212 protein-coding genes, 1 tRNA gene and 5 pseudogenes (1 of these 218 cut by a window edge) are annotated in these 230686 nt (G+C 45.4%); 112 read left to right on the top strand and 106 right to left on the bottom strand.

Annotation, left to right across the window (positions count from 1 at the left end; all coding sequences use genetic code 11):
• The 3 genes from D8S93_RS12740 to lhgO form a co-directional block, all read left to right on the top strand.
• A protein-coding gene (locus D8S93_RS12740; protein WP_134645369.1) for a TAXI family TRAP transporter solute-binding subunit crosses the window boundary here: on the top strand, positions 1-504 show its 3' end. 507 nt of this gene lie to the left of the window's left edge; 504 of the gene's 1011 nt are visible here — the last part of the coding sequence; the start codon falls outside the window, past its left edge; it ends in the stop codon at positions 502-504.
• Between the two features lie 88 nt (positions 505-592).
• A complete protein-coding gene (locus D8S93_RS12735) occupies positions 593-2716 on the top strand; it encodes a TRAP transporter permease (RefSeq protein ID WP_009705104.1) in 2124 nt (707 codons plus the stop codon).
• Positions 2717-2724: 8 nt separating this feature from the next.
• Positions 2725-3966 (top strand): L-2-hydroxyglutarate oxidase, encoded by a 1242-nt coding sequence (gene lhgO, locus D8S93_RS12730; protein WP_152813503.1) that lies wholly within the window; start codon positions 2725-2727, stop codon positions 3964-3966.
• 31 nt (positions 3967-3997) lie between these two features.
• Here the strand turns inward: lhgO and D8S93_RS12725 are convergent, their stop codons facing one another.
• From D8S93_RS12725 to D8S93_RS12710, 4 genes and pseudogenes are all read right to left on the bottom strand, one after another.
• Positions 3998-4402: a cystatin gene (locus D8S93_RS12725; protein ID WP_152813501.1), complete on the bottom strand. Its 405-nt coding sequence runs from the start codon at positions 4400-4402 to the stop codon at positions 3998-4000.
• Between the two features lie 76 nt (positions 4403-4478).
• On the bottom strand, positions 4479-4577 hold the full coding sequence (locus D8S93_RS25415; protein WP_074189740.1) for a DUF2474 family protein: 99 nt from the start codon (positions 4575-4577) through the stop codon (positions 4479-4481).
• A pseudogene (gene cydB, locus D8S93_RS12715) lies at positions 4577-5574 on the bottom strand (cytochrome d ubiquinol oxidase subunit II). The gene D8S93_RS25415 and the pseudogene cydB overlap by 1 nt, the downstream one beginning before the upstream one ends.
• A gap of 11 nt (positions 5575-5585) precedes the next feature.
• The gene (locus D8S93_RS12710) at positions 5586-6974 is read right to left on the bottom strand and encodes a cytochrome ubiquinol oxidase subunit I (protein ID WP_104972232.1); all 1389 of its coding nucleotides are present in this window, start codon (positions 6972-6974) and stop codon (positions 5586-5588) included.
• A gap of 162 nt (positions 6975-7136) precedes the next feature.
• Here D8S93_RS12710 and D8S93_RS12705 point away from each other — a divergent pair, with 162 nt between their 5' ends.
• Together D8S93_RS12705 and D8S93_RS12700 are read left to right on the top strand one after the other, a co-directional pair.
• Positions 7137-8381 (top strand): NADH:ubiquinone reductase (Na(+)-transporting) subunit B, encoded by a 1245-nt coding sequence (locus D8S93_RS12705; protein WP_047007977.1) that lies wholly within the window; start codon positions 7137-7139, stop codon positions 8379-8381.
• A 300-nt stretch (positions 8382-8681) separates the two neighbouring features.
• Positions 8682-10082 carry a tryptophanase gene (locus D8S93_RS12700; protein WP_048624681.1) on the top strand — a complete coding sequence of 467 codons (1401 nt, stop codon included), beginning with the start codon at positions 8682-8684 and terminating at the stop codon, positions 10080-10082.
• A 74-nt stretch (positions 10083-10156) separates the two neighbouring features.
• Here the strand turns inward: D8S93_RS12700 and D8S93_RS12695 are convergent, their stop codons facing one another.
• Both D8S93_RS12695 and D8S93_RS12690 read right to left on the bottom strand, forming a co-directional pair.
• A complete protein-coding gene (locus D8S93_RS12695; RefSeq protein WP_005374167.1) occupies positions 10157-10768 on the bottom strand; it encodes a DUF2913 family protein in 612 nt (203 codons plus the stop codon).
• A 32-nt stretch (positions 10769-10800) separates the two neighbouring features.
• Positions 10801-10884 (bottom strand) — tRNA-Leu (locus tag D8S93_RS12690).
• A 562-nt stretch (positions 10885-11446) separates the two neighbouring features.
• Here D8S93_RS12690 and D8S93_RS12680 point away from each other — a divergent pair.
• The gene (locus D8S93_RS12680; protein WP_005393641.1) at positions 11447-12655 is read left to right on the top strand and encodes a NupC/NupG family nucleoside CNT transporter; all 1209 of its coding nucleotides are present in this window, start codon (positions 11447-11449) and stop codon (positions 12653-12655) included.
• Between the two features lie 54 nt (positions 12656-12709).
• Here the strand turns inward: D8S93_RS12680 and D8S93_RS12675 are convergent, their stop codons facing one another.
• Positions 12710-13798: a DUF3541 domain-containing protein gene (locus D8S93_RS12675; protein WP_152813499.1), complete on the bottom strand. Its 1089-nt coding sequence runs from the start codon at positions 13796-13798 to the stop codon at positions 12710-12712.
• 69 nt (positions 13799-13867) lie between these two features.
• A complete protein-coding gene (locus D8S93_RS12670) occupies positions 13868-14473 on the bottom strand; it encodes an alpha-ketoglutarate-dependent dioxygenase AlkB family protein (protein WP_048624683.1) in 606 nt (201 codons plus the stop codon).
• A gap of 131 nt (positions 14474-14604) precedes the next feature.
• On the opposite strand from D8S93_RS12670, the gene D8S93_RS12665 reads away from it, so the two are divergent.
• Positions 14605-15960 carry a diguanylate cyclase gene (locus D8S93_RS12665; protein WP_152813497.1) on the top strand — a complete coding sequence of 452 codons (1356 nt, stop codon included), beginning with the start codon at positions 14605-14607 and terminating at the stop codon, positions 15958-15960.
• 388 nt (positions 15961-16348) lie between these two features.
• Here D8S93_RS12665 and D8S93_RS12660 read toward each other — a convergent pair whose 3' ends face one another.
• On the bottom strand, positions 16349-17905 hold the full coding sequence (locus tag D8S93_RS12660) for a DUF3612 domain-containing protein (protein WP_152813494.1): 1557 nt from the start codon (positions 17903-17905) through the stop codon (positions 16349-16351).
• A gap of 176 nt (positions 17906-18081) precedes the next feature.
• Between D8S93_RS12660 and D8S93_RS12655 the strand changes: the two genes are divergently transcribed.
• Complete coding sequence (locus D8S93_RS12655) at positions 18082-18660, top strand: malate synthase (RefSeq protein ID WP_005393653.1); 579 nt, start codon at positions 18082-18084, stop codon at positions 18658-18660.
• A gap of 104 nt (positions 18661-18764) precedes the next feature.
• Here D8S93_RS12655 and D8S93_RS12650 read toward each other — a convergent pair whose 3' ends face one another.
• Entirely contained in the window at positions 18765-19778 is a 1014-nt protein-coding gene (locus tag D8S93_RS12650) for a GGDEF domain-containing protein (RefSeq protein ID WP_005393654.1), read from the bottom strand.
• Between the two features lie 366 nt (positions 19779-20144).
• Between D8S93_RS12650 and D8S93_RS12645 the strand changes: the two genes are divergently transcribed.
• Genes D8S93_RS12645 through D8S93_RS12635 form a run of 3 tightly spaced genes read left to right on the top strand, consistent with a single transcriptional unit; the run spans position 20145 to position 23734 of the window.
• Positions 20145-21479, top strand: coding sequence for a DASH family cryptochrome (locus D8S93_RS12645; RefSeq protein ID WP_152813493.1), 1335 nt, complete (start codon positions 20145-20147; stop codon positions 21477-21479).
• A gap of 3 nt (positions 21480-21482) precedes the next feature.
• Positions 21483-23027: a cryptochrome/photolyase family protein gene (locus D8S93_RS12640; protein WP_152813492.1), complete on the top strand. Its 1545-nt coding sequence runs from the start codon at positions 21483-21485 to the stop codon at positions 23025-23027.
• Positions 23027-23734, top strand: coding sequence for an SDR family oxidoreductase (locus D8S93_RS12635; RefSeq protein WP_152813490.1), 708 nt, complete (start codon positions 23027-23029; stop codon positions 23732-23734). The genes D8S93_RS12640 and D8S93_RS12635 overlap by 1 nt, the downstream gene beginning before the upstream one ends.
• Positions 23735-23805: 71 nt before the next feature.
• Here the strand turns inward: D8S93_RS12635 and D8S93_RS12630 are convergent, their stop codons facing one another.
• Positions 23806-23952: a DUF2256 domain-containing protein gene (locus D8S93_RS12630; protein ID WP_074189751.1), complete on the bottom strand. Its 147-nt coding sequence runs from the start codon at positions 23950-23952 to the stop codon at positions 23806-23808.
• Between the two features lie 51 nt (positions 23953-24003).
• On the bottom strand, positions 24004-25146 hold the full coding sequence (msrB, locus tag D8S93_RS12625; RefSeq protein WP_152813488.1) for a peptide-methionine (R)-S-oxide reductase MsrB: 1143 nt from the start codon (positions 25144-25146) through the stop codon (positions 24004-24006).
• 203 nt (positions 25147-25349) lie between these two features.
• Between msrB and D8S93_RS12620 the strand changes: the two genes are divergently transcribed.
• The 5 genes from D8S93_RS12620 to D8S93_RS12600 all read left to right on the top strand — a co-directional run bounded on the left by D8S93_RS12620 (position 25350) and on the right by D8S93_RS12600 (position 32802).
• On the top strand, positions 25350-25748 hold the full coding sequence (locus D8S93_RS12620; RefSeq protein ID WP_005393675.1) for an OsmC family protein: 399 nt from the start codon (positions 25350-25352) through the stop codon (positions 25746-25748).
• A gap of 129 nt (positions 25749-25877) precedes the next feature.
• Positions 25878-26432, top strand: a complete 555-nt coding sequence (locus D8S93_RS12615) for a sugar O-acetyltransferase (RefSeq protein WP_005393677.1) — start codon at positions 25878-25880, stop codon at positions 26430-26432.
• A gap of 87 nt (positions 26433-26519) precedes the next feature.
• Entirely contained in the window at positions 26520-26753 is a 234-nt protein-coding gene (locus tag D8S93_RS12610; RefSeq protein WP_005393681.1) for a hypothetical protein, read from the top strand.
• 1029 nt (positions 26754-27782) lie between these two features.
• Positions 27783-28652, top strand: a complete 870-nt coding sequence (locus tag D8S93_RS12605; protein WP_152813486.1) for a hypothetical protein — start codon at positions 27783-27785, stop codon at positions 28650-28652.
• A gap of 31 nt (positions 28653-28683) precedes the next feature.
• The gene (locus D8S93_RS12600; protein WP_152813484.1) at positions 28684-32802 is read left to right on the top strand and encodes a M66 family metalloprotease; all 4119 of its coding nucleotides are present in this window, start codon (positions 28684-28686) and stop codon (positions 32800-32802) included.
• A 70-nt stretch (positions 32803-32872) separates the two neighbouring features.
• Here the strand turns inward: D8S93_RS12600 and D8S93_RS12595 are convergent, their stop codons facing one another.
• The 4 genes from D8S93_RS12595 to D8S93_RS12580 all read right to left on the bottom strand — a co-directional run bounded on the left by D8S93_RS12595 (position 32873) and on the right by D8S93_RS12580 (position 35307).
• A complete protein-coding gene (locus tag D8S93_RS12595) occupies positions 32873-33055 on the bottom strand; it encodes a hypothetical protein (RefSeq protein ID WP_005393690.1) in 183 nt (60 codons plus the stop codon).
• Between the two features lie 164 nt (positions 33056-33219).
• A complete protein-coding gene (locus D8S93_RS12590; RefSeq protein ID WP_152813482.1) occupies positions 33220-33906 on the bottom strand; it encodes a helix-turn-helix transcriptional regulator in 687 nt (228 codons plus the stop codon).
• Positions 33907-33953: 47 nt separating this feature from the next.
• Complete coding sequence (locus D8S93_RS12585) at positions 33954-34268, bottom strand: hypothetical protein (RefSeq protein WP_005497913.1); 315 nt, start codon at positions 34266-34268, stop codon at positions 33954-33956.
• Between the two features lie 115 nt (positions 34269-34383).
• Positions 34384-35307 (bottom strand): LysR family transcriptional regulator, encoded by a 924-nt coding sequence (locus tag D8S93_RS12580; RefSeq protein WP_005384329.1) that lies wholly within the window; start codon positions 35305-35307, stop codon positions 34384-34386.
• A gap of 138 nt (positions 35308-35445) precedes the next feature.
• Here D8S93_RS12580 and yjjG point away from each other — a divergent pair, with 138 nt between their 5' ends.
• A complete protein-coding gene (yjjG, locus tag D8S93_RS12575; RefSeq protein ID WP_029800868.1) occupies positions 35446-36120 on the top strand; it encodes a pyrimidine 5'-nucleotidase in 675 nt (224 codons plus the stop codon).
• Positions 36121-36171: 51 nt separating this feature from the next.
• Positions 36172-36711, top strand: a complete 540-nt coding sequence (locus D8S93_RS12570) for an NUDIX domain-containing protein (RefSeq protein WP_152813480.1) — start codon at positions 36172-36174, stop codon at positions 36709-36711.
• Positions 36712-36789: 78 nt separating this feature from the next.
• Here D8S93_RS12570 and D8S93_RS12565 read toward each other — a convergent pair whose 3' ends face one another.
• The 5 genes from D8S93_RS12565 to D8S93_RS12545 form a co-directional block, all read right to left on the bottom strand.
• A complete protein-coding gene (locus tag D8S93_RS12565; RefSeq protein WP_005393700.1) occupies positions 36790-37224 on the bottom strand; it encodes a hypothetical protein in 435 nt (144 codons plus the stop codon).
• Between the two features lie 20 nt (positions 37225-37244).
• Complete coding sequence (locus D8S93_RS12560; protein WP_152813478.1) at positions 37245-37796, bottom strand: YtfJ family protein; 552 nt, start codon at positions 37794-37796, stop codon at positions 37245-37247.
• Between the two features lie 78 nt (positions 37797-37874).
• Positions 37875-38594, bottom strand: coding sequence for a carbonic anhydrase (locus D8S93_RS12555; RefSeq protein ID WP_152813476.1), 720 nt, complete (start codon positions 38592-38594; stop codon positions 37875-37877).
• Between the two features lie 78 nt (positions 38595-38672).
• Entirely contained in the window at positions 38673-40022 is a 1350-nt protein-coding gene (locus D8S93_RS12550; RefSeq protein WP_193621607.1) for an OmpP1/FadL family transporter, read from the bottom strand.
• Between the two features lie 716 nt (positions 40023-40738).
• Positions 40739-41995 (bottom strand): type 2 secretion system lipase, encoded by a 1257-nt coding sequence (locus D8S93_RS12545; protein ID WP_152813472.1) that lies wholly within the window; start codon positions 41993-41995, stop codon positions 40739-40741.
• A gap of 466 nt (positions 41996-42461) precedes the next feature.
• On the opposite strand from D8S93_RS12545, the gene D8S93_RS12540 reads away from it, so the two are divergent.
• A complete protein-coding gene (locus tag D8S93_RS12540) occupies positions 42462-44495 on the top strand; it encodes a S8 family serine peptidase (RefSeq protein WP_006741281.1) in 2034 nt (677 codons plus the stop codon).
• Between the two features lie 9 nt (positions 44496-44504).
• Positions 44505-44852, top strand: coding sequence for a hypothetical protein (locus tag D8S93_RS12535; protein ID WP_005395359.1), 348 nt, complete (start codon positions 44505-44507; stop codon positions 44850-44852).
• A 122-nt stretch (positions 44853-44974) separates the two neighbouring features.
• Here D8S93_RS12535 and D8S93_RS12530 read toward each other — a convergent pair whose 3' ends face one another.
• The 3 genes from D8S93_RS12530 to D8S93_RS12520 form a co-directional block, all read right to left on the bottom strand.
• Positions 44975-46231, bottom strand: a complete 1257-nt coding sequence (locus tag D8S93_RS12530; RefSeq protein ID WP_152813469.1) for a PTS ascorbate transporter subunit IIC — start codon at positions 46229-46231, stop codon at positions 44975-44977.
• A 9-nt stretch (positions 46232-46240) separates the two neighbouring features.
• On the bottom strand, positions 46241-46528 hold the full coding sequence (locus D8S93_RS12525; RefSeq protein WP_046873863.1) for a PTS sugar transporter subunit IIB: 288 nt from the start codon (positions 46526-46528) through the stop codon (positions 46241-46243).
• Between the two features lie 67 nt (positions 46529-46595).
• Positions 46596-47039: a PTS sugar transporter subunit IIA gene (locus D8S93_RS12520; RefSeq protein ID WP_005463973.1), complete on the bottom strand. Its 444-nt coding sequence runs from the start codon at positions 47037-47039 to the stop codon at positions 46596-46598.
• 249 nt (positions 47040-47288) lie between these two features.
• Between D8S93_RS12520 and D8S93_RS12515 the strand changes: the two genes are divergently transcribed.
• Entirely contained in the window at positions 47289-48317 is a 1029-nt protein-coding gene (locus tag D8S93_RS12515; protein WP_005463961.1) for a LacI family DNA-binding transcriptional regulator, read from the top strand.
• A 76-nt stretch (positions 48318-48393) separates the two neighbouring features.
• Here D8S93_RS12515 and phnX read toward each other — a convergent pair whose 3' ends face one another.
• The 3 genes from phnX to phnW all read right to left on the bottom strand — a co-directional run bounded on the left by phnX (position 48394) and on the right by phnW (position 51808).
• Positions 48394-49209, bottom strand: coding sequence for a phosphonoacetaldehyde hydrolase (gene phnX / locus D8S93_RS12510; RefSeq protein ID WP_047007994.1), 816 nt, complete (start codon positions 49207-49209; stop codon positions 48394-48396).
• Positions 49210-49298: 89 nt separating this feature from the next.
• On the bottom strand, positions 49299-50678 hold the full coding sequence (locus D8S93_RS12505; RefSeq protein ID WP_065765950.1) for an aspartate aminotransferase family protein: 1380 nt from the start codon (positions 50676-50678) through the stop codon (positions 49299-49301).
• 26 nt (positions 50679-50704) lie between these two features.
• Positions 50705-51808, bottom strand: coding sequence for a 2-aminoethylphosphonate--pyruvate transaminase (gene phnW, locus D8S93_RS12500; protein ID WP_152813467.1), 1104 nt, complete (start codon positions 51806-51808; stop codon positions 50705-50707).
• Positions 51809-52075: 267 nt separating this feature from the next.
• Between phnW and D8S93_RS12495 the strand changes: the two genes are divergently transcribed.
• From D8S93_RS12495 to D8S93_RS12475, 5 genes are all read left to right on the top strand, one after another.
• Entirely contained in the window at positions 52076-53086 is a 1011-nt protein-coding gene (locus D8S93_RS12495; RefSeq protein WP_005384363.1) for a putative 2-aminoethylphosphonate ABC transporter substrate-binding protein, read from the top strand.
• A 325-nt stretch (positions 53087-53411) separates the two neighbouring features.
• On the top strand, positions 53412-54518 hold the full coding sequence (locus tag D8S93_RS12490; RefSeq protein ID WP_047007997.1) for a putative 2-aminoethylphosphonate ABC transporter ATP-binding protein: 1107 nt from the start codon (positions 53412-53414) through the stop codon (positions 54516-54518).
• Positions 54519-54526: 8 nt separating this feature from the next.
• Positions 54527-56251, top strand: a complete 1725-nt coding sequence (locus tag D8S93_RS12485) for a putative 2-aminoethylphosphonate ABC transporter permease subunit (protein WP_152813465.1) — start codon at positions 54527-54529, stop codon at positions 56249-56251.
• 9 nt (positions 56252-56260) lie between these two features.
• The gene (phnR, locus tag D8S93_RS12480) at positions 56261-56962 is read left to right on the top strand and encodes a phosphonate utilization transcriptional regulator PhnR (RefSeq protein WP_053808131.1); all 702 of its coding nucleotides are present in this window, start codon (positions 56261-56263) and stop codon (positions 56960-56962) included.
• 131 nt (positions 56963-57093) lie between these two features.
• The gene (locus D8S93_RS12475) at positions 57094-57999 is read left to right on the top strand and encodes an EamA family transporter (protein WP_152813463.1); all 906 of its coding nucleotides are present in this window, start codon (positions 57094-57096) and stop codon (positions 57997-57999) included.
• Between the two features lie 68 nt (positions 58000-58067).
• Here the strand turns inward: D8S93_RS12475 and D8S93_RS12470 are convergent, their stop codons facing one another.
• Positions 58068-58619 (bottom strand): porin family protein, encoded by a 552-nt coding sequence (locus tag D8S93_RS12470; protein WP_047008000.1) that lies wholly within the window; start codon positions 58617-58619, stop codon positions 58068-58070.
• Positions 58620-58670: 51 nt separating this feature from the next.
• The gene (locus tag D8S93_RS12465; protein WP_152813461.1) at positions 58671-59579 is read right to left on the bottom strand and encodes a VirK/YbjX family protein; all 909 of its coding nucleotides are present in this window, start codon (positions 59577-59579) and stop codon (positions 58671-58673) included.
• A gap of 424 nt (positions 59580-60003) precedes the next feature.
• Here D8S93_RS12465 and D8S93_RS12460 point away from each other — a divergent pair, with 424 nt between their 5' ends.
• The 6 genes from D8S93_RS12460 (at position 60004) to D8S93_RS12435 (ending at position 66597) form a co-directional block, all read left to right on the top strand.
• A complete protein-coding gene (locus D8S93_RS12460) occupies positions 60004-60363 on the top strand; it encodes a DUF3316 domain-containing protein (protein WP_005395335.1) in 360 nt (119 codons plus the stop codon).
• Positions 60364-60579: 216 nt separating this feature from the next.
• The gene (locus D8S93_RS12455; protein ID WP_152813459.1) at positions 60580-61980 is read left to right on the top strand and encodes an FAD-dependent oxidoreductase; all 1401 of its coding nucleotides are present in this window, start codon (positions 60580-60582) and stop codon (positions 61978-61980) included.
• A gap of 113 nt (positions 61981-62093) precedes the next feature.
• Positions 62094-63218: a M14-type cytosolic carboxypeptidase gene (locus D8S93_RS12450; RefSeq protein ID WP_005395332.1), complete on the top strand. Its 1125-nt coding sequence runs from the start codon at positions 62094-62096 to the stop codon at positions 63216-63218.
• A gap of 457 nt (positions 63219-63675) precedes the next feature.
• The gene (locus D8S93_RS12445) at positions 63676-64656 is read left to right on the top strand and encodes an OmpA family protein (protein WP_005395330.1); all 981 of its coding nucleotides are present in this window, start codon (positions 63676-63678) and stop codon (positions 64654-64656) included.
• A 136-nt stretch (positions 64657-64792) separates the two neighbouring features.
• Positions 64793-65662, top strand: a complete 870-nt coding sequence (locus D8S93_RS12440; protein WP_053808126.1) for a LysR substrate-binding domain-containing protein — start codon at positions 64793-64795, stop codon at positions 65660-65662.
• Positions 65663-65823: 161 nt separating this feature from the next.
• On the top strand, positions 65824-66597 hold the full coding sequence (locus tag D8S93_RS12435; protein ID WP_152813457.1) for a phosphotransferase enzyme family protein: 774 nt from the start codon (positions 65824-65826) through the stop codon (positions 66595-66597).
• Here D8S93_RS12435 and D8S93_RS12430 read toward each other — a convergent pair.
• Positions 66594-67470, bottom strand: a pseudogene (locus tag D8S93_RS12430) (LysR substrate-binding domain-containing protein). The gene D8S93_RS12435 and the pseudogene D8S93_RS12430 sit on opposite strands and share 4 nt — an antisense overlap.
• A gap of 256 nt (positions 67471-67726) precedes the next feature.
• Between D8S93_RS12430 and D8S93_RS12425 the strand changes: the two are divergent.
• Complete coding sequence (locus D8S93_RS12425) at positions 67727-67963, top strand: hypothetical protein (RefSeq protein WP_005395322.1); 237 nt, start codon at positions 67727-67729, stop codon at positions 67961-67963.
• 77 nt (positions 67964-68040) lie between these two features.
• On the opposite strand, the gene D8S93_RS12420 is transcribed toward D8S93_RS12425, so the two are convergent.
• A complete protein-coding gene (locus D8S93_RS12420) occupies positions 68041-69537 on the bottom strand; it encodes a peptide MFS transporter (protein WP_152813455.1) in 1497 nt (498 codons plus the stop codon).
• Positions 69538-69871: 334 nt separating this feature from the next.
• Positions 69872-71242, bottom strand: a complete 1371-nt coding sequence (locus tag D8S93_RS12415) for an L-serine ammonia-lyase (RefSeq protein ID WP_005395319.1) — start codon at positions 71240-71242, stop codon at positions 69872-69874.
• Positions 71243-71373: 131 nt separating this feature from the next.
• On the opposite strand from D8S93_RS12415, the gene D8S93_RS12410 reads away from it, so the two are divergent.
• Positions 71374-72216 carry a YdcF family protein gene (locus D8S93_RS12410; protein ID WP_152813557.1) on the top strand — a complete coding sequence of 281 codons (843 nt, stop codon included), beginning with the start codon at positions 71374-71376 and terminating at the stop codon, positions 72214-72216.
• Here the strand turns inward: D8S93_RS12410 and D8S93_RS12405 are convergent.
• Together D8S93_RS12405 and D8S93_RS12400 are read right to left on the bottom strand one after the other, a co-directional pair.
• A complete protein-coding gene (locus tag D8S93_RS12405; protein ID WP_152813454.1) occupies positions 72206-72862 on the bottom strand; it encodes a hypothetical protein in 657 nt (218 codons plus the stop codon). The genes D8S93_RS12410 and D8S93_RS12405 overlap by 11 nt on opposite strands.
• 249 nt (positions 72863-73111) lie before the next feature.
• Positions 73112-73378, bottom strand: a complete 267-nt coding sequence (locus tag D8S93_RS12400; protein WP_005395313.1) for a DUF333 domain-containing protein — start codon at positions 73376-73378, stop codon at positions 73112-73114.
• A 278-nt stretch (positions 73379-73656) separates the two neighbouring features.
• On the opposite strand from D8S93_RS12400, the gene D8S93_RS12395 reads away from it, so the two are divergent.
• Positions 73657-74175: an NUDIX hydrolase gene (locus D8S93_RS12395; protein ID WP_152813451.1), complete on the top strand. Its 519-nt coding sequence runs from the start codon at positions 73657-73659 to the stop codon at positions 74173-74175.
• A gap of 436 nt (positions 74176-74611) precedes the next feature.
• On the opposite strand, the gene D8S93_RS12390 is transcribed toward D8S93_RS12395, so the two are convergent.
• From D8S93_RS12390 to flgA, 4 genes are all read right to left on the bottom strand, one after another.
• Positions 74612-75358 carry a lytic transglycosylase domain-containing protein gene (locus D8S93_RS12390; RefSeq protein WP_152813449.1) on the bottom strand — a complete coding sequence of 249 codons (747 nt, stop codon included), beginning with the start codon at positions 75356-75358 and terminating at the stop codon, positions 74612-74614.
• Positions 75339-75776 (bottom strand): flagellar export chaperone FlgN, encoded by a 438-nt coding sequence (gene flgN / locus D8S93_RS12385; RefSeq protein ID WP_006741304.1) that lies wholly within the window; start codon positions 75774-75776, stop codon positions 75339-75341. The genes D8S93_RS12390 and flgN overlap by 20 nt, the downstream gene beginning before the upstream one ends.
• Positions 75777-75796: 20 nt before the next feature.
• On the bottom strand, positions 75797-76078 hold the full coding sequence (gene flgM / locus D8S93_RS12380; protein WP_006741305.1) for a flagellar biosynthesis anti-sigma factor FlgM: 282 nt from the start codon (positions 76076-76078) through the stop codon (positions 75797-75799).
• Positions 76079-76213: 135 nt separating this feature from the next.
• Positions 76214-77011, bottom strand: coding sequence for a flagellar basal body P-ring formation chaperone FlgA (gene flgA, locus D8S93_RS12375; protein WP_152813447.1), 798 nt, complete (start codon positions 77009-77011; stop codon positions 76214-76216).
• Positions 77012-77088: 77 nt separating this feature from the next.
• Between flgA and flgB the strand changes: the two genes are divergently transcribed.
• The 12 genes from flgB to D8S93_RS12315 are packed head-to-tail and all read left to right on the top strand — an operon-like array spanning position 77089 to position 87079.
• Positions 77089-77451, top strand: a complete 363-nt coding sequence (gene flgB / locus D8S93_RS12370) for a flagellar basal body rod protein FlgB (protein WP_005395306.1) — start codon at positions 77089-77091, stop codon at positions 77449-77451.
• A gap of 2 nt (positions 77452-77453) precedes the next feature.
• Positions 77454-77888 (top strand): flagellar basal body rod protein FlgC, encoded by a 435-nt coding sequence (gene flgC / locus D8S93_RS12365; RefSeq protein WP_005395305.1) that lies wholly within the window; start codon positions 77454-77456, stop codon positions 77886-77888.
• Positions 77888-78571 (top strand): flagellar hook assembly protein FlgD, encoded by a 684-nt coding sequence (gene flgD / locus D8S93_RS12360; protein WP_005395303.1) that lies wholly within the window; start codon positions 77888-77890, stop codon positions 78569-78571. Before flgC ends, flgD begins: the two co-directional genes overlap by 1 nt.
• A 27-nt stretch (positions 78572-78598) precedes the next feature.
• The gene (gene flgE, locus D8S93_RS12355) at positions 78599-79795 is read left to right on the top strand and encodes a flagellar hook protein FlgE (protein WP_046873843.1); all 1197 of its coding nucleotides are present in this window, start codon (positions 78599-78601) and stop codon (positions 79793-79795) included.
• A gap of 12 nt (positions 79796-79807) precedes the next feature.
• Positions 79808-80539, top strand: coding sequence for a flagellar basal-body rod protein FlgF (gene flgF / locus D8S93_RS12350; RefSeq protein ID WP_006741308.1), 732 nt, complete (start codon positions 79808-79810; stop codon positions 80537-80539).
• A gap of 27 nt (positions 80540-80566) precedes the next feature.
• Positions 80567-81352, top strand: a complete 786-nt coding sequence (flgG, locus tag D8S93_RS12345; protein WP_005395297.1) for a flagellar basal-body rod protein FlgG — start codon at positions 80567-80569, stop codon at positions 81350-81352.
• 32 nt (positions 81353-81384) lie between these two features.
• Complete coding sequence (gene flgH / locus D8S93_RS12340; protein ID WP_005395295.1) at positions 81385-82056, top strand: flagellar basal body L-ring protein FlgH; 672 nt, start codon at positions 81385-81387, stop codon at positions 82054-82056.
• On the top strand, positions 82056-83177 hold the full coding sequence (locus D8S93_RS12335; protein WP_031780462.1) for a flagellar basal body P-ring protein FlgI: 1122 nt from the start codon (positions 82056-82058) through the stop codon (positions 83175-83177). The genes flgH and D8S93_RS12335 overlap by 1 nt, the downstream gene beginning before the upstream one ends.
• 10 nt (positions 83178-83187) lie before the next feature.
• Positions 83188-83736 carry a rod-binding protein gene (locus tag D8S93_RS12330; protein WP_005395292.1) on the top strand — a complete coding sequence of 183 codons (549 nt, stop codon included), beginning with the start codon at positions 83188-83190 and terminating at the stop codon, positions 83734-83736.
• On the top strand, positions 83737-85110 hold the full coding sequence (gene flgK / locus D8S93_RS12325) for a flagellar hook-associated protein FlgK (RefSeq protein WP_005395291.1): 1374 nt from the start codon (positions 83737-83739) through the stop codon (positions 85108-85110).
• An 11-nt stretch (positions 85111-85121) separates the two neighbouring features.
• A complete protein-coding gene (gene flgL / locus D8S93_RS12320; RefSeq protein ID WP_005395290.1) occupies positions 85122-86021 on the top strand; it encodes a flagellar hook-associated protein FlgL in 900 nt (299 codons plus the stop codon).
• A 17-nt stretch (positions 86022-86038) separates the two neighbouring features.
• Positions 86039-87079: a hypothetical protein gene (locus D8S93_RS12315; protein WP_012842382.1), complete on the top strand. Its 1041-nt coding sequence runs from the start codon at positions 86039-86041 to the stop codon at positions 87077-87079.
• 88 nt (positions 87080-87167) lie between these two features.
• Here the strand turns inward: D8S93_RS12315 and D8S93_RS12310 are convergent, their stop codons facing one another.
• Positions 87168-89810: a DUF2339 domain-containing protein gene (locus tag D8S93_RS12310; RefSeq protein WP_152813445.1), complete on the bottom strand. Its 2643-nt coding sequence runs from the start codon at positions 89808-89810 to the stop codon at positions 87168-87170.
• Positions 89811-90234: 424 nt separating this feature from the next.
• Between D8S93_RS12310 and D8S93_RS12305 the strand changes: the two genes are divergently transcribed.
• The 4 genes from D8S93_RS12305 (at position 90235) to D8S93_RS12290 (ending at position 94427) form a co-directional block, all read left to right on the top strand.
• Entirely contained in the window at positions 90235-92034 is a 1800-nt protein-coding gene (locus tag D8S93_RS12305; protein ID WP_152813443.1) for a cation:proton antiporter, read from the top strand.
• 239 nt (positions 92035-92273) lie between these two features.
• Positions 92274-93293, top strand: a complete 1020-nt coding sequence (gene fni / locus D8S93_RS12300) for a type 2 isopentenyl-diphosphate Delta-isomerase (RefSeq protein WP_074189797.1) — start codon at positions 92274-92276, stop codon at positions 93291-93293.
• Positions 93294-93484: 191 nt separating this feature from the next.
• Entirely contained in the window at positions 93485-93748 is a 264-nt protein-coding gene (locus D8S93_RS12295) for a DUF3012 domain-containing protein (RefSeq protein ID WP_005395285.1), read from the top strand.
• Positions 93749-94028: 280 nt separating this feature from the next.
• Positions 94029-94427, top strand: a complete 399-nt coding sequence (locus D8S93_RS12290) for a GFA family protein (RefSeq protein ID WP_152813441.1) — start codon at positions 94029-94031, stop codon at positions 94425-94427.
• 96 nt (positions 94428-94523) lie between these two features.
• Here D8S93_RS12290 and D8S93_RS12285 read toward each other — a convergent pair whose 3' ends face one another.
• Complete coding sequence (locus tag D8S93_RS12285) at positions 94524-94874, bottom strand: rhodanese-like domain-containing protein (protein WP_046873837.1); 351 nt, start codon at positions 94872-94874, stop codon at positions 94524-94526.
• Positions 94875-95144: 270 nt separating this feature from the next.
• Between D8S93_RS12285 and D8S93_RS12280 the strand changes: the two genes are divergently transcribed.
• The 6 genes and pseudogenes from D8S93_RS12280 (at position 95145) to D8S93_RS12255 (ending at position 99404) form a co-directional block, all read left to right on the top strand.
• The gene (locus tag D8S93_RS12280; RefSeq protein ID WP_005373989.1) at positions 95145-95435 is read left to right on the top strand and encodes a co-chaperone GroES; all 291 of its coding nucleotides are present in this window, start codon (positions 95145-95147) and stop codon (positions 95433-95435) included.
• Between the two features lie 33 nt (positions 95436-95468).
• Positions 95469-97067 carry a chaperonin GroEL gene (gene groL, locus D8S93_RS12275; protein WP_152813439.1) on the top strand — a complete coding sequence of 533 codons (1599 nt, stop codon included), beginning with the start codon at positions 95469-95471 and terminating at the stop codon, positions 97065-97067.
• A 105-nt stretch (positions 97068-97172) separates the two neighbouring features.
• The gene (locus D8S93_RS12270; RefSeq protein WP_005464025.1) at positions 97173-97382 is read left to right on the top strand and encodes a hypothetical protein; all 210 of its coding nucleotides are present in this window, start codon (positions 97173-97175) and stop codon (positions 97380-97382) included.
• Between the two features lie 155 nt (positions 97383-97537).
• On the top strand, positions 97538-98509 hold the full coding sequence (locus tag D8S93_RS12265; protein ID WP_006741319.1) for a leukocidin family pore-forming toxin: 972 nt from the start codon (positions 97538-97540) through the stop codon (positions 98507-98509).
• A 134-nt stretch (positions 98510-98643) separates the two neighbouring features.
• Positions 98644-98973: pseudogene (locus D8S93_RS12260) on the top strand (LysR family transcriptional regulator); the annotation flags it as partial.
• A 59-nt stretch (positions 98974-99032) separates the two neighbouring features.
• Entirely contained in the window at positions 99033-99404 is a 372-nt protein-coding gene (locus tag D8S93_RS12255; RefSeq protein WP_152813436.1) for a VOC family protein, read from the top strand.
• Between the two features lie 101 nt (positions 99405-99505).
• Here D8S93_RS12255 and D8S93_RS12250 read toward each other — a convergent pair whose 3' ends face one another.
• Entirely contained in the window at positions 99506-99727 is a 222-nt protein-coding gene (locus tag D8S93_RS12250) for a hypothetical protein (protein WP_185090669.1), read from the bottom strand.
• A gap of 124 nt (positions 99728-99851) precedes the next feature.
• Here D8S93_RS12250 and D8S93_RS12245 point away from each other — a divergent pair, with 124 nt between their 5' ends.
• Positions 99852-100379 carry a TetR/AcrR family transcriptional regulator gene (locus D8S93_RS12245; protein ID WP_152813434.1) on the top strand — a complete coding sequence of 176 codons (528 nt, stop codon included), beginning with the start codon at positions 99852-99854 and terminating at the stop codon, positions 100377-100379.
• A gap of 44 nt (positions 100380-100423) precedes the next feature.
• On the opposite strand, the gene D8S93_RS12240 is transcribed toward D8S93_RS12245, so the two are convergent.
• On the bottom strand, positions 100424-101338 hold the full coding sequence (locus D8S93_RS12240) for a helix-turn-helix domain-containing protein (RefSeq protein WP_319802994.1): 915 nt from the start codon (positions 101336-101338) through the stop codon (positions 100424-100426).
• 45 nt (positions 101339-101383) lie between these two features.
• On the opposite strand from D8S93_RS12240, the gene D8S93_RS12235 reads away from it, so the two are divergent.
• The 4 genes from D8S93_RS12235 (at position 101384) to D8S93_RS12220 (ending at position 106331) form a co-directional block, all read left to right on the top strand.
• Positions 101384-102796: an ethanolamine ammonia-lyase subunit EutB gene (locus D8S93_RS12235; protein ID WP_152813430.1), complete on the top strand. Its 1413-nt coding sequence runs from the start codon at positions 101384-101386 to the stop codon at positions 102794-102796.
• Positions 102789-103673, top strand: coding sequence for an ethanolamine ammonia-lyase subunit EutC (gene eutC, locus D8S93_RS12230; RefSeq protein ID WP_152813428.1), 885 nt, complete (start codon positions 102789-102791; stop codon positions 103671-103673). Before D8S93_RS12235 ends, eutC begins: the two co-directional genes overlap by 8 nt.
• A gap of 11 nt (positions 103674-103684) precedes the next feature.
• Entirely contained in the window at positions 103685-105088 is a 1404-nt protein-coding gene (gene eat / locus D8S93_RS12225; RefSeq protein WP_005398344.1) for an ethanolamine permease, read from the top strand.
• 187 nt (positions 105089-105275) lie between these two features.
• Positions 105276-106331: an NAD(P)H-dependent flavin oxidoreductase gene (locus tag D8S93_RS12220; RefSeq protein WP_152813426.1), complete on the top strand. Its 1056-nt coding sequence runs from the start codon at positions 105276-105278 to the stop codon at positions 106329-106331.
• Between the two features lie 62 nt (positions 106332-106393).
• Here D8S93_RS12220 and D8S93_RS12215 read toward each other — a convergent pair whose 3' ends face one another.
• From D8S93_RS12215 to D8S93_RS12205, 3 genes are all read right to left on the bottom strand, one after another.
• Entirely contained in the window at positions 106394-107794 is a 1401-nt protein-coding gene (locus D8S93_RS12215) for a fructose-specific PTS transporter subunit EIIC (RefSeq protein WP_152813424.1), read from the bottom strand.
• Positions 107795-107805: 11 nt separating this feature from the next.
• On the bottom strand, positions 107806-108246 hold the full coding sequence (locus tag D8S93_RS12210; RefSeq protein WP_152813422.1) for a PTS sugar transporter subunit IIA: 441 nt from the start codon (positions 108244-108246) through the stop codon (positions 107806-107808).
• 299 nt (positions 108247-108545) lie between these two features.
• Positions 108546-109019: a peptide-methionine (S)-S-oxide reductase gene (locus D8S93_RS12205; protein WP_152813420.1), complete on the bottom strand. Its 474-nt coding sequence runs from the start codon at positions 109017-109019 to the stop codon at positions 108546-108548.
• A 193-nt stretch (positions 109020-109212) separates the two neighbouring features.
• On the opposite strand from D8S93_RS12205, the gene D8S93_RS12200 reads away from it, so the two are divergent.
• The gene (locus D8S93_RS12200; protein ID WP_005429448.1) at positions 109213-109602 is read left to right on the top strand and encodes a VOC family protein; all 390 of its coding nucleotides are present in this window, start codon (positions 109213-109215) and stop codon (positions 109600-109602) included.
• A 91-nt stretch (positions 109603-109693) separates the two neighbouring features.
• On the top strand, positions 109694-110434 hold the full coding sequence (locus D8S93_RS12195; protein ID WP_006741337.1) for a DNA-binding transcriptional regulator YciT: 741 nt from the start codon (positions 109694-109696) through the stop codon (positions 110432-110434).
• A gap of 3 nt (positions 110435-110437) precedes the next feature.
• Here the strand turns inward: D8S93_RS12195 and D8S93_RS12190 are convergent, their stop codons facing one another.
• From D8S93_RS12190 to D8S93_RS12180, 3 genes are read right to left on the bottom strand one after another with little or no spacing between them, the layout of a single operon-like run.
• Positions 110438-110794 (bottom strand): VOC family protein, encoded by a 357-nt coding sequence (locus tag D8S93_RS12190; RefSeq protein WP_048624733.1) that lies wholly within the window; start codon positions 110792-110794, stop codon positions 110438-110440.
• A gap of 29 nt (positions 110795-110823) precedes the next feature.
• Positions 110824-111477: an isochorismatase family protein gene (locus tag D8S93_RS12185; protein WP_005392655.1), complete on the bottom strand. Its 654-nt coding sequence runs from the start codon at positions 111475-111477 to the stop codon at positions 110824-110826.
• Between the two features lie 32 nt (positions 111478-111509).
• On the bottom strand, positions 111510-112235 hold the full coding sequence (locus D8S93_RS12180) for an NUDIX domain-containing protein (protein WP_005373953.1): 726 nt from the start codon (positions 112233-112235) through the stop codon (positions 111510-111512).
• Between the two features lie 299 nt (positions 112236-112534).
• On the opposite strand from D8S93_RS12180, the gene pncB reads away from it, so the two are divergent.
• The 4 genes from pncB to D8S93_RS12160 all read left to right on the top strand — a co-directional run bounded on the left by pncB (position 112535) and on the right by D8S93_RS12160 (position 116222).
• Complete coding sequence (pncB, locus tag D8S93_RS12175; RefSeq protein WP_152813416.1) at positions 112535-113845, top strand: nicotinate phosphoribosyltransferase; 1311 nt, start codon at positions 112535-112537, stop codon at positions 113843-113845.
• A 334-nt stretch (positions 113846-114179) separates the two neighbouring features.
• Entirely contained in the window at positions 114180-114539 is a 360-nt protein-coding gene (locus D8S93_RS12170; RefSeq protein WP_005373947.1) for a hypothetical protein, read from the top strand.
• Between the two features lie 214 nt (positions 114540-114753).
• Entirely contained in the window at positions 114754-115272 is a 519-nt protein-coding gene (locus D8S93_RS12165; protein ID WP_005392659.1) for a glycine zipper 2TM domain-containing protein, read from the top strand.
• 170 nt (positions 115273-115442) lie between these two features.
• Entirely contained in the window at positions 115443-116222 is a 780-nt protein-coding gene (locus D8S93_RS12160; protein WP_152813414.1) for a methyltransferase domain-containing protein, read from the top strand.
• Between the two features lie 65 nt (positions 116223-116287).
• Here D8S93_RS12160 and D8S93_RS12155 read toward each other — a convergent pair whose 3' ends face one another.
• A complete protein-coding gene (locus D8S93_RS12155; protein ID WP_046873824.1) occupies positions 116288-117184 on the bottom strand; it encodes a DMT family transporter in 897 nt (298 codons plus the stop codon).
• A 94-nt stretch (positions 117185-117278) separates the two neighbouring features.
• Between D8S93_RS12155 and D8S93_RS12150 the strand changes: the two genes are divergently transcribed.
• The 3 genes from D8S93_RS12150 to D8S93_RS12140 all read left to right on the top strand — a co-directional run bounded on the left by D8S93_RS12150 (position 117279) and on the right by D8S93_RS12140 (position 120785).
• Positions 117279-118163, top strand: coding sequence for a LysR family transcriptional regulator (locus D8S93_RS12150; RefSeq protein WP_005392662.1), 885 nt, complete (start codon positions 117279-117281; stop codon positions 118161-118163).
• 180 nt (positions 118164-118343) lie between these two features.
• Complete coding sequence (locus tag D8S93_RS12145; protein WP_152813412.1) at positions 118344-118958, top strand: outer membrane beta-barrel protein; 615 nt, start codon at positions 118344-118346, stop codon at positions 118956-118958.
• Between the two features lie 159 nt (positions 118959-119117).
• Positions 119118-120785, top strand: coding sequence for an ABC transporter substrate-binding protein (locus tag D8S93_RS12140; protein ID WP_319802993.1), 1668 nt, complete (start codon positions 119118-119120; stop codon positions 120783-120785).
• Positions 120786-120860: 75 nt separating this feature from the next.
• Here the strand turns inward: D8S93_RS12140 and ompV are convergent, their stop codons facing one another.
• The 4 genes from ompV to D8S93_RS12120 form a co-directional block, all read right to left on the bottom strand.
• Complete coding sequence (gene ompV, locus D8S93_RS12135; RefSeq protein ID WP_152813408.1) at positions 120861-121637, bottom strand: outer membrane protein OmpV; 777 nt, start codon at positions 121635-121637, stop codon at positions 120861-120863.
• Positions 121638-121856: 219 nt separating this feature from the next.
• Complete coding sequence (locus D8S93_RS12130) at positions 121857-122393, bottom strand: copper resistance protein NlpE (RefSeq protein ID WP_046873821.1); 537 nt, start codon at positions 122391-122393, stop codon at positions 121857-121859.
• Positions 122394-122650: 257 nt separating this feature from the next.
• The gene (locus D8S93_RS12125; protein WP_152813406.1) at positions 122651-123880 is read right to left on the bottom strand and encodes a quaternary amine ABC transporter ATP-binding protein; all 1230 of its coding nucleotides are present in this window, start codon (positions 123878-123880) and stop codon (positions 122651-122653) included.
• Complete coding sequence (locus D8S93_RS12120) at positions 123873-124772, bottom strand: ABC transporter permease (RefSeq protein ID WP_046873819.1); 900 nt, start codon at positions 124770-124772, stop codon at positions 123873-123875. The genes D8S93_RS12125 and D8S93_RS12120 overlap by 8 nt, the downstream gene beginning before the upstream one ends.
• 502 nt (positions 124773-125274) lie before the next feature.
• Between D8S93_RS12120 and D8S93_RS12110 the strand changes: the two genes are divergently transcribed.
• The 3 genes from D8S93_RS12110 to nqrM are packed head-to-tail and all read left to right on the top strand — an operon-like array spanning position 125275 to position 126288.
• The gene (locus tag D8S93_RS12110; RefSeq protein ID WP_048625148.1) at positions 125275-125565 is read left to right on the top strand and encodes a DUF134 domain-containing protein; all 291 of its coding nucleotides are present in this window, start codon (positions 125275-125277) and stop codon (positions 125563-125565) included.
• Positions 125562-126077: a NifB/NifX family molybdenum-iron cluster-binding protein gene (locus D8S93_RS12105; RefSeq protein WP_152813404.1), complete on the top strand. Its 516-nt coding sequence runs from the start codon at positions 125562-125564 to the stop codon at positions 126075-126077. The genes D8S93_RS12110 and D8S93_RS12105 overlap by 4 nt, the downstream gene beginning before the upstream one ends.
• 1 nt (position 126078) lies before the next feature.
• Positions 126079-126288: a (Na+)-NQR maturation NqrM gene (gene nqrM / locus D8S93_RS12100; RefSeq protein ID WP_005392671.1), complete on the top strand. Its 210-nt coding sequence runs from the start codon at positions 126079-126081 to the stop codon at positions 126286-126288.
• Here nqrM and D8S93_RS12095 read toward each other — a convergent pair.
• The gene (locus tag D8S93_RS12095; protein ID WP_152813402.1) at positions 126266-127060 is read right to left on the bottom strand and encodes a phosphotransferase; all 795 of its coding nucleotides are present in this window, start codon (positions 127058-127060) and stop codon (positions 126266-126268) included. The genes nqrM and D8S93_RS12095 overlap by 23 nt on opposite strands.
• Before the next feature lie 210 nt (positions 127061-127270).
• Here D8S93_RS12095 and D8S93_RS12090 point away from each other — a divergent pair, with 210 nt between their 5' ends.
• Positions 127271-127465, top strand: coding sequence for a hypothetical protein (locus tag D8S93_RS12090; RefSeq protein WP_005392673.1), 195 nt, complete (start codon positions 127271-127273; stop codon positions 127463-127465).
• A 75-nt stretch (positions 127466-127540) separates the two neighbouring features.
• Here D8S93_RS12090 and fusA read toward each other — a convergent pair whose 3' ends face one another.
• The 5 genes from fusA to D8S93_RS12055 form a co-directional block, all read right to left on the bottom strand.
• Positions 127541-129565 carry an elongation factor G gene (gene fusA / locus D8S93_RS12085; RefSeq protein ID WP_152813400.1) on the bottom strand — a complete coding sequence of 675 codons (2025 nt, stop codon included), beginning with the start codon at positions 129563-129565 and terminating at the stop codon, positions 127541-127543.
• A 293-nt stretch (positions 129566-129858) separates the two neighbouring features.
• Complete coding sequence (gene dgcA, locus D8S93_RS12075) at positions 129859-130851, bottom strand: N-acetyl-D-Glu racemase DgcA (protein WP_152813396.1); 993 nt, start codon at positions 130849-130851, stop codon at positions 129859-129861.
• 50 nt (positions 130852-130901) lie between these two features.
• Positions 130902-131906, bottom strand: a complete 1005-nt coding sequence (gene dgcN / locus D8S93_RS12070) for an N-acetyltransferase DgcN (RefSeq protein WP_152813551.1) — start codon at positions 131904-131906, stop codon at positions 130902-130904.
• A 101-nt stretch (positions 131907-132007) separates the two neighbouring features.
• Positions 132008-132889 carry a LysR family transcriptional regulator gene (locus D8S93_RS12065; RefSeq protein ID WP_085343285.1) on the bottom strand — a complete coding sequence of 294 codons (882 nt, stop codon included), beginning with the start codon at positions 132887-132889 and terminating at the stop codon, positions 132008-132010.
• 155 nt (positions 132890-133044) lie between these two features.
• Complete coding sequence (locus D8S93_RS12055) at positions 133045-134253, bottom strand: MFS transporter (protein ID WP_152813394.1); 1209 nt, start codon at positions 134251-134253, stop codon at positions 133045-133047.
• Positions 134254-134454: 201 nt separating this feature from the next.
• On the opposite strand from D8S93_RS12055, the gene soxR reads away from it, so the two are divergent.
• Complete coding sequence (gene soxR, locus D8S93_RS12050) at positions 134455-134886, top strand: redox-sensitive transcriptional activator SoxR (RefSeq protein ID WP_005392679.1); 432 nt, start codon at positions 134455-134457, stop codon at positions 134884-134886.
• A gap of 9 nt (positions 134887-134895) precedes the next feature.
• Here soxR and D8S93_RS12045 read toward each other — a convergent pair whose 3' ends face one another.
• Both D8S93_RS12045 and D8S93_RS12040 read right to left on the bottom strand, forming a co-directional pair.
• Positions 134896-135291, bottom strand: coding sequence for a DUF2391 family protein (locus D8S93_RS12045; RefSeq protein ID WP_005373896.1), 396 nt, complete (start codon positions 135289-135291; stop codon positions 134896-134898).
• 13 nt (positions 135292-135304) lie between these two features.
• Entirely contained in the window at positions 135305-136150 is an 846-nt protein-coding gene (locus D8S93_RS12040; RefSeq protein ID WP_005392681.1) for a tetratricopeptide repeat protein, read from the bottom strand.
• Between the two features lie 200 nt (positions 136151-136350).
• Between D8S93_RS12040 and D8S93_RS12035 the strand changes: the two genes are divergently transcribed.
• Positions 136351-136821 (top strand): ASCH domain-containing protein, encoded by a 471-nt coding sequence (locus D8S93_RS12035; protein ID WP_152813392.1) that lies wholly within the window; start codon positions 136351-136353, stop codon positions 136819-136821.
• Between the two features lie 50 nt (positions 136822-136871).
• Here D8S93_RS12035 and D8S93_RS12030 read toward each other — a convergent pair whose 3' ends face one another.
• A complete protein-coding gene (locus D8S93_RS12030) occupies positions 136872-137459 on the bottom strand; it encodes a class I SAM-dependent methyltransferase (protein ID WP_005392683.1) in 588 nt (195 codons plus the stop codon).
• Between the two features lie 88 nt (positions 137460-137547).
• Positions 137548-139065, bottom strand: a complete 1518-nt coding sequence (locus tag D8S93_RS12025) for a phospholipase D family protein (protein ID WP_046873810.1) — start codon at positions 139063-139065, stop codon at positions 137548-137550.
• 517 nt (positions 139066-139582) lie between these two features.
• Here D8S93_RS12025 and D8S93_RS12020 point away from each other — a divergent pair.
• The 6 genes from D8S93_RS12020 (at position 139583) to D8S93_RS11995 (ending at position 147323) form a co-directional block, all read left to right on the top strand.
• Positions 139583-140740, top strand: a complete 1158-nt coding sequence (locus D8S93_RS12020; protein WP_006741362.1) for an efflux RND transporter periplasmic adaptor subunit — start codon at positions 139583-139585, stop codon at positions 140738-140740.
• A 13-nt stretch (positions 140741-140753) separates the two neighbouring features.
• Complete coding sequence (locus D8S93_RS12015) at positions 140754-143906, top strand: efflux RND transporter permease subunit (protein WP_152813391.1); 3153 nt, start codon at positions 140754-140756, stop codon at positions 143904-143906.
• A gap of 341 nt (positions 143907-144247) precedes the next feature.
• Complete coding sequence (locus tag D8S93_RS12010) at positions 144248-144514, top strand: hypothetical protein (protein ID WP_046873807.1); 267 nt, start codon at positions 144248-144250, stop codon at positions 144512-144514.
• Between the two features lie 770 nt (positions 144515-145284).
• On the top strand, positions 145285-145827 hold the full coding sequence (locus D8S93_RS25035) for a hypothetical protein (RefSeq protein WP_227483979.1): 543 nt from the start codon (positions 145285-145287) through the stop codon (positions 145825-145827).
• A gap of 30 nt (positions 145828-145857) precedes the next feature.
• A complete protein-coding gene (locus tag D8S93_RS25030) occupies positions 145858-146505 on the top strand; it encodes a hypothetical protein (protein ID WP_227483978.1) in 648 nt (215 codons plus the stop codon).
• 47 nt (positions 146506-146552) lie between these two features.
• Positions 146553-147323 (top strand): hypothetical protein, encoded by a 771-nt coding sequence (locus D8S93_RS11995; RefSeq protein ID WP_227483977.1) that lies wholly within the window; start codon positions 146553-146555, stop codon positions 147321-147323.
• A gap of 29 nt (positions 147324-147352) precedes the next feature.
• Here the strand turns inward: D8S93_RS11995 and D8S93_RS11990 are convergent, their stop codons facing one another.
• The 6 genes from D8S93_RS11990 to D8S93_RS11965 are packed head-to-tail and all read right to left on the bottom strand — an operon-like array spanning position 147353 to position 152613.
• On the bottom strand, positions 147353-148012 hold the full coding sequence (locus tag D8S93_RS11990; protein ID WP_152813385.1) for an HAD family hydrolase: 660 nt from the start codon (positions 148010-148012) through the stop codon (positions 147353-147355).
• Between the two features lie 2 nt (positions 148013-148014).
• Positions 148015-149034 (bottom strand): ABC transporter ATP-binding protein, encoded by a 1020-nt coding sequence (locus D8S93_RS11985; RefSeq protein WP_152813383.1) that lies wholly within the window; start codon positions 149032-149034, stop codon positions 148015-148017.
• Complete coding sequence (locus D8S93_RS11980; protein ID WP_152813381.1) at positions 149031-149819, bottom strand: ABC transporter permease; 789 nt, start codon at positions 149817-149819, stop codon at positions 149031-149033. Before D8S93_RS11980 ends, D8S93_RS11985 begins: the two co-directional genes overlap by 4 nt.
• Positions 149820-149821: 2 nt before the next feature.
• Positions 149822-150712, bottom strand: a complete 891-nt coding sequence (locus D8S93_RS11975) for an ABC transporter permease (protein ID WP_085343277.1) — start codon at positions 150710-150712, stop codon at positions 149822-149824.
• On the bottom strand, positions 150709-151533 hold the full coding sequence (locus D8S93_RS11970; protein ID WP_152813379.1) for an alkaline phosphatase family protein: 825 nt from the start codon (positions 151531-151533) through the stop codon (positions 150709-150711). The genes D8S93_RS11975 and D8S93_RS11970 overlap by 4 nt, the downstream gene beginning before the upstream one ends.
• Positions 151534-151545: 12 nt before the next feature.
• Positions 151546-152613 carry an ABC transporter substrate-binding protein gene (locus D8S93_RS11965; protein WP_152813377.1) on the bottom strand — a complete coding sequence of 356 codons (1068 nt, stop codon included), beginning with the start codon at positions 152611-152613 and terminating at the stop codon, positions 151546-151548.
• A 210-nt stretch (positions 152614-152823) separates the two neighbouring features.
• On the opposite strand from D8S93_RS11965, the gene D8S93_RS11960 reads away from it, so the two are divergent.
• A complete protein-coding gene (locus D8S93_RS11960) occupies positions 152824-153552 on the top strand; it encodes a UTRA domain-containing protein (RefSeq protein WP_152813375.1) in 729 nt (242 codons plus the stop codon).
• A gap of 62 nt (positions 153553-153614) precedes the next feature.
• Here D8S93_RS11960 and D8S93_RS11955 read toward each other — a convergent pair whose 3' ends face one another.
• Positions 153615-155201, bottom strand: coding sequence for a BCCT family transporter (locus D8S93_RS11955; protein WP_005392697.1), 1587 nt, complete (start codon positions 155199-155201; stop codon positions 153615-153617).
• A 304-nt stretch (positions 155202-155505) separates the two neighbouring features.
• On the opposite strand from D8S93_RS11955, the gene D8S93_RS11950 reads away from it, so the two are divergent.
• The gene (locus tag D8S93_RS11950; protein WP_152813373.1) at positions 155506-157914 is read left to right on the top strand and encodes a beta-mannosidase; all 2409 of its coding nucleotides are present in this window, start codon (positions 155506-155508) and stop codon (positions 157912-157914) included.
• Positions 157915-158015: 101 nt separating this feature from the next.
• On the opposite strand, the gene D8S93_RS11945 is transcribed toward D8S93_RS11950, so the two are convergent.
• From D8S93_RS11945 to D8S93_RS11925, 5 genes are all read right to left on the bottom strand, one after another.
• The gene (locus D8S93_RS11945) at positions 158016-158270 is read right to left on the bottom strand and encodes a hypothetical protein (protein ID WP_152813370.1); all 255 of its coding nucleotides are present in this window, start codon (positions 158268-158270) and stop codon (positions 158016-158018) included.
• A 185-nt stretch (positions 158271-158455) separates the two neighbouring features.
• The gene (locus D8S93_RS11940; protein WP_319802991.1) at positions 158456-159958 is read right to left on the bottom strand and encodes an efflux transporter outer membrane subunit; all 1503 of its coding nucleotides are present in this window, start codon (positions 159956-159958) and stop codon (positions 158456-158458) included.
• A complete protein-coding gene (locus D8S93_RS11935) occupies positions 159955-163017 on the bottom strand; it encodes an efflux RND transporter permease subunit (protein ID WP_152813368.1) in 3063 nt (1020 codons plus the stop codon). Before D8S93_RS11935 ends, D8S93_RS11940 begins: the two co-directional genes overlap by 4 nt.
• Positions 163018-163027: 10 nt before the next feature.
• On the bottom strand, positions 163028-164110 hold the full coding sequence (locus tag D8S93_RS11930; RefSeq protein ID WP_193621606.1) for an efflux RND transporter periplasmic adaptor subunit: 1083 nt from the start codon (positions 164108-164110) through the stop codon (positions 163028-163030).
• 103 nt (positions 164111-164213) lie between these two features.
• Positions 164214-165095, bottom strand: a complete 882-nt coding sequence (locus D8S93_RS11925) for a LysR family transcriptional regulator (RefSeq protein ID WP_319802990.1) — start codon at positions 165093-165095, stop codon at positions 164214-164216.
• A gap of 112 nt (positions 165096-165207) precedes the next feature.
• On the opposite strand from D8S93_RS11925, the gene D8S93_RS11920 reads away from it, so the two are divergent.
• Complete coding sequence (locus D8S93_RS11920; protein ID WP_152813364.1) at positions 165208-165567, top strand: DUF6559 family protein; 360 nt, start codon at positions 165208-165210, stop codon at positions 165565-165567.
• 78 nt (positions 165568-165645) lie between these two features.
• Here the strand turns inward: D8S93_RS11920 and tyrS are convergent, their stop codons facing one another.
• From tyrS to ppsA, 4 genes are all read right to left on the bottom strand, one after another.
• Complete coding sequence (tyrS, locus tag D8S93_RS11915) at positions 165646-166905, bottom strand: tyrosine--tRNA ligase (RefSeq protein ID WP_152813362.1); 1260 nt, start codon at positions 166903-166905, stop codon at positions 165646-165648.
• An 82-nt stretch (positions 166906-166987) separates the two neighbouring features.
• Positions 166988-167794 (bottom strand): response regulator transcription factor, encoded by an 807-nt coding sequence (locus D8S93_RS11910; protein WP_152813360.1) that lies wholly within the window; start codon positions 167792-167794, stop codon positions 166988-166990.
• Positions 167795-167986: 192 nt separating this feature from the next.
• A complete protein-coding gene (locus D8S93_RS11905) occupies positions 167987-168766 on the bottom strand; it encodes a hypothetical protein (RefSeq protein WP_152813358.1) in 780 nt (259 codons plus the stop codon).
• Between the two features lie 171 nt (positions 168767-168937).
• On the bottom strand, positions 168938-171310 hold the full coding sequence (ppsA, locus tag D8S93_RS11900) for a phosphoenolpyruvate synthase (RefSeq protein WP_006741382.1): 2373 nt from the start codon (positions 171308-171310) through the stop codon (positions 168938-168940).
• 251 nt (positions 171311-171561) lie between these two features.
• Here ppsA and D8S93_RS11895 point away from each other — a divergent pair, with 251 nt between their 5' ends.
• Positions 171562-172398 carry a pyruvate, water dikinase regulatory protein gene (locus tag D8S93_RS11895; RefSeq protein WP_005392709.1) on the top strand — a complete coding sequence of 279 codons (837 nt, stop codon included), beginning with the start codon at positions 171562-171564 and terminating at the stop codon, positions 172396-172398.
• An 80-nt stretch (positions 172399-172478) separates the two neighbouring features.
• On the opposite strand, the gene ansB is transcribed toward D8S93_RS11895, so the two are convergent.
• Together ansB and D8S93_RS11885 are read right to left on the bottom strand one after the other, a co-directional pair.
• Positions 172479-173543: an L-asparaginase 2 gene (ansB, locus tag D8S93_RS11890; RefSeq protein WP_104970498.1), complete on the bottom strand. Its 1065-nt coding sequence runs from the start codon at positions 173541-173543 to the stop codon at positions 172479-172481.
• A gap of 370 nt (positions 173544-173913) precedes the next feature.
• Complete coding sequence (locus D8S93_RS11885; RefSeq protein WP_021452466.1) at positions 173914-175170, bottom strand: adenylosuccinate synthase; 1257 nt, start codon at positions 175168-175170, stop codon at positions 173914-173916.
• A gap of 105 nt (positions 175171-175275) precedes the next feature.
• Between D8S93_RS11885 and D8S93_RS11880 the strand changes: the two genes are divergently transcribed.
• The 3 genes from D8S93_RS11880 (at position 175276) to D8S93_RS11870 (ending at position 177235) form a co-directional block, all read left to right on the top strand.
• On the top strand, positions 175276-176145 hold the full coding sequence (locus D8S93_RS11880; RefSeq protein WP_006741384.1) for a LysR family transcriptional regulator: 870 nt from the start codon (positions 175276-175278) through the stop codon (positions 176143-176145).
• Positions 176146-176148: 3 nt separating this feature from the next.
• Entirely contained in the window at positions 176149-176541 is a 393-nt protein-coding gene (locus tag D8S93_RS11875) for a ribosome recycling factor family protein (RefSeq protein WP_048624767.1), read from the top strand.
• Between the two features lie 79 nt (positions 176542-176620).
• Positions 176621-177235 carry a LysE family translocator gene (locus tag D8S93_RS11870; protein WP_114323419.1) on the top strand — a complete coding sequence of 205 codons (615 nt, stop codon included), beginning with the start codon at positions 176621-176623 and terminating at the stop codon, positions 177233-177235.
• Positions 177236-177328: 93 nt separating this feature from the next.
• Here D8S93_RS11870 and D8S93_RS11865 read toward each other — a convergent pair whose 3' ends face one another.
• The 10 genes from D8S93_RS11865 to doeA form a co-directional block, all read right to left on the bottom strand.
• Positions 177329-177850, bottom strand: coding sequence for a DUF2058 domain-containing protein (locus D8S93_RS11865; RefSeq protein ID WP_006741387.1), 522 nt, complete (start codon positions 177848-177850; stop codon positions 177329-177331).
• Positions 177851-177897: 47 nt separating this feature from the next.
• Positions 177898-178674, bottom strand: a complete 777-nt coding sequence (locus D8S93_RS11860) for an Asp/Glu racemase (RefSeq protein WP_152813356.1) — start codon at positions 178672-178674, stop codon at positions 177898-177900.
• A gap of 56 nt (positions 178675-178730) precedes the next feature.
• Positions 178731-179690, bottom strand: coding sequence for a cyclodeaminase (locus tag D8S93_RS11855; RefSeq protein ID WP_006741389.1), 960 nt, complete (start codon positions 179688-179690; stop codon positions 178731-178733).
• Between the two features lie 14 nt (positions 179691-179704).
• Positions 179705-180679: a hydroxyectoine utilization dehydratase EutB gene (gene eutB / locus D8S93_RS11850; RefSeq protein ID WP_006741390.1), complete on the bottom strand. Its 975-nt coding sequence runs from the start codon at positions 180677-180679 to the stop codon at positions 179705-179707.
• An 86-nt stretch (positions 180680-180765) separates the two neighbouring features.
• Positions 180766-182172: an aspartate aminotransferase family protein gene (locus D8S93_RS11845; protein ID WP_053808062.1), complete on the bottom strand. Its 1407-nt coding sequence runs from the start codon at positions 182170-182172 to the stop codon at positions 180766-180768.
• Positions 182173-182213: 41 nt separating this feature from the next.
• On the bottom strand, positions 182214-183734 hold the full coding sequence (locus D8S93_RS11840; protein WP_152813354.1) for an NAD-dependent succinate-semialdehyde dehydrogenase: 1521 nt from the start codon (positions 183732-183734) through the stop codon (positions 182214-182216).
• Between the two features lie 155 nt (positions 183735-183889).
• Positions 183890-184369, bottom strand: coding sequence for an Lrp/AsnC family transcriptional regulator (locus tag D8S93_RS11835; RefSeq protein WP_006741393.1), 480 nt, complete (start codon positions 184367-184369; stop codon positions 183890-183892).
• Between the two features lie 103 nt (positions 184370-184472).
• Positions 184473-185486, bottom strand: a complete 1014-nt coding sequence (gene dctP, locus D8S93_RS11830; protein WP_005392727.1) for a TRAP transporter substrate-binding protein DctP — start codon at positions 185484-185486, stop codon at positions 184473-184475.
• A 332-nt stretch (positions 185487-185818) separates the two neighbouring features.
• On the bottom strand, positions 185819-186826 hold the full coding sequence (gene doeB / locus D8S93_RS11825; RefSeq protein WP_006741395.1) for a N(2)-acetyl-L-2,4-diaminobutanoate deacetylase DoeB: 1008 nt from the start codon (positions 186824-186826) through the stop codon (positions 185819-185821).
• 54 nt (positions 186827-186880) lie between these two features.
• The gene (gene doeA, locus D8S93_RS11820) at positions 186881-188068 is read right to left on the bottom strand and encodes an ectoine hydrolase DoeA (RefSeq protein WP_005392731.1); all 1188 of its coding nucleotides are present in this window, start codon (positions 188066-188068) and stop codon (positions 186881-186883) included.
• 273 nt (positions 188069-188341) lie between these two features.
• Between doeA and D8S93_RS11815 the strand changes: the two genes are divergently transcribed.
• The 3 genes from D8S93_RS11815 to D8S93_RS11805 all read left to right on the top strand — a co-directional run bounded on the left by D8S93_RS11815 (position 188342) and on the right by D8S93_RS11805 (position 191739).
• Positions 188342-189775 (top strand): PLP-dependent aminotransferase family protein, encoded by a 1434-nt coding sequence (locus D8S93_RS11815; RefSeq protein ID WP_152813352.1) that lies wholly within the window; start codon positions 188342-188344, stop codon positions 189773-189775.
• Between the two features lie 132 nt (positions 189776-189907).
• The gene (locus D8S93_RS11810) at positions 189908-190465 is read left to right on the top strand and encodes a TRAP transporter small permease (RefSeq protein ID WP_134645451.1); all 558 of its coding nucleotides are present in this window, start codon (positions 189908-189910) and stop codon (positions 190463-190465) included.
• Positions 190462-191739, top strand: a complete 1278-nt coding sequence (locus D8S93_RS11805) for a TRAP transporter large permease (protein ID WP_005392736.1) — start codon at positions 190462-190464, stop codon at positions 191737-191739. Before D8S93_RS11810 ends, D8S93_RS11805 begins: the two co-directional genes overlap by 4 nt.
• A gap of 64 nt (positions 191740-191803) precedes the next feature.
• On the opposite strand, the gene D8S93_RS11800 is transcribed toward D8S93_RS11805, so the two are convergent.
• The gene (locus D8S93_RS11800) at positions 191804-192805 is read right to left on the bottom strand and encodes a helix-turn-helix transcriptional regulator (RefSeq protein WP_054866953.1); all 1002 of its coding nucleotides are present in this window, start codon (positions 192803-192805) and stop codon (positions 191804-191806) included.
• A gap of 131 nt (positions 192806-192936) precedes the next feature.
• Between D8S93_RS11800 and D8S93_RS11795 the strand changes: the two genes are divergently transcribed.
• Genes D8S93_RS11795 through D8S93_RS11785 form a run of 3 tightly spaced genes read left to right on the top strand, consistent with a single transcriptional unit; the run spans position 192937 to position 195323 of the window.
• On the top strand, positions 192937-193698 hold the full coding sequence (locus tag D8S93_RS11795) for an SDR family NAD(P)-dependent oxidoreductase (RefSeq protein ID WP_047008061.1): 762 nt from the start codon (positions 192937-192939) through the stop codon (positions 193696-193698).
• A gap of 49 nt (positions 193699-193747) precedes the next feature.
• Positions 193748-194260 (top strand): 2,4'-dihydroxyacetophenone dioxygenase family protein, encoded by a 513-nt coding sequence (locus D8S93_RS11790; RefSeq protein WP_152813350.1) that lies wholly within the window; start codon positions 193748-193750, stop codon positions 194258-194260.
• Positions 194261-194264: 4 nt separating this feature from the next.
• Entirely contained in the window at positions 194265-195323 is a 1059-nt protein-coding gene (locus D8S93_RS11785) for a zinc-binding dehydrogenase (RefSeq protein ID WP_069496962.1), read from the top strand.
• Between the two features lie 84 nt (positions 195324-195407).
• Here D8S93_RS11785 and D8S93_RS11780 read toward each other — a convergent pair whose 3' ends face one another.
• Positions 195408-196532, bottom strand: coding sequence for an alkene reductase (locus tag D8S93_RS11780; protein WP_152813348.1), 1125 nt, complete (start codon positions 196530-196532; stop codon positions 195408-195410).
• Between the two features lie 10 nt (positions 196533-196542).
• Complete coding sequence (gene grxB, locus D8S93_RS11775; RefSeq protein WP_152813346.1) at positions 196543-197172, bottom strand: glutaredoxin 2; 630 nt, start codon at positions 197170-197172, stop codon at positions 196543-196545.
• Positions 197173-197387: 215 nt separating this feature from the next.
• Here grxB and D8S93_RS11770 point away from each other — a divergent pair, with 215 nt between their 5' ends.
• Complete coding sequence (locus tag D8S93_RS11770; RefSeq protein WP_152813344.1) at positions 197388-198323, top strand: LysR family transcriptional regulator; 936 nt, start codon at positions 197388-197390, stop codon at positions 198321-198323.
• Here D8S93_RS11770 and D8S93_RS11765 read toward each other — a convergent pair.
• Complete coding sequence (locus tag D8S93_RS11765) at positions 198276-199187, bottom strand: LysR family transcriptional regulator (RefSeq protein ID WP_020841841.1); 912 nt, start codon at positions 199185-199187, stop codon at positions 198276-198278. The two genes, D8S93_RS11770 and D8S93_RS11765, sit on opposite strands and share 48 nt — an antisense overlap.
• A gap of 220 nt (positions 199188-199407) precedes the next feature.
• On the opposite strand from D8S93_RS11765, the gene D8S93_RS11760 reads away from it, so the two are divergent.
• Positions 199408-202287: an MGH1-like glycoside hydrolase domain-containing protein gene (locus D8S93_RS11760; RefSeq protein WP_152813342.1), complete on the top strand. Its 2880-nt coding sequence runs from the start codon at positions 199408-199410 to the stop codon at positions 202285-202287.
• Between the two features lie 106 nt (positions 202288-202393).
• On the opposite strand, the gene D8S93_RS11755 is transcribed toward D8S93_RS11760, so the two are convergent.
• On the bottom strand, positions 202394-203962 hold the full coding sequence (locus D8S93_RS11755) for a DEAD/DEAH box helicase (RefSeq protein ID WP_152813340.1): 1569 nt from the start codon (positions 203960-203962) through the stop codon (positions 202394-202396).
• Between the two features lie 718 nt (positions 203963-204680).
• Here D8S93_RS11755 and D8S93_RS11750 point away from each other — a divergent pair.
• The 3 genes and pseudogenes from D8S93_RS11750 (at position 204681) to D8S93_RS11740 (ending at position 208367) form a co-directional block, all read left to right on the top strand.
• Positions 204681-206025: pseudogene (locus tag D8S93_RS11750) on the top strand (diguanylate cyclase domain-containing protein).
• The gene (locus D8S93_RS11745; protein WP_047008068.1) at positions 206012-207328 is read left to right on the top strand and encodes a glycosyltransferase family 2 protein; all 1317 of its coding nucleotides are present in this window, start codon (positions 206012-206014) and stop codon (positions 207326-207328) included. The pseudogene D8S93_RS11750 and the gene D8S93_RS11745 overlap by 14 nt, the downstream one beginning before the upstream one ends.
• A 1-nt stretch (position 207329) precedes the next feature.
• Positions 207330-208367: an HlyD family secretion protein gene (locus D8S93_RS11740; RefSeq protein WP_152813338.1), complete on the top strand. Its 1038-nt coding sequence runs from the start codon at positions 207330-207332 to the stop codon at positions 208365-208367.
• Positions 208368-208429: 62 nt separating this feature from the next.
• On the opposite strand, the gene D8S93_RS11735 is transcribed toward D8S93_RS11740, so the two are convergent.
• Entirely contained in the window at positions 208430-209140 is a 711-nt protein-coding gene (locus tag D8S93_RS11735; RefSeq protein ID WP_152813336.1) for a biotin/lipoate A/B protein ligase family protein, read from the bottom strand.
• Between the two features lie 195 nt (positions 209141-209335).
• Between D8S93_RS11735 and D8S93_RS11730 the strand changes: the two genes are divergently transcribed.
• On the top strand, positions 209336-209662 hold the full coding sequence (locus tag D8S93_RS11730) for a DUF4156 domain-containing protein (protein WP_152813335.1): 327 nt from the start codon (positions 209336-209338) through the stop codon (positions 209660-209662).
• A 106-nt stretch (positions 209663-209768) separates the two neighbouring features.
• Here D8S93_RS11730 and D8S93_RS11725 read toward each other — a convergent pair whose 3' ends face one another.
• Both D8S93_RS11725 and D8S93_RS11715 read right to left on the bottom strand, forming a co-directional pair.
• Positions 209769-210797 (bottom strand): hypothetical protein, encoded by a 1029-nt coding sequence (locus D8S93_RS11725; protein ID WP_152813333.1) that lies wholly within the window; start codon positions 210795-210797, stop codon positions 209769-209771.
• 411 nt (positions 210798-211208) lie between these two features.
• Positions 211209-212357, bottom strand: coding sequence for a PLP-dependent aminotransferase family protein (locus D8S93_RS11715; RefSeq protein WP_152813331.1), 1149 nt, complete (start codon positions 212355-212357; stop codon positions 211209-211211).
• A gap of 126 nt (positions 212358-212483) precedes the next feature.
• Between D8S93_RS11715 and D8S93_RS11710 the strand changes: the two genes are divergently transcribed.
• Positions 212484-213353 carry an AraC family transcriptional regulator gene (locus tag D8S93_RS11710; protein WP_258642729.1) on the top strand — a complete coding sequence of 290 codons (870 nt, stop codon included), beginning with the start codon at positions 212484-212486 and terminating at the stop codon, positions 213351-213353.
• A 114-nt stretch (positions 213354-213467) separates the two neighbouring features.
• On the opposite strand, the gene D8S93_RS11705 is transcribed toward D8S93_RS11710, so the two are convergent.
• Entirely contained in the window at positions 213468-214505 is a 1038-nt protein-coding gene (locus D8S93_RS11705) for a DUF4382 domain-containing protein (protein ID WP_152813329.1), read from the bottom strand.
• Positions 214506-214737: 232 nt separating this feature from the next.
• On the opposite strand from D8S93_RS11705, the gene D8S93_RS11700 reads away from it, so the two are divergent.
• Positions 214738-214977 carry a YdcH family protein gene (locus tag D8S93_RS11700; RefSeq protein WP_005392770.1) on the top strand — a complete coding sequence of 80 codons (240 nt, stop codon included), beginning with the start codon at positions 214738-214740 and terminating at the stop codon, positions 214975-214977.
• A gap of 73 nt (positions 214978-215050) precedes the next feature.
• Here the strand turns inward: D8S93_RS11700 and D8S93_RS11695 are convergent, their stop codons facing one another.
• Positions 215051-215722: a cupin domain-containing protein gene (locus D8S93_RS11695; protein WP_152813327.1), complete on the bottom strand. Its 672-nt coding sequence runs from the start codon at positions 215720-215722 to the stop codon at positions 215051-215053.
• A 207-nt stretch (positions 215723-215929) separates the two neighbouring features.
• Between D8S93_RS11695 and D8S93_RS11690 the strand changes: the two genes are divergently transcribed.
• From D8S93_RS11690 to D8S93_RS11670, 5 genes are all read left to right on the top strand, one after another.
• Positions 215930-217072, top strand: a complete 1143-nt coding sequence (locus D8S93_RS11690) for a hypothetical protein (protein WP_085343244.1) — start codon at positions 215930-215932, stop codon at positions 217070-217072.
• Positions 217062-217988, top strand: coding sequence for a metal ABC transporter solute-binding protein, Zn/Mn family (locus tag D8S93_RS11685; RefSeq protein WP_114323398.1), 927 nt, complete (start codon positions 217062-217064; stop codon positions 217986-217988). Before D8S93_RS11690 ends, D8S93_RS11685 begins: the two co-directional genes overlap by 11 nt.
• Positions 217989-217991: 3 nt before the next feature.
• On the top strand, positions 217992-218786 hold the full coding sequence (locus D8S93_RS11680; RefSeq protein WP_152813325.1) for a metal ABC transporter permease: 795 nt from the start codon (positions 217992-217994) through the stop codon (positions 218784-218786).
• 300 nt (positions 218787-219086) lie between these two features.
• Entirely contained in the window at positions 219087-219806 is a 720-nt protein-coding gene (locus tag D8S93_RS11675) for a beta-ketoacyl-ACP reductase (protein WP_152813323.1), read from the top strand.
• A 404-nt stretch (positions 219807-220210) separates the two neighbouring features.
• Positions 220211-221482, top strand: a complete 1272-nt coding sequence (locus tag D8S93_RS11670; RefSeq protein WP_152813321.1) for an MFS transporter — start codon at positions 220211-220213, stop codon at positions 221480-221482.
• Positions 221483-221840: 358 nt separating this feature from the next.
• On the opposite strand, the gene D8S93_RS11665 is transcribed toward D8S93_RS11670, so the two are convergent.
• The 5 genes from D8S93_RS11665 to D8S93_RS11645 all read right to left on the bottom strand — a co-directional run bounded on the left by D8S93_RS11665 (position 221841) and on the right by D8S93_RS11645 (position 226831).
• Positions 221841-222617: an enoyl-CoA hydratase-related protein gene (locus D8S93_RS11665; RefSeq protein WP_152813319.1), complete on the bottom strand. Its 777-nt coding sequence runs from the start codon at positions 222615-222617 to the stop codon at positions 221841-221843.
• A 30-nt stretch (positions 222618-222647) separates the two neighbouring features.
• Positions 222648-223280 carry a MarC family protein gene (locus D8S93_RS11660; protein ID WP_152813317.1) on the bottom strand — a complete coding sequence of 211 codons (633 nt, stop codon included), beginning with the start codon at positions 223278-223280 and terminating at the stop codon, positions 222648-222650.
• Positions 223281-223321: 41 nt separating this feature from the next.
• On the bottom strand, positions 223322-224905 hold the full coding sequence (locus tag D8S93_RS11655; RefSeq protein WP_193621605.1) for an AMP-binding protein: 1584 nt from the start codon (positions 224903-224905) through the stop codon (positions 223322-223324).
• A gap of 160 nt (positions 224906-225065) precedes the next feature.
• On the bottom strand, positions 225066-225527 hold the full coding sequence (locus tag D8S93_RS11650) for a MaoC family dehydratase (protein WP_152813313.1): 462 nt from the start codon (positions 225525-225527) through the stop codon (positions 225066-225068).
• An 86-nt stretch (positions 225528-225613) separates the two neighbouring features.
• Positions 225614-226831: a CaiB/BaiF CoA transferase family protein gene (locus D8S93_RS11645; protein ID WP_152813311.1), complete on the bottom strand. Its 1218-nt coding sequence runs from the start codon at positions 226829-226831 to the stop codon at positions 225614-225616.
• Between the two features lie 398 nt (positions 226832-227229).
• On the opposite strand from D8S93_RS11645, the gene D8S93_RS11640 reads away from it, so the two are divergent.
• From D8S93_RS11640 to yghU, 3 genes and pseudogenes are all read left to right on the top strand, one after another.
• Positions 227230-228204: a helix-turn-helix transcriptional regulator gene (locus D8S93_RS11640; RefSeq protein ID WP_152813309.1), complete on the top strand. Its 975-nt coding sequence runs from the start codon at positions 227230-227232 to the stop codon at positions 228202-228204.
• A gap of 68 nt (positions 228205-228272) precedes the next feature.
• Positions 228273-229194: pseudogene (locus tag D8S93_RS11635) on the top strand (IS5 family transposase).
• A gap of 290 nt (positions 229195-229484) precedes the next feature.
• The gene (yghU, locus tag D8S93_RS11630) at positions 229485-230342 is read left to right on the top strand and encodes a glutathione-dependent disulfide-bond oxidoreductase (protein WP_152813307.1); all 858 of its coding nucleotides are present in this window, start codon (positions 229485-229487) and stop codon (positions 230340-230342) included.
• Positions 230343-230686: the final 344 nt, after the last annotated feature.

The following is a 230686-nucleotide window of genomic DNA, read 5'->3' as shown; positions in this document are numbered from 1 at the left end:
AAGGTAGATCCTGATAAATTCAACCTTGCTTACATGGGTTACGGCGGCAGTGCGAGCGCACTTCAAAACGGCACCATTGACGGTATGAACACGCCTGCAGGTGTACCTGTTGGTGCGGTCACTCAAGCTTTTGCTGCGCTGGGTAAAGACATTTCGATTCTTTCGTTTACTGACGAGCAAATCAAAAAGGCGAACGGCAATTACAACCTATGGACGAAGTACGAGATCCCAGCGAACACGTACCCGGGTCTAGATAAGCCGATCACCACCATTGCACAGCCAAACTTCTTGGCAGTTCGTGAAGATATCTCGGAAGAAGACGTTTACCAGCTAACCAAAGCGATATACGAGAACCTGCCTTTCCTACAAGGCATCCACAAAGCAACCAAAGCAATGGCGATTGAGAAAGCGATCGCTGGCTTGCCAGTGCCTCTTCACCCAGGTGCGGCACGTTACTACAAAGAAATGGGCATCGAAATCCCATCAGATCTAATGGCGAAATAACGCCAACTTCGCCCCGAGTTTTGGCTCGGGGCATTTTATCCCTACCGATTTTTAAGATGGAAAAAGCCGCCAGAGCTTGGAGTATGAGATGAGCGACTCAATAGAAAAGGAATTGCAGAAGTTTGAGCTGCCCACGCGCACTGATTTTCCGTGGGTAACCACCACAATCACAGTGTTTGGCGTGGTGTTGTCTGCTTTGCACATTTGGTTTAATACCTTATCGACGTTACCAGAGTTATGGATTTCCGCGACCCACTTTGCTGGCTTTGCGGTGATTTGTGCGCTTTGGTATCCGGCTCATATCTCTCTCAAGCAGAGTAAGATTGCACTCGGCATTGATGTGTTAATTGCCATGGGCGCGGTCGCGTGTTTGCTCTACATTCCCTATGCCGAAGATGCGCTGTATGAGCGTGGCGTGAAGTTTGTGACCAGCGATTGGGTCTTCGCCATCATGGCAATTTTGATTGTGATTGAGCTGATCCGACGCACAATGGGCTGGTTTATTCCTGTACTGATTGTGGTGTGTCTGAGTTACGTTGTGCTTTGGGGTAAGTGGGCGACAGGCATTTTCCATTTCCCGGGTTTGAGCATGGAAACCTTGCTCTACCGCAGTTTTTATTCTTCTGAGGGCATGTTTGGCTCTATTTCGCGCATCAGTTGGACTTTTGTATTTATGTTCATTCTGTTTGGTGCGTTTCTTGTTCGCTCTGGTGTTGGTGATTACATCATCAATGTGGCACGAGCTGCGGCAGGCAAAATCATCGGCGGTCCCGGTTTTATTGCGGTGATTGGCTCCGGTTTGATGGGCTCAGTATCTGGCTCAAGTGTGGCAAATACGGTTTCCACCGGTGTTATCAGTATTCCTTTGATGCAAAAAGCAGGTTTCCCTTCACGCTTTGCGGCGGGGGTTGAAGCTGCAGCGTCGACAGGTGGTCAGTTGATGCCACCAGTAATGGGCGCGGGCGCTTTCATCATGGCGTCTTACACGCAAATTCCTTATGTTGATATTATTGCCGTTTCTTTCATTCCTGCTCTTATCTATTTCTTGTCTGTGGCGTTCTTTGTGCGTATTGAAGCCAAACGCAGCGGCGTTCAAAAAATCACGACTAGCGATGAATCTCTACTGAAAGTGTTGATCAGCGGTTGGCACAACCTTATCCCGCTGGCGGTATTGGTTACTTTGTTGGTTCAAGGCTTTACACCGACTTACGCTGCTGGCTTGTCGATCATTTCAGTAGTGGTGGCTTCTTGGTTCTCGAAAGATCATAAGATGGGACCAAAAGCGATCATCGAAGCACTTTCACAAGGTGCGAAAAACATGGCGACAACCGCCGTATTGCTGGTGGGTATTGGTTTGGTGATCAACGTGATCAGTACAACAGGCATCGGCAACACCTTCTCATTGATGATCGACGGTTGGGCGAATGGTGACTTGTTCATCATGATCGTTCTGATTGCGCTCGCTTCTCTTGTTTTGGGTATGGGTTTACCTGTGACAGCGGCGTATATTGTATTGGGTACACTGTCTGCCCCTGCGCTTTACAAGTTGATTGCAGAGAACCAATTGCTTGAATTGATGGTATCGGGTCAATTGCCTGAACAAGCAAAAGCCATCTTTATGTTGGCGGCGCCAGAAAAGCTGGAACTGCTTAATGCTCCAATGGCGTTGGAAACCGCGAAAGAAATGGTGGCGCTAGTACCTGCGGACTTTATGGAAACCCTGCTAGAACAAAGCTTGGGTATGGAAGCGGTAGGTTTGGCATTGCTGGCTGCTCACCTCATCATCTTCTGGTTATCGCAAGACAGCAACGTTACGCCTCCAGTTTGTTTGACCGCATTTGCTGCGGCAACCATCGCTAAAACACCGCCAATGCGCACCGGTTTGATGGCGTGGAAAATCGCCAAAGGTTTATATCTTGTTCCGTTGTTGATTGCTTACACAGGTTTGGTGAGTTGGGATGTGACATCGGTGATCACTGTAGGTTTCTTTGCCATCATCGGTACCTATGCATTGATTGGTGCGATTGAAGGCTACTTGGAAGGTCCTCTAAACATTCTGACGCGTCTCTTGTTGGTAGTGGTGGGTACATTGCTGGTTTGGCACGACATCCCAATGTTGGTTCGTGTGGCAAGCTGCGCGGTATTTGTCGCGGTGTTCATTTACAGTGGTCGCAAGTTCAAATTGCAACAATCTCAACTATCGGTTTTATAAGAGGTCGTATGAAATCAGTCTATGACTACATCATTGTTGGTGGCGGTATCGTTGGCGTATCGACAGCATGGCAACTGCAGCAACGTCACCCAGACAAATCCATTTTATTGGTTGAGAAAGAGTCCGGTTTTGCCAAGCACCAAACTGGACACAATAGCGGCGTAATTCATGCTGGTGTGTACTACGCGCCGGGTAGCTTAAAAGCCGACTTTTGTAAGCGTGGGGTAGAGCGAACCATTTCGTTCTGTGCTGAGCACGATATTCCGGTGGAGAACTGTGGCAAGTTGCTGGTTGCGACCAACGAGCAAGAAGTCGAACGCATGAATGCCCTCTATGAGCGCTGCCATGTAAACGGCATCGACGTAAAGCTACTCGATGAAGTTCAACTCAAACTGGCTGAGCCAAACATCACTGGCTTGGGCGCGATTTATGTTAAAACCACCAGTATTGTCGATTATCGTTTGGTCACTGAGCAGATGGCGGAAGAGTTCCAAAAACTCGGCGGGCAAATTAGCCTGAGAACTAAAGTGGTGGCTGCCGAAGAGAAGGACGAAGAAGTCCAATTGACCTGCATTTCAGACGGTCAAACCATGCAACTGAATACCAAGTTCTTGGTTACTTGCAGCGGCTTGATGGCGGATCGTATGACTAAGATGATGGGTATTCCAACTGACTTTCAGATCATCCCTTATCGTGGTGAATACTACCGCTTGGATAGCAAACACGACCAAGTGGTGAATCATCTTATTTATCCAATTCCCGACCCTGACTTGCCATTCTTGGGCGTCCATCTGACTCGCATGATTGATGGCAGTGTGACCGTAGGTCCAAATGCGGTGCAAGGCTGGAAGCGAGAAGGGTACGACAAGGTTAACTTTAGCCTGCAAGATACCATGCAAATGCTCAGTTTCTCCGGTTTCTGGAAAGTGACACAAAAGCATCTAAAAACCGGACTGGATGAGTTTAAGAACTCGTGGTGGAAGCCGGGCTACCTCAAGTTGGTCAACAAATATTGCCCCAGCATCAAGGTAGAAGATCTCAAACCATATCCTGCGGGTATTCGCGCACAAGCGGTGTTATCTGATGGCACTTTGGTTCATGATTTCTTGTTTGCCGAGAGCGCAAGAAGCTTGCACGTTTGCAACGCCCCCTCTCCTGCTGCGACATCTGCAATGCCCATTGGGGAGTACATTTGCGATAAGGTGAATGAGAAGATAGAGGCAAAACGGTATAAAACAAAGGCGACGTAACTGTCGCCTTTGCTATATTTGAAGCGAGGTTTTATGACTCGCCTTCTTTAGGGCAAAGCTCACCTTTCTTGGCGTGCCTTTCGATCATGTAATCGCCTCGGGCACTGTGCAGGACTATCGCGTTCCAGACTTGGCCATCTTGCAACTCGAACTCAAACGCATAATGGGTGCCGCCGACCATTTTCGTTCTCACCTCATGAATTGCTTTCAATTTATCATCGGCATTCATTTGATAAAGCACCATGTTGAGTGAGCGTCTGGCGTCAGGAGTTGCTTCAGCAAGTTGCCAGTGGCCCTGTTTGTCTGTTGTGGAGCAAATAGACCGCATTTTACTTTTCATGGCGGATGACACCTGCTTGTCTACGGCCAATGCATTTGGTGAAAACAGTGGACCTGTCAAAGGAATCAAAGTTGCCAGAATCTGCTTTAAGGTCATAAAAACACTCCGTTGTTTTACTCTTGCTTGAGTATAGACCTCAATGACTTCAGATGTGGTGCAGTAGACTCTTGGCCTACAATATCGCAGCTCGTATCAACGAACTGATGATAAACAAGGCGACCACACTTGCCAGCCAAATACCAATGAACCACAAAATGGGTTTTAGTTTCATTAGTGATATCCCTCTCCACGTTTCATCTTACCGCGGAAAACCCAATACGAATAAGCCGTGTAGGCTATGATCAGAGGAAGTAATACCACCGCACCGGCAAGTAAAAATGCCAAACTTTTATCTGGCGCGGCGACGTCTTGATAAGTGAGTGCGAAGGGAACCAAGTAAGGAAATGTACTGACACCGAAACCCATCGCGGAAACAAGAAACAGGCCGATGGCAAGAACGTAGGCTCGGACGGCTTTGTGGTCGAGTAAGGCTTTGAATAGCTGCCAAATGAGTGCCGCTGCAATAATTGGTAATATGAAAAACAGTAGTGAGTTTGGTAATGAGAACCAACGTTCAAAGACGATATTTTGGCTCAATGGCAGCCACAAACTGGCGATGAATATACAGGCTACCATCGCTAGTCCCCATCGTCGCGCGACCACGTAGTAACGCCCCATCAGCTCTTCTGGAAGCTTGATTAATAACCAGCATGAACCGAGCAGAATATAAGCACAAACAAGCGCCAGGCCACAAAATACGCTAAATGGTGAAAGCCAATCAAACCATCCACCTGCGTATGCTCGTTCACTAACCTCTATACCTTGGAGCAGGGTTCCGAGCATAAGCCTTGCATCAATGCCGCGGTGAGTGAACCAATGAAAAAAGCGCTATCCCATAAAAACTTTCCGCGTTGTGTTCGGAAGCGATACTCAAAAGAAACCCCGCGCAGAATTAACCCGAGCAGCATTAAAATCAGAGGAGCATAGAGTGCTGGCATAATGACCGCGTAGGCGAGGGGGAACACGGCAAAAAGCCCACCACCGCCAAGAACTAGCCAAGTTTCATTACCATCCCAAACAGGAGCGATGCTGTTCATCATCATGTCGCGCTCTTCATCGTCATTAGCGCTGAGGAATAGGATACCAATACCGAGATCAAAGCCATCTAACACGACATAAATCAGAACGGCGAGCCCGATCAAAGCGTACCAAATTAATGCGTAATCCATGAGCTAGCCTCCTAGGTTAGATGGTTAGAGTGTGCGATGGCATCGGTTTTCGTGCCATCAGGAAGTCGGCTGTCTAAGCCTTCTTCATAACGAGTTGGAGATTTGCGCATCAAACGCAGTAGGTAGAAGAAGCCTGCTCCAAAAACCACAAAGTAAACCACGATGAACGCCGTCAGGGAGACGCTCACCGCGGCGGCATCAATAGGCGATGCCGAATTGGCTGTGGTTAAAAGACCATACACAGTGTAAGGCTGGCGACCGACTTCAGTGGTTATCCAGCCTGCTAAAACCGCAATGAATCCCGCTGGGGCAAACAGTACGCAGATACGTTGAAGTGTTCTTGAATCAAAAAGTTTGCGACGTTTTCTTAGCCATAGGCTCCACAGGCCAATAACAAGCATGGCAAAACCAAGCGCGACCATTACTCTGAAAGACCAGAAAACGATAGAGACAGGAGGGTGTTCCTCCTCAGGAAAAGCATCTAACCCCTTTACTTTGCCGTTTAGGTCATGAGTTAAAATCAAGCTACCGAGTTTGGGGATTTCTAGTGCGTATTCCATACGTTTTTCTTTATCGTTAGGGATACCGAAGAGAATCAATGGCGCGCCTTGGTGAGACTCATAGTGCCCTTCCATCGCGGCAACTTTGGCAGGTTGATGTTCAAGGGTGTTTAAACCATGCATGTCTCCAGCAACGATTTGAATTGGTGTCACGATGGCAGCCATCCACATTGCCATCGAGAACATAATTCTGGCTAGAGGGTTATGGTTTGCTTTTAGTAAGTGATAAGCGGCAACGCCGGCTACAACAAAGGCAGTAGTAAGGTAAGCGGCGAGCAACATATGAACGAGCCGGTAAGGGAAGGAAGGGTTGAAGACAATCGCCCACCAGTCTTCTGGGATAAACTGTCCGGCTTCGTTGATACTGTAGCCCGCTGGTGTTTGCATCCAACTATTAACCGAAAGTATCCAAAACGCAGACAAAAACGTCCCGAATGCAACAATACAAGTCGCGGTGAAGTGAAGCTTCTTGCCTACCTTATCCATACCGAAAAGCATCACGCCTAAAAAGCCCGCTTCGAGGAAAAACGCAGTAAAAACTTCATAGCCCATTAGCGGGCCTAGGATTGGGCCTGTTTTGTCGGCAAACACGCTCCAGTTGGTCCCGAATTGATAGCTCAACACGATGCCACTTACCACACCCATACCAAAACTGATGGCAAAGATTTTGAGCCAGTATTTATAGATCTGCATGTACTGTTTGTTGCCCGTTTTTAAGTACAAGCCTTCTAACACGGCGAGGTAACTTGCCAAACCAATCGTAAACGCTGGAAAAATGATGTGGAAAGAGACAGTAAAGGCAAATTGGAATCTGGCTAAATCGATGGCGAGTGTATCCATGGGCATTCCCTTTTAAGTTTCGAATTAACAGTTCGCCGAATTAGAAGAGATGAGGGAAGAGCGACGAACAAAATGGAATACGAAGAAGGAAGGCTAAGAGATTAAAAAACGATCGCTTTTTACGGCAGTGCGTACCATCTTTTAGATAAAGGAGGAGTTGTTATGAGCCTTAAACACTACTTTGAGAAAGCGACACCTAAGTTTGGCCCAGGTGGGAAGTATCACAAGTTCTATCCATTGTTCGAAGCTGTCGAAACCATTTTTTACACGCCTGGTAAGGTTAACCAGGGCATGACTCACGTTCGAGATAGCATCGATTTAAAACGTATTATGATCATGGTGTGGCTGGCGGTCTTCCCTGCCATGTTCTGGGGTATGTACAACATAGGTCAGCAGTCCAGCGATGCTTTGTTGTATGGAATGGATCAAGCCTCAGCTCAGCAAGCGCTGGCCTCTTCGTGGCAACTGAGTTGGGTATGGGGCTCGTTAGATGCGGTTTCACAGGCGGGGTGGGCAAGTAAAATGTGGCTTGGCGCCACTTACTTTATTCCGGTTTATGCGACGGTGTTTATCGTTGGTGGTTTCTGGGAAGTTCTGTTTGCTATTGTTCGAAAGCATGAGGTGAACGAAGGCTTTTTTGTCAGCTCTATACTATTCGCGCTGATCCTTCCTCCGACAATTCCACTGTGGCAAGCGGCTTTAGGTATCACTTTCGGTATTGTTGTGGCGAAGGAGATTTTCGGTGGTACGGGGCGAAACTTCTTAAACCCGGCACTAGCAGGGCGAGCCTTCTTGTACTTCGCTTATCCCGCTAACATGTCTGGCGGGGCTGTTTGGGTTGCGGCAGATGGTTACTCTGGCGCTACACCGCTGAGCCAATGGTATGAAGGTGGACAAAGTGCCTTGATAAATAGTATGACGGGACAGCCAATTTCATGGGGAGATGCTCTTGTTGGTAATCTGCCAGGCTCGATGGGTGAAGTCTCCACGCTGTTGATTGCATTAACAGGCTTTATTCTTATCTTTATGAAGATAGCGTCGTGGCGAATCGTTGCAGGCGTGTTGGTTGGTTTAGTGGCGGCTTCATTATTATTGAATGCGATCGGTTCGGACTCTAACCCAATGTTCTCCATGCCGTTTTACTGGCACTTCGTGATTGGTGGGGTCGCGTTTGGTACCTTCTTTATGGCGACAGATCCTGTCTCGGCGGCTTTTACCAATGGCGGTAAATGGGCATACGGACTATTAATCGGTGTGATGACGATTTTTATCCGAGTGCTGAACCCAGCTTATCCAGAAGGCATCATGTTAGCGATTCTATTTGCTAACTTATTCGCGCCACTTTTCGATTATTTAGTCAAAGAAAGTAATATCAAACGCAGAATGAAAAGGGCGAGACCTTCTTAAAATGAGGGTGACTTCACTGAAAGTTGATTGAAAACTGCACTATATTGAAAAGGTCAGAAACATGGGGTTTCTGGCTTTTTATTTTTATCAGGAGGACGAAGACGATGAGAATAAAGGATATTCTCGATAGCCGTTTGGTGCTGTCGTTCTGGTACAACCTAGACTACTGCTTGTCTCTTCTTAGTAAAATCTCTTCTCGTTGATTTCCTCAATGCAACCGCATTGAAAAGCATTTTATCTATTTGTTTTTTTTAGTCTTACGTGATAGCGCGTAGGGCAATGCGTATAAGGAAATTAACAATGAAACGTATTCCAGAACCTTTCCGTATCAAAATGGTTGAGCCAATCAAAATGACCACTTTGGCAGACCGTGAAGTCGCGTTAAAAGAAGCGGGTTATAACCCATTTCTTCTTCGTAGTGATGATGTTTATATCGATTTGCTGACTGACTCTGGCACTGGTGCCATGAGTGATAATCAGTGGGCTGGCATCATGATGGGGGATGAATCCTATGCGGGTAGCCGAAATTACTACAACCTGTGTGATGCAGTAGAGCACTTCTTTGGTTACAAGCTCACCGTGCCTGCGCACCAAGGGCGTGGTGCCGAGCAAATTTTGTTCCCAGCTTTGATTGAGCGTATGCGTCAAGTGCGTGGTGGTGAAACGCCAGTATTTATATCGAACTACCATTTTGATACCACCGCGGGTCACATCGAGCTCAATGGCGGTAAAGCAATTAACGTGGTAACGGAAGAAGCATTCGACACCACTACGCCTTATGATTGGAAGGGCAACTTTGATATCGATAAGCTGGTGGCAACAATTGAAGCGCACGGTTCACATAACATTTGTGCGATTATCACCACGATTACTTGTAATAGCTCCGGTGGCCAGCCTGTGTCGATGGAAAACATGCGCAGCGTGTACGAGATTGCAACCAAGTACGATATTCCAGTGGTGATTGACTCGGCTCGTTACTGTGAGAACGCCTACTTTATTAAGCAGCGTGAAGAAGGGTACGAAGATAAATCGATTCTGGAAATCATTCGCGAGATGTACCAATACGGTGACATGCTCACCATGTCGGCTAAGAAAGACCCGATGGTAAACATTGGTGGTATGTGTTGTATTCGTGATCATAAAGAGTTGTTCCAAGCAGTGCAGACACGTTGTGTACCCATGGAAGGATTTGTGACATACGGTGGTATGGCTGGGCGTGATATGGAAGCGCTCGCTCGCGGTTTGTATGAAGCGGCAGATGAAGATTTTCTTCACTACCGAATTAGCCAAGTTCAATACTTAGGTGAGCGCTTACGTGAAGGCGGTATTCCAATTCAATACCCAACGGGTGGTCACGCAGTGTTTGTGGATGCCGCTAAGATTTTGCCACATATTCCAACGGATCAGTTCCCTGCGCAGGTATTGTGTAATGCCTTGTACTTGGAGGCGGGTATTCGAGCAGTAGAGATAGGATCACTACTGCTTGGTCGTGACCCTGATACGGGTAAACAAAAAGCGTCAGAGTTAGAATTAATGCGTTTGACCATTCCACGCCGCGTCTATACCAACGACCATATGGATTACATTGCGGATGCGATTATCGAGCTGAAAAATCGTGCACATGAGTTAAAAGGGCTCACTTTTGAGTATGAACCACCAGTGCTGCGCCACTTTACTGCTCGGTTTAAAGAAATCGATTAATTAAGGTTTGAATATAGAAAAGCAAAAGGCCGCGAGTTTCGCGGCCTTTTTCGATTTGTTTCTTAGCGTTACAGTTACGCCAACTCTAATGTAATGCGAACGAACTGATCGTCCTGGTACTGCACTTCATAATTGAAGGTACCACTGGCGTAAATGCTGCCAAGGAAAAGTGAGCGTTGACTCATTGGTCCACGGAACAGCATCGAAATAGGAGCGATTAGGGCGTTATTATCATCGAAATGCTGATTTAAGTTCTCAGAAAGCACACATAGCAAACAGCCGTGTTGGTCGTGAGATAAGTCGACGTCTTCCGGTCGAGATAATAATACGGTAGTCCCCAACTTCTTCTCAATCTCGTTAATCAACAGCAAGTAGCTATCTAGATCAGGTTGAGGGTTACTTGGTTTATCTGCACCCACGCAACGTTCGAGTAACGCTTCCAGATTTCCGTTCTCGCCTTTTGCCTGCTGAGTCAAAGACTTTAACGGCTTTTTAATCAGCTTATAGCGATTACTCTTCAGTTTTGGCTTCAGCCATTTCTGCAGTAAGTCGTTACGCTCTTTAAGGGAGAGGCCATGTGAGGACGCGTGAATTTTAAAGTGCAGGTGCAATAAAGCGTGAACCGCAAGCTCACTCAGAAGTTGGTTAGCATCTGTAGACTGTCTTGCCTGCTTAGAACTTTGCATTACACTCGAACAAAATTAGGGAAGAAGGATAATGGTGCCGAGAGAGGGACTCGAACCCTCACACCAAAGGCACTAGCACCTCATGCTAGCGTGTCTACCAATTTCACCATCTCGGCATCATGATGCTCTGAATACTCAGAGGCCTCGAAAAGAAGCACCGCGAATTGTATAACCAAAATCCATCTGTTGGCGAGAGCAAAATGACGAATTTTGGATCTTTCGAGTTTGATTGCGTATTTATTGGTCACTTTTGCGTTTTTTACCATCAAAGTCTGTCCTTATACCCTTACTTTTATTAACAGTATGACGACAAAAGAACGTTTTTGCCTAAATTTTGAACGCTTGAACGTTTGCGTAAATAAATGTGATGAATATCTCTTTTTGTTGGCTATACTTGCGTCCCGTTTAAGCGGGAATTAGGGTTTAGTTGTTCAGGACCCTTACCCATACAAGCCGTCACATGGAGCAGGCCAAGCAATACGCTCGCCAGCAGTGAATGACCCCACGGACCGGACCAGCTACGTTCAATTGCTTGTATAAGGTAAAAATAAGATGTCGAACTATTCGTTCTGTCTACATTCTGGATCTGAAGGCGAGTTATCACTCGCTGCGTTGTCCCTTTCTTCTGCCAATTCCTTTGGCTCTTTTTTCTTTTTCAACGTTCAGTAGGTCCAGCTCATGAGTGTTCTATTTAGTCTATTTGGTATTGTTGCACTGCTAGGTTGTGCTTTCCTACTTTCTGAGGGCCGTTCTTCCATTAATTGGAAAACCGTATCTCGCGCCTTGATGCTACAAATGGGATTTGCCGCCTTAGTGCTTTATTTCCCGTTAGGTCAGGCGGCGCTGGCGAGTTTAAGTAATGGTGTCGCGGGGCTACTCAGCTTTGCTGATGAGGGGATTAAATTCCTCTTTGGTGACCTCGCTTCTTCTGGCTTTATCTTCGCTATTCGTGTCCTTCCTATCATCATCTTCTTCAGTGCTCTTATCTCCGCCCTTTACTACTTGGGCATTATGCAAAAAGTGATTCAATTTATTGGCGGTGCTATCCAGAAGTTCTTGGGCACCAGCAAAGCAGAGTCTCTGGTTGCAACAGGTAACATTTTCTTATCTCAAGGCGAGTCCCCACTTCTTATTCGTCCATTTCTTTCGAACATGACTCGCTCTGAACTATTTGCTGTGATGGCTGGTGGTATGGCTTCAGTGGCGGGCAGTGTGCTTGGTGGTTATGCCGGTTTGGGTGTCGACCTAAAATACTTGATTGCGGCAAGCTTTATGGCAGCTCCAGGTAGTTTGATGATGGCAAAAATCATTGTTCCTGAACGCCAAACGCCAAGCGATTACAACGATATTGAGCTAGATAAATCAGAAGAAAGCAACGTTATTGATGCGCTAGCAAGCGGTGCTATGGGCGGTATGAAAGTGGCCGTTGCTGTTGGTACCATGCTTATCGCTTTTGTTAGTGTTATCGCGATGGTGAACACGGGACTAGAAAACTTAGGTGACATACTTGGTTTCTCTGGTGTGACGCTACAAGCGATTTTTGGTTACTTGTTTGCACCTCTAGCGTGGTTGATTGGTGTGCCAAGCCACGAAATCCTTGCTGCGGGTTCATACATTGGTCAGAAAGTTGTGATGAACGAATTCGTCGCGTTTATCGATTTTGTACAGCACAAAGCGACGCTGTCTGAGCATACTCAAGTCATCATCACTTTTGCGTTGTGTGGCTTTGCAAACATTGGCTCAATTGCGATTCAGCTGGGTTCTATCGGCGTGATGGCACCTGAGCGCCGCAAAGATGTAGCAAGTTTAGGCCTAAAAGCGGTTGCTGCTGGCACACTCGCTAACCTGATGAGTGCGTGTTTAGCGGGCATTTTCATCTCGCTCTAATTTAGATTGAAGATGCACACTAAAAACCCGCCTAAATGGCGGGTTTTATTATTTCTAAGGCTTAGGTATTAAGCCGTAGGGTATTGATTTAAAAGCGTCAGGGTGCTCTTGATAAGTTGGCGCTTTATGTACCCCTTTCCAATCGAGCAGCATGATGGCTAGCACGTTACGGTGTTCGCCGTACTTGAGCTCAAAACTCCCATCGACCGATGGAATCATCCCTTTTTCAGCGTTAATTGCTTGACGAATGGCTTGGCGGGTTTTCTCGACGACCGGATCGTGATCCAAGCCTGCTAACAAAAACGAAATGCCGACTTCTGCAATCACGTCTTCTTTGGCGCGCAGTAGGATAGTGTCGATGTTGTTGCGAAAGTAATCATAAATCCATTGGTGTTTCTTTTCGCTTACTCGCTCCTGATAATACTGTGAATCGGCAAAGATGATGTGCGTCATACCATAGAGCTTGTTCCAATACTGCTGAGCTGACAGCATCTTATCTTTATCGTCGGGGTAGGTATTGCGAAAGGTTTGAGTAAATTCCTCGACCACATCTTGCTCACCAAGCTGGCGAAGCCAGTAGACTTGGTTTGCGAGCTGAGCTGCCCACGCCTCTATCATTTCTTTGTCCGTAACGTAACGCGAGAAATCGTAGCGCCTCAGGATCTTTCTCAGCGTTTTGTCTTGCTTATGTTTCAGACCATATTCGTTTGCTCTTGCCATTGCGCCAAGCAAATCCACGCCAAGATAAAGATATTCAGGATGGTGTTTTGTGACGGTATAGCGTCGTTGCCCTCGCTCACTTTCTTTCTCTTGATACGCGGTCAATCTTTGTGATGAATAAAGAATAATATCTTCAGGTTCAAAGACTTCATTAGCAAATCGGTTTAATCGGCTAGCTACTTGTGCCATGTCGGTCCAAACGGCAGCGTGATATTTCTCATCTAACGTCTGGCGGTACATGCGTAAGCCAAAGTGCCCCTCTTTAAACGCAGGTAAAGTGAACAGTTCCTGCTCGTAGGTATTACGAATCAACTGTGCTGATTGAGCATTATCTAGGAGCGGTATCTCTTCCTGTGATGCCTGAACAGCAAAGGTAAGTGAGCAAGAGAGTAAGACCGCTAAGCTAAGAGGTTTGATGCGCATAAATCCATTCCCTATGAAGTCCTGAATCTAAACCTACCATCAATATTAATTAAGAATGTAAAAGCTGAGTCAATAGTTAAAAATCTGTCGAAAAGTCAGATTGATACGTTCACCTTTGGTTTTCGCGGTTTTTGGTACACAGTGTTTCCAGTGATGTTGGAGCTCGCCAGCCATAACCAGTAAGGAGCCGTGAGAAAGCTCATATTCAATCTCAGTTTTACAATGTAAATTTCTGAGCAAAAATCGACGTGTTTCACCTAAATTCAAAGAGGCGATAACCGGATTTCTACCTAGCTCTGGTTCATTGTCTTGGTGCCAGCCCATCGAATCTTGGCCGTGTCGGTATAGGTTGGCAAGTACAGAGTTGAAGGCTACATCCGCAATCGACTCGCAGCGCACTTTGAGCTGAGTTAACTCAGGAGTCCAAGGGTGAGGCTGCATGGTTAAGCCTGAGTAAGTATATGCTGCATCACCGTGCCACGCTTGTAAGCGAGGTTGAAGTACTGACTTGCCGAACATGGTAATGCGTTCTTGATGCCATGGCAGTGTTTCCAGAAGTTGGTCAAAGTAGTGATCCGCTTCTAGATGGCTAAGAAAATAAGGATCGTAATAGAGTTTACCCCTTTCTACTTCTTGCCACTGAGTACCGCCAAATAAATCGCCTTGTTGATGCATCATCTCATACCTAAAACATAAAAAATTTTAATCACTGTTACCTTTCTGATTGGGATTGGTTATTCTTGTGGTAACAAGAATTTTAACAATAAATAAAAATCTCGTAACGATATACGAGTTGTGGGGAGAAAATGCGTTATTTACCCAGAAAGCGATGCTATTTTGCATTGTTCTTCCTCTGTTTTTTCGCTTTATGCGTTGGGGTTATTGAGCTGTTGCATCGAAATCAGCAAGAGCTTCACCAAGAGCGAGTTCAAGTTGAGGCCAAAGAACAACTTTCCACCCTCCGTTCCAATTTGGAAGCGGTACTTATGGCGGATATCTATAAAGCCAGTACCTTGGCGACACTCATTACTTTACTGCCTAAAAACCAAGAAGACGAATTGAATATTGCGGCTCACCGCATTCTGAACAAAAGCAAACATATTACGATCATTGGCATCGCGAAGAATGATGTTATCAGTCATATATTTCCCCGCCAAGGTAATGAGCGTTTAATTGGCCTCGATTACCGAACGGTGCCACAGCAGTGGGTGCAGGTGCAAAAAGCCAAGGATATACAAGAAATATTCATAGCAGGACCTGTCAACTTGATTCAAGGCGGCAAAGGCTTGATCGTGCGGGTTCCGGTTTTTCTTGATCCACCGTTGAACCAGGATTATTGGGGGGTGATCAGTGCGGTGATTAATTTTGATGCTCTGATGCGAGAAACTGGCGTGATCGATTTCTCTTATCGCTATCCTTTGATGATTCGTGGTTACGACAGTGGCGGTGCTTTTGGTGACGTTTTCTTTGGCGCGCTGAGTGAAACCAAAACGCCATACGCGAAAGAAATGGTTCATTTTCCTTATGGTGGGTGGAGTATGGTGGTTTTCTCCGGAGACAAACTCGACCATCAAATTCCTTGGCATCAGCTTTATTTAGCAAGGCTCATCGGTTATCCCATTGTTTTTGCACTGAGCTTCGCGCTTATTGCGATTTATCGCTTGTACACCATTGCGGATGATAGAGCACTGCATGATGAACTGACACACTTACCAAACCGTCGCTATTTTATGAAGTTTTACAAGCAGCAGTTTGAAATAGCGAAACGTTACAAAAAGCGTTACAGCTTCGCCTTAATCAATATAGATCTGGATAGGTTTAAACATATTAACGATACCTATGGTCATGACGCAGGCGACAAGGTCTTAGTCGCTACGGCTGAAAGAGTGAGAAGCTCTCTGCGTAAATCAGATATAGTGGCCCGAATGGGAGGTGATGAGTTTTTAGTTGTCGTTCATAACCCTGGGACGGAAGAAAATGTTCAGTCTCTGCTACAAAAGCTCAGGTTAGCTTTATGTTCGACGCCCGTGATTTACGATGAAGCGCTCATTTACCTGAGAACCAGCATTGGGTACGCGATATTTGATCCGGACATATCATCTCCAGAGCAAATGATGAAAATAGCCGATGAGAGAATGTATCAACAAAAACATGGCGGATGAACCTGAGCCCAGTTTCAATCAGGGCTTTGGAGCAGTGGTAAGGTTAAGAATCCGAAATCTCACCATCATTTGGGTATAAGAATATATGACTTTACATGTCAATAGACTCTTTGCTGAGAGAGTCATTATTAGCAATGCATAAAGTGGCGTATTTGTATGTTGTTGCATTTTGCAAATGCAGTTTGCGAAACTTATGGTTAATAAAGCAACGATATGCATCTGGATCTATTAAAAAACGGCCTTTTTAAAGTTGGCACGCATCGTGCTTTATTTAGAGTGACCCTTATTAAGCCGAGGGTCACCTAGCCAACTGACGTTGTTAGTGAATACACATTGTTCACAAGTATATACCGCCAATCACGATTATTGTGATTGGCGTTTTTTCTTTCTAGAGACCAATAATATTCACGTCGTCAACTGTCTCATCGGCTTCTCCGCACTTACTGTAACAACTAGGCTGCCTTGGGCAAACGGCCCCTCTTGAGCAGATTAGCCTAGCTTGGGTTTGAATACCTCGTTCTATCCAATTGATGTTTAATATCTTAGCGATGGTTGTTAAGTCTTTTTTGATGTGGGGAGGAATGACACTACTTCCGCCGGAAGCGACACAAAGTGACTTCAGCTCTTCCGCAATAGAAACCGCATCACCACCTTGTGCAGAAATCGCAGGGTTTAAATCTATCCCCGCGCACAACACTCGGTTGTTCCCCGCAGGGTCAAATACGTTGACTGATTCACAACAGTAAATACGTGGCTCGTCGCCCACATTCAAAATCGAAATTTGCGCTGAACTGGTATCCAAAGGTTGGGCTAGACGTCTAAATACGGCCCAGTGTTGGCAAGGATCGTTCACTTTGCGCATATTGCCCCAAGGAAGCGGGATGCCATTTCCACGATATACCGCTTTCAACTTGCCCGGACCATAGGCATCAAAGTAGTGCCAATGAGGGTACGGAGAAACCACGGTCATACGACGCATCGCAACGGAAGGAGAAACGCCGGCCTTTTTGTGAACATCAATTTCGTAACCGGAACGGTCAAGCAACTGACGAAATGGTACTTTGGGGCAAAGCAAGGCACCAGCAAAAAAGCTGGACTCAAAATCGCGCCAAGCTTGTAGGATATCTTGCGAGTTGAGCTCAGAGTTGGAAACTGGGCTGTCCATTTGCTCCCAGTTGTTTTGATGCCCAATAGACAAAACGTTATTCATTGCATCACTGCTATGGAGCACGCGATGACCGATGTATACCGCCAAGTCATATTTCAATCGGGTTGGGTAGTCACGCATTCGTTTATTGAGATAAATGGTACCAGGTGGCTCCATAAAAGACGTAATCAACTGTTTGGCGCTGACGCCCAGTTCATCAATCACATCCTGTGGTGCTCGGTCTACCCAGCGAATATCCAACCCCATGCTTTTCGCAATATCTATCAGATCTTCTACCGATAGATTCAGGCGTTTCAAGCCGACCTCTTCGGCTGCGCGTTCTAAATCAGGAAAATGGTTTTGATGGTTCTCTTGGTGCGCACGGATCAACAAGTGGGCGAATTGACGTCCAGTAATACCCGTTTGAGACAACATCTCTGGAATCGCGATTTGGAGAATATCATTGGAGAACAAAAAGCTTGGCTCCAATGCCATACCGTTGATACCGCCACGATTCCCTTTGTTGGGGGTAATGGCCTCTAATTCCGGTTCATCATCTAAAAACCACGTAGGATCTTTTTGAAAAACTTCCGCGATTACTTCGAGCATATCAATACTCGGAACGCGTTTTCCGCGCTCTATCATCGAAAGGTAAGATACCGACGGTGCGTACTCAGGATTGATCCTTACACAGCGTGCAGATAAATCCTCCATCGTTAAATGGTTGTTTTTCCTTAGGTTGCGAATTTTCGTACCTAGAAAATGGGACTGACGGATAAGGCTTTTTGACACAGACATTTTGTAAAATTCACATTGTAAAATTTTTGTTGTGAAATTGTAGTCAATATTTCGCTAGTCTACATAATAAGCAGGCAAGGAAATTAACCATCAACTTCACAGAATTGCCTGAAACTTAAACGAAGGAATTAAGTTTTTACTCTAGGACGAGTTTTTTTAAGTGCGAGGATATGACGATGAATATGCTGAACTTCGATAAAAAAGAGATGCAACAACAACAACGCCCATTTATCGCTGAAGCTGTATTTGCCGTCGAAGCGGTAAGTGCTGAGCAGCAGAGCGAGAAGCAAGTAAAAGCGAAGCAACTACTAGACCGCATGTTCCCATTAGAGAACGGGTCGCACCAAGATGTATCAAGTTACGTAATTGATTACCGCCATGTATTGGCTTACTTCAAAGACGGCACACACAGCGGCCTGAAAAGCCCAAAACACTTTGTGGCGTATACGGGTGAGAAAGAAGATCCAAAATCGATCTTGTTTAAAGACGATTCAGGTAACCACGTAGAAGTGCTATTTGGCTGTCATAAAGGCACCGGTTGTGTGGAGTTGATGGATATTGATGACATTCAACTGGAAACACGCACTACGTTTAATCCTGAACTAACGGGTAATGCGCCGACGGCGATGCGCCACTGGATCAGCTTAATCAAAGGCGACAAAAAAGGTAAGCCGATGGCATGCAGTGAAGATAAAGAATACACTGCGAAAAACGGTGACGACTATATTCTAAGCTACTGCTACAGTGTCGATTAAGATGTGAAGCGCCAGATAAATAGACCCCGCACTCAATAGTGCGGGTTTTTTATTCTATTTCGAAAAAGTCGGTCCTATTAACCAAGCTTACATAACAAATTGATTTAAATGGGCATCACGCGGTTACGACCGAGTTGTTTTGCCTCATAAAGTTGCTTATCGGCTTTATTGACCAGAGCTTCAGGTGTATCACCCACCTCATATTCTGCTACCCCAAAAGAAGCGGTAATGCTGTGAACTTGTGTACCAGAACGCTTATCTCTGATGCGCAGTTTTTCTATCATGCGGCGTAGTGTGTCTGCATATTGGCGAGCAATTCGCAGAGATTTATTGGGCACAATTAAAGCGAACTCTTCACCACCAAAACGATACGCGCATATTCCATCTCGACAGCTTTGTTGTAGTCGACGGGCAATGGCTTTTAGTACCGTATCGCCGAAAAGGTGGCCATAATTGTCGTTAAATGACTTGAAATGGTCGATATCAAGCATGATCAAGGTCATTGCTTGATTTGATGCGATAAGCGAAGACAGATCTTTATCAAAAGCTCGACGGTTGTAAAGGTTGGATAGACCATCAAACAATGCGTCTTGCTGTACTTCAGCCAGCTGATTTTTGAGGCGAGAAATTTCTTCACTCGCATTAGTTAATTGGCTATTCAAAAACTTTGTCGAGTGACGAATTTCGTGTGACTCTGCGACAAGTTGACGAATCACCACCATCACTTCTTCAATACTTAAGCTGTTGTCTTCAACTTTTTCTAGCTTATTAAAACTTTTGTCTACCATTTCAGAAAAGGAAGAAGTATCTGAAAGTGTATCGCTCATCGAGCTGGACACTTCATGCAGCAGAACTTCTACATTGGTTCTAAGATCTTCAAGGCTAGTTTCTGCTTTACTGGCAACATAGTTGTTATAAAGCTGTTTATTGGTTGCAGGCGGGCAGATACCGTAGTTTTCTAACACCGTATCTAACTCAAAGTTGAGTTCAGGAATGGTCTTGTCAACGTAGGTATACCAAAGCGCATAGTTGGCTGGCGTGGCAGCAACATGATTTTTGATCATTAGTGGGACCGCTTTTTTCAAATTAGCGGTCGATTTTTTAAACTCGTCGGTCATTTCTGCGATGGTACTAGCAAAATGGAATTGTACTTAGATTAACGGATATTAACCAATATCGCTTTAATTTTTATCATTTTTGCATGGTTTATATAAAAAATGAGTGATTAAGACCGTTATCAATATCGCCAAATTTTAATTTTATAAAATCTTAGTATGAAACATGTGCAAACGATGTTTTGGTGTTAAGGGCTCTAAGATGACCAGCCAATTGGTTTAGTGAGATTGTCAGTAACCTAATGATCGTAAAGCCCTATTGCCCGTACAACAACGAGTGGAATAAAAGACTTAGCGCTTAGGCTATTTGCAACAAGAACGCGGGACTCCGAGTTTACAAAAAACGAGTTTACAAAAAGAGGGTGCGACTTGGATAAGAAAATAGGACTGTATTGGTTCACTAATGACCTGCGTTTGCATGACAACCCGCTGTTGATAGACGCTTGTGCAGAAATGGATGAGTTAATTTGTTTGTATTGTCGCCCCTCGGTGACACCTTACTTGCAGCATTTTGCGCAGGAGACCTCTTTAGGGCGTGCGAAATTGCAGTTTCTCGAGGCATCGCTTAATGAACTTAATCAATCTTTAGCTAAATTGGGGCAACGATTATGGACGGTTGAACTGACGCCCTATCAAGCGATCAAATATGCCATCAGTCATTTCGGTATCACTCATATTTATGCTGATGCGTTTGCTGGTTCGGATGAGCAACAGGCTCTAGAGCGTGCAATTGAAGGCACTCCCCATGTGAACATCAAACAGCAAGAGATCCGCACTTTGTTGTGCGAAGAACAGTTGCCATTTGAATTAAGGCAACTGCCTGCGACCTTCACGAAATTTAGAAAGCAGGTCGAAGGTTTAGACCTCTCTCAACCTTACGAGAGCGTTCATGCTTTACCGCCAGAACCTTCAGGTATGAATTTTCCTACCGCCACGACATATTACTTTGACACCAAACCAGCATTTGATGGCGGAGAACTGAGCGGTCTTGAACATTGTCGACGCTATTTTGCTTCAAGTTTAGCGAGCGAATATAAACAGACGCGCAATGGGCTTGATGGGGTGGAGTATTCAACTAAATTTTCACCTTGGTTAGCTCATGGTTGCGTCTCTCCTACAATCATTTATGCCATGCTCAAACAATATGAGCGGAAGAACGGAGCAAATGATTCAACCTATTGGATCTATTTCGAGTTGTTGTGGCGGGAATACTTTTATTGGTACGCGAGAAAGTATCAACAGAAGTTGTTTCGATTTGGCGGTATCGCCAACCAGCCACCACTGACCAGTTTTTATGCGCAACGCTTTAAGCAGTGGAAGAAAGGCGAGACACCTTTTCCAATAGTTAACGCATGTATGCATCAGCTTAATAAAACGGGTTATATGTCTAATCGAGGGCGCCAACTGGTCGCGAGCTGTCTGGTTCATGAACTCGGACTCGACTGGCGCTACGGTGCTGCTTATTTTGAAACTCAGTTGATTGATTACGATGTCGGCTCTAATTGGGGCAACTGGCAGTATTTGGCTGGTGTTGGCGCTGACCCACGTGGCTCACGTCAGTTTAATCTAGAAAAGCAGACACAAACTTATGATCCAGATTTCTCATTTATCGACAAATGGCAGGGGAGATGCGTAGGCGTACATCTTGATAGTGTCGATATGGTGGATTGGCCGATTGCGCCAAAAAAAGAGAGCGGGAGATAACCAATGCATTACGAGACGGTTCGGCTCATTCTTGGTGACCAACTTAATAGCGAGCATTCGTGGTTTCAACGTGTAGACGACTCGGTGCTTTACCTTGTCGCTGAGTTAAAACAAGAAAATACTTACGTTACGCATCACATTCAAAAGGTGTGTGCTTTTTTCTCTGCGATGGTGAATTTTGCTAACGAGCTGCAGGAAGAAGGGCATCAAGTTTTACACCTCACGTTGGATGACACACTATCTTTCGAGGATCTTGCGCAAGTCTTACAACACTACGTGAGTGAAGTTGGTGCAAGTAAGTTTGAATATCAACGCCCCGACGAATACCGTTTACTAGAGCAGTTAGCCAAACTAAAGCTTGATGGGGTCGTGATGCGCAGCGTCGATTCGGAACACTTTTTGTTACCGTTTGAGGAAATAGAATCGCAGTTTCCCCAAGGTAAACACATCATGATGGAGCACTTTTATCGCCGTATGCGTAAGCGTTTCAACATTTTGATGCAAGACGGTAAGCCTATTGGTGGAAAGTGGAACTACGACGCCAATAACCGAAATAAACTTAAAGCAAAAGACATTGAACAGCTGCCAAAGCCATTAATGTTTAGTCATGACGTCAGTGATATTGCCGAGCGCTTAGGTCGGCACAACATTCAAACCATAGGTAAATTAAATGGTGATTTACTCTGGCCAGTAAGTCGCTCTCAAAGCTTGTCTTTACTCGCGCATTTTTGTCAGGTCTGTTTGCCACTGTTTGGTCGTTTTCAAGACGCCATGACAGGTCAGCACGAGGCTAAATGGAGCTTGTACCACAGCCGGATTTCGTTCTCGCTGAACAGCAAGCTGCTGAATCCAAGAGAGGTGATTGACGCTTCACTTAAGGCATTTCATGCCAATGCCGACATCGATATTTCTCAGGTAGAAGGTTTTATTCGTCAGATCTTGGGGTGGCGAGAGTACATCCGAGGCGTTTATTGGGCGAACATGCCTCATTACCCGAAAAAGAATGAACTGGAAGCGAGTAGAAAGCTGCCAGACTTCTTCTGGAACGGCGAAACCAAAATGGCCTGTATGCGAAACGCGATTGGCCAGTCTCTTGATTACGCTTATGCGCACCACATTCAGCGCTTGATGGTAACCGGTAACTTTTGTTTATTAACCGAGATCGACCCAGACCAAGTGGATGAATGGTATCTCGGTATCTACGTTGATGCGATTGAATGGGTAGAAATGCCCAATACGCGCGGTATGGCACTGTTTGCAGATGGTGGGATTGTTGGTACCAAACCGTATGCGGCGAGTGGCTCTTACATCAACAAAATGAGTGACTACTGTAAGGGTTGCCACTACGACAATAAGGCGAGGAGCGGGGAAGGATCGTGTCCGTTTAACAGCTTGTATTGGCGCTTTATGAACAAGCACGACAAGCGCCTCGCAACCAACCCACGAATCGGGATGATTTTCCGTTCTTGGGACAACATGGAAGAACAGCAACGCCAGGCGATACTCGATACCGCAGAGTATTACATAGAAAACGTGGAGAACTTGTGATGGAAATACTGATCGTTGGTGGTAACGGTGGAATTGGTTTGGCGATGGTTCAACAAGCGCTAGTTCGCTTTCCTCAAGCTCGCGTGCATGCCACTTATCGTAAGCATCAACCAGACTGGCAACACCCAAATGTAGTTTGGCATCAAGTGGATGTATCGCAGGACGAGCAGATGAAAGCGTTCAGTGAGCAAATTGAACATGTTGATTGGTTGGTGAACTGCGTTGGTATGTTGCACACCCAAGATAAAGGTCCTGAGAAAAATCTTAGCTCGCTCGACGCAGACTTTTTTCAGCAAACCATCATGGTTAATACTTTGCCGAGTTTACTGTTGGCGAAATACTTCACGCCCAAGTTAAAACGCAGTACCAACCCCAAGTTTGCGACCATTTCGGCCAAAGTTGGCAGTATTAGTGATAATCACTTAGGCGGTTGGTACAGCTATCGTGCATCGAAAGCCGCGTTAAATATGTTCCTCAAAACCATGTCGATTGAATGGCGGAGAATGGTCAAACACGGGACTGTACTCGCTCTTCACCCAGGCACAACAGATACGGCTTTGTCGGCACCTTTTCAAGCGAATGTACCTGAAGGAAAGCTGTTTAGCCCAGAGCGTGTCGCGCGAGACTTATGGGGATTGATTGACAAAGCAACCCCGCAGGATAGCGGGGCATTTTGGGCTTATGATGGTGCCTTGTTACCTTGGTGAAGCGCAGCTTGGCCTGAGCCACGTTACCTTGGAAAATAAGGCTAGCAGTGCGGCATAAAGTTTTTGTGATTCTAACTTTTGACTGATTTGTTTCTTCGGCAGCGCTCAGAACAGTAAACGACTTCGTCCCAATTTCTTGCCCATTTCTTTCTCCATGAAAATGGGCGATGGCAAACAGAGCAGATTTTGGTTGGTAATTGTGTTTTAAAACCTTTCATCTGGTACTCCGCATTCGCCATCGTATGCCCTTGAAGTTGAATGAGTACGAATTATTTATCAAAGAGATACAGATACTCTTCATACCCCTGCTCTTTCATTTCACTTATAGGGACAAACTTCATTGCCGCAGAGTTCATGCAGTAGCGTAATCCTGTTGGCTTCGGACCGTCTTTAAACACATGACCAAGGTGAGAATCACCAAACTTACTGCGAACTTCCGTTCTTGGATAAATCAGCTTGTAATCGGTTTTTTCAACGATGTAACCTGGGTTGATTGGCTTAGTGAAACTTGGCCAACCCGTCCCCGATTTGTATTTATCGGTAGAAGAAAACAACGGCTCACCAGTTACGATATCAACGTAAATCCCCGCTTCTTTGTTGTCCCAATATTCGTTGTCGAACGGACGTTCGGTGCCTTCTTCTTGTGTTACGTAGTATTGCAACTCCGTTAAGTTTGATTTGATCTCGGACTTAGCAGGCTTACTGTACTCTTTCACTTTTGATAGCAACTTTTTTTCTTCGATCAACTGACGAAGCGTTTTTGGGGTCTCTTTACGATCATCACCAAATACTTCATCCAAGTATTTATCTCGACCAGACGCATAGCGGTAATACTTATACTTTAAGCTGCTCTTTTTGTAGTAGTCTTGGTGATACTCTTCTGCGGGATAAAACTTCTCAAACTCGATCAGTTCTGTTTTCAACGGTTTTGGATAGATCATCGCCTTGTCGATTTCCATTATAAACTGTTCTGCGATCTGCTTTTGTTCAGCGTTATGATAGAAAATAGCAGGGCGATACTGTGGGCCACGGTCGACAAAAGAGCCTTTATCGTCAGTAGGATCGATATGACGAAAAAAGTAGTCCAACACTTGCTCGTAACTAACCACTTTAGGATCGTACTTAACTTCAATCACTTCTATGTGACCTGATTTACCTGATGAAACTTGGCGATAAGTTGGGTTTTTAACATGACCACCAGAATAGCCTGATACAACATCGACTACGCCAGTCAACTGCTCCAAATCAGATTCTGTACACCAGAAACAGCCGCCAGCCAGTGTGGCGATTTCTGCATTATCTGAAGTCTTCATCTTATCCATCGTATCGGCGGTGCCTGCTTTACTCAAAAGTAGAAACAAGACAGGAAGTGCGAAAGAGAATCCGACCAATAACTTAGATATATTCTTCATAGCTACCTCAACGTTGTTTTCCGTAGAAAGTGTGACTGAAATAAAAAGTGTTACGTATAGAGAAAGGCAACCGAGCGAAAAAATTACAGCAATGTTGAAAATTCCGTTGCCCTTTTATGCGAGAAAGCTAAAGTATCGACACGAAATACACCGCTTGATAGGGCAACGATGTCTTCAACGAGCGATGCTAAATGAGGTAAATCATGCAAGCAGAAGTTAAATGGGTAGAAGATTTTAAATTCCTTGGGCAATCTCAGTCGGGTCACTCCGTAGTGATGGATGGCAATGGCGGTGCAACGGCACCAAGCCCAATGGAAATGGTACTAATGGCCGCTGGTGGCTGTAGCTCTGTCGATGTTGTCGACGGTTTGAAAACGGCAGGACAAAAGGTCTTGTCAGTTAATGCCAAGCTAACCACAGAGCGTCGTGAAACCGCACCACGTATCTTTACGCAAGTGAATATCCACTTTGAAGTTTCAGGTGACGAGCTTGACCCAGAAGTCGTAGCAAAAGTGGCGGCTGACTCGCTAGAAAAATACTGCTCGGTTTGCTTAATGCTAGGTGAAGGTGTTGAGATGACCCACAGCTGGGAAATCGTGTAAGTCGACAGACTCCACAAAATATAAAAACAGGAAAGAGAAAAGTGCAGGCTTTTCTCTTTTTTTATTCCGCAATTCACGTACCGTGTGATTAATCTGAAAGTAGTAATTGCAGGTTGTAGGAGTCTCCCAGTGACAGAACTCGAAAAAATGATGTCTGGTCAAATCTTTGATGGCATGGACAAAGAAATTGACGCAATTAGAAGTCATGCTCTTCAAGCACTTAGAGCGCTCAATAACAATACCGACGAAAGTCAGCGCGACGAATTACAAAAACAGCTGTTTGGCAAAGCGGGTCTTTGCATTGTTCAAGCACCTTTCCATTGCGAGTTCGGTAAAACCATCGAAATCGGCGAAGAAACCTTTATCAACATGAATGTGGTCATGCTTGATGGCGCTAAAATTACCATCGGGAACCACGTGCTAATCGGTCCAAGCGTGCAATTGTATACGGCTTCTCATTCTGTTGATTACCGAAGTCGCCGACGTTGGGAGACTTTTTGTAAACCTATCACGATTGAAGATGATGTGTGGATTGGTGGTAACTCCGTCATTAACCAAGGTGTAACGATTGGTGCTCGCTCGGTGATTGCGGCGAACTCGGTCGTCAACCATGATGTGCCGCCAGATTGTCTATACGGAGGCACACCTGCTAAGTTGATTCGTCGTCTCAACGAAGAAGAGTAAGAATCGATAGTGATGGTATGATGACTCGCTTTACAGGCATAAGAGAATCATGCCATCAGAAAGGGATAATTCGCCAAGGAGTCTAAGATGTCGAACAAGACAGAAGTCCTCATGTGCCCGACATGTGGGGTAGAAACGCATCATGTAGTGGTGTTAGTCAGAAAGAAAAGTGGCTTTGAAGGCGATAAAAATCGCAACAAGAAAGAGTTCATCGCTGGATTTCTCAAAAGTGTAGTGTTCGGCGCCTTCCTTGCTTCTATGGATGAATTTGAACGTCACTTGATCTGCGAAAACTGTGGTCATAAAACCATTCAACAGTAACTGATAGTCTTTCTTTCTCTGCATAAGTTCATAAGTGCGGTTTGAAGCACTGGTTATTCAAATCGCATTATCCTCTTTTAGTGCTTTTGCTCTTCTTATGTTCCTTTCTCAAAAATGAGTCACATCAGTACACGTTTTAACCGCTTGGATACAGGTAAGTCACTGCTATGTATAATAAATTTGGTGGGAAATACGTGTTTCAGCTCGATGTTTAACCTCTGTTCTATCGACACGTTTTGGGTCCGTAAACACTTAAATTTCGTTTGCTTTATGTTATACACAGTGTGGTTTTGTGAAATTGGTCACATTAATGTTTAATTTATAGAAAAACATTTAATGAATAGTAATTCACAAATATGCTGACCGTATGTGCTATTTAGTTTTGACTTATCCTTTGAATATTCACTTGGTGAATGCTTTGTTGGTTTTAGATTGACTGAAAGTTTGATTTTCTATTCAAACTTGTGAAGGGTTGAATAGATATATTAGAAAACATGAATTTGATCTTGTTTCTATCTTTTGTTTTAAATGCGAAATTCATTATTAACAACGGATGGTTTTGATGATTTCTCTTATGTGTATCCCACCAATTTTAGAAATTGAAAATTAAACTTTCTCAATACAATAACGACTAAAATTAAACGGAATGATGTTCTTATATTTTTTTTATTTTAACTTTTACATTTTCACTCATTCATTTTAACTGTTTTTGTTGATTTTAAGTTGTTGATAATAATTGTCTTTTAGCTTTTATTTTAATGGCGTTGCTTTGCTGCTTCTTTAATGTTGTGGTGAGTGGTTTTATTTATAAAAAGTCATTTTAAAGTACGTTTTTAAGCAAAGTAGAACGCGACAATACTCAGATAAATAGTATTAAAAAATTAAATAAGGATTTAACCATAAGAGTAATTTTATGGTTGATAGGTTTATTGGGGTTGATTATCTGAATTTTTATGGAATTTCATCCCAATAATCTGTTTGTCTTTAAGTTTATTCTAATAAACTTAATTCTCATGGAAGTTTCAAAACATGCAGCACACAACAAAGTGGATGATGACGCCGCTTGCAATGTTGTTGGGTACGCTGTTTTCAGCGCCATCATTCGCGGTGGAAACGAGTGTAATTGATAGCACTAGCACGCCTGAATCTACACAAAATGAAGGAGATGCGTCCTGTATTGTTTGTAAGTTTAGTGGGGCCGTTTACCTATCTTACGATACAAACATTTACGATAAAGACGACTACCGTTCTGTCCGCAATTTCTCGTGGGGAGGCGATCTCGTTTATTCCTTTTCGAGCGACACAAAAGCCTATTTTTCTACGGGTGGCTATCGTGCCCTAGAAGATGAAGTCGGCACCTACGCGACAGATTCGGTGTTGGGCTTGCAATACACGAACCTATATCGCTTTGGAGATACAGGGAAAATCGGCGTTGCGGGTCAGCTCACCATTCCAACTTCAGAAACATCTCGTAAAGATGAACTGCACACCGCGGTTCGTTTAGATGTGCCGATCTCTTTTTCAGCTTGGAGCGTCGATTATTCGGTTTCGCCAAGACTGAGAAAAAATTTCCACGAATACAAAACCATGGGGGGACGCTCGCTGACTGAGTGGACTTACTCATTGTTTGCTGTTGCGGAAAAGTCGTGGGAATCGTTCGCAGTGGGGATCACGGCGTTAGGTGGTAACAGCATCAGTTATCAAGGTACGCGCAGAAGCAGTTGGCAGTATGAAGGGGCGTTGTACGGCACATACGAGTTTGATGAAAGCTGGTCATTGCAACTCGCGGCGTCATCAACGGGTTTCTATCAAGATGCAGAGCGAGGCACCTTGGGCAACATCGATTTGTTGGACCAAGAGAAAGCGTCTTACATCGCGACAGTGACTTACTCCTTCTAGGAAAATAACAACAATTAAGGATATCCAAATAATGTTTAAAAAATTGACTCTGGTGTCAGCAATAACGGCCGCACTTGCAGGCTGTGGCGCAGATGATCAGGCGTATGACTATGTCGAAAGAGATGCAAAAGAAGTCGCAGTAAAAGACCTTAAAGACGGTCGTTGGTTTTACGTTCCGACGACTGGTGCCGCTCCACGCTTTGCTCTGAACCAATTCCCATTCTTGCAAGGTTCACCTCGTTACGTTGAGCTTTGTTTTACCAAAGAAGGTCTGGAAGTTCGCAGTTACGATAAAAACTACCCAGACGCGCATCTAAGCAAAGATGCTAATAACTACTGCGGTGAAGAGAAATTTGTCGCAGACGACGACGGCGTTAACTTCGCGCAAGTGCTGACGATTCCGGGTGACTTTGCGGCGTATCGCTGTCAAGAAGACGCGCATGGTGATTGCACCAACAAAGAAGAAACCAATGAAGACGCAAGCCTAAACTACAAGAAGAAAACCCACTTCACTCCTCGCCCTGAAGATCTCGAAATTGCAGAATTCAATATGGAAGATCTGTATGGCATTACCGAGGGCATTGATGAAATTGGCGCACCACGATTGATCTCGTGGGACTTTGACCCTAAAAACGGTCTTCTCAATTTCGAACTAGAGCGCACGTTCCGTATCGATTTAGATAATATTTCCGACTACATTAACTTTGCAACGAAAGCGAGCTTGGATGAAGCGCTTGTAGATGGCGCATTTAAATCTCGTTTCTACTACTCGTTAGTGCACGAAAGTGAAGTGGCAACCGAAGGTTACCAACCGATCTTGTACCCAGTGGGTGATGAGAACGACATTGGTTTCTTCACCACGTCGACGAAAAAGCTTAACCCAGTCACGAATAAATACGACCGTGATGTGGTTTACCTCAATCGTTTCAACCCAGATCAAGGCTCTATCAAATATTACTTGAGCGACAATTTCTTTGAAGAGAAGAACAAGTTGTTCTTGGATGCAACGCTGCAATCGATCGACAAGATGAACCAAGCGCTGAATGTATTTGGGGCGGATGCAGGCAAGCCTGAAATCGAGATTGTGAACAAAACCAAAGCGGCTGGTATTCACCCAGGAGATCTGCGTTACAACGTGATTAACCTGATTGACGAGCCTCTAGCGAACGGTCTGCTTGGCTACGGCCCGTCGGTTTCTAATCCGATGACGGGGGAAATCATCAAAGGCCACGTGAACCAATACGCAGGCGTTGCAAGAACGGGTGTACCTTTCTATTGGGATAACTTGGCGCGATTCTACAATCGTAATCAGCTGGACTTAGATGGATTGGATCCACTGCCGACTAATAGTGAAACGGTGAAAACAGAGGTCGAGGATAGAGTTGAAGCCCTCTCGACAATGGCAGCAATGGCGAGCCTGAAATCGGATGAAAACACTTATGCGCCTTTCGTATCAAAAGAAGACATCGTTTCTGGCAAGGCGGCGACAAAGAGCCCAACTCAGCTAATGAAAAACTTCAATGATGATATGGAGTTTGAAAAGGTGGTTGCCGCTGAAGAGAACCGTTTGTCTTTTTGGGCAGAGAACAACGTCTATCCAATTGAAGCGTCGTGGGTTTCTTCAACTAACAAGGCCATGTTGGACAACTTGAAGTTGGACGACGAGCGTTACTTTGAGATCAAACTCGATGACGCAGGTAACGAAGTATCGCGTCAGCTTAAGCGTTGGAAATACCTGCCAAAAGAGTTGCAAGTGAAAGCCGCAGATGCGATTACGGTTGCGACTTACAGCAATACGCTCGTTCACGAGCTTGGCCACAACATGGGTCTGCGCCATAACTTTAAAGGCTCAAATGACAAAGCGAACTACTACACGTTAGAGCAAGCGCATCAACTTGGTTTGAACAACATTCCTGCTTACAGTTCGACGATGGACTACGCACCAAGCATGTTGGATGAAACGCCAACTTGGGGTCTGTACGATATTGCGGCGTTTAAGTTTGGTTACGGTCGTAAAGTCGAGACGATTCAAGATTCTTCAGGTTCAGCTCCTGCGCCTGTTGCGAAACCGGCAGACAGTGCGAGCGATGAAGACAAAGCGGCATACGCTCGTTACCTCGCTGATCAGCAAGCCTACCAACAAAGCTTTGCATACAAGTTTGGCAACAATCCAGACAACACATCGCTGATGGTGTGTTCTGAAGTGAAGGCACTAACGGGGAACGAGAAAGGCAAATCACTCTACAACTGTGACTTCAGCCGATTCGATACCGCCGCGTTGTCTGATGATCCAGAACTGAATGCGAAAACTCGTTATGGCGCACTTTACTACCTAGATAAAGTGAATGAAATTGAGCGTAAGTCTTACGATTTCTGTACCGATGGGAACGTTTCTCTAAACAGCGACTGTAACCGTTTTGACGAAGGTACAAACCTAGAAGAAATTGTTTCTTACGAGTGGCAGAACTATCTCGATAGCTATGATCGACGCAACTTGGAGCTATATGGGACGACGGGATTGTTCTCGTCCGATTATCCTGGGTACTTAGTGCGCCGTTATATGGAAATGAGCGCTATCCGTGACAAGATGGAAGATCTTGAGCGCATCGATAACCTGTACACCAATCTTGGTTACACTTCGTCAACGGATAAGCCGGGTGACTTCTTATTGCGCCTTGCTTCAAACCCTCAATACTGTAGCGAAGGCAAAGCCGATAACTCATGGTTCTGTGATTACGCGAATGGGGCGAAAAAATCCGCGGCGTTCTTCCTTGATATCTTGCGCACACCAGAGCATCAATGTGTGATAGAAAATGCGGCAGGCAACCAAAAAGTGATTTCTTTTGGACAACTGTTAGACAACAACTCACACCAAATCCCGGCTGATTACGATCTTTCAACAGCCAGCTGTTTTGATGATTTGGCAGCACGCTTTATCGAAGATTCAGATGAGGGCTATATAGCTGTTGCGGAAACTGCGAATGGACGCTTCCTAAACTCAATTGGTAGCTTTGACCCGGATTACCCTTGGTCAAATGCGGTGTCTGTGTTGGGCAACTGGCCAGACAAAGCGTTGGCGAGCCACTTCTTAGCACGTCGATTCTCGAACCGTTTTACCGATGAGGTGAGCTTTGCATCGCTGCTTGATATCCCTGGGGTGCAAGCTGAATACGAAGACATCATGGGCAACATCGTGGCAAATGACGCGTTAAATACGCCAGTTAAATTGGTGGGTAAAGACGGTAAGGAATACACCAATCTAAAAGGTGTTACCGTGAACCTACACATCACTGAGCAAATGGAGTCCCTACCACCAATGCCTCGTGGTATTGCAAGATTCCTTGATATTGGCGCAGAAGGTCGCGGACGTGTTGGCGATGTCATCTTGAGAATGGGTGTGAACCAAATGAAGTCTTACGATTATACAGTGAAGACTCGTGGTCAATCTCAGTTTGATACGTTTACGAAGCAGCAAGACCGTTACGGTATCATCGCGGGTGACAAGGTTGAGTTTGTTATCGACGGCGAGAAGTTTGTGGCAACAAAAGCAAACAAGCTGGCTTACGACTACGCAAATCAACTGGTGACGTCCAAAGGTTACGATCTAAAAACGTACCTAGATAGCTATGAGCCTGCAACACTAAACAAGGTTGCAGAGAGCATCGATAGTGCTTGGGGGCCATTCCGAACAGCGATTGTCCCAGCGTTCCACGATCCTGTATTGCTGCTGGATGCGCCAATGGTCAACGCAATGAAGCGAACCATTGATGCGGATATCGCGGCAGGTGTGCTGTCGTTTAGCCAGTCTTTCATCAACTTTACGACAGCGAATGTGACTTCGGGTGATTTGGTCATCGATGCAACTTCGGGCACATTGAGCTACAAAGGTGGTAAAGCGCACGATGAGCTGAAAGCGTTCGAAGCTTACACTGATGCGATGCTTTTGATTTACAACGATCACGCCGAAGACATGATGTTCGCGGTCGACAATGTGTACGCAGGGTACATGGCGTCTTCAGATGCTGACAAAGAACTTTGGCTGAAAGATCTCAATATGATTCAAGCGTATTTGCGTGGTGATATCGGCGCTGTGGCTGGTGATTACTACAAGATGCTTGATCGCCTACCAACTGCAGTGAGTTTCCAGTAAATAACTCTTAATTCACTCATACAAAGGCCTGCAGTAATGCAGGCCTTTTTCGTCATAGGATTGATGGAATTTAGGAGTGAAAGATGATCTGTCCGTCCTCAGTCATCACAAGTGTCGCTTTGCTTTGTTCGATAAGTTGGGCAGCATAAGAAGGGGTAACGGCCTGCATATCACCTTTAGATCGAAGAGTTAAAGACTCCCACGCTTGATCTCGATATTTTCCTGCTTGGGTGTATTGAATCAGTACTTTCATAGCTTCACGCTCCGGTGTGGTTGACGTGCTACTTAAGTTAACGATCTTAGGTTGGTTGCGCATCTGTTAAAAACGAAACATTAGTTTAACCAAATGTGCGTTTCCAAATATTGCGCATTGAGCAGAGCAATTTAGAATCCTTGTGATGGAAGGATGAAGAACACTCAATCTTTCGATTCATACTGCGCAATATAATGTTTGAGAGATTTGGTTTCCGCAGTCTGAAACTCTTCATCGTGCATACGCAGTGCTTGGATACGGTCGAGGCGGAACTGGCGGTAGTCATCGCGCAATTCGCACCAGGCGACCAGCGTCCAGACTTTGCCCCAAAAGAACTGGCCTAACGGTTGGATTTTTCTTTCGGTCACTTGTCCGCTTTCATCTTGGTAATCCAAACTGACTTTAAACTGATGATCAATCGCGTGGCGCAGAAGCTGCCCTCGTTTGGCAGTCTCGGATTGGGTGTGATAATCGGGCACAATCAGCGGACAATCTTCCACTTGTTGTTTGAGCTTATCGGGCAATACCGAAAGTATTTTGGTGGACGCAGAGTGAGACGCTTCGGCAAGTTCGGCATCCGACCAAGCTCGAACCATCCGCATACCCAGTTCAAGCGCCATCATCTCTTTTTCTGAGAACATCAAAGGCGGCAGATGAGAGCCAGCTTGCAACAAGTAGCCAACACCTGCTTCACCTTGAATAGGAACACCAGAACTGAGCAACGACTGAACATCGCGATAAATCGTACGTTCGCTAACTTCCATTCTTTCTGCGAGCTCTTTCGCTGTCACGGCGTAACGCTTTGCGCGCAGAAGCGTCAGTAGCTCAAACAGTCGTTCTGATTTGCTCATGATGTTCCTTATCTAGACCTACTGGTTGTTAGTGGTAGTGTGGCTGATTACTTCTCTAGCTCACTGCACATTTTTAAGTTGTGATGTTTAAGCTCGAAGCTTTCGCAGTCAATCATTGATAACAGAGGCTGAAATTCAACGGCTTGCTTAATCTGTTTTCCCGCCTGTTTTGCATCGTCCATTGAACGCCAGTAAATGATGTCTGTCCACACATCGTCCGTCGCTTCGTGACTGAGTGAGCGATACAAAAAGCCCGGCAGATTCTTCACAAACGTTTGTGACTGTTTGGCAGCAGCGATCACGTCTTGCTCTGTTGTGCCTGCGGTTAGACGAAATTGCACAGTTTCGATAACGGTTTCCATATTGTGATTCCTTATTGGTTTTGGCGGATTGCCTGTTGAGTTCCAAATAAGGTTACGCGGATGGAATGTCAGAACATGTCAGTAGTGAAATCTCACTCACTTATCATCAATATGGTTATTTTTCTGGGCTGTTGTAACGATCCCAGTAAGGTAAATCTGTGCCGAGTTTTTCGCTGATAAAATCGATAAAGGCTCTTACTTTCAACGGCATGTGCTTGCGCTCAGGGAACACCGCATAAATGGCGTGTTCTGGTAGAGAGTACTCTTCCATCACCGGTTTTAGATTTCCTGCGGCAAAGTCTCTTCCTGCAATAAATGTTGGCAGTTGCGCAATGCCCGAACCTCTTAACAGCAACTGGCGAATGGCTTCGCTGTTATTGACGATAAAGTTTCCTTTTGGAAGCACCTTGTATTCGCTGCCATTGTTGATGAACATCCATTCGACGCCGCCACGGAAATAGGAATAGCGCAGGCAGTTGTGACTGACTAAATCACTTGGTTTTTGTGGTGTTCCAAACTCCGCTAAGTAATCTGGCGAGGCACAAAGCACACTTTTACAAGGGGCGAGACGTTTTGCGATTAGATTGGAAGAGGTGAGTTCACCAATACGGATCCCCAAATCAAAACCGTCTTTAACCAAATCGACCATTTTGTCTTCGAGGTTTAAATCCACTTCAATTTTCGGGTAACGAGCGAGAAACTCGCTGATCAAAGGCGCGATATGCAGCACACCGAAAGACATCGGCACGGTAATTTTGAGCCGACCTTGTGGAGAGCCTTGCAGCTCCGATACCGCGTCCACGCCTTGCTGGGCTAGGTTGAGCGCTTGAGAGGCGTACTCAAAATAGCGTTCTCCCGCTTCGGTCAGGCTCAGCTTACGCGTGGTTCGGTTAAGGAGACGAATGCCCAAATCGTCTTCTAGTTGGTTGATGCGTTTGCTGATCGCCGATTTCGTCAGATTCAGCTGTTTGGCCGCAAGGGAAAAGCTGCCGCATTCGACAACAGCAACAAAAACGGGCAGGGAGGCAATCGCGTTCACATCAATCTCCTATCATCGTGAAGCATTTATTGTTGAGCATAAGGATACAATTAATTTCCAATTATAGAGATTATCTTCAAGAAGAAAACAATCTAGACTATGCACCAGTATTACGACCTTGATTTTGGGAAGAAGAAAATGAAGTACGATTGGATCCTGTTTGACGCTGACGAAACCTTATTCCACTTTGATGCTTTCAAAGGTTTGCAGCTTATGTTTTCTCGCAAAGGCGTAGATTTTACTGAACAAGATTTTGCTCATTACCAAACCGTAAACAAACCGCTTTGGGTGGATTACCAAGACGGCAAAGTAACGGCAGATGAGCTAAAACATAACCGCTTTACCGAGTGGGCTGAGAAGTTGAATACCACAACAGCAGATCTCAATAGCGCATTTTTAGAAGCAATGGCCGATATTTGCAGTTTGTTGCCAGGTGCAAAAGAGCTGATGGAAGCGCTGCAAGGCAAAGCTAAAATGGGCATCATCACCAACGGTTTTACAGAGTTGCAAGCAATTCGCCTTGAGCGCACAGGGATGACTGAGTACTTCGATAAAGTGGTGATCTCTGAACAAGTGGGCGTAGCAAAACCGGACTTAGGTATTTTTGAATACGCGATGCAGCAAATGGGCAACCCATGCAAAACGCGCGTACTGATGGTGGGTGACAACCTGCATTCCGATATTCTGGGTGGTAATAATTTTGGTATTGAAACTTGCTGGTTAAATACCACAGGCGCAAGCGTTGATGAGCGTATCGCACCAAATTACACCGTTGAGTCTTTGAGTGAACTAAAGAATATTTTGGTGGCGTAACCGAATCGGGTATTATTCCGCAGTAACCCTCAGAAAAATCAAGGAATAACCATGTCAGACATCAAACAGTTAGACAGCAAAGTCGTTTACCAGAATAAGTGGATGACGGTGCGTGAGGACAAAATTTTACGTCCGAGCGGCGCAGAGGGCATCTATGGTGTGGTCGACAAACCTGATTGTGCTGCGATTCTGGCTATCGATAATGGGATGATTCACTTGGTTCAGCAGTACCGTTACACCGTAGGTCAACGTTGCTGGGAGATCCCACAAGGGGCGTGGGAATCAAACCCAGATGCGGATCATCTTGAGCTTGCCAAAGGTGAGCTACGTGAAGAAACGGGCATGCAGGCGAGCGCCATGGCGTATGTCGGCGCGCAGTTTATCGCATACGGCTTTTTGAATCAGACATGTCACGTCTACTTCGCCAGTGATTTAACGGACGTGGGCAATCAACTCGACAGTGAAGAAGAGGATTTGATCACTCGCGCTTTTTCTGTTGAGGAGTTCGAACAGATGATGATCGACGGCACGATCAAAGATTGTGTCACCATCGCCGCTTATGGTTTGGCGAAGCTGAAGGAATTCATTTAGTGAGCAATGACAATTTTTAATAAAAACAGCGGTCTAGTGCCGCTGTTTTTAGTTTGGGTGAGCTCGTTGAGCCATTGCTTACTCGTCGATTTTCTTGCCTAAAATTTCTACTTTCGCTTTCTTGGTCACCCCCGCGACTTGCAGTGCTGTGCTGCCAACCGATTCATAGTTCAACTCGATCTTGTCTAATTTCGCGTTATCTTTCGTTGGTAGGCTTAAGCTTCTTGATGACATGCCTTTAGTCAGAACACCTAAACTGTCGAACGTCTTTTCCTGACCATCTTTCATGATCACTTTAACGCTTTTCAGATCGACCGTACCTTGCGTACATTTGATTTTGATGTGGCTGAAACGAGCGTTAGCAAATGGTGACAGTGGATTGACTGTGTCGGTTTCCGATTTAAAACTGACGGTTTTATCTGCAATCTTGTCCCAATCGTTGTCTCCAGCAACCGATTGGAAAGAGGCTACAGCCGCTAAAAGACAGAGTGCGATGGTGTTGAACAGTTTCATAGCTTTTCCTTACCTTAGGTTTAGATATTCTGTTTAATCAGTTCGATGACGTGTGTGACTTCGTCTTGAGTTAAAGCCCCTTCTTTCACGAATAAAATTTCGCCTTGTTTATTTTGTACGATAATCGCAGAACTTTCTTGCTGTAGATCCCAAGTTGTTGCTAATACGCCATTTTTGTCTAACACCATGGAAGACCAAGAGAATGTCTTTTTGCTGTCCTCTGCCGACGATTTTACAAATGTACCGGTCCCCCAAATGGCGTCTTCTTGGTTGATCACGGTTGTGGTCTGATACTGATCTTCAGGAAAGTGAGCGGCAGTGATTGCTGACATCAGCGGCGCGTTCATCTCTTTAGCTTTACTACGACCTGCAATGGCTTGTATCACACGGATTTTGCCTAACATCTGCTGAGTTGCCCAAGGTTGATAAGCCACATCGTTTCCTTGCAGCGTCATTTCGCCATAGGTATCAATGCTGACGGAAGGGGTGGTTTGACCGACAGAAAGGTTATGAGAGAAGGCGAGTGTCGGGGTGAGTGCGAGTAAGAGTGACAGAACAGATGGAGTTTTCATTGGGATTCCTGTAACGGAGTGAGGTTAGAGCGAATCAAAATAAGGGGCAAATACGATGCCCCTTATCGGATTTGGCGATTAGTTAGAAAGTACAACGCGCGCATTTAGCGGTTGCAGCGGACGATTGTTTTGTCCCATGACTTCCATCAGTTTCTCGGCTTGATCTTTGGATAAGGTTTGAGTGTCTTTAAGCACAAACCAGCGCACACCTTCTGAACATGGCGGTGTGGTTAAAGAGCCGTTAAATCGATAGTAGTTTGCAGTTTTTGGCAGTAAGTCGTTAATCTCAAACGTATCTTTAAAGAACGTGGTTTGATTCTCTTGTGGGATTGCGTTGATCAGTTTAGACAGCGCTGCGTTTTGATCGCCAGCATCAAACATCACCGAAATTACCGCCAACTCGCCATCTGCGTTGGCGTGCACAAAGTGCGCTTCAAGTGGATATTGGTGGCCTTTGATTTGGTTTTCTGAAGGTGTGTGGAAATGGAACTGTTGCAGCTCGAACGTCTCGCCATCGATGGTGAAGCTGTTACGTCCGTTCACTTGCGCTTGCAGCGTATGACCGTTGTTGGTTAAACCAATGACTTGACCTGTGTACGAAAGGTTCAGTGCTTCCAGTTTTGCATCGGCTGGGTTGTCGATGTTGATTGGGCTTTGGTTTTTCGTGGTTGCGCAGTCTTTGGCGATTTCTCCCCAGTGCTCTGGCCCGTGTTTGTCATTGCCATAGCCCCATTCTGAAGCCTGAGCCGCGTCTAGAGTGAGAAGTGAGAGTGAAAAAGCAAGTAGTGTTTTGTTCATAATAATGTCTCTTTTCGGTCGCTTTGATAAGCGTTGTTACAAGGCAATGACCTAGAGGTTTGATCACTGCCTGACAAATTAGAAACGGTGGCTGAGTTGGGCACCAATTAGGAACGCATTTGAATGGGTCACGCCCGTTACCATCGGTGCAGGAACACCTTCATACGCGTACTCTTCTACGTTGACATCTTCACCAATCAAGTACGTCATGCCGATGTCAACCGTGGTATCTGATGACCATTGGTAAGAGGCACCCGCAGATAACCAGTGACGGTTCGAATCTGGAATAGAAAGCGAAGTCAGCTCATCGACAGGTGTTTTGTCGAACATGTAACCCGTGCGAAGTGTCCAACGTTCATTGGCGTACCAAGTCGCACCGATGGAGTAGTGCGCGGAGTCTTGCCACTGAAAATCTTTTAGCAACTGATCATCAGCTTTCAAGCTGTCAAATGCTGACCAACCAATCCACTGCACAGAATAGTGCAGGGCAAATTTAGGTAAGACGCGGTGATAACCGGAAAACTCCGCAATATCCGGTAGCGGCATAGCAAGTGAGTCGTACGATTCGCCAGCAAAGTGGATGTCACCCTTGGCATCGATGTTAGGGCTGTGCTTGTAGCTTAAACCTAAGCGATGACGTTCGTTAAACTCGTACATCATGCCAATATTCGCGCCAAGCCCAATGCCGCCAGCTTCCACATCAAGTGCGTTGCCTTTTACGGATCCACAGCGTTGTTCTAGTTCGTTTCCAAGTATGTTCCCACCAACGCAAACACCCACGTCCATATCGCGGTACAGTTCACCAGAGCCGTAAATCACATCAATACCACCACCGAGACTAAAACGGTCGTTCACCTTGTATGCCAAGCTTGCGCCAAGGTTGACACTCGCTACGCTGGTGACACCGCCAAAAACAGGTGCGCCATAGTTTGGTTTAAACTCCATGTCGGTTCCGAAGTTGGAGTATGCCGATAAGCCTAGATACCAGTCGTCGTTGATAGGGTGAATAAAGTAAAAATTGGGTACAACGGCTGGTTGACCAACGCCATCGACGTCATCAATGTCGGTCACGGTCTCTGATGGGGTAACACTTACACTTGGTGGTTGAAGGTTGGGTATCAATCCACCTCCCATGCTAACATCGACATCCGCATTAATATTAGCTCGATGATATTGCGCATTTTTAACGGTAACGTCAGGTTTGACGTAAGTGACACCGAACGATAAGGCATTTTGTTTAAACAGCGTCATCGCTGCGGCGTTGCGGCTGACTACAGATGCATTATCACCAATGACGGCATCACCAGCAAAAGCACGACCAAGACCCGTCGCCGAATGTTCGTTAATTTGAAAACCACCGGCATACGCCGTCGATGAGGCTAAACCGATTAATAAATAAATCGGTGAAAGAGTTAATTGTCGCTGCATGTTTTTTCTCATGAATTAATTAGAGGTTGTATTGCAACGAAAAGCAGTAAAATAAACAAATCTGACCAGTATATTTAGGGGTAAAACTAACAGTATGTTGACAATAAATAGATCTAAATTAATAAATATTTATTAATGAATTTATTAATGGTTCATGTCGTGAATATTGTGATTATTTTAGGTGTAAATTAAACTCAGAGCCTCTATTTTTATTTTTGCGGTATTACTTCTCTATTTTTATTGTGCTGACTGTTCCCTAACAAACAGAGGCAAATCCAGCGATAAAGTGTCCGTGATGGAAACTCTGAGTCATTTGTATTTCCATTGCATCCCAACGTTGGTAGTTCGAATCAGCAAGAGAACTATCGTTTTAAACCCACATGACACACTCCTCTCGGTCTTACCTGTGTTATGTGGGTATTTTTTATTTAACTTGCCACTTAACTCCTCTTTAAATGCATAATCAAAATGACCATAATTAAATTTTAATGGATGGCATATTGAATAATTTTTTATTTTACTGGTTTATTGGTATTTAAAAGTTTTGTTTATAATACTTATAACTTGAAATTTTGTATTTAAATTATTGTTCATCTATATTTAAATATAAATTAGACTCATGTATATGAAAACAAAATGGCCACGAAATATCGTGGCCATTTTTAATCATCAACGTATTTATGATGATTAAGAGTTTAACCTATAAGAAAGTCTTATTAAAAGCGAAACTCTTCTAAGTTATTGCTGCTTTCCAACATTTTTTCAGCAACATAACGATGCGTGGCTGTGGTTGGGTGAGTCACATCCCAGAACACAAACTTATCTGCGCCAGATGCCGCACACTCAGAGCGTAATGAATGGGTGTACATGTAGTCAACAGAGGATGATCGGTTGATGTCCAGACAAGGATCACTTGCATTCACGAACCCGTGTTCTTCTGGTGCCGAGGTTAACGTCTCAAACAGCGCGTGCGTATCAAACAATGAAATGTTGTAACCTTGAGCTTTATAGTACATCGCTTGTGCTTTGATGAACTCGTTCATTTTCAATACTTTCGCGCGAATCGTTTCAATTTCTTCCTGCGTTGAGTATTTGAACTGTGGTGCTTTGGTTGCGTCTGGCAGTGTCATCAACATGAAGTTCTTCGCGCCCGCGTCTGTTAGACGAATCAGAGCTTCAGCGTAATCCGCTTTTACTTCCGGCACGCTACGGTTGTAGTTCATGAAATCATTTAAACCAAACTCCAACGTAAACAATGTGTTTGCTGGGTTGTAGTTTTTCGCCAGTTTTGTGTAGGTCAAGTAAGAAGAAACTTGTTCGCCGACACCTGTTAGCGCAATGTATTGGTTCTCACCTGCTGCGCCGCCAACTGCCCAGTTATAAAGCGGTAAGTTTTTGGCTTTAGCAACGTATTCCGTCCAAACAAAACCGTTCGAGAAGTGACCTAAGAACCAGCTGTTTGGGTTAGGGAAGCGCCATTGGGAAGCGTTAAAGATGTTGCCTGTATCAGATAAGCTGTCGCCCAAAGCCACTACTTTGTTGATTTGATCTGGTTGCATTGCAGCATCATTGCTCCAGATCGTGTGGTTATAAGAATAGCGATTGTCAGCAGCAAAAAACGTAATGTCTGCGTTCTCGTTCGCCAGATCTAGTGTTTCTTCACAGCGCTGGCGAATCACGTTTTGTGAAGTGTTGGTGTAGAACATGTTTTTAAATGAAACAGAGCTCCACCAATAACCGTCGATAGTGAAGTCACTACCATCTTGGTTTTTTGCCCATTTCCAGTCGGTAGCCGCATCATCCTTAGAGTGGCTCGTGCGATACCAGCAGCGAACGTAAGTATAGGTTTGATTTTCTTGCGTGCTGACCACTTCAGACGCAGAAACCATTTCTGGTGATAATGTTGGCTCCTCTGCAACGGCATAGGCAAGCGGAAGTAATGCAGTTAATAGTGTGATTGTTTTTTTCATCATTCACTCTTCTTGTAATGGTTATGGTTCCGAATACGTGAATACGCTCGGCTATAACAGTATTTAGATGAGAATTTTTCTCACTAAACCTTCTAATTCTGAGTAAATACTCAAGACAGTCAACAACTAAATATTCAATATTTCAGTTTTGGCACCACGGTCAAAAAATCCATTCAGCATAGCAATCGATTAAATGTGTATTATTTAGAATAATTACTCACTAACATTAATTTAACATGCACTTTTTGTTAATTAAGTGATTGCTTTATAAGGTTTTGTTTATGCTTTTTGATGTTAACTAAAAATGTTTATTGAATGATCTTTTGTACAAAGTTGTATATTCATGAAACAAATTGTTTGGCATTTTTGGCCTATAAACTATAGCTGAAGCTCTCATGCAAACATCATGGTGATGACTTTTCATGGGAATATAGTGAATAAAAATTAGCTCAAATAAGGAATAGGGCAAATGCACTACACAACAAGTAAAAAACAAGGCTTATTTTCGTTGTCTGCCGTAGCGATAGCACTGACCACTTCTATGTCAGCGTTTGCGGCTCCACCAATGGGATTTGATGAATCTAAGTTACCGACGAAGTACATCGTCAAATTCAAAGAAGATGCAGTCAGCCGATCTTCAATGGGTGGTAACTCTTTTTGGGGACCACGAATCGCGCAGGAGTCTGTTTTAGAACAGGTGAAGGCACGTAAGGTGGAAAAACTGGGTAATCGCGCCATTTACAGCGTTGAGTTGGATGGTGATGACTTAGAACCACTTCGTAATCGCAGTGATGTGGAATATGTCGAAGTCGATCCGCCTCGCTATTTGCTCAGCGAAACTACCCCGTGGGGTTATGAAGCGGTTAATGCTCAACAGTTAGACGACTTCAATGCTGGTAATCGCACTGTATGTATTATCGATTCAGGGTACGACATCTCGCACAACGACCTAAGCGGCAACCGTGTTGCAGGTACTAACGATAGTGGTACAGGATCATGGAGCGATCCGGGTAACAATAACGCCCACGGTACTCACGTTGCAGGTACTATCGCAGCGATTGCCAACACCGAAGGTGTGAAGGGTGTGATGCCAAACCAGAATGTGAATTTGCACATCGTGAAAGTATTTAACGAATCAGGTTGGGGTTACTCATCTGGACTTGTTAAAGCGATCCAAACGTGTGCAGATAATGGTGCCAACGTTGTGAACATGAGTCTTGGTGGTAGTCAATCAAGCCGAACTGAGCAAAATGCACTGCAAAACATTTACGATCAAGGCGTTCTGCTAATCGCCGCAGCTGGTAATGACGGTAACACCGCACACAGCTACCCAGCTTCTTACGATTCAGTTATGTCTGTTGCTGCTGTCGATAACCAAAATGATCATGCGGCGTTCTCGCAATCTACTGATCAAGTTGAGATCTCTGGCCCAGGTGTGGCGATCTTATCAACGGTTACGGTAGGCGAAGGTAAACTTTCTGATATTACCTTGAATGGCGTAAGCCAATTTGATCGCGGTATTGTCCCTCACAATCGTTTGATCAATAACGGTTCTTCGTATGTGCCAGATCCAATCGCTGGTTCAGTAACAGCAATGCTAGATAGCTGTGATGTATCTGGCGGTAACTTTAACTGTGGTGATATGTCGGGCAAAATTTGTTTGACTGAGCGTATTGGCAACCAGTCTTCAGGTAACTACCCAGAAGTGGATGCGGTTCAGGCTTGTTACAATGCGGGTGCGCGAGCGGCAATCGTATACAGCAACTCGGAACTACCTGGTTTACAAAACCCATTCTTGGTTGACACAAACAACGCTTATCGCATGGTTTCGGTGACGGTTGACCGTGCATTTGGTCAAGAGTTGCTGGGGTATGTAGGTCAAGAAATTACGGTTTCAACTACCTCTGGTGAAGATTACGAATACTACAATGGTACATCGATGGCAACACCTCATGTAACTGGCGTAGCAGGCTTGGTGTGGAGTTACCACCCAACGTGTACAGCAGCGCAAGTACGTAATGCCCTAGTTCAAACGGCAACAGACATTGATGTCGCTGGACGAGACAACCGCACAGGTCACGGCCTAGTGAATGCGGAAGCGGCGAAACTATTCTTGGATGCGGGCTGTAACGGTCCTGACGGTGGCGGTAGCTCTTCGGACTCTAGCTTCTCAAACACCAGCCCTGTTGCGATTCCTGACAACAAATCTTCTGGCGCAATCAGCGCAGTAGATGTCGATCGCTCTGGTGATTCAGGTACAGTAAGTATTGACGTTGATATTAGCCACACTTACATCGGTGACCTACGAGTGACGCTAACTTCACCGACTGGTGGAGAAGTCGTGCTTCACGATAATACTGGCGGCAGCGCTAACGATATCAAAGCCACTTTCCAAGCGGATTTCTCTGGTTTTGAATCACAAGGTTCTTGGGAACTAAAAGCGGTAGACAGTGCCAGAAGAGACACAGGCACAATCAACAGTTGGACTCTGACTTTTCAATAAGGAGTGGCTATGAAGAAGTTGACCTTACTTTCTTTGTCTGCGGTGAGTGCTACCGCACTATTGGCAATCGGACTAAGCTCGGCCAGCTTGGCGAACAATCAAGGGTTTCCGCTCGTGGATGAACGTTCTGAACAAGCTGAGCAACAACCTACGCGTTACTTTGTTAAGTATCACAAAGGGAAAGAGAGCGAAGTGAGAGCGCTTCTTCGTCAACATAACCTTAAAGTGGTTGATGCGTTGGTGAAGCAACAGGTACTGGTGGTGAGCGGCGAACAAGCGGACGTCGATAAGCTATCTGGTAACGAATCCGTTGAATACACTGAGCAAGAACCAACGAGAAAGTTGTTGTCTCAATAAGATAGCCTCAATATGAAAAACGCCCCTCACTTGAGGGGCGTTTTGTTTGAGTGCTTTTCCTGCTAGAGCCTTTGAAAGATGAATGCCGACGAGCCTAATTCTGCATTCATAAGAATAAAAGCTTAGCGCACAATCAGGCCAAGTAGGATACCTACAATGCCGAAGTCAGCATCACTGAATGTTGTGTTTGCAAAGCCAAGATCACCCAGTACTGGCATTAGGAAGACAGGTAGGAAAGTAATCAGTAGACCTTGTGCAAACGCACCTAGAATTGCGCCGCGACGACCACCTGTTGCATTACCAAATACACCCGCAGCCGCACCCACAAAGAAATGTGGAACTACACCAGGGATAATCACAGTAAGACCCATCACGTAAAGTAGGAACATACCCAAAAGACCCGCCGCAAAGCTCGATAGGAAGCCCACCAATACCGCGTTTGGCGCGTATGGGAACACAACTGGACAATCCAGTGCAGGTTTTGCGTTTGGAACCAGTTTGTCTGAGATGCCTTTAAACGCTGGAACGATTTCTGCGATAACCATACGTACACCTTGCAGGATAACGTACACACCACCTGCAAATGTGATGGATTGCATTAGCGCAAACATAGACCAATGTTTACCGCCACTGACTTCACGGACAAAATCACCGCCAGCGAATAAACACGTCACCACAAAGATGATGCCCATGGTGAACGAGATCGCCACTGGCGTATCGCGCAAGAACAACAAGCTTTTAGGGACATTCATCTCTTCAGTAGAGTGTTCTTTGTTACCGAACTTGCTGCCAATAAAGCCAGCTAGCACGTAAGAAAGGGTAGAGAAGTGACCAATCGCAACGTCGTCTGAGCCTGTTACTTGCTTCATGTATTTGTGCGCAATTGCAGGGAAGAATACCATTACAGAACCCACAACCACAGAGCCAAGCGCGATCAGTGGAACGCCTTTCATGCCGCTAGATGCCAGAATCGCCGCCACCATCATCGACATAAATAGTGTGTGGTGACCTGTTAGGAAGATGAATTTCCACGGCGTGAAACGAGCGATCAGAATGTTCACCAACATACCGAAGAACATGATCATCGCCATCTCTTTACCAAACGCTTCTTGCGCGATAGAGACGATAGCTTCGTTGTTTGGTACCACGCCTGTAATGCCAAATGCGTGTTGGAAAATGGTCGCAAAGTCGCCTAGCGAGCTCACAACTAGACCTGCACCCGCGCCAAGCACGATGAAACCAAGAATGGTTTTTACCGTGCCTTTAATGCACTCGGTGACCGGTTTTTTCTGGGCAATTAAGCCGATTAGAGCGATGAGACCGACCAGAACCGCTGGCTCTGATAGGACATCGTTCATTAAGAAACTGAAGAATTCCATAACGCCACCTTATAGAGCGCCAAGCTCTTGAAGTGCCACAGATAAACGCTCTTTCATTGCGACTTTGTCGACCATGTTATCAAGCGCTACGATACGTTGTTCAACGCCAAGCGCTTCCAACTGTTCTGCAATGTCTTTTGTGCCGATGAAAATGTCGCAACTTGTGCCTTTTGCTGAGCCAAGATCGATGTGATCCACAGCGGCATTGACGTTCAATTCTTTTACGATGCTTTTGATGCTCATTTCCATCATTAGGCTAGTACCAAGACCGTGACCGCAAACAACCATAATTTTCATAATTCAGACCTTTTCTTTTTTATAGGGGGTATACCCATTTGTGAATGGGGTATGTCAGGAGTAAAACTTAGTATTTGTCGATGATCGCAAGAACATCTTCTTTGCTTTGAGCGTTGCAGATGGCCTCTACATGCTCTTCATTCATAAACAATTCCGCCAGTTTCGAAATCGCATCAACGTGGCTATTACTGTCCGTTGCCGCTAGCGTGACCAGCATTTTTACTGGGTCATTTTCTTCAGAGTTAAAGTTGACGCCGTTTTGGATCACCGTGATCGCCAGTGACAAACGGTTAACGCCATCTTCAGGGCGAGCGTGTGGCATCGCCATGCCCGGACCTACCACGTAGTAAGGGCCAAGCTCTTCGTGCGAGCGGTAAATTGCTTCAACGTAACTTGGTTCTATCGCGCCATTTTCAATCAAAGCTTCACAAGATTTGCTGATCGCATCTTTCCAGTCGGTTGCGTCAGAATGGATGCGAATGACATCAGAGGTAATCAGTTCACGTAGCATTGGAATGTTTCCGATTTGTTGTTTTGTTGCTGCGTACTTTATCGATCAATTTGCCAGAAAAACCTGAGAGTGATCACAAATGGTAGCGCTATCTGATAGCGCTACCATTAATTGTGATAGCGCTATCATTTTTATCAGGCATCGAAGTTTCATGTGCTGGTGTTCGAGTTCTAATGCGCTAATATCAAAACCATTAAAGCGCTGTGATAAGATGTCGCAGCTGAAATTAGAGAACATTAAATAAAAACAATGAGCGAACCTCGCAAACGAAGAAGTACCGGCAATGTCACTTTGGCTGATGTCGCCAAACAAGCAGGCGTAGGCACTATGACGGTGTCGCGAGCATTACGAACGCCCGAGCTAGTATCTGACAAGCTGAGAGAAAAAATTCAACAAGTGGTTGATGAGCTCGGCTATATCCCGAACAAAGCCGCAGGGGCACTCGCATCTGCAGAAAGTTATTCCATCGCTCTAATCATTCCGTCACTGTTTGAAAAAGCATGCGCGCATTTCTTACCAAGCTTCCAACAGGCGTTAAACAAAGCGGGCTATCAACTATTGCTGGGTTACAGCGACTACTCGATTGAGCAAGAAGAAAAGTTGCTTTCGACTTTTTTAGAGAGCCGTCCTGCGGGCGTTGTACTGTTTGGAAGTGAGCATAGTCAGCGAACGCATCAACTGTTAGAGGCGTCAAATACGCCAGTGTTAGAGATTGCCGAATTGAGCTCAAAGGCCAGTTATCTCAACATTGGCGTGGATCACTTCGAAGTGGGTAAGGCCTGTACCAGACACCTGATTGAACAAGGTTTTAAGAACGTTGGTTTTATTGGGGCACGCGGGAATCACTCAACGTTGCAACGCCAGTTACACGGTTGGCAAAGTGCGATGATTGAAAACTATCTCACCCCAGATCATTTTCTGACGACTCATGAAGCGCCATCTTCACAATTGGGTGCGGAAGGATTGGCGAAGTTATTGCTGCGCGATTCAAGCTTGAATGCTTTGGTGTGTAGCCATGAGGAGATAGCAATTGGTGCGCTCTTTGAGTGCCATCGCCGCGTGCTCAAAGTCCCGACCGACATTGCCATTATTTGCCTTGAAGGCTCTTCTATGGGGGAGCACGCTTACCCAAGTTTGACATCGGCAGAATTTGATTACGAGCGCATGGGCACCAAGGCGGCAGAAAAACTGTTGCATGCCATCAAAGGTGAGCCAGAAGAAAGGCCAACCAGTATGGGCTTTAAGCTAAAGCGTCGAGCAAGTACCGCGATTAACTGAGACTTCCGCTTTCCATAAATACAAAAAGCCTCTCAATATGGAGAGGCTTTTTACATTCTGAATTCGCGAGCGAAAACTACGGACGTTCGCCCGCGGCTAGGCGTTGTTCGATATCTACGATCACCTCTGGCAGATCGGAGATGGTGTCGATTAAGTAGTGAGGTGCACTCTTGATAAACTTCGCGCGTGCTTTTTCACGAGCTTTCTCTAAGGTTGCTTCGTCTGCGGCTTGGTATTCTTCAAATGTCAGACCCGCTTCGTTACCAGAAAGCAGCAGACCCACCGTCCACATACCCGCGTTGTGACCTTCAAAGATGCCCGGTGCTGAATCGTCCACTTTGACGCATGCTTTAACGTCGGTTACACCAAGCTCAATCACGTTTTTCAGTGCCATAAACGGCGCAGGGCGACCACCTTGTGGCAGATCGTCTGTCGCGACAACGTAATCTGGTTGGTAGCCGTAATCCGCTGCAACTGGAATCAGTACATCCATTACTTCGCGAGGGTAACCCGAACAAGAACCGATCTTGATGCCTTTGTCTTTCAGACCGTTTACCACTTCAACTGCGTTGAGGATTGGTTCTGCGTGGTCAGCCACTTTTGCTTTTTGCAGAGGCATAAATGCCGCATAGATAGCGTCGATGTCTTCGCTGGTCATTGAGCGCCCAAACTTCTCGTTCCAACGCTTATCAACCGCAGGAATGCGACCCACAGCTTGAATGTGGTCCCACTTACCAAGCCCCATTGGTTCACGCGCCTCTTCAAGGTCGATATCGAAATCAAAGCCTTGCTTGAACGCTTCCACAAAGATGCTGGTTGGCGCGAAAGAGCCGAAATCGACGATAGTGCCAGCCCAGTCAAAGATCACTGCTTGAATTGGTGAGTTGCTCATGTTCAATCCTTTTTCTTGCTTGCCAGAGCGCTTGCCCACTCGTTGGAACCGCGCTCTGAATAAATTGGTTTTGTTGAGGTCTATTGACCCTAAAAGTAGTTAAAGTCTTCACACACTTTGGCGATCGCTTCTTCGAAGATCGCCAACGCTTCTGTCAGCTGTTCTCGAGTGATGATCAGCGGTGGGCTGAGTTGAATCACGTTACCTTGCGATACCTTGAAGCTCACGCCATTGTTGAGGCATTGGTACAGCACAGCTTCCGCTTCGTCATACGCACGCGCTTTGCTTTCGTGGTCAGTAACCAGTTCAATGCCCCACAACATGCCGATGCCACGTACATCACCAATCACTGGGTACTTGGCTTTCATCTCTAACAGCTTTTCACGCATGAACTGGCTGTCGGCTTTGGCTTTATCTAGCAAGCCGTCTTGCTCAATGGCTTCCATGGTTGCCAGTGCCGCAGCACAACCGATAGGGCTTTTCTCATGAGTGTAGTGACCCATGGAGATTTGCTCGGCGGTGTTGTATTTGTCTTTGGTTACCATGGCTGCGATAGGCACTAAGCCACCACCCAAACCTTTACCGATGCAGAGCATATCTGGCTCGATGTCGTAAGCTTGGTAGGTAAACCATTCACCGCTGCGACCCATACCATTCGGGATGTCGTCGATGATCAGCATGACATTGTGTTTGTCACAGATTTCACGGATGCGTTTCCAGTAGGCTTTGCTCGGCACTTGTACGTCCGTGTTGCGAACTGCTTCTGCGATAAACGCGCCCACGCCGCCTTCTTTCTCAATCACGTATTCAAGGTAGTCGGCATAATGCACATCGCTGCCGTCGGCAACTGGGAAAGCGCCACGGTAAGATACGGCTGGTGGAATGCGCTCAACACCTGCCATTAAGGGTCCCATGCCTTGGCGGAAACACGCTTCACCACCTACTGAGATGGCATCCAACGATGCGCCGTGGAAGGAATCCCACAGAGACACCACCTTGTAGTTTCCCGTGATATGGCGCGCTAGTTTAAGAGCCATGCCCACTGCAGATGTGCCACCTGGAGCAAACAGCACGCGGTTCAATTCGCCGCCACAGATTTGGGTGAGCTTTTCGGCACATTCAATCGCGGTCTCGTTGGTAAAACGACGTGGTGAAAACGGCAGTTTGGCAATTTGCTCTTGCACACGTTTAATCACATGCGGGTGACCGTAGCCTAGCTGGTGGACATTATTGCCATGGAAGTCCATGTACTTTTTGCCTGTAGCATCTTGGATGTAGATGCCTTCCGCTGCTTCCAAGGTATCTAAGCAAGGCGTCGACATGGCTTGATGAAGAAAGACCTCGGAATCGCGCTTCAATAATGCTTGCGTGCGTTCGTCGTCCATCGACGCATTCCAAGCTTGGCGCGCTGGCGTCGTGTTGACATCGCCTTCGCTACGGAAATGAGTCGGTTTGATATTCTGAGTCATAACGCTCTCTCAACCAGAAGGCTGCTTTACGCAACTTGCCAGTACATTGCTTTTTCAATCGCACCGATTAAGCGCTCGATATCTGCTGGGTAAACTTCACCAATGTTGCCGATACGGAAGCAATCTGCGTTCGATACCTTACCCGGATAAATCACGAAACCTTGCTCTTTCAAACGTGTGTAGAACGCTTTGAACTGGTAATCACTGTGCGTTGGAGAGTAGAAAGAAGTGATGATTGGCGAGTGAAGATCATCACTTAGTAGTGGCTCGAAACCTAGAGAACGCATACCTGCAACCAGTGTTTTCTGGTTAGTTTGGTAACGGTTATGACGAGCCTCAATGCCGCCTTCTTGTTCTAGCTCTAGCAATGCTTGGTAGAAAGCGCGCACCGTGTGCGTAGGAGACGTGAAACGCCATTTGCCGTGATTCACTTCCATGCAGTGCCATTGGTCGTAAAGATCAAGGCTCAAAGAACGTGCTTGACCTTTGCACTTTTCGAGCTCAGTTTGTTTTGCAATCACAAAGCCAAAGCCCGGTACGCCTTGAATACATTTGTTTGCAGAGCTGATCATAAAATCGATGCCTAGCTCAGCGATATCGATAGGAATGCCACCAAAGCTTGACATGGCATCCAGAATCACCACTTTGCCGTGCGCTTTTGCTGCAGAAGCAAATTCTTCAATTGGGTTAAGCATGCCAGTGGTTGTCTCACAGTGAACAATCGCCACGTGTGTGATAGCAGGATCCGATGCCAATGCAGTTTCCACCTCGTTCAAGTGTGGCTGTGATGTTTCGCCTGGGGATACTACATGGCATGGAATATTTAGGTAATCAGCGATCTGAGCGATACGCGCACCGTAAGCACCGTTGTCGACTACCAACAACTTTCCATCTTTACCAATGGCGCTGCCAATCGTTGCTTCTACTGATGCGGTGCCGCTACCTTGCATTAGTACGCTGGTGTAACCGTCTTGCTCCGTCGCCAGTTTTACAAGCTTAGTGCGGATCACTTCTACAATGTCTTTGTTGTATTCATCATCCCAAGTGCACCAGTCTTTTAGCATGGCTTCACGTACTGTTTCAGAAGTAGATAGAGGACCTGGAGTCAGTAGTAGGTATTCGTTTTTCATCTCGATTTCCATCAGAATAATTTAATTGGTCTACACCAGAAATTGGATTCACTCTAGCAAGGATGAAAAAGGGTCGTAAATAGCCATTCAGTGAATTTCATAAAACTTTCATATCCAAAATTTCACCGATCAGTTGGTCGCCTATTTATCGATAATTTTCTCAAAACTGCCATTTTATGGTCATGATTTCGTCACAAAGGCTCAGTAGGGTGTATATCGTCAACTGGTACAGACCAAATGAAAACTTAGCCAAATTAACTGGAGAAAATGATGAAAAACCGTTTGATGAAAGGATCGCTGGCTGCACTTGTCTCTCTGCTAGCTACGAATGCAATGGCAGCACAGGAAGTCACGGTTTACACCGCTTTCGAAACTGACATTCTTGCTAAATACAAGTCTGCGTTTGAGAAAGATAACCCAGATATCAAGATTAAGTGGGTTCGCGATTCCACCGGAATCATGACGGCGAAATTGCTGGCAGAAAAGAACAACCCTCAAGCGGAAGTGGTTTGGGGTCTGGCTGGCTCGTCAATGGCACTGCTTAAAGATGAAGGTCTTCTTAAGCCTTACACACCAAAAGGTTTGGAAGAGCTGCACGCGAACCTAAACGACCCTCAATCAAACCAAGCTTGGTTTGGTAACGATGCGTTCTTTAACGCAGTTTGTTTCAACGAAGCGGTAGCGAAACAACTTAACCTACCGAAACCAACGTCTTGGGAAGACCTAACAAAGCCGGTTTACAAAGGTCACATTGCAATGCCGAACCCAGCTTCTTCAGGTACTGGCTACATGCAGGTTTCTGCTTGGCTACAAAACATGGGTGAAGATCAGGCATGGAACTACATGCGTGACTTAGACAAAAACATTGCACACTACACGCACTCTGGCTCTAAGCCATGTGTTCAAGCGGGTATGGGTGAAGTGGCTATCGGTATTTCAATGGCAAGCCGCGGCGCGAAGCTGAAAACACAAGGCGCGCCATTAGCGGTGATCACACCAAAAGGCATCGGCTGGGAATCAGAAGCTGTTGGTCTAGTAAAAGAGTCTGATGCAGCGAAGCGTGTTGTCGACTGGTCAATTTCTAAAGCAGCAAACGAGCTTTACGTAGAAATGTACCCAGTGGTTGCACATAAAGAAGTGAAAGCGACCGTATCTAACTTCCCGAACGTTCAAGAGAACATGGCGAAGATGGACTTCGCGCAAATGGGCAGTAAGCGTGCAGAGATCCTAGCTGCATGGTCTGAGAAGTTTGACGCGAAATCAGAGCCAAAGTCTTAATTGAATTTGCTTTGAGTTGAATACTGAAATCCACCTCGGTTGAGGTGGATTTTTTGTTTTCTCTGTTATTTCAGAGTTTGTTGAAAGTAGATTCCTAGTCTCACCTAGGTTCGCTAGAATGACGGACTTAAGAAAGTTGGGAGCTTCTATTCGTATTCACAGCATCACTCTCGAGAGTAATAAAGGAGTGAGTCGGGAATCTCTAATTACCACTTAAACAAACCTCATCGCCCTTCATCTATTTGTCATCTTCTGGCTATAAATTTGTCATTGGAACGTAACACTCCAAAACTAAAGTTGGTATATACCATTTGGAGCGTGTGTTATGTCAACTAACCAACATTACCTAAATATTGAAAATGTAGTGAAGCAATTCGGACAGTTCACTGCATTAAAGAAAATCTCGCTAGCGATTGAAAAGGGCGAGTTCGTTTGTTTTCTTGGTCCTTCTGGCTGCGGTAAAACCACTTTATTACGTGCCATTGCAGGTTTAGATTTGCCAACGTCTGGTGCGATTTTTCAAAACGGTCAAGAGACAACATTCTTGCCACCAGAGAAGCGCGATTTCGGCATCGTATTCCAATCTTACGCGCTGTTTCCGAACCTAACTGTGCAAGAGAACATTGCGGTGGGTTTGAAGAACCAAGGCATGTCGACCAAAGAAGCATTAGAGAAGGTGGATTACTGGCTAGAAACCATTGGTCTTCCAACCTCTGGCGAGAAATTCCCTAACCAGCTTTCTGGTGGTCAACAGCAGCGTGTTGCTTTGGCTCGTGCATTGGCGTTGTCTCCGGGTCTACTGTTATTGGATGAGCCATTATCGGCGCTGGATGCAAAAGTGCGTGTTCACTTACGTGACGAGATTTGTAAGCTGCAACGCAAGCTTGGCATCACCACCATCATGGTTACGCACGATCAGGATGAAGCGTTGTCGATGGCGGATCGTATCGTGGTAATGAACCATGGCGTGATTGAGCAAGTCGGCACTCCTCAAGAGATCTACCAACAACCAGCCACGCGCTTTGTTGCTGAGTTTGTCGGCAGCATGAACTTCATTGAAACCTCAGTCGCAACGGATTCCCAAGTACGCATTGCAGAAACCTTGATGCCAGCGCCAAGCTTGACCAATTGTAAGATCCAACGTGGTGATCGCTTCGACCTTGCGGTGCGTCCTGAAAGCATCAAGTTCGTTGAAAACTACACCAACTCTTTACCAGTGCGAGTTACGGCTACCGAGTTTTTGGGGGCGTTTTTCCGCATTGATTGCGTATTGCAAAACGACAGCTCAACGAAAACCATCGTCGTGGATGTGCCTGTGGAAACGGTTCAAAAACTCAATATCAAAGCGGGCGATGTACGTTACATCCAGTTTGCTGAAGAAGGGCTGCATGGTTACGCCGTGCCCTCGGTTGATAAAGCGCTAGCGGCGTAGGTGTAAACATGGATGCGAAGACAATGACGATGAATAGCCTGACCACACAAGACAAAGCAAAATCCCTGCTCGGACGTGTCAGCCGCGACAACCTTGTGTTGTTTGGTTTGCTTGCTGGCTTGTCGACCATGATGGTGCTGTTCATCTTAATGCCGCTTTGGGCAATGTTGACCAAGAGTGTGCAAAATGCCAATGGCGAATTTGTCGGATTGGCAAACTTTGCGACATACTTTTCCTCTTCAAGCTTGTGGGTGTCGGTGGGAAACACCTTCACTTTGGGCGTGATTGTGACCTCGGTAGTGGGCGTGCTTGCGTTTGGTTATGCCTACGCGCTGACTCGTTCATGCATGCCGTTTAAAGGTTTGTTTCAAATCCTAGGTACTGCGCCGATTCTTGCGCCTTCGTTGTTGCCGGCGATCAGTTTGATCTTCCTTTTCGGTAATCAAGGCATTGCCAAAGAGATGTTGTTAGGAAACTCGGTTTACGGTGTGATTGGTATCTCGATGGGTTTGATTTTCTGGACCTTTCCTCATGCATTGATGATTTTGACCACTTCGCTGCGTACTTCAGATGCCCGTTTGTATGAAGCTGCCCGCGCACTGAAAACTTCACCCATCAAAACCTTCTTTATGGTGACGCTACCTGCGGCGAAATACGGTTTGATCAGTACGCTTATCGTCGTCTTTACACTGGTTATCACGGACTTTGGTGTGCCGAAAGTGATTGGGGGCAGCTACAACGTTCTGGCGACTGATATCTTCAAGCAAGTGGTGGGACAACAAAACTTTGCCATGGGTGCGGTAACCAGCATCATGCTGTTATTCCCTGCGGTAATGGCATTTGGTGCAGACCGCTGGGTACAGAAAAAGCAAAAAAGCTTATTTGACACTCGCTCGGTGCCTTATCAGCCAGAACCTAACAAAGCGCGCGACAGCATTTGTTTGGTTTACTGCAGCATCATTTCTATCGCAGTGCTGGCGGTGCTTGGCATGGCGGTGTATGGCTCATTAGTTACGTTCTGGCCTTGGAACAAAGCGCTGACGCTAAACAATTACAACTTTGCTGAAATGAGCACTTACGGTTGGGGTCCATTCTTCAACTCACTAACGCTGGCAGGTTGGACGGCGGTTATTGGTACAGCCATCATCTTTGTCGGTGCTTACTGCATTGAGAAAGGGCGTGCGTTTGGTCCAATTCGTCAGGTGATGCAAATGCTTAGCGTGGTGCCAATGGCAGTTCCGGGTATGGTGCTTGGCTTGGGTTACATCTTTTACTTCAATGATGCGAACAATCCTTTGAACGTGCTTTATGGCACCATGGCATTCTTGGTGATTAACACGGTAGTGCATTACTACACCGTGGGCCATATGACAGCACTGACAGCGCTAAAGCAGTGGCCATCGGAGATTGAAGCCACGGCGGCATCGGTGAAGCTTCCTCAATACAAGTTGTTCTTTAAAGTGACATTACCTGTGTGTTTACCTGCGACTTTGGACATTGCGGCTTACTTGTTTGTTAATGCATTGACCACCACTTCTGCGGTAGTATTCCTTTACTCAACCGATACGATTCCAGCTTCGGTCTCAATTCTGAATATGGACGATGCCGGTCAAACTGGCGCTGCTGCGGCAATGGCGGTGATGATCATGATTGCTGCCGCAATTGCGAAGATTGTTCAGATGACGTTGGGTAAATTGTTAGAGAATCGCACACAAGCTTGGCGCAAAAGATAAGGACACTTCGTGCAATACGTAAAAATTAAAGATTCGATTGTTGAACAGATTGAAGCGGGCATGCTATCGCCGCGTCAAAAACTGCCAGCAGAGCGTAAGTTGGCGGAGTCGTTCGATACTACACGCGTCACTCTGCGTGAAGCTTTATCACTGCTGGAAGCAGAAGGTCGAATCTATCGCGAAGATCGCCGAGGTTGGTTTATCTCACCTGAGCCATTGCGTTACGACCCAACCCAAACGTTGAACTTCCCAAACATGGCAAAAGCGCAAAATCGCGTGCCAAAAACAGAAGTGATAGCCGCAAAAGGCACCTTGGCTAATAAATTGGCCGCTCGTTTGTTGGACCTTCAGCCGTTTTCAGACGTATTTCGTGTCGACCGCGTTCGTTACCTAGAAGAGCGTCCGGTGGTTTATGTCACGAACTACATTCGACCAGACATATTTCCCAACTTATTGTCTTATGATTTATCAAACTCGTTAACCGACATTTATCGTGAACACTACGGTGTGACGTATCAAAAAATTCGTTACCGAATTTCGACTAGTACTTTGTTGGGTGAGGTGGCACAGGCATTGCGCGCGACGTCTGGTACGCCTGCAATGGTGGTTGAACGTATCAACTACAACCAACATGGCGAGTTGATTGACTGTGACATCGAATACTGGCGTCATGATGCCATCAGCATCGAGTCTGTCGCGGAGCTGAATTAATCTCTGTTTGCTGGGCATCTGTCTAGTTGGTAGCGAGCAATTTATATCTCAAATTCAAAGGCTCCATATTGGGGCCTTTGTTGTACCCAAGCACCTTGAGGGTATCTAAATATCATAAACAGGAAAACGGAATGGATCTCTTGGCAATCGCACTCGTTGTATTGTCTGCGGTTATGCATGCTGGCTGGAATATTCTTGGTAAAAGCAATGCTGGTTCAGGGCTCGCGTTTACGATGGCGGCAAGTTTATCTGCTTGCCTTCTGCTCACGCCTTATCTTATTTGGTGTCTCTTTAACATTGGCTGGGCGACGTTGCCCAACGTGTTTTGGGGAATGCTGTTTATCAGTGGTTTATCTCAAATCGTCTATTTGGTTGGTTTGATCGTGGCCTACAAGCACGCCGATGTGGGAGTGATTTATCCGATTGCGAGAGCACTTCCTGTAATGATGGTGGGCGCACTCACCGTCGCCTTAGGTTATGAGTTGAACGCTCAGCAGTGGTTGGGTTTCCTGCTTATTACTTTAGGTTGTGTCCTAGTTCCAGTGACCAGTTTTCGTCAAATTACTTTTGGGGAGTACCTGAATGTTGGTGTGTTTTGGGCCTTGATTGCGGCGTTTGGCACGACGGGTTACTCCGTTGTGGACAAGCAAGCACTGAATCTGCTAACTCAACAAACATCGACCATTCTTAACGACCACTATAGCGCGATTTTTTATCTAGGCGTGCAGTTTTGGGTTATGGGAGTACCGGTTTTATTGTGGTGTATTGTTTCGGGGAGTCAGCAAGAACTACAAACCGCTTGGATGATTCGCAAAAGTGCGAGCATGGCTGGCATCATGATGGCATCAACCTACGGCTTGGTGCTGTTTGCGATGACCATGACCGACAACGTAAGTTTGGTCGTGGCACTAAGGCAAATCAGCATTGTGTTTGGATTGTTTATGGGGATTTGGTTTCTGTCTGAGAAATGGTATCTCACCCGAGGGCTTGGCGTTACTTCTATCGTGGCGGGGATCATTCTCGCGCTTGCGTATTGACCTATATTCACGAAAAAAGGCAGCGAATGAGCCTCTCGCTGCCTTTTGTATTAACTTGTAAGCCTTGTTTAAAAACGCAGTTGCGCACCAAACATCACACCGCCAGAATCAAAATCGCTATTCTTGGCGTAGTTGTACTCTAAGTTCAAACCAAAGTGTTTATAGGCCCAAGCGACACCAGCAGCGGCTTCTCCGCCAAGACTAGACTCGTCATATTCTTTATTCTGACCATTGTTTTTAAGCGTGTAACTTAACGTGTAGTAAGTGATACCGCCTTTCCCGTAAAGCTCAAAGCCAGCTCCCAGAGGGTAACTTGCGTAACCGCTGAGTCGAGGCCCGCCATAACTGACATCGGTGATTTCTGTTAAGGGACTGATAAGTACGGAGCCAATGCCGTTAAATGCGCCCTTATAGCCGGCTTCAATACCAAAGTTGTGATCGAACATGTAACGGTAATATACATCACCAAGGAACATGTCACCTTCATCATGGCTATTGTTCACATCGTAACTAACATTACCGTAGCCTAAATTTGCTCCAACAACATGTTGGGTTGGTTGTGCATGAGCCGTTAAGGAAAGTGCGGACAGTAAGCATGCAACGGCGTACTTGTAAGACATAAAAACTCCGAATCATAAAATGAAAAACAAAACGTCATGTGGTGCGTTGGGTTAACGTAGCCTTGTCATGAACTCCGCTTTGGTATTGTCTAACCATTCGTAACGACGTCGATACATCGAACGCTTAGAACGCGACATGCCTTCAATATCACGACGCGGGGCATTCACATCGAGTGAGTAGAAATGACGGTTGTATTCGGTGCCGCCCAACTCTTGCCAGAGTGCATCGTAATCCGTTTTGATTCGTCCTTTACTGTAGCGTCGTGCAGCATAAGTATGGGATTGTGTTTTTACCGCTAGAATCGTATTCACTTCCCAAATTTGCGCGAGTAAAGTGAGCAAACTCACCATCAAGCTTTTTGGTCTTTGCCCGTAAAGCTTACGAGTTAACTTTTTAATTTTCGCGTTGTTCTCTTCACTGCTGCGTGGCCCTTGCAAGCCGCCAATCATAATGCTGCGTCCAGATTCTATGTGGCCGAGAGTAAATGAGAGCGTATAGAAGTTGCCATCCTCCGCGCTGTGTAGCACTAGGCTCATGTCGCCTTCTTTTTGGTAACGCGCTTCGTACACCAATCGCACAGAGTACAATGTCTCGTCGATTTCAAATGATGTTAATGTTAAGCCTGTCGAATCGGTATAGATCTCTTCAATGGTCTGTTTAGAAAACAGCTCTGAAATGGTTTTGTAGTGATCAACCACTAGGTTTGAACGATCGAACGCTGAGTTATTTTTGATGATGTAGGGACGAAACGGTTTTTCTAAAAATCGGTGCGTACGTGCACAAAGCATCTTTAGCAATGACGATTCAATATTATCTGACAGGTGCTTAAACGCTCGTTTGTAGTAAAGTGCGCGCAAGATGAACTTAGCTCTATAGGTCCAAATTGGCTTATAGACATCAGCATAATCATCTGAGTAAATTGATTTGCTATGGTAAAAAATGGATTTGTTCGCGGTCATTTTCACTCCAGATTAACGTGTGCTCAACAGCCACAATTAAGAACCGACGGACGAGCAGCGAAGAACCCGAAAAAGGGGGAAATGCAAAGCACTACTAAAAGGGGAGGTTTTGCTGTGCCCGACGTTTATATAAGGTTTTGAACACTGTTCTTTTGTTGGGATTCTAAGAGAAAATTGACCTTAGGTATTGTATGGGTTGGTAAGGAAATGTCAGTTTGGAAGCCACTTTGAACGTTGTGACTACGAGGTAGAAAAATGCTCGTGTTGGCAGAGTATGATGCCGTGTTGCTAAGTTAAAGTGAAATGAGTTGAACAAGAATTGAACGTTATTTGAAATTATTTTGACGTGTTTCTGGTCTTTATACGTACCTTATAAATATCGAGCCAATTTAGGCCCGATATAAAGGTAAGTAAGGAGAGGTTTATGAAACGCTTAATGACTTTAGCAAGTATGATTGCTCTGACTGCTGCACCTTCTGTTGTTTTTGCTGGTGGCTATCAGTGGACAAACGATACCGAAACGATCCATGGTGATGTTATGGATAGCAAACAAGCGGCTTATGAAATGGGTCGTGACATGATTCAGAACTATCAAAGCAAATCACCAGGTCAGCTTCGTGACGAGTTTACAAGCCTTACAGAGTATGTTGATCGCCAGTCGTTTTCTATCACCGACTCAAAAGTCATGGTGAATGAGTTCTTGCAAAGTGATGGGCAAGTTGTATACCAGCCTATTCTCAATGTTCAATACGAGTACCGCATGCGTGAAACCGGTAAATACTAACCAGTAAGACGGTCTCGATTTTCCGATAATTTATATCCTTGCTGTTTGTTTTGGGGAGCGCTGCTCCCCATTTTTGTATTCATTGATAGCAGAAACTTCCACTCTCTCAGCGCAACATTTGCTATCGCTCAGCGTTAGATATTCTTGCTCGTTGATTGTGCTCATCGTTTGTAAAGTGTTTACAGAAACGATGCAACGCACTAACGAGGATACCCGATGACACATAGTTCATATTGGTTCAAACAGGCCATTGAAGCTGAGCAACCAGAAACGCCGCAACCGTTACAGCAGAACATTAATACTGACGTTGCTGTTGTCGGTGGCGGATACACCGGACTTTGGACAGCGATTATGATTAAGCAGCAATCTCCTGAAAAACAGGTGGTTGTTATCGAAAAGGGCTTGTGTGGCAGTGGGGCATCGGGCGCGAATGGCGGCTGTATGCTGACATGGTCTACCAAGTTCCCGACGTTAAAACGGTTATTCGGTGAAGAACATGCTGTTTGGTTGGTAAAAGAGTCGGAACAAGTGGTGTTGGAGATTGACGCATTTTGCAAGCAACATGGGATTGATGCACAGCTATCACTCAACGGTGTTTATTATACGGCGACAAACCGAGCGCAAGCTGGAGGAATGCAACCAGTTGTCGACGAGTTACAACGGCTAGATGTGAACAGTTGGCGTCGTTGCTCGGTGGAGGAACTGTGTGCTAATGCGGGTTCACCTCGCCATATTGAAGGCTACCACTCTCCGGTTGCTGCTAACGTACAACCCGCCTTACTCGCGCGAGGGTTACGCCGTGTTGCTATTGATCTGGGTGTAGAAGTTTATGAGAACACGCCAATGACGCGTCTAGATTATGGAAAACCTGCCACCGTCTGTACACCTAAAGGAAACATTCAAGCGCAGCAGGTGGTGTTGGCATTAAATGCATGGATGGTGGAGCAATTTAAGCAGTTCAAAAACAGTATTGTTGTGGTGTCTTCGGATATGGTTATTACCAAACCGCTTGGTGATACGTTGCCTCAATCTGGTTGGCAAGCGGGTTCGAGTGTGTTGGACTCACGCATCTTCGTACATTATTACCGAGATACGCCAGATGGCCGTTTGATGCTAGGTAAAGGCGGTAATCAGTTCTCTTTCAACAACCAAGTTGACGCGATGTTTAACAAGCCGACGCGTTATCAAACGCTACTAAAAAAATCATTCGACAACCTTTTTCCTCGCTTAAAAGGGGCTGAATTTGAGTACTCTTGGACTGGCGGTTCGGATCGTTCCGCAACTGGTTTTCCTTTTTTTGGCCAATTGGATGAGCAAAGTAATGTCTTTTACGGGTTTGGTTATTCAGGTAATGGCGTTGCCCAAACTCGAATGGGTGGAAAAATTTTATCGTCGTTGGTGTTAGGGCTAGATAACGAATGGACGCGAAGTGGTTTAGCGCAAGGACCGCTTGGGTATTTTCCACCAGAACCAATACGTTGGCTGGGAGCAATGATGGTACGAAATGCTGTTCGCCGAAAAGAGGAAGCGGAAGACAATGAGAAACATCCGTTTGTTTGGGATAAATGGCTAGCGAAACTCGCAGGACCAGCAGGCAAAGCGGATAAGCTCGACTAAACTGAAGACTTTAGCCACAAACGAGACAGTTTGCAGTGAAAGTCATTGGGGGGCAATGTACCCTTGTGTTAGCCTCTGTTTTTCAAGCTCAGATTTAAAAGGTGAGTAATATAATGAAAGTATTCAGCAACTTCGATAGCGGCAGCATTCACGTAGTGAAAGCGGACGACAAAAATGACATCCAACTTAAAATCCCTAATGACAATATGTCGGAATTCTACCAGTGGTTCCATTTCCGTCTAGAAACCGAAGCCGAGCAGTCGCACACGATCAAACTGCTTGATTTGGCTAAGTCGGCTTATCCAGAAGGGTGGCAAGGTTACGATGTCGTGGCGTCTTACGACCGTGAAGAATGGTTCCGTATACCAGCAGAGTTCGATGGCGACACGCTGACTTTCACTGTTATCCCTGAGCGTAGCTCAATTTACTTCGCGTACTTTGCGCCTTACACATACGATCGTCATTTAGATTTGTTACACATGGCACAAAGCGCGCACCACTGCCAACTAGAAACACTAGGCCACACATTAGACGGCAATGACATGAGCTTGCTAACGTTTGGTGAGCCAGAAGAAGGCAAAAAGAAAATCTGGATGATTGCACGCCAACATCCGGGTGAAACCATGGCTGAATGGTTCATGGAAGGCATGATCCAACGTTTACTGGATGAAAATGATACGGTTGCGCGTGCATTACTGGAAAAAGCAGTGCTTTACGTGGTACCAAACATGAACCCAGACGGTGGTATTCGCGGCCACTTACGTACGAACGCGGTAGGCGTGAACTTGAACCGTGAGTGGCAAACTCCGTCTATGGAGAAAAGTCCAGAAGTCTACCTTGTGCGTCAACGTATGCTGGAAACGGGTGTTGACATGTTTTTAGATATCCATGGTGATGAAGCGATACCGTATAACTTCGTCGCTGGCTCAGAAGGTATTCCTTCTTACGATGAAAATCTTGCCGCTTTAGAGGCATCATTTAAGCAAGCGCTACTGACTATTACCCCTGAATTCCAAGATGAGATTGGTTATGATAAAGATGAGCCGGGTAAAGCGAATTTGACGGTAGGCTCAAACTGGGTCGCGGAGCAGTTCAAATGCCTGTCGTACACGATCGAGATGCCATTTAAAGATAACAACAATCACCCAGATCCGCTTTATGGTTGGTCACCAGAACGCAGTGTATTATTTGGGCAAGATGTCTTAGCTGCAACGCTTACCGTGGCGGATAAAATCTAGTTCGATAAGTTCACGTCTGTTCATTATTTCGAAAACAGCTCATTTTAAATGAGCTGTTTTTTTATGCCTTCGATATCCATTCTCTCCTGTAAAAATTTGTTGCCATTCACAGGCTTAAATGTCGATTCTTAAATTTGAGAAAATGGGTTTTTATGGTGATTTGCGTCACAGAAAACTGGCTATTTTGTGATATTCTCCGCAACGAATTGACTATGGCTAAACCAACGCAACGAGACTTTATTTCTCGGTTGGGTATGCGGATGAAGCTCATGAATAGATGGTCTTGAGGTTATCTTTCTCCGTTTTACGTCATTGGCGTTTGAATATCATTTTTTGATTCTTTCCTACGCTATTTAGCTATTTCTGTTCGAAGAAAAGAGAAAGTTACGGCTTCATATTTTACGGCAGTATGCTGCCTCGATGTGTTGCTTTGTGTACAAGAAAAAGGAAAAGAATAATGAAAAAAATCGCTATAGCAGTGGCTACTGTACTTGCTGGTGGTGTGATCTCAAACGTTGCACTTGCTGACACTTACATGGGCGGTAAAGTAGGTTACAACTCTCTAAATGATGCGTGTTACCTAAACGAACCTTGTGACGACGACAGTTTTGCAGCATCTATGCACCTGGGCTACAGCTTCAACGAGTACGTTGCAGCAGAGTACGGTGTTGATTACCTTGGTGACTTCACTGCAAACTTCAAAAAGCCGGGCCTAAACACCGTTGACGGTGATCTTTGGGCGTTGACTCTTGCTCCTAAATTCAACCTACCGCTAACGGATTCTTGGAATCTATTCGCGAAAGTTGGTGCTGCATACATGATGGCGGGTGACGAAAAAGATTTCGTACCAACAGGCTCTCTAGGTGCTGAGTACAAAATCAACTACAACTGGAGCCTACGTGCTGAATACCAACGTTACCAAGATATGTCTGATGACGTGATTGAAGATATGGATTCAGATTTCTTCGGTATTGGTTTTAACTACAAGTTCGGCTCTGAGCCAGTAGTTCAAGAAGAAGTGGTTGAGGAAGTAGTAGAAACACGCCCTGCAACACGTATTGTTGAGCATGTTTACCCTGCTCAAACAACAGCGACAGTACAATTCGACCTAGAAAGTGCAGAAGTGAAAGATGCATCGACCCTTTCTGGTACCGTTGATCTGATGAACACTTACCCACAAGCTCAAGTTGAGATCACGGGTTACAGTGATACGACGGGTTCTGCTGCGTACAACCAGCAACTTACAGAAAAACGCGCGAAAGCCGTTGCTGACGAGTTCCAAGCAAAAGGTATTGCGGCTGAGCGTATGACAGTGAAAGGTATGGGTGAAGCTAACCCAGTAGCAAGCAACGAAACACGTCAAGGTCGTCAAATGAACCGTCGTGTTGAAGTAGTTGTCCCAGCGTTTGAATACCAAACCACTGAGAAAGCAGAATAATTCCTGCTTAAGAGACAGTTCCAAAAGCCAGCGTGTATCACGCTGGCTTTTTTGATCCCGCTTAACAAACTCAGCACTTTCATCAATTTGTCATCACCAGTTCATACCATGGCTGCCAAGTATTTGGGAGAGTGTTATGCAAAGTTTACCGCCGCTTAATTTGCTCCGAGCGTTTGAAGCCACGGCGCGATTACAGAGCTTCACTAAAGCCGCAGAGGAGCTAAATGTGACCCGTGCGGCCGTCAGTCAGCAGGTGAAATCGCTAGAACTGCAGTTAAATGCAACATTATTCGAGCGCAAGGGTACGCACCTTACGCTGACCAGCTCAGCAAAAGAATACTGGCCGGTGGTTAACCATGTGCTTCAAACCTTATCAACCTCGACCCATCATTTATTTACTCGCCCACAGAACAAGCAAATTACCTTACATGTCGCCCACAGTTTTTGCTCGCAATGGCTAATGCCCAGGCTGGCCGATTTTCAGCGTCAATTTCCAGATGTTTCCTTTAAGATCTCGACAACCGCGAATACGGTTCCAAACGCCAGTGCGATTGCAGATATAGAAATTATTAACGGAGATGGCGATTGGCAAGAGCAACAAGCTATTCAGCTTACCCGAGAAAACTGGATCGTTGTAGCAAGCCCCGGCTTTATTCAGTTAAATCCGATGGATGACCTCACGAAGTTGTCTCAAACACCTAAAATTTGTACCGGGGGTTATCATGAATCTTGGCAGGTATGGTTTGCGTACCAAGGTTATCAAGGCAAGGTGAGCAAAGTGATAGCCGAATTTGAACATTCATTGCTTGCTATTCAAGCTGCAACCAATCAACTTGGTGTCTTGCTGGTGAGAGACTTTCTTGTTGAGGATGAGTTGCGACAAGGGATATTAGTACAAATCGGAGATTGGTGTATGCCCAGCTCCGGCGCACACTATATGATGGTTAGAGCATCAGAAAAGTCACACGTAAACACCTTTGCCCAATGGTTAATACAAAGCCTTTGATGTTTTACGGTCTATTTTTACAGCGGTACTTATTCTTGCGATTTACCTAACAAAATGCGCGGTTTCTTATAGGGTCAGTCAACCTTCTCTAAAAGCTTTGAGTGTATGATGATCTAGCTTTACGTTATCTGATGCGCACTTAATCCACACAGGATACTGTTATGGAAACAATGCAAGGCGGTAGAGAAAATGCCATCTATCGAAAAGGGAATTTGATATCTCGTCCTGCCAGTTATTGGACGATGACTATCCATCAGCTACTTACCTACCTTCATTCACGAGGCTTTACGGCATGCCCTAAAGCGGTTGGTATTGAGAAAGGAAAAAAGTGGGTTAGCTATGTCGAAGGAGAGACTGACAACTATCCATTGATTGGCAACATTGCTTCTGTTTCCGCGCTCCAATCTGCGGCAAAAATGTTACGCGATATGCACGATGCATCTGAGGGTTTCCTTAAGCAATATCAAAATGAAACGCTGCACTGGATGCTGCCACCACGAACACCACAAGAGGTGATTTGTCATGGTGATTTCATGCCATATAACGTGGCACTCCATGGAGAGTTTGTCGTTGGTGTGTTTGATTTTGATACGGCGCATCCGGCACCAAGAGTTTGGGATGTCGCTTTTTCGGTCTATGGTTGGGCACCATTTAAAACCGATGAGCACGATAAAATGGGCTGTTTGGAGCAACAAATTCAGCGTGCAAAACTCTTCTGTGACGCTTATGGGTGTTCGAGATTGGAACGGGAAGAGCTGGTGGAGGTGATGACACATCGACTCTCCGCGTTAGTTGATTATATGAGAGGGGTCGCAGCTCAAGGTGATGATAGGTTTCAAGCGAACCTAGAAGATTGCCATCATACCGCTTACCTCAACGATATCGAGTACCTAAGAAAACATAGACAAGTCATCACCCTAGGACTTTTAGGTTAGGGCTGGGTGATATCTTTAATGACATTGAATAACCACTGGTTTATCGGGGCTTGCTGTTGTGATCGACGACAGCTCATCACGTAGCGAACATCAAGCTCTAACCCGCCAGGAAGCGCGATACTTCGGCAGCCCTTAGGCACATGTCCACTCATGGTTATACCAAAATGATCCGTTTGTAGGAGCACTTTTTGAATCATCGCAGGGTGTTCAATTTCTACCTTAGGTGTGGTTCTGAACCCCATATGGTTGAGCCTTTCCAACAACGGGTATCGGTAGTCGTTCCATCCCGGCGTTTTGAAAAGTAAAAAGGGGTAGTTTTCTAGCTCTTGGAAATGTTGAGCGGGATGCTCATCTCGAACAAAAAATACGGCTTTTCCTCGACCTAGTTCGTTTTGAATAATTGACTGCGGAAGATCCTCATCAAAATAATGAATCGCAATAGCGTTTTCACCCTCAGTTAATCGCTTTTTCGCGTCGCTCCCCCAACGTAAACAAGCGAACTTTGCTTTTGGGGCGTGTTTTAGTAATTCTAAGTAAAACTTGTCACCAAAGTAATCCCAAAACAATGTATTCGCATAAATAGTGATCGAGCCGTCAAAATGAGCGGGTGAAAAACTCTGTGGTTTGATGGAATCAATACTGGTGAGTATTTGTTCAAAATGTGGCATGTTCGCTTCGACAAAAGCGGTCGGTTCAAAGCCATTTTTAGTCTGAATGAACAAAGGATCATCGAGCTGCGCTTTCATTTTTGTCAGGTTTTTTGCTGATTGATCCTGAGGTCTTTCCGAGTGAATCTGCCACCAATCGGACGCTACGTAACTCATACATCCGTTTTAGTACCAATACGTTTTGAATGTCCAGATTAATGCTCATACATCGTCTCATTTATCTTCTGCCGAGAAATCATATCTCTGAATTTCTGAATAAAAGACAACGTTCGGTCAATTTAAGCATGCTGTCGTATCTTATGGTTTATTGAAGGTGACGGTGGACAGCAAATATGCTTGGTCATATCAATTTAGTGGTTTGGATTTCCATTTGGTAAATGATGACTTTCCTCGTATGAACATGTTTCTGTTGTTACAGTTTTTTCATCGAAAGAAAGTAAGAACAAAAACAGAGGTGACGTATGAAAAAATTAATCGCACTTGGTTTGATGGTTTGCTCAACAAACATAGCATTAGCTGGCGATGGGTCATACACGGGCACGATTGATATGACGATGGCTACGAAAAATCAGGTCGACGTCGAGCGCGCAGATTCTCAACTGACGCTGAAAGGTCGAAATGAAACTGCCTATGGCGGGGTAATCATCCAAACGGATGCTGCTACACAAAAAATTGAACTTCGTGGTCGACGTGATTAATCGAACATGTTGTTGTTAAGAAAATGCCGCGAATATCGCGGCATTTTTTATATTTTGAGATAGGTAAATCATCAAACTCAGCTTTGAACTTCAACCCCAGCTTCGATCTCGACTGGTTGCGCTTGAGTATCGCTTTCTTTCGCCGCATCAAGCATCTTGCGAATAATGAGTGACGCTGCCATTGCGATAGCGACCATCACGACAGCAAGGACAGTGAGTAATTGGAAATAATCACCATATACGTTTTGTACAATGTCTTGTGTGATGGTCTGTCCTTTCTCTAACGCGATAGAGGTTGAGAATGCAGCACCAATAATACCGCTTAATGCGATTGCCACAGAAAATAGGCTCACAGAGAAGTTTTCGATGTGCTTCGGCGCGACGGAAAGAATAAACGCTACGACCATCGAACCCACGATGACTTCTGCAATCGCTTGGAAGAAGTGAATAGCGAGAAAGATTTCTGGCATGATCACGACATCTTCACCCACGGTAGTCACGGCAAACGTCAAGATACCAAACGCTATCGCGGTCAGTACAAATGCCAAGGCGATTTTTGTCGCGGTAGAGAGGTAGATATCGCGCTTTTCCAGCAACCCAAAAAAGCCAGCTACGATAGGACCACCAACCATACACCAAAGCGGGTTCATTGCCATTGCTGCTTCTGGTTCGAGCGGAATAAAACCAAATAGAGAGCCTTTTAATGTGTTGATAGCAACCATGTTCATCGAGGTCATCATTTGTCCGTAGTAAACAAAGAAACAGGTTGTCAGCAAGGTCACAATTAAGATGGTCCCCATCTTCAAAGACTCAGCTTTGCTTGCTTTAAGCATCAGAGATATGAAGTATGCGATCGCCGCCCCTCCGATGGCGTATACGATATTTTGGCCAATATCCATGTTTGAAAACATGAAAAATACCAACGCGATCATTGCCAATGAAATCAATGCAAAAAGTACCCAGTTTTTTAAACTTACGGTTTTTTGATCAAGCTCAGAGGCTACGCCAACAAGATCTTTGCGGAATACCAATAGCATGATCAATGCCGCTACTGCCATAACAGCAGAGATGGTAAAACCGCCATTAAAGCCGATCACAAGGACAATCATTGGGAACAAATATTGACCTAAAAAGGCGCCAACATTATTCACTGAATAATTGATTGGGTATCCTTTTTCAAAATCTTCTTGTGATTTGAACGTTCGTTTATAGAGGCTAGGGTAAGAGGGTGACATCAGGCCGCGGCCATAACTGGCGAGCGCAATACCACACATTGAAAGTGGAACGTTAGAAGCAGAAGCCCCCAACACGAGTAATACGTAACCTGATGCAAAAGCGAAATATGCGATAGAAAGTGAGCGATAAGCGCCTAAAAACTTATCTGCAATAAAGCCGCCCGTAATCGCGAAAAGTGGCCCGATCGCCGAAAAAGCACCAACGATCATCATCGTATCGGCTTCGTTGTAATTTAGATCCTCTAGAAAAAATCGAGTTAGACTTACTAATACACCGTAAAATGATAAGCCAAACATCATTTGGCAGAACATCATGGATTTATTGAGTTTATTCCACATAATTTTGTACTCACATTAGCGGAGAAAGGTAGGTATTGTTATTTCTATTAAATAGTAATGAAACGAAAGATTGAGTATTGAAATAATTGTCGCATAACGTGGAAATGCTGCACTATATTTTCTAATGCTTAGGTGGCTAAATGCTAATGTGTTGTTCTAGATCAATTTGAATAAAGCAGTGCTTAATTCTGTTTTTGTTTAATTTTATTGTATTTGTTACTGATTAAGGCCGAAGGGGGGTTTATAGGATTACTGGTAAATAAAAAGAGGTCTTGCGAGAAAGGAAATTGCTGACGAAGTGCATCGCCAGCAATGATATAACGGGCTTATTTGACTATTCGCATGGCGGTGCCATATGAATGACGGCCAAGCCACCTAAGGAAGTTTCACGGTATTTTTTGTTCATATCTTTACCAGTTTGATACATGGTTTCGATAACTTTATCTAATGAAATAAGGCATTTGCTCGTGCGCTTTAATGCCATACGTGAGGCATTAATGGCTTTCATTGCGCCCATGGCATTTCTTTCAATGCAAGGCACTTGAACCAAGCCGCCGATCGGGTCACAAGTCATTCCTAATGAATGCTCCATCGCAATTTCCGCAGCAATACAAATCTGCTCGTTACTGCCGCCTCTGAGCGCCGTTAAACCAGCGGCTGCCATGGATGAAGAAACCCCGACCTCTCCCTGACAACCCACTTCGGCGCCGGAAATTGACGCGTTAGTTTTATATAAGATGCCGATAGCGCCAGCGACTGCGAGAAAATCTTTCAGCTGTTTAATATCAAGCTCTTTGATGAAGCGATGGTAGTACATCAATACCGCCGGAATCACCCCTGCAGCGCCATTAGTTGGAGAAGTAACGACTTGTCCTCCAGCTGCATTTTCTTCGCTAACCGCAAAGGCAAAGAGGTTAATCCAATCCATGATCTCCATTGGATCATTCTCAACTGCAGCGTTAGCTTCGAGCTTCTTCAAAAGATTTGGTGCACGACGAGTGACATTGAGACCACCTTCTAAAATCCCTTCCGTATCGAAACCACGTTGCATGCAGAGCGACATCACTTTCCATATTTGTTCTGCTCTTTGGCTAATTTCTTCATCTGAGCGGAATGCCAGTTCGTTTTGTAGAATCATACCTCCCAAACTAAAACCGTTAGTCTCGGCTTTTTCCAGCATCTCATCCGCTGATGTGAAAGGAAATGGTACCGCGACTTCATCTTGTTGCGTGCCGTTTTCTAGTTCGTCAGCGGTGGCGATGAACCCACCTCCGATAGAATAATAAATTTCAAACGCCACTTGGTCTCCCGCAGCGTCTAGTGCGGTAATCGTCATTCCGTTTTCATGCAGGGGAAGGTTGTCACTATGAAAGACGATGTCATGGTCGTAGCTAAACTCAATCTGGTGCGTACCAGCGAGCAGCAGCGTGTTGTTGTCTATAGTATTTTGTAGCGCACTTTTAGCGCTACTCATTTTGATGGTATCGGGTTTATTTCCCATCAAACCAAGGACAGTGGCCCGGTCTGTGTGGTGCCCTCTACCAGTGAGCGATAATGAGCCATAAAGGTCCACTTGCACCCGATGCACTTTCGCCATAGAGTCGCTAACTAGTTGAGTGAAATGGAATCCGGCAAGCATAGGACCATTAGTGTGGGAGCTAGAAGGCCCGACACCAATCTTAAATATATCGAAAATCGACAGCATAATTGACTTCCTTTAGCAGTGAACCTTTATAAAGGTCTCTAGAACAGTGTTGTTAACTAGATGTTAAAGCCTGTAGGCCGGGAGTGAAAGAAGATTTTTGTAACACTGCCAACAAAGCGCGAGATTTTGAAATGAAGTTAGACAATGTGGTCATCGTTTTAGGTAAACGCCTCGTCAATAGCAGATTGACCGTTGAGGGGGTAACAAGAGTCGAAGCGTTATCTAATGTGATTGCGTCATTGCCGACAGAGCGAACGGCGATTATTTTTTGTGGTGGATTAACGCTAGGTCAACGCATTTCTGAAGCAGATGCTATGTACAGTTATTTTAAATCTCTAAATGCGGCTGCTGTGCATCCGTTCCCTGAACATCAAGTACTTTTAGAAAATCGATCTTTGAATACGTTTCAGAACATGCGTTACGCTTCTCGCGTTTTGTGTGATAGTGGTTTGTTCCAGTTATGGTCAGCGCGTTCGGTTGAGGTCACCTTGTTGTCGAATGACTACCACCTTGAGCGAATCATAGAAATCCAAACCTTGATGGATGAGCAGGGATTATTACGAGTACTAAAATCTGAGTGCGCCTCCATGGGCGTTACTCTCAACTTACCATTGGATATCAACAAACATATCAGCGTACCATACCCACATAAAGGGCCTGTGGCGGCGGCATTTTTATTACTGGATGAACTCACGACTTACCGAGTTTATTTAGAAGGGGTCAAGCTGGGAGCATTTTTACGAGACTTATCGGTTGTCCGAAAGAAGCCGCTTATGATCGCGAGACATGCCATTCAGAAATTGCTCGCTTTACCACTCGATAAAGATAGTTTGCAACAGATTGAAGACATGAAAAAGGCCATCGAAATGACGGCCTTGGATGAATCTGTAGGAGCTGCGGAACAAGCGTTAAGGATCGTTCATCCGATATTAACCGCATTGAACCGCCGCTTGGATCCTGAGTCTATTCATTAAGTTCGCGTTTTGTGCGGACTGCGCTCAACGTGATCAAACAGTAGCAAAGGAGTTCCATGCCTTCTTCCGAAATATTTTTAACATCACGGATGTAGTTCTCGTCCATCACTTGTTGCCAAAAACTGCCCATGCCATATAAGCGAGAGAAGACCAACAATAGCATCACGGCACCAATTAACAGTTTCATGTGGGGCACCGTTAAGATGGTCGCCATTTCGTTCATGGTACCTTTACCACCTTGGTAAGCTTTGGCGCAAGCCAGTGCGGTTACAGCGAGCGCAGGGAAAACCCAAGAACCATGACGAATCATGTCTGTCCAATAGTCTGTTTCACGAATAATGAGCACCGCGAAAAAGCCGGCAATCAAAATGGCCGCATGCTTTAGCTGAGGCTGTTGTTTAGATAGGCTAAAAAATGACCACGATGCAATCGCGAGCATCACAAGCTGGAGTGTTTCTGTTATGGAAAGCTCACCAAGGCTTGAACCCAACACGACATAATCAAGGCGAAGACTGAGGTTAACGAGAATACTGATAGCGACAATCATCAATGCGCTTAAACTCGATTTATAAATGATGCGCTTTGACTCTTCAGTAACAACGTTGCTTGGGGCTGACTCGGCTTCTTTTACTATTTGTGTTTTCATCTTGCTCACCTGTTCCAGAAAATGTGGAAGAAATGTGAATTAGTGTGATCTGTGTTTGGGATTTTATTGTCCAAGTGGAAAGTTATGTCAGAGGAATGTCAAGAATAGAACACTGTTCGATATAGTATCGATGTGCGGTAAAGTCAGAGGTATGTAAAAATGAAGTGAGAAAGTTTTGATAAATCAAATAAAAAAGGAGCCTAAAGGCTCCTAAGTGATAGAGGGAATCTGACGTGTCGACAAAAAATTTTAGTAGTCGCCACTCTCACTTTCTTTATGATTGTCGCGATAGTATTCCCATTGCTCGACACGGTTATCGTCAGACAGCACGCAGTAAGTCACACGTTCGCCATTTTCCGAAACGGTATCCAACTCACCACCTTGCTGAACACAGTAAACGGCTGCAGGATTTGCGACGGAGGTATACTCAGTCGAGCGAGTGGCACCTTCGTAAGTTGAACAACCAGCCAGTACCAACGTTGCAGCCATAGCCATCATTAAATTTGTCTTTTTCATTCTTTATCTCCGCATGGGGTGGGCGAGTATTGTATTGATTATAGGCAACTTTCAGAGATTATTGTCTTATCGATGTTAAAAGTAAGAGGGACGTATAAGAATTTAGATATTCTCATCTTTTACTGGTTATCACGTCACACTTCTATTTGTTGCGGATTGTTACGAAGGTTAGAACCGTTGCGTTCAAACCAATGTCTTGAACGCATTTGGACCGACAACGATGATTTAAAGCGTGAAGTTCGGTAATATGCGCGCAAAACATGACAGTGGTATTTTCGATGAGACACTTAAAATCGACCGTTCATCCGGACATTGAGCACTTGGACGACAAAATTATTTTCCAGCGCAATGCGGCACGCGCCATCGTACTAGATGGTGAAGATGTGTTGTTGCTCTATACAGAGCGTTACCATGACTACACTTTGCCAGGTGGTGGTATTGATGATGGTGAAGATGTGATTGCTGGACTAGTTCGTGAACTAGAAGAGGAAACCGGCGCGCAGAATATCCATGGTATTAAGCCTTTCGGAATCTTTGAGGAATTTCGTCCTTGGTACAAAGACGACGCTGACGTAATGCACATGGTGTCGTATTGCTATACATGTAAAATCGATCGTGAGTTAGGCGAAACGGCTTATGAAGACTATGAAGTTAAAAATGGAATGCGTCCAGTATGGATGAACATTCACGAAGCGATAGCGCACAATGAAAAGACCGTGGCAGAAAGCCCGAAAAAAGGCATGAGCATCGAGCGCGAAACGTTTTTGCTTCAGTTGATTTCTAAAGAATTACTATAAATAACTTAGCTTGCCTCATAGTGACTTACCCACTCATTGTTCTGTTGATAGGTCAGCTTTTAAATCGATAAAAAAAGTCCGGACTCCCCCCCGGAACCCGGACTTATTCCAGACGCGCAAGCGAAGCGTCATCTTGATATTTTAAATTTGTTTCGAACTATGAAAACAATAGCTGTTTTACATTTAGTGTGTAAATAATTATTAGGTCCAACCATTGGTTTTCATGTTTTTTGCAAACGCAATGTGACGCATATCTACCCAATTGGCAAGCGCAATTTGGATACCTTTTAATAAACCACTACTCTTTCTTATCTTTGAGATACCTTACCTCAACTTTTTTGCACACGTTTGCATAGAGATCACGAGTTTTCAAATTGGCCGAACACGATCTTGTAATTTTACGTTTTTCTGACATTGGATTTTGTCGTGATTTTTATCACAAATTGACCAACGGAGGTAGTGGACTAAAGTCGATCAGCGGTTGCGAAACCATCGGAGCATCTGAAGCAAATAAGAGTAAAGGTTGAAATGATGAGGATTGTAACTGACCGATATCTATCAACTTTTCCAGCGCGAAGAATCGACTAACGTATTGGCGAGTCTCTTTAGGTAGTGTGAGCTTCTGGAAGTCGTTACTGCCTGCTCGCTGAATAGCGCGTGCGACACGCCCTTCACCTGCATTGTAGGCCGCTAATGTCAGCGCCATGTTTTGATCGAATTTGTTGTATAAAAACGTCAGATACTTGAGTGCTGCAGCTGTGCTTGCTTCTGTATCAAAACGATCGTCTTGTTTTGTATCTACAGTCAACCCGAATCGTTGAGCTGTTGCTGGTATCAGTTGCCAAAGTCCGGCGGCGTTGGCATGAGAAACGGCTTTGGGGTTGTAAGAGGATTCCAACATTGGCACTAAGGCTAGACTCTTTGGTAAAGAGTGGCTTTGCAGTTGTTTGAAAATGTGATGAATTACCAGGCTGGATGAATCGAGACGTTTGGCTATTTGTGGCTTGTATGGGGCTAAAACTTGATATTGCGTTTGAATATCAGCTGGGCTTGGTTTCGCCTGACAGGTGATTGAAAGGCAGGATAGTAAGGCGATAAAAATAAAAAGGCCTACAGTACTCAGCCGAGATGGCGACTGAATCTGTAGGCAAGACGAACATCGTTTAGAACGATTTATCTTCATAAGTGTGTTGCACAGGTTGTTTGAGTTGACTGACCAACTCATGGAACGCCGCAGAGCTGTGGCCATTGCTCTGATTGTATTGTTGGCACTGACTTACCAACGTTTCCAATAGCGCCCATTGTTTTCTAGCTTGCATACCTATTTGGGCAGGCAAAGCATTGAAAATTCGTTTTACGCTGGCGTCATTACACGCTAACCCCAGCTCTCGCATACACTGGCTTCTATCACTGGCTGAGCGACTAAGTTTATTGAGTATTGGCATTTGTTTCTGAACATTGTTGCTCAGTGCCTCACCATCAAACTTTAAGTACAACGTTTTTTGCTGTTGAAGCAAAGGGATAAGTTGTTGATAGAGCTTGATATCCTCAGGTATTGAGCGAATAAATTGTTGAATTCGCTGCGATACTGCGCTTGCCATGATCTCTTCCTAGTGTGTTATTACTCGTGACCTGTATGGAATTGCATGATCGCCTTTGATAGTGCTTTTGTATCTAGGCTAAGTTCGCCACGCGCTAATGCGTTACGTACTTGTTCTACTTTTTCCATATCAACATCAGGTAGTGATGCCATTTCAGCTTGAGCGCGATCTATCGCTACGGTATTCGCTTGAAATGCAGGCTCGTGTACTTTGCTCTGTTCGACGACGTCGACAGGCTGTTTGCTTGCTTGCTGTAATTTTGTTTGTGGGACATGACCGCCCGCGACTTTGTCGATTTTCATGCTGTGGTCCTCATCATCATGTTCTAAATTAAGTAGGCGGTTAGGATGTGATAAACATTAAATATTTTTTTTGTACTCGAAATTCAGCGTTACTGACGAGAGCCAAAATTAAAAAATGTTACTCTGAGTCCAAAATCAAAATTGAGTATGAACCTGGTTTAACCCGGTTACGACAGCTCTAATGACCTTGCTAGAACTTAGGTTTTCTACTTCAATTTGTTGCCCTTTCGCACCATCTTCTAAGGCGACTCCTTTCGTGCTGGCGCTAAATCCATTTTTGCTCGCAATCACTATGACCTCATTGCCTTTTTCGATTAAAGGTGGAGCCGATAAATTGGATGGGTTGACCACTTGCCCTGCACGTAAACGGCGAGAGGTTTCTAAGCCTATTGCTTGTCCTGGGCGAGTATAAAAATCGTCTTGTCGCGAGATGGTGCGCGTTTCCAGTTTAACGTGCTTGGCAGTCACAACTTCATTTCGACCGACCGTGGTTGTGGCAACCAAGACAGGCAGTGTCAGAGAAGATTTTATCGTGACGTTAATTCGCCAGGGTGAAGCGATGTCATCGCAACTTACTGAGCGCTTAAGGTTTCCAACTGGCAACGCTTGATTGTCGCGACCAGTGATGACCAGAGGCGACTCACACTCAGGTAGGTGATTCGCCGAGCCTGGTACCCACATGTCGAAATCCAGTTGGTATTCTCCCCACTGGTTAGAGTGAGCATTTTGGGCCACTTCTTGTTTGAAATGCTCTGCTACAACAGATTTTATCTCCTCAACGCTTAGGGTTCTGCCAGAGGTGTTGGCGAAAGTTTGTCCTGGTACTAGAGCAAGCAGAGTTAGCATTAATGTTGAGGAAGTAAGCACTTTCCCCTTGCTTTTAATGCTTTCCGTGAGCCGGAAGTTTGGCTTCCATCCTTGTTTGTAAATCATTGATATATATAACTATTTTTTATGGCACGCATCTTGTTTGTATGTTGGCGTATTCGAGCCAACTGTAAGGAAGATGCATGGCGATCACATTTGAAAATGCTTTAGGTGTACATCCAGAGGCACTTAATTTTCGCGTTCAGCGTACCAAAGTCCTTGCCAGTAACCTAGCAAATGTTGACACCCCTGGGTATTTGGCGAAAGACCTAAGTTTCACCACCGTAATGAACCAGGTGGCTGCAGGCGGTGTGAACAAACCAGTGCCTAAGTTTCAGGTTCAGGCCCAATACTCGGTGCCTTACCAAAACAGCAAAGATGGCAACACTGTAGAACTGGGTGTTGAACAAGCGAAATTCACGCAAAACAACATGGACTTTCAAACTAGCCTGACGTTTCTCAACATGAAATTTAATGGCTTAACGAAAGCGATTGAGGGACGTTAATTATGTCATTCACTGATATTTACTCGATCACTGGATCCGCGATGACAGCACAAACTGTGCGTCTTAACACGGTCGCCAGTAACTTAGCTAACGCGGACGCGGTGTCTGCAAATCCAGATGACGCTTATAAAGCGCTGAAGCCCGTATTCGCGACTGTGTACCAAAAAGCGCAGCTGACAACGGAAAACGGGGTTTATCCCAATGCTGAAGTTCGCATTGTTGACGTTGTGAAAAATGCGGGAGAAGCCGAGAAACGCTTTGAGCCAAACAACCCGTTGGCCAATGGTGAAGGTTATGTGTATTACCCAGATATCGATGTCGTGGCTGAAATGGCAGACATGATGTCAGCGACACGTAGCTTCGAAACCAATGTTGAAGTGTTATCAAATGTGAAAAGTATGCAGCAAGGTCTGCTTAGATTAGGGCAGGGCAGTTAATGAGTCTCGCACAATATACACCTTTATCGTCTGATGCTCCTGTGAGCACTAAAGCAAAAGAGAACAATGGCATTGCACCAAATCCTAAAGATATGAACAGTGCTTCTTCATTAGAGAACGAATTCATTTCTTTGATGGTGGCGCAGATCCAAAACCAAGATCCACTTAACCCACTTGATGGCACGGAATACGTTGGTCAGTTGGCTCAATTCTCTCAAGTTCAAAGTACCGAGAATATGTCCAAGACAATGCAACAGAGCATGATTCTCCTCGACAACATGCAAGTGCTATCGACAGCGGGGCTCGTCGGACAAACTGTTTACGTCAACTCCAAAGAATTTGAGCTTGGTGAAGGCGTACAGAACGGAAAAATCGAACTCGCTCATAGCTCAAACCAAGTGACGTTAGTTGTGAAAGATGAGTTTGGTCAATCCACTAAAGTGCCATTAGGTGCTCACGGCAAAGGTGACGTCGACTTTTCAATTAATCCTGAAGAACTTGGTCTTAAACCAGGCAAATACTCAGTGGCAGTAGAAGTGCAAGAAGGGCAAGCAAGTCCAAATGTGCTCATGGCTGGCACTGTTGAGCAAGTGCGTATTCCAAATACTGGCGGCGCAGCATTAGTCAATGTCCATGGCGTTGGCAACGTTCCTTTCTATCAAATCACTCAGTTTGGTGCTTAACCAAATAGGGAAATCAGAGGTCTTTTTATGAGTTTTAACATCGCACTAAGTGGTCTGGACGCGACCAACACAGAGCTAAACACAATCAGTCACAACATTGCCAACGCATCAACGTATGGTTTTAAAGGTGGCCGCACAGAATTCTCCGCAGTATACAACGGCATGCAACCTGGTGGTGTAGAAGTCGCGTCAATTTCACAGAACTTCGACAAAGACGGCAGTATCTCAGGAACTGGCCGTGCGATGGACTTGGCGATCAACGGTGGTGGCTTCTTTGTCACTAAAGACAACATGGGTCAAACGCTATACACGCGTTCAGGTGTATTCGCGACAGATAAAGATAACTTTGTTACCGCTAACAGTGGCGCAAAACTGCAAGGTTACAGTGTGGATAGCAACAACAACCTGATGACAGGCTCTGTGGGCAATATCCAAGTATCTACGTCATCACTGAATGCAAAAGCGACAGACGGTCTTGATTTTGTTGCAAACTTTGATGCAAGTGCGTCTGCCATTGATAAAACGGTAACGCCGTTTAATCCGGACGATCCAAACTCATTCAATTCGTCTTACACCACAAAAGTCTATGACTCGCTGGGTAACTCGCACACGGTAACTCAGTACTTCACTAAGACCGCTTCTAACTCTTGGGAAGTGAATGTTCAAGTGGATGGTGGTGCAACACCAGTGACAACGGTGCCAGTAACGTTTGACAAAGACGGTTCGCTTTCTTCACCGACGGCTCCGTTTAATGTTTCATTCCCTGCGGCAGGCGCAAACGCGATGAGTGTCGACATTAACTTGAAAGGCAGCACGCAGTTTGGTGCTAAATTCGGCGTAAGTACTAACAGCCCGAACGGTTACACATCCGGTGAGCTTGCAGGTGTACGCGTTGAAGGTAATGGCATGGTTTACGCGACCTACACTAACGGCCAATCACAGCTGCAAGGTCAAGTTGTACTTGCAGACTTCGCCAACACACAAGGTTTAGCAAAAGTGAGTGGTACGGCGTGGACTCAAAGCTTTAGCTCTGGTGCGCCAATCATGGGTGTCCCTGGTTCAGGTACGTTGGGTGATTTAACCCCAGGTGCGCTAGAAGGTTCTAACGTTGACCTAACCAGTGAGCTTGTGGCGCTTATGACCGCACAGCGTAACTACCAAGCAAACGCGAAAACCATCTCTACCAGCGACAAGCTAACTCAAGCTTTGTTTAACGCGGTGTAATGGGAGTTTTGCATGGATAGCTTGTTATTTACTGCAACGTCAGGTGCGAGTCGAGTTCTTAAGGCTCAGCACGTGCGTTCAAACAACTTATCAAACGCTGATACTGCTGGCTTTCGAGCGGATATGGAGCGCGTGCGCAGTGTAGAAATGCAAGGCCCAGGTTTTGATGGTCGCACTATGGTTGTGACCAACTCTGCCTCAACGCGTTTTGATTCTGGCGACATTATGAAAACGGGACGCCCGTTGGATGTCGCCATCATGGGTGAGGGTTATCTTGCTGTTGAAACCCCTGCGGGTAACGAAGCGTACACGCGAGCGGGCAATATCCAAGTCGACACTTTTGGTGCCATGACCATCAATGGTTTCCCTGTTCTTGGTGAAAATGGGCCTTTGGTTGTGCCTGATTATCAAAAGATTGAAATCAGCGAGCGTGGTCAAGTATCCGTGATTCCGCCAGGTGGTGGCGCAGAAATCGTCGCGGGAACGTTGAAGTTGGTTAAACCAGAAATGAACCAACTTCAAAAAGAGAGTGACAGCCTACTGCACAGTGTAGATGGCGTGCCATTCGCTGCCGATGAAACCGTGCAACTTTCTCCTGAGCACATCGAGGGCAGTAACGTATCTGCCATTGATGAGTTGATTAGCGTGATGTCGTTAACGCGTAACTTCGAGATGCAAGTTCGCATGATGAAAACGGCCGAGACGTTGGCACAAGCTGGTAATAAATTAATGGCGGCGAGATAAGTCTCGCCCCGCAAGGAGTAATAAAAAATGCATTCAGCATTATGGGTAAGTAAAACAGGCATGGCAGCGCAGGACACGAAGATGACTGCCATTTCTAACAACCTAGCGAACGTAAATACAGTTGGCTTTAAGCGTGACCGAGTTGTATTCGAAGACCTTTTCTACAGCATTCAGCGTCAACCTGGTGCTCAAGTAGACCAAGTTAACGAGTTGCCAAGTGGTATTCAGCTAGGTAGCGGTGTTCGCGTAGTTGGCACGCAAAAAGTGTTTACGCAAGGTAACACTCAAAATACAACACAAGAGTTGGACCTTGCCGTTATGGGACAGGGTTTCTTTCAAATCGAAAACTCGGATGGACAGATCATGTACACACGTAATGGTCAGTTCCATGTCAACTCTGAAGGCTTGATGGTTAACAGTCAAGGCTTGCCGTTAGAGCCACAAATTCAGATCCCAGATAATGCCTCTTCATTCTCTGTTGGTGTTGATGGCACGGTAACAACAACGACGGCGGACGATCCAACGCCACAGCAGCTTGGTCAAATCACTCTCGCAAAATTCATTAACCCAGCAGGCTTAGAGGCCGTGGGTGGTAACTTGTTCCGTGAAACGGAAGCCAGCGGCCCGGCAGATGAACTGATTGCTGGTGAAGATGGCGCAGGCCTCATCAAGCAAGGTGCATTGGAAGGTTCAAACGTACAAGTAGTGGAAGAGATGGTCGACATGATCACGACTCAACGTGCGTATGAGATGAATGCGAAAGTGGTCTCTGCTGCAGATGACATGCTGAAGTTTGTTTCGCAATCAATGTAAGTATGAAATTGGTGATGATGAAGGAAAAAGCAATGAAATGGCTTTCTAAGAGTTGGGCAGTAGCCGCCGTGTTGCTGGTGGGATGTGCCGGCCGTCAGGAATTTATTCCGCCTGAGCCAAATGCCGAGGAATATGCACCACCAACGCTCGATTACACGTTGCCGGAAACCCAATCTGGTAGCCTTTATCGTCACCAATACACGATGACCCTGTTTCAGGATCGTCGTGCTTACCGAGTTGGCGATGTGTTAACGGTTCAACTATCAGAAGAAACCTCATCGAGCAAAAAAGCGGGTACTAAGTTTGGCAAAAGCTCAGCGGTTAATTTCGCGGCGCCGACCATAGGAACGAAAACGTTCGATGAGTTAGGCGTTAGTGTCGATGGCAGCCGCAACTTTGATGGCAGTGCTTCAAGCTCACAGGGTAACAAGCTACAAGGTGCTATCACCGTAACGGTACACGAGGTGTTACCTAATGGTGTATTGCGTATCAGTGGCGAAAAATGGCTGCGCCTTAACCAGGGAGATGAGTTTATTCGTCTCACTGGCATTGTTCGTGTGGATGATATTAATCGCAGCAACCAAGTTTCTTCTCAACGAATTGCTGATGCACGAATTACCTACGCAGGTCGCGGAGCTCTGGCTGACAGCAACGCAGCCGGATGGCTAACTCAATTCTTCAACAGCCCATGGGTACCTTTCTAATGAAGACAATGCAATCTTTCTTTACGTCTTTCCTATTGGTGTTGACCTTGGGATTACCAACCACTTCACATGCTGAAGTGGAAATTCCGATCATGGACTTGGTCGATGTGCGCGGCATTCGAGAAAACCAATTGGTCGGTTATGGTTTGGTGGTTGGCTTAGCTGGCCAGGGTGACCGAAACCAAGTGAAATTTACTTCTCAATCTATTACCAACATGCTCCGTCAGTTTGGGGTTCAAATTGATGACAGTATGAACCCTAAGCTACGAAATGTGGCTTCTGTGAGCGTGACAGCAACCGTTGATCCAATGGCGGGCCCCGGACAAACTTTGGACGTGGTCGTGTCTTCAATTGGTGACGCGAAAAGCCTCCGTGGCGGTACGCTATTGTTGACGCCTTTACGCGGTATTGATGGTGAAGTGTATGCCATTGCACAAGGAAACGTCGTGGTGGGCGGTTTATCTGCAGAAGGGCGAAGTGGCTCCAAAGTCGAAGTTAATACGCCAACGGCAGGTCGCGTCCCGAATGGTGCGACGTTAGAGAGAGAAATCAAAACTGATTTCAACCAGCGTGATGAAGTCACCTTAAACCTGCGTAAACCAAGTTTCACAACGGCGAAAAATATCGCGCGTGAAATCAACAACACTTTTGGGCCTAACGTTGCTGTTGCGATCAATAAAGCGCGCATTGATATGCGTGCACCAAAAGATACCCAACAGCGCGTAGTGATGATGTCGATGCTTGAAGAAATGAGCGTTGTGGAAGGCCGCAAGCCAGCTCGAATTGTCTTTAACTCTCGCACGGGAACGGTCGTGATCGGTAAGAGTGTCAAAGTGAGTGAGGCAGCAGTGAGCCATGGCAACTTAACCGTGCGAATTTCTGAATCACAACAAGTCAGTCAGCCAAATGCGTTTGCAAATGGCGATACGAAAGTCGTTAACCAAACGGATCTTGATGTGAACGAAGATTTAGCTCAAATGGTGATTTGGCCTCCAGGCACGGAGCTCAACACTATTGTGACTGCGGTAAACAGCTTAGGTGCCACACCTACTGACTTAATGTCTATCCTGCAAGCACTGAGCGAAGCGGGTGCATTGAACGCTGAATTGGTCGTGATTTAAGGAGTTAAGGATGAAACTAGACAGTACCAATGAACAAACTCAACTGAATTCGATGCTGTATCACGACAACAGCGCACTTGCCAATATCAAGCAGAGTCGAGATCAGGAAGGCGCGCTTGAAGTAGTGGCGGGTCAATTTGAGGCGATGTTTTTACAAATGGTGCTGCGTCAAATGCGCAGCAGCAGCGATGTTCTAGCGGATAAAGACAGCCCGTTTGCGAGCCAACAGCAAGGTGTTTTCCGCGATATGTACGATGGGCAACTGGCAATGGAACTGGCAAAAAAGCAGAGCTCTGGCATTGCCAATATGCTCATCCAGCAACTTAGCCCCTCTATGCGCGAAGTCGCCTTTGATGCTGCGCGTAACATCTCATCTGCAAACGATGGTAAAGGTGCGAATTCTGAATCTATCTCACAGCTTGATGCTAACGAGATTGAGGGGAACTCAAGCTTATTTAATACCGCCTCTCAAGCCGTCGCCTCTGTAAAACAGGTGCTCGGTGAGGCCGGTATGACTACCGCGTTTTCTCAGCCGTTGATCAGGAAAATGGAGCTGTAAATGAACCTAGTTAATATTGCCCTTTCAGGTTTAGGCGCGAACCGCGTGGCCTTAGACGTAACGGCACAAAACGTGGCGAACGTGAATACTGTGGGCTACAGTCGTCAACAAGCGTTGATGGCATCAGTTGATGACGGAAAAGCCAACCGCTTAAGCCCTGGTTTAGGGGTAGAGGTCACCAGCATTCGCCGCGTTACAGACCAATTTCTGATTAAGCAAACGTGGTCAACTAACAGTATGGCGGCGTACGCTTCTGGTTACACCAGCAACATGAGCCAATTGGAAAATACGCTAGGGGCCGATGGCTTCAGTATTTCTGCTGGTTTGGACTCTCTAAACGCTGCGCTTAACGATGCTACGGTTAAGCCTGAGTCCATTCCTTACCGTCAACAAATCATCAACGAATCTGAAGCGTTGGCGCGCCGCTTTAATACGCTTACCGAGTCTTTGCACAACCAACATAAAGATATGAGCGACCAGCGTAATGCGGCACTCAACCACGCGAATAGCCTCATGGAAAACATCGCGAAGGTAAACAAGCAGCTGGTTGAAATGCAAGGAACAGGTGGCAACCCATCGCAACTTATGGATGAACGAGATAAATTGATCGGCGAGTTATCTCAAACCATCGAAATCAGAACAACAGAACAGCCTGACGGCAGTGTTCAGGTGACGTTGACCTCTGGTCAGCCACTTGTGATGGGCACGGACCATGGCAAACTCGCAGCCGTTCCAGACCCTAGCGACCCTTACGTAGCAGACTTACACGTAACATTCTCAAGCCAAAGTTTTGCGATTGGTGACTCTCTTGGTGGCAAATTAGGTGCGATTAACGATTATCAAACCGATGTATTAAAACCAAACCAATTGGCTTTGAATGACATGGCGAAAGCATTAGCGGATGAATACAACGCTGTGCTCGCTACTGGACAAGATTTAAATGGTAACCCAGGTAAACCATTGTTCAGCTACGACCCTGCCAACCCAGCGGCAAGTTTGGATATCACTGAGTTGACTCCAGGTGAGCTTGCGTTTTCAAGTGATGGTACGCCAGGTAATGCGGATGTATTGCAGTCGTTGATTAATTTAAGCAACAAGCCTGTTTCTGTGACTGGCTATGGCTCAGTGAGTTTGAATGACGCATTCAGTTCTATGGTGGGTCAAACCGCGATTAAAGCACGCCAAGCAGACGCCGATTACCAAGCTAAGTTAGCCATGAACAAGCAAGCACATGCGGCTCGTGACAATGTGAGTGCCGTTAACAGTGATGAAGAAGCGGCTAACTTAATGACGTTTGCTAATGCACACAATGCCAACATGAAAGTGATCAGCACAGCGAATCAGCTGTTCGATTCTGTATTGCAGTTATTCTAAAGGAAACCCAGATGCGAATCAGTGACAATCAATTTAGCCAAATGATGCTGCAAAGCCTGCAAGGTAACAATGCAGGTCTGGGGCACGTGCTACAACAAATGACGACAGGTGAGCGTCTAACTAAACTATCTGACGATCCAATGGCATCGATTAAGCTGCTTAATTTGGATCGTGAAAACAGCGCCATCGCCCAATATCAAAACAATATCGCAAACGTCAAAACCACGCTTTCGAGTCAAGAAACACATTTAGACTCAGTGAAAGAGAGCCTAATGAGCATGCGTGATATTGCATTATGGGGCGCGAATGGCTCACTGACTGATCAAGACCGTACCGGTATGATCACGGAGTTAAAGAGCTATCGTGATTCAATTGAGTCGTCTTTCAATGCTCAGGATGAAGAAGGGCACTACCTATTTTCAGGCACCAAAACTGACACCCCTGCTATAAACAGTGCAAGCGGTAGTTATGTCATCGAGGGCAACAGCGATAAACGTGTCGTGACGATTGCGAAAGGCGTAACGATGGATTCCAACATGACGGCAAAGGACATTTTGGACCTTGGTGGCGGCAAAAACGTACTGGACCAAATTAATAATCTAATTACAGAATTTGAGAACCCGAGTCCGAATTTCCAAGCTGAAGTGGACGCAAGTCTAAGTGCCATTGATGATACGTTGGCAAGCGTACTCGGCACGATGACGGAGATTGGTGGCCGACACAATAACCTAGATTTGGTTGGCGGTGCTCATGGTGAGAATAAACTGTTCGTCGATAAAGTATCAGGTGACCTCTCAGCTCTGGATTACGGTGAAGCATCGGTACGCTTGAGCAATTACATGGCGGCTTTGCAAGCAACGCAAGCGAGCTATGTAAAGATCAATGATCTATCGTTGTTTGACCGTCTATAAGGTTAGGAAGTTCTTTTATGGTAATGAGTACAGTAGAGGTTAGACCCCATAGCATACGCTTGGGTGGGCAAGAACAAGCCTCTATCATGCCGACCCGTTCTGCAGACTCAAGTACTGCAATTAAACCGCGCCCGGCGCAAGTTCAGGCTGACACTGCGTCAGCCTACTCTGTCTCTGGGATTCAACTGACCCAGGGTCAGCAGCAAGCGACGGCAGTGCAGATCGCATCGAAATCGTTGCAGGTGATTGGCAAAGAGCTGACTCAAATTAAACGTGGTTTGACGCAAGCGGTGAATCAAGGCGTACAAAATGTACCTGGCTTGCAGGATACATTGGTTCGTTCTAAAGCCACCATTCAGAACGTTGTGGAGCATGCTCGTTTCGACGGCCAGAAAGTGCTCAACAACGAACTGCATTTAAAGCTAGATAAAGCAGACATTCGTCGCTTTTCTATTCCTGGCTTGAATGTGCATCGCTTAAGTGACAAAGCTGAGCAAATTCGTTTGGATTTCCCTCAGGGTCAAGCGGTAATGATTCAGTTCGATGGACAAGCCGATGGTGCTCGAACTGTCAAAATGCTTGACCGAAGCTTGATTGCTTTAGGGATGCGAGCCTCATTAGCTGACGATGGCAGCATTTTATTTGAAGCCAGAGACAACGCTTATCAGCAAATGCAGCAGAAAGTGATGGTTACGGGCGAAGGGCACCGTTTTCCTGCGGGCCAGCCGAACGTTCTAAATCTAAAGTCAGAGCCAGATGGTATTGCAGAACTTGGGTTTGATTTGGCATCACGCGATGGCATGAAACAGACGATTGCCAAAGTGAACCAGCATCTAAGACAAGTGCAAACGAGCTTGCAGGAAGCGAAAGCATTTCATGGTGAATTGAATACTCAAATGCGCTCAATTCAAAATAAAACCGCGCAGCTTTCTGTGGATGATGTGAATGCAAAACTGGATGGTTTTGTGCAGAAGTCCGGTGAGTTCACCTCGACTTTTCAAGCGTTGAATGCACAAGCAAACGTGCGTCGTCATACGGTTGTTGCGTTGCTAAAATAACGAACACTCCAATGATTCCCGGCTTTGCATCGCTATCGCCCCCCAATAACGAGAACGGTGCATTGTCGGGAATCTCTCTTTAATTCGTTTATGGTTCGAGTGCTTTTGCCACCGAGCGATTCAATTTCTGGAATAACCACCCAAGCGCGATTAAAGATGCTCCTAAACCTAAGAAGCTGATTGCTCTCCAGAACCCATCCAGAGAACTAACATCCCATAAGAATACTTTGAGTGCGACAAAAGCTAAAACCACTAGACCCACGCGCTGCATCATCAACCCTCTGTGTGTCACACCGCGCCAAGTAAGCAATCCACCCACGAGCAAACCTGCTACTGAATAACTGAACAGTTCTGCCATGCTGGTCGGTTGGTACAACATCATGGATGTGGTTTGCCAGAATTGACGGATAGACATACCTAACCAAATAGCAGCAAGTGCAAAGCCTAGGCTAGCAACCGCAAATCGATGAACCTGTAACGTATTCCAGCCTCTAAATGTTGCGATAAGTAGGATACAAGCTGGCAGCAACCAGCCGACGCTTAGCATATTAATGACGGGAAGAGCTTGGGCTGAGACGTTGTCAGTCACCAATGGCGACTCTGCCGTATTAAGCAAAATTATCAGCAATGCGAAGGCACACCAAAGCAGGTAGCTGTAGACTTCATAGATGCGGCTTAAGCGTTGTGCAAATTGGCTACGGTAGCTGTACACCAAACCCATAATCAGCGCTTGGTTAGCAAAAACGATGGCGCTGGTGAAATCAAGGTGTCCTAAATAGCCGTACTGCCCAGTTAACCAGTAGTTGGTTTGGGTGAATAGCGCCATTAAGAATACATGCAAAAATGCGCCTTCAAACCAGTTGGTCAGTTCGAGGTCCACTTGCTTTAGCGTTGCTCGAGCATAGAGCAGGATGATGAGAGACGGTAGGTAACTCACAATAACCCAAGCCCAATGTCCTGCTTCTACGGGTTGCCATTCAGGGATGAAGGGTAAAAGTGTGAGGCGGATGACCAGTATCCCCATCGCCACTTTGATCGCCCAACTTGCGGGGCGAAATAACCCTGATTGCGTCTGTAGCGCCATTACCGCAACTTGTATCGAGATTGTTGTCGTCAACCAGGTATCGCTTAACCAAACAAAGGCGACGCCTACGATTAAAGCGTGCATGACGGCAGAACATTCCAATGCTAGCGAATGTAAGCGTTGACCAAGTACAACGTAATAAACGGTCACCAATGCGCAGAATGCAGTCCAGTGCCACAGGTAGCCTTGCATAAATTCGTCGACATAAAACAGCGTAATCAAACTCATTGCTGGAGCCAGTACTAACAGAAGTACGCCGCTAAGTTGCGATCGGTCACTGAGTGACTGGAAATAAGTTCGACAGCAGATCAGTGCAATACTGGTGGCCAATGCGAGTAAGATACTGGCACCATGTTCTGGCATATACAAAGCGTCAAACGCGAAAGTGAGGACAACAAGTGCGGTCGCAGAGACCAATATGGAAGGCAAAAATACGCGCAATGACCAACCTGTGCGAACCGCTGGGAGCCATACTGTCGCAACGAGTAACGCATAACAGTACACCATGTGCAGTGTGTCCAATTCTGGCATTCTGGTGACAGCCGAAAAGGTCAATAACGCAATCGCGAGAGAGGTAGCGGTCGGCGGATTTGTCCACTTATTCTGGCAGTGATGAGAACGAGGATTGAGTGTCCAACCCAGTCTTGGAACGGCGAAAATAAGATAAAGAGTAATGGAGAGATAAATAGCCAGCCAAGAAAAAAGCGTCTCAAGCGGCATGCTTTCAATGAGCAACAGCATCCAAACAACATGTGGAAGCGCGATGCTTGGAGAAATCCATGCACTACGTACTTTTTGCATTAGCAATGTTGCCGCGACCGAGATCGCGCTGATATACCCAGCTAATAAGAAGTAATTAGGCTCGCTTCCACCAATCCATAATGGTGCGGTGTATCCACCAATCAGACCAAGCACTGCCATCAACGGCCCTTGCTGTAAAGATAGAGCCAAGCTACAAAATGCGGCAGCGGCTAAGATGATAAGCGAGACACTAGGCGTCAGCATTTGATAAACAACAAACGCAAAGATAACCGTGCAGTAAATGCCAGTTAGCCCGGTTCCGGTAACGGCGGCAGGCACATAAGTAAAGCCTTGGGCTCGTGTTGCTCGTTGAGGATTTTGTTGTTCTTTGCGGTGGAACCATTCTCCAACAAGCACCATAAGTAACGAGAGTACAAACGCAAAGGACACACGCATAAGTGGCGAAAACTCAATGTGACTACCAATAACCTGTACGAGATACCCCCCACCAATTAGCATTGCCAGCGCGCCCACCCAAACCAACCAGTTTTCTTGAATGTTGCTAAACAGACTCTGCACTCTACTTGGCAATATAGACTCTTGTTCTTGACTAAAAACGTCCAGTTGAACTTCGTTTGCCTGGTATTGAGCTTGATGTGTTGTGTTTGGATAAGATGCTCGGTCGGTAATCGAGTCATGCTCCTTAGAGGATGAGGAGTTTGCCTCTTCAACGCTGGATTGTTGACGCGTTGGTTGGTTCGAGTCCTTATTTAGACAGACTCGCAGTGATGTTACCTCTTCACGAAGTTTGGTTAGCTCTTTTTCTAAAAGTGCTGCTCGGTTGGCGGCTTTCACTCCGATGAGGATGGCGAGCAATGCCATGAATAGTGCTAGTATTACGTACAATCCATTTCTCCTTGCGTACGTCGCGTGACACACGATTCTTAACTTTGAGCACGTACGCTAAAGCTTAGTCCAAGCGCTTTGCCTTAGCTTCATATAGTGCTAGGTTCCGCGCTTTCTTTAAGAATCATTCTACATAATGAAACTCAATGCGTAATGATGAATTCGACGAAGCGACATACTTGTGTGTCACTTTAAGATCTGATGAACAGAAATGAGTCGTTAAGTCATTGGGGTTCAACTATATTCATAATTCTGATGCGATACCCAAGTGACCTCAAAAATGTGCATTTCAGAGGCATGCTGTCGAAGAGTCGAAGGTAAGCCGTTTAGTCTGCATGCCAAGTCATGCTTATTGAACCGCACGCCCGAGGTTATTTGGGTATAGCGCATTCACGCGAAAAAAGACAAAACAGGTAAATGATTAATGCAAGTGGGTAATGAAGCGCTGGTGCTATCAGCGGTTGGGGTCGTTGGTTTAGGTTGTCAGTGGTTGGCATGGCGATTGCGCTTACCAGCGATTTTATTTTTGCTGCTAGCCGGGTTGATTGTCGGGCCATTTATGCAGTGGTTAAATCCAGATGAGATTTTAGGGAATTTGCTCTTTCCGTTGGTTTCATTGGCGGTTGCGGTGATTCTTTTCGAAGGCAGCTTGACCCTAAACTTCAAAGAAATTCGCGGTGTGAGTGGCTCAGTCTGGAGTATCGTTTCCATCGGGGCCATCATTTCATGGGCAGCAACCAGTATTGCGACGTACTATTTCCTCGGTTTTACTTGGGAGCTCGCCATGTTGTTCGGCAGCTTAACCGTGGTAACAGGTCCGACGGTGATCGTGCCACTTCTTCGGACGGTAAGGCCTAACAGTACGCTTGCTAATATTTTGCGTTGGGAGGGGATCTTGATTGATCCACTCGGTGCGCTTTTTGTTGTGATGGTTTATGAGTTCATCGTATCGCACAGCGCGATAAATAGCGTCGAAGTGTTCGGGACGCTCATTGCCGTGGGCGTCATTCTTGGTGCGGCCTCTGGCGCAGTAGTCGCAACGATTATGCGCCGTGCGTGGCTACCGGAATACTTGCAGCCATTTGCGGTTTTGATGATCGTGCTCGGCGTATTTTCCGTCTCCAACCATATTGAGTCTGAAGCCGGATTACTCACGGTTACTGTAATGGGTATGTGGCTTGCCAACGCAAAGGGCATCAATATTCAACAAATTCTGCACTTTAAAGAGCACTTGACCATATTGCTGATCACCGGCCTATTTATTTTCCTTGCTGCACGCATCAGCTTGGATGATTTTGCTGCGCTGGGTAGTGGCGCGTTATTGCTGTTTGTATTTATGCAGTTGGTGTCGCGTCCGTTGTCGATTTTCCTCTCAACCATCCGCAGTAACTTGAGACTTAAAGATAAACTGTTCCTGTCTTGGGTTGCACCGCGCGGTATTGTCGCTGCCTCTATTTCGTCTCTTTTCGCGATCAAATTGACCGAATACGGTATTGATGAAGCGATTTTACTGGTTCCTATGACCTTCATGGTGATCATCGGAACGGTTGTTTTACAAAGTGCAACGGCACGTCCTGTCGCATTGATGTTGGGCGTCGCGGAGCCAGCGCCACGCGGCTTCTTGTTGATTGGTGCTAACCGAGTAGCCAGAGAAATTGGTCAAGCGTTGGCACGCTATGACCGCCGTATATTGATGACCGATTCTAACTGGGAGTACATCAGTCAAGTTCGTATGTTGGGGCTGGATTACTACTACGGGAATCCGATTTCTAGTCACGCAGATGACAATTTGAACCTGATAGGGGTGGGACAAGTCGTTGCATTAACGCCTGACCAGCATTTCAACATTATGGCTTGCATGCAATTTGTCGACGAGTTTGGTGAAGATAAAGTTCACTGCTTGCAAAAAGTGAAAACCAACGGCAATGGTAGCGAGAAGCACTCCGTGGCTCAGGAGTACCACGGTAAATTGCTGATGGGCGGTAACGTAAGCTATACCCAGCTGGCCAGTTTGTTGAGCCGCGGTGCAGAGATAAAACACACGAAATTGAGCGACAACTTTACGTATCAAGACTATTTAGCGCACCACAAAGGGAACTCGGTAGTACCGTTGTTCCACGTTGAAGAAAAAGGGAAAATTCAATTCTGTGATGACCCTGAGCAGTTTGCTCCAACCACTACAAGCACCGTTGTGTCTCTGATTCTGTCAGAAAGCGCAAAGTAAATTAGAGAAGTATGCGGCCCATTTTTATCGTGGTGTCTCGCACGCTGATTACTTCAACTTGGTGAAACACTTGCCTGCTTGTTTAAAACAGAAGGCGAGTTTCTCTTTCTATAATGTCAGAGTAAGTCGTGATTCATTACTGGTTTCGGAAAAGTAATCTCGTGAATTCAGAAAATTCGCATTGACGTTACTGATAAGGATCGCAATACTGCGCGACTGTTTTACTTTAGGGTGACATTATGGCTCCGCAAACTAACCGAAAAGATTTACATCTAGACGCTGTTTTACATCATGACATGAGCATGAAGCATAAAACGGCGGGCTTTGAGTCTGTCGAGTTTGAACACTGCGCGCTGCCAGAATGTGACTTTCAGGCGATCGACCTTTCGACAGAGTTTCTTGGCCACCGACTGGCGCTGCCGTTTCTGATTAGCTCAATGACAGGTGGAGCAAAAGACGCAGAAGTGATCAATTGTCGTTTGGCTGAAGCTGCCAGTGAATTAGGCATTGCGATGGGCGTGGGTTCGCAGCGTATTAGCTTAGAAGAGCGCCAACACGCAGGTCTAGGCAAAACCATTCGTGATTTAGCCAAAGATGTGCCGCTTTATTCGAACCTTGGAGCCGCTCAATTGCGCGACAAAGGTAAACTTGATAATGCGCAGCGTGCGGTTGAATCCATTCAAGCGGATGCGTTGTTTGTACACGTAAACCCAATGCAGGAAGCGTTTCAGAAAAATGGCGACCATAATTGGATTGGGGTCTTACACGCTATCGAGCAGCTTAAATCTCGCGTGAATGTTCCGATCATTATCAAAGAAGTCGGTTTTGGTATAAGTGGTCACGTTGCGCAGCGATTGGTTGACGCCGGTGTGGATGCTATTGACGTAGCGGGCGCGGGTGGCACAAGTTGGAGCGCGGTTGAAGGCTATTGCCAAGATAACCCGAAAATGCAGCGTGCAGCCGAGCTTTTTCGCGATTGGGGTATCCCGACGGCAAAATGTTTGACTCAAATAAGAGCACAGCATCCTACATTACCTTTGATCGCCTCAGGTGGTGTGCATAACGGACTTGAAGCGGCGAAAGCCATACATTTGGGCGCCAATCTCGTTGGGCAAGCGGGCGCAGTCTTGAAAGCGGCTACCATAAGCACTCAAGCGGTGGTCGAGCACTTTGAGCAAATGGCGTTAGAGTTACGTTTAGCATGTTTTGGCACGGGTTCTTCTAAGATCAGTGCATTAACGCAAGCGCGCTGCTTATAGGTGTTTATGGTGTTATTTACGCAGCTTGGCTCAATAATTTTTCGGTGTCTTAACACGTAGACTGATAATTTCGTTATAGTTGATACAAAAGTCACTTCAACAAGTGACTGCTTAGTTCAACAGTTGAATGGGCATTTGTTGAAGCGATTGAGTTTTATTTTAATATTGTTTGCAACTGGAACCTTAAATTTATGAAAAAACTAGTCATGCTGATGTTGGCGGCTTCTGCTTTAACCGCTTGTAGTGATGAAGTGGGCACTGAAGGCTGGTGTAACGACATGCGCGATAAGCCAAAAACAGAATGGACAGCAGACAACGCAGTAGACTTTGCGAAGCACTGTGTTCTTCAAGATGGTGTGGGCAGCGAGCAATGGTGTGAGAACCTGAAAGATAAGCCAAAAGGTGACTGGAGTGCAAACGAAGCCACCAGCTTTACTAAGCACTGCATTTTCTAAGCACTACACTTTCTCAACACGGCGTCTCTCATTAAGAGCGATGACTGTGTTAGACAAAATATTAAGAAAACACCAAGCGTCTTGCTTGGTGTTTTTGTATCGACAATAGCTTGAGCTCTCACGTGCTGAGCACACCTATCTTTCCTCTGAGTAGAGTGTTTTACATTTTCGTTTCATTTTTGAAAACCTGTATTACCTGCCTTTAATTTTTCGCATTGCAGTGGCATGGTGTCGGTGTATTCGTCTAATTCAATTAGATTCATAACAAAAAGGGACTCAAATGGAAGTACTCAAAGGCTCATGTCTGTGTGGTAAGGTGAAATTGGAAGTGGCAGATGAATTCAAGTACATGGGAAATTGCCATTGCTCGGAATGTCGAAAATTTACTGGCTCTGACTATTCATCGGCGGGCGGTATTACTCTAGATAAGTTGCTCATTATCCAAGGAAAAGAGGATATTCAAACTTATCAGAAAAGCGAAAATACCATGTTATGTTTTTGTCGCCATTGTGGATCGAGCCTGTATTCGAAAAAGAACAATGGGATTGTCAATATTCGCCTAGGGGTCTTGGATGATGCACCATCCCACAAGCCAAATTTCCATATTTTTGTCGCGTCCAAAGCGCCGTGGCTTGAGATATCGGATAACCTGACTCAGTTTGAGGCCGGGCCCAAATAGAGTAGTAGCGGAAGAGAATTATTTAGTAACAGAGGGCGTTGCAATAAGTCTGCAACGCCCTCTGTGCTTTTATTTTTGAAATTAGAACAGAGATGATTATTTGGCGTCTTGCAGTTCTTCTAAGCCACCTGCATTGTGCAGATTCGTGAACCCTTGCGATTGCAAATATTGATACGCTTTACCAGAGCGATTACCACTGCGGCAGTACAATACGATCGCTTGATCTTTATCGACGTCTTGGAAATGTTTATCAAGCTCAGATAGAGGGAAATTGACCGCATTGTCTACATGCCCCTCAGAGAACTCTTGCGGCGTGCGTACATCGACAATCATTGCGCCTTTCTCAATCAGTTGCCACCCTTGCTCAGCACGCTCAGAAGCCGCAACGCTGAAAGAAAGCAAGCCAACGCACAATGTTGCAAGAAACAGAGATACGACCTTTTTCATTGTTTGATTATCCTTTTTAAGAGTATGTAACCACTCTAGATTTGATTGAACACATTTTCCATCATAAAGATGGTTTTAAGTGGTCGTGAATGTCAAAAATTTCGATAGAAGATTTTATTCAATTCAACAAAAAATTTTTATGAAATCCACCTCTTGAACTCCAATTTTTCGACCTTATTATTCTCATCGAAAGCGAGCAGTCGACTCGCAAATCCATCTTGATGTTTATTCTGTCTTTTATTTTTGGTTCCAAGTAGGAGGCACTTAAAAATGAAAATTCGTCCTTTAAATGACAAGCTAATTGTTGAAAGACAAGAGGTGGAAAATAAATCTGAAGGGGGAATCGTTTTAACTTCTCAGTCGGTGAAAAAATCAAACCGCGGGAAAGTCATTGCTGTTGGTTTAGGTAAACGCCTTGAAAATGGCGAACGCGCTGCGATGGAAGTCAAAGTGGGCGACCAAATCATTTTCAATGACGGTTACGGCGTGAAAACCGAGAAAATTGACGGCGCAGAATACTTGATTCTGTCCGAATCTGATGTGTTAGCAATCGTTGAGTAATTATTTTTGTAGTAGTTTTTTGAGGAGATAATTATGGCTGCAAAAGACGTATTATTTGCTAATGACGCACGTCAAAAAATGCTGAAAGGTGTGAACTTACTGGCGGACGCAGTAAAAGTGACACTAGGCCCTAAAGGCCGCAACGTTGTGCTTGATAAATCTTACGGCGCGCCAACGATCACTAAAGATGGCGTGTCTGTAGCGAAAGAAATCGAACTGAAAGACAAGTTCGAAAACATGGGCGCACAAATGGTGAAACAAGTGGCGTCCAAAGCGAATGATGAAGCGGGTGACGGTACAACGACGGCTACTGTACTGGCGCAATCTTTCATCAATGAAGGTCTTAAAGCGGTAGCCTCTGGCATGAACCCAATGGACCTAAAACGTGGTATCGACAAAGCCACTGAAGCGGCGGTTGAGAAACTACGTGAAATGTCTAAGCCATGCAGCGACAAAGAATCCATCACCCAAGTGGGTAGCATTTCTGCAAACAGCGATCGCGCGATCGGTGAAATCATTGCAGAAGCGATGGAAAAAGTGGGTCGCAATGGCGTGATTACGGTTGAAGAAGGCCAAGGTCTAGACAACGAATTGTCTGTGGTTGAAGGTATGCAATTCGACCGCGGTTACTTATCGCCATACTTCATCACTAACCAAGAAAATGGCAGCGTAGAGCTAGACAACCCTTACATCCTATTGGTGGACAAAAAAGTCAGCAGCATCCGCGAGCTATTGCCAGTGCTAGAAGAAGTGGCGAAATCTTCTCGCTCGCTATTGATCATTGCTGAAGACATCGAAGGTGAAGCGCTAGCGACATTGGTTGTGAACAACATGCGTGGCATCGTGCGTGCGACGGCGGTGAAAGCACCTGGTTTTGGTGACAACCGTAAAGCGATGATGGAAGACATTGCGGTACTAACCGCAGGTACGGTCATCTCTGAAGAAATCGGCCTAGAGCTTGAAAAAGCAACGCTAGAGCAACTAGGTAGTGCGAAGAAAGTGACCATCACCAAAGACACAACAACCATCGTGGGTGGCGCAGCAGAAGCAAGCGCGATTGCTGATCGTGTGGCTTCGATTGAAAAACAAATCGAAACAACCACCTCTCAATACGATAAAGACAAGCTTCAACAACGTGTTGCGAAGCTTTCTGGCGGCGTAGCGGTGATCAAGATCGGCGCTGCAACCGAAGTTGAGATGAAAGAGAAGAAAGACCGCGTGGACGATGCGCTACACGCTACTCGCGCAGCGGTTGAAGAAGGTATTGTCGCTGGTGGTGGTGTTGCCCTAACTAAGATCGCGAAAGAATTGGCGGATCTAAAAGGCGACAACGATGACCAAAACGTGGGTATCCGAGTTGCGCTACGTGCTATGGAAGAGCCTCTCCGTCAAATCGCAACTAACGCAGGTGACGAAGCTTCAGTCGTAGCGAATGCTGTCAAAGCGGGTGATGCCGATTACGGTTACAACGCTGCATCAGGTGAATACGGCAGCATGATCGAAATGGGTATCTTGGACCCTGCGAAAGTAACACGCTCAGCGCTTCAATTCGCAGCGTCTGTTGCTGGCTTGATGATCACCACTGAAGCGATGATCACCAACCACGTTGAAGACAAAGAACTTGATATCTAACGTTACCAATCGTTAGTGATTAAGTAAGTGTTAAAACAACAATAACATTGCAAAACCTAAGCGGGCTCGCTTGAGCCCGCGAATCAGTCATTTGAGGTAAGTGTTATGACCCGTTTGCCTGCGTTTTCTTTCTCAATATCTGAGCCGGGCGGTAATGAAGCTTCGTCAACGTGGCCGACTGCTATTCACTTCCCCCTCGTTCCAGCTGGGCCAGAGTTTTCGATCGAAAATGCTCTGCCTAAACGTCCGACAGTGACGATATTCACTATCGATCTGTCTCAGTTACTTAAAGGGGACGCTCGGGTCATTCATTAACTGCATCGAAACAGCCAGCGTAAGTTGGCTGTTTTTTTTTCATTTCTGGGTGTAGGTCAAACTATTGATAATGTGAATCGTTTTCGTCACGTTGATGCAGTGTATTCAATATGTTAGCTTGATTTGGGACTGTTCCCAAGTAAGGTAATAAAATAATGAATAAGAAAATACTGCTTCCCTTAATGTTAGGGATTTCCGCTACTGCCGCTGCTTCTGATAACAAGGTTGTAGAAAGTGTCTTGATTGATGACATCGCGCTAGAAGGTTACGTGAAAAAAAGCTATGAGGTCGTGATGCAAAGCGAGCCTGAGCTTTTCCCGTACGCGTTTCGTGGTAGCCGTGTGCAAATGAAGTTACTGGTTGAGTTATTCCATAATTCAAAGAACGACAAAAAAGCGGCTCGCGTGATCACTCTAGGGAATGGTTATGTACCAGGTAATCCGGGTGTAAAACACACTTACGATGCTGCGATTGTGGACCGTTTTACTCAAAACTACCCAGTCGCGTTCGACTACAGTATCTATCAAGCTGGTGGCACGCCGGTATTTAGTGAGGATTACTCACCGCAAAACGAAGCTAATGATGTTTCAGTATCGACAACCACGGTTGCACCGTCTATCGGCTTAACGGCGACTGCAACACCGGGCTCGGCACCAAGTTTTTCTGGCTCGTTGACGACCGATCTCGGTGTGGCTTATACGTCTCGTTACTCGAGTAAGGATTACGTCACCGCAGCCAAACCAAAGGCTTCCATGGAACGCGGTATGGGCGTTAAGTGGACCACCTCTCTTAGCCAGATTTACACCAACGACTACCAGTACTACGGTAAATGGGCGGGTGTTTACCACTACACAGGTTGTTCAAACGAAAACCTATTACCAGAAGAGAACTTGCCGCGTTTGATCTACGGTTTCAAACCGAAATTCCAGTATGTGTTCACTCCAGAATTTGAGCGCGGAGAAGAGCCAAAAACGGAGATGATCGCACGAGCTGGCATGAAAGAAGTTGAAGAAGGTTTCTCTCGCAATGCGTGTAACTGGTACGATCAAGGTACAACGAGCCACTACACTGAGGCACAAATTCGCTTCACGATTGATTGGGATACGCTAACCGTTATCACTCAATAAACGTTTCACTTATCAGACCGAAGGTTTGTGGATTGTCATGCGGCTCTAGTAGCCGCATTTTTTATGGTCGAAATCTGATCGCAGCGCATTAAGTCTTTAAGCCCAGCATCGCGCCGAAAATGACCAATCCCGACCCACATGCTTGGGCGGATTGGCAGCAATCAACACGTTGTAAAACCTTCAACGGCAACACTCAGCAATCATTTGCGCATTTTTATTTTTGCATACAAGCCTCGGTGGATGGCTTAGGCGCGGCGATGGGATCGTATCCTTTTGTTATGGACGATATTAAGCGCGATAATTTGGTCGCGCCATTTGGTTTTGTGCTATCAGGTTGCAATTATGTTTTATTGAGCCAAGATAAAAAGCGTACAGAACTCGAACATAAATTAATCACGTGGTTACAAACGCAAATGGTAGAGTGTGTACCACTACCATCGCAGCAAAATACGCAAGGCGAATAGAAGGCGTAGAGCGTGATTACGTTAGTCAGTTTGATGGAAAAGGGCTTAGGAAATTGGAAATGGAAAACCTCAATATTGTTGAAATCAAATCATTTGTTCCGGCGAAAGATTACGCGCTATCAAAACGCTTTTATGAGGCGATTGGCTTTGAAATGGCATCAGACTTCGGTGAAGTGGCGTACTTCTCTCAAGGCAGCTGCGCGTTTCTTTTACAGAATTTTTATGAGCCAGAACACGGCAACAGCTTCATGATGCACTTGCTCGTAGAAGACGCAGAAAGCTGGCATCAGCACTTATCCAAAGTGGGCCATGAGGAATTTGGCTCGCGCTTGACTGAGCTGGTCGAGCAACCTTGGGGCATGCGCGAATGTTGTTTGTTTGACCCTAGTGGCGTTTTATGGCGAATCGGTCAGAACATGAATACTGACTAACGCCAGTCCTCTTTTCAGAACATCTATATCGCGCAGGTATTGATATCTCGATACCTGCGCGTTTTGTTTTTTGCTTAACCTTGCCAACGTTTCTCGCGCACTCACGCCTTTTTCGAGGTGGTGTGCGATGGACTGAACCCAAAAAGCTCCTCAAGCAGCATGGCTTTGAGTTCCGCCCGGACTTCTGTCCCTCCGATTAACGCCAAAAGTGCGAGTCCACCTGGGATGAGAATCACCATCAATATTGGTCTTAAAATATAAGAAAAGCAGAATATGGTCGGCAAGAAAATCAATCCTTGGCCTAGTTTGTTTAATACGTACATGAGCGATTCCTTTTGTTTTTATATAAAATTGAGCGTGCTCATTTTTTATAATTGAGCGCGCTCAATTTGTCAATATCAGTCGCTCAAGGTATGATCCTTTCAGGCTCATTAAGCAGATACATCAATGACGAAGCGACAACAAACCAGAGATAAAATCCTAAAAGCCGCGTGGGCATCTTTTGCTCAAAATGGCTATGACATGACGACCACAAGGCAGATTGCGAGAGAAGCAGGAGTCGCCGACGGTACGGTGTTCAGCCACTTCCCGACTAAACTGTCGATTTTGCGCGAAGGGATGCTGGCGCAACTGCAACAGATCAGCCAAGAAACGCTAGTCAGTGTGGAAGGCAAAACCGATATCGACATCGGTTTGGCGCTGACTGAGAAATACTATCGCTACTATTTTGCGAACGTCGAGCTGAGCCGAGCCTTGTTGAAAGAGGTGATTTGGGATTTGGATTATTATCAGTCGTTTAACCAAGCTTTGTTTCAATCTGCGAGCGTAAGTTCTGTTCTTGAAGACAAAATGCCGTTGATTTTTGACTGCTACTTCATGACGCTAATCGCACATTTGAGCCGAGCAGAACCGGATGTTGAAGCGGCACTTGAAGAGCTTCATGCTAAGTTTCAGCAAATCATTGCGACTACATAAAATGGCCCCAACGCAGAATCTGAAAGAATATACTGCCTGTCATTTTATTTGCTGGACTCCCATTTTCTCGTTTCAGTTGGCGTCTCACCAAATAGCCGCTTGTAGCTTTGGCTGAACTGCCCGAGATGAAAAAAACCAAAGTCAAAAGCGATTTCTGCAATTGTTCGATTATCTTCAGGGCTTTGTAGCACTCTACGTACTTGATTCAGCCGCATTCGGTGTATGAATTGCTTTGGCGAAGTATTACAGCAATGTTCAAAGGTGTACTGCAGTGTGCGGCGACTGACGTGCACAGCGTCACACAGTTCACTGACGGTGATCGGAGTTCTGTAATCTAAGTCGTGTAGCTGTTGCTTTATGCGGCGCATCACATGCTGACGATGAGAGATTGATATCGGGTGGCTTGCGCTTGGTGAACTGATTGAGAACAGTTCGAGTACGATGTCTTTTAAAACCACCTGATGTGTGCTGTCAGACCATCGCGATTCAGTGGGACCGAGTAAAGTACCCAAGTAGAATTTAAGTTGTTGAATGTGCTTTTCTGTTAGTCCCGCTAAGTGCGGTGTGTTGCAGCCGATACCGTCTAACTCGAGCTGTTTTTCTATGATTTGAACCAGTTTTCTGTCGAGTACTATCCCATAGATAGAAAACTGTTCAGGTGTCATTAACTCAAAATCTGCACCACCTTGTCTAAGCAAAAGCTGGCTTGCATTAAACTGACTGTGATTTAGGTGTAGCGGCTTATTTTCCGCACTCAAGCCCAACCAAATTCCTCCCTCTTCAACCCTGCATTGCTGTCTTAGTGAGCGGTTACTGTCTTCACGAAATACATGGAAATTGGGAAATCGTCGTTCTCGAATTTGACCTAAAAATCGACCATCGCTGAGTTGGTCATATTCCTGTTGCCAGTTTTTGATAACGCTACGGAACACATTTGGCAATACTTTCTTAAAGCTTATTGATAGTTCAGCAAAAAGCGAACCAAATAGTGAAGAGGAAGAGCAATGACGGCAACTTATCGTCGGCAACAAGGAAGTAAAGTCTATACCTTTAAGTCATTAGCTGACTTGATGGCGAAAGCGACACCGGAGCGATCAGGCGATGCGTTAGCTGGGGTTTGTGCTCAGTCAGCGGCAGAACGTGTAGTCGCACAAATGGCGCTGTCTGAGTTACCACTTAAAACGTTTCTTAACGAGGCGGTTATTCCATACGAAAGCGACGATATCACTCGCCTAATTATCGATACGCATGACCTTGAAGCCTTTAAACCGATTGAGCACTTGACGGTCGGAGATTTTCGAAATTGGCTGCTGAGTGAAGAAGCCGATGGTGAAACGTTGGCTAAAATTCGTCAAGGTTTAACACCAGAAATGGTGGCCGCAGTCAGTAAGATTATGCGCAACCAGGATTTGATTCTCGTTGCTAAAAAATGCCAAGTTGTCACGGCTTTTCGGAATACGATTGGTTTGCCGAGTCGCCTGTCTACTCGCTTACAGCCGAATCACCCCACTGATTCTCTCAACGGTATCGCAGCGACCATTTTTGATGGTCTGATGTACGGAAATGGCGATGCGGTTATCGGTATCAATCCGGCAACAGATAATGTACCTCAAGCTATTAAGTTAATGAACTTAATGGATGAGGTGATTCAACACTATCAAATACCGACTCAGTCTTGTGTGTTAACTCATGTCACGAACACGATCGAAGCCATTGAAATGGGTGCACCAGTCGATCTCGTTTTTCAGTCGATAGGCGGCACGCAAGGGACGAATGATACCTTCGGAATCGACTTGTCGATTTTGAAAGAGGCCCATGAAGCCGCGTTGTCTTTGAATCGAGGTAGTGTAGGAAACAATCTGATGTATTTTGAAACCGGACAAGGTACAGCGCTGTCTGCTAATGCATTTCATGGGGTCGATCAGCAGACTTGTGAAGCCCGCGCTTATGCTGTCGCGAAACAGTTCGATCCTTTGTTGGTTAATACTGTCGTTGGGTTTATTGGCCCTGAGTATCTGTTTGATGGCAAACAGATCATTCGTGCTGGGCTTGAAGATCATTTCTGTGGGAAGTTGCTTGGTTTACCTATGGGTTGCGATATCTGTTACACCAATCATGCCTATGCCGATCAGAATGACATGGATAACTTGCTGACACTATTAGGTGTGGCAGAGTGCTCGTTCATCATGGGTATTCCAGGGTCTGATGACATCATGCTCAACTATCAAACTACCTCATTTCACGATGCCCTTTACGCAAGAAAAGTACTCGGTTTGAAGCCAGCACCAGAGTTTGAACAATGGTTAATGGAGATGCAGATTTTCGAGAGCGTGCAAGACGTTCGGTTAAGTGAGCAAATCTCTCGCTCGTTTTCGGGAGCAATTAATCAACTGAATAAGGGGTATTCTCATGGGTAAAGTGATCACCATTGCTCAGTCCACACAAGACGAGTCTGAAGTTGTCACACACAACCCTTGGAGCAAGTTACGCGACTTCACCTCTGCTCGGATCGCTCTGGGTCGCAGCGGGAACAGTGTACCAACCAACGAGTTACTCTCATTTCAGCTGGATCATGCCCAAGCTATGGATGCAGTGCATTGCAGTTTGAATATTGAGTCTCTCGTTGCTGGTTTATCTGACTCTTACTCGATTCTTGAAAACACCTTAGAACCTCCTGTGGTAGTGAGCAGTCAAGTGAGTGATCGGCTTATGTACCTGCAAAGGCCCGATTTAGGACGGCAGCTCGATGAATCTTCTTGGCAAACGCTAAACTCGATAGCAAATGAGCATAACACTGACATTGATCTTGCGATTGTTATTGCTGATGGACTTTCTTCCGTCGCAATTCAAAACCATGCCGTGCCTGTTGTTACTCGATTGATTTCTCTTTTAAGCGCTGATGATGAACATCAATGGAAATTCGCACCTATCACAATCGTAAAGCAAGGAAGAGTAGCGGTAGGGGATGATGTTGGTGAATGTTTTAACACTAAGGCCGTGCTGGTTTTAATTGGAGAGAGGCCAGGTTTAACTTCTCCGGATAGCATGGGTATGTATCTCACTTGGGGGGCTAAACGAGGCTCTAAAGATTCCCAAAGAAACTGCATTTCCAATGTGCGCCCTCAGGGGCTCAATTATGACGATGCCTGTGAACGCGCATTTTACTTGCTCAAGGAGGCTCGAAAATTACAACTGTCAGGAGTGAACCTGAAAGATCGCTCCGATATCAATGAGCCAAGTGGCGCAAGCATTGAAGATAAACACAGCGACAACTTTTTAATTTCATCAAAGTAGAAGGATTTACTATGTCTAAACATCAGGAGTACTTGGCCAAAAGGCAGCTAAAAAGAGGCACCGCAGGTTGGATTTTACTTGCTGGCTTAGGTGTCTCGTATGTTATATCAGGTGACTTTGCCGGTTGGAACTTTGGCATCGCTCAAGCAGGATGGGGAGGCTTTCTTATTGCTGCTATCGCGATGGCAGTAATGTATTTCACGCTAGTATTGTCTTTAGCTGAAATGTCTGCGGCTATTCCTGCTGCGGGTGGTGGTTACAGCTTCGCAAGACAGGCGATGGGGCCGACAGGTGGCTTTTTCACGGGCTTATCAGTTTTGATTGAATATGCGCTCGCACCTGCTGCGATAGTAATTTTTATTGGCTCAGCAGTGAATGAATTGGTTGGTATCGATGGCCCTGTTGTTTACGCACTTTTCTACGCCGTCTTTATCGCTATTCATATGGCAGGTGTTGGCGAAGCTCTCAAAGTAATGATGGTCATCAGCGGTTTGGCTGTGCTAGCTATTCTAATCACTGCTGCTGTGCTTATTGGTCACTTTGATGTTAATAACTTATTCGATATTGCTCCGGCGACGGCTCAGGCAACAGAAATCTTGCCGTTTGGGTGGTATGGCGTGTGGGCGGCGTTGCCATTTGCAATGTGGTTGTTTCTTGCGGTTGAAGGTGTACCTTTAGCGGCAGAGGAAGCAAAAAATCCAGCAAAAGATGTTCCAAAAGGCATCATTGGTGCGATGTTGTTTTTATTACTAACCGCAACTCTAGTAGTCGTTCTTTTGGCTGGTGCGGTTGGTTCAAAGGTCATAGGCGATAGCGCGGTGCCATTAGTTGACGCGCTGAAGCTTACAGGCAATTCAACGATAGCAATGGCCGTGAACTTACTTGGATTGGCTGGTCTTATCGCTTCTTTCTTCTCTATCATTTATGGTTACAGTCGCTTGGTGTTTGCGCTTTCCCGCGCGGGTTATTTGCCGCAAACTTTGTCATTAACCAGTGACAAAAAAGTGCCTTCTCGTGCGCTTTTGGTTCCGGGCGTTTTTGGGTTCTTGGTTTCTCTTACGGGGGAGGGGGACTTAATCTTGGCGATGGCTGTTGTCGGTGCGACTGTATCGTACGCATTAATGTCCTTGAGCCATATTTTATTGCGAATTAAACAGCCGGAGTTAGCTCGCCCATATAAAACGCCTGGCGGGATAATTACTTCGAGTATTTCTCTGGTGCTTTCTTTGATCGCAATGACAGGTGTTTATGCTTTTGATCCCTCAGCCTTTTTCATGACAATGGGATTGTTTCTTATCGGTGGTGTTTATTATGGGTTGTACAGCCGCAACAAATTGGTTGCAGCAACCGCCGAGGAAGAGTTTGCCATGCTTTCTGTTGCAGAATTAGAGCTTGAATCAGATGTAGCACGATAGCCATTTCAATTCTTGTTCGCCACTATATCAAGGGAGCCATAGGCTCCCTTTGTCATTTCTATCAAAAGTGCATAGCGCACAAATGCATCACTTTAACTTTATAAGTGGTTAATCATGTGAAAGTCTAGTCTGGATAACTATGGCGCAGAGCCATCACAGGTAAAGGTTAAGTTTTCAAGGAAAGATCATGATAAACAAGGTATTTAATACACTTTTGGGAACAGAGTTACCGATTATTCAAGCGCCAATGGCCGGCGTGCAAGACAGCCAAATGACCATAGCTGTCAGTAATGTTGGCGGGCTTGGCTCGTTACCTTGTGGAATGCTGAACAAAGACGCCATCGTAAAAGAACTTCAACTTATCAAACAGGCAACCAACCGACCGTTCAACCTCAACTTCTTTTGCCATGAAATGCCGGAATATGACGCCAACAAGCACGAAGAGTGGCAAAAAACGCTGCAACCGTATTTTGCTGAAGTTGGTGCAACCGTACAGGCTCAGCCAAACGCTCCGACAAGGATGCCTTTCAATCATGATATTGCTGACGCGATTGAACCATTTACACCGCCAGTGATCAGTTTCCACTTTGGTTTGCCTGCCGATGACTTGTTAGCGCGAATTAGAGGTTGGGGAGGGAAGATCCTTTCGACAGCGACCACAGTGGATGAAGCACTGTGGCTGGAAGCAAAAGGCGTTGACGGCATTATCGTTCAAGGCTTGGAGGCTGGTGGACACCGAGGCATGTTTTTATCAGATGATTTATCCACTCAATTAGGCTTGATGGCGTTGTTACCGCAAATCGTCAAGCGTGTGAATTTACCTGTTATTGCAGCAGGAGGAATCGCCGATAAAAGCGGTGTTGCAGCCGCGCTAAAGTTAGGAGCAAGTGCCGTGCAGGTTGGCAGCGCCTATTTGTTGTGTGATGAGGCAAAAACATCGTCTTTACATCGATATGCGATTGCCAGTGAGCGTGCGCAGCATACGGCGGTGACTAATATTTTTTCGGGCAGGCCAGCACGAGGCATTGTGAATCGCGCGATGTCGGAGCTAGGTTACATCTGTGAGTCTGCACCGAAATTCCCATATGCATCCATTGAAATGACTCAGTTAAGAGCGCTTATGGAGAAGCAAAACCGAGATGAATTTACGCCGTTGTGGTGCGGACAAAACTCGTTGGGTTGCAAAGAAGTTTCGGCGGCAGAAATGACACTGTCATTAGTGGAAGGGATTGATTTGAATTGACTTATTCTATAATAAATAGAGCCCTTTGGGGGAAAGGGCTCTTAGGGGGAGGAGCTTAAGGTTTAAGCTTTCACAAGAGTCGCTGCATTACGCATCGCTTCTTTCGTTGAACACTCAACAACGTTTGCTTTTGCAAAGCGGTGAGCGTCTTTTACTTGGATATCGTGAGCTAGAATAACCAGCTTCGCGTTTGCTACATCTAGGTCTGTGATGCGGTTCTGGATACCGTTTTGACCTTGAGTTTCTACTTTGATTTTCAGACCCGCTGCCGCACCTGCTTTCTCTAGTGCTTTCGCTGCCATGAATGTGTGTGCTACGCCAGATGGGCAACATGTTACTGCTACGATGTCGTACTCGCCTTCGCCTGCTGCTGGAGCCGCTTGAGCTTGTGCAGGTGCTGCTTCTACGATTTCGTCTTCTGCTTCTTCTTCAGCAACTGGTTTCCAGAAGCCAACGATAACTGCTGTTGTTAGTGAGCCTAGTGCGATACCCACAACGTACATTGGGATGTTGCTTGATACAGGAGCTGTGATTAGACCGCCCCATGGTGCGTGTAGCAGTACGTCTGTTAGGAAGCCGAACACACAGCCAACGATACCACCAGCAACGATTGAAGGAAGAACGCGTACAGGGTCGTTTGCTGCGAATGGGATAGCACCTTCAGAGATACCGATAGAACCCATGATTGCTGCTGCTTTACCTGCTTCTTGCTCTTGCTTAGTGAACTTCTTCTTGAATAGGAATGTTGCTAGTGCCATACCTAGAGGAGGCGTACAGATTGCGATACCAACACCACCCATTAGCCATGGTTGAGTATCAACTTGAGTTTGAGCGAATAGCGTTGCTACTTTGTTGATTGGACCGCCCATATCGAATGCAGTCATACCACCAAGAATCGTACCCAGAACCACTTTAGAAGCGCCAGCCATAGAAGCTAGGAATTCGTTCATAGAAGCCATGAAGATCTTGATTGGCTCACCGATACCCCATAGAACGATACCTGCAGAGATAAGCGTACCAACAAGCGGGTAGATAAAGTAAGCGCCCAACGCAGTCATGTTAGCAGAAAGAGGGATCTTCTTAAGTTGCAGAACTACACCACCAGCGATAAAACCAGCGACGATACAACCTAGGAATCCGCCGCCCATGTCAGCCATGATGCCAGAAGAGATCATCGCTGGCGCTAGTGCTGGTTTGTCTGCAATTGAGTAACCGATGAAGCCACCAAGAATAATTGGGAACAACACCAGACCTTTAATACCGATATTAGAAATATCAGCCAATAACCCGTCTGCAGGAACCGCACCTTTACCGGATGCCATTACCGCCAGAGCCAGTAGTACACCACCCGCAACGATAAATGGAAGCATGTGAGAAGTACCGAATAAAAGGTGACCTTTCATGGTACTTAGGAGTTTTTTGAAATCGCTATTATTGCTAGCTTGAGCTGTGATTGTACTCATAATTTCACGCCTTATGAATTAATTAAAATATTTAGTATTTGGTTTTCGTCTTTTGCGTTATGAATATCTTCAATAAACTCTTCGCTAAATTTTCCGAATAATTCTTGAAGAACATAAATATGGTGGTCGGTACCGTTATCAGGTGAAGCAATCATGAAGAATACGGTTGGTTTGACTCCCTCTTCGTCGCCATACTCGATGCCTTCGTGCTTTACGCCAACGGCGATTGCAGGCTCTGTAACCGCTTTGCTTTTTGCGTGTGGGTAAGCGATGCCGTCCATTGAAGTCACGCTTAATACTTCACGTGCTTCGATGTCGGTTAAAAAAGCCTCTTTGCTGCTGATTCGATTATTTTCGAATAGCATTTGTGCTAGCTCTTCAAAAACTTCTTTTTTATTATTTGCTTGAAGGTTGCTTTTAATTAAATTGACGTTTGTTAGTTCTGTAATCATTTTGTGACTCATTGGTGCTGAAGTAATGAGTCAAATTTAATTAATGAAGTGGTTTTCGGAAATAGTAAAAAAAAACCAATAACTATACTTTTGTATCACTCAATCTTAAGTGTGATAGCCGTCATTAATAATGCGGAATATTATAAAATTTATTATGTGATTTATATTCCAGTTATTTTGAAATAAATAACTAGACATGAAAATGAACTGGAGGAGGATCAATAGCCCTGGTTAGGATGCAAAAAGAGGCGTTGCGCCTCTTAGTTTGAGATAATAGAAACAGCGATAAAAGCTGGCCATTAATTTTTATATTTATGCAGCAAATCTAACGGGATATGGCAGTAGTCGTTTGGAAATCGCGTGAGTCGGTCTTGGTGCTCATCATCACTTGGCACGTAGTTTGTGAGTGGCAGTACTTCTACGGCGATTTTATCGGCATCCGGTCTTGCTGCGATAAACGCTTTAGCAATCGTTAGGTGTTGCTCGTTTTGGCTATAAACACCTGTACGGTACTTTTCACCTACGTCTTCACCTTGCTTGTTAACGCTGTACGGGTCGATGATCTCAAACAGATACCCCATTAAAGTTTCAACCGAAACTTGTTCGGGGTCGAATTGGGTTTTCACGCATTCTGCGTAACCATCGTATTCGGATTGAGTGCTATCCGTTGAGCCATTTGCTCGTCCTGCTTCGGTGCTGATTACGCCCGGAAGGTGGCGCATAAATTCTTGCACGCCCCAAAGGCAGCCGCCTGCGAAGTAAATCTCTTCCATCATTTTATCCTTTAAAACTTTGCGCCATTATGGACATCACTTTCGCTCAAACACAACTCCAACCATAGATTTAATGACTCATCGATGAGCAGTTCGGACATAAAACAGGAACAACTCGGTGGTGATTTGCTCTCTTTTTTGTGCTGCTTTTCCTCGTTAGATTGAGCGCAGTTAAGAGCTAAGGGGAATCCTAATGAAAATTGAACATATCGCGATTTGGACAGAACGTTTGGAAGAGTTAAAAGCCTTCTATGAGAAATATTTTAACGCGGTGTCTAACGATAAATACCACAATCCAACTAAGCAGTTTTCATCTTACTTTCTTTCGTTTGAAAGTGGAGCACGATTGGAGTTAATGTCGATGGAAGGTGTGACCGCTTGTGAAAAATCTCATGCGATGCAGGTAACAGGATTAGCACACTTTGCCTTCGCTTTAGGATCAGAGCAGGCAGTGGATCAATTAACCAAAACCTTAGTAGATGATGGCTACCAATGGATCGACGGTCCGAGACAAACGGGTGATGGTTACTACGAAAGCTGCGTATTAGATCCAGATGGCAACCGTCTTGAGCTTACGGTGTAACGCGACTTAGCTTATTTCTATCGTTCACAGGCTGCTTTCATATGAAAGTATTCGGGCGTATACTGCAAGCTCATTAATAAGGAGCGAGCCTGTGAACCCAAGACAAAATGAAATCCTGCAATTAGTGAATGATCGTAAACGCGTTCAAGTTACGGAGCTTTCTGACATTATAGGCGTGTCGGGCGTGACCATCAGGCAGGATTTGAATTTTCTGGAGCAACAGGGCTATCTAAAGCGCGTACACGGCGCAGCTACCGCATTGCAAAGTGATGATATTGATACCCGATTAGAAGTCCGTTTCGATATTAAACAATCACTTGCAAATAAAGCGGCGGACTTGGTCGCGCCAAGTGAGACAGTGCTGATTGAAGGTGGGAGTGCAAACGCATTACTGGCTCGCACTTTAGCTGAACGCGGCGATGTGACCATCATTACCCCATCGGCGTACATCGCCCATCTCATCCGTAACACTTCTGCCAACATCATCTTGCTTGGTGGTGTGTATCAGCATCAAGGCGAGAGCCTCGTTGGCCCGCTCACCAAACTCTGTATTGAGAACATTCACTTCAGCACGGCTTTCTTGGGTATCGACGGATTTCACCAAGACACTGGTTTTACTAGCCGGGACATGATGCGTGCCGACATCGCAGAGGCCATTCTGGCAAAGAATAGACGTAACATCGTACTGACGGACTCCAGTAAATTTGGACAGATTTATCCTTCTTCAATTGGCAATACCAACGAAATATCGGTGTTGTTAACCGACAAAGCCGCTCCGAAAAGCGACCTTGAGCAAATCAAAAAACTAGGTGTGGAAGTGGTGTTGGGGTAAGTACTAATGGCTCTCCGACCATACTGCGAATTCATTTCCACTTGGTTCGGTGAAGTGGAATCGACAGCCGCCGGGAAATTCGAAAATAGGGCGGATAATTTTTCCACCATGCTGCTCAACTTTTATCTGCGTGGCCTGAATATCTGAGCTATAAAACACTAAAAGTGCGCCACCATTTGCGGTTTGGTTTACAAACTCAGATTTGAAGAATCCGCCATCTAACCCTTGTCCTGAAAATGCAGAGTATTCAGGACCATAATCGATAAAGGTCCAGTCAAAGGTACGCTCAAAAAATTGTTTTGTAGCGTTAATATTGGTGGAACCAAATTCAACGTAATTCAATTTTTCATGTTGATGCATAGTGAAATCCTTCTCGGTTACTATCGTCTCTAGGCGAATTTTTCTACGATGATGTCATCCGCTTTTTCGACAAATAATGCGCCTTGATCCTTGAGCTCTGTAAGCACATTTTCAACATTATCAGGCAGTACTGCGCGAGTTGAAGCAAGGTTGACCACCACATTGTAGCCAAGATCCAGTGCTTGCATGACGGATTTCTTCACACAAAAATCTAGCGCGAGACCACCGATCACTAGGGTATCAATCCCGTTGAATTTTAGAAATTCATGTGCGCCTGTCGTTTTAGTATCGGCAATGTCATGGAAGAAAATACCGTAAGGATGCGCATCAGGATCCATGCCTTTATTAACTTGAAAATCATAGTCCAAAACAGGTGGTAAACCGTCTAAAAGTTCTGAACCTGTTGTGCCAAGCACACAATGGCGGTTCCATTTTATATCCACATTGGGTAGACCGACGGGTTCAAGCATGTTGGCTGGTGTTTCTGCATCCCATTTTGCTTTCGGTGGGTGCAAGTCACGGCTCACCAGTTTTAATCGGCCTTTGGCATGATTACTCAGAAGCTCCGGTACGATTTCCAACGCACCTGCAACGGGTAGTTCATTTGGACATAACTCACTAAAGCCTTTCTCTGGGTCAACGTCGATCACCGCCGTGGTTTGATAGTTTACTCGAACAGTCATGGCAGACTCCTTGTCTGTCTTATTGCCTGCGTTTATCCACGCAAACAGTTTTGAAAAAAGGTTACTTCGTCGCTAGTCAGCGTATACACCATTGCGGGTTTTCCACCTTTGCCTTTGTTGGTAGAAGCGACTTTATTGGTGGGTTTTAGTACGCCTGAATCTATCAAGCGGCGCTTAATCGTCATTCGGCTAATATCAATACCAAACTCTTGATAAGCAGAAATGATGTCGGCAACCAAAAACTCTTTGTCTAATGCAAACAAAAGAACCGATGTGTATTCAATGGATGCACGAAGCTTCTGCCACGCTTTTTCAATGGTTTTTTGATGGTCAAACGCGAGAGTTTCTTCTCCATTGAGTATAGCTTGTAGCGAAAACCATTTAAGTTGGCACTCTGGTACACCTGCATTGTTGATTTGCTCTACATTGTTACGATCGACTAAGGCGTAGTGCGTAATGTTTAAGCTCCAGTCTTCTGGATCACGCTTTGGATCACCGTCGATAAACGCTTCGCTAAAATGACGAGGGTAGGTATGGATTTTCTCGCGGCAAATTCGGCGACGCGCCGCCTCAAAGTTTTCATCTGCCGGGCGTCCTCCTTCACTGGTTAAGTCTTTATCAAAGACAAATCCGCCCGGTAGTGCCCAGACTCCATGGTATGGCCGATTTGGATTTGAACGTTTAATCAACAACACTTCCAGTCCTTTATCGGCACAGCCAGATAGCCTGAATGGAATAATGTCGACAGATACGATCATGGTTGGGTCCTAATATTGATTTGTAAGTAATCTAGCGCATAACAAGTGGTCAATCAATGGGTAAGTAACGAGTTGTGCGAAACGTTTTTGGTAGTGCTTCATAGTACGCCTTGAGTATAAATCTACGAATGAATCTGACTTATTCACAATCTGTGTGCGAATTCTAGACAGAAAAACCTTATAAAAATGAGTGGTTAGTAACAAAAGTTGACAAACTATAGATGGGTGTTTATTGTTTACGCAAATTAGTTAGTAACAAAAAGTTATATACCCAGGAAGGGCGTGTAGAAGGGCACCTAATGACCACCAAACTATTTTCTTCCCGCATCATTCAAAGCGCTTTGGATTTTGATGTCTACAAAGTCAATATGATGAGCGCAGTAACAGCGCTTTACCCTGATGCGATGGTGTCATACAAATTTATTGTGCGTAGCGAGGAAGATCTCTCTGAACTGCTACCAGAGGTAAAAGCAGAAGTTCTTAAACTACAAGACATTCAATTTACGCAAGAAGAAATCGAATACATCAAGCGTGTCGCGCCTTACCTAAATCCTGACTTTGTTGATGCACTGCGCCATTTCCGTTTCAACCCACAAAGCGATGTCTCTTTCCACAATAAAGCCATGGCCGATGGCTCAAGCCAGTTACGCATTACTATCAATGGTTTGTGGCGAGATACTATTTTGTACGAAACGATCATCATGAGCATCGTGTCTGAAGTTCGTAGCCGTCAGCGTTGGTCAGATATCCCTGTAGCGCAATTTACCACCGTTTTAGAAGAAAAAGTTCGGTACCTAAAATCCGAACTAAAACGTCGTAACATCACTAACTTTAAGTTTTCTGATATGTCGACGCGTCGACGTTTTTCCTTTCAAGCTCAGCGCACCATGCTGGAGTATTTGTGCCAGGAAGTGCCGGAATGTTTGACAGGAACAAGCAACTACCACTTAGCAAAAGAACTGAATTTGACGCCTATCGGTACCGTTGCTCATGAATGGTTTATGGGCCATCAAGCTCTGGTGAATGTGCGAGATTCGCAAAAAGTGGCTTTGCAACGTTGGCAAAAAATGTTTAACGGTGCACTAGGTATTGCACTGACCGACACGATTGGTATTGATGCCTTCCTTAAAGACTTTGATGAAGAGCTAAGTAACGCGTATTTCGGTGTACGTCACGATAGTGGTTGCCCTTATAACTGGGGTGAGAAAATGATTGCACACTATCAGTCGCTTAACATAGACCCATTAACAAAAACACTGGTGTTTACCGACGGACTTAACTTCGAACAAGCGTTAGATATTTGCGAGTACTTCCAAGGACGTATTCAGGTGAGTTTTGGTATCGGTACTTTTCTTGCGAACGATATGGGTGATTATGTCAATAAAGCGGGTGAAGCCTACCAGCCACTTTCTATCGTGATCAAAATGGTCACGTGCAATGGTTCACCAGTCGCAAAAATCAGTGACGAACCTGAGAAAGCCATGTGTGAAGATATCTTCTTTTTGATGAACCTCAAGCGCCGCTTCGAGCAACCTCTTGATTTAAATGAGTGTCGTAAACTGATTGATCGTCTAGAAACTGAAGGTCAAAACTATCTCATCGACGCGTAGGCGTTATCCCTCCTTCTTGATAAGCACCCTCTATCGTTACGACAAATTTATATAGACAAACGTAGAGGGTGATTTCGTTATAGTAATACGCAGAAGTAACCAGATACAGCGTAGGAAAGCACTCGAAAATAAGGTTGTTTTTTTGATGTGCTATGTGCCTATGATTGGTGTAAATCGATACGTTACAGCATCGTGGAAGGTGTATTTTCATCAGACACTAAACTCAGTCTAATCACGTAGTTTATTCCCACGTACCATGAGGTCACTCGGGTATAGACGTCTATCTGCTTTTATGACTTTGGGCTTCGCGTAATTGCTTGAATCAGGAGTCAAAATGAACCTAGTAGTACATTTGCAAAAGAAAGCGATTCGAAAATATGGCTATGAGATGGCCACTCGTCAAGCATGGAAATGTGGCATCAAGGCAAACCTTGTTAAGCGCGTGATCGGCCTTTTTAAAGGACAAATTGTTTGTGTGGTTGAAGGTTGTCGCGCAGAGTTTTCTTCTCCTCTTAATAACCCCCTTCATGAAGATGACAAGCAAGGGCGATATGTGTTTGTTGGCGGTGTATGCTGGGAACCAAACAACATTATTGCTCCTGGTTTTCCTGACTTTATGTTTATGCACGTGCGTAACCTGAGTCACCGTCATAAGTATTTAACCGACGACGAACTGTTTTTAAGCTTGGCTTAAAAATAAGCCTCATAGGTTAATCAAGCCTAATCATAATCAGTAATGATACGGTTTTAGCTCAGTTGACATTCTGTTGAGTGTTTCTTGACGTACCTTTTATAAAACAGTGTTTCTTTACTCGTTAATGACAGAGGGTTTGTTTTCGCCTGATGTGATTTCCTAATTGCGATTTACTATACCGCTCATCAAAGCAAACCATACTGGGATGTAAATCATGAATATGAAATCTATCGCAATTGCAACGGCAGTTGTTGCTGTACTAGCAGGCTGTAAAGACAAAACGCCACCAGCTCCAACCCAAGCAAACATTACTTTGGTTGAAGCGGTGACTGAAACGGTGAAAAATCCACACCAAGTATGTAAAGACGTGGTAGTAACGGAGCAAGTTGCTCCTACGGATGATAATAAAATAATTGGTACGGTCGGCGGCGCAGCAGCTGGCGCGGCATTGGGTAACCAAATCGGTGGCGGCTCAGGTAAAGTGATTGCAACTGCAGCTGGTACGATCGCTGGTGCATTAACGGGTCGTAAGATTCAGGAGAACGTGCAACAAGGCGATGTAGTGACAACGACGAAAAAGCAGTGCCACACAGAATACACAACATCTGAAAAAGTAGTGGGTTACGATGTCACTTATGAAGTTTCAGGTGCGCCAACGACGGTTCGCTTAGCGAGCAAGCCAGCGACAAAAACGTTCCCAATTCAAGATGGCAAAGTTGTTCTTCCGCAATAACTAGCTCCTCAACCGAAGTAATTAACAAGCCCTTTTATCTTTGAGATGAAAGGGCTTTTTCACATAAGCGGTGTTTTCATCTATTTTCCCGCGGGAATGTGCAGCCAGAATTACCAGCTAATTTCAGCGTTCGATACAATCACTTTTCGAAAAGTACGAACGGAAAAAACATGGAAGATTTTTACCTGACCGATCGCGGTTTAGCTGGTTATTTCGAAGCGCAATGGTTCGACAAGTTCATCGAAGATAAGCAGATTGAGACGATAAACAGTCGCTCAAAACAAGTCCCACTCTCTTTTTTGTCATCACCACATTGTTCCCAAGTCGCTGACTTTATTGCGCAGACGGCACTTGAGAGCGGCGTTCAGCCGTGTTCCCTACTTGAGGTTGGGGCGGCGCTGGGAAGAAACTATTATGAGTTAGTGCAACGCTTACCTAGCCTTAAAGAAGCGACGCTGGTTGAGCCTTCAAATAGGTTGATGGATGGCTTGAAGCAACTATTAATAGAAGAACAACGAGTCGAGCTAACTTATCTTCATGATGTGAACACCTTAAACGCTTTAGAGGTAGAGAATAGAGATATCGTACAGAAATGTGCTCATGTTGATTTGACGCTAATTAACCAGCCTTTTGAGCTCGATACTCTCCAATCTCGCTTTGATTTAGTCGTATGTTTAAATGTGATTGATCAATGTGAGTCGCCACTTAGCGTGATCAATGCTCTAAAAAAAACCACCAAGGTTGGTGGGCTGATCGTTGTCTCTTGCACTTATCAGTGGAGTGCGAAACACATCAAAAATAAAGAAGAAGCGGTTGATGATATCAAAGAATACTTTGCTGAAGGCTGGCGTCTAGTGTCGGAAGCCGATCATGAATATCGCATCCGGTTTAATGATCGCTTTGCAAGGCAGTTTTTATCTCATGTGGTCGCTTACATCAGAATGGATTAGAGCCACATAAAAAAACCGAGTACTTACGACTCGGTTTTTTTTAGTCTTTGAGATAGAGCGCGATTTTAAGTAACGTGCGCCTCTTTTTGTTCTCGCTCTTGCTGAGCTTGCAGCTTTTTCTTGCGACGTTCTCGTTTAGAAAGCCAAACCAGCGGCACAACAATCATTATTGTTCCTATCGCCATGAATATGTCTGGCACTTCTCCAAACCAGATTAATCCCACAAACACGGCACCAATTAAGCCACTGTATTCAGCGCTGGCAATTTTGTTGCTATCAATCGAGCGGTAAGCGATCACACATGTTGCCGCATAAATCATGATGAACAAACTTGAGCCAGCAGCGACAGGGAAAGCACTCCAGTCCCAAGGTTCTGCTTCGATCAGAACAAGTAAGAAAGCCACGGGAATACCTGCCAAGTTTGTCATCAATAACGTTTGCATGACAGATTGATTTTTTGGCAGTTTTCGAATGAGCAAGTTATTGATTGCCAGGGTAATAGCCACAACTAAAGCCGAAATCGCTGCCCAGTCGATTTGATCTGGACGAATGATGACCAACACACCAGCAAAGCCCATGATCGCAGCCGCGACCGATTGTTTAGACAGCTGTTCGCCAAAAAATATCGCGGCAAGCGGCAGCATGATTAATGGCGCGGCGTAGAAGATTGCGTTCGCAGTTGCGAGCGGTAAAGATGAAATCGCCAAAACCATAAATATAGCACCAAGCAACCACACGTGAGCGCGGACAGCATGCCATTTAAATCCTTCAAGAAAATGAGTCTTTTTTGTCAGCAAGCAGACAGGCAGTAGGAAAAGCACTGCGGAAATTTGTCGGAAAAAGACAAACTGAAAAATAGGCACTTCATTTCCGACACTTTTAATTAAAGAGTCCGAAAGCACCGCAATGAGATTCCCAACAATTAATAGCAGCATAGCTGCGCCGACCGATGTAACTTTCACTTATTTCCTCTCCTCTTTCTTTGCCAAAGAGTAGGTGATGTCATAGGATGAAGTGAAGTGATATTTATTAGTTTAAGTATGAGATTTTTAGATAATGAAATTGCCACCACTCAGAGCGGTTCACTGTTTTGAATCTGTCGCTCGAAACTCTAGCTTTTCGCTTGCGGCTGAAGAGCTCAATGTGACGCAAAGTGCCGTTAGTCATCAGATACGATTATTGGAAGATTATTTGGGCGAGTCATTATTTATTCGCCAAGGAAGAAAGCTCTCTTTATCGGATACTGGTGCTCGTTATTTAGAGGATATTAGCCCGGCAATTAGCTCTATTGCGATGGCCAGCCAAAAGGTGAGAGAAGGGGACAAAGGCAGCATACGTTTAGCGATTTATAGCTCGCTTGCCGTAAAGTGGCTTATTCCGCGTTTGTCTGATTTTAAGCGGTTACATCCGGAAATCGATCTGACACTCAATATGGTTGTTGGTGATCCTGAGCAGACAGATAGCGTTGGTGATTGCTTTATCACGGTAGAGAAGCCAAAGCGCAACTATATGTCGGTGAAGTTATACGCGGAAACGCTGTATCCGGTATGTAGCCATAAAATTTGGAAAGAGTTACAAGATCAACCCATTCCAGAAGCGCTTTGGCGATATCCTATTTTGTCGACAGACTCTATTTATCGTGAGAGAGGAAAGGACTGGGCTGAGTGGTGCAGAGCGGGTGGTTACACTTTGCCGAAGGATGTCGATGTTCAACATTTTAGTCATATGTTGTTGGCAATTGAGGCAGCACGTTATGACCAAGGCATCGCATTTGCGAATGATTTTATGCTCAATGAAAGAGATAAAGCGCATGATTTGGTGTATATCCCTTCTCATGGATTAGAGACGGGGGACAGCTTTTATTTTATTCATAAAAAGAGCCGAGCCAAGCAGGCGGAAATCATCAAACTCACCAATTGGTTGAAGCAACAGTGCTTGTGAAATGACTAAATTGTCATGATTAAGAAAGAAAGTGGCAAAGTTGTGTTTAAATATTTCATGTTTTATTGAGTTTTTATTCATTAACATCAACTTGGTTTTGAAACCGAGTGAAATGGATAGCATGACGTGCTTAAGGATGGGCAAAACACAACCTCAATAATTAACAGGCAGTGAAATACAATGTTTAAAAAAACATGGCTAATGACAGCCCTTCTAGCAACATGTTCTGTTGCAAACGCAGCTCCTTACGTTGGTGTATCTGTAGGTCAAGCATCATTTGGTGATGTAAACGGTTCACTCAGCGCTGGTGGAAATACCGCAACTACTAAGCTTAAACTTGAAGATGATTCAAGCCTGTCAGGTAAAGTATTTGGTGGTTACAAGTTCAACGAATACATTTCTCTAGAAGCAGCCATTGGTGGCTACGATGCTTTAGACGGCAAAGTTGTCACAGTTGGCGATATGAAGTTTTTAGCCATCCAACCAAAAGCGACGTTGCCAATCGGTGACCATTTTAATCTTTTTGCGAAAGCAGGCCTTTCCTATTTTAATGCTGAAGTAAAAGTGAGTAATGCGGTTTTAGGCGGCAGTACTGGCCATACCACGCTTTCTGATAGCACGGTTACTGGCATGTACGGTTTAGGTGCTGAATTTGCTGTTACCAAAAACTTTGCACTGCAGGTTGAGTGGGAGTACATGATGCCTGAGCTAGAAGTATCAAAAGGAGCGTATGGCAAAGGAACCGTTGATACTGAAATCAATGTATTCTCAGTAGGTATGAACTACCGCTTCTAAGAATAAGTATTTAGTGCTCTCTGGGCGTAGCAAACGTTTTTGACTTCTGTTGGTCGAGCTAAGCCCGAGCTTTAAATTTGCTTAGATATAGCATAGTAAGTTTAGTTGTTAAGCTTACTATGCTATTTTTTTGCTTTGGAAAAACGCTTAGGAAGCCTTGTGAACGATGTCAATCTTAGGTATCTGGATCTACTGTTAAAGCACTTTGAGCCTCATCAATATCACTTTGTTACGCTGTCGGAGCTTGAAGTGGTAATTTGTACGTCAAGGCGCAATGTTTCTATTGTGATGAAAAAGCTTGCCTCTTACGGTTGGGTAGATTGGAAACCTGCAATTGGCAGAAGTAACGCCAGTCGTCTGAATATTACTATTTCCCTTCAACAAGCGATGACCGAATTTTTGGTTGAGGAGCTTGGTCGGGGAAGAATGAACTCGATAACAAAACTTATCGATTGGTTCGGCCAAAGTGCTGTCAGGGCGCTGACGATTGCCTCTGAAAAAGTGAACCAGTTGAATGAGTCAAATAACGCTATTTTGATCTCCTCTTACCCTTGGGTGTCTAAGGTCGATCCTGCGAATACTTATCGTCATACTGAACTGCATGTGGCGAAAAGTGTTTATGATGTTTTGCTGACTCAAAATTCCAATGGTGGCATTGAGCCTTCGCTAGCACATGAGTGGAAAATGGAAGGCAATGTGATGACGTTATGGTTGAGGCCTGGAATATATCGTCACGATGGCGAACTTCTCAGCATACAAGATGTTGTTTGGAGCATCGAAAGACTTAAGGAAATAAAAGGACCAGTACACGAGCTCTGGCAATGTATTGACAGTGTGATTGCCGAAACATCGAGCTGCTTAAAAATTACATTGAAACATCCGAACATGTTTTTTCCATACATGCTAGCCACTCCTCACGCTTCTATTCTTTGTCGAGATGTTGTTTCTTTCGGTTCTGGTTATTCTTACCACATAGGCACCGGACCATTTAAAATCAGTGGTTGGAACCAAGAGAATATGATTCTTCAAGCACACAAAGAATATTTTTCAGCGCGCGCATTGTTAGACCAAATTACGCTGTCTCATGGTGATGTTAAGACCCTGAATATGTTGAGTTTTAACCAAACCTCTGATCACGTTGAAGTGGAAAAAATCAGCGCATTTTCATATTTGACCTATCGGGAGCGCGCGGACTCTAATCTCGCAAAAGAAGATTGGCATCAACTCGCCGATTACATCAATGCGCAAAAGATAATCTATGAGGCGCAAAGTGCCGTTGACAGCATTCAGTTAGTGACTCAAGGGCAAGATTTACTAATAGCAGAGGCTATTGTGACGCCTAAGCTACAAGGTAAAGTAGCGCTAGCTGAGCCAGTCTGGACGATACCAAGTTTAATTCGTCACTCTGAGTGGTTGCACCGAGTGATTAGGGCGACGGGATTAGAGCTAGAGATCGTCATTATTGATGACATTAGTTTTCCTGAAGTCGTATCACATCGAGCGGACTTGCTCCTAATTGAAGAAGTCATGGAAGCGCCGTTTGAGTATGGCGTATTTGAGTGGCTATCGATAGCAACAGGTTTGCGTTTTAGTTTTGATCAAAGCCAGATGTTGCTCCATCGAGAAAACCTTCGCGAAGCCATGACAAATGCTCAATCTTTACAATCTCTTTTAGGCGTAGAAAAAGCGTTACGAGAGCAGTATCTTTATTTGCCTTTATTTGTTGGCTATGAAGAGGTGACAAAAACACAGCAAGTGCGCGGTGTTCAGGTGAAAAATACGGGTTATAGCGATTTGCATCGTCTCTGGATCGCTCACTCTAACTAGCATATTTCGATACGGTGAGCATAGAGTATGAATACATAAAGCCATCGCAATGATGGCTTTATGTGGAATGTAGAGTTAGAAGTTGTACGACACACTCGCACCAACAACCCATTGATTTGCACTATCAACAATCGAGGAATCGCTGATACCGCTGCCTAGGCGAGTGTATTGTGTCATTTGGCTCACTTGCCAGTTATCGTTGATTGGCATGACTAGCTTGTAGCCTAAACCATAGCTTACTGTTGAATCACCTTTGTACGCTTTGCGGTTTGCATTTGCTTCGCGTTGTTTTACGCCAAAGTAGTAATCTACGTAGTCTTCACTTTGATAAGTTAGGTTAGCAAAAGGAACAAAATCAACACTACCGAAGTTCATAATGTGGAAGTAAGTTGCGCCCGCTAAGTAACCTTTGTAAGCACCACTGATATCATGTTGAAGGTATGTTGAAATCACATTGTGTTGATCTAACGTAAAGTCAGTGTTCAAACCTAAATCGACAGCAAAGCGACGTTTATCCGTGCCTTTCAGGCTTTTTGCAATATCACCGTCACGCATGACACCACTACCAACAAGGTAAGCACTCATGTTGATTAATTCATTGGTGTTACCGAAGAAACGGTAGTTAATGCCACTTAGATCGGCGTTAAAGTCGTCACCATGGTAACCGCCATTTAGAATTGGAGCTGTATTGTATTTTTGATCTTTGAAAAGATCGCTGCCATGAGCCACTCCGACTTCCGCGTTCCAGCTACCTTCATTGTTGTAGATGTTACCGTTACGAATATAAGTATCACCAGCAACCGCTGAACCAGCAGCAGTCAGAGTTAGTAGTGCAATTAATGTCTTTTTCATCATTTTTCCGAGTTGTTCTGATTTGTTTTGAACACTGTACAAAATGAAGTTGTAAGCCTCTATCAGCAAAGCGTATGGAAATGTAATGAACCATCAGGATAAGAAGCGGAATGTAAGATCGGAGAAGGAAGATAAGAAAGACAACCGCCGTCGATGGAAAGAAAAAATCCGAGCTGGGGTAGCTCGGATTTAGATTATTTATCAGGTATCGATATTGACTTATTGTTGTTTCGTTAAATTGTATAACGGTGCTAGGTCACCTGTTACTTTTTCGCCATTCATGTCTAGCTTCATAAGTACATTTTCACCAACAAAGTATTGGTTTGGCGCATCTTCGTTTGTCAACGTTACGATGCTGCCGTTTGCATCCCAAGTGAATTGGCCTTCAGACTTTGACTGACCGTCTTCTTTGTCTTGGTAGCTTTCTTCAAGTACATAAGTGCCATCTTGATTTAGTGTGATGGTCATGTCGATACCTGAACAATCCGCACATGGAAGCGTGCCTTTATATGTGCCGTTCCAGTCCAGGGCATTTTGTGCGTTATGCTCAGAGTCTACAAATGTTTCTTCAGTGATGACTTGTTCTTCTGCTACTGGCAGCGTGTCAATTGTCTCTGTAGTAACTTCTGCGCTAGTAGTGACTTCAGTTTCCGTCGCTTGAGGTACTTCAACTGCGCTTGTTTCGGCAGGTTTCTCATCTTGACAGCCTGCAAGAATGATTACCGCGCCTGTTAGTGCCAACATTGTTTTTTTCATTTTATCCCTCTTTAAATCAAGATTTTGTATGAGAGTAATAGTAGACATTTATCAGGTATTTGCGTCATCAAAAAGCAATAGAATGATCTACCTATGTCAATAAAACCGAATATGAGCATGAAATTGTCAGGAAAATCAGAACAATGTAAATGTTGATTGGGATATCAAGCTTGAGTCTACAAATAAATACCTAGAGGGGTGGGAGGCAGAGACAGTGAAAACAGCCCACATTGCTGTAAGCTGTTTTATTAAATCAGTTAAGAGGCCTTATCGATGTTTGAACGTGAGGTGCTTCGTTTTGTGCTGTCTTCATCAGCGAATAAACCAGCAACAGTACGACGCTCTAATTCACCTTTCAAATGACCATGCTCATCGACAACGGGCAGTGAGTATTCGCACGACATGGTTTCAGTCAATATTTGCTCAATGGCTGAATGGGGAGAGATGATAGGCACTTCTTCATAGATATCATCATCCCAGCTTGGGGTTTGAGCTAACTTCGTCGCGTCTAGTAACCCTTGTTGCGTTATCACGCCTTGATAGCCTGAATCGGTCACATGATAAGCATAATCACGTTTTACACGTTTCATCTCACTGAGCGCTTCTTCAATGGTTTTAGCGGCAATGTGATATGAAGGTGGCTGCATAACAGTCTCAACCGTCAATGCTCGCGCTCTATTGACGTCTTTTACAAAGGCTTCAACGTACTCATCGGCAGGATGCAGCAATATTTCTTCTGGTGAACCTTGTTGGACAAGCTCACCGTCTTTAAGGATCGCAATGCGATCGCCAAGGCGCAATGCTTCATCTAAGTCGTGAGTAATAAAAACAATCGTTTTGTGTAACTGCTGTTGCAGTTCTATTAACTGATCCTGCATTTCGCTCCGAATCAGTGGGTCCAGCGCTGAAAATGCCTCGTCCATTAACAGTATTTCGGCGTTGGTTGCCAATGCTCGCGCGAGGCCTACACGTTGCTGCTGACCACCTGATAGCTGAGCGGGATACTGGTTCTCATAACCCGTTAATCCAACGGTATCCAACCATTCGTTTGCTTTTGATAAGCGCGCTTCTTTACTTATTCCTTGAATTTCCAAACCGTAAGCGATGTTGTCGATAACAGTGCGATGGGGCAATAAGCCAAAACGTTGAAACACCATCGACATCTTATGACGACGAAACTGCTCTAACTCCTTGTTAGAAATCTGCATGACATCTACCCCTTCTACCAAAATCTGTCCCATGGTTGGATCGATTAGGCGATTGAAGTGGCGAATCATGGTGGATTTTCCTGAACCGGATAAACCCATGATGACGAAAATCTCGCCCTTTTTAATTTGGAGGTTGATGTCTTTTAGCCCGACCGTGTGCCCCGTTTCCGCCAACACGTGTTCTTTACTATGTCCCAACTTGACGCGCTCAATCACGCTGTTGGGTTTGGGGCCGAAGATTTTATACAGACCGCTGATTTCGATAAGTGGGCTAGTCATGCTTTAAATCTCCTAGATGGGCTTGAGTGCGTTTCGCATACGCTTGTGAAGCGCGGTCGAAAAGAATCGCTAGAGCGACAATGGCTAGACCATTTAAAAGACCAAGAGTGAAATATTGATTGGTAATCGACTTAAGAACGGGCTGGCCCAAACCTTTTACCCCAATCATCGATGCGATGACGACCATCGACAGTGCCATCATGATCGTTTGGTTGATTCCTGCCATGATGGTTGGCATTGCGAGCGGAAGTTGGACCCCAAAAAGCCGCTGTTTACTGCTGGCACCAAATGCGGTTGCGGCTTCCAACACTTCTTTATCCACCAAACGAATACCCAAATTAGTTAAACGAATAACAGGTGGAATCGCGTAGATCACTACTGCGATGAGGCCAGGAATTTTCCCAATCCCGAGTAACATCACAACTGGGATGAGGTACACAAATGCCGGCATGGTCTGCATGACGTCGAGTAATGGTGTCACAACTGACTGAATACGATTAGAGCGCGCCATGGCGATGCCGATAGGGATCCCGAGTGTGATTGCCAGCATGGTACACACCGTGATAATACTGAGCGTGCGCATTGTGTCTTCCCACATGCCGAAGTAGCCAATCAGGATAAGTGAGCCAAAACATGCGATGGCCAGTTTCCAAGAGCGACTAGCGGCATAAACGAGGGCGGTGCAGACGCCTAAAACAACGACCCAAGGTGTTGAAATAAGCAGTTTTTCAAACCAGACAAGAAATGAAAGGAGCGGATCAAAGAGAGACTCGATAAGTTCACCATATTCACGAGAGAAATCTCGGTAGGCGCCATCGAGTGTTTTGCGAATCGCTCTAAGATCAGAGCGATCCATTTCTGGGAATTCGCTGAGCCAATTCGAGTCAGACATATTTACTTCCTTTTCTGATATATCTAGGTGCCCTCAAGAGACGTGATTCAGCAAGAATGGCTGGGATCGTAGACCAAGTAATGATTGGTGGTTCGATAGGTCCTCCATCTATTGTTTTACCCTTTAGGCTCATTTCAATGCAGTCGACCTGCACTTTATAGTTACTTAGGGAGACACTCTTTTAATAAAATAATCATTAGTGTTCAAATGAATGATTTGATCGGATTATAGTTTTTCTTCTCCAATAAAATGAATACATTAGCGCGTATTTGTATGAAAAGTCTGCGCAAACTAACGTTTTTATTATCTAGATAATTAGAATTGATCTTTTTGCTCGTTTGTCACCAAAGTTTGTCAATTCTTAGATGTCTAATTAATCCTGATGTCTTACGTATTTATCGTGTCGATTTTTGCAAACTTAGTTTATTGGCATATGCTAAAAATGTTATTGGCATATGCCAGTTTAAGGCGTAATTTGACCCTGTGTTTTCGAGGGATAATGATGGCAAGACCAAAGATAGAAAGACGAATATGCGGACGTGCTGCACACCATTGTTTCAAACCTAATGGCGTGCCATTTCATCAGTTGGAGCAAGTCGCCATATTACCAGAAGAGCTAGAAGCACTGCGTTTGGCCGATTTAGAGGGGCTTAGCCAGCAGCAAGCTGCTGATCAGATGGGCGTCTCTAGACAAACTTTTGGTAACACAGTAAAAAGTGCAAGATTGAAAGTCGCAAAAAGTTTAGTTGAAGGTCATGCATTAGTTTTTCCGGATGAGGAGTCAAACTTATGATTTATGCTATTCCTAATGATGGTGAGCGGGTGGCAAACCACTTTGTTAAAGCACCATATATTGCTATTTATTCTGATACTGACGGCATGCTAAAAAACTTAGCGAACATTGCTTCGATGCCACAAGCAGGTTGCAATGCGAAGTCTCAGTTAATTCAGTCTCTGCAAGAGTACAATGTGGATGCTGTACTTGTACGAAATATCGGTGAACGCGCATTAGCCAAATTACTTCGTAGTGGCACGCAAGTATTCAGGCTTTCTACCCGTAGCTCATTGGAAGATGTACTTGCGGTTCCAAGAGAGCCTCTCATTGAGCCGTCTCAAGGTCGTCCCTCAAACAATCATAAGAAAAATGCTCACAAGCCAAAAGGCGGTTGCGGTTCCTGTGGTTGTGGTGGCAAAAAATCCAAACCCTCCTTGCAGGCAAGACCGAAAGCACCGGCAGGGCTACTTAAAGTGACATCTCGCCCTGCTATACTTAGGCTAAAGACGATGGCTAATAAGGCAGGTTAATATGGTTTGGTTATTTACCTTTCTTGGTTTTCTCGCAATCATTTTGTTGATGTCGCTTGGCGTCATTTTCCACAACAAGCGTATTCAAGGGAGTTGTGGCGGATTGAATAATGTCGGTGTTGATAAGGTGTGCAATTGTGAAACCTCTTGTGCAGAGCCTGAAAGACGTTTGTATCAAATATCCGAACCTAATTCGTCATCTGAGCGCTAAGATCTTTTGCCCATTTCGGTAAGGTTTGTTTAAACCAGTCAATGTATTTACTGGTCTGAGGGTTCTGTCTCGAGACCAGTATATTCACCACTTCTACCACCATCCACGTTTTAGCTATTGCAATCGTTCTTGCTAAATTACTCGCATCGCCTTGCTTTGCCGTCTTGGTATAGGTATGCGCCACACCAAGATAATCTTCGAATGTGCCCATGCCTTTGACTAGTGGCGCTAAATCTATCGCGATATGCCCTGTCGAAAAACGTTCCCAGTCGAACAGCACCAAATCGCCATTATCTCGTCGCCCCCAGTTCCCGGCATTGGTGTCTCCAGAGATCAAATTTTTGGCGTTGAAAAGCGGGCCGGATTGCTCTTGTAGCTGATAAAAGAACCGCTCTGTTTTTGCGTCTAGTTTGAGCGTGCTTAAAGCTTGGGAAGTGGCTGGTTGTGCCCACTGATGAGGATGATAAACACCATTTGATGTCGGAGATAGTCTATGTATTTTAGCTAGTTGTTCTATCACGCGCGGCTCTTCAAGCAGGAATTCTTGATTGACAGAGTGCGGGATATACTCGATTCGTAACGTATTTTGTTGGTGATCGTAATCAATGAGCTCAGGTACAAGAATGTCAAGTTCATTGAATGGTTTAGCCTGGTGTTGATAAAAAGCGACCTCAACCTGTTCTACCTGTTGCTTTTCAATGAATGAAATGCCGTGTTTTTCTACCAGATAAACTTTGGCACTGCCCATCTGGTTAAGCTCTTGCTTTGACATGAGACATCCTGTCTTTTGATGGTGGAATCTTCACTTACCTTAAACGCGAAAGGTGTGTGCTCCAAGAATACTTAAAGAGAACATTGAAACAAAATAATGCAATGGTTTGAGTATAAAATTGTCGCTGGTGTCTAAATTTTACACAGTGGCTTTTACGCATCGTTAACCACGTTCTACGCTTAATATTCGATTTAAACAAGGAGAACCAATATGGCTGTAATAAAGCAGGATATTCCAAATCGTGTAACGGTTTATCATGACAATGTCGATCAAGAACAAGAGCTGAAAAATGCGATGCTGCCAGAGAAACCGCGCTACTTTAACGGTGCTCCGACTTACAAAGCGAACAGCATCGAAGAGTTTGAAAATAAAATCAGTCAGATCGGTTTGTCTCTCGATAAATAAATTTTAATTTACCTAAAAGCGCCCTCGAAATGAGGGCGCTTTTTTATTTATGTGATTGATTTGAACCTTAGGGAATTAACCTTGTTGAGCACTGCCTTGGCAGACTTGTTTTTGCACTGCTGGTGGCGCGGGCTCGTAATGGCTTAAAGTCATACTAAAACTGCCTTCACCACCCGTGATAGCTCGCAATCGACGAGCGTAATCTTGCAACTCGTTTACTGGCGATTTGGCTTTCAACAACGTGAATTGGCTATCAATCGGTTCGGTGCCTTCTATTAATCCTCGATTACCTGACAAATCCCCAGACACGTCACCGACGTTTGTGGTTGGGACGTGTAACTCCATTTGGACAATGGGCTCTAACACAATAGGATCAGCGTTGTTGATCGCGTCTAAAAAGGCTTTCTTACCTGCGATGACAAACGCAATTTCTTTTGAATCGACAGAGTGATATTTACCGTCATAAACGGTGACTTCCACATCCTTGATTGGGTTGCCAGAAATCGCCCCTTCTTCGAGTGCTTGCAAAATACCTTTTTCAACAGCAGGAATGAGCGCGGTTGGAATGGCGCCACCCACCACTTTGTTAATGAACTTAAATCCGGCGCCACGTTCGAGTGGACGAACCTTCAATTGCACTTCACCAAACTGGCCTGCACCGCCACTTTGTTTTTTGTGTCGATAATGCCCTTCGGCAGGTTTGGTGATGGTTTCAAAGTATTCGACGCTTGGTTGGCAGGTTTCGACGTCCAGCTTGTACACGTTCGCCATCTTTTCTAATGCGACTTTGAGGTGAAATTCCCCTTGGCCGCTGATGATGGTTTCGTTGGTGCGAGCGCGATGTTCGATGCGCAGCGAAGGATCTTCGCTGGCGATTTTATTCAGTACATCGCCTAATTTTTGCTCATCTCCACGCTTAAGAGGCTTCAAGCACAAAGAATACATGGAGTCAGGAAGGTCTAACGTCTTGAGCTGAACACCATCTTCTTCGTGAGAGTCATGAACGATTGAATCGAATTCGAGATCATCCACTTTGGCTAAAACGCAGAAGTCGCCTGCAAGCGCACGAGGGATCTCGGTTCTATCTTTGCCCTGCAGTTGATATAAGTGCCCAACTTTAAATGCCTTGTTGCTTTCGCCAATATAAAGCTGGCTGCCCGCATTGATTTCACCCTGATACACACGTAAGTAGGCAAGTTTTCCCATATATGGGTCGACGCTGACTTTGTACACGTGTGCGACGGTGTGCTCTAAGGTTTCGCAATTTACTTTGATTTTTTTGCCGTTCTTTTCCAATAGAGGAGGGTTACCTTCGTTTGGCATAGGCATGATCTCCGCCAAGGTACGAAGCAGAAGCTCGACGCCCGCGCCGGTTTGTGCTGAGACAAAACAGACTGGAATCACATGTCCAGTTCTCAGTGCTTCTTCAAACGGATCATGCAGTTGCTCCGCGGTGAGTTCGGAGCCTTGTTCCAGATACAGTTCCATCAGTTCTTCATCGACTTCGATAACTTGGTCAATTAAGGTCTCATGAGCTTCATCTACCGTTGCAAGTAAGGTTTCTCGTCCCAATTCTGGTTCGAAATAGCAGTCAACTACAGATTCCCCGTCAGCCGAAGGTAAGTTGATCGGCAAGCAGTGGTCCCCAAAATGCTCAACGATGTTCTCCATCAATCTTTCTAACTGACTACCGTGGTTATCGAGCTTATTGATGATGATCATCTGACATTTTTGCTGCTCTTTAGCAAAGGTGAATAAGCGATCGGAAGTTTGGTTTAGTGGGGTTTGAGGGTCGATGACAAGGGCGGATGTTTCAACGGCAGGAAAGACGCTGATCGTACGGCCAAGTAACTCGTTTTGTCCCGGAGTGTCGATGATATTGAGCCGATGTTTATTCCAGCGCAGTGCGACTGGCGTCGCTTCAATACTGTGTTGATATTGGATGGATTGAGGGTCGAAGTCGGTAACGGTATCGCCTTTTTCTACGCTGCCTAAATGGTGCGTGGCATCGCAGGTGAAGAGCTGTTTTTCTATCAGCGTGGTTTTACCGGTCCCGGTTTGGCCGACAAAAGCGATATTGCGTATTTTGTTGATAGGCATAGAGCCTCCTTGCAAGATGGCGTGAAAAACCTACGAATTGCTAGGAAGTGGGTCGCTATAGAAACCCACGCACTGCATTGGAGTAGGGCGGGATTACCGCCTATTCGTCTTCCATGTCATTTTCCGGATGACTCGATGCATAAGACCACCTTCTTGGACTACTGTAATCTTAGCATGCCGTAATAACCGTATAATTTATGTGACTTATTTCATGATGGAGCTGATTGTTTTTTAATCGAGATCATAAACTCAGAGGTTCTGACTTTTCGATCAAAACCTCGGGATTATTTAGGCTATTTGGAAAGAACGATTTCGCCGTCGCGATAAACTAAGCTCGGCGTTACATCTCGTCCGAGCAACACCGGGCCATCAAGATCGACAACGCTCGCCTGAGCAGCAATAGGTAACGCAGCCCGCATTGCCAGCGACGTCCCCAACATACAACCGGACATGAGGCTAAAACCGAGTTTTTGGGCGTCGTCGGCCAGTAATAGTGCTTCTGTGAGCCCGCCCGTTTTATCTAGCTTAATGTTCACCATTTCATATTTGCCAACAAGCTGATGTAATTGCTCTTTGGTGTGACAACTTTCATCGGCGCAAAGTGGAATGGGGTGCGGAATGCTGGCGAGTACGTCGTCGCAGTCTTGTGGCAACGGTTGCTCGATCATGGTGATATTAAACGGTTGGAGTTGAGCAAATACCGTAGCGAGGTCGAGGTTTTGCCATGCTTCATTCGCATCTAAGACAATTTGCGTGTGCGGTGCGGCGTCACGCACTGCTGCAACGCGCTCAATCACGTGTTCACCATCCAGTTTTACCTTAAGCAGTTTTGCGCTTTGGCTAAGGTAAGCTTGCGCCTGTTTTGCCATCGCTTGCGGCGTATCGATAGAAACCGTCATCGCCGTCACAATCGCCTCAGGTAACGTAAAGAGGTCGTGAACCTGCTGCTTGTGGTTCAAAAGCGCAAGAAGATGCCAAAGGGCGCAATCCAACGCATTTCTTGCCGCTCCTGCGGGCAATAATGATTGAAGCTGGCTTTTGAGAGCCATGACATCAGCGTCACCTTTGGCATACAAACTTTGCAGTTCATGCGCGGCGTGAGAAATCGCCTTAATTACCGATTCAACCGATTCACCATAACGTGGGTATGGTGTGCATTCTCCTTGGGCGATCATGCCCAGATGTTCAATTGTCACGCGGACTACGTGGCACTCTGTCCGACTGCCGCGAGAGATGCGAAATGGTGTCGCCATAGCAATCGTGACGGGTTCTACATGAATTTTCATCTCACTAGTTTTCCCTAAACCGCAGTTATTTTCTAAACCGTAAATGTTTCCTAAATCGTAAGGAGCCTATCTGCAACCGCATCAACGCCAAAACGCACAGGGTCGGTGACGGGCACCTGATATTTGTCGCTCCAATCCTGGCATAACTGGGCAGCATCTTCTTCGCTGATCGCCGAAGTATTTAAGCAAATACCCACTAATTGAGCTTTTGGATTTGTTAGGTGGGCAGCGGCCAGATTCGCTTCTATCGTTTGTTCAATGGTTGGCAAGCTCGCATGTGGTAAGTTGCGGATGTGCGGGCGACCAATCTCATGGCACAGTACCAGAGCGTCCGCTTGTGCGCCGTGAAGTAAGCCCAAACTTACGCCAGCAAACGAAGGGTTAAATAACGAACCTTGCCCTTCGATGATGTCCCAATCGTGGTCGGTGAAGTCGGGGCTGATCGCTTCTACTGCGCCGGAGATAAAATCGGCAACTACGGCATCAATCGAAATGCCACTGCCTGCGATGAGAATTCCAGTTTGACCCGTTGCTTTGAACTCTGCGCGACAGTTTTTACGCTTTAATGTGTGTTCAATGGCGAGGGCAGAGTACATTTTGCCAACGGAGCAATCTGTTCCTACAGTAAGTACTCGCTTGCCTGCGCGAGCTTTGCCATTGCCGACCTTGAGCGGGGCATCATAATGGCGAACATCATACAGTTTGGTTAATCCGCGTTGTTCTAGATCGGCAAGAGGAGCAAATTCCGCCAAACGTTGGTGCATGCCCGATGCAATTTCAAATCCCATTTCTGCCGCTTCAAGTAAGGTTGCTTGCCAAGCTTCGGGAATGACTCCCCCCGGGTTTGCTGTGCCAAGTACCAGCGTTTTTGCTCCTTGCTGCTGCGCTTGTTGTAGTGTCATGTCGGTTAAACCAAGCGATACGGTTTCTGGCGTCAGGCGGATTTGGCCAAGGCAAATCTCAGGTCGCCATTGGTATATGCCACGCGCGGTTTTTGCTGCGAGTGGATCGGTTACATCGCCAAGAAAGAGTAGGTAAGGTTGAGCAATTTGCATGATGGTTCCCTTCGTCATCGTTATTGCTCATTAATGTAGCCAGACTGATTTAGGAAACCGAATGCTTATTTGTTAGGCAGGTATAACTTCAAGTTATACCTTTAAACCATCTGTTGTTTTAGGGCGGTGATAAATTGCTTTGTCGCAATGGATTGAGGTGTGTGCTCTGCGAATAAAATAGAGACAGAGAAGGACATGTTTGGCTCCAAAGCATGCACGGAGACGGCATCATCTTGGCGATATTGTTTTGCAGTCCATGGGTCTACAATGGCGAACCCTGCTTGGTGTTTCACCAGTTCAGCCGCCGCGGAGTAGCTGCGTACGGTGATGGCATGTTGATAATGCTCGTCACGCGCCGACAAGGTTTGATGCAGCAATAAGCCCAGAGGGTCTCGGCTATCTAAACCGATAATGGGTAAATCGTGACTGATAAGCTCTTCTAAAATAACGACTTTTTCTGCGGGTATCGCTGCGCTTTTAGGAGCGATCAGTGCTAAGTTTTCTTTCAATAACACGTGCCCCATGATCGCTGGTGGTGTTTCTTCACCAAAAGCGATAGCGACATCCAATTCATGTTTCAGCAACCCAGAGCACAGCTCATCGCGATTGGCCGTTAATAGCTCAAAGGAGATGCCGTGCTCTTTCGACAACAACGCGACAGTCGGCGCTAACAAGTGTGCGGCCAAAACAGGCGGGGCACCGACTCGTAAATGTTGAGTTCCCTGTTTGACTTTGTTGGTCAGAGAGCGAAATTGTCCGAGTTGTTGATAGACTTTTTCTGCCTCTGGTAATAAAGCTTTGGCTTCTTGAGTTGGAACGAGACGACCCTTTACACGCTCAAATAAAGCGAAGCTCAGTTGTTGTTCTGTATGGGCGAGAACTCGAGTGACATTAGGTTGGGAAACGTGCAGTAAGCGAGCAGCACCAGACACCGTTCCTGCTTGCATAATGGCGTAAAAGACTTCCAATTGTCTTAAGTTCACTGCGAATTCCTTCTGCTCATGTTGGTCGCCTCAGAATACCCAACCTTGCTGATGAGCGATAGAGAAAAAAGTACTGGTGTAGAAAATTAGGAAGACGATTTTGGTTATCTTCTTATCTCGCTTTTTCAATTTCTCAACTTCTCAATTTCTATGCTTCACTTTGCCGCTGCATGAAGGGGCAGGTCGTTAAACGGCTCGACGTCTCGGCTGAGTAATCCCATCAATACCACTGCTAACACCATGACAACAGCTGCTATTGCAAAACCGTATTGTGTTAGCTCGTAATGACTCAACATCGCGATTAATACATAACTGAGAGCTTGAATGGTGGTGGAAAACATGCTGATGCCGCCATCAACACGACCACGTTGATGAACCGCTACGGTGTGATGCATCCAGTTGACTCTTGCAATGCGATTTAGCGCGTTAAACACACCAAACAGAGCCGTAAACAATAAGATGGTCAACGGGCTTATCGCAAAACTCATTCCGATAAACGCCATAGATACCATGACCATCGAAGCAAACATAATGTGGCTATGGGAGGCGCGACTCAGCACTTTGGTGACAATGAAACCAGTTAGCAACGAGCCGAGACCAAAACTGATGTTGAACCCTGCAAACCAATCGCCAGAGATGCCTTGTTCAGAAAACCAAATCGGCACCAATTTGCTCAAATACGTCAATGCAGGATAAGAGAGACAAGAGAGCAGAATAAAGCCATAAAAGCGGGGGTCGAGACGGAATATTTGTTGGCTCTCTTTGAGTTGTGCGATGAAAGCGACAGATTTTGATGTCCTTAATTGTTGGGTATACGGCGTCAGAATATAAAACATCGCCGCCAAAGCGGATGCGCTGGCTGCAAACAAAGCAAACTCTTTCATTCCCCACATTTCAAGCAAAACAATACCCAACGCACCAGCTCCTAGGGTCGTGGATTGCATTACAATTTCTTGCTGACCCGAAATTTTTGCGTATTCGTGATGCTGATAATTTTCTTGGGTGAAGGCGTTGTTGGTCGTCCATGCAAAGTTACTCGAAACCCAATACACCAATTGCGCAAAAGCCAGCAGCCAGTGGGACTCAAACCCTAACCAATAAGCAATGAACACCACCAAAGCCATGCCCGATTGAATCCATTGATTGAGCACGAGGAGTGCTTTTCGTGAGTGTCGGTCAACTAAAGTGGAAAAGAAAGGCGTTGCCAGAAAAGAAATCGCGGTGCAGCTCAGAGAAACTAAAGCGACGAATGTGCCCATTTTGGGCTCGGAAAGCATGACCCATGGCAGTGCCATCATGAACAAGCCAGATGAGATACTGTCGAAGAAGCGGCCTGCTAAGTACGGCTGAGTTTTATTTTTCATTATGTTTGCCTCAAGTTCCCTTTGGATTTCAAAACGTTGACCTATAACGGTGCTGTGTTTGTCGACCAACTTGTTCATTCCGAACGCATTATTTCGAGACCATCTAGGTTTAGCGTTAATTAAGATGGTGCAACTTTAAAACCTCAAGTAAACTTGAGGTAAAGCATTTTTTTAACAAAATTGACACACAGGGAGTCAAGGATGGAAATCAGCGTAGGAGAAGTGGCAAAACGTTCCGGAGTGAAGGTCTCTGCCCTGCATTTTTATGAACAAAAAGGACTGATTTCGAGCTGGAGAAATCAAGGCAATCAGCGCCGCTACCACCGCAGCGTTTTGCGCCGTGTTGCGGTGATTAAAGCGGCGCAGCAAGTGGGGTTGTCGTTAGAAGAAATCAAACATGCGCTAGATGAGCTGCCGAAACATCAAGCGCCAAACAAACAGCAATGGGAAGTCATGGCGAGCCATTGGCATGAACAGTTGGAGCAAAAAATTCAAAAGCTCAAAGCCCTGCAAAACGATTTGGGCGGATGCATTGGCTGCGGGTGTTTGTCGTTAGAAACCTGCGCACTGCGAAACCCAGAAGATGTGTTAGGCAAAGACCACTCGGGTTCTAACTTAACGTTAGAAGAGTAGGTGTTATTTCTATTCTTTGTCGAAACTGTCCACCACAATCGCACCCATTGACGCCGGCATTGTGATGACGATGACCCGTTTTATCGCAACCAAAGGCTCATTCATTAGTGGCAGCTTATCAAGACAGAAAAGAACTAACGCCACCACAACGGCCGCAATGAGGTACGCGATAACCACACGAAAAATAAAAATGGATACGCGATTTTTGATGTGGCTTTGGAACACGCTTTGATAGGCGAAAAAACTGAGGAAAATGACAGAAAGGCTTAACAGCATGAGCAGGTTTGCCATTGGCAAGCTTTCACCTAGTCGCCACGCCTCTTCAGAAAAAGAGATGGGTACGGCGAGGGCAAAAGCGCCAACCAACACTTGGCTGGCGTCTTCTAAGTTAAAGTGACTACTCATGCTGTTCATTCCATTATTCGTTTGCTAGGTGTAAGAGCTTTTCAAAGCGCTCGTTACCATGCAGCAATTCGAGGTCTCGCTCTTCGGCAAGCAAATCACGAATAGATGGGCTGTATTCAATAGCGCGTTCCAAGTCTTCAATGGCTTGCTCTTCAATGCCAAGACGAGAGTATGCACAAGCACGTTGATACAGTGCAGGACCATTGGTGTAATCGACTTCAAGTACGCGGTTACAGATGCTCAGTGCCCAGTGGTATTCGTTGATTTCCATCGCGGCGTCTGCTTTGTAAGTCAACGCTTCTAAATCACCTGGGCGAATCAGCAAGATCTCATCATAGATTTCAATACGTTGCTCTGGTGTTTGTGAGCTTTGCGCACGCAACCATAAGTTATGGATCTCGTTGATTTTCTCAATTTCTTTATTGTTTTCACTGATAATTCGAGTTTTGCGTTTTAAATCTCGCTCCAGTGCTACAAATTTCTTCTCGTATTCTTGGGCGATCTTTTCTAATCGTTTATCCGCCATCTCTTTGGTGTTGTGTTTAAACTCACGCAGAGATTGCCAGCCTACAAAGGCGATCAGCGATGCGACACCTGCGATGATGTAGAAGAAGTAGGTTACGGTCACGTTGGCATAGTTCAACGATTTATCCGCAACCGTCAGCTCGCGGTCGGTGATCTCTGTGATCATTCGTTTTTCTAGGCTCTGATAGTCCTGACGCAGTGCTTTTAGCTCATCTAAAATATAGCGTTCCATTAATGGTCTATCTAACAGATCCGATTCTGAATACTTTTCGTCCGATGCCATCGTCGGCAAGGCAAGTATCAGCGAGAAAAAAATACCAATAAATAAGCGCATAAAACGTCCTTTCACGAGAAGAGTACAGATAGACCATGCAACAATAGCAAATAGCACAAACGTTTAGCAAAGTTATTACAAAAGAAATAATTGTCGTCTACGTAAAAGTCATATTCTTGTTGTTTTTCAGTTTGTTCCTGGTGGTTATTTGCCGTGATATCTTTTATCCTCCTTGCGAATTTATGATTAATGGAGTGAGCATGGACGCGCGAGCTAAGGATTACTTAGAGCAGTATCTAAAATTATTGTCACCAGAACAAAGAGCAGCCGTACCATCAGTTAGTGCTGACTATTATTGTGCCGATGAATACAACGCCAACGTATGCGCCGATTTGGTTCGAATTGGACAGAAAACCGCCTCTTGCAGTATGGATCTTTGGTATCGAGAGCATGGCGAAAGCATGCCACAAGTGGGCCATTTACAAGTCGTCACGAATTGGAACGGGGACCCCGTTTGTGTGATACGAATTACTGATGTCAGCACATGCAAATATGAGGATGTAACCGCAGAGTTTGCCTACGCAGAAGGCGAAGGTGATAGAACCTTAAACTGGTGGCGTGACGCGCATACTGCATTTTTTAACGCTGAATGCGATGAGTTGAACATAGATTGGCATGAGAAACGTACGCTAGTTTTGGAGCGTTTTGAGGTGGTGTATCCAGTCAATTAATCGCTGATAGCAGCACTGATTTGAAGTGCTGCTTTCTTGAGAGACAGCTTTTAGCGCTTGCGAGCGGTCACACTAAACATGTGCCAGTGTTTTGGGCTTCCGACTACCGTGGTTCCGTCTTCATCTCTTTCATTCAATGAAATGAGTTCGTAATCCTCGAATAAACTTTCCACTTCCTTTTTCGTTAATGCGGTAATGTTCGGATGCATTTCTGATGCAACCCAGGAGTCTTTTACTCCTAAGAAATCACCGCAAAAGATACCGCCAGGTTGTAAGGCACTGTCTATTTTGGTCCAAACTTGCTCAAAGCCTTCGTCCGGGCAAAAGAACAAACTGGCATTCGCGATAACCAGGCTGCATTGAGGATAGTCAAACTCAGTAAAACAGCACTGTGAAATTGAGAAACGCTTGTGGCCTTCAAAGCGTGTTAAACAAGTTTTTACTGCATCTTCATGGCTATCAAATGCGTGAACGTTAAACCCCTGTTCGAGGAGAAAATGACTGTCTCGACCTATTCCGCAGCCAATATCAAGAGCGACTTTGCTCTCGAGTTTCAGTAGGTTTACGGCATTTTCTACGTTTGGGCGGTGAGGTTGGTTTAAAATTTTCTGATAGTACTCGTTCCATTGTGCTGACATTGAACTTCCTTGTATTATTGTGTTTCCCCAAATCTAGTGTCCATTCTTGTATTGCTTTATCGGGGAGGTTTTGAAACATTGGCAATTGTTATAGCTGATCTTCAATTGGCAATATGCCGGAGAACCAAGCGCCCATTTTTCGCCATACTCCGGCCTCTGGTTCAGAATCATATTCTTTGCCTGTTTTTATGTCAGTCCAGACAATGTCTCCGTCGCGTAGAGTTAAGGCATAGGCGTTATTCGACAATTGATTCGGCAGTTGTTCTAGAAACATTTGCACATATTCTGGCTGTTCGATAACAACGGCCATTTCGGTATTCAAAGCGGCTGAACGTGGATCCCAGTTCATCGAGCCAACAAACAGCGTTTTGTCATCAATCGTCATTGCTTTTGCGTGTAAACTTGCTCTGCTGCTCCCCGTGAGGCTCCACTTGCTTTTGAGTTTCGCGCTCGCTTTTACTTCCCATAGCTTGACCCCAGCTTCGAGCAGGTCTGTTCGATATTTTGCGTACCAACCATGCACGGCAAACACGTCGTTAGAGGCGAGACTATTGGTCACTATCGTGATATCAACACCTCGCTTGGCCGCGTTACTCAATGCTTGAGTGCCGACTTCGGTTGGGACGAAATAGGGGGAGATAAGAACAAATGAATGTTCAACACTTTTAACCAGCTCCGTTAAATTATCAATAAGTTGGCTCTCTCGGGTCGCAACTTTATCGGGTAAGTCAAACCATACTTTTGCTTCTCCCCAGTAGAGCTTGAGATTGCCTTGTTTGAGAGCTTGGTACATATCCAGTTTAGTGAAGTCATAACGGCCGGTTGAGAACTTTTCCTCTAGCTGGAGTTTGTCGACCTGCTTTTGAATCGCCAGGTCGGTAATTTGCTGTGAGTCCGGTGTTATCCATTCCATTGGTATCGCATAGGCGCTATTCCAGTAGAGGTCGAACTGATCTGCAGTTTGTTGTACCGCCTCACCATAGAGCAGTAGATCAAAATCACCAAATTCGACCTGTGATTCAAAAGAAAAGTACTCATTGCCGATATTCCTACCCCCGACAATGGCAGAAACACTGTCTGCAATCAAAGACTTATTATGCATACGACGATTAAGACGTTCAAAATCGCTAGCAAGTGCGAACCAGCGGGAATCGCGATACTGATGCGGATTGAATAAGCGGATTTCGATATTAGGATGTGCATTGAGTGCAGCCATCACGTCGTCGTTTCGCTTTTGCATATCGTCAAGCAACAGCCTTACTCGGACTCCACGCTTTGCAGCTTCATACAAGCGCCACGTTATTAGCTGACTCGTTTCGTCACCACGGTAAATATAGTATTGAAGATCAAGGCTTTTTTGTGCGGACTCGATCAAAGAGGTGCGAGCAAGAAGGGCATCGTGTCCTTGATTTAAAGGAGAAAAGCCAGTGATTGACTTTGGGTCTTTCCCGTAAGCTTCAAAGTACTGTGCAAGCACAGAGTCACCTTGATACCCAAGTTGGAAGCTAGTGGATTTTTCACTGGGATCGTTCAATGACACGGATGAACATGCCGATAAAATTGTGAATAAAGAAGGGAAGAGCAGCTTAGCGAGTGTATGTAACAAAGTACATTTCCTTGTCTTACAGAGTGTTACTTATCAGAAATTATAGACCTAAGTTGCCGCAGCGTGCATCCAACAAGGTTGGATAACGGGCTATTAATCAATGAATTGTCATGTTCTCGGGATTAAGTTCACCTTTTTGAACGCAGATAATCATTTATTTTAATTATGATTGTGTCTGAATTGGTCATAATCACTAATATCTGGTGATTATGACCAATAGCACACTGGTTAAAATAGTTGAGTAATAATAACTATTTGAATTTTAATAAATAAATGCCTGGCACGTCCCTTGCTATTCAAAAGAAGAGTTAAGTCAGGGCAACTTGCGAAGTTGGTTAATTTTTTGTTAATTTTATTAACTTTGAATTGGCAATAACTCTGTAGTTAGCAACCGAAAAAGCAAGGTACGCGCTGCTTTGACGTCTATTCAAATGTAATTCCCTCACCATCATGCTTACAGGGAGTCAAAGATTTAATAAAGCATGGTGATGAAAACAACAATAAAAAAGGATTTTCGATGTTAGCAAAACCCGTATTACGTTGGCTTTTACCTTTCGTTGTCGTTGGTGGCTCTTATGCAGGATATGCCGCAATCGCCGCGACAGCTCCGGAAAAAGAGTCAACCAAAGATGCCATTACAGAGCCTACCGTTCAGGCTTCTTCTCTTTTTCCTACCGATCATAAAGTGGTGATAACCAGCCATGGTGAGTTAGTCCCTTTTGAAAAAACACACCTTTCTGCGCAAGTCAGTGGTGAAGTGATAAGTTGGCACCCTAATTTTGTAACGGGTGGGATCGTGAAACGAGGAGAAGTGCTGTTCACGATTGAAAGTGACAACTACGAAGCGTCGGTTTTGCAAGCCGAAGCCAATTTAGCTAGCGCACGTGCGAGCTTGATTGAGGAGCAAGCCAAAGCGGAAGTGGCAAAACGCCAGGCCAAGAGACTGAGCGATAAGCAAGTGACAGACCTGTATTTACGTAAGCCTCACGTTTTGAGCGCGCAAGCGCAAGTGAAGTCGGCTCAGGCGGCACTCAAACGAGCAAAAAGAGATTTAGAAAATTGCAAAGTCGTTGCACCTTACGATGCGCTGGTTGTTGAGCGTGATATTGGTGTTGGTCAATTTGTCACATCTGGCTCTCGAGTTGCCACGCTAAACAACATTGAAGTGGCGGAGGTGCACGTACCAATTGCCGGTTTTGATAGTGCATTTTTACCCGAATCCATTGGTGAGCTCACTGCGACAGTAACGCAGCAAGGTGTGTTTTCTACCACTAGAGAAGGTCGAGTGGTTCGTGATTTAGGCATGATTGATAGCGCTACCCGAATGATTAACATGGTCATTCAAATCGCGGACCCATATGGTATTGATAATCAGCAGCCTCCAATTAAATTTGGCTCCTACGTTGAAGTGAGCTTTACAGGTAAGGAGCTAAAGCATATCTATCGCCTGCCACAGGAATTAGTCAAAAATCGCACGGTATGGGTAGTGAATGGTGAGAATCAACTTCAACCTCGGACGGTAACGGTCTTGAGAGCAGAAGGTGAGTTTTTACTTGTGGGGGAAGGCTTAGAGCAAAGTGATAAGTTGGTACTTACCTTGCCGGAGTACCCTCAAAAAGGCATGGCGGTACAAATCGCAAAAAAGAGTGACGACTCCGAAACCGTCGTACAGTAAGTAGGAGTTTGTCATGGAAGATACTAAACAAAAGGGCTTAATTGCCTATTTTGCGAATAACCCTGTCGCTGCCAACCTTTTGATGGTGTTCATCATCATCATGGGTGTGGTGAGTTTTCTCTTTATTCAAAGGCAGATGTTTCCGAACATTGAGGTGAACTACATTGATGTTCGTGCGACTTATCCTGGCGCTTCTCCTCAAGAAATTGAAGAAAGCATTCTCGTTAAGGTTGAGGAATCGATTAAAGATGTCACCGGGATTAAAAAAACGGTCTCAACGGCCTCTAGAGGTAGCGCGTATGTCTCTATCGAGGTAGACGTTAATGCTGATATCAAGCGTGTCTTGGATGATGTAAATCAACGCATTGATACTTTATCCAACTTACCTGCCGGTATGGAACCGATCAATGTCTACCAAGTTGAGTGGCGTCAAGATGTGATAGAAATGGGGTTAGTTGGGGACCGACCGCTTGAAGAGCTCAAACCCATTGCTAAGCAAGTCGAGGATGAATTACTTCAACTCAAAAATGTCATGTTGGTGTATTTGAGTGCACCAGAGGAAGAGATAGCGATTGAAGTTGATCCACTCGTTCTTCGTAAATACGATTTGACGTTGAGCGATATCAGCAGCGCGATCAGTCGTTATTCTGCCAACTTTTCTGCGGGCGAAGTCAAAACAAACTCAGGGATGATCGCAGTAAGGATTGAAAATCAGTACTACCGTGGTGATGAATTTAGGAATATTCCTGTAAAGCTTGGCGCAAATGGTGCGAAGGTTTTACTGCAAGATATCGCCACGATCAAAGATGGCTTTACGGAAGAAGAGCGCTACTTTGAGTACTCAGGGCAAAATGCGATCTACATGTCTGTTGAAGCGACTCGCGATCAGAACATTATCCCTGTTGCCGAGTCTGTTCGTAATTATATCGAAGCAAAAAATAAGACATTACCGCAGGACGTTAAGCTCAAAGTCTTAGTGGATACGACCTATTATTTAAATGGTCGTCTCGACATGATGTTGAAAAACTTGCTGCAAGGCGCAGCTCTAGTGGCGATTATGCTGACCATTTTTTTGCGCTTTCGCTTGGCAATGTGGGTAATGATTGGGCTGCCAGTGTGTTTTCTTGGCGCGGTGATGATGATGCCTGCATTAGGGATCACGGTAAACATCGTATCTCTTTTTGCCTTCATTATGGTGCTCGGTATTGTGGTCGATGACGCCATCGTGATGGGAGAGAGCGCCTACAGCGAAATTGAAGAAAAAGGCGGTGGCGTAGAAAATGTGGTTCGCGGTGTCAAACGTGTTGCCACGCCAGCTACTTTTGGCGTTTTAACCACAATTGCCGTGTTTGCCCCTTTCTTGTTGTCTAGCGGTATTGACAGTGCTTTCTTCTATGGTATCGCGGGCGTTGTGATTCTTTGTTTGATCTTCAGTTTGATTGAATCGAAGTTAATCCTTCCTGCTCACCTCGCACATACTCACTTTAAGCCAGTTAAACCTGGTGGCTGGCGTGACCGATTTAACCAACGTTTTTTTGGCTTTGTAAACGGTACGTATCGTAACTTTGTCACGACATGTACGCATTGGCGCTGGACCGTGTTTGCTGTGTTTTGCGGTTTACTGCTGATCAGCGCGGCTTTGATCAACGCGAACTATGTTCGGGTGATCCCTAACCCTAAAGTGCCTACTGACTATCCTGCGATCACTATTGAAATGAACGATACCGTTTCAAGCGAGCAAACAATCAGTGCTCTTAAGACCATCGAACGAGTGATGCAAAAAATTGAATCTGAGACCATCGCAGAATATGGTCAAGGCATGATTCGTGATGTGCTTTCGTACAACAGAAGCCGCACCGAAGGCCGTGTTTTGGTGCCATTGGTTGATGAGGAATTACGCCCGTTCAATACATTTGAACTTGCTCGACGTTGGCGTGAAGCTATGCCAGTTATTCCTGGAATGAAGAGCATCAAAATCCGCGAGCAGAGCGCGGGTGGCGGTGACAGAGATGAGTTTGGTTACTTGCTGTTTGGTTCTAATATTAATGAATTGAACGAGGCTGGGCGTTACTTGATAGAGCGTTTACAGCAGGAAGAAGGGTTATACGATATTTCATCTTCTATTGATTCAGGAAGCAAAGAAGTACTCCTCTCTCTTGCGCCTGTAGCGTACGATCTCGGACTGGATCTCACCATGATCGCAGAGCAAGTGGGTGGCAGCTTCTACGGTGGTGAAGCACAGCGTCTTATTCGTGATGGTGAAGAAATCAAAGTTATGGTGCGTTACCCGCAACTGACACGTGAAGCATTCTCATCATTACGTTACGCTGTGATTACCACGCCAGCAGGTAAGAAGGTCATGCTGGGTGATGTGGTTAAGATCAACGAGCAGCCGGGCGTGAGTAGCATTCGGCGTGAAGGCGGGTATCAAACCGTTTATGTCTATGGTTCGATAGATGAAGAATTGGTTGAACCTCAAGAAGTAGTGAAGGTCATCGACGACAATATCTTACCGGACATGAAGCAAGCCTTCCCGAGTGTGAAAACGGAATTGGGTGGTGATATTGAAGAGCAAGCAGCGCAGCGTAATGAACAGATTCTGTTCTTTATTGCAGGCATGATCATCGTCTACATCTTGTTAGCCGTACCGTTAAAAAGTTATACCCAACCTTTGATTGTAATGTCAGTCATTCCCTTTAGTCTGACGGGGGCGATTTGGGGACACTTCTGGCTAGGTTTGGATATCAGTATGATGTCGACATTTGGTTTGATCGCCGCTGCTGGCGTGGTTATCAACGACTCTCTAGTTATGACAGATTACGTAAACCAAGTGAGAGAAAAGGGTATGAACATCAAACAAGCGGTGGTTGAAGCGGGCTGTGCACGCTTTCGAGCGATCACGCTCACCTCAATAACGACGTTTGCGGGTGTATTGCCGATTATGTTTGAAACGAGCTTGCAGGCGCGTTTTGTCATACCAATGGCTGTAGCTTTGGGCTTTGCGGTGTTGTACGCAACGGTTCTGACTTTAGTGCTGGTGCCTTGTTTGTATTTAATGCTTGAAGATATTAAAAATATTTTCAGATCGATTAAGGGGTTTATTCATCGCTTTATCAATCGTTTCAGAAAGTCGCCAGTGACGTCGAGCGTTGAAGTAAATATATAGAGTTAACAAGCTTGATGTTAACTATTAGGAGCAGCCTTCGGGCTGCTTTTTTAGTTCTGTATTTTGATTCAAAGCAGTTCTAGAGTGGGTTGTTACGTAATTTATTCGATGAAAGAACAGCGAGAAAATCTCCTGATAAATTATTCTTTTTATGAATGCTTTTTCGTGTTTAATTCTCTTGGTTAATTTAACACTTGGTTAGCGAAATTTACCAGATGGAGATAATGATGAATATATAGGATTGGTTAAGTTATTGACAAATAACAAAATAAAAGTTGGCATCGTATGTGCAATATATAAATTGTAACTAAAACGAACTGCTAATCCTCAAGGAGCTTATTATGAAAAGCGTATTTCTATCTACTCTAAGTCTTATTGTTGTAATGTCATCACCAATCGCTGCTGCTAACACTTTAGACAAAGAGGAGTGGAGCTCAGATTTACGTCAGGACTTTTCTGAAATGAAGCATGAAGCTGTAGCAGATATTCAGCAAATGAATATGGATGCCATCCACGCACGCGATGAGCGTATCGTGAAAAACATTAAAGATGAGCAAGAACAGTTAGTAAAGGTAACGTGCCACAAAGAGAAAGCAAGCAAGTCATAACCGCCGATAAAGAGACTAACAGACGAAAATGAATCCAATACGAGTTCAGTACTAGTTAGCAGTAAGCACTGACCTTGTTGCTCTACTTGCCAGCCTTTTAAGGCTGGCTTTTTTGTTTTTACTACCAGACCAATAAAGCTGGAAGAAAAAAGCCCGCAAAGAATTTCCTCTGCGGGCGTAATAAAGGGCACCAAATTGGGTGTCTATTCATTTTGGAGGTGGTCGAACGTCCATATAAAACTGACAATAGGCTTGGTGAGAGGCTTACCACCAGCGCGACCAACGGAGCTAAAGTTAACATTGTTGCAATGATTGTTAAAATGTCAATTCTTCAATCAATGTTTTCATTATCGTTAGTCTGGATTGTGAATATGTTGTTATATTGTTCCTGGAATGCTTGAGTTTCGAATTTGAACACATATGGGGATATATATGTCCCATTCTTTATTTATTTTAGTTATATAAATCTCGTCATATCACACTACTAAATACTCATAATTTTTAGCAACCCGACATAGGTTAGGCAGGATTGTTACTGGTGTGTAAGTATCTTTGATTTTCGTTAGTTTGAACTTTGCATTGTACTTCTTGGAACGATAAAGTCGCTCACATGGAGATGCAAATTACAAGATTGTCTTTTTATCTTTTGTGTAACTGTGGTAATAATAAGTTACATGCTTTTGCCGCTTTCCTCTAAAATAATAAATTTGCTCTTTAGATTAGAATATATATTGAGTAATGTTGGCCTTATTTTAAGTTTGGAGCCTAATATGACTTGGGAAATACTTAACCAAAAGCCAACAGAGAGTAATGCTAGAGATGTTGTTGTATTGAATAGATTTAGCAACTTTTTAGGTCAGTTCGATATTGATCCTAAAATATTAGATAAGAGAGATGTTAAGATTACAAGGCAGGCGATTTTAGTTATTCAAGCAATGACAGACTTTGATCGCAAGAATGTGATAAAAGACATTTATAAAATTATAGATAATCCTAAAAGGGCGAGTCTAACTAAGCATAGCAGAAATCCTTTTTGGCGTTTGGCAAGGAATATTGACCCTTTTAGAACTTATCATTTTTTAATTCTTTATCGTATATCTGACAGTGGTTCTGTAGTCATTGAAGAGATTATGCTAGATAGTAAGCTCCATGGTTCAAAGTTAGAGTCAAAAAAACAAAGAACTATGTTGTACGATGTAAGAAAAGAAACAAAATCCCGCTACTCAGAAGATAAAAATACTAATGAAGATATTCAGTCTGCATTGAATAGTTGGGATGGGAAAGGTGCCAATATCATTCCGAAGATTAACTAGATTAACTGTGAACACGTTACTATAAATGGTATGAATAATGATTATGATACAGCATCAAAGTTAATGGGTGTTCATACTGACGTCGCATATAGGAAAGATAATATAGTTAGGTATAATTTGTTTCATAACCCGACAGATGGAGGGGTTTTTGATTTAGCAGAGTGTATCTTTGATCAAACTCGTATATTTAAAAGTAGAAATGCGAAGCAACTTGCTTCTTTAATTATTAAAACACACAGTGAGCGTCGTCGAGTAAAATGGACTGTTCATAGTCAAGGAGCTATTATATTTCGCTCTGCGATTGAGGAAGTAAAAAATCTAAGGCCTGAACTAAGATTAGATGGACATGAATTGGCAGTACATAGCCCTGGTGGTAATTATGGTATTTTATCAATGAAAGCAAAGCGTTTAGGTATGAAAGTTCAGCCACTTAGAGCTAACCCTGCAGACTTTGTACCTAACGTGATCGGGTTAAATGGTGTAACAAGCATAACCAAAATGAACTTGAGCTTGAGTCCTGTTTTTATTTGGGCGTGTTTTTTGTCCAAAACCATAGGTGGCAGCCCTCATTCATTACCTTATCTTGGGTTAAATACTTATGAAAAACAGCTGAGAGAGTCTGGTGCCCGGCAAAAGGCTAGGGTGATAGGTAAATATGCGAAAATTGGTAAGCATTAATGAGTATTATGTCTCTTCTAAAATTAAAATTTCGATCAGGAGCGAAATTGTCTAAACCTAGCCACAGAATCTATAGGTTTGGGAGCCTCGTTTGTGATTTGACCGTGCCTGGAGGGGGGTACGAATCACATAGAGCTGAAGAGGACTCAGAGATTACGCGTGATTTCTTAGAAAGTAATGTTAGGAATGATTACCATAATCAGTTTTTTTTGGTTGGGCGCTTAGAGTGGCCTTACCACACGATAATTCCATATCCTGGAACATACGATTATTATGGACAGTTAACAATGAAGCTTAGCTTGATTCCATATGTTAAGAGCTCAAATATTAAAAAGTCACTATATGATATACGAGATGATATTTTATTTCGATATGATGATTTTTACAATGCCGAAGAGCATGATCCTAAAACGGGTAGAGGTTACAATAAGTATAAAGCAAAATCTATATATAAGCATTACACCGAAGAGGTGGTTGTGGGTAATGAAGAGTTAAGAAATGAACTTATTAATACTAGGGTTTCAGATATATTGGTAACTCCCCCTAATATAATCTTACATAATAATTATATTAAATATGAGTCTGAGAAAAGTTTATCTAAATTTAAGAATCATTATTGCTTTTTATTTAATAAATATTGTTACCTGAGCATAGAGTTCCATCATGATGGATGGACTGATCGCTATATGAAAGTATGCCTTGAAAATGCGCAGGAGGCTGAAAATATGATTGTATCATCGATAAATATATCAGAGTTATTAGATGAAGAGTTTCCTGATAATGAGGTACGTAACATAAAACCAAAGAGCAGCAGTTAGCTGCCCTTTATTGCTATAAAGACCGAAGGCTAATTCCAACGTAATAGCGTCCAATTTGATCGATTCGCGTGTTCTTTTAGGCGTGAGCATGGATTTACCAGGTAGGTGTAATCTGCGTATTCACATAAAGGCAAATCGTTGATTGAATCGGTATAGAAATGGATTTCAGAATAAGGCTCAGGCTGATTTTCTAGCCACTGTTTTAAGCGCGTGACTTTACCTTCACGATAACTAGGGACACCGTCGATTTCAGCAGTATAACGGTTGTCTTTCTCGATTAAATCGATGCCGAGTGCGGTTGGAATATTAAGACGGCGACCAACGGCTTCCACCAAAAAAGTGACGCTGGCAGAGATGATAACCATATCTATACCATCAAGAGACAGTTGCTCAATCAGGGTTTTGGCTTGAGGAAACTGTTTAGCCAGAATATGGCTTTCAACACATTCTTCAACCAAGGCGTTTACTTCTTCAATCGGCATGTTTTCTAGTGGCTTCATGGAGAACGCTAGGTAATCTTCCATGTCCATTTTGCCTTCAGAGTACAAGGCCATTAGACGCTGATCTTCCATAATAAATAAAGGATCAGTCGCGATGCCTCTCTCAACCATAAACTCGTTCCAAATCATTGCGCAGTCAGCGTTTATTAGGGTTTCATCCATATCAAAAACATACAAAGGTTTGGACATGTTTAGGCTCTCACTGGTTGAATTTCGTTTAGGTTAAAGAGTAGCTCCAGTTGGCTGCCGTTCGCTAGTAAGCGTTCTGAAGAACGGTTAAGCAAGTCAACAGTGAGCTCACACTCTTCAACGTTCACTTGATAGCGAATAACATTACCAAGAAGCTGGTGGTTGGTGATCGTACCTATTTGTGGCGCTGAGATGTGGCTATCATATTGACGACCTTGCTCTTTTACATATATAGACTCTGGGCGAATCGCTACTTTCCATTCGGTATCAATGTTGAAGAGTTGCTTGGCTTTATTGGCCTCTACAAGGTTGTAGTGCCCCATGAAACCGGCCACAAACTCGTTAGCAGGATGAGTATAAATTTCTTCAGGTGTTCCTGCTTGAACAATTTCCCCTTTACTCATTAGGAAGATACGATCAGACATAATCATCGCCTCTTCTTGGTCATGAGTTACGAAGATAGTGGTGAGATTCATCTCTTTCTGAATGTCTCGGATTTGCTGACGAAGGTGTTTGCGGATTTTGGCATCAAGCGCAGAAAGTGGCTCATCAAGCAATAATATGCGAGGTTTCACCACCAACGCTCGAGCGAGTGCGACACGCTGGCGCTGACCGCCAGAAAGTTGATGCGGATAGTGTTTTTCTTTACCTGCCAGATCCACCAGTTTGATGACTTTAGCCACTTCACCTCGAATATCATCATTCGCAAGCTTTTTCATTTTTAAGCCAAATGCAATGTTGCCTTCAACGGTCATATTGGGAAACAGCGCATACGATTGAAAGACCATCCCAATACCACGCTCTTGCGGGACTTGATGCGTGATATCTTCTCCGTTTACCCAAATCTCGCCGCCATCGACAGGGTTAAGCCCTGCAAGGCTGCGAAGTAGCGTCGATTTACCACAACCGCTAGGGCCCAAAAGCGTAATGAATTCACCTTGCTCGATGTTAAAGTGAATGTCCTCAAATACGGTGTTATCACCAAAACGTTTAGTCAGATTTTTCGCAGTGACGTAGCTCATTGTTTGACTCCTCGGCTAAAACGACTTGCCAACCAAGTCAGGAAAAAAATAAATAGGAAGTAGGTCATCACTAAGGCAGACGTGAAGTGGCCGCTCGTCTGACGCATGTTATACAAGTAGATTTGCAGGGTTTCATAACGTGTGCCGACTAAAATATTGGCGAACACAAACTCTCCAAATAGAAATGAAAATGAAAGGAAAAGCGATGCCATCAGTCCTTTTTTGAGGTTAGGTAAAATGACCATCAAAAACGCTTTAGTTGTGCTTGCCCCTAGCAAATGTGCAGCGTCCATTAAATCATTGAGGTTAATTGCTTCGAAGCTATTAGAAATCGCACGATACATGAACGGTAACGCGATGGTGAAGTAAGTACCTACTAGAATCCAAGGAGTACCGATAAGGGAGATTTCACTGTCAGCATAAAGTTGAAGCAAGCCGACGGATGACACCACTGGTGGTACAGCGAATGGAAGCAAAATCAATACGTTCATGAGCTTATCGAGCTTCGGAAAGTAGTAAAACACCACGAATATCGCTGGCAGAACCAGAATCACACTGAGGGTTAGCGAAGCAATACAAATAAACAGCGAACGCCCAAATGCTTGCAAAAAGCGTGGGTCGGTCAGCAATTTAACGTACCAATCAAAAGTGAAGCCATCCGGAAGCACCGTGGCGCCCCAGCGTGATGAAAGCGAATAGACAAAGGTCGCTAAAATCGGGATGAGCATGATCCCAACAATGGAATAAACCACCGTTTTATGGAATCGAGTATTAACGTTGTTCATGACTACTTCCTACCTGCATAGCTTTTCGAAATGAGCCATTGGTTAATCACTGTGATAAAGGCAAGTAACGCCATTAGAATCACCGAAATTGCAGCGGCGAGATTAGGTTCAAGGAACAGGTCTCCCGATACCAGACTCGCAATTCGAATTGTGATGACGTTATAGTTACCGGAGGTCAACGCATAAACACTCGCATATGCGCCGATTGCGTTGGCTATTAAGATAATAAAGGTACCGAATAAGGCCGGTGAGAGCACTGGCAGCGCGATTTTCGCCCAATACTGTGATGTTTTGGCTCCCAGTAGCGCAGCAGCTGCTTGCCAATCATCACTCAACGCGTCGAACGCAGGGTAGAGCAACAACACCGCCAGCGGGATTTGGAAGTAGATGTAAATGGCCAGCAGGCCCCATTTACCATAAAGGTCGAAATCACCGAGTAAGCCATACTGCTTGAGCAAAAGGGTAATCGCCCCATTGGTGCCCAAAATAATAATAAAAGCGAATGACAGAGGTACGCCTGCAAAGTTGCTGCTCATGTTCGTAAACGCAATCACACCGTCGCGGACTTTAGAATCGACTCTGCGTAGAGAAGAGACCAACAAAGTCGCAATGGCTAAGCCAAAAATGCTCGACCACACCGCTAACCACAAGCTGTTGCCAAACGCCTGCATCATAAAGGCGGAGTCGAGCACTTCAATGTAGTTATCTAAGGCAAACTCGCCATCGTAGATAAAGCTGTTTAACAGTACCCAAATCATCGGTGCGAGTTGAAATAGGTAGAAAAACAGCGCGAAAGGCACTAACCAAATGGCTGGCTTAAAGCGCTTTAACCAAGTACTTGCCAAATTTGAGCGTGATTCGCTAGAGCTTGGGGAAAGGACAGAACTGCTCATAGTGCTAACAATTCCTGAGTGTATGGCTTCGTGTGGTCAAGGTTTAGCAATTGACAAACGGTGCCACAAATATCAGTTTGCTTAATATGACAATCCTGATGGGTAAACTTATCGCCAATGACAAACAGAGGAACTTCTCGCTCTTCAGGTAAAATCCCACCGTGAGAAAGATCGTTGTTCATGCCATGATCGCTGGTCACAATGATTTGATACCCATCAGCAAGCCATTGTTCGATGTAGTTGGAAAGAATAATGTCTGCACCTCGCGCACAATTGCGGTATTGGCGAGAGTCTAGGCCAAACTTATGTCCTGTATCGTCTATATTCATCGGGTGGATCAATAAGAAATCAGGTTGATAGTTTCGACGTAAATACTCTCCATCCAGGAACAAGGCTTCATCAGGATAATGATCCCAATGGTAAAAGCAGCCGTGCTGGATATTCAGAGTTTCATCATGCGTGAAACGATCGCGAACAGGTTCAAATGGTGTGCGATTATAAAGCTCACTTACCCAGTGGTAGGCAGCCGCAGCGGTCACTTTTCCTTGGGCTTTTGCCAAACTGAAAATGGAATCGTGTTTGGATAGACGAACGATATTGTTGTTTACGATGCCGCTTTCTACAGGGCGAACGCCCGTTAAAATGCACTCATAAAGTGGGCGAGACATAGAGGGCAGCTCACATTGCACAGGATAAAGCGTTGCGCGAGTTTCTTGTTGGGAACGACTTTGTTCTAGAAGACCATTGAGGTAGCCCATGCAATCACGGGCTACCTGATAGTTCAGTCCATCTAGAACAACAAGGATGACCTTATTGCTCATAACGACTCATTCTTATTGCTGGTGGATTAAGACACTTTCTTGCCATTGACGTGGCAGCTTACGTGCTGACTTTTCCCAAGCTGAGAAGTCAGTCACTGGGTGAACATTGCTGTATTGATCATTAGCAATTAGCTTGTCTTGCACCGCTTGAGGCAGTGTGATGTTGGTGCGGATTGGACGCGCATAACCTTCTGCTAAGTTGATTTGCCCTTGATCGCTGAAGATGTACTCACGAGCAAACTTTGCTGCATTAGGGTTCTTCGCGTATTTATTGATTATGGTTGTATAACCAGAAATCACAGAGCCATCTTGAGGAATGCTCACTGTAAAGCGGTCGCGGTCAATTTTGTCGCGGTAGTTCAACGCATTGAAGTCCCACATGATCGCCACTTCCACTTCGCCTTTTTCTAGGTTGGCGATGTTCGGATCGGTAAATGAAAGACGACCTTGCTTCGCGAGTTCAGAAAAAAATTTGAGCGCAGGCTTGAGGTTGGATTCGTCCCCACCGTTGGCGAACGCTGCGGCGAGAACCGCGTTGTTTGCCTGTGCTGCTACGCCTACGTCACCTACGGTCACTTTGTAGTCGCCTTTTAATAGGTCATCCCACGTTTTTGGCGCGTCTTTTACGAGGTTATTGTTGGAGATAAAAGAAATAGTGCCAGTGTAAGCAAGTGCCCAATGACCATCTTCGTCTTTTGCCCAATCTGGAATGTCATTCCAAGTTGTTGGTTTGTATGGTTGAGTGACGCCTTTTTTAACCGCTACACGTGCGAAGGCAAAGCCTACGTCACCAATGTCTGCGGTCGCGTTGTTCTTCTCAGCTTCGAATTTTGCGATTTCTTGAGCCGAGCTCATATCCGTGTCTTGGTGCTTAAGGTTGTAATTTGACTTCAAATCAGCCCAAGTGTCTTTCCAGTTCGCCCAACTGTCAGGCATACCTACACTGTAAACCGCCCCTTCTTTTTGTGCTGCGGTAACCAATGACTCAATATCGGCTTCTTTCGCTACTGTTGGTGCTGCAAGCGTTACCGCGATGATTGCCGCTGGTGCAGTAATTGAACGACTTAGCAAAGTTTTCATTGTCTCCATCCTTCTGGACTAGGTCAGTAAGTTCGCTTTGTATGCTATGGATGGAATGTGACGATTTAGCGCAAGTAATTTGACAGTTTTTATGAATTTCTATGGCACTTATATTTCATACGCTCAATATGTGTTCTGTTGATTAATGTCATATTTTTGTTACTTACACGCCTTATGTTGTTCATCAAATTATCGTTGGACTAGATCAGAATGAGAGCGACAGGCACCGGACAATTTGGTACCCAATTAGGAAAAATTAGAAGCAGCTTAAAGCAGCAGATTCTTTCCGGCATCATGTCGGAAGGACAAAAATTGCCATCAGAAAGAGAGCTCAGTGAACTATTTTCTACGACTCGAATCACTATCAAAGATGCATTGGTGTCTTTAGAAACTGAAGGCCTGATCTACCGAGAAGAGCGTCGTGGCTGGTACGTATCTCCAGAGCGGATCTGTTACAACCCGTTGTCTCGTTCTCACTTCCATCAAATGATTAGAGAGCAGCATCGTATTGCAGAAACCAAGTTACTCAACGTACGAAGTGAAATGGCTGCAGGTGAATATGCAAAATCGTTAGAGGTTGAGCGAATTACCCCAATTTATGTGATTGAACGGTTGCGTTTTATTGATGGGCGAGCGGTATTGTTTGTTGGAAATGTACTCAAAGCGGCACTGTTTGAAGGCATATTGTCCGAGAACCTCACCATGTCGCTGACGGGCATTTATCGTGAGAAGTATGGTTACGAGACAAAGCGCTCTCGTTTTGATGTGATTCCAACGTCAGCACCTGCTCATGTCGCTAAAGCGTTGAACTTGGCTGAAGGACAGCCGGTTCTGAAAATTCGTCGAGTAAACTACAAACAAGATGGCAAATTAATGGACTGCGAATTCGAGTATTGGCGTCCAGATGCAGTGATGATTCGCATTGATAGCGTAGGATAAAGTGCAGAATTAAAAAGAGCCCAATGAAGGGCTCTTTTTCGCATATTGGTTAGAGAGGCGGTTTAAACTAGTCCTTGCTCTTTTGCCATTTTACTTGCGATGCCAGGCGCTTTCCAAATGCTTGGCAGCAAAATGAAAGACACAGGCACGGCGGTAATTACAATGAAAGACTGCAATGCAGAAATACCACCAGAGCCCATTGAGATAAGCGCAATAGCGACAATACCCATCATCAAGCCCCAGAATGAGCGAATCACTGCGTTTGGTTCTGTTGAGCCCGTCATTACTACACTGATTGTGTAAGTCATTGAGTCACCCGTCGTCACGATAAATGTTGTCGTTAAGATCAGGAACAGAACCGAAATGATCATTGGATAAGGTAATTCACCCGTAATCGCTAGCAGTGCTGCAGGCAAGTTAAAGCCTTCAAACGCAGATGAAATCAAGCCAGGGTTATCAAGTTCAAACGCAAGGCCACTGCCGCCAACGATACTAAACCAGAAGCAAGTAATCAGCGGTGCTGCGATGCTAATAGACATGATCAATTGGCGAATTGTACGACCACGAGAGATACGAGCAATAAAGATCGCCATCATTGGGCCATAACCGATAAACCAACCCCAGAAGAATACTGTCCACCAGCTTAGCCAGCCCGTATCACCACGGTAAAGCGCCATTGGGAAGAAGTTATCTACCATGCGACCAACGCCTTGTACGTAGCCATCAACAATAAAACTTGTCGGTCCAAAGAACAGGATGTAACCAATTAACAGCACAGACAAAATAATGTTGTAACGACTGACGATTTGAATACCTTTGCTCAAACCGCTTAGTGCGGAAAGGGTATACATCAGGATCGCTGCCATGATAACCATGCTTTGCGTTACGAACGTATCTGGCAGGCCAAACAATGAGTTTAGCGCGTAGCTAATTTGTAAACCTAAGAAGCCGATAGGGCCGATTGTTCCTGCTGCTACGGCAATAATGCTACATGCGTCAGCAACATCACCAATCCAGCCTTTAATGGCTTTATCGCCAAACACAGGGTAAAGCAGAGTACGCGGCTTAAGAGGCAGGCCTTTATCGTAATGCAAGTGCATTAAGACAATGGAAGATAGACCACCAAGGATCGCCCAAGCTAAGAAGCCCCAGTGCATAAAAGACTGAGATAGAGCATTGATTGCGGCAGTTTTCGGTGAAGCTTCACCGTATAAAGGTGGGGCAGTCACAAAGTGCGCGATAGGCTCAGCAGCGGCCCAGAACACACCACCACCTGCAAGTAGGGTACAGAGTACAATTGACAACCACTTAAAGTTATCAATATCAGGTTTCGCTAGACCACCTAGACGCACATAACCAGTGCGACCAAACGCAAGAGCCAAACCAATAAGGAAATTCAGAAGAAGCAGTACTTGCCAGTAAGCTCCGAAATATTTAGTAGCAAAGCCGAAGCCGGTGTTAACCATTGCGGTTAGAGAGTCGGTATTCGTTAGGGCAAGTAAAACGAATAGAGTGAGGAAGCTACCACTTAACCAAAAGACAGGATTGGTGAGTTCGAGGCGCTTGAGCAGAGATGGGGGATGAATAGCAGAATAGTCAGCATCCTGAATAGGCGCTGTGTGGGAGGCGGCATTCGTCATATTTGACATAATTACTTCGCTTTTTAGGGCTATGAAGCCGTGCATTTCCCCTCACATCGTTTCGACGAAAAGTGTGAGGATGTTCAAAAAGCCGATGATGTTAACATGTCGAAGTTGCAAATATAACCTTAGATTTCGATTAATTTTTAACAGGTTAGCCAAGTTGCTGATTTTTGGGTAGAGATCAAAGGAAAGTGTTTTTACGTGAAGTGCACCGCATTTCGTATGTAAATAACATTTCCCTTGTTTTTGCATGGATTACTCAGGATTACATTGAGCAAACATGTTTCTTCTCCAAACTGAGGTTTACTCAATGGCTCACTTCGAACTTAATGGACAGTGGTTACTTACCTCGCCACAGCGTCCCGATATTGAAATTCCAATGTCTATTCCGGGCGATAATATTTCGGCGCTTTTACAAGCAGAGCGCATTCCGGATCCTTATTTTGCCGATAATGAAAACAAAGTTCGTTGGATTGAAGAGTGTGAGTGGCATATCTCGCGTGAGTTTGAAGTCGACGCGTTTACGTTGTCTGCCAAGCAAGTTTGGATGACGCTAACTCGTGTCGATACCTTGGCAACCTTCTATATTAATGGTGAGTTAGCACTAACTTGCAGCAACATGTTTACTCAACAACGAGTTGATATCAAACCTTATTTAAAACAGGGCATAAATACTGTTCTTGTTCAATTCGCAAGAGTCGATATAGAAGGTGTGGAACGTGCTAAAAAATTGCCTTTCCCAATCCCTTCCGCAATGGGAAATAATCAAATTCCGCACATGAATTTGATCCGAAAAACGCAATGTCATTCCGGATGGGACTGGGGCATTTGCTTGATGGTATCGGGTATTTACGACCCCATTCAAATCGACATTGTGAATGAGCTTTGGCTCAAAGGCTTCTCGACAGAGCAGCAATGGCAAGCCGATGAGAGTGTGTTTCTTGATGTAGTAGTTGAAGTGGAAACGGACAGTCAACGCCATGAAATGATGGTTGAATTTAATGGTGAGCGTCAATGTATTCAAATAAAAGGAAGTGGTCACTATCATTGCCAGTTCCACATTTCGGAGCCTCAACGCTGGTGGCCATCGGGTTACGGCGAAGCTTATCTTTACCCCATTACCATTTCTTGCAGAGAGCAAAAGTTAACGCGCAACGTTGGTTTGCGTCAGTTAACCCTAAATAACCAAGCTGATGAACATGGCTCTGCGATGGAGTTTATCGTTAATGGCGTACCAATTAATGCCAAAGGTGCAAACTGGATCCCTGTTGACGCAATGCCGGGGCGAGAATGCGAGACACGTTATCGCAACCTTTTGCAAAGTGCGGTTGATGCTAACATGAATATGATACGTGTGTGGGGCGGTGGTCAGTATGAGAGTGAAACCTTTTATAACCTTTGTGATGAACTTGGCTTGTTGGTGTGGCAAGACATGATGTTCGCATGTTCACTGTACCCATCTGATAATGACTTCTTAAAAGAGGTCGAAGATGAGCTTCGATACCAAATCCCTAGGCTTAAAGAGCACCCATCAATAGCACTTTGGTGTGGTGACAATGAAGTGATTGGTGCCATTGGTTGGTATGAAGAATCCAAGCACAACAAAGTCAAATACACGGTTAACTACGATCGCCTCAACCGCATGATTGAGCAGGTGACTACTGAGCACGATAGCGCTCGTCGTTTCTGGCCAAGTTCCCCATGTAATGGTGAACTGGATTTCGGTGACGCGTGGCATGATGATAGTAAAGGTGATATGCACTTTTGGGACGTTTGGCATTCAGGAAAACCATTCAGTGCCTACCTTGACGTGAATCCTCGTTTTTGCTCTGAGTTTGGTTTTCAATCTTGGCCATCTTTTGCAGAAGTTAAGCAGTTTGTCCCGGAGCAAGATTGGAATATCACGTCCCTAACCTTTGAACAACATCAGAAGAATCCTCGTGGTAACAGTATCATCACAGAGATGTTCACGCGTTATTTCCGTTTTCCCTCTGGATTCGAGAACATGCTGTATTTAAGCCAAGTTCAGCAGGCAATCGCGATCAAAACTGCGTGCGATCATTGGCGTGCCATTTCTCCAGTTTGTCGCGGCATGCTGTACTGGCAACTCAACGACAACTGGCCTGTCAGTTCTTGGTCTAGCTTGGAATACAGTGGTCGTTGGAAGCAGTTGCACTACCATGCAAAACGCTTTTTTGCGCCGCAGTATTTGGTATTTTCCGAGCATACAGGCAAGTTGAGCCTGCATTTGCTCAATGATGCCAAAGAGCCCGCAAGCGTCAACGCACTGCTCAAGTGGGTAGATTGGCAAGGGGAAGAAAAGCAATGTTGGAGCTTAGAACAAACGGTCATAGCAGACAGCAATACGATTTTGTGGCAATTGGATGAATCGGTTGAGAAGGATGAGCTTACGTCAGGCTTCTTCTATGTTGAAGCGCAAATCGGTGAAGACAGAATAAGCAACACATGGTTTTGCACTCATGAGCTGAAAACTTTGCCTATGGCAAAAGCCAATATTGATGTCTCTATTGAGGGAAGCCAAATTACATTGATTGCTGACAAGCCTGCGTTTTTTGTTCATTTGGAAAGTGATGTTGATGGAAGGTTCAGTGACTCCAGTTTTACTCTGCTGACCAACGTTCCAATGACGGTTGAGTATTTAGGTGATGATGTTTTCGGCATGCAACAGTCGTTGAGGGTATACCACCTTAATGATTAAAACGGGCATAGAGCATCTATATGCTGATATCTGAGAAGGGGGCCTTTGCTCCCTTTTTAGTTACCAAGTATCCGTTATTAAGCTCAGGTTGAGACAGAAGTTTATTTAAGTTTCTGATGAATACGGTAGCCAACAACAAAACCTATGTAGAATAGCGCTGCGAGAGTAAGCATTGCCGTCGCGTACGCCAGTAGGCTGTTTAACCCTAAACCAAAAGCCAGAGTGAAGGCGATACCATGAATGGCTTCCGCAGGGATTCGGTACCAAGCAGCATGAACGGAAGATCCGAATAGGAGAAATGTGCAAAGTAAAACGATCGTGCCGCCTATAAAGCCGACCCATCTGCTGTTGTTCATGTTGTAATCTCAGGTGTTACCGAGGTAACGTAACAAAATATTTCAGAGCATGCATTATACAACCTAGAGAGGGTATAGGTGGTAGAAATATTTGCCTCACAAACTAAGAGGCCATCTAAGTGGCCTCTTTTTAACCGATTTAACGGCATCCGTTATGATGCAAAGGTGTGAGGCTTGTAAGAAACCTAACCTTTGGCATTCGTTTCGGGTTGTGCTTCTGGTTGTAGCGTCCAATCACCACCAAGTGATTTGTAGAGCGCAATCGTAGCTTGTGCGGTTTGCAACTTTGCCGCGACTTGCTGATCTTGCATCATGCGTTGCTGACGTTGCGCATCTAAAACCGATAAGTGATCAATCAAGCCTGCTCGGTACAGTGACTTGGCTTTGTTGACGGCGTTATTGGTGGCTTTCAATGCATCATCGATTCGGCGCTGATTTTCTTGGCTGCGACCATAAGTAAACAGCGTGGATTCGGTTTCTGCCAAAGCCGCCTCTACCGTATGTTGATAAGACAATGTCGCCGAATCAAAACGCGCTTGGTTGATGGCTTCAATCGCCTCGCCACGCCCCCCATCGAACAAGTTCCAGCTTACGCCTGCCGCGCCCATCCAACCGAAAGAATCGCTACTGAAAAGATCGTCAAAGCTTGACGCCGACAACCCTGGAGCGCCCGTCAAAAAGAACTTCGGATATTGATCAGCAACGCTTGCTGCTAACTCTTCATTGAGCGCGGCCATTTCGCGCTCGGCTAAGCGAATATCGGTACGACGTTTCAACAGATCGGAAGGTAAACCGACCGGCACCATGTCCTGCATGACAGGTACACTATGTTGCTTAGACAGACGGATTTCGACTTGCGTTAGCGGCTCACCAAGCAATACTGCTAAACGATGTTTGTGCGCTTGTTGTGCAATCTCTAACTGCGGAACGAGCGATTCCATCGCCGCAAGCGTGGCCTTTGCTTGGGCTAAATCGAGATCAGAACCGTAGCCGCTGCGCACGACTTTCTCGACGAGGTCGAGTGTAAGTCGTTGATCTTCTAAGTTCGACTTTGCCAACTCAAGGCGCTCGCTTGCACCTTGGTATTGCAAGTAGTTGTGAATCAAATCCGCCGTGATCACTGTGTTCAAGCCGCTTTGATAAATCTGAGCTTGTTCGAGACGAATATGCGCCGCGTTCGCTTGGCGGTCAATGCGCCCAAACAGATCAACTTCCCAAGCGATACTCGCGCCTGCAAATACACCATCGTGCTGATTATCCATTAGGGTGACGTTACCAATTTGAGGTGGCAGACCCGACACGGAATCACTGAGTGGATTCAATATCGGACCGAGTGAAGAGTCATTTTTACTGAACTGATAGTTCATGTAACCCGCACCGAGACTAATTGTCGGCACCTTGAATGACTCCACCATGGTTTTATAGTTGTTGGCCATTTTCACCCGCTTGGCCGCCACTTTCAGCGGAATGTTTTGGCTCTGCATGTCTTGAACCATTTGATTCAACACCGGATCGTGAAACTTAGTCCACCAAAACTCAACGTGTTGTGAATCGGTACTCAACCCTGCATTTTCGGCGTTCAAGTAGGTTTCTGCCATGCTGGTGGTCGGTGCTTGGTAGTCGGGGCCCACTGCACAACCTGCTAAACTTAGGGCTAGAACGACAGGCGTTAGAATGAATTTTTTCACGATGACGCCTCCTCTAGCTCAGCGTTGGTTTGTGTGGACGGTGCTTTTTCTTTATAAGCAAGGCGATACAGTGCCGGCATGACAAACAGTGACAATATGGTTGCGGCCGCCAAGCCTCCGATGATGGTTGCCGCCATTTGGTCAAACAGCAGATCTGACAGCAGCGGGATCATGCCGAGCGCGGTCGTTAACGCACCCATAGAAATTGCCATAGTACGGTTGACCGTGGCTTCTTTAATGGCGTCAGACAAGCTCATGCCATTTGCGCGTTCGAGCTCAATTTGATCCATTAGTACGATGCCATTCTTGATGATCATCCCGGTCAGTGTGATAGCTCCGATCAGCGCCATAAAGCCAAATGGTTTATCGAATCCAAGCAGAGCAAACACAGCCCCTGATGCTGCCAGTGGTAGCGTTGCGAGGATGATGATTGGCTGCTTAAAGCCGTTGAACATCGCAACTAGGATGATCACCATGATCAGCATTGCTTTTGGTTGCTGCTTCATGATGTCGGTGACCGCTTTGTCTTCATCGTAATATTCGCCGCCCCATTCCATGCTGTAACCCGCCGGAAGTTGGATAGATTCAACCTGATCTTTAATGGCGTTTCTAACGTTCGCTGGTGTGGAGTCTCGGCTCACACCAGCTTGAACCGTGATGGTTTTCACGCGGTCTCGTCGCCAAATCATGCTCTCTTCGGTAACCAGTTCGAATCCATCCACCACTTGACCAAGCGGAACGCTGTTAAAGCCAAGTAGCGAGCGCACAGGTAGCGTTTCTAGTGACGCCATGTTTTGCGATGTGCCACGTAACTGAATTGGAATCAACTCATCATTCAGGTTCATTTGTCCGAGCGGCATGCCGTCTGATGCGCGTTTTAGCGCGAAAGCGACATCGGCGCGGTTAATGCCTGCTTGACGCATTTTGTCTTGGTTTAGAATCGGCTTGAGCACTTTGCTTTCTTGGCGCCAATCATCGCGAATGTATTTTGCATCTGGGTTTGAAGCAAAAATCGTTTTCGCTTCTGCCGCTAGTTGATGTAATACGGTTTCATCCGGACCAGAAAAACGCACCTCAACCGCGAACTTATCTTTGGTTGCCAGCTTCAGCGCTCGGAAGCGAGGTTCGGCATCCGGAAACGCCTCTTTCAGCCAATCATCACCACGCGTTACCAAGTGACTGATGCTCTCGTAGTCTTTGGTGTTGATCAGAATCTGCCCGTAGGCAGGGTCGAGCGGCTCAGGTTCTACCGTTACCGAAAAGCGCGGTGCACTGGTGCCGACATAGCTAGAGATACTTTCCACTTCTGGCTGTGCGACCAACCATTCTTCAACTTTGCGCATGTCTGCCGAGGTTTGTTCTATCTTGGCACCATTGGGTAGCCAGTAATCGAGAAACACAATTGAGCGATCCGACTGAGGAATAAAGTTCACGGCCACATACGGGATTGCCACGGCTGTGATTAAAATCAGCGGAACCAAAGCGGCTAATGCTTTACGCGGGTTGTCCACCGTCCAGAATACCAACTGTTTATAACGGCTCGGTTTGGTCTCTTCGCTGTTAGCTTTTGGCTTGATGAACATCCACGCCATTAATACCGTAAACGTCATCGCGACGATCCATGAAAGCAACAGTGACGATGCCACAATGTAGAACACAGAGCTTGCAAACTCGGCGGAGTCGGTTTTGGAGAACAACACTGGGCTTGCGCCCATGATCGCGATGACAGTTGCGCCTAAAAGTGGCACAGCGGTTTCTTTGACGGAATCAATCGCGGCGCGAGTTCGCTCGATACCTTTGTTGAGCTTGGCGATCATCATATCGGTGATCACAATGGAGTTATCCACCAACATGCCCAGTGCGAGAATAAACGTACCTAGCGAGACACGGTGCAAATCGATGCTGGCGATGTTCATGTAAACAAGCGTGAGCAAAATCGTCAGGAGCAAGCTTGCGCCAACGATGGTTGCACTCTTAAAGCCCATGAAGACCAACAACACCACAAAAACAATCGCGACACTTTCAAGCAGGTTGCCAACAAAGTCGTCGATAGACTTTTGTACTTCTTCAGGTTGATAAGCAACGGTCGAGATGTCGACACCCAGCGGCAGTGTTGCTTGGTAGTTAGCGATGATGTCTTGAATCGTATCGCCAAGTGACACCACGTTAATGCCTTGAACTGGGCTTACCGCCAAGGTGACAGCGGGCTCTCCATTGTAGCGGTTTTCTGCCAATGCTGGTGTTTGATAACCCATGGTGATGTCGGCGATGTCACCAAGACGAATCAACCCCGAGCCAAACTCTCCGGTGCCACCATTGATGATTAAATTGCGAATGTCTTCTAGAGACTGAAACTCACTGGTTTGCGCAATACGAATACGCTCTGTACCTGCATCGAATTTTCCCGCTTCGAACGTGCTGTTTTGTGTGCTCAGTTGGTTCCAAACTTGTGCGATCGACAAACCATATTGAGCCAAGCGCTCGTCTGGCATATCGATATGTACAACGCGAGGTTGAACGCCGTGTAGCTCGATCTTTTTGATGCCGTCGACGGCTTTGATTTGGCGTTGCAGCTCTTCGGCGTAGCGACGCAACTCTTCTGGCGCAGCATCTGTGCTGTGGATAGAGAAAAGCATGCCGTAGACTTCAGAGAACTCGTCTTGTACTACGCTGATCTGCGCGCTGGAAGGCAGCTGCAGTTTTACATCGTCCACTTTGCGTCTCAATAAGTCCCATTCCTGCGGAAGTGCTTTGGAATTAAGGCTCTCTTTGAGGTCAACAAAGACCATAGACAAACCGGGGCGAGACAATGAGCGTAAGCGATCTAACTCCGCCATTTCCTGCAATTTGGTTTCAACGGTATCGGTGACTTGGTGTTCGACTTCTTCGGCAGACGCACCCGGGTAAAGGGTCACGACTACCGCAGTTTTTACCGTAAAGCTCGGGTCTTCCAACTTGCCTAAGTCGAAGTAAGAATAGATGCCAGCGATCACGCTCAATACGATAAAGAACAGAACGAACTTACGTTGGCGAATCGCGAATTCAGCTAAATTGATCATGGATTCGCACCTACAACGTCTTGATAGTCAGGTTTGGGGCGGCATCGCCCTCGCTCAGATAATGGCTACCGCTGATCACCACATAATCGCCTTGCTCAAAACTTCCGGTCACACACGCTTGGTATGCGTCGATAGAGTCAAGATTGACCGGCTCTGAATGAATAACCGCATCACGAACCACATTCACGTGCAGAGTTTGTTTCTCACCCAAAATTGCAGAGTAAGGAAAGCAATGGCTTGAGTTGCTGGTGTTGAGAGCGGTATTTACCGTGACTGCTTTACCGTTGAATAGCGCACTGGAAATCGAATCGATGTCTAGCGTGACGGTATAGGTTTGTTTGAGCAGGTGCTTTTTCGGCGCGATTTCTGCCACGGTTGCTCGGTAGGATTGCTCCGAATCATACCAAGTCAACGATGCTGGCTGACCTAGTGCGAATTGCGCAATCATATTTTCCGGCACGTCGATGTCGACTTCCCAGCTGCCTTCTTGCTGAATTGACACAACACTGCCGCCCGGCAAGGTTTGCTCATGTGGATCAATAGAAACGTCGGCAACAATGCCAGTGAATGGCGCACGTAGAGTGGTGTAACGTAGGGCATCTTTTGCACGTTGGATGTTTTTCTCAACCACTTTGACGGCTGAGAGGCTACGTTCGTAGCTGTTGATGGCTCGGTCTAAGTTTACGCTGGCAATGGCATCATCAGAAGTTGCTTGTTTTACGCGCTTTAACTCGGCTTTCGCGAGTTTGTGTGCTGATTGCGCTTCTAACATGCGCGCTTGTAATTCTTCTAGTGAGACTTGGTAATCGTGCTTGTCCAGCGTGGCGATGACTTGGCCTTTTTCTACCAAGCTGCCTTTATTTACGAACACGCTTTCCACGGTGCCAGGTACACGAAAAGAGAGTGAGGCGGTTTCTTTTGCTTTTACGATCCCGCTGAATGATTTGTTGAGTTCTTCATTCCTTTCGTTGACTTCAATTACTTGAACGGGTCTGGATGCGCTTGGCTCCTCAACCTGAGGTTGAGCTTGATTACAGCCGAGTAGAGAGAGCGCGATAGTGCTCAGCGCAGCGGTTTTGATTTGATGATTCATAAGATGGCTCCATAATTTCGGCGCCATCTTATAATCCATAGATGTTCAGATAATCATGCGTACGCATGATTCAATGTCACAAAATGTATGATAATAATGCAAGCTACAAAAGTTTTGGGATTTTATTGCACAAGTGTTCAATAAGTAACCGGCTAGCTTGGTTCAGCGTTTTCGGCTTAGGGTAGAGCAACCACCCCGTTTCTTCTGTGACGGCATATTGAGACAATACTTGCACCAATGCACCGGATTCGAGCTCATTTTTTACCAACAGTTTTGGGATATAACTAATGCCGCGGTCAAGCACTGTGGAACTTTTGATAAAGCCGATGTTGTTGGAAATGAGTTTCGGTTTGAGCGCTACGTTTTGTTCCTGAAAATGCCAAAGGTTGTCGACATTGCCATTTGGCCAACGAAAACAAATGCACTGATGATCGCTCAACTCTTCTAATGTGGCTGGTGTGCCGTGAGTTTGAAGATAGTTCGGTGAGGCAACGACACATCGGTCTAGCGTTAAGATCTTTCTGGCGACAATGTCTGAATCAAACAGCATGCCGCCGTGCAGCGCGATGTCCAACCCCTGCTGAAACATATCAATAAAGCCATTGTTGATATTGCGAATGTCGAGCTCAACCTGCGGATATTGATCCTGAAATTCAAACAAAATGGGTTGAAGAGGTTCATAGGTTTCTGGCAGAAGGCCAAGTTTGGTTTTGCCTCTGACTTCGATGCTTTCGTTACTGGCTTGCTGGTTTGCCGAATCAAGCAAGGTGAGCACTTTTTGCACATCTTGGTAGTAGGCATCGCCTTTGTTTGTCAGCGAAAGACTGCGAGTGGTGCGGTGAAAAAGTTGCGTTCCGAGGTAACGTTCCAGTTCTCCAATGCGTCGGCTAACATTTGCTCGTGGCAAATCCAAAGCATTTGCTGCCGCTGTAAAGCTGCCAAGTTGGACGACTTTGGTGAACAGTTTTAGATCGTCAATTTTCACTCTTGAACTCCATACTCTTTGAGCGCCGTGCTAAACCCTGACACTCTAGAGTATTGATGTGTGGTATACAAAACTTATTATTAATTATCGAAATATAAATAAGGACTTCAACATGTTGAGATTTATACAACGTCGCCGCATTAAGAAAGTGATTAAGCTAATGAGTACCAGATTGGTGGTGGGATACGGCAGTCGTGAGTACTTTTCCGTCGGTCAGGTAAAGACGAGCACCAGTGAGTTAAGCACGTGCCAACAAAAAATTGCGTTGGCGTTGTACGCGAATCCGCAAGAGCTTGATTTGGAAAACCAACCAGAGTTGCAAGCCATCCGCTCTGATGTGGCGAATGACTTCTTTGCTGGTGCCGATTATACCGCTCAAGATGTGCTTAATTTATTCGGTGCTGGTGGCTGGAAAGGCGGCCGAATGGAAGATGGAATGTCTCATCATTTTGGTATGCACAGCCGATACTAGAGCGAGCTAACCTTATAAAGTCTTGTCAGTTAACTCGCTATATCACTTTGCCTTGTGAGGTGTCACTACGATGCTTTGTTAAGCGGTACGCTTTACGAGGCAGAAGTGCTTTTTACCGCGTTGTAGTAACCAGTATTGGTCAAACAGTGGGAAGCTTAAACTCGGGTTATCAGCCGACACTTTTTCACCGTTTACACTGATGGCGTTGTTGCTGATGTGTTCGCGCGCAACACGTTTCGAGCTTGCTAAACCCGACTCAACCAGCAGCTCAACCAAATCTTGTTGTGCACTCTCAATGCTTGGTAAACCATCCAATTCCAACTGTTTTAATTCACCCAAACTCAGTTGTTGCACATTACCGCTGAACAGTGCTTGAGTGATGCGCTCGGCACTAGATAGGCCGTCTTCGCCATGAACAAATCGCGTCATTTCTTCAGCGAGAATACGTTGTGCTTGTGGCTTGCCTTGGCTTGCTTGGTCTTGCGCTTCAATGCTGGCAATTTCTTCGCAGCTCAAGAACGTGTAGTAACGCAAGAAGTGGTAAACGTCGGCGTCTTCTGCGCCAAGCCAGAACTGGTAGAAGGCGTAAGGTGAGGTTTTGCTAGGGTCTAGCCACACTGCGCCGCCTTCGGTTTTGCCAAATTTGGTGCCATCGGATTTGGTGATCAGCGGCAGAGTTAAGCCAAATACTTGCTCACCATTTTGGCGACGAGTTAAATCGATCCCACTGACGATGTTTCCCCATTGGTCATTGCCACCGATTTGCAAACGACAATCGTATTGACGGTTTAGCTCGGCAAAATCGTACGATTGCAGCAGGGCGTAGCTAAATTCGGTAAAAGAGATGCCTTGATCAGGGCGTTGCAAGCGTTGCTTTACCGACTCTCGGTTGATCATGGTATTGATCGAGAAGTGCTTACCTACATCGCGGAAGAAGTCGATGACGTTGATCGCTTTCATCCAGTCAGCGTTGTTCACCATGATCATTGGCTTGGCCAGTTGGTGATTCATCAACTGCTGAATTTGATTCGAAAGATCGTTAACCCAACCTGAGACGATTTCTGAAGAATTCAGACTGCGCTCGGTCGCTTTAAAGCTTGGGTCGCCAATCATGCCCGTTGCGCCGCCAATCAGGGCAACTGCTTGGTGTCCGGCATCTTGAAAGCGCTTAAGCATGATCAAAGGGACGAGGTGGCCGATGTGCAAGCTGCCAGCTGTAGGATCGAAGCCGCAGTAAACGGTTTGTGGCCGTGAGAGAAGTGTCTGAATTTCTTCCAAATCGCTGGCTTGTGCAATCAAGCCACGATCTTGTAAATCTTGCAGTAATGGTGTCGTCATTCTTTTTGTCTGTCTTAGTGGTTGTTGTATTCAGACTAAAACGCGACACTTTTTGTCGATATATCCCTTAAGGGACAGTTTTTTATCTTGAATGGAGAATAAGGTGATTGAGGAAAAGCTGGAATAACTCACTCAATGAAGACACATTTAACTGCGAGTAAATGCGTTTTCGATGATTTTTGACCGTGCCTTGCACTAAGTGTAACCGCGCGGCAATTTCTTTGGTGTCAAACCCTTGAGCGAGAAGTGAAGCCACCTCTTGCTCGCGACGAGTGAGTGATTCTACGCCAAATGTTGCTAAAGCTTGCTCAATGGCCAATCGCATACTGCCAGAATAAGCACTTTGGGCAAAAACAGGCTCAGAAAAGGTAAACTCCGTTTGTTTCCAGTGCTGCTGACAAAGCGATTGGATTATCGGGAAGTAGGGCTTTAATTTATTGATTTGCTGTTGAGAAAAGTATTTTCCACCATTCATATACCCGAAGTACAGCATGACCCAACGGCCAGGTTCGACTTCGACTAGCATGCTCAGTTCGTCTTTCCACCCGGTCTGATGGTAGAACTGTTCGCAGTAGGAAGTAAAATCAACGCCTTTACGCGCCACGTCTTTGAGCGTAAATATGCCTTGTTGTTTTGTCTCGTTTAGTTTGAGAAAAAAAGGGTCATTTTGAAATGAGTCAGTAAGGTAGCGTTGAAAAAGTAATTCTCGCTCGTTCTCAATCGAGTCGTAGAGATAAATAGGATGTTTACCTTCTCGATAACCTAAAATAACCGCGCAATCAAAATGAAAAAGAGTGCGAATGACACGCATAAGCTTAGGAGTAAAGTTAGGCGTATTAAGAGCAGAAATTGCTTCTGCTAGCAGATTATTAAAGTTATTGTCAGGCATGGGATACCGAATTGCAGGTGGTTTTGCGCAAGCATAACCAAAAGCAATCCAACGAGAAAGGGAAGTCGCCATCTTCTGGTGACTTCCATAGAGAAAGTTGCGTAAGTGCTCAGTTTTGAGGAATCATAGCTCGTTAACTTATTGATAAGGGTGCATAACAACTGCTTTATTTAAGTGATTAGTTGCTATGCATTACTGCGAGTTAGTTAGCTCTTCGTTAACCCAATATTTAGAACCAGACACGTTAGCATCGATGAGCAGACCTTTAGCGTTCAACTGATAGACGGCGACGCCGCTGTTAAATTGTTTTGAAAGTTGCTCTGAATCTTCGCCCGCAACAGCAGAGGCTTCACTTGTGGCCTCCCATCCTTCGTTGACGAACGTATCAAAATCTTCTTTGCTCTCAAACAGAACCACTTGTTGGTAAAATTTGCCGCCAGCCCCAAGTGCAACGCCCAAACCAAACATATTCATATAAGTGCGTTTTTCTGTTTCCTTATTGACTGCGACACCTGACCCTGAGTTGGTGTGAAACAATAAAGACAATTTACGAGAATCAAAGACCGCGTAGCCGCAAGCGTTGTCGTAAATGGCTTTGGCCTCCGGCTTTTCATTAAACAACTTGAGCAAAGCACTATCCGCCATTAAGTCCACGGCTTGGCGAGCTTCTTCTGGCGTGTCGCCTTCCATTAGTTCATCAATTTTCTTGTCGGCTGCATCTATCCATTCTTTGCTTTTCTCGATACTGGCTTCTGTCCACTCGCCCGCGGTATTGATTGCTTCCTCGGACCAATTAGTGAAATCTTGCCACGCTTGTTTTGAAAAGGCTTTGGTATCGTCCCAAGCATCTTGCGCAGTATCAGAAACCGCTTCGCCTAGCTCAGACATTTTGTTGGAAATATCATCCCAATCTGCGTAAGCGGGAGATGCTAGGAGCATCAATGTGGTAATGAGTGCGATAGACTTTTTCATCAAATTCTCTCTGGAGTTGTCGATACATCATTCATTCTAGGTCATCAGACTTTGATAATGAAATTGACTAAATGGCGATCTTGAGAGAGGAATCACGAACTGATTGCGAAATGACGTATGAATAACAAAGCCCTCACAAGGGGGAGTGTGAGGGCTTGAGTTTTTAGCGCGTTACTTGCTGCTAACTTTACCGAGCTGTAACCAAGTATCGATAACGGTATCTGGGTTTAGTGAAACAGAGCTGATGCCTTGCTCCATCAACCATTCCGCCAAATCTTCATGATCTGATGGGCCCTGACCACAAATACCCACGTACTTGCCAGCTTTGGTTGCTGCGTCTATTGCCATTTTCAGCATGATTTTCACCGCCGCGTTACGCTCATCAAATAGGTGAGCAACGTCGCCAGAGTCACGGTCCAGACCAAGCGTTAGCTGAGTCATGTCGTTTGAACCAATCGAGAAGCCATCAAAGTACTTCAAGAACTCATCGGCAAGTACCGCGTTGGATGGCAGCTCACACATCATGATGACTTTAAGACCTTGGTCGCCACGGCGCAGATCAAACTTAGCTAGCAAATCAATCACTGATGCAGCTTCGCTTGGTGTACGCACGAATGGAATCATGATTTCAACGTTTTTCAGACCCATTTCGTTACGAACGCGCTTGATAGCTTGAGTTTCTAACTCGAAGCAATCTTCAAACACTGGAGAAATGTAACGAGACGCACCACGGAAGCCGAGCATTGGGTTTTCTTCATGCGGTTCGTAGGCTTTACCACCAACCAAGTTGCTGTATTCGTTCGACTTAAAGTCAGACATACGAACGATGACGCGTTTTGGCCAGAAAGCAGAAGCGATAGTCGCGATGCCTTCAGTCAGTTTGCTTACGTAGAAATCGATAGGATCTTTGTAACCACGAATGCGCTGTTTAATTTCTGCTTTTAGCTCATCGCTTTGCGCATCAAAGTTAAGTAATGCTTTCGGGTGAATACCGATCATCTTGTTGATGATGAACTCTAGACGAGCAAGACCAACACCTTCGTTTGGAATCTGAGCAAAGTCGAATGCGCGATCTGGGTTGCCCACATTCATCATCACTTTGGTCGGCAGTAGTGGCAGTTCATCAACAGAAGAGCGTTTTACATCAAACTCAAGCTCACCTTGGTAAACGTAACCCGTTTCGCCTTCTGCACAAGATACTGTCACTGTTGCGCCATCAGTCAGTTTGCTTGTCGCATCGCCACAGCCAACGATTGCAGGAATACCAAGTTCACGAGCAATGATTGCTGCGTGACAAGTACGTCCGCCACGGTTGGTAACAATAGCAGAAGCTTTTTTCATCACTGGTTCCCAGTCTGGGTCAGTCATGTCTGTAACTAACACATCACCTTCTTGAACCAATGACATTTGGTCCAGAGAGTCAACCAAACGTACTGCACCTTTACCGATACGTTGACCGATTGCACGACCTTCAATCAAAACATCTGCTTTGTTCTGTAGCTCGTAGCGCTCAATCACGTTTTGTTCCGTTTGTGAACATACGGTTTCAGGACGCGCTTGAACAATGTACAACTTGCCGTCGATGCCATCTTTTGCCCACTCAATGTCCATTGGACGCTGGTAGTGCTTCTCGATGATCATCGCTTGTTTGGCGAGCTCTTTGATCTCTTCGTCGTTCAGTGAGAACGTGTTGCGCTCTTCATCAGAAGTATCAACGATATCAACTTGTTTGCCGATCTCTTGGTTGTCAGAGTAGATCATTTTGATCAACTTAGAACCAAATGTTTTCTTAACGATCGGGTGCTCACCTGCTTCAAGCATTGGCTTATGAACGTAGAATTCATCAGGGTTTACTGCGCCTTGAACGACCATTTCACCTAGGCCCCATGAAGAGGTGATGAAGACAACTTGGTCGAAACCAGACTCAGTATCAAGCGTAAACATTACACCCGAAGAAGCTTTGTCTGAACGCACCATACGTTGGATACCCGCCGATAGCGAGATACCACGGTGGTCGAAACCTTGGTGTACACGGTAAGAGATCGCACGGTCGTTAAATAGAGAAGCGTAAACGTGCTTAGTTGCTTCTAGTACTGCGTCGATGCCTTTCACGTTCAAAAACGTTTCTTGCTGACCAGCAAAAGAAGCATCAGGCAGGTCTTCTGCCGTAGCAGATGAACGAACTGCGACTGAAAGCTCAGGGTTGCCTTCAATCAGTTCTTGGTAGTTTTCACGGATTTCTTGTTCAAGGTCCGCAGGGAAAGGGGCCTCTAATACCCATTGACGGATGGTTGCACCTGTCTTACGCAGAGCTTCCACATCCTCAACGTCTAGTTCATCAAGTAATTGGTGAATACGCTCATCCAAACCTTCGTGGTCAAGGAATTGGTTAAACGCGTATGAGGTTGTCGCAAAACCATTTGGTACAGAAACGCCTGCGTTCGCTAGGTTAGAAACCATTTCGCCAAGTGAAGCATTCTTACCGCCGACTTTGTCGACATCATCCATGGATAGGCCATTGAACCAGAGGGTGTTCTTTTGCATGTCTTTCTCCAGAAACATTGCAGCTTAGTAGGGGGACTTAAATCGCTCTAAACAATCGCATGTTGGCTGTTATTACACGTTGACCATACATTGCTTCATTTAGATTGATATCAAAGGCAAACGATTACGTTCTGGCTGAAAAAAATTCAAAAGAATTTTTAAAGCTGTGGTGAACCTAACTGAAAGCCAAACTGATTTATTAATATTATGTTTACCATCCTACTCAAAAGATTTTGAAAAATTAAACAGAAATGCAAATAAATAACCAAAGTCGTGATGTGTTCTATGTTTCTGACGGTACGGCGATAACATGTGAGACATTAGGGCATGTTGTTCTCGGTCAATTTCCGTTCATTCCTAACGAAAAAACCTTTCCGTTCGTAGAAAGCCAGGACAAAGTTGCTGACGTTGTAAAAGAAATTGAAACTTCCTACCAACGCAATGGCGTCAAACCTCTGGTGTTTTTCTCTATCGTGGTGCCAGACGTACGTGAAATGCTGCTGGAAGCGCCTGCATACAGCTACGATGTGTTGGAAAGCATTGTACAGAAAGTGCAAGACGACATTCAGATGGCACCAAAACCCAAGTTGCAGCGTTCTCGCAGTGTGGGGAAAGATTCCGATACCTATTTCGACCGTATCGCGGCCATTGAATATACATTGGCGCATGATGATGGCATCACGCTAAAAGGGTTGGAGCAAGCCGATATCATCCTGCTGGGAGTATCGCGCAGCGGGAAAACCCCCACCAGCCTATATATGGCGATGCAGTTTGGTTTGCGTGTCGTGAACTATCCATTTATCGCGGAAGACGTGAAGATGATGCGTTTGTTGCCTGAGTTTGAGATCCATCGTCATAAATTGTTCGGGCTTACTATCGACCCTGAACGTTTGACTGAAATCCGTGAGAATCGTTTGTCTGGAAGTGATTACGCCAGTACTGAGCAGTGTAAGTTGGAGCTAGACACCGTAGAGGCGTTGTTTAGAAGAGAGGCGATCCCATATATCAATACGTCCTCTCTCTCTGTGGAAGAGATCACAACGCGTATTCTTGAAAAAGCAGGGATGAAACGCCGTTTGTTTGGTTAACCAGGGGCGCCAACATCGTCGTGTGCAAGAGGAGGCGAGTAACACCTCCTCTTGTGCATCTAAAGATGCCTTACACAGAATTAATAGTATTGGAACATCTTTTGGATGTCTTGATAGTTTTTGGTTTGAGTCAGTGACAGCATCAGTAAGATACGTGCTTTTTGTGGGTTTAGTGTGCCTGAGGCAACAAAGCCATATTTTTCGTCATCAATTTCAGCATCCAAAGTGGTTGAGCCGCTAGGCGTTCGGGAGCTCCTTACAACAACAACGCCATCTTTGCTCGCTTTTTCTAGCTCATCAAAGACCGTGTGGTACAAGTTACCATTACCAACACCAGCACTTACAATACCGTCAAACTTGGCATCAACAAAGGCTTTGACTGGTAAGCTCGACGCATTTGCATAGTTATAAACAATACCTACTTTAGGTAGTGTGTTAAGTTTTGATACATCGAATGGTGTTTCTGTGGTGTGTTTACGCTCTGGGCTTCGTTGATATTTGGCATCGCTATTATGAATGTAGCCGATAGGGCCAAAGTTAGGTGACTGGAAAGTACTGACGGAAGTGGTGTTTGTTTTAGTTACGTCTCGCGCATCGAATATAGTGTCATTCATCGCGACTAACACGCCGCGCCCTTCAGAATCTTCATCGGTTGCTGTCACGACGGCGTTGTATAAATTAACTGGGCCATCAGCACTCATTGCGGTGGAAGGACGCATTGCACCGACAATCACGACTGGCTTTTTGCTCTTGACGGTCAGATCAAGGAAGTAAGCGGTTTCCTCTAATGTATCGGTACCATGAGTAATGACGATACCGTCAACATCATCTTGAGCGAGCAGTTCGTTGACGCGTTTGGCTAATTTAAGCCATACCTCATCATTCATATCTTGTGAACCAATACTGACCACTTGCTCTCCGGAAATATCGGCAATGTTGGTCATGCTCGGAACGGCAGAAATCAATGATTCGACACCGACTTTACCTGCGGTGTAGTTTGACTCTGTCGCAGATTGACCTGCGCCTGCTATGGTGCCGCCAGTGGCAAGAATTTTAATGTTCGGAAGATCGGATTGCGCAAAAGAGAACGAACTGATGCATAAACCGAGAGTTATCGTACTGAGGCGGAAAAGATTTTTCGTCATGGGAATCACCTGCTGTTAGGTTGGATGTTGGGGAACTCATCTATCCTAAAAACAGCGGGTTAGATTTTTTGAGCACTAGTTCAACAAATTGCAGATGAAGATCGTGATCAAGCAATCAGTTAAAGAACATTAATTCAAACAATTAACTTAAATAACGTGCTTCTTTAACAAGTGAGATGTACTAATAACGTGCACAATGCGTTATATGCTCTAATCTATTGATTGATAAATAAAGAGGGAAGGTAGGCGCGATTAGGTTACTAAACACGAATTGAGAAGTGCAATTTCTTCAAAGTTTACAGTGTAAAAAAAAGCGGCTTTACCCCGGAACAGATAAAAGCCGCTTGCCAATGATGTGTTAATTCACATCTTATCGCATAATCATTTGTTCACGGCCTGGACCCACAGACACCATTTTTACTGGTACGCCCATCAGTTCTTCAATGCGTAGAACGTACTTCTGTGCTGCTACTGGTAGCTCTTCAAACTTACGACAACCTGTGATGTCTTCGCTCCAGCTTTCCATTTTCTCGTAGATTGGTGCTAGTGCTGCCGTTTGAGGCCAGATTGGGTTTTCGCTGTGGTCGCCTTCGTAGCCAACACAGATTTTCAGATCGTTAAGACCAGTCAAACAGTCTACTTTAGTTAGCGCAATTTCAGTTGCTGCTTGCAGTTCAACGCCGTTCTTCGTAGCGACAGCGTCGAAGTAGCCCATATCGCGCGGACGACCTGTAGTTGCACCGAACTCGCCTGCAAGTTCACGAAAAGCGTCTTGCTCTTCCATTGCCGTGATCAACGTACCAGTACCTACTGATGAGCTGAATGCTTTTGCAACCGCAATAACGCGCTCAGGACGAAGTGCTGGAAGACCACTGCCGATACCCGCGTACATTGATACAACGTTAGAAGATGTTGTCCAAGGGTACTCACCGTAAACAAGGTCACGACCCGCGCCAAGCTGCGCTTCGAACAATAGAGTTTTGTCTTTCGCTTGTAGTTCTTTTAGAGGAAGCGTTACGTTGCAAATTGAATCGCGCCAAGGTGCAGAGACTTCTAGCAGCCAGTTCGCCAGTTCTTCAGCAGTTTGTTCAAACTCGAACGTCGGGTAAAGCGCACGCAGTTGTGGCAGTTTCCAATCCATCATGAATTGAAGGCGTTCAACCAATACTTCTGGTTGCTTCAACCAACCAACAAGAATGCCTTTCTTCATTACGCGGTCACCGTACGCAGGTGCAATACCTTGACGAGTTGAGCCGTATGCTTTGTCGCCTAAACGCTGTTCTTCTAGCGTATCTTCTAGTGCGTGTAGAGGTAGACACAGTGTTGCGCGATCAGAGATGCACATATTCACTTTTACGCCCGCTTCTTCAACTTCCGCAATCTCCTGAGACAGCAACGCAGGGCTGATAACCATACCCGGACCTAACACTGCCAAACAGTCTGGGTTGAATACGCCACTTGGTAGCTGGTGCAGCTTAAACGTACCTAGATCGTTAACCACGGTGTGACCCGCGTTGTTACCACCTTGGAAACGAATGCTCGCAGAAGCTTGCTCTGCCAAAAAGTCAACGATGCGGCCTTTGCCTTCATCACCCCAGTTTGCACCCACAACAACGATAGACGACATAATTTAATCTCCAAAAACAGATGCAAAAATCTTAAGGCGTTCGCCATAATAAGAGAAATTAATTATACTCATTAACTTGATAAGAATTTCATATCGGAATTGGCAATGTTAGATTTGAACTGGCTGCGAACCTTCGTAACTCTTGCAGAGGTAAAGCATTTCGGCAAAACAGCGACGGAACTGCACATGACGCAACCGAACGTCAGCTTGCATATCAAGCAGTTGGAGCAGGCCACGCGCACGAAATTGATTGAGCGAAATCCTGTGCAGTTGACGCAAGCGGGAAAGCGTTTGTTAGATACGGCGCAGCGGATGCTTAATGAGCTGCAAATTTGCCAATCGGATCTCAATGCCATCAACGATCTTACGCAGGGGACGCTTTCTATTGCGGCGAGCGATATCGTTTCACGTTTACTGCTTATCAAACCGTTCCAGCAATTCAAAAGTGAATACCCGGGTATCGACTTGGCATTGTTCAATACCACGTCTTCTCAAGCGGTGGATTTGGTGAAAAGTGCGCGTGCCGATATCGGCTTTGTTATCGCACAAAAAGAGAGTCAACCGCTGCATTTTACGCCTCTCACGCAAATTCACTGGTGTGCGTTTGGCGATAACATTTTTGAGTGGCAGGACAATCGAAAAGAGAGCCAGACGTTGATTCTGCTAGGGCACGACACGCGAACCCGTGAGCTGATAGATGCGTCTTTACCTGAGTTAAATCTGCCTAAGCATCGCGTGATGGAAGTGGGCAGTGTGGAAGCACAAATCGACTGGGCAGAAGCAGGATTTGGGACCGCCATTGTGCCGGATTTCTCTCTTGATCCGAGGTTAATGCTTTCCCGAGAAGTCACGCCTTTGCCTAGTTTTCCAAACACCGATTTCGGCTACATTGTGCGCCAAAATCAGGTGCTCTCCAAAGCCGCCAAACAGCTACTCACTTGGGTTGGAGAGAATGTGTCAGTAGTGGGAGAGTAACGGATGAAAGATGACGACATTATTGTTTCGCTGCCCTCTCTGATTCATCGCATTGGCGGTGAGAATGCTAAACGCATTAAAGTCATTGCGGCGGATTGCGGGTGTGACGTTAAGCGAGTTAGGCGCTCTCGTCATTGGCAAGTTTCTGGAGAAGCTTTGAACTTAAAAGCGTTACTTGATCAGCTAAAAGCAGGGCAGTGTGAAGAGCTAAGGTTTGTGATGAATAAGTTGGAGAAAGGGTTATCCGTTCATCAGGACAAACTGGAACCGTTGGAAGAAAAACTGATTCGGTTGGTGGTGCAAAACCCAAATATCACCTTGGCGGAGTTGATGACAGAAACACACTGTACGATTGCGCAAGCCAGAGCCGCTCGGTTTGAAGCGGAAATGCTCTAGCGTAGAATTTTTATTTACTCATTCTAGCAGCCAATGTTACGGTGCGGGCTATTACTAAAAATTAAGGCCATTTTTTATCATGGATATTTGGAAGCTCCTCCTTTTTATTCCCGCTTGCTTTGCTCTGAATATGACTCCAGGCCCAAACAACTTATTGGCAATGAATAATGCGCGTTGTTACGGTTTTCGTGCCGCGTTTGTCGCTAGTTTAGGGCGTATTACGGCATTTTCTGGTATGATCGCGCTGTCTGCCTCTGGGCTCGCAGTGATTTTGTACACATCAGAAATGCTGTTTTTAGCGTTAAAGCTGGTGGGGGCGTTGTATCTATTGTGGATTGCATTCAACCTTTGGCGTTCGGAATCGAGCCCGCTCTCTGAGTTAACTAACTCACGCAACTATGCAGGGCTTGCGAAACAAGAGTTTACGCTTGCCGCCGGCAACCCGAAGGCGATTCTTATTTTTACTGCATTTTTGCCGCAGTTTGTAGATGTGAACGCTAACGTTCAAGAGCAGTTTTTTGCCCTTGGCTCCACGTTTTTGATATTAGAAATGGTCGCCATTTCAATTTACGCGATTTTTGGTTTGTACCTTAGACATTGGTTCTCAAATCCAAAAATGGCGAAACGTTTTAATCGCGGATGTTCGCTGTTTTTAGCCGCATCTGGTGTGAATTTGCTACTAAGTAAGCAATAACGCACATCATTTCTGTAGCGTATTTTTTCTATTAAAAAGAGCCGCTGATGTTATATCAGCGGCTCTTTTCGTTTATGCATCTATTGTTTGTTGTTACCACATCAAGTCATCTGGCACGACGAAATCTGCGTATGGGTCGTCTTCTGCTGGAATGTCCGATTCTGGTTCTTTCTGTTCGATGATGACGGATTCATCACGTTGAGCAATTTTATTCGCTACTCCGCGTGGAATGACAACGTAGCTTTCACCGACAATCGCAATGGCTAGAATGCCTTTAATCAACTGTTCACGGATGAGAGCATCAACATACAGTGACTTAACCAAGGTGCCATGGGTGAAGTTGTACTTAATATCGCCATCTTTTAAGTCGATCTTGTTCATCTCAATCAATTGATTGATTTGCGCTTTGATCTCTTTATTCAAACGCTCGGCATTTTGCTGTTCGCTCAATTGTTTATCACGCTCTAACTGTTGGCGTTTATTCTCTTCAACCGCCGCTTTTACTTCGCGTGCTTGAACGCGTGATTTTTTAGAGCCTTTCTTCGCTTTCTTTAGTTTCTTTTCATTAACTAAGCCAGCTTTCAGCATTTGTTCTTGAAGGGTAAGTTTTGCCATGTTTCATCCAGTTAGTGCGCAATTTTGTGCATTTTAGCGAGTCCTTATCAGCAAGGAAAGGGCGATGATGACACGTCGGAGAAATTATCGGACTCAAGCAAACGCAATGCGTCCCAAAGCATCACTTGGTTGGAGCTTAGTACAGGAATACCAAAGCGGCTTGAGAAATAAGGCAGTAGATGCATGACTCGCATGTTCGTGCATGAAATAAATACCGCGTCCACCGTGTAATCAATCGACTCAAGCAGCTGCGCTAAGGCATTTTCTACGTCTTGCCCTCCAATGGTTGGGATATGGGGATCGTAGTCGAGATTGAAATACCCAAAGGCCAGAACGTCAATGCCATGTTCGGTCATGGACTCATAAAGTGGGTGATTGACGTCATTGGTATACGGCGTCAGCATAACGATTCTTTGAGCTTGATGGTGTTCAAGCGCTCTCAGTGCGGCTTGCCAAGGGTTAGTTGTTATGGCTTCGGGTGTCTCTTGACGAATTAAATCAGTGATTTTATCGGAGCCAATGAGCACACTAGCTGACGTACAGCCAAACGCCATGACGTTGATTGGCCACATTGGCACGATGGTGCGTACACACTCGCGGATACTGTTTTGCATGTCTGTTAAGTGCAGAGGATCGACAGTACCTGTAGTGAGAAAGCGTGAAGTGTATAAGCGAACATCTGCGGGTAAATGCTCGCGCCATTCGTTTTCTAGCACATAGTCGGTCGCGAGTTGAATGAGTCCGATTGAACGTTGATAAGCGGATACATCCGCCGAAAACTCAAACTGAGTGGTTAAAGATTGAAACGTACAGAGCTCTGGCATGTTACGGCCCTCAAAAAGTGCGGTGGTTGCCCACCGCCAAAGTCACAGGGAATAAGTTACATCGTGGATTGAATGCTGGTGAGTTGTTGAGCAGTATAGTCAGCGATTGCGGTGTCTTGAACGCCAGTCCCTGTTAAATCACATACCGAAACATCGTCAACACGCCTTGAGTAGGGGTGCTTGCCGCAAATGATGTCGCCAAGTTCGACTAGGCTACGGGTGAGCGGTTTGTCTACACCACGTAATTCGCCAAGTGATTCTGACTGACTGATTCGATCAACCACCAGATGCTCAGCGTTTAGGATGACTGAGGTGGCAAGCTCACGTTTATGAGGGCTGTCTGAACCCATAGCGATCACGTGTGCTCCTGATGGGATATCTTCCCAATTCAGCAAAGGTTCTTTTGATGGTGTTGTCGTGACAATAATGTCGGCTTCTTGGCATGCTTGCTGGATAGAGGAATGCACGGATACGGATAGATCGTATCGTTGCTCCATGCGTTGTTTGTAAGCCTGCGATTTTGTGTTGTCTCTTGCCCAGATGTTCACTTGGGAGATTGGCCTAACTAATTTTATCGCAGCGACTTGGAGTTCTGCTTGAAGCCCACTGCCAATAACCGTAATTTTGGATGCTTCTGAGTTCGACAGGTATTTCGCGGAGATAGCGCCAGCGAGAGCAGTACGAATGTCGGTTAGATACCCTTCGTCAAACAATACGCTATCAACCAGCCCTGTTTTCGCGCTAAAGAGCACCATCAAACCATTTAGGCTGGGTAGTCCCAGTTTTGGGTTATCAAAAAATCCTGGGCTGATTTTTATCGCGAAGCGCTCATTACCTTTGATATGCGCCGTTTTTACATCCACTTCGCCGTTATGCTCTTCAATTGCCATGCTAAGAATCGGAGGCATGGTGACGTTGCCTTGCCCAAGCGCTTTGAAGCCATTTTCCACGGCCGCTAACGCATTAAGATCTAACTGAGTCACTTGCTCTATCTGAGATTTATTATAGATTTTCATTCGCACGACCTCGGTTATTCTTTGACTTGGCGGCCAATTTTTAATGCCGTCTCAAAAGTGTCTGAAGAGACGTTTTTTCCACTGAGCACCAAAACGACTTTCTTACCGCGTAAGTCCAGTTGATGCTGGTGAATGGCGGCAAGCCCCACTGCGGCCGCGCCTTCTACGGCAAATTTTTCTGCATCGAAAATATCTGCCATGCCTTTGGCGATGTTGTGTTCACTGACTAAAAACGCTTTATCCATGACTTCTTGCACGAGTTTGAAGGTATAGCGATTGTCTAAACCTATGCCGCCACCTAAGCTGTCAGCAAACGATTCGTGCTCTTCAACTTGTACTGGTTTTCCTGCTTTAATGCTTTCTACCATCGCTGCGCCTTTGTCCATGGAAACGCCATACACGTTCACTTTGCTGCTGTTTGATTTTGCGGCTAAGCCAATACCACCAATCAATCCGCCGCCAGATAGCCCGGCGAAAATGACGTCGACATCAGGAAGATCTTCAATGATTTCTAGTCCAATGGTCCCTTGTCCGGCGATGATGTCTGGGTGTTCGAATGGTGAGAGATAGGTCATCGACTCTTCTTCTGTTAGCCTCAATGCTTCTCGCTCCGCGTCGTCTTGAGCTTGCCCAACAATTCGAACTTCTGCGCCTAATGCTTTAATTGCGTCGACTTTGTTTTGTGGCACTAAATTGGACATACAAATCACGGTGCGGACTCCTAGTCGTTGCCCAGCATAAGCCACGGCACGGCCGTGATTACCAGTAGAGCAAGTGACGACGCCATGTTGTTTTTGTTCCTCACTCAGTTTGTTCATGGCATGAGTCGCTCCACGCAATTTAAAAGCACCAATAGGTTGTAGTGTTTCCAGTTTTAACCAAATTTCACATTGATATTGTTGCGATAACAGTGGTGAGTGAAGTAATGGTGTGCGACTGACTAATCCGTTAATCGCTTTCTTTGCGGCAAAGATTGCTTGTGTTTCCATGTAGTACGTCTCTTAGGACCGCCCCCTCTAATTTGGTCAGAGGGGGCGGTAATCATTGGTAGGTTTGTGAGTTGGTTAATTCGCGGCTATTTTGGCTGCCACTGTTTGGACGTGACGAGGTTATCCATCACTTTATTGACCGCTTGGTGCGCTTTGTCGACAATAGTGTCGATGTCATTACGGTTCGCGATAAGCGGTGGAGCAAAGCCGAGGATGTCACCATGTGGCATGGCACGAGCGATTAAGCCTTGCTCTAAACAGGCTGCCGCGATTTGCGGACCCACTTTCAAGTTTGGATCAAAGTGTGCTCGGCGGAGTTTGTCTGAAGAAAACTCCAACGCATGCAACAAGCCAACGCCACGAGTATCACCGACCAATGGATGATCGTTAAACGTCTCCGCCATACGTTGCTGCAAGTAAGCGCCGACTTCGGCTGCGTTTTGCACCAGGCCTTCACGTTCAATGATATCGAGGTTGCAGTTCGCGGCTGCCGCTCCCATTGGGTGACCGGAGTAGGTATAACCGTGTCCGATAGCACCCCATTGGTCGGTGCCGTTTTCTAGCACACTCCAAACTCGTTCACCGACGATCACGCCAGATAGCGGTTGATACGCAGAGGTTAACCCTTTCGCTACCGTGATGAGATCCGGTTTCATGTCGTAGTGCAGCGAACCAAAATCGGAGCCGAGGCGACCAAAGCCACACACCACTTCATCCGCAATCAAGAGTACATCGTATTTGTCGAGTACTTTACGAATCGCCTGCCAGTACCCTTCTGGTGGTGGCACAATACCGCCAGTACCGAGCACTGGTTCCGCAATCATCGCTGCCACCGTTTCAGGGCCTTCTTCCAAGATCATCGCTTCGAGTTGATCCGCACAATATTGAGAGAATTCAAGCTCAGACATGCTCTCGTCTTCACGGCGATAGTAATACGGCGCCATGGTGTGCTTGATGCGCTCAAGCGGTAAATCAAAATGTGCGTGGAACAGAGGCAGCCCTGTCATTGAACCCGAAGCGATACTTGAACCATGGTAGCCGCGATCACGGGAGATAATTTTTTTCTTCTCTGGTAGACCACGAGCATTGTTGTAATACCAGACCAATTTAAGTTGAGTTTCGTTCGCATCACTGCCTGACATGCCGTAGTAGACTTTACTCATGCCTTCAGGCGCCATTTTGATGATGCGATCTGACAGTGTCACTAGTGCTTCGTTGGTATGACCGACGTAAGTATGGTAGTACGCCAGCTCTTTGGCTTGTTCATAAATGGCATCGGCCATTTCAGTCCTACCATAGCCAATGTTCACACAATACAACCCGGCAAAGCCGTCTATCAGCTCGATGCCTTCTGAATCGGTGATGCGTATTCCGCTTCCGCTCGAGATAATTCTTCCCGAAAGCTCCCCAGCCGCATACTGCTTCAGGTGGGTTGAGGCATGAAATACTCTCTGACGGTCGATCTCTAAAAGTTGTTGGGTTTTGTTGCTCATGATCCTTCTCCTCGAATAATTGGATATCCATATTTCGTGCCTTAACTGCCACTGACGGTTGGTAAAGCGCCTAAGCAGCAGTATTTGATTTCACTGTATTCTTCAAAGCCGTGGCGACTGCCTTCTCGTCCAAGTCCAGACTGTTTCACGCCGCCAAATGGGATAGGGTGGCCAGTCATCTTGACGGAGTTCACGCTCACCATGCCAAATTCCAAACCACGCATGCAGCGCCAAATTTGGTGAATATCGTGACCATAAACATAGGCAGCTAAGCCGTACTCAGTGTCGTTGCTCATTTCAATCACGGTATCTAAGTCTTGGTAAGGCAATACGCCTGCCACAGGACAAAAATTCTCTTCGCGATACACCGCCATATCAGGGGTGACATCGGCTAGCAATGTCGGCGCGAAGAAGTTTTCGCCTGGTACGGGCTGGTGGTATCCCGCTACCAATCGCGCGCCTTTGTCGAGTGCGTCACGCACCAAATCATGCGCTTTATCCACCGCAGCGCGATTGATCAGCGGCCCCATGGTGGTTTTTTCATCTAAACCATTGCCCAAAACAATGTGGTTCATTTCTTTGGCAAACGCTTCCAAAAACGCTTCGTACTTATCTTCGGGGACGAAAATACGGTTTGCGGCCAAGCAGTCTTGTCCTGCGGTTTGAAACTTGGCATCCACGGCGGCTTTGGCTGCTTGCTCGACATCCATATCTGGCAGCACGATGAAAGGGGCATTACCGCCGAGCTCCATACTGCACTTCTTCACGGTTTGTGCCGCGTCGCGCAGCAGCAACTTACCCACTCGAGTTGAACCTGTGAACGAGAGCGCTTTGACTTTATCGGAGTGACACAAGGTTTGTGACACCATCACCGCATCGCCAGTGATCACGTTAAATACACCAGGTGGAAAGCCAGCTCGGTCTGCTAATTCTGCCAAGGCCAATGCGGAGAAAGGCGTTTCACTGGCAGGTTTGATGAGCACCGGACAGCCTATCGCTAATGCTGCGGCGGCTTTACGGGTGACCATTGCATTAGGAAAATTCCATGGTGTAATCAGTGCAGCGACACCAATCGGTTCGCGTACCGTCGATAGTTGCGCATTCGGAATATGACTTGGGATGGTTTCGCCATAGCTGCGGCGTGCTTCCTCTGCAAACCAACGAACAAAAGATGCGCCGTAGTCGATTTCACCCAAAGCATCACCTAATGTTTTGCCTTGCTCCATAACCATCAAACGAGCAAGATCTTGTTTTGATTCTAAAATCAGATCGTGCCAACGCATGAGAATTTCAGCACGCTCTTCTGCTTGCATTTTTCGCCATTGACGAAAGGCTTGGTCGGCTTCATCAATCGCTTGATAGAGTTGTTGCTGAGATAGCTTGGTGATGTAGCCGATGACCGTACCATCCGCTGGATTATCCACCGGATGAAATTGGTCACCACTTACCCATTTGCCATTTATGTACGCTAAACCTCTCACCAAACGTACGTCTTTCATTATCGCCATCATGTCGTGCGAGGCTTTTAATTCCTCAGCATGTAAGCTGTGCAGTGCTGTCATGAGTCCTTCTCCCAGCGTCGTTGTCCATAGTTAAACTGTAATGGAGAAGTGACCGAAATAATTTCTGATGCCGAGGTTTAAACCATCAAAACTTTCTTTTCCACACCATCAGATATGGTGATTTTTCTGGTCGTCTTTTAAGCGTGTTTTCCCTTTTAGAACAAGGCGTTTTGGTTCACTTCTAATGTGCCTGCATCACGTTTGATTGTTTTCGTCACGATGTAAGTAAAGTAGCGCTCAATGCCCACTTCTGACTCTAACCAGTTGTCGATAAGCCGCTGATATTGATCAATATCTTCCGACTGAATTTTGAGGATGTAATCGACACCGCCTCCTGTGGCATAACAATCAGTGACTTCTGGTGAGTGTTGAACCAGTTGCTCGAAACGTTTGAACGCTTGGGCGCTGTGCTCTTTGAGCGTAACTTCAACCATGACCGACGTTCGTTTGAACAAAACATCGGTATTTACTTTTGCCCCATAGCCTTCAATGATGCCTGCTTCTTCCAGTTTTTTGACACGCTCCCAGCAAGGGCTCACAGATAGGTTAATGGCCTCGGCAAGGTGAGATTTGGTAATACGGCCATTGTCATGAAGTATTTGTAAAATTTTTACGTCGTAGCGATCGAGGCGCATAATTGGTCTCCCTGTAAAATACCAATCAGTTCAGAATAGTTGATGACTGGTCAACCGCTATAAGGTGGCCCGAAGGCCACTCCTTTTTCTGTTATTGATTCTGTTATTGATTGAACTCTTGTTCCAGTGAGCTCAGCACTGCTTTACCGCTGTCGCCTGTAAGCTCGATGTATTTGTCCCGCATTGGCATAGAAGCTTGTTTAAATGCTGCACGTTCGTCACTGTCGAGTTTTATCATCTGCATATCTGGTTTGGCTTGCTTAATTTGATCAAGACGTTTTTGGTTAAACTCATCCTGTTTTTCAAATATAAAGTCAGTCATACCAGCGATGACTTTATTGACCTGATCTTGGCGGGCTTGTGGGAGGGTTTCGAACCAACTGTTGTTGGTAATGACAGTCGTAGTAAATTGTTGCTGTCCTGCCCAGATCATGTAGTCGTTCACTTCGTAGAACTTCATTTCTTCGATAGCAAAAACGGGGTTTACTTGACCATCGATCATTTTAAGTTGCAGAGCACCATAGACTTCTGAGTAGGGTAAAGGCGTAGGGTCGGCTCCAAACGATTTATAAGCCTCAACCAGCATTGGCGATGCCATCACGCGCATTTTGAAGTTATCAAAATCTTTTGGAGAACGAATCTCACGGTTGGTCGTCCACACCATTTCACCTTCTGGATACATAGTGAGAAGTTTGAGGTTTTTCTGTTCTAGCTTTCCGCCGAGTGTGTCATAGATAGTAGGGCTTGAACTCAGCACTTTTTTATTCACATCATTGTCTTGCGACAAAAGGTAAGGGATGGAGAAAACCTGCATTTCGGGCACGAATGAACCAAAAATACCTGGCGATGCGTTGGTAAATTGGATAATACCGTTCGCAGTAAGCTCGGTAAGATCTTCTGACTGACCTAATGTGCCGTATGGATAGACTTCCACTGTGACGTCGCCATCGGTTGCATTTTCGATGCGCTTTTTAAACTCTTGCGCATAAGCATCTTGCACCGAGCCTTTGACTTCTTCTAGAGCGAATTTCCACGTCTCTGCATAAACATTGCTGGTGGCAAAGCTGGCAGCGATCAGTACGGCACTCGTTAGGTAGCTGTGTTTCATCGGATTCATCCATTTCTTCCTTAATCAGTTTGTGAGTCAATTCACCAACGGCAGGTGATACACCAGACCCGATGTTGTGTCGTGTTTAGGGCGTGTTGACCTTTCGAGCTGATTTTTGCAGCGATTTGTGGGTGGCCTGCATAAAAAGCCGATAACGCAGTAGAAATGAACCACAAAGGCTGCCCGAAGGGTTCGAGCTAGGCGCCCCCGCAAAAATCGTTTTATGCTTTGTTGAAGACCATTTGCTTAGAATGACTAGGCTGCATAGTCTTCGCCGCGCCTAAAACGATTTTACCTCGAACAAAATTTAACCGCGAAAGGTCAATACGCCCTAGTAAGAGTTAGTTTAATTCGCCACAGTCTTCGGCAATTACGGCGACCGTGTCACCAATGTTGACCATGGCAGGGAAACGACGTGCAGCAAAAATCCCACTGCGCTGCGCTTTGTATTCGATTGGGTCGCTCCCTGTACGCTCGGTTGAATAGATTCTTGCCAGTACATCGTCTTGTTTGATGGTATCGCCAAGCTCAAATAAGTATTCGGTGATACCGTTGTGCTGGCTTTGCACGTAGCAACTTGCATCGGGCATATCAAGCAACCTAGTTGGCAGGGTTGGTTTTTCGTAATCACCTGATAAGTTGCCCGAAAAACGCAAGAAGTTACGAATACCACGGTCGGCATAAGCGATGGTTTCTGGAGTGCTGGTTCCGCCACCTCTGAGCTCTGTGGTGACGAAAATTTTGCCTTGAGATTCCACTGCGGTGTCGTACAGGCTGGTGGCGTCCATTTCGAGCAAGATCATGGTGTAAGGTGCGCCAAACAGCTTTGCACCTAAGATGCATGCTTCTTCTTGATCGAGGTTGTCGAGGCGATGGGCTGCGGCGAAAGGCACGATGTCTAACGTTTTACCACCTGAATGAATGTCTAACGCAAAATCGCACATGGGTACTAAGTAACGAGTAAAGTAATCCGCGATTTTTTCGGTCACTGAGCCTACAGGGTTTCCGGGAAAGCTGCGATTTAAATTCCCTTTATCGATAGACGATGTGCGCGAGGCATTTTGTACCGCAGGTAAGTTCATCATTGGCACAATAATGACGCGACCTTGGATTTGCTCTGCTTGCAGCGAGTTAGCCAATTTAAGTAGGCTGGTAATGCCTTCGTATTCATCACCGTGATTACCGCCAGTAAGCAGCGCCGTTGGCCCGTGACCATTTTTGATCACGGTGATAGGTATCATGATGCTTCCCCAAGCGGAGTCATCATGGGAATAGGGCAGCGCTAAAAAGCCGTGCTGCACGCCTTCTCGGTCAAAGTCTACGGTGGCTGTGATCGAGCTCTTTTGCATATCGAGTCCTTTTTGTTCTTAAGCCTAGTTCAACAGAACTTACGGTTTGAAAAGTTAGTGTTTAACAAATAAGTGGCGTGGGAAGTCACACAGTGTTTTTGCACCATCACGGGTGATCACAATGCTTTCGGTGGTTTCTAACCCCCAATCTTCAAACCATAGCCCCGGCATAAAGTGGAATGTCATGCCTTCTTTTAATACGGTTTTATCGGTGTCTCGCAAGCTCATGGTTCGTTCGCCCCAGTCAGGAGGGTAGCTCAAACCTATTGGATAGCCACAGCGGGCGCCTTCACGTGAGAATCCTGCTTTATCCAGAACTTGGTTCAATGCGTTGGCGATGTCGGCGCAGGTATTGCCTGGTCTTGCCACTTCTAAGCCTGCTTCGAGACCTAAGGTTAATGCTTCATCTGCACGTTTGAATTTGTCGTCTGGTTCCCCAAGAAAAATAGTGCGAGAGAGTGGGCAATGGTAACGGCGATGCGCCCCAGCGATTTCGAAAAAAGTACCTTCGCCTTTTTTGAAAGGTCTATCGTCCCACGTTAGGTGAGGTGCAGAAGCATCAGAACCAGATGGCAAAAGCGGTACGATCGCGGTGTAATCGCCAAAGTGATCTTCATGCCCAAGTACTGCTTGGCGGTTAATCTCGGCGACAAGATGATGTTTCGGCAATCCTGGCTCGATCATATCGAACGCGACGCGATGCATGTTTTCAACAATGCGAGCTGCGCGGTACATATAAGCTAGTTCTTGATCAGATTTAACGGCGCGACACCAATTGACTAGCCCGGTTGCATCGAGAAGTTGAGCATTCGGCAAGTGCGTGGTGAGTGACTCGTAAGCGGTGGCACTAAAGTAATAGTTATCTTTTTCCACCCCGATACGGCCGCGATCCCAAAGACGCGGGGCGAGTACCGCTTCTACCAGAAAATCCATTGGGTGTAATGGTGGATTCATTACATAATGGTCTGGGTAGTAGGTGATATTTTCTGCCGACATATACGCAGTTCTGTATGCCCCATTGGCATCTTGGCAGCGCCCAAACCAAACAGGCTCGCCAGATGATCCTACAACGACACATTGTGGGACATAAAAAGACCAACCGTCATAACCAGTCAGCCATGCCATGTTAGAAGGATCGTGAATGATAAGGACATCCAACTCTCGTTCTTCCATCGACTGCCGAACTTTTGTTAATCGGTCCTGGAATTCATCCAGTGTAAAATGCAAAGCAACGCCTCTCATATTTTCTCCTTGTTAAAAATCCGACGCCTTATGGGCCTTCGGAGACGTTGAGGTATTTCTACCTTCCACCAGGTCAGCCAGACCTGCGTTTAAAAACTATTGCAACTCACCACTGCGGCTGGGTTTGGATTAAACGATGCCATTTAACATGTTTGTTGAATCTATATTTCTCATGTCAATCATTACAATTGTGGCTCATTTTTGTGCATTACACCGCATTTGATGGCTAAAAACTCGCCATTTGTTAAATTGAAGTTACAATGAGCATTAAAAATGAATCAATTAAAATATTGTGTCATGACAATTTCTTTGAACCCGATCATTCGCCCAGGCACCGCTAAGTACATCTCCATTGGCAATTATCTTGTCGAATGTGTCCGCAGTGGTTACCTAAAACCCGGTACTCGACTACCCACACATCGTGAGTTTGCGGAGCAAATTGGCGTGAGCGTACAAACCGTCAGTCATGCATATGGTTATGCAGAGAAAAAAGGTGCGCTCGAGTCTTGGGTGGGAAACGGTACGTTTGTAAAGTCAGGCTTTGTGGATGAAAGCACGGACACGGAGTTCATGCTGACGCAAGAGATGAAAGAAACGCCGGATGAAATTGATATGTCGATCGCTCATCCGGTAGTAACCGATCGCCACATTACGCTTTTTAATCAGGCGTTAATGGACATTGCTGGGCAAACAAACAATCGCAGTTTGATCAGTAAAGCAAAGCCAGTAACAGGTCAGCCTCATCATATTGAGTCCGGAGCGCGATTTCTCAGTAGCCAAGGGTTAGACGTTGGTACCGATCAAATATTACTCACAAATGGTGCATGCCATGGCTTGACCTTGGCTTTAAGCACCGTTGTTGAACACGGTGATTTAGTCGCTTGTGGTCACTTAGTCGATCATGGCTTGATCTCTCGCTCGAGAATGCTTGGATTTAAGTTGCAGCCGCTTGAGATGGATGAGTTTGGTATCACGCCGGATGCATTTGAATGGGCATGTAAACACAAACCAATCAAGGCGCTGTGTTGCACACCGAGCATGGCCAATCCGAATAGTGCGCATATGGATATTTCGCGCCGAGAGGCGATAGCAAATATTGCAAAGCAGTATGAGATCTACGTGATTGAAGATGACGTGTATGGGGCACTAGAGCCCAATCGTGTCCCACCTCTCGCCGCACTGTTACCCGAGCAGGCTTTCTATGTTACCAGTTTAACCAAAGTCGTAGCGCCAGGTATGCGTACGGGCTATTTAACGGTCCCACGTCATTTTTTGCAGCATGCGATTGGCCGTTTAGCTGCGACGAGTTGGTCTGCGACTCCGTTACCGTTTGAAGTCGCTCATTTGTGGATCGAAAACGGTACATTAAATCGACTTGTTCGATTTCAAGTCAATGAATTTGCCAAGCGCCAGCGAATAGCAAAAGCCACCTTAGAAGGGCATGTTTATAGCTCACACCCGAATGCTCAGCACATTTGGTTGAGGTTACCCGAGCAGTGGAGCAGTGATGATCTGGTCGCTTCGGCTAAGCGTTCTGGGGTGCAGATCACGGGGTATAAACCTTTTGTTCTCGATACTAATCAGCCAATGCCTTACGTGCGAATCAGTTTGGGAGCAGAGACTAATCGAGGCTACATTAAGCATGGGTTATCTGTGATTGCTGAAATTCTCGATACAAACCCTCCAACCTCTCACTTTTTGGTCTGAGCAGTATGCTCTGACCAATTTTTTCTGCGAAAGCGCCAAGTTCAGAAAATCTTTCTTATTCACCTGATTGACTTGATTGTCATGAAAAAGATAACGTTTCATTAACATTTTTGTTGATCAGGAGCAGCGCGGATGAAAGGGATTTTTCAGTGGCTAGATAAATATATACAGAAAGCGGAGGCGGCACTGCTCATTGGCTCGGTGCTTCTTATTGCGTTGAACTCAATTGCTAACGTGTTAGGGCGCTACCTCTTTAGCCAAAGCATCTACTTTTCAGAAGAACTCAATTATTTCCTCATTATCGCCGTCACGTTTATTGGTTGCAGTTATGCTGCCCGCCAATCTCGCCATATCCGTATGACGGCATTTACCGATATGCTTCCAAAGCGTATACAAACTTTAGCCAACGGCATTATTTATTTACTCACCGCCGCATTGGTGGCGGTGCTAACTTGGTATTCGTGGCAATACATTGGCAAGGTGAGCCAAATGGGGCGTCTTTCTCCTGCAATGCAAGTACCTTTGAGTTGGGTGTACTTAATCGCACCGATTGGCCTTTTCTTTAGCACGGTTCAGTTCGCGCGTGTGGGTGGTCGCCATATCAAACGTTTCATAATGCTGACAAAGCGTTCACGCTCATCTCGACCAGATAGAGTCGGCTCTGCCACTAAGCAGGAGAAAGCGCTATGACGACCGCTCTTGTTGCAACGATGATCACGTTGTTGGCTTTTGGCTTTCCGATGCTGGTACCGCTATTAGCGGCGACCATGTTGGGATTTATTGTTTTTCTTGGCTTGGGGCCAGATTTTATGATCCAGCAAATGCTTGCTGGCATCAAACCCGCTGCGTTGATCGCAGTACCGATGTTTATTCTCGCGGCAGAAATTATTACCCGAGGCGTCGCAGCAACGCGCTTGCTAGATGTCGCAATGGCGTTTGTTGGGCACGTTCGTGGCGGTCTGGCGATCACCTCATCGCTTAGCTGTGCGATGTTTGGTGCGGTATCGGGGTCGACACAAGCCACCGTTGTTTCTGTTGGCTCTATTATGCGACCGAAAATGTTGGAGTATGGCTACAAAGACAGTTTTGCTCTTGCTTTGATTATTAACGCCTCTGACTTAGCGCTCCTTATTCCACCGAGTATCGGTATGATCATCTATGGTGTGGTGTCTGGAACATCGGTTGCTGAGCTGTTTATTGCTGGTATTGGACCGGCGATCGTGATTTTATTGATGTTTTCTGCCTACTGTTATTTTTATGCAGGTAAAAGCTCTGTAGAAAATGCCCCGCGAGCCAGCTGGAAAGAACGTTGGACCACAATACGTAAAGCGGTTTTACCATTTGGTTTTCCGATCATTACTGTTGGCGGTATTTATGCTGGAGTATTTAGCCCTACCGAAGCGGCGTCGGTTTCGGTGTTGTACGCAGTGTTATTAGAAATGGTTATCTTCCGTAAAGTGAAATGGAAGGAGCTTGGCGAAATCGCGCTTTCTACGGGCATGGTTACCGCGGTGGTATTTATCTTAGTCGCAGCAGGGGCTGCTTTTTCTTGGGTAATTTCATTTGCCCAGATCCCGCAAGAATTGTTGGGTATGATCGGGATTAATGATCTTTCGCAGACCGAGTTACTGGTCGTTATTTCAATTGCGTTCTTTATTGGTTGTATGTTCGTTGATCCAATCGTAGTGATGCTGATTTTGATCCCTATCTTTGCACCTGTGATTAAGTCCTCTGGCATTGACCCAGTACTGGTCGGCACCATCGTGACCTTGCAAGCTGCGATAGGTTCTGCAACACCACCATTTGGCTGCGACATCTTTACCGCAATTGCCGTGTTTAAACGCCCTTATGTAGAAGTGATTCGCGGCACGCCACCGTTTGTGTTCATCTTGCTTTTGGTCTCTGTGATGCTGATTTTCTTCCCTTCGATTTCACTTTTCTTACGTGATTTAGCGTTTCGATAGTATCGACTAAACGCTCAAAGCCGCTGAATATCAGCGGCTTTTTAATCTATGCTCTCAAACTGGTTCAACTTATTCTGTTCTCCAGTCTCCATTGGCTAGGCGACTTTCCTGTCCAACTGCGAAAGTGGCGGCTGAATACCGCAGTTTCTGCATAACCCAGTTGCAACGCGATATCGGTAATACTCTGAATATTCTCACTTAAACGCTGCTCGGCGAAATCCTGACGCACTTGCTGCAACAGCTGTCGATAACTCGTGCTCTGCTGCTTTAGCTTGCTTTGCAGCATTCTCGGATGCAGGTCTAATGCTCTTGCAACGCGCTCCACGCTGCATTCTCCCGTCGACAACAAACGACCAATCATATTCGCTGCTTGATCACTCAGATTGTTAGGATAGCGGGTTTGTAAATACTTGAGGTGCTGTTGAAAGTGGCGATCCAGTGCGTCTTCGTCTTGGTGGTTCTTAGCGTTAAGCAGACTCGCTTTAAGTAGGATACCGTCAAACTTATCACCGAAACGCAGTTTGTTCTGTTGGGCAAACTTGCTTTGCTCTACTTCCAAGGTTGCGTGTTGAGTCAAATGTAGCGCGAAGTGGCTTGCTTCAATATCGAGCAAACTGGCGATAAACATGGCTAAGTGTGACACACTGAGCTGCATCAACTGCGCAATACCGCGGTCACTATTCACATCAATATTGAGCGACAATCGTACCCAATCATCTTGTGGCGTCATGTTGAGAGTAACGCCTGACGAATGCAAATAGAGATAATCATTCACCCGCGCCAATGCATCACCGACCGTTTCAGCACGAGAAACCAGCATCGGCAAATCGCCTAAACTTTGCAGGTTTTGGCGCTCGGCGAGTAACGCACCAAACAACGGTTGCTTACAACGAGCAGCCGCTTCTTCCAGCAATTCAGCCAATCTTGGATAAGCGAGATACGTATCGGGATCGCGAAACTGCGCGGCAGACAGGCCAGCAGCGGCCATTATCTCTTGCGGATTCTGACCTAATTCTGAAACCAAGCTATCAAATTTATCGGCAGCGCCACTTCGTACGATATACATGTCTCGATTTTTAAATGTTAACAGGTTGTAAATCTCAATATATCAAATTTACTTCGTAAAAGGTCAAGTGAGTGCCAGTGAGTTGATCTAAGTTACATTTCGATAACAACAACGCATGGATGAGAAGCTGTATGGAACTTATCAATAAAACTGCCATAGTGACTGGCGCTGCGGGTGGAATTGGGCAAGCTATTATTGCAAAGCTAAGAGAGCAAGGAGCCAAAGTGCTTGCTGTCGATATTTCAGAGCAATCACTGCAAATGTACGCAAGTTTTGGCTCTAAGCAGTTGGAAACCTTTGTTGCGGACGTCACCGATTACCAACAAGTCGAAGCCATGGTGAGGTACGCGGTCGAACAATTTGGCTCACTTGACATCATGGTCAACAATGCAGGTATCGGCGCACCGAAACCTCTGCTTGAACATGATCCTATCGCCGACTTTGAGCCTATCTCTAAAGTCAACCAAAACGGCGTTTACTATGGCATTCTCGCCGCTGGACGACAATTCCAAGCGCAAGGGACACCGGGCGTGATCCTCAATACCTCTTCCGTTTACGCCCAAATGGCCTCCGAGATGACGTTTACCTACAACGTCAGTAAAGCCGCAGTCGATATGATGACCAAATGCGCCGCTCTAGAGTTAGCGCCTCTGGATATTCGTGTGTGTGCCGTCGCTCCGGGACGCGTCGATACTCCGATGTTAAGGCAATACGAAGAGATCGGCTTGTGGAACCACATCCGCAAAGAACAGATGCGCCAAAACTTCACGCAACCAGAAGAGATTGCCAACGTGGTAGCGTTTCTTGTCAGCGAGAAAGCCAACTGTATCAACGGCTGCACCATTAGCGCATCTGACGGTTTCGAGAATTTTAAGTACCCACTCATGGGATAGATGGAATAGGCGAGCACGCCAAATTACAGCAATAGTGAGGATGTAAGTTATGTCATTACCAGAAGTTATTCAGCATCAAGATTTCCTATTAACTCTTAATACTAATGAAGAGTCGATCATTAAAGACGCGCTACCGGGTGTTGATGTTTACCCGCTGTTTCTTGACCCAGAAAATGGTACGTGGGTGATTCGCGCCAAGTTCAAACCGGGTATCACTCTGCCTAAGCACTTCCATACTGGTGTGGTGCATTTCTATACACTGAGTGGCGCGTGGCACTACATCGAGTATCCAGACCAAGTCCAAACCGCTGGTAGCTACTTATATGAGCCGGGCGGTTCGATTCATACCTTTCACTGTCCAGAAGAGTCGGGTGGTGCAGATGGCTTTATGGTGATCCAAGGTGCGAACATTAACTTTGACGAAGAGGGTAACTTTCTCAACATCATGGACGCAGGTTGGATTGAGCAAGTGGTGGTTGCCGCTGCCAATGCGCAAGGTTTTACTGCACGCTACATCAAGCCGGGTGTGATTGCTGGCCTGAGTGATGATCTTGCGGAGTAATCTCATGCAACAGATGAACAGTATCGTAATGCTGGATGGCCGTGTCCGCCTGCAGCAAGTCGAAATACCCCAGCCCGCAGCAGGACAAGTGTTGGTTCGCAGCCTTGCCTGTGGGATTTGTGGCTCCGACCTACACATTACTCGACACGCCGATGAAGTATTTGATGTATTCCACCAGCTTGGATTGATGCCTGATGAAGTAGGTGAGCACGCTCAAGTGATGTTGGGACATGAGTTCTGTGCGGAAATTGTCGAATACGGCGCTGACACGCAGCAAACGTTGCCTGTCGGTAGCCGAGTCACGTCTGTGCCGATGTTGCTCAGCCAAAATGGCGCAGGCGTTGGCGTCACTCCGGGTACTTACGGCGCTTACTCTGAGTATTTCCTACTTGATGAAGCGCTCCTACTGCCAGTGCCCGACGAAATGCCGTCTGAAGCGGCAGCGTTAACCGAGCCGCTGGCGGTCGGTTTGCATGCGGTCAATCGCAGTGAAATCGAAACGGAAGATACAGCGCTGGTTGTCGGTTGCGGCCCTATAGGGCTGGCGGTGATTGCAGCGCTCAAACAACGCGGTGTGAGCAACATTCTTGCGGTCGATCTTCAGGAAGAGAAGCTGCAACTTGCCAGCGAGTTTGGCGCAAATCGATTGATCAACCCGACCAAGGAGGACGAGATCGCCGTCGGGGCACAGTATGGAATGAATTCACGTTTGGTCATCTATGAGTGTGTTGGCAAACATACTTTGATTGATGATTTCATGCGCCGTGCTCCCGCCCGATCTCGAATCGTTGTATCAGGCATTCATACGGCTCCAGCAACCATTAACTACGCGTACGCGACGGTAAAAGAGCTCGATTTGAGATTCTCTTACTACTACCAACCGCAAGAGTTTGAGCAATGCCTTCAAGCGATTGCCGAACACAAGTTGCCTTGGCAGAAAATGCTTACCGCCAAAGTGGGAATCGATGGTGTGGAAGATGCGTTTAGACAGTTAATGACGCCAAATGATCACATCAAAGTCGTTATCGAACCTTGGCGCAGCGGCGCGTTAGAAGTGATTTAACTCTTAGCCAGATTAAGCTAGCTAAAACCAATTCTAGTTTGGTGACAGCCCCAACCGTAGCAGCTAGGTTGGGGCTTTTTTTTGTTAGGCCTGTTCTGCGTATTCCTGTTGCAGAGCAGGGTAATCGGTGTAGCCTCGTTCGTTTCCGCCAAACAACGTTGAGCCATCGAGTTCTGCCAACGGATGGTGATGTTGCAAGCGAGAGACTAAGTCTGGGTTTGCTACGAATGGTCGTCCGAATGCGACAAGATCCGCGTAGCCTTTCTCTAACACTTCGTTTGCTCGTTGAGGATCGTAGCGACCTGCGACAATGATAGCGTTGCGAAAGCGCTTTCTAAGTTCGATTCGAAACGTCTCGGGAATCGTTGGTGCATCGGCCCAATCGGCCTCGGACAAGTGCAAGTAGGCAATGTCGCGCTCCTGTAGCTGTTTTGATGCTTCCAAGATTGTTGGCACGATATCTGGGCAGTCCATATCTTTAAACGTAATGAATGGTGCCAATCTCACTCCAACTCGATGCGCACCGACAGCGGCGATAACTGCATCCACTACTTCGATAAGAAAACGGATACGATTTTCTCGTGAACCGCCGTAGTTGTCTGTTCGATGGTTTGAGTTGGTTCTTAAGAACTGATCGATCAGATACCCATTCCCGCCGTGGATTTCTACCCCATCAAAACCCGATTCAATGGCGCGTTTGGCTGCGTTCGCGAAATCACCGACAACTCGGTTGATGTCCGCTTGTGTCATGGCGCGTGGCTCAACACAATCGACCAGATTGCCGTTGCCTTGTTCATCCGCAATCCAAACTTGCGTCTCTACCGGAGCGAGCGCAGATGGTGCGATAGGCTGTTCACCATTTTGGAATGTTGGGTGAGACACTCTGCCCACATGCCATAGCTGACAAAACATCGCTGCGCCTTGTGATTTGACCGCTTGGGTCACACCCTGCCAGCCCGCCACTTGCGCATCGGTGTAAACGCCAGGGGTGAACGAGTAGCCTTGAGAATCGTCCGAAATTTGTGTGGCTTCGGAAATGATCAGCCCGGCAGAAGCGCGCTGTTGATAATACGTTGCCATCATCTCATTCGGGATGTTGCCCGGCTGACTGGTGCGTGCGCGAGTCATTGGTGCCATGACAATACGGTTTTGTAGTGACAACGCTTTTAGTTGAGCTGGTTCAAACAGCTTATTTGTTCTTTGTTTCATGTTGCGCTCCTCAGATAAGTACTGGCACGTTGGTCGCTTTACGAGCGGTTGCCATCCAGTGAAGTACGGCTGGATCCCATTGCACTTCGGGCGCACTGAAAAAGCCGCGTAGAATGGAAAACATAATGGCTTGATCAACCAGTGACGTTTGCTTTTCTGAACTTAGGTTGAGCAAGGGTTTAGTTTGTTCTATCAAAGCGGCGACTTCTTTCGCAATCGCAGGTGTATCGTTAATCAAAGCTTCAAAATTTAACGCTTCGGTTTCTTTTTTTGCACGCCATGCTTGTTTCGCGGTTTCTGTTGCAAATTCCGGTAACGTCATGTTTGACCAACGCGGATATCCGACTTTTTGTAGCGGTAAAAACGCTTGTTTTTGCCAGTCTAAAACCGGTGTTGAGGGTTGGCTGCTTTCATTGGAAGATGCCAATTCAAGGAAGTAGTTGATGATGTCTAAGCTTTCCGCCATGGCTTCACCATTGTCTTTGATCAAAAGAGGAACTTGTTTGGCGCCGATGATGTTTGTGGTGGTGCTCTCGTCGTCATAAGCAATGTTGATGACGTCGAGCTGAATATTCAGCATGCCTGCAACAAAACGGACGCGGGCGCTAAAGGGGCAATGTTCATAAATGTACAGTTTCATGTTTTGTTTCCTATCTCTGGCTGGGCAGGGCGTGTTGTTGTGCGTTGAACACAGTGACGCCGAATACAGCTTTACGGCGTTTAACTTTGCCCTGTCACATAATGTTCTGGGTCTAAACAATGTCGATAGGGCCAGTATATGGATTCGACTTAATTTGATAATTGGGTAATATCTGAATTGATTATTCAGTTTTTCTAAACAATAAGGGCGCGAAGATGGATAAGTTTTCGGATATGACGTTGTTTGTCAGCATCGTTAAACATCAAGGTCTGGCAGCGGCGGGAAGGGAGCTAGGTTTGTCTCCGGCGACGGTAACGGCAAGGCTGCAAGCGATAGAAGAACGCTATGGTGTAAAGCTGCTCAACCGAAGCACACGCCACGTATCACTCACGGACGCCGGGGCAATGTACCATCAAGCTTGTCTGAACATCATTGATAGCGTGAAAGAGACGGAAAACTTACTGCAAACGGGTATTTCGCAAGTGCGCGGAACGTTGAAAATTTCAGCTCCACGAGATATTGGCAAACAAATTATTTCGCCGATGGTGTCGGCTTTTTCTGAGCAATATCCGGATGTGACGCCTTATCTTTATCTTAATGACAATTTGTCGAACTTGGCTGAATCGGGGCTCGATTTAGTGATTCGTTACGGCGAGTTAGCGGACAGCAATCTCATTTCGCGCAAGCTGGCATCGAGTCAACGCGTACTGTGCGCGTCACCTGATTATTTGTTGAAGCAAGGTATCCCAAACTGTCCTCAAGATCTCGCGGATCATCGCTGCTTAGCCATGGTGCGCAGCAATGAAGAATTAAAAACGTGGCACTTTAAAGATGAAGAGTCTCACCAAACGATCACGGTCACGCCAAAGCGCTTTTCTGATGATGGTGAAGTGATTCGACAATGGGCGTTGGACGGTGCGGGGATTGCGTTGAAATCGATTTTAGATATTCAGCAAGACCTAAAACAACAACGTTTAGTAACGGTTTTGGATGGGTATATGAAAAACTTCAGCGCCTTTTCGCAAGGCGCAGAAGCGGATCTGCATGTCATTTATCAAAGCCGCAAATATCAACCGAAAAGAGTTCGCCTGTTTTTGGACTTTCTAGTTGAGCAATTTAGCGCGCTGAGTGATACCAGCAATCAGATCTAGATGCGATTCAGAGGTTTCTCGGCGGTGGCGATAAATCCCGACGGTGCCAGGGTTTGGTTCGTTTTCCATGGTTAAGCATCGTAAGCCAAAGGATTCCAAATACGGTTGCAGATGGCGGGTATAAGACATCACCGCGACGCTTTCTTTCAGTACATCAATACTGGCGAGCAGAGAATCCACTTCGTAAGTCGGTCTGTCATCCAGTTGCTGCCTTTCGCGTTCATTTTGTTTCGGGATTGGGTTATCGATGACGTGAGCGAATTTCTTAGCGTCATAAGTGACCGAAAGAGCAGGGTATTCGTGCAGCATCTCTTCGGTGACGGTTTTACCTAGCAGTGGATGGTTTGGTGAAACAAAATAGGCATCAACCGTTTGAAATAACGGAATAAACGTAACATCGCATTTAGACGACAAGCCGACAATCTCGTGGCCGATGAAGAATTCAATCTGTTCGTTGATTAATGAATCCATCAAGCCTAAGTGGTTGCCAAATTCGACGTGCGTAGATGCCGATGGCTGCTTGGTCAGATGTTCATTGAGTGCTTGTTTGACGAACAGCGGCCACCACGCATCGCCAGTACCCATTTTAATTTTTCCGACTTGGTACTGTTTCCGTTCATCAATGCTTTGCATCATTTGGTTGTATTCATGCTGCATTGCGTTGCTATGGCGATAGAGGATGCGCCCGTATTCGGTCAACACCATGCCATTAGGGTGACGTTCAAACAGCGTCACGCCGAGATTCTCTTCCAGCTTCTTTAAATTGCTTGTTACCGTTGGCTGGCTTAACCCTGCCATTCTTGCCGCAGCGCTGATGCTTTGGCAGCGTGCAACCAGTAAAAATTGCTGCAGAGATTTGTCCATTTTCTTTCCCCTCTAATAACGAGGGGTATTTTGCACAATTTCATTTATAAATCACAAATCTGTAATCTCATTTGATTGAAATTATGCGCATTTCATAGATCTAAATCACTATTGGGGTTTGACGTATAGATGTTATCTATAGCTCGCTCCTGACTTCCTATTTTCCCCTCAAAAGGGTGTTCTTTAGACTGTCGCCAAAACAACAATCTAAGGGATGAACATGAAACCGAGTTTTATTGCGCTTGCTGTCGCGTCTTGTATTGGTCTTGCTGGATGTGGATCAGATTCCTCTGATGCGCCTGTGCCGGTCGACAAACCAATTATTTCAGCCGACTTATATTTACGTGGTTTAAATGGGGATTGGGGCACGGCAGAGCATGCCAAGCTAAACTATTTGGGTAATAACGAGTACGAAACCGTACTGCGCGTCGCTCGAGGTAGCAATCAGTTCAAGATTGCTGATCCGGGTTGGCAGATCCAATACACCTATTTTGAGGAGCCCGCGACGTTCGATAAGGCTCAGGAGTACCTGCCAAAACCAGACACGAATGAAGCGTGTATGAACGATGATTGTAACTCTGAGATCACGTTTGAAGACAAAGGGTATTACAAGTTTTCTGTGAGCTTTGCCGATGAAAGTCGCGCGACAATGACTGTGACGAAAGCAACGCAAGAAGAAGCGGAAAAATACTACTCTGATGCGATTCTCGACCCTGCAATGGTGCATGAAGGGCATCAGAGTAAAGAAGTGAAACTGTTCGCCAATTACGATGATTCGAGTGATACCGTGATTTTCTCGGTGAAAGATCCTAAAGCTGAGCTACGTGAATTTGGTATTTCAACGACGACAGAATTGCGTGATGCGCTCGACCAAGGCTTAGTGATTAATGAGCAAACAGGGCCGCGAGTGGTGTCGGGTGATGTCGCGTTTGATGCGTTGTTTGCGTTGACGATGAAAGAGCTAGACCAGCTTGCCGTTTCTGAAATCAAAGACGGCAATTACAACTACAACAACCCAATCAAAGTGGAAGTTTTTGAGACGGGCGCGAAGTGGCATTACGTATGGACGCGTGATTTGGCGTACGCAGCAGACCTTTCGCTTGCATTGATGAATCCAACTCGCGTGCAAAATGGTCTCAACTTTAAACTGTCTGCTTTCCGTGACACAACCGATCAGCAATACGATGGCGAACAGATTGTCCAAGATACGGGCACGGGCGGTAGCTGGCCAATCAGTACCGACCGCACGACTTGGGCGCTGGGTGCAGAACGCTTACTTTCGGCATTGGATGGAGAAGAGTACAACCAGTTTGCTGAGCGCGCATATAACGCTATCAGTAATACACTTGAAGCCGATCGCCTTGCGGCTTTTGATGCGAAATCTAGTTTATACACTGGTGAGCAATCATTCCTCGATTGGCGTGAGCAAACGTATTCAACGTGGACGCCAAACGATGTCAATGCGATTGGTAGCAGCAAAGCGTTATCGACAAACGTGGTTCACTACCGCGCGATTCAGCTCGCGGCTAAGTTGGCAGAGAAGTACGATTCAACCAACGCGGTCAAATACACCGAGTGGGCTGAGCAGTTAAAAACCGCTATCAACGACCAGTTTTGGAATGCCGAACGCGGTATGTACGTAAGCTATTTGTTTGACAATGGCAAAGACATCGCGGTCGACAAATACGACATGTTGGGTGAAGCGTTGGCGATCATCAGTGGCGTGGCAAGTGATGCGCAGGCGAAACAAATCATGGCCAATTACCCACACAGTGAGTTTGGCGTGCCGGTTTATTTCCCTCAACAACCAGACGTGCCTGTGTACCATAACCGCGCAATTTGGCCATTTGTTACCGCGTACAGCTTGCGCGCCGCGCATCAAACACAAAACGTGGCAGCAGCGAACAATGCCATTCAATCGTTGGTTCGTGGTACGGCAACCAATTTATCCAACATGGAAAACTTAGAGTGGCTTTCTGGTAAGTCATTCATCATCCATAGTGATCATGGCGAAGATCCGAGCTTGGATGGCCCAGTGATTAACTCTCAGCGTCAGCTTTGGTCTGTGGGTGGCTACTTGAACATGGTGGTAGAGACCCTATTCGGCATCCATACCGAAACAGGTAAGTTGGAAGTGAAGCCGTTTATCACAAGTTGGGTGCGCAATAACTTGTTGGCTCAGTCTGAACAAATCACGTTGGAAAACTTTGCCTTTAAAGGAAAGAACTACTCGGTAACGATTGACTTGCCTGAAGTAAGCAAAGATGAAACAGGTTACTACCCAGTTGAAAATGTCACGATGGACGAAGAGGGGCATTTCCACGTGACACTGGGCGCGCTTGTGAATGTAGATAGCAGCATTACTTTAGTCTCTGGTGTGAAACCGTATGTGAGTGAAGATAGCCGCGTTTATTCTCCGCAAGAGCCAACATTGGTGGTAACAAGCGTTGATAATTCGGTTTCGATTGACGTGACGAGCAAGTACAACGTGAACTTGTATCGCAATGGCGAGCTGATTCAAAAGAACGTGATTGCTCAATCTTATTCCGATACGCCAACAGGTTTTGCTTGTTATTTGGCTGAAAGCATTAACGATAAAGGCTTCCGTTCTAACCCAAGCCAACCAGTTTGTGTCGGTGAAGAGAGCCGCATCAAACTTGCTGGCGAATATCAGCCACTCAAAGACAATGTCTCAGTGGTTACGGTGAGCAAAGACAGTGGCATCGTAAAGGGTGCAGAGTCGTTTACAGCTCCTGTAACGGGCACTTACCAGTTCGATGCTTGGTACAACAATAACCTAGGGCAACTTAATACTGGCATTACGAATACCGTGAAATTGTTAGAGGTATTGGATGATGCAGGCAAAGTGGTTGGTCAAGGTTATTTGCAGATGGGCCATATTGGTGAAAACCAAGGTATGCGTTACTCAACGCCAATTGAAGTGGCGTTGGAGCAGGGGAAAACCTATCAGATCGCGCTGAAGGATCACTTCAATATGAGTTACCTCACATCGAATGAAACCTACATCTACGCTGGTGGTATTGAGGGTGAAAAGAACGAAGCGCAAATCGCAGATATTCGAATCACACCTTTAATGTAGGCTGTTTTAACAACGCTGTGTTCTAAAAAACTGTGTTCTAAGAAAAACAAAGCCGCTGAGATTATCAGCGGCTTTGTTGTATTTGCTATCGGTGGCCGTTTACAGATTAGTTTGCAGCCTGCGGACGAGGTTTACGGCGCTGACCTGATGGTTTGTTTCCTGCAGGTTTAGCATTGTTTGGCTTGCGGTTACCAGACGGTTTACCAGCGTTGCCACTCTTATTACCGTTTGGTTTATTTCCACTCGGTTTATTGCCATTTGGCTTGTTGCCGTTAGGTTTACGGTCATCTGGTTTGCTGTGTGCACGACCTTGGCCTTCACGGTTGCCTTTAGGCTTACCCGCACCGCCTTGGTTGGTGCTGTTTTTGTTGCCGTTGTTACCACCGTTGAAGCGACGTTTAGGTTTGTTTGCACCATTGCCTGCTTTCTTTTCGGTTACTGGGGCGTTTTCACTTGCAGCATTTGGTGCTTTTGGTTTTTTCGGCTTCTTAGGTTTTTTCGGTTTGATTGGGCGAGTATCCAGTTTAGATTCTGGCACTACATTGGTTGGCGCAAAACCTTCCAACTCTTTACGTGGTAGCACTTCTTGAATCAAACGTTCAATCGCAAACAGCTCAGATGCTTCCAGCGCACAAACCAGTGAAATCGCTTTACCTACTTCGCCAGCACGGCCAGTACGACCAATACGGTGAACGTAGTCTTCTGCCACTTTAGGTAGCTCAAAGTTCACCACTTGCGGTAATTGAGGAATATCGATACCGCGCGCAGCAATGTCCGTCGCGACCAACACACGAATTTCACCCGATTTAAAATCCGCCAGTGCTTTGGTACGCGCGCCTTGGCTCTTGTTGCCGTGGATGGCAGCAGCCGGTAGGTTTTGTTCGATCAGGAACTTCGCCAGACGGTTTGCGCCGTGTTTCGTTTTCGTAAACACCAGCACTTGCTTCCAATCGCCGTCTTTGATCAATTTAACCAACATCGGTGCTTTCTTCTTCACGTCTGCTGGGTAGATGCTTTGCTCAACCGTTCTCGCCGTCGAGTTTGCCGGGTTAACGGAAATCTCAACCGGGTTGTTCACCAAGCCTTTCGCAAGGTCGCGGATTTCATCCGAGAAAGTTGCAGAGAAAAGTAGGTTCTGACGCTGTTTTGGTAGCAGAGCTAGGATCTTACGAATGTCACGGATAAAGCCCATATCTAGCATGCGGTCTGCTTCGTCCAGTACTAGCACTTCCAGTTGGTCGAACTTCACTGCATTTTGGTTGTACAAATCCATCAGGCGGCCTGGTGTCGCGACCAACACATCCGCACCTTTGCGAAGACGCTGCATTTGCGGGTTGATCTTCACACCACCAAAAACAACCGCACTGCTTAGTGGAAGATGACGGCCGTACATAAATACGTTTTCTTGCACCTGAGCTGCAAGCTCACGTGTTGGCGTTAGGATCAGTGCTCGAACTTGGTTAGCACGAACGCGAGGGCCGTTCGATAAACGCTCAAGAATCGGTAGCGTAAAGCCTGCAGTTTTACCTGTACCAGTCTGCGCTGCTGCCATTACGTCTTTCCCTTCCAAAATAGCAGGAATTGCTTTTGCCTGAATTGGCGAAGGGGTGTCGTAGCCTTTTTCTTGAATAGCTTTAAGGATTGGAGCAGATAGACCTAAAGAGGTAAAACCCATATGTATGATTCTCAATTGTAGAGTTAGATAACAACGCGCCGAAAACAAATCGGTACGAAAAGTGCGACATTCTGAGGCTTTTACGCGCTGGCTTCAACTAATTCTGTTATGGATAAATATTTGAACTGGATCTCATTTCTTTTTTGAACAAAAAAGAGCATAGAAAAGTGACGTAGATTCATTCTGTAGTTTGAATGTGTTACGTGTTCTTTCAGAAAAAACAGCGAGACAAATGGTGATTATTAATCATTCAAATGGCTTAAAAATACTTGTTTGATAAACAATCAGAATGATTGAATGTTATTCAGTGTTTTGCCACTCAATTTTAATGGGAATTAGTTAGTAAAGTATTACCAAGTCTCAGATTTGATACATGTCGGTATGGTTAAATGCTGAGCAGAAAGGAATCGACTGATATAAAACAATGAGCTTGATGTGAATGCAAGGATCTCATTCATCATCAAATCGCACTATTATCCCAGCTTGCTAACAAAAGGTTGTACTATGCGCTTTGCTATCCGATTTCTCTACTCACGGCCTCCTTCACACTTTATTCAGAGATCTTTCTGCTTTTACTGCCTGAGTTAAAGCTCTCTAAATATTTGTTCTATTGTTGTATTTAACGGTGGCAAGGCTTGTCTACCTAGAGTGCTTTGTTACTGCAAGTTCTATATTTCTGATGTTATGAATTAATTTTGTGGTTGTGAGAACTAATAAAATGTCGTCAATAAATAACAATTTCTACTGGGTTGGTGAACAGCCTGTCAGTGAGTTAGCTGAAGATATGGTTTTGGTTAATCATATTGATGAGGTGGCAACGGGACTCGGTGGCATGGTGTGTATTGCTTATCAAGATCCACACCAAATAGATACTGCTCTGAAAGCGTTTTATCAGGAGAAAGGGCGTTGGTCTTGGGCGGTTTATGTCTCCGTGGAAACCCCTTATTCTCGATGCGTTACCGACGGTGTATTTGAAGTTAGAGAATCAATAAAAATTTGGCGATCTATTCAAAATAAGCTCGATGCCATTGATGAACCGGAAGTGTTAGACCCTTTGATTGGTTGGCTTGGGGTCAATCGTCAGCGAAGAGTGACTGCTTTAAAAAGCTTAGAGTCTATGTCGGTTTATTCGTACCCAATCATTGATATGTTGTTTCCTGATATTTATTCGACTTATCGATACGTGTTCTCAGAGCAAGGTCGCGGAGTATTAGAAGCGGAAGTACTGATCGATAGAATTCGTGTTTGTTCCCATTGCAACAGCGGACACTTGAATTATGTAGAGGTGTGCCCGGATTGCAGCAGCATCGATATCGACTCTCAAAGCTCTTTGCACTGTTTCACTTGTGGCCATGTTGGTGAACAACACAGCTTTCAGCGACGTGGAAAGCTTGAGTGCCCTAAATGTTTGACCCAGCTGCGCCATATCGGTGTTGATTATGATCGCCCGCTTGAAAACCACGTTTGTAATAGTTGCTCCAGTTTATTTGTTGAAGCGGCGACGATCAGTCAATGTTTAAGTTGTGACTCAAAGATCAAAGTCGAAGAGCTTGTTGTCCGTAAAATTTACCAATATCGACTTGGTGAAGTGGGTGAATACATTTTCCAACACGGTAAGTCCATTCAAGCTCCTGAACTCTCGATCAAAGGCAAAGTGGAAGTCAGCTTTTTCCAAAATTTGCTTGCATGGTTAAATAAAGTCGCGCTGAGACACAAAGAACAGCACCTTCTACTTGGACTGCATTTACCGACGATCGATGAATACGGTAAGCAATATGGCGATGCAAAATTATTCTCATTGATGGATCAACTGACGCGTCGTCTTAGCGGCTTGTTTAGAGATACCGATATCTGTTGTCAGTACAAACAGGATGTGTTGCTTGTCCTAATGCCAAATACGACCAACGCGAGCCTGTCCATTTTACAGCAAAAGTTGTGAACTTGTTGAAGACGAAGAGTTTGAGTTGGATGTCTTTGCTTGGGACCTGCCCGATCCGATCATTGAAGACGGTGTTTCTGTTTGGATGGAATCGCTGATGGGTGAGATTTATGCTGCAAGATAGTCTCGTTCTGCTCGACTATCTTCGAGGCATGCTACTTCACAATGAAGAGTTATGGCTATTGCTGTTTCCCGTCATGATCATTATCGAGCTACCTCTATATTTGCTGGTGCTAACAGGGATATTTCGTTGGTCATATGCGCAAGAAGACCCAGAATTAAAGCGGTTTCCTTCAGTGAGTTTCGTTATTACTTGTTATGGTGAAGGTGACGCGATTGGGATCACTATCGATACGTTAGTTGAGCAAGTTTACCCAGGTCATATCGAAGTACTTGCTGTGGTTGATGGGGCGGTACAAAACCAAGATACCTATCAAGCCGCGTTAAATGGTGAGAAAAGGCATGCAGGCGTTCGTAATCGTAAAGTGCGTGTGTTGCCAAAATGGCAACGAGGAGGCCGGGTTTCAACACTGAATGCTGGCTTATCAATGGCTAGTGGTGAAATCGTCATTAACGTGGATGGAGATACGTCATTCGATAACGACATGGTCTTCACCATGATGAAACAGTTCGCGGATAAAAATGTGATTGCGAGTGGTGGTGCGTTAAGAGTTCGCAACCATAACGCCAACTTGTTGACCAAAATGCAATCCTTGGAGTACATGCTGTCGATGCAAGCCGGTAAAACGGGGATGGCGACATGGGGAGTGCTTAATAACATTTCTGGCGCATTCGGAGCGTTTCGGAAGAATCTGCTTAAGCAAGTGGGGGGCTGGGATACGCATACCGCAGAAGATCTCGACTTAACCATGCGCTTGAAGCAATACAAACGTCGTTACCCTGATAATAAATTGGCCTTTTCGACGCACTCCATCGGCCATACTGATGTACCAGATACGTTGAAAGGTTTGGTATTGCAGCGGTTGCGTTGGGATGGCGATTTATTGTTTTTGTTTTTGCGTAAACACAATGAAGGGTTGTCTCCACGGCTACTTGGTTGGGGGAACTTTTTATTCACTTTGGCTTATGGCGTGATTCAAAACGTTTTATTGCCGCTGCTTGTGGTGATATTTAGCGTGTACATGGTGATTGTCTATCCACTTAAATTTGTATTGGCGTTGATGCTAATGCTCTATTTTGTCTACCTCTTCTTATCTGCTCTGATTTTTGTTGTCTACATTGGGCTTGTATCAGAGAGAAAAAAAGAGGATTTGAAGTCAGCGAAATGGTTATTTCTTTACCCTGTCTACCAGTTTTTCATGCGTTTGATTACCGCTTTCTCAATGGTTAATGAAGTTGTGAGGAGAAGTCATGAAGAATCGAGTATGGCACCTTGGTGGGTATTGAAGCGAGGTAAAAAGTTTTAGTATGAAAGTTAACTTTCACTTAGATAAGAAAAACAAGCCGCAGTCTGAGAACGGGATGAAAGTCGTCTACGGACAGGCAAAGCGTGGCGGTTATCGTCTCCGTTGGTACTTGATTTTAGCGATTGTAATCAGTCCGCTTTTGTTTATGGCTTATTATTTGTTTAGAACGCAAGTGTTAGTGACGGCGCCTGCCATAATCACGTCACATCCACTTACGGTGACGGCAACTCGCTCTGCCATTGTTGGGCCAGTGCCTGTGAATGTCGGTACGGAAGTGACTCAGGATCAAGCGCTGCTGTTGTTAAAAGATAATGCGTTGAATAAAGAGATTGATTTCATTAAAGATGAGCTGGTGAAACTGTCTAAAAATCAGGTGCAAAGTACTGATGAGCTATACAAAAGTGCTATTGAAAGCTCAGCCGAAGGCTTGAAGAAGGTCCGTGATATTCAGAAAAAATACGACCTTTACAGAAAGAAAGGGCAAGTGTCTGAGGTGGATTACGCGGCTATTGTGAGTGTGAATAACTCACTGAGCAATCAGTTAAGCAGTCAGAAAATTGCTTATGTGGATGCGATGCGTAACTTGGAAGAGTTAGAGTTGGCTGGTCCAGTGACACAAGAGTATCGTTCTTTAATGCGTGAGCTGGTAGTAAAGCGTGCTCAACAAGAAGATCTCACCTTCCGTTCTCCTATGGACGGTCGTGTACTCGATATTCATGTGCATGAGGGGCAAAATGTATCGGAAAATACGCCATTGCTCACGATTGCTCGCAACGTGACACCTGAAATTACGGCTTTTCTAAATCCTAAATACCTCGAATACAGTAATATAGAAACCAAAGCAAAAGTCGTATTTCCTGATGGTCGAAAGTTTAATGCGACGGTATCGAAGCCGGTTGAGGTTGTGAACAAATTGCCTTCGGAACTTCAAAGCCCATTTGAAGGGCAGCCTGCCTATTTAAAAGTCACACTGAGCTTTGATGAGCCGTTGGAAAAAAGTCGATGGATTGAAGGGGTCGAAGTGGAAGTTCGCTTTTAACGTTGGTTGATTGAGTAGGAAAGGAGCGAAAAGCTCCTTTTCTTTTGGTTGTTAACGCGCCTTTAGTTGCCTTTAGCATGCATTAAAAACGCGTTAGTCAGTTGCTGAAAGAGTGAATCTATCGAGGGGCGGTCGGATATATGATTGAAGAGCGGTGTGTGGACATCACCACGAATATCATCGTTGTGACCGCACAGTTGATTACACAATTTTACCGGTGCGACAATCTTTTCAACGTCGGCATCAATCAGAATGCATGCTTGTGATAACACCACTTGTCCACCGCCTTTTTTCAGTAAAACGCGCTGCGCGGTTCCCACAACTTTTTGACCACCAATATTGAGGTTGTACTCGCCATCACAGTAGGAATAAGGCGTAGCATGGACATCTACTTTCACGCCCTGCTGCTCAAAGAAAACTGTCAAAATCGCACACAAATCGAGATACGCTTTCTTGATGTCGTAAGGCTCACCGTCTGGCCAGTGATAGATGTGGGATAGATTAATAATACCCGGTACTTGAGGGACGGGGGCACCGCCAGTTTTACGAGAAAAGAGTTTCCAGCCAGACGCATTTAACGCATGTTCTAACTCGTTAGAAATAGGCCACTTTTTACCTGCGGGAAGCACGAGCGTCGGGCTTTTTACTTGCCAAAGTAATAGCACTTGCGAGAGTTGGTTGGACTGAACTTGTTTAATGAGCTCATCTTCTTTTTCAAATGCATCAGCGACTTCCGTAGCCGTGTAGCGAATTAGCTTATTTTTAGAAACCAGACTCTATCCCTCATCCGTATATTATCGCTACTGTTTTATCTTAGATGTCATGTGATTACTAGCGGTATACGCTGCCTTTAGAGTTTTCTTCGCTTCCATTATTTCTATTTAAAGGGGCGATAGAAATATTTTGTTGGTCATCACATAAGCAATTCATAAAATCCGCCATCTAAATAATTTTTAGGCGATATGACTATGAAAAAGCGAGTGATGTGTCTTGCGTTAGCGGCATCATTGACGGGATGTGTGACGTTCCCGACCCAAGAATCTGAGCAAGTCCAAGTGCTTTGGGACAACGTGAGTGCGATTGAAAACTGCGAGCTAATGGGAACGGTAATTGGCTCGGAAGGGCACTTTTATGATTATTGGCTGCACGCAGATAAAGACATGGTCTGGGGTACGTTAAACCAAATGCGCATCAAAGCGGCAGATTTAGGCGCAGATACATTGTATTTATATGAGCCGTTGGACTTCTCCACATCGGTTACCATGTTTGCTAATGCTTATAAGTGCAAACAGTGATAATTTTACTTTTCCGAAAGCAAAGACAGGCGAAATGTGCCTGTCTTTGAGTTTGCTGCCAAACAACAAGTTTACGTCTGTGCGCGTTGTGATGAGCACTTTTCAGCTAATTTACATTCGCTGTAGCCACGGCCGTCGTGTCAGAAAACGACAGCGTGAAGTTTTGTTCGGTATTCAATACTTTGGCTGGGAACTCTAAGCTTAACTGTGCGTGTGGTGCGACTTCTGACGCGATACTGGTGACGAATTTTCGGGTTTCACCCGGAGAGATTGACAAGTTGTTTCCCCCTCGTGATGAGAGCTCTGCGATTCCCATGGTTTCAAGCGTATTACCCGCAGTATCTGCTAAGTTCAACAAAGACTCCGATTTATACACTAGCTCTCCGCTTTCGGTGCGATAGGCATTAAACGTGTTGAAGTTTGGCTGTAATGAACCTTGTGAACCGACGTTAGTGACGGAAAACGTCACATTAGAGCCATCAAAATTCTCGACTTTCACCAACACGTTACCGTCTTGGTAACGAGCTGCTGCGGCAGCACTGGCTTGCTGTTTCTGTCTCTGTTGTTCTTTCTCGATGTTGCTTAACTGTTCCTGCTCGCTAGCAATTCTATTTTCTGCCATGGCGTAAGATTGATCCACCATTGCTAACAAAGCGGGGATTGAATACAACGTGAGACCTTCCAAATGGTCAAAGTCGATTTTGGCATGCTGAGTAAGTTCGTGGTTCGAGAACTGGCAGTAACCATCAATCAAGCTAACAAATGCGACTTCAAAAGTGCCTTGTAATCGGCTCACTTCCAGTGCGGCTTTTTCCAAATCTGAGCGTACTTTTCTGATCTCTTCCAATGTCTTTTGTGGCAAACGTCCATTGGGTGACACGTCGTTGGAAACCGAGACCAGTGCTTCGGTCACAAATGGATTGTTTTTGGCTGGAATCACCGTGGTGATGCGGTTGGATTTAGTGATGTCTTCGCCCAGTAAAACCATCATTTTTTGCGATACGGCAGTTGTGTTGCCCGCTAAAACATCACTACAGTTTGGAGACGTATTCGCATACGCGGCGAATGCGGTAAAAAGTGAAAAGATAACGGACCAGCCAGTGGCGACGAGTCCTGTCGTGGTTCGAGTGTTCATCCTGATAACCCCTCTGTCATTTGGTGCGATTCACTGACGTAATTGCCAATCAAAAGACTGGCTCGCGACATTCAGAATGGTTCTGGTCAATCCTTCGTAGTGGGTATGCCCGCAGATGCTTTCTAGTCGTTTACTCAATCGCTAAGCCACGACTGAGTAAAGTGTCTGAAATTGAGAACATTAATGCTGCGAAGTTGATGTCTTTTGTTTGAAAGATAGACGTAACTTTTCTAACCATCAAATACGTGATTAGGTTCTCATTTTTATATGAGTGAGAGGATCAAGAGAAAACAGGTACTTACTGTAGAGAGTTGATTTGAGAGAAAATATAAAATTTTTTGGGGAACTTTTTTGATGCTGCCTTTGAGACTTTTTCGAATCTCAAAGGCAAATTCTAACGCATGCGCTTAATTACAAAGCGTTGAGTACATCCGCAAGTCGAGTGATAGCAGTCGTCAGTTCTTCTGGTGTGGCATTGGTAAAGTTAAGACGCAGAGCGGCTTTTACCTTTGAACCTTCCGGATAAAATACCGGGCTAGGCACCACAGCAACCCAGTTTGCGAGAAGAGTCTTCGCAAGTTCGAAGGTGTCGCATTCTGGAATTTCGACCCATACAAACATGCCACCATCGACAGGTTTGAGTACGCAACTTTCTGGCAGCTGTTTTTGCAGCTCAGCAAACATGACATCGTAACGCGATTTGTAAAGCGCACAGATGGTTGAAATGTGCGTTTCGAAGTTGTCATGTTGCAGTAGACCATGCAGCAAAGCTTGCATAGGAATACTAGAGTGCAGATCGGCACCTTGTTTGATTTTGATGAGTGGCTCAAGGTAACTGCGTTTGCCCGTTACCACACCAATACGCAAGCCTGGAGAGGCGATTTTGGAGAATGAACGCAACACGATGGAGTGCTGCGGGCAGAAATCCGAAACCAGCGGTAGTGCTTCACCAGAAAAACGCAGCTCGCGGTATGGTGCGTCTTCAATGAATGCCACGTCGTATTGGATACAAAGCTCGGCAACTTTTTGGCGAGTCTCTAGCGCCCAGCATACGCCCGTTGGGTTGTGAAAATCAGGTACGGCGTAGAACATTTTTGGTTGCTGCGTGGCAAAGCATTGCTCGAGTTCTTCAAGGTTTGGGCCACACTCGGTTTGCGAAACGGTCACGATGTTGGCTTGCACTAAACCGAATACTTGCATAGCACCAAGGTAGCTTGGTGCTTCCATCACCACTTTATCGCCCGTATTCACGTACGCACGCGCAATCAAATCTAGCCCTTGCTGAGAACCCGTTGTGATCATCGCCAAATGAGATTCTGGCAGCTGGTAATAATCGGTCAAAAAGTTAAGTAGTGGTGCGTAGCCTGCTGTTGCGCCATATTGAAACACCTCTGGCATGTTCGCGAGGTTTTCGAGCGTCGGTTTCATTAAGTCGATCGGGAAGGTTTTTTCGTCCGGTAAGCCACCCGCAAGAGAAATGACGTTCTTATCGCTCGCTGCTGCGAGGATCTCTCGAATGTAGGATGACTTAGTTTGTTGTAATGACTGTGCGATTTCCATGTGCTGTGCTTCTCGTAATTGTCTTTTTTTTATGTCAGAAATAGTATAGGTAAATTGCCAAGCTTGGTGTGTCCATTTATGCTGTTAAACATGTCCATTTATGCTATTTAAGTGAAAGTTTACTCCGTGAGCCATCAACAAGTTTCCAGAATCAATGACGTGTTGTTTTACATTCACCAGGACATTAGCAGAGAGTTATCGGCTAAAGAGCTGGCGGATGTAGCAGCCTATTCTGAACAACACTTCCACCGTATTTTTAAAGATGTAGTGGGGGAGTCCATCCATCAATATATCCGCCGTACAAGAATGGAATACGCTGCCAATCAACTTATGTTTGATACCAGCTCATCGGTGTTAGACATTGCTAACAAGTGCGGCTTTAGCTCGGTATCTTCTTTTAGCCGAGCGTTTAAAGCAACGTTCGCTATGTCTCCCGGTGCGTGGAGAAAGCATGATTTACAAGTCGCAGAAAAACCGTATTTGAAGGATCCGGAAGTGGCTGCGGGTTATCATCGGGTTGCGAAACGCGAGTTGCCAGAACCTAAAATTATGGAGGTCCCACAACGCTTTGCGGCGTATGTTCGACATGAGGGCTATAACCGTTCCATTCGCAATGCGTGGCTGATTTTGAAAGCGTGGGCAAGTTCTGAGAATCGGGACTTTTCGGTTCAATACGGCTTGCATCACTCCAATCCTGCTTGGGTCGAACTCGACAAGTGTCGTTATGTGGCTTGTATGGCGATTGATACGCCGCTCAAAGTGCGCGGCGTCGTGAATCAAATGACCATCCCAGGCGGTTTACATGCCGTCTTTCGCTTAACGGGCGTATATGGTGAGCTTCTTCCTCAACTGAGTATGGTACTAGAGAAGTGGTTGCCTAACTCTGGCTTTAAACAGCGTTCTACACCCGCTTATGTCCATTATCATAAAAATCACTTTCTCAGCCATGATGAGGCGTTTGAGCTGGATTTCTATCTGCCCATTAGCTTCTTCTAAGGATGAAAATGAACGTATTATCGTGTGAGTCGGTTTATGGTGAGCAAAGAACTGACCAAGAGCGCCATGAAGAAAAGGCAGAGCTTGTGCTGACTCTGCCATTTCTAGGGGATCTTAAAAGTTTGCGTCTGTATCAGTACCAACGGATACGTTAAGTCCGCTAGTTGATTGATAAATGCTGAAAGTTTCGCCAGCGACAATACCTTCTTCAGAATCGTCATTTGCCGTACAGGTATAACCGACCGAGTAAGTACCAGGTTCTACAAAACCGAATTCGTACTCGTAATTTGCATCATCAACGTCTTGAACCACGTTCGCTGCTGCGATTGGCATTGCTTGGCCTTCTGCGCCGGCAAATGGCCCCATGTTTTCTTCGGCGATATTTCCTTGATATAAGTAGACCGCGTGCGAATATCCATTTGCACTTGGGGTATCCGTTTCGCAGCTTTGATAGGTCAATGTTGCGACATCACCCTGAATCTCCCCCGTTGTAACCGTGTTAATTAAAGTGATGGAGGTGCGTTGAATGCTGTAGCCTTCATTTTGGCCTGTTCCGTCTTTTAAGCCACGGCGCAGATCAAATTCAACTACGAACTCATTATTGTCAGGGTTGACTGCAAAGGTGTTGTTAAAGAACAGTACCCCAGAATCAGGATCCTTTCCGACACCTTGTGGGCAAGCCCCATCACCTTTGACGGTTAGTGGGATTTGATTTCCTGTCGCTTCGTCAATCACATACGATGGGTAGTTTGGATGATCGCCATCATTAGCAAACACGCAGAGTTTATAATTACCAGTTGGTATCAGTTCATCATCCACCAATTCCTGCGCGTCACTGCCTTGGAAGTTGAGTAAGTTAACACTTAGTGGGAGTGGATCTTCACCTTCGGGAAGGGGGTTACCATCTTCGTCGACCAAATGGCCTTCTTCGTCTGTTTTATACACATCGAATACTTGTGGTGTGCCACCATCCAGAGGAAGAAATGCAACTTTGTTATATGTGATCACCAGTTCTGATACGTCATCAATAGGGGCATCTGATACGGACAAAGTAACAGGAGTCATTGTACTGACAGAGTCACTGTCTGAATTACAGCCAATAAGTGCAACGGCTATTGATGCACTGATTAGGCCAATTTTCATGCTGTTCATTAGATGTACCTTTTTATGAGAAGTGTATTAAATGTAGCCGATTATTGACAAAGTACAGAATAACAACGAGCGGAGTTACCGGGCCGAAAACAGCGACGAACCATCATTAAGACGTTCAGTAAAAGTGTGCTCAAATCGACGATATTGTGCTCAATGAAGTGCTATGGTTAAGAATGTGTCGCTCAAAAAATGAGCGGAGATATACATCAATAACTCTAGCCAAGAGGTCTCTATGTTAGGTGAAAATCACTCATTAACTCATGAATTCCCAGAACATTTGGATACCATTACTCAGCTTGCCGAAAACGATGCATCATTTGCTGAAACCGTTAAAAACTACAATGCTTTAGATAAGGAAATCCGCGTACTAGAACTGCAAGGAAGCCCGATTGATGATCACGAAATGAACGTGTTAAAACATAATCGAGCTGAGCTCAAAGATTGGCTCCACTCGAGAATTATGGGCTCTTAGCGACGCAATGATCATCGGCTCGTAATCTACGAGCCGATTTTAGTTTCAAGGGACGATGCCAAGTATTCCAACATTAGGATTGCTGAGCAGGAGCTTGGAGTGGCAGGTGGCCTGTTTTTACCCAAATGACCGTTTCTTGCTCTACAAAAGGAAAGTGCTCACTCATATGTGGACTGCGTATCCAAGAGTAGGGAGGATAGGTTCCTAGCTCGTCTTTAAATTCCCCCGATAACACAAAAATTTCTTCACCACCAAAGTGACGGTGTGGTTGAAACTTCTCGTCTTTCGGCCATTTAACCAATGCGACATGTTCATGCTCAAAATCATGCAATGGCATGACTTTCAGCCCACCAATGCCAGGTAACCAATTCGCTTCGTTCGTGTTGATGCGAACTGTTTCAACATCATCAGAATTGAATTGATTTAGTTTAACTAAAATCACACAGCCTTCTTTGCTATAGGGCGCATGCTGACTTCCAGGAGGGTTACGCAAGTAGGTTCCAGCAGGGTAGTCACCATGTTCGTCAGAGAACACTCCTTCGAGCACTAATATTTCTTCTCCGTGAGGATGAGGATGAGTCGAAAAGTGCGAGTTTGGCTCATACTTCACTACGCTGGTGGTGTGCCCTGATTCTTTGGCTTCTCTTTCCAAAGGTTTACGCCACACGCCTTTGGAAGGGCTGGCGATCCACTCCTGTTCCCTCGTTTCTATCACGATTCTTTTCGAGAAATCTATATTCAACATACTGAAATTCCATTACTTATCTAATGATTGACTCTCAATAGTATACGTATAAAAAACATCAATTGATTCACTTGTTGATAGTCAAAATCAGGGATTGAATACGAGCTAGCTGTCGGAACCAAGTTAAATTTCTGCTTGTGTAATGATAATTGTTATATTATAACATCGCAAAATTAAATGTTATAACATAACAAAAGGAAAGAAGTAGTGAATAAGAAATTGGTTTCTCTCGCGATCGGTAGCATTTTTGCGTCCCCTGTTTTTGCCGATACATTATCGAACCCACAGATTGGTGTTGTTGTTGATGGCTACTACCAAGATGGTCAACGTCATAATTCTGAGCGTGAAGAGGGCTTTGGCCTAGGCCATACGGAATTGAACTTATCATCAAATATTGACGACAAGTTTCACGGTGCGTTGACCGCTGTTCTTGAAAGTCATGGCGATGAGACAGAATTAGAGCTTGAAGAAGCATTCATCGAAACTTTGGCATTGCCTTACGGTGTAAACGTGCGCGCAGGCCGATTCCTATCTGACTTCGGTTACCTCAACAATCAACACATGCACACTGACAGTTTCGTTGAACGCCCAATTGCTTACCGTACTTTCCTTGGTTCGCATTACTATGATGACGGTGTACGCGCAAACATCGTTCTGCCAACCGATCTTTACGTGAAATTTGGTGTAGAAGCATTAAGCGGCAACAAGATGTCTTCTGTTGAAGATGGCTCTAAAGTTGGTGTTTACACGACAACGATGAAGCTTGGTAATGATTTCTCTGAATCTTCAAGTTGGCAGTTTGGTTTAAGTTACCTGCGTAACGAAAATGGCAAAGTTAAAGAATTCGAAGATCACGACCATGGTCATGGTCACGAAGAAGAACATGACCACAGCCACGCTGCGGCTGTAACGGGTGCGAACCTATACGGCGCAGATTTTGTGTGGAAGTGGGCACCAGATGGTAACTACAAGTACAGCAACTTCACGCTATCTGCGGAATACATGTTGTTAGACGGAGTAGTAGACAGCAAATACAAGAACGATGCAGAGTCACCAGACAACCTAAGCGCATACTATGTTTCGGGCGTTTACCGCTTCAACCCAAGTTGGTCTGCAGGCCTACGCTACGGCGAAGCAGAAAGCTATGATGGCCACGCACACGGCGATCATATGCATTTCACAGCACTGAATGATAAAGAGATGGATGCGATGATCGCATGGGATTCTTCTCATTTCGGTACGATCCGTGCGCAATACACTCGCATTGATAACCAAGACAGCGAAACAGACAACGTGTTTACTCTGCAATACGTGATGACATTTGGAGCGCACGGTGCACATGCGTTCTAAACTTGCGATAAGTAAATGCAGTTTAGTGATGATGGCGGCGGGATCTGCCATCATCTCTTCGCCTGCTTTGGCTCTCAACATTTTCGTTTGTGAGCCTGAATGGAAAGCTTTTCTTGAAAGTCATGCCCCAAACGCCACCATTTACTCAGCAACCACGGCTAAGCAAGATCCGCATTATGTTCAAGCTCGTCCGTCTTTAATTGCCAAGATGCGCCAAGCTGACATGGCGATGTGCTCTGGCGCTGAGTTGGAGGTAGGTTGGTTGCCGATGCTTCAAAATCGAAGTGGCAATAGTGCCGTTCAAAATGGTGCTCAAAGCATGATTTATGCGACCGATTTCGTGCGTATGTTGGACTCTCATGATCATGTTGACCGCAGCATGGGGGACATTCATGCGCACGGAAACCCACATGTTCAGTTTGCGGCAAATGACATGATTCCATTATCTCGTAAAGTAACTGAGCGCTTAAAAGCGATTGATCCCGACAACGCACAAAGTTACCAAGTTAATGGTATGAAGTTTCGCGCGCAGTGGCAAAAAAAACTCAATGAATGGAATGAGAAAGGCGCGGCTTTAAAGGGTAAGCAAGTTGTCGGTTATCACGCGACGTATCGTTATTTGTACGATTGGCTCGGAATGAAGCAGATTGCCGATCTCGAACCTAAACCGGGCATTTCACCGACCACATCTCACCTGCAATCACTTACCAAGTTAGATGCCGACAGTTTTGATGCGATTGTTTACTCCTCTCATCAGGATCAGCGTCCAGCGAACTGGTTGCAGGAGCATACTGACAAACCTGTGATTCAACTGCCATTGACCGTTTCTGAGGGTGAAAGCTTGGATGAGATGTACGATCAGGTTATTGATGATTTACTGGATGTGTTAGTGCCACCCGTTCCAGTGAAGATCTAAGTCATGGCAGATTATGCATGGCTTTTACCTGCGGTTTTGTGTGGCTTAATTGCGTTAGTTGGCAACATCGTTCTGGGGCAACAAGTTCTTAATCGTCAGATCATCTTTATAGATTTGGCGGTGGCGCAAGTTGCGGCATTGGGGGCAGCATTAAGCCACTACTGGTTGAGCCAATACGCGCTGTTCTCAGGCTCATTCTTTGGTGAAATGATTGGCCCTTGGGTTATGTCTTTGATGCTTTGCGGTTTGATTGCCTTAATGGAGAAACGATACCAGCAACATTTAGAGCCCATGATTGGCAGCTTGTTTGTGGTGTCTGCATCGCTGGCGAGCCTGCTGGTGAGCAAAGACCCACACGGCGGAGACTTTATTCAAGGCATTCTTAATGGGCAACTGTTATGGGCGACTTGGGCAGACGTTTGGCCTTTGGCACTCATTACCGCTGCGATGTTGCTATTGGTTTGGTTAAAACCTGCGTTTATGTGTGGTAGTGGTTTTTATCTGATCTTTGCTATCCTGATGCCCATTACGGTCAAGTTAACCGGCATTTATTTAGAATTTGCTTTGTTGGTTATTCCAGCTTTATGTGCGGCAGCATTGAAGGGAACTCGATTCTTTGTCGCCAGTATCAGCATCGGTATTGTTGGGATTTTATCGGGTATTGCCGCATCGGCTCGCTACGACTTACCAAGTGGTGCGAGTATTGTGATCACCCTGTTTATTACTGGAATGTTGTTTAATCTTTTGCTTCAACCTTTTCTGGTGAAAATAACAAAACCAGCTTTTGTAAGAGATTAAGAGACAAGTAATATTGGTCTGATGAAGTAGTATTTGAGTCATCAGATCAATACTTTTCTATCCAAGTCCTCCAATCGTGTAACTTTGCTCCTTCCAACACACTTTCTTAAGTTGATCTTGCCATAGTCATCAAGTTGCCTTGATTAGTTCACATCCGACTCCCAGACTGTTTCTATAGTTTTTATAAGATATAAAAGACCCTGCGTATGAGAAGCGCAGCTGTAGCGCGACTAGGCATAAAAACAAAAAACGCTAGGGATACAAGCGAATCTGTACTCTCAACATTTAAGGAAGACCAAGATGAAAGACGAAAAAGTCGCCGTCGTTACAGGGGCTGCTCGCGGTATAGGGCAGGCCATTTGCGAACAATTACTCGAAGATGGATTCCACGTCGTGGGGCTAGATATCTCGCCTGTGGAGTGGAGTCAGTCGCCAAACCTTTCAAGTTATCAAGTGAATCTCTGTGAGGCCGCAGCGGTAAGTGAAGTGGTCGACCGCATCGTCGCGAAACATCAACGCATTGATGTTCTGGTCAACAACGCCGGGATAACGAGAGATGCACTGCTGCCAGACATGTTAGAGCAAGACTGGGACAGCGTTATCGACGTGAACCTAAAAGCGGTGTTTTTACTCACTCAGCGCGTTGCACCTGTCATGCTAGAGCAAGGCGCAGGCAGTATTGTCAGTATTTCGTCTATCATGGGAACGGATGGCAATATTGGTCAAAGTAATTATGGCGCGAGTAAAGGTGGCGTGATAGCGATGAGCAAAGGCTGGGCGAAAGAGTTAGCAAGAAAAGGCGCTCAAATCCGAGTCAATTGTGTCGCACCAGGTTTTATCGCTACCGACATGACAAAGAGCTTGCCTGAAAAAGTCATTCAAATGATGGAAAGTAAAACGCCTTTGGGACGCATGGGCTCTGCGCAAGACATTGCCAATGGCGTTGCATTTTTAGCGTCTGATAAAAGTGCGTTTATAACCGGACAAGTGCTCAAGATTGATGGTGGGTTGGTGTTATAATTCGCTAATCAAAACCTCAAATAACAAACGCCCTTTACTTATGTGAAGGGCGTTTTTGTTGGGTAACGTTGATTGCGCTGCTGGCGTGTTTTTGCGCGTTTTCCTTAGTTAAAGTTATCCAAAGAAATATATATTATGCGAAAATTGAGAGCGGATCGATGCGGAAAAAAATGAGTACAAGCCTTGCTATGGAAGTAACGTGGCATCACATAAATTTTCATCCGAAGCATCCGTCAAGTTCTTTTTCAAAAACTTGATAAAATATATCGCAATTTGCTATTCAGAAAAGCACACGAAGGACTAACACACTCAGCTTTGTAAGTAATGTCGTAAAATGCACTGTACTGAAAATCACCGAAATATACATTATCAACAATCGGTTATTGTATTAGAGGTGATTAGAAGTGAACGCTCGAAAAGGCAAGATATTCTACGGTTGGTATATCGTTGTTGCTGGCATTTTGCTCAACAGTATTGGTATGGGCATTATTGGCACTAAAGGTATTTTTTTCGCTGATATTATGGAAACGCTCAGCGTTAACCAAACACAAGTCTCTATGATTGTGATGTTTATTACCATCGGAACTCTGATTGGTGGTGCTATTGCAGGCAAAGTGATTGCTAAGCTGGGTGCGCGTAAGGCGGTACTTATCTTCGGTATGACGTCGTCAGTGTTGATGGGTTGCTTGGGATTGGTGCCAAGCCTAAATGCGATGTACCTTGTGGCAATTCTTGCGGGTATTGCAATATTCATAACTTCTGTGGTCACTGTACCGGCACTTCTTACCAACTGGTTCGTTGAAAAGCGTGGTCTAGCGGTTGGTTTGGCGATGGCGGGTACTGGTCTTAGTCCAACGTTCATAGCGCCTTACTTAGCGCCGGTTATTGGCAACTACGGCTATCAAACGGGCTATATTCATCTATCCGTAATCATGATTGCAGCAACACTGTTGTCAGTGTTAATCATTCGTAATAAACCTGAAGACATTGGTTTGGTTGCGTATGGAGCAAATAGCGAGAAATCCGTTGAAAGTCAATCGGACGCTGAGAAGGATAGCAAAGCTCAAGTTATTGATATCGACTTTAAGACGGCGATTAAATCACCGAGCTTCTTCTTGTTCGTTGGTTTCGGTATTTGTACTGTATTCCTCGCGGCTGGCCTAGTTATTCAAGTACCTTCTTATTTAGCGGTTGAAGGGCTGAGTGCAACTGCGATAGGCATGGTGCTGGCTGTTTTTGGTATTTGCATGGTTCTAGGTAAAGTACTGGCGGGCATGGTGTTTGATAAATTGGGTTTATACAAAGATAATTTAATTTTCTTTGCGATTGCGGTTATTGCTCTATTAAGCCTTTTCTTAGTTCCTTCGCGTTTTGGCTTGGCAATTTACATGTTATTGGGCGGTGCTGGATTTGCATTTAACTCTGTTGCCAACCCAATTATGGTGTCGACATTATTCGGAAGTAAATCGTATTCACAAATTCTCTCTGTTTACATGATTTTTTTCTCTTTGGGCGCGGTTTTCGCCAGTTTAGGTTCAGGTCTGATTATCGATCTATTTGGATTTAATAGCCTGATTTTTGCTGGCTTGATGGCTGTCGCTGCAGGTGCTGCTTGTTCATGCCTAAGTTTATCTGTTGGTAAAAAAGCTCAAGATAAACTCGCTGCATTTCATTAATCACACAGTCAATAAATACTAAGATTAGGCCCGCATAAATTGTGCAGGCCTATTTTTTTTTGGAACTTCGTAATGAAATTATTCTTCAAAAATAAAAACGTACCTATTCAAAGTGCATTTTATCTATCCATATTATTGATTGCTGCAACTTTTAGTGCGGTAACTAGTGAAGCGATTGAAACTAGCACTCACCGGCAGAAAGTGGTGCACAAATGAGAATTCCGCTAATCGGTAGCGTTAAGCGACAGGATTGCTTGGCTGAAGTCATGAGATTTTTCATACAATCTCCAATATGATGGTAACGTTAAAAAAAGGGAGAGGTTTCCCTCTCCCTATTAACATTAGTAATCAACTGATATTAGTACTTTTTGTAGTTTGGCTTACGTTTTTCCGCAAACGCTGTCATACCTTCACGTTGATCTTCAGTACCAAACAAACCGTGGAACAGGCGACGCTCTAGGTTTAGGCCTGGAACAAGTGGTACTTCAGCTTGCTGGTTCACCGACTCTTTACCCGCTAGAACTGCTAAACGTGGGTTAGCTGCGATTGCCTTTGCTACTTCCATCGCTTCTTCAAGGTGTTTGCCTTGCTCAACCACTTTGGTAATCATACCCATTTGTTCGGCTTCTTCAGCACCAAATGGTTTGCCTGTCAGAATGTAGTACATCGCTTTTGACTTACCAACAGCGCGAGTTAGGCGAGCTGGGCCGCCTGCACCAGGAATAACACCCAATGTTACTTCAGGAAGAGCGAATTTAGCCGTAGTATCAGCAATGATCATGTCACACATCAATGAGATTTCAGTTCCGCCACCAAACGCAACACCTGCTACAGCTGCAATCACCGGCTTGCGCAGCTTAGCAACTTGGTCCATGTAAGCAGCAAGATCAGAGTGGTATGCACTTTCAAAGTCTTGTGAAGCGATCCATTTTAGGTCAGCACCTGCACAGAATACCTTCTCGCCACCTGCCAATACCATGCAACCGATAGAGGGATCCGCATCAAAAGCTTTTAGCGCATCTGTTACTTCTTGAGCGACCTGCTCGTTCAGCGCGTTCATAGCTTCAGGGCGGTTAAAAGTTACAATACCTACATTGCCAACTTGCTCAGTTTTCATATATTTGTACGACGTCATCTTCAACTCCTAATTAAAATTAGGACTAGGTTACCCATTAAGCTCTACTGCTTCACTCGGTATCAAACCCAGCCCATCAAAACCGTAAATCATGATTTGAACTGCGAGCCCACATAACAGCAAACCAGCCACGCGCATAATGACTTTCAATGCTGAAGGCGGAACCTTGGCGAAAATGCGGTCTGCCCCGATCATGAATATTACATTTATTACAGCCACAACCAGTATGAGTCCAACTAACATCATGGACTGTGTTATGCTCTGGAAGGTTGCTTCTATTGCAACAATCGCAACCAGTCCTTGTGGCGAAGCCATTAGCGGCATAGCTAATGGAAACGCAGCCCAGTCCATATTCGGCTCAGGTGGTTCAGCACCAGGCTCTTCCTCTTTGTCTTCACCGATCACCATATTGAGTGCGAACACAAACAGTATGGCACCACCAGCAATCAGCAATGCTTCAACGCTGATCTTTAGAACCGCTAATATGCCCGCCCCCAAGAGTGCGAATAGCACACAGAGTACAGCGGCGATTCCGGCCGAACGGAAAGCAAGTTTTCGCTTAAATTGTTTATCTGCGTTTTTTGTTAACCCTAAAAACACCACAGCGGCTTTTGTTGGTCCAGTTGTGGCAAGAAGTAGCACTAAAATTTCCAATGCGCCCATATTTCATTTCCCTATATTTGAAGCGTGAGCCATTATCACTATCATTCCTCGATAGGTAACAATCGCTTACGCAGTTTCGTTTTTGCAATTCTATCCAGTGTAGAACGCGGAAAATCCTCAATAATATGCACCGAACGTGGGATTTTAAAATCGGCCAGCGTTTCTTTACAGTGAGCAATAACCCGAGCACATAATTCACTTTCTTTAAGCTTTTGACCCTCTTCATTGAGTGAAACAAAAGCGGCAGCAACGTCACCGAGCATATAGTGCGCTTGTGCAATAACGGCGCACTCTTTGATAAGCCCCGTATCATATATGGCGGTTTCTATCTCTAACGCGGCGACGTTTTCACCGCCGACACGCAGCATATCTTTGTCGCGGCTGACATAGTAAAACCACCCGTCATCATCGATACGAACAATATCTCCGGTATCAAGCGCGCCAGTCTCGTCAAACGCTGCTTGGGTCTGCTCTTCGTGTTGGTAGTATTCTTTGAATAAGTTGACGCCACGCTCACCCCATACATACAATCGGCCCTGCTCTCCAGGCCCTGCTGACGTTCCATCGGGTTTACGCACCTCAATATCATAAAATGGAGAAGGACGACCTATGCTGCCAGCCGGGCCAGGATGGTTAGGATCTGAGACAATGCACGCTGACATGGTTTCTGTCATTCCCCACAACGCCATAGTGTGGGTATTAAATTTTTTATCGACGTCAGGCTTGCGCTCTAAGCCCATCATGATACGGACTTTATGCTCTGGCACCGCAAACTCCTGTAGTGCTTTGAATGCAAAAGGAATCATAGATACCCAGGTAATATCATGCTCTACACAGGAATCCCAGAAGCGTGAAGCGGAAAACTTTGGTTGTACGACAACCGTACCACCAGTCCATAGTGTACTAAGTAGCGTAATCTGCGCGTTGGCATGAAACAAAGGTAAAAACAGCAATGTTTTGTCATCATGAGTAAGTCCCATGTTGAATGACATTGACTTGCCGCCCCAGAGGGCATTGGCATGGGTCCAAAGCGTTGGCTTAGGGCGTGAAGTTGTGCCTGAAGTAAACTGTACTGCAAAGTTTCTTGCCGGGTCACAACTAAGATCAGGAATCTCCTCATTACAGGCTAGTTCGCTAAAAGGCGTAATATTTAAAGCCTTAGCCTGTTCTTCATCTATGTCGCCTGAAACAATAACAGGCGTCTTATCACCGCACGCTTCTCGTACCAGTGCCGCATAGTCTGCTGAAGTAATCGCACAAACTGGCTTCATTACCTCCGCAAAGTACTTAACGTTTTCGGCCACAGAGCGAGTGTTGGTTGTCACGGGCACGGCACCTAAATAAGCGCACGCAAACCAACCAATAAGAAAATCCGGAGAGTTATCGTAGTGCATTAAGACAAACTGTCCTTCACGTACACCACGTTTATAAAGTCCAGCAGCCACTTGCTTAGCTGATTCGGATAATTCCGAATAAGTCCACGACTTGTCTGAACAATCATCGAAAGGAGACCAAACAATAAAAGGCTTGTTTGGCTGACGCTCAACCCACTGATTAAGCAGCCACACAACGTCCATGCAACGAAATTGTTCCAGTTTGGAGCTTTTATATTCGTTAAATTTCACTGAAAACATCTCCTTTCTACATTTAATCGTATTAATCAAAATTAAGGATTGTGTTTCTCTACGTAGAGCACATGGTGGGCAATACAAAACCTCACTGCTTTGGTTGCTAGAGCGGTGAGAGCCCACCTATCCGCTACGGAGAGGTAGACTCGATTCTTACTTACTCGGAGGGGGTACGCTTAGCAACGAACAGCTGGTGCTCCGCATAAGCAACGGTTTCACCACGCTGGTTAGTGGTCACTTCTGTTTGCGTCATAACACCATGAGTTTTCTTCTTAGGGTGGTCTTTTTTCTCGGTAACCGTGACTTCAACTTTGATGGTGTCACCTGGGAAAACCGGATTTGGATAACGCACCTTGTTAAACCCATAGGCCATGATGTTAGGGTTCTCTGAAGAAGCCTGGAATATTAGTCCAGTACTGATACAGAAGGTTAGGTTTCCGTGCGCTAAACGCGTTTTGAATGGCTGCTCTTTTGCGAACTCTTCATTGGTGTGATGTGGTTGCCAATCGCCACTGTGCATCGCGTGCATCACAATGTCTGTTTCGGTAATGGTACGTGCACCAGTCATGAAGCTTTCACCGATTTCAAAGTCTTCAAAGAATTTATGACCTTGTTCCATATTTTGTCGCCTTACGAATATTAGTAGAAGGTGGAAGAGGCGTGTTTTGCCTCTTCGTTACTTTTTAATTAATTAGCTGAATCGTGTTACTTACGAGGTAAGCCAACCGCACGAGCTTCTGCCAGTGCTTGAACATCTTCTTCACTGTACCCTAGCGCAGTTAGCTCAGTCAGTGTGTGCTCCCCGATCGCTGGTGGGCGTTTTGGTGACACTTTGTTAACGCCTTCCGCTTGAATTTGGATTGGGCTATCAACAGTACGGATACCTTCAGCACCTTCGACTTCAGGGAAGCAGCCGTTGTCAATCATGTGTTGGTCACGTGTACACTCTTCGGTAGTTTGCACAACACTGAAGTTAACGCCAAAGCTCTTAAGGCGAGAAGATACCGTCTCTAGGTCATGTTGACCGATGATGCTTTGCATCTCATCAAATAGAGCGCGATGGTTTTTGCCACGCAATTGCGGTGTTGCAAAACGCTCATCGCCTTTCAGGTGATAAGCACCAAATGCATCACGCAGGTTACCGATGTTGTCTGGGTTTAACTCCACGACAATCACAAAACGGTCGTCTTTGGTTTTAAACACCCCCCCCGTTACAGGGTTTGGCCAGTCTTCACGGTGGTATTTTTTCATCGCTGGAGCACCACACAACGCTGCTTGCATCATGCTTGAGTTTGCCCAAATACCATTGTTTAGCAAAGATGTAGACACCATAGAACCTTCACCCGTGCGCTCGCGATGGAACAAGCCAGACATTACCGCACTGTAAAGTGCGGTTGCTGTGCCTAAATCACCCGCACCGACTGGTAGTGGTACAGGGTTACCATCTTTCGGACGAAGCTCTTCCATCATGCCGCTGCGCGCGTACCATGCTGTCATGTCAAAGCCAGGTGCATCTTTGTCTTCACCTTCCAGACCAAAACCATTGATCCATGCATAGACGATTTTGGGGTTGATCGCTTTAATGTCTTCGTAAGTATGTTTAAGCGTGCGCTGAACATTACGTGGAGAATTAGTTAGAAAAACATCCGCTGTCGCCACGAGTTTATAAAGAGCTTCTTGAGCTTCCGGTTTTTTTAAGTCCAGAGCGATAGATTTCTTGGTACGGTTTTGAATAAATGTAGTATGAGGGATATCACACTTCGGCATTCCCGCAACCATGTGGCCATAGCGCCACAAATCACCTGAAAGCGGTTCAACTTTAATAACTTCTGCGCCATGATCAGCAAGCATAACGGTTGCCGATGGCGCTGCTGCCATTGAGGCCACCTCAATGACTCGGATGCCTTCTAAAATTCCAGCCATTTTGTTCTCCTAAATCGATTGATAGATAACAATTTCCCACTTATGCAACCAGCATGATAAGTAATATAGCTTATGTAGTAGGTGATTAAGACTCGTCCGATTTCACAGTCTATTGTTGTAGCATTGGTCACAAGTTGTCCGCCTTATATGCATACATGCTAGACATACTTACTCCTCGTTACCCCGTCTTAAATCGAGGATTAATGTCCCACCTGAGGCGGATTCGATACAGTGCATTTTGCGACATTTATATTTTGAAGGTGGCAAATTGAGTTAGGGCGTTATCACTAGATTGAAAGTTACAAATGGTTACATTACCTGAAACATTAATGACAATCGCTGTACTTTGGCCGTTGTATTATTTGGACAGGTGGATTTAAGAAGGTTATTTCCGAACTATGCGCCATTTCCCTTTATCAAAAGCAACTTTGATTACGCCTTTTCTTAATGCAGCAAATACATTCAGTTGCGATTTATCCCCTTTATTAAATCGCTTTCAGCTGAGTGAAAATGAACTCCGCTCAAACAGTTTATATTTACCGACCCACGTTTTTGGTGTGATTTCTGGCGCAGTAGCTCAGCTTACCGAGAGAGCTGATATTGGGTACATTGCTTCAGAATTAGCAGAGCGTGAGGTCTTGCATCCTTACTTCATGCAATATATCGATCGTAGCCACAGCCTGTTTGATGCACTTAATGTGATTTTTAGCCACTACCGGCTTCATGGGAGTGATTTTGGCCTTTGGCTGGAGTACAAAAGTAATGAGCTAAGGCTATGCCACCGTAGTACTTTTCATGCGTCGCATAAGTGTCAAGAATATGCGAATGAGTACACGATTTTTTTAATGATCAGATTAATCAGAAAGTACCTTGGGGCTGACTGGCGTCCCGAATACCTTGCGTTTGAACATCAATCTAACCACAAAGAGCAGATCGTAAGACAGACTAAATCTCGCCGTATAGTTTATGGGGAGAGGTGCAACTATGTACCGATTGATATCCAACTGGAAGATTTGCCTAGCTTAACTTCATATGCAGCCAGCAGTGAACAAAGCGCAATCACTCGCGTAAAAAGCATGATTGACATTTTTTGGGAAGATGAAGCATTTGGGCTTGAGTTTATGGCGCACCTATTCGGTGTTTCAGAAAGAACAATTCAACGCTTATTTATCCAGCACAATACAACTTACCGTGACTACATCAATGGTAAAAAAATGGAAAAAGCGACAGAGATGTTGAGACGTGGTATCGCAATAAAAACGGTCGCTGAGCAATTACATTATTCAGACCCTTCAACTTTTTCTCGTGCAATGAAAAAGCAACTCAATATGAGCCCGACACAATATATCAGTTATAACAATCGGCTTTGTTGATTAAATAGATGGAACTAAATCAAGAAGCTACGATCTGGTCATCTACACCCATCAATCGTCGTAGCCTCATGCCTAAACCTTGTTACAAAACAACTAACTGGAAGCAGTACAATAAAGCCTTAATCAACCGTGGTTCTCTGACCTTTTGGATTGATGAGGAAGCGATAGCCGAGTGGAAACAAAACAAACAAGATAAGCGTGGTAGGCATCGCCGATTCGGCGACTTAGCCATTACTACTGTACTGATGGTGAAACGCATTTTTTTTATGCCATTGAGAGCGCTGCAAGGTTTTCTAGACTCAGTATTTAAGCTGGCTAACATACCGCTTGTTTGCCCGCACTACACCTGTATAAGCCGCCGAGCTAAGGAAGTTGAGGTTTCATTTAAAACCAAAACAAGAGGAGTAATACAACATCTGGCCATTGATGCTACTGGCCTCAAGGTTTATGGCGAAGGTGAATTGAAGGTCAAGAAGCATGGAACGGATAGGAAGCGTAGAGTCTGGCGTAAGCTGCATATCGGAGTAGATACAAGCACCCAGGAAATAGTCGCAGCAGAGCTGAGCTTATCTAACGTAACCGATGCCGAAGCTTACTCAAGCAGACAGGTCGTAAAATCATTGAGATATCAGGTGATGGCGCTTATGACACAAGGGATTGCCATGATGCTATACGGAGCAAGCGGTTGCGCTTATCCCTCCACGATAAGGGGGCAGCTTTCTGGGCGCACGGCTAGTGGAGTAAGGGCACCCTCGCAATTTAGCAGTAGGCTGTCAGAAGCTCTACGGCTGCAACAAGAAGTGGAAAAAGCGGTATGGTTATCATAAGCGTTCTCTATCAGAGAACGCAATGTACCGAGTAAAACAGCTGCTAGGTGAGAAATTAAGCCTCAGAAATTACAATGCTCAGGTTGGCGAGACTTACGCGATGCTCAAAGCACTGAACAAGCTAACGAGGCTAGGTATGCCTGAAACTCAGTATATCGTTTAAGAGTCAAGCACTATGGGACAGACATGTCTTCCCTCTGAATTAAGCAACAAAGCCATTGCTAGCATCTCGAACCTAACTCACATTAATACAACGTTTTTCCTTATAGCGTGAAAGAAAATCCCATAACCAAAGGTTCTAATTAAGTGAAAGGTCGGGACTTTTATTTGAAGATTCCGGCCTAATATCTTGGGTATGCCCATTTATCGAATGCGGTGGGTTACTTCATCATGCTTGCTGGCGCACTGAGTTTGCCAGTTTGATAATGCATTCAAACACAATAAGGGATAACAATGGCTAACGAATACATTCCACCAAAAGTTTGGACAAACGATAACGAAAACGGTGGCCAGTGGGCGAGCATTAATCGCCCGGACTCAGGCGCTCGTCATGAGCAAGAATTGCCTATTGGAGAACACCCATTCCAACTTTATTCCATGGGGACTCCAAACGGCCAGAAAGTAACGATCATGTTTGAAGAGCTTCTGGCGGCAGGCGTAAAAGAAGCAGAATATGATGCATACCTGATCAAGATTAGTGACGGCGACCAGTTTGGTTCTGGTTTTGTTGCTGTGAACCCGAACTCGAAAATTCCGGCACTGGTTGACCGTTCAGGTTCTGAGCCAGTGAACGTGTTTGAATCAGGTAACATCCTGTTCTACTTAGCAGAGAAGTTTGGTCACTTTCTACCAAAAGAAGGCGCTAAGCGTACTGAGGTAATGAACTGGTTATTCTGGCTGCAAGGTTCTGCGCCATACCTAGGCGGTGGTTTTGGTCACTTCTACGCGTACGCACCAGAGAAGTTCGAGTACCCAATCAACCGTTTTACAATGGAAGCAAAACGTCAGTTAGATGTATTAGACAAGCGCCTTGCTAATAATGAATTTTTAGGAGGCGATGAGTACAGCATCGCAGACATCGCTACTTGGCCATGGTACGGCAATTTGGTCCTAGGTCGTGCGTATGATGCTGCGGAGTTTTTAGATGCGGAGAGTTACAAGAACGTTGTACGTTGGGCAAAAGCGATTGATGAGCGAGAAGCTGTCCAGCGTGGTCGCATTGTGAACCGTTCATGGGGTGAAGAATGGGAGCAGTTACCTGAACGTCACAGCGCAGAAGATATTGATAAGGTATTGAAGCTTAAACCATAAGCAACCTTGGCTCAGTCACTTCAAGTAAGTTTGTTTTCATCCGAACTCATAATCCAAAACTGATCAAATCCATAGCGCATCTTACTAGATGCGCTACTTTTATTTGAATTGTAACCCCGTTGAAGATTATTCAATCTATAGATAGTTCTTTGCTTATATTTGTCGTTTTCATATTCAACAAGCCCTTTGCATTTCTATTAACTATTAGCTGATGACATTCTAAAAATTTATACTTTAGATAACCTTAAATTTATAACTTAATTTTATATCTAATATAAATAAACTTAATGATAATTAATCTTTGACATAACCTTTTATTTTGTGTGGAATGTGCAGGTTAATCT

The organism is Vibrio sp. VGrn 2, assembly GCF_009361695.1.
In the GTDB taxonomy this organism is placed as follows: Bacteria; Pseudomonadota; Gammaproteobacteria; order Enterobacterales; family Vibrionaceae; genus Vibrio; species Vibrio diabolicus.
This window is presented reverse-complemented; position numbering and strand designations above follow the sequence as displayed.

Excerpts from the sequence above, each read along its gene's own strand:
- D8S93_RS12735 (WP_009705104.1), top strand. The coding sequence starts at position 593 with ATGAGCGACTCAATAGAAAAGGAATTGCAGAAGTTTGAGCTGCCCACG.
- lhgO (WP_152813503.1), top strand. The coding sequence starts at position 2,725 with ATGAAATCAGTCTATGACTACATCATTGTTGGTGGCGGTATCGTTGGC.
- D8S93_RS12725 (WP_152813501.1), bottom strand. The coding sequence starts at position 4,402 with ATGACCTTAAAGCAGATTCTGGCAACTTTGATTCCTTTGACAGGTCCA.
- D8S93_RS25415 (WP_074189740.1), bottom strand. The coding sequence starts at position 4,577 with ATGAAACTAAAACCCATTTTGTGGTTCATTGGTATTTGGCTGGCAAGT.
- D8S93_RS12710 (WP_104972232.1), bottom strand. The coding sequence starts at position 6,974 with ATGGATACACTCGCCATCGATTTAGCCAGATTCCAATTTGCCTTTACT.
- D8S93_RS12705 (WP_047007977.1), top strand. The coding sequence starts at position 7,137 with ATGAGCCTTAAACACTACTTTGAGAAAGCGACACCTAAGTTTGGCCCA.
- D8S93_RS12700 (WP_048624681.1), top strand. The coding sequence starts at position 8,682 with ATGAAACGTATTCCAGAACCTTTCCGTATCAAAATGGTTGAGCCAATC.
- D8S93_RS12695 (WP_005374167.1), bottom strand. The coding sequence starts at position 10,768 with ATGCAAAGTTCTAAGCAGGCAAGACAGTCTACAGATGCTAACCAACTT.
- D8S93_RS12680 (WP_005393641.1), top strand. The coding sequence starts at position 11,447 with ATGAGTGTTCTATTTAGTCTATTTGGTATTGTTGCACTGCTAGGTTGT.
- D8S93_RS12675 (WP_152813499.1), bottom strand. The coding sequence starts at position 13,798 with ATGCGCATCAAACCTCTTAGCTTAGCGGTCTTACTCTCTTGCTCACTT.
- D8S93_RS12670 (WP_048624683.1), bottom strand. The coding sequence starts at position 14,473 with ATGCATCAACAAGGCGATTTATTTGGCGGTACTCAGTGGCAAGAAGTA.
- D8S93_RS12665 (WP_152813497.1), top strand. The coding sequence starts at position 14,605 with ATGCGTTATTTACCCAGAAAGCGATGCTATTTTGCATTGTTCTTCCTC.
- D8S93_RS12660 (WP_152813494.1), bottom strand. The coding sequence starts at position 17,905 with ATGTCTGTGTCAAAAAGCCTTATCCGTCAGTCCCATTTTCTAGGTACG.
- D8S93_RS12655 (WP_005393653.1), top strand. The coding sequence starts at position 18,082 with ATGAATATGCTGAACTTCGATAAAAAAGAGATGCAACAACAACAACGC.
- D8S93_RS12650 (WP_005393654.1), bottom strand. The coding sequence starts at position 19,778 with ATGACCGACGAGTTTAAAAAATCGACCGCTAATTTGAAAAAAGCGGTC.
- D8S93_RS12640 (WP_152813492.1), top strand. The coding sequence starts at position 21,483 with ATGCATTACGAGACGGTTCGGCTCATTCTTGGTGACCAACTTAATAGC.
- D8S93_RS12635 (WP_152813490.1), top strand. The coding sequence starts at position 23,027 with ATGGAAATACTGATCGTTGGTGGTAACGGTGGAATTGGTTTGGCGATG.
- D8S93_RS12630 (WP_074189751.1), bottom strand. The coding sequence starts at position 23,952 with ATGAAAGGTTTTAAAACACAATTACCAACCAAAATCTGCTCTGTTTGC.
- msrB (WP_152813488.1), bottom strand. The coding sequence starts at position 25,146 with ATGAAGAATATATCTAAGTTATTGGTCGGATTCTCTTTCGCACTTCCT.
- D8S93_RS12620 (WP_005393675.1), top strand. The coding sequence starts at position 25,350 with ATGCAAGCAGAAGTTAAATGGGTAGAAGATTTTAAATTCCTTGGGCAA.
- D8S93_RS12610 (WP_005393681.1), top strand. The coding sequence starts at position 26,520 with ATGTCGAACAAGACAGAAGTCCTCATGTGCCCGACATGTGGGGTAGAA.
- D8S93_RS12605 (WP_152813486.1), top strand. The coding sequence starts at position 27,783 with ATGCAGCACACAACAAAGTGGATGATGACGCCGCTTGCAATGTTGTTG.
- D8S93_RS12600 (WP_152813484.1), top strand. The coding sequence starts at position 28,684 with ATGTTTAAAAAATTGACTCTGGTGTCAGCAATAACGGCCGCACTTGCA.
- D8S93_RS12595 (WP_005393690.1), bottom strand. The coding sequence starts at position 33,055 with ATGAAAGTACTGATTCAATACACCCAAGCAGGAAAATATCGAGATCAA.
- D8S93_RS12590 (WP_152813482.1), bottom strand. The coding sequence starts at position 33,906 with ATGAGCAAATCAGAACGACTGTTTGAGCTACTGACGCTTCTGCGCGCA.
- D8S93_RS12585 (WP_005497913.1), bottom strand. The coding sequence starts at position 34,268 with ATGGAAACCGTTATCGAAACTGTGCAATTTCGTCTAACCGCAGGCACA.
- yjjG (WP_029800868.1), top strand. The coding sequence starts at position 35,446 with ATGAAGTACGATTGGATCCTGTTTGACGCTGACGAAACCTTATTCCAC.
- D8S93_RS12570 (WP_152813480.1), top strand. The coding sequence starts at position 36,172 with ATGTCAGACATCAAACAGTTAGACAGCAAAGTCGTTTACCAGAATAAG.
- D8S93_RS12565 (WP_005393700.1), bottom strand. The coding sequence starts at position 37,224 with ATGAAACTGTTCAACACCATCGCACTCTGTCTTTTAGCGGCTGTAGCC.
- D8S93_RS12560 (WP_152813478.1), bottom strand. The coding sequence starts at position 37,796 with ATGAAAACTCCATCTGTTCTGTCACTCTTACTCGCACTCACCCCGACA.
- D8S93_RS12555 (WP_152813476.1), bottom strand. The coding sequence starts at position 38,594 with ATGAACAAAACACTACTTGCTTTTTCACTCTCACTTCTCACTCTAGAC.
- D8S93_RS12550 (WP_193621607.1), bottom strand. The coding sequence starts at position 40,022 with ATGCAGCGACAATTAACTCTTTCACCGATTTATTTATTAATCGGTTTA.
- D8S93_RS12545 (WP_152813472.1), bottom strand. The coding sequence starts at position 41,995 with ATGATGAAAAAAACAATCACACTATTAACTGCATTACTTCCGCTTGCC.
- D8S93_RS12540 (WP_006741281.1), top strand. The coding sequence starts at position 42,462 with ATGCACTACACAACAAGTAAAAAACAAGGCTTATTTTCGTTGTCTGCC.
- D8S93_RS12535 (WP_005395359.1), top strand. The coding sequence starts at position 44,505 with ATGAAGAAGTTGACCTTACTTTCTTTGTCTGCGGTGAGTGCTACCGCA.
- D8S93_RS12530 (WP_152813469.1), bottom strand. The coding sequence starts at position 46,231 with ATGGAATTCTTCAGTTTCTTAATGAACGATGTCCTATCAGAGCCAGCG.
- D8S93_RS12525 (WP_046873863.1), bottom strand. The coding sequence starts at position 46,528 with ATGAAAATTATGGTTGTTTGCGGTCACGGTCTTGGTACTAGCCTAATG.
- D8S93_RS12520 (WP_005463973.1), bottom strand. The coding sequence starts at position 47,039 with ATGCTACGTGAACTGATTACCTCTGATGTCATTCGCATCCATTCTGAC.
- D8S93_RS12515 (WP_005463961.1), top strand. The coding sequence starts at position 47,289 with ATGAGCGAACCTCGCAAACGAAGAAGTACCGGCAATGTCACTTTGGCT.
- phnX (WP_047007994.1), bottom strand. The coding sequence starts at position 49,209 with ATGAGCAACTCACCAATTCAAGCAGTGATCTTTGACTGGGCTGGCACT.
- D8S93_RS12505 (WP_065765950.1), bottom strand. The coding sequence starts at position 50,678 with ATGACTCAGAATATCAAACCGACTCATTTCCGTAGCGAAGGCGATGTC.
- phnW (WP_152813467.1), bottom strand. The coding sequence starts at position 51,808 with ATGAAAAACGAATACCTACTACTGACTCCAGGTCCTCTATCTACTTCT.
- D8S93_RS12495 (WP_005384363.1), top strand. The coding sequence starts at position 52,076 with ATGATGAAAAACCGTTTGATGAAAGGATCGCTGGCTGCACTTGTCTCT.
- D8S93_RS12490 (WP_047007997.1), top strand. The coding sequence starts at position 53,412 with ATGTCAACTAACCAACATTACCTAAATATTGAAAATGTAGTGAAGCAA.
- D8S93_RS12485 (WP_152813465.1), top strand. The coding sequence starts at position 54,527 with ATGGATGCGAAGACAATGACGATGAATAGCCTGACCACACAAGACAAA.
- D8S93_RS12475 (WP_152813463.1), top strand. The coding sequence starts at position 57,094 with ATGGATCTCTTGGCAATCGCACTCGTTGTATTGTCTGCGGTTATGCAT.
- D8S93_RS12470 (WP_047008000.1), bottom strand. The coding sequence starts at position 58,619 with ATGTCTTACAAGTACGCCGTTGCATGCTTACTGTCCGCACTTTCCTTA.
- D8S93_RS12465 (WP_152813461.1), bottom strand. The coding sequence starts at position 59,579 with ATGACCGCGAACAAATCCATTTTTTACCATAGCAAATCAATTTACTCA.
- D8S93_RS12460 (WP_005395335.1), top strand. The coding sequence starts at position 60,004 with ATGAAACGCTTAATGACTTTAGCAAGTATGATTGCTCTGACTGCTGCA.
- D8S93_RS12455 (WP_152813459.1), top strand. The coding sequence starts at position 60,580 with ATGACACATAGTTCATATTGGTTCAAACAGGCCATTGAAGCTGAGCAA.
- D8S93_RS12450 (WP_005395332.1), top strand. The coding sequence starts at position 62,094 with ATGAAAGTATTCAGCAACTTCGATAGCGGCAGCATTCACGTAGTGAAA.
- D8S93_RS12445 (WP_005395330.1), top strand. The coding sequence starts at position 63,676 with ATGAAAAAAATCGCTATAGCAGTGGCTACTGTACTTGCTGGTGGTGTG.
- D8S93_RS12440 (WP_053808126.1), top strand. The coding sequence starts at position 64,793 with ATGCAAAGTTTACCGCCGCTTAATTTGCTCCGAGCGTTTGAAGCCACG.
- D8S93_RS12435 (WP_152813457.1), top strand. The coding sequence starts at position 65,824 with ATGGAAACAATGCAAGGCGGTAGAGAAAATGCCATCTATCGAAAAGGG.
- D8S93_RS12425 (WP_005395322.1), top strand. The coding sequence starts at position 67,727 with ATGAAAAAATTAATCGCACTTGGTTTGATGGTTTGCTCAACAAACATA.
- D8S93_RS12420 (WP_152813455.1), bottom strand. The coding sequence starts at position 69,537 with ATGTGGAATAAACTCAATAAATCCATGATGTTCTGCCAAATGATGTTT.
- D8S93_RS12415 (WP_005395319.1), bottom strand. The coding sequence starts at position 71,242 with ATGCTGTCGATTTTCGATATATTTAAGATTGGTGTCGGGCCTTCTAGC.
- D8S93_RS12410 (WP_152813557.1), top strand. The coding sequence starts at position 71,374 with ATGAAGTTAGACAATGTGGTCATCGTTTTAGGTAAACGCCTCGTCAAT.
- D8S93_RS12405 (WP_152813454.1), bottom strand. The coding sequence starts at position 72,862 with ATGAAAACACAAATAGTAAAAGAAGCCGAGTCAGCCCCAAGCAACGTT.
- D8S93_RS12400 (WP_005395313.1), bottom strand. The coding sequence starts at position 73,378 with ATGAAAAAGACAAATTTAATGATGGCTATGGCTGCAACGTTGGTACTG.
- D8S93_RS12395 (WP_152813451.1), top strand. The coding sequence starts at position 73,657 with ATGAGACACTTAAAATCGACCGTTCATCCGGACATTGAGCACTTGGAC.
- D8S93_RS12390 (WP_152813449.1), bottom strand. The coding sequence starts at position 75,358 with ATGAAGATAAATCGTTCTAAACGATGTTCGTCTTGCCTACAGATTCAG.
- flgN (WP_006741304.1), bottom strand. The coding sequence starts at position 75,776 with ATGGCAAGCGCAGTATCGCAGCGAATTCAACAATTTATTCGCTCAATA.
- flgM (WP_006741305.1), bottom strand. The coding sequence starts at position 76,078 with ATGAAAATCGACAAAGTCGCGGGCGGTCATGTCCCACAAACAAAATTA.
- flgA (WP_152813447.1), bottom strand. The coding sequence starts at position 77,011 with ATGATTTACAAACAAGGATGGAAGCCAAACTTCCGGCTCACGGAAAGC.
- flgB (WP_005395306.1), top strand. The coding sequence starts at position 77,089 with ATGGCGATCACATTTGAAAATGCTTTAGGTGTACATCCAGAGGCACTT.
- flgC (WP_005395305.1), top strand. The coding sequence starts at position 77,454 with ATGTCATTCACTGATATTTACTCGATCACTGGATCCGCGATGACAGCA.
- flgD (WP_005395303.1), top strand. The coding sequence starts at position 77,888 with ATGAGTCTCGCACAATATACACCTTTATCGTCTGATGCTCCTGTGAGC.
- flgE (WP_046873843.1), top strand. The coding sequence starts at position 78,599 with ATGAGTTTTAACATCGCACTAAGTGGTCTGGACGCGACCAACACAGAG.
- flgF (WP_006741308.1), top strand. The coding sequence starts at position 79,808 with ATGGATAGCTTGTTATTTACTGCAACGTCAGGTGCGAGTCGAGTTCTT.
- flgG (WP_005395297.1), top strand. The coding sequence starts at position 80,567 with ATGCATTCAGCATTATGGGTAAGTAAAACAGGCATGGCAGCGCAGGAC.
- flgH (WP_005395295.1), top strand. The coding sequence starts at position 81,385 with ATGAAATGGCTTTCTAAGAGTTGGGCAGTAGCCGCCGTGTTGCTGGTG.
- D8S93_RS12335 (WP_031780462.1), top strand. The coding sequence starts at position 82,056 with ATGAAGACAATGCAATCTTTCTTTACGTCTTTCCTATTGGTGTTGACC.
- D8S93_RS12330 (WP_005395292.1), top strand. The coding sequence starts at position 83,188 with ATGAAACTAGACAGTACCAATGAACAAACTCAACTGAATTCGATGCTG.
- flgK (WP_005395291.1), top strand. The coding sequence starts at position 83,737 with ATGAACCTAGTTAATATTGCCCTTTCAGGTTTAGGCGCGAACCGCGTG.
- flgL (WP_005395290.1), top strand. The coding sequence starts at position 85,122 with ATGCGAATCAGTGACAATCAATTTAGCCAAATGATGCTGCAAAGCCTG.
- D8S93_RS12315 (WP_012842382.1), top strand. The coding sequence starts at position 86,039 with ATGGTAATGAGTACAGTAGAGGTTAGACCCCATAGCATACGCTTGGGT.
- D8S93_RS12305 (WP_152813443.1), top strand. The coding sequence starts at position 90,235 with ATGCAAGTGGGTAATGAAGCGCTGGTGCTATCAGCGGTTGGGGTCGTT.
- fni (WP_074189797.1), top strand. The coding sequence starts at position 92,274 with ATGGCTCCGCAAACTAACCGAAAAGATTTACATCTAGACGCTGTTTTA.
- D8S93_RS12295 (WP_005395285.1), top strand. The coding sequence starts at position 93,485 with ATGAAAAAACTAGTCATGCTGATGTTGGCGGCTTCTGCTTTAACCGCT.
- D8S93_RS12290 (WP_152813441.1), top strand. The coding sequence starts at position 94,029 with ATGGAAGTACTCAAAGGCTCATGTCTGTGTGGTAAGGTGAAATTGGAA.
- D8S93_RS12285 (WP_046873837.1), bottom strand. The coding sequence starts at position 94,874 with ATGAAAAAGGTCGTATCTCTGTTTCTTGCAACATTGTGCGTTGGCTTG.
- D8S93_RS12280 (WP_005373989.1), top strand. The coding sequence starts at position 95,145 with ATGAAAATTCGTCCTTTAAATGACAAGCTAATTGTTGAAAGACAAGAG.
- groL (WP_152813439.1), top strand. The coding sequence starts at position 95,469 with ATGGCTGCAAAAGACGTATTATTTGCTAATGACGCACGTCAAAAAATG.
- D8S93_RS12270 (WP_005464025.1), top strand. The coding sequence starts at position 97,173 with ATGACCCGTTTGCCTGCGTTTTCTTTCTCAATATCTGAGCCGGGCGGT.
- D8S93_RS12265 (WP_006741319.1), top strand. The coding sequence starts at position 97,538 with ATGAATAAGAAAATACTGCTTCCCTTAATGTTAGGGATTTCCGCTACT.
- D8S93_RS12255 (WP_152813436.1), top strand. The coding sequence starts at position 99,033 with ATGGAAAACCTCAATATTGTTGAAATCAAATCATTTGTTCCGGCGAAA.
- D8S93_RS12250 (WP_185090669.1), bottom strand. The coding sequence starts at position 99,727 with ATGTACGTATTAAACAAACTAGGCCAAGGATTGATTTTCTTGCCGACC.
- D8S93_RS12245 (WP_152813434.1), top strand. The coding sequence starts at position 99,852 with ATGACGAAGCGACAACAAACCAGAGATAAAATCCTAAAAGCCGCGTGG.
- D8S93_RS12235 (WP_152813430.1), top strand. The coding sequence starts at position 101,384 with ATGACGGCAACTTATCGTCGGCAACAAGGAAGTAAAGTCTATACCTTT.
- eutC (WP_152813428.1), top strand. The coding sequence starts at position 102,789 with ATGGGTAAAGTGATCACCATTGCTCAGTCCACACAAGACGAGTCTGAA.
- eat (WP_005398344.1), top strand. The coding sequence starts at position 103,685 with ATGTCTAAACATCAGGAGTACTTGGCCAAAAGGCAGCTAAAAAGAGGC.
- D8S93_RS12220 (WP_152813426.1), top strand. The coding sequence starts at position 105,276 with ATGATAAACAAGGTATTTAATACACTTTTGGGAACAGAGTTACCGATT.
- D8S93_RS12215 (WP_152813424.1), bottom strand. The coding sequence starts at position 107,794 with ATGAGTACAATCACAGCTCAAGCTAGCAATAATAGCGATTTCAAAAAA.
- D8S93_RS12210 (WP_152813422.1), bottom strand. The coding sequence starts at position 108,246 with ATGATTACAGAACTAACAAACGTCAATTTAATTAAAAGCAACCTTCAA.
- D8S93_RS12205 (WP_152813420.1), bottom strand. The coding sequence starts at position 109,019 with ATGGAAGAGATTTACTTCGCAGGCGGCTGCCTTTGGGGCGTGCAAGAA.
- D8S93_RS12200 (WP_005429448.1), top strand. The coding sequence starts at position 109,213 with ATGAAAATTGAACATATCGCGATTTGGACAGAACGTTTGGAAGAGTTA.
- D8S93_RS12190 (WP_048624733.1), bottom strand. The coding sequence starts at position 110,794 with ATGCATCAACATGAAAAATTGAATTACGTTGAATTTGGTTCCACCAAT.
- D8S93_RS12185 (WP_005392655.1), bottom strand. The coding sequence starts at position 111,477 with ATGACTGTTCGAGTAAACTATCAAACCACGGCGGTGATCGACGTTGAC.
- D8S93_RS12180 (WP_005373953.1), bottom strand. The coding sequence starts at position 112,235 with ATGATCGTATCTGTCGACATTATTCCATTCAGGCTATCTGGCTGTGCC.
- pncB (WP_152813416.1), top strand. The coding sequence starts at position 112,535 with ATGACCACCAAACTATTTTCTTCCCGCATCATTCAAAGCGCTTTGGAT.
- D8S93_RS12170 (WP_005373947.1), top strand. The coding sequence starts at position 114,180 with ATGAACCTAGTAGTACATTTGCAAAAGAAAGCGATTCGAAAATATGGC.
- D8S93_RS12165 (WP_005392659.1), top strand. The coding sequence starts at position 114,754 with ATGAATATGAAATCTATCGCAATTGCAACGGCAGTTGTTGCTGTACTA.
- D8S93_RS12160 (WP_152813414.1), top strand. The coding sequence starts at position 115,443 with ATGGAAGATTTTTACCTGACCGATCGCGGTTTAGCTGGTTATTTCGAA.
- D8S93_RS12150 (WP_005392662.1), top strand. The coding sequence starts at position 117,279 with ATGAAATTGCCACCACTCAGAGCGGTTCACTGTTTTGAATCTGTCGCT.
- D8S93_RS12145 (WP_152813412.1), top strand. The coding sequence starts at position 118,344 with ATGTTTAAAAAAACATGGCTAATGACAGCCCTTCTAGCAACATGTTCT.
- ompV (WP_152813408.1), bottom strand. The coding sequence starts at position 121,637 with ATGAAAAAGACATTAATTGCACTACTAACTCTGACTGCTGCTGGTTCA.
- D8S93_RS12130 (WP_046873821.1), bottom strand. The coding sequence starts at position 122,393 with ATGAAAAAAACAATGTTGGCACTAACAGGCGCGGTAATCATTCTTGCA.
- D8S93_RS12125 (WP_152813406.1), bottom strand. The coding sequence starts at position 123,880 with ATGACTAGCCCACTTATCGAAATCAGCGGTCTGTATAAAATCTTCGGC.
- D8S93_RS12120 (WP_046873819.1), bottom strand. The coding sequence starts at position 124,772 with ATGTCTGACTCGAATTGGCTCAGCGAATTCCCAGAAATGGATCGCTCT.
- D8S93_RS12110 (WP_048625148.1), top strand. The coding sequence starts at position 125,275 with ATGGCAAGACCAAAGATAGAAAGACGAATATGCGGACGTGCTGCACAC.
- D8S93_RS12105 (WP_152813404.1), top strand. The coding sequence starts at position 125,562 with ATGATTTATGCTATTCCTAATGATGGTGAGCGGGTGGCAAACCACTTT.
- nqrM (WP_005392671.1), top strand. The coding sequence starts at position 126,079 with ATGGTTTGGTTATTTACCTTTCTTGGTTTTCTCGCAATCATTTTGTTG.
- D8S93_RS12095 (WP_152813402.1), bottom strand. The coding sequence starts at position 127,060 with ATGTCAAAGCAAGAGCTTAACCAGATGGGCAGTGCCAAAGTTTATCTG.
- D8S93_RS12090 (WP_005392673.1), top strand. The coding sequence starts at position 127,271 with ATGGCTGTAATAAAGCAGGATATTCCAAATCGTGTAACGGTTTATCAT.
- fusA (WP_152813400.1), bottom strand. The coding sequence starts at position 129,565 with ATGCCTATCAACAAAATACGCAATATCGCTTTTGTCGGCCAAACCGGG.
- dgcA (WP_152813396.1), bottom strand. The coding sequence starts at position 130,851 with ATGAAAATTCATGTAGAACCCGTCACGATTGCTATGGCGACACCATTT.
- dgcN (WP_152813551.1), bottom strand. The coding sequence starts at position 131,906 with ATGCAAATTGCTCAACCTTACCTACTCTTTCTTGGCGATGTAACCGAT.
- D8S93_RS12055 (WP_152813394.1), bottom strand. The coding sequence starts at position 134,253 with ATGAAAAATAAAACTCAGCCGTACTTAGCAGGCCGCTTCTTCGACAGT.
- soxR (WP_005392679.1), top strand. The coding sequence starts at position 134,455 with ATGGAAATCAGCGTAGGAGAAGTGGCAAAACGTTCCGGAGTGAAGGTC.
- D8S93_RS12045 (WP_005373896.1), bottom strand. The coding sequence starts at position 135,291 with ATGAGTAGTCACTTTAACTTAGAAGACGCCAGCCAAGTGTTGGTTGGC.
- D8S93_RS12040 (WP_005392681.1), bottom strand. The coding sequence starts at position 136,150 with ATGCGCTTATTTATTGGTATTTTTTTCTCGCTGATACTTGCCTTGCCG.
- D8S93_RS12035 (WP_152813392.1), top strand. The coding sequence starts at position 136,351 with ATGGACGCGCGAGCTAAGGATTACTTAGAGCAGTATCTAAAATTATTG.
- D8S93_RS12030 (WP_005392683.1), bottom strand. The coding sequence starts at position 137,459 with ATGTCAGCACAATGGAACGAGTACTATCAGAAAATTTTAAACCAACCT.
- D8S93_RS12020 (WP_006741362.1), top strand. The coding sequence starts at position 139,583 with ATGTTAGCAAAACCCGTATTACGTTGGCTTTTACCTTTCGTTGTCGTT.
- D8S93_RS12015 (WP_152813391.1), top strand. The coding sequence starts at position 140,754 with ATGGAAGATACTAAACAAAAGGGCTTAATTGCCTATTTTGCGAATAAC.
- D8S93_RS12010 (WP_046873807.1), top strand. The coding sequence starts at position 144,248 with ATGAAAAGCGTATTTCTATCTACTCTAAGTCTTATTGTTGTAATGTCA.
- D8S93_RS25035 (WP_227483979.1), top strand. The coding sequence starts at position 145,285 with ATGACTTGGGAAATACTTAACCAAAAGCCAACAGAGAGTAATGCTAGA.
- D8S93_RS25030 (WP_227483978.1), top strand. The coding sequence starts at position 145,858 with ATGAATAATGATTATGATACAGCATCAAAGTTAATGGGTGTTCATACT.
- D8S93_RS11990 (WP_152813385.1), bottom strand. The coding sequence starts at position 148,012 with ATGTCCAAACCTTTGTATGTTTTTGATATGGATGAAACCCTAATAAAC.
- D8S93_RS11985 (WP_152813383.1), bottom strand. The coding sequence starts at position 149,034 with ATGAGCTACGTCACTGCGAAAAATCTGACTAAACGTTTTGGTGATAAC.
- D8S93_RS11980 (WP_152813381.1), bottom strand. The coding sequence starts at position 149,819 with ATGAACAACGTTAATACTCGATTCCATAAAACGGTGGTTTATTCCATT.
- D8S93_RS11975 (WP_085343277.1), bottom strand. The coding sequence starts at position 150,712 with ATGAGCAGTTCTGTCCTTTCCCCAAGCTCTAGCGAATCACGCTCAAAT.
- D8S93_RS11970 (WP_152813379.1), bottom strand. The coding sequence starts at position 151,533 with ATGAGCAATAAGGTCATCCTTGTTGTTCTAGATGGACTGAACTATCAG.
- D8S93_RS11965 (WP_152813377.1), bottom strand. The coding sequence starts at position 152,613 with ATGAAAACTTTGCTAAGTCGTTCAATTACTGCACCAGCGGCAATCATC.
- D8S93_RS11960 (WP_152813375.1), top strand. The coding sequence starts at position 152,824 with ATGAGAGCGACAGGCACCGGACAATTTGGTACCCAATTAGGAAAAATT.
- D8S93_RS11955 (WP_005392697.1), bottom strand. The coding sequence starts at position 155,201 with ATGTCAAATATGACGAATGCCGCCTCCCACACAGCGCCTATTCAGGAT.
- D8S93_RS11950 (WP_152813373.1), top strand. The coding sequence starts at position 155,506 with ATGGCTCACTTCGAACTTAATGGACAGTGGTTACTTACCTCGCCACAG.
- D8S93_RS11945 (WP_152813370.1), bottom strand. The coding sequence starts at position 158,270 with ATGAACAACAGCAGATGGGTCGGCTTTATAGGCGGCACGATCGTTTTA.
- D8S93_RS11935 (WP_152813368.1), bottom strand. The coding sequence starts at position 163,017 with ATGATCAATTTAGCTGAATTCGCGATTCGCCAACGTAAGTTCGTTCTG.
- D8S93_RS11930 (WP_193621606.1), bottom strand. The coding sequence starts at position 164,110 with ATGAATCATCAAATCAAAACCGCTGCGCTGAGCACTATCGCGCTCTCT.
- D8S93_RS11920 (WP_152813364.1), top strand. The coding sequence starts at position 165,208 with ATGTTGAGATTTATACAACGTCGCCGCATTAAGAAAGTGATTAAGCTA.
- tyrS (WP_152813362.1), bottom strand. The coding sequence starts at position 166,905 with ATGACGACACCATTACTGCAAGATTTACAAGATCGTGGCTTGATTGCA.
- D8S93_RS11910 (WP_152813360.1), bottom strand. The coding sequence starts at position 167,794 with ATGCCTGACAATAACTTTAATAATCTGCTAGCAGAAGCAATTTCTGCT.
- D8S93_RS11905 (WP_152813358.1), bottom strand. The coding sequence starts at position 168,766 with ATGAAAAAGTCTATCGCACTCATTACCACATTGATGCTCCTAGCATCT.
- ppsA (WP_006741382.1), bottom strand. The coding sequence starts at position 171,310 with ATGCAAAAGAACACCCTCTGGTTCAATGGCCTATCCATGGATGATGTC.
- D8S93_RS11895 (WP_005392709.1), top strand. The coding sequence starts at position 171,562 with ATGCAAATAAATAACCAAAGTCGTGATGTGTTCTATGTTTCTGACGGT.
- ansB (WP_104970498.1), bottom strand. The coding sequence starts at position 173,543 with ATGACGAAAAATCTTTTCCGCCTCAGTACGATAACTCTCGGTTTATGC.
- D8S93_RS11885 (WP_021452466.1), bottom strand. The coding sequence starts at position 175,170 with ATGTCGTCTATCGTTGTTGTGGGTGCAAACTGGGGTGATGAAGGCAAA.
- D8S93_RS11880 (WP_006741384.1), top strand. The coding sequence starts at position 175,276 with ATGTTAGATTTGAACTGGCTGCGAACCTTCGTAACTCTTGCAGAGGTA.
- D8S93_RS11875 (WP_048624767.1), top strand. The coding sequence starts at position 176,149 with ATGAAAGATGACGACATTATTGTTTCGCTGCCCTCTCTGATTCATCGC.
- D8S93_RS11870 (WP_114323419.1), top strand. The coding sequence starts at position 176,621 with ATGGATATTTGGAAGCTCCTCCTTTTTATTCCCGCTTGCTTTGCTCTG.
- D8S93_RS11865 (WP_006741387.1), bottom strand. The coding sequence starts at position 177,850 with ATGGCAAAACTTACCCTTCAAGAACAAATGCTGAAAGCTGGCTTAGTT.
- D8S93_RS11860 (WP_152813356.1), bottom strand. The coding sequence starts at position 178,674 with ATGCCAGAGCTCTGTACGTTTCAATCTTTAACCACTCAGTTTGAGTTT.
- D8S93_RS11855 (WP_006741389.1), bottom strand. The coding sequence starts at position 179,690 with ATGAAAATCTATAATAAATCTCAGATAGAGCAAGTGACTCAGTTAGAT.
- eutB (WP_006741390.1), bottom strand. The coding sequence starts at position 180,679 with ATGGAAACACAAGCAATCTTTGCCGCAAAGAAAGCGATTAACGGATTA.
- D8S93_RS11845 (WP_053808062.1), bottom strand. The coding sequence starts at position 182,172 with ATGAGCAACAAAACCCAACAACTTTTAGAGATCGACCGTCAGAGAGTA.
- D8S93_RS11840 (WP_152813354.1), bottom strand. The coding sequence starts at position 183,734 with ATGACAGCACTGCACAGCTTACATGCTGAGGAATTAAAAGCCTCGCAC.
- D8S93_RS11835 (WP_006741393.1), bottom strand. The coding sequence starts at position 184,369 with ATGCGCCTCGATCGCTACGACGTAAAAATTTTACAAATACTTCATGAC.
- dctP (WP_005392727.1), bottom strand. The coding sequence starts at position 185,486 with ATGAATCCGATGAAACACAGCTACCTAACGAGTGCCGTACTGATCGCT.
- doeB (WP_006741395.1), bottom strand. The coding sequence starts at position 186,826 with ATGCAAAAGAGCTCGATCACAGCCACCGTAGACTTTGACCGAGAAGGC.
- doeA (WP_005392731.1), bottom strand. The coding sequence starts at position 188,068 with ATGAGAGGCGTTGCTTTGCATTTTACACTGGATGAATTCCAGGACCGA.
- D8S93_RS11815 (WP_152813352.1), top strand. The coding sequence starts at position 188,342 with ATGAATCAATTAAAATATTGTGTCATGACAATTTCTTTGAACCCGATC.
- D8S93_RS11810 (WP_134645451.1), top strand. The coding sequence starts at position 189,908 with ATGAAAGGGATTTTTCAGTGGCTAGATAAATATATACAGAAAGCGGAG.
- D8S93_RS11805 (WP_005392736.1), top strand. The coding sequence starts at position 190,462 with ATGACGACCGCTCTTGTTGCAACGATGATCACGTTGTTGGCTTTTGGC.
- D8S93_RS11800 (WP_054866953.1), bottom strand. The coding sequence starts at position 192,805 with ATGTATATCGTACGAAGTGGCGCTGCCGATAAATTTGATAGCTTGGTT.
- D8S93_RS11795 (WP_047008061.1), top strand. The coding sequence starts at position 192,937 with ATGGAACTTATCAATAAAACTGCCATAGTGACTGGCGCTGCGGGTGGA.
- D8S93_RS11790 (WP_152813350.1), top strand. The coding sequence starts at position 193,748 with ATGTCATTACCAGAAGTTATTCAGCATCAAGATTTCCTATTAACTCTT.
- D8S93_RS11785 (WP_069496962.1), top strand. The coding sequence starts at position 194,265 with ATGCAACAGATGAACAGTATCGTAATGCTGGATGGCCGTGTCCGCCTG.
- D8S93_RS11780 (WP_152813348.1), bottom strand. The coding sequence starts at position 196,532 with ATGAAACAAAGAACAAATAAGCTGTTTGAACCAGCTCAACTAAAAGCG.
- grxB (WP_152813346.1), bottom strand. The coding sequence starts at position 197,172 with ATGAAACTGTACATTTATGAACATTGCCCCTTTAGCGCCCGCGTCCGT.
- D8S93_RS11770 (WP_152813344.1), top strand. The coding sequence starts at position 197,388 with ATGGATAAGTTTTCGGATATGACGTTGTTTGTCAGCATCGTTAAACAT.
- D8S93_RS11765 (WP_020841841.1), bottom strand. The coding sequence starts at position 199,187 with ATGGACAAATCTCTGCAGCAATTTTTACTGGTTGCACGCTGCCAAAGC.
- D8S93_RS11760 (WP_152813342.1), top strand. The coding sequence starts at position 199,408 with ATGAAACCGAGTTTTATTGCGCTTGCTGTCGCGTCTTGTATTGGTCTT.
- D8S93_RS11755 (WP_152813340.1), bottom strand. The coding sequence starts at position 203,962 with ATGGGTTTTACCTCTTTAGGTCTATCTGCTCCAATCCTTAAAGCTATT.
- D8S93_RS11745 (WP_047008068.1), top strand. The coding sequence starts at position 206,012 with ATGCTGCAAGATAGTCTCGTTCTGCTCGACTATCTTCGAGGCATGCTA.
- D8S93_RS11740 (WP_152813338.1), top strand. The coding sequence starts at position 207,330 with ATGAAAGTTAACTTTCACTTAGATAAGAAAAACAAGCCGCAGTCTGAG.
- D8S93_RS11730 (WP_152813335.1), top strand. The coding sequence starts at position 209,336 with ATGAAAAAGCGAGTGATGTGTCTTGCGTTAGCGGCATCATTGACGGGA.
- D8S93_RS11725 (WP_152813333.1), bottom strand. The coding sequence starts at position 210,797 with ATGAACACTCGAACCACGACAGGACTCGTCGCCACTGGCTGGTCCGTT.
- D8S93_RS11715 (WP_152813331.1), bottom strand. The coding sequence starts at position 212,357 with ATGGAAATCGCACAGTCATTACAACAAACTAAGTCATCCTACATTCGA.
- D8S93_RS11705 (WP_152813329.1), bottom strand. The coding sequence starts at position 214,505 with ATGAACAGCATGAAAATTGGCCTAATCAGTGCATCAATAGCCGTTGCA.
- D8S93_RS11700 (WP_005392770.1), top strand. The coding sequence starts at position 214,738 with ATGTTAGGTGAAAATCACTCATTAACTCATGAATTCCCAGAACATTTG.
- D8S93_RS11695 (WP_152813327.1), bottom strand. The coding sequence starts at position 215,722 with ATGTTGAATATAGATTTCTCGAAAAGAATCGTGATAGAAACGAGGGAA.
- D8S93_RS11685 (WP_114323398.1), top strand. The coding sequence starts at position 217,062 with ATGCGTTCTAAACTTGCGATAAGTAAATGCAGTTTAGTGATGATGGCG.
- D8S93_RS11680 (WP_152813325.1), top strand. The coding sequence starts at position 217,992 with ATGGCAGATTATGCATGGCTTTTACCTGCGGTTTTGTGTGGCTTAATT.
- D8S93_RS11675 (WP_152813323.1), top strand. The coding sequence starts at position 219,087 with ATGAAAGACGAAAAAGTCGCCGTCGTTACAGGGGCTGCTCGCGGTATA.
- D8S93_RS11665 (WP_152813319.1), bottom strand. The coding sequence starts at position 222,617 with ATGACGTCGTACAAATATATGAAAACTGAGCAAGTTGGCAATGTAGGT.
- D8S93_RS11660 (WP_152813317.1), bottom strand. The coding sequence starts at position 223,280 with ATGGGCGCATTGGAAATTTTAGTGCTACTTCTTGCCACAACTGGACCA.
- D8S93_RS11650 (WP_152813313.1), bottom strand. The coding sequence starts at position 225,527 with ATGGAACAAGGTCATAAATTCTTTGAAGACTTTGAAATCGGTGAAAGC.
- D8S93_RS11645 (WP_152813311.1), bottom strand. The coding sequence starts at position 226,831 with ATGGCTGGAATTTTAGAAGGCATCCGAGTCATTGAGGTGGCCTCAATG.
- D8S93_RS11640 (WP_152813309.1), top strand. The coding sequence starts at position 227,230 with ATGCGCCATTTCCCTTTATCAAAAGCAACTTTGATTACGCCTTTTCTT.
- yghU (WP_152813307.1), top strand. The coding sequence starts at position 229,485 with ATGGCTAACGAATACATTCCACCAAAAGTTTGGACAAACGATAACGAA.